Annotated in this window: 173 protein-coding genes, 1 tRNA gene and 1 pseudogene; 109 read left to right on the forward strand and 66 right to left on the reverse strand. The window is 63.1% G+C overall.

Translation table 11 applies throughout. From position 1 onward, the window contains the following. Positions 1 to 200: 200 nt before the first annotated feature. Entirely contained in the window at positions 201 to 1,091 is an 891-nt protein-coding gene (locus BMY84_RS18630; protein ID WP_093085657.1) for a LysR family transcriptional regulator, read from the reverse strand. Between the two features lie 226 nt (positions 1,092 to 1,317). Between BMY84_RS18630 and BMY84_RS18635 the strand changes: the two genes are divergently transcribed. Together BMY84_RS18635 and BMY84_RS18640 are read left to right on the forward strand one after the other, a co-directional pair. After that, a complete protein-coding gene (locus BMY84_RS18635) occupies positions 1,318 to 1,554 on the forward strand; it encodes a hypothetical protein (RefSeq protein ID WP_093011074.1) in 237 nt (78 codons plus the stop codon). Between the two features lie 20 nt (positions 1,555 to 1,574). Further along, positions 1,575 to 2,462: a bestrophin family protein gene (locus tag BMY84_RS18640; protein WP_093085658.1), complete on the forward strand. Its 888-nt coding sequence runs from the start codon at positions 1,575 to 1,577 to the stop codon at positions 2,460 to 2,462. 280 nt (positions 2,463 to 2,742) lie between these two features. On the opposite strand, the gene BMY84_RS18645 is transcribed toward BMY84_RS18640, so the two are convergent. The 13 genes from BMY84_RS18645 to flgB form a co-directional block, all read right to left on the reverse strand. After that, positions 2,743 to 3,795 carry a flagellar motor protein MotB gene (locus BMY84_RS18645; RefSeq protein ID WP_093085660.1) on the reverse strand — a complete coding sequence of 351 codons (1,053 nt, stop codon included), beginning with the start codon at positions 3,793 to 3,795 and terminating at the stop codon, positions 2,743 to 2,745. A gap of 3 nt (positions 3,796 to 3,798) precedes the next feature. Continuing rightward, positions 3,799 to 4,662 (reverse strand): flagellar motor stator protein MotA, encoded by an 864-nt coding sequence (gene motA / locus BMY84_RS18650; protein WP_093085661.1) that lies wholly within the window; start codon positions 4,660 to 4,662, stop codon positions 3,799 to 3,801. Positions 4,663 to 4,782: 120 nt separating this feature from the next. Beyond that, positions 4,783 to 5,628, reverse strand: a complete 846-nt coding sequence (locus BMY84_RS18655; RefSeq protein ID WP_093011062.1) for a flagellin — start codon at positions 5,626 to 5,628, stop codon at positions 4,783 to 4,785. Positions 5,629 to 5,645: 17 nt separating this feature from the next. Beyond that, a complete protein-coding gene (flgK, locus tag BMY84_RS18660) occupies positions 5,646 to 6,980 on the reverse strand; it encodes a flagellar hook-associated protein FlgK (RefSeq protein WP_093085663.1) in 1,335 nt (444 codons plus the stop codon). Then, positions 6,977 to 7,306: a rod-binding protein gene (locus BMY84_RS18665; protein WP_093085664.1), complete on the reverse strand. Its 330-nt coding sequence runs from the start codon at positions 7,304 to 7,306 to the stop codon at positions 6,977 to 6,979. The genes flgK and BMY84_RS18665 overlap by 4 nt, the downstream gene beginning before the upstream one ends. Beyond that, on the reverse strand, positions 7,306 to 8,424 hold the full coding sequence (locus BMY84_RS18670) for a flagellar basal body P-ring protein FlgI (RefSeq protein ID WP_093085665.1): 1,119 nt from the start codon (positions 8,422 to 8,424) through the stop codon (positions 7,306 to 7,308). The genes BMY84_RS18665 and BMY84_RS18670 overlap by 1 nt, the downstream gene beginning before the upstream one ends. Beyond that, entirely contained in the window at positions 8,424 to 9,107 is a 684-nt protein-coding gene (locus BMY84_RS18675; protein ID WP_093085859.1) for a flagellar basal body L-ring protein FlgH, read from the reverse strand. Before BMY84_RS18675 ends, BMY84_RS18670 begins: the two co-directional genes overlap by 1 nt. Positions 9,108 to 9,115: 8 nt before the next feature. Then, positions 9,116 to 9,904: a flagellar basal-body rod protein FlgG gene (gene flgG, locus BMY84_RS18680; RefSeq protein ID WP_093011343.1), complete on the reverse strand. Its 789-nt coding sequence runs from the start codon at positions 9,902 to 9,904 to the stop codon at positions 9,116 to 9,118. Between the two features lie 80 nt (positions 9,905 to 9,984). Next, entirely contained in the window at positions 9,985 to 10,728 is a 744-nt protein-coding gene (locus tag BMY84_RS18685; RefSeq protein WP_093085667.1) for a flagellar basal body rod protein FlgF, read from the reverse strand. 29 nt (positions 10,729 to 10,757) lie between these two features. Then, complete coding sequence (locus tag BMY84_RS18690; RefSeq protein WP_093085668.1) at positions 10,758 to 11,594, reverse strand: flagellar hook-basal body complex protein; 837 nt, start codon at positions 11,592 to 11,594, stop codon at positions 10,758 to 10,760. A gap of 43 nt (positions 11,595 to 11,637) precedes the next feature. Continuing rightward, the gene (locus tag BMY84_RS18695; RefSeq protein WP_093085670.1) at positions 11,638 to 12,297 is read right to left on the reverse strand and encodes a flagellar hook assembly protein FlgD; all 660 of its coding nucleotides are present in this window, start codon (positions 12,295 to 12,297) and stop codon (positions 11,638 to 11,640) included. After that, positions 12,294 to 12,704 carry a flagellar basal body rod protein FlgC gene (gene flgC / locus BMY84_RS18700; protein WP_093011040.1) on the reverse strand — a complete coding sequence of 137 codons (411 nt, stop codon included), beginning with the start codon at positions 12,702 to 12,704 and terminating at the stop codon, positions 12,294 to 12,296. Before flgC ends, BMY84_RS18695 begins: the two co-directional genes overlap by 4 nt. A 2-nt stretch (positions 12,705 to 12,706) precedes the next feature. Further along, positions 12,707 to 13,075, reverse strand: coding sequence for a flagellar basal body rod protein FlgB (gene flgB / locus BMY84_RS18705; RefSeq protein ID WP_093085672.1), 369 nt, complete (start codon positions 13,073 to 13,075; stop codon positions 12,707 to 12,709). A gap of 254 nt (positions 13,076 to 13,329) precedes the next feature. Here flgB and BMY84_RS18710 point away from each other — a divergent pair, with 254 nt between their 5' ends. The 8 genes from BMY84_RS18710 (at position 13,330) to BMY84_RS18745 (ending at position 19,609) form a co-directional block, all read left to right on the forward strand. Further along, positions 13,330 to 13,998 carry a MotA/TolQ/ExbB proton channel family protein gene (locus tag BMY84_RS18710; RefSeq protein ID WP_093085673.1) on the forward strand — a complete coding sequence of 223 codons (669 nt, stop codon included), beginning with the start codon at positions 13,330 to 13,332 and terminating at the stop codon, positions 13,996 to 13,998. After that, positions 13,995 to 14,492: a flagellar motor protein MotB gene (locus BMY84_RS18715; protein ID WP_093085674.1), complete on the forward strand. Its 498-nt coding sequence runs from the start codon at positions 13,995 to 13,997 to the stop codon at positions 14,490 to 14,492. The genes BMY84_RS18710 and BMY84_RS18715 overlap by 4 nt, the downstream gene beginning before the upstream one ends. Positions 14,493 to 14,557: 65 nt before the next feature. Further along, positions 14,558 to 15,124, forward strand: coding sequence for a flagella basal body P-ring formation protein FlgA (locus tag BMY84_RS18720; protein ID WP_093085676.1), 567 nt, complete (start codon positions 14,558 to 14,560; stop codon positions 15,122 to 15,124). A 46-nt stretch (positions 15,125 to 15,170) separates the two neighbouring features. After that, positions 15,171 to 15,449 (forward strand): flagellar biosynthesis anti-sigma factor FlgM, encoded by a 279-nt coding sequence (flgM, locus tag BMY84_RS18725; protein WP_093085677.1) that lies wholly within the window; start codon positions 15,171 to 15,173, stop codon positions 15,447 to 15,449. Between the two features lie 12 nt (positions 15,450 to 15,461). After that, a complete protein-coding gene (locus BMY84_RS18730) occupies positions 15,462 to 15,770 on the forward strand; it encodes a hypothetical protein (RefSeq protein WP_093085678.1) in 309 nt (102 codons plus the stop codon). A 145-nt stretch (positions 15,771 to 15,915) separates the two neighbouring features. Then, on the forward strand, positions 15,916 to 16,734 hold the full coding sequence (locus tag BMY84_RS18735) for a flagellar biosynthesis protein FlgJ (RefSeq protein ID WP_093085680.1): 819 nt from the start codon (positions 15,916 to 15,918) through the stop codon (positions 16,732 to 16,734). Positions 16,735 to 16,742: 8 nt separating this feature from the next. Further along, positions 16,743 to 18,863 (forward strand): flagellar biosynthesis protein FlhA, encoded by a 2,121-nt coding sequence (gene flhA / locus BMY84_RS18740; RefSeq protein ID WP_093085681.1) that lies wholly within the window; start codon positions 16,743 to 16,745, stop codon positions 18,861 to 18,863. A gap of 14 nt (positions 18,864 to 18,877) precedes the next feature. Then, positions 18,878 to 19,609, forward strand: coding sequence for a sigma-70 family RNA polymerase sigma factor (locus tag BMY84_RS18745; protein WP_093085683.1), 732 nt, complete (start codon positions 18,878 to 18,880; stop codon positions 19,607 to 19,609). Between the two features lie 173 nt (positions 19,610 to 19,782). On the opposite strand, the gene mdoH is transcribed toward BMY84_RS18745, so the two are convergent. From mdoH to BMY84_RS18760, 3 genes are all read right to left on the reverse strand, one after another. Further along, the gene (gene mdoH, locus BMY84_RS18750; protein WP_093085684.1) at positions 19,783 to 21,669 is read right to left on the reverse strand and encodes a glucans biosynthesis glucosyltransferase MdoH; all 1,887 of its coding nucleotides are present in this window, start codon (positions 21,667 to 21,669) and stop codon (positions 19,783 to 19,785) included. Positions 21,670 to 21,734: 65 nt separating this feature from the next. After that, on the reverse strand, positions 21,735 to 23,222 hold the full coding sequence (locus BMY84_RS18755) for a glucan biosynthesis protein (RefSeq protein WP_093085686.1): 1,488 nt from the start codon (positions 23,220 to 23,222) through the stop codon (positions 21,735 to 21,737). A gap of 214 nt (positions 23,223 to 23,436) precedes the next feature. After that, entirely contained in the window at positions 23,437 to 24,243 is an 807-nt protein-coding gene (locus BMY84_RS18760; protein ID WP_093085687.1) for a flagellin N-terminal helical domain-containing protein, read from the reverse strand. A 313-nt stretch (positions 24,244 to 24,556) separates the two neighbouring features. Here BMY84_RS18760 and BMY84_RS18765 point away from each other — a divergent pair, with 313 nt between their 5' ends. The 25 genes from BMY84_RS18765 to queE all read left to right on the forward strand — a co-directional run bounded on the left by BMY84_RS18765 (position 24,557) and on the right by queE (position 46,076). Further along, a complete protein-coding gene (locus BMY84_RS18765; protein WP_093085689.1) occupies positions 24,557 to 25,849 on the forward strand; it encodes a sigma-54 interaction domain-containing protein in 1,293 nt (430 codons plus the stop codon). A 14-nt stretch (positions 25,850 to 25,863) separates the two neighbouring features. Then, entirely contained in the window at positions 25,864 to 26,223 is a 360-nt protein-coding gene (fliE, locus tag BMY84_RS18770) for a flagellar hook-basal body complex protein FliE (RefSeq protein WP_093085690.1), read from the forward strand. A gap of 3 nt (positions 26,224 to 26,226) precedes the next feature. Next, on the forward strand, positions 26,227 to 27,996 hold the full coding sequence (gene fliF / locus BMY84_RS18775) for a flagellar basal-body MS-ring/collar protein FliF (RefSeq protein ID WP_093085692.1): 1,770 nt from the start codon (positions 26,227 to 26,229) through the stop codon (positions 27,994 to 27,996). Next, the gene (gene fliG / locus BMY84_RS18780) at positions 27,989 to 29,005 is read left to right on the forward strand and encodes a flagellar motor switch protein FliG (protein ID WP_093010998.1); all 1,017 of its coding nucleotides are present in this window, start codon (positions 27,989 to 27,991) and stop codon (positions 29,003 to 29,005) included. Before fliF ends, fliG begins: the two co-directional genes overlap by 8 nt. Then, the gene (locus BMY84_RS18785; protein WP_093085693.1) at positions 28,998 to 29,657 is read left to right on the forward strand and encodes a FliH/SctL family protein; all 660 of its coding nucleotides are present in this window, start codon (positions 28,998 to 29,000) and stop codon (positions 29,655 to 29,657) included. The genes fliG and BMY84_RS18785 overlap by 8 nt, the downstream gene beginning before the upstream one ends. After that, positions 29,654 to 30,982 carry a FliI/YscN family ATPase gene (locus tag BMY84_RS18790; RefSeq protein ID WP_093085695.1) on the forward strand — a complete coding sequence of 443 codons (1,329 nt, stop codon included), beginning with the start codon at positions 29,654 to 29,656 and terminating at the stop codon, positions 30,980 to 30,982. Before BMY84_RS18785 ends, BMY84_RS18790 begins: the two co-directional genes overlap by 4 nt. Beyond that, positions 30,979 to 31,407 carry a hypothetical protein gene (locus BMY84_RS18795; protein ID WP_093085696.1) on the forward strand — a complete coding sequence of 143 codons (429 nt, stop codon included), beginning with the start codon at positions 30,979 to 30,981 and terminating at the stop codon, positions 31,405 to 31,407. The genes BMY84_RS18790 and BMY84_RS18795 overlap by 4 nt, the downstream gene beginning before the upstream one ends. Then, positions 31,407 to 32,846: a hypothetical protein gene (locus tag BMY84_RS18800; protein ID WP_093085697.1), complete on the forward strand. Its 1,440-nt coding sequence runs from the start codon at positions 31,407 to 31,409 to the stop codon at positions 32,844 to 32,846. Before BMY84_RS18795 ends, BMY84_RS18800 begins: the two co-directional genes overlap by 1 nt. Positions 32,847 to 32,873: 27 nt before the next feature. Next, positions 32,874 to 33,539, forward strand: a complete 666-nt coding sequence (gene fliL, locus BMY84_RS18805) for a flagellar basal body-associated FliL family protein (protein ID WP_093085699.1) — start codon at positions 32,874 to 32,876, stop codon at positions 33,537 to 33,539. A 110-nt stretch (positions 33,540 to 33,649) separates the two neighbouring features. Beyond that, positions 33,650 to 34,534, forward strand: coding sequence for a flagellar motor switch protein FliM (locus BMY84_RS18810; RefSeq protein WP_093085700.1), 885 nt, complete (start codon positions 33,650 to 33,652; stop codon positions 34,532 to 34,534). Further along, positions 34,531 to 34,866 carry a flagellar motor switch protein FliN gene (gene fliN / locus BMY84_RS18815; protein ID WP_093010976.1) on the forward strand — a complete coding sequence of 112 codons (336 nt, stop codon included), beginning with the start codon at positions 34,531 to 34,533 and terminating at the stop codon, positions 34,864 to 34,866. The genes BMY84_RS18810 and fliN overlap by 4 nt, the downstream gene beginning before the upstream one ends. A gap of 73 nt (positions 34,867 to 34,939) precedes the next feature. After that, the gene (locus tag BMY84_RS18820; protein WP_093010973.1) at positions 34,940 to 35,203 is read left to right on the forward strand and encodes a FliO/MopB family protein; all 264 of its coding nucleotides are present in this window, start codon (positions 34,940 to 34,942) and stop codon (positions 35,201 to 35,203) included. Position 35,204: 1 nt separating this feature from the next. Beyond that, complete coding sequence (gene fliP / locus BMY84_RS18825) at positions 35,205 to 35,975, forward strand: flagellar type III secretion system pore protein FliP (RefSeq protein WP_093085702.1); 771 nt, start codon at positions 35,205 to 35,207, stop codon at positions 35,973 to 35,975. 88 nt (positions 35,976 to 36,063) lie between these two features. Next, complete coding sequence (gene fliQ, locus BMY84_RS18830; RefSeq protein WP_093010967.1) at positions 36,064 to 36,336, forward strand: flagellar biosynthesis protein FliQ; 273 nt, start codon at positions 36,064 to 36,066, stop codon at positions 36,334 to 36,336. Beyond that, complete coding sequence (fliR, locus tag BMY84_RS18835; protein WP_093085703.1) at positions 36,333 to 37,115, forward strand: flagellar biosynthetic protein FliR; 783 nt, start codon at positions 36,333 to 36,335, stop codon at positions 37,113 to 37,115. Before fliQ ends, fliR begins: the two co-directional genes overlap by 4 nt. 1 nt (position 37,116) lies before the next feature. Then, positions 37,117 to 38,253, forward strand: coding sequence for a flagellar type III secretion system protein FlhB (flhB, locus tag BMY84_RS18840; RefSeq protein WP_093085704.1), 1,137 nt, complete (start codon positions 37,117 to 37,119; stop codon positions 38,251 to 38,253). A gap of 97 nt (positions 38,254 to 38,350) precedes the next feature. Continuing rightward, positions 38,351 to 38,800, forward strand: a complete 450-nt coding sequence (locus BMY84_RS18845) for a hypothetical protein (protein ID WP_093085706.1) — start codon at positions 38,351 to 38,353, stop codon at positions 38,798 to 38,800. An 81-nt stretch (positions 38,801 to 38,881) separates the two neighbouring features. Next, positions 38,882 to 40,297, forward strand: coding sequence for a flagellar filament capping protein FliD (fliD, locus tag BMY84_RS18850; RefSeq protein WP_093085707.1), 1,416 nt, complete (start codon positions 38,882 to 38,884; stop codon positions 40,295 to 40,297). Between the two features lie 18 nt (positions 40,298 to 40,315). Then, a complete protein-coding gene (gene fliS / locus BMY84_RS18855) occupies positions 40,316 to 40,714 on the forward strand; it encodes a flagellar export chaperone FliS (RefSeq protein WP_093085709.1) in 399 nt (132 codons plus the stop codon). Between the two features lie 155 nt (positions 40,715 to 40,869). Further along, positions 40,870 to 42,066, forward strand: coding sequence for an aspartate aminotransferase family protein (locus BMY84_RS18860; protein WP_093085710.1), 1,197 nt, complete (start codon positions 40,870 to 40,872; stop codon positions 42,064 to 42,066). 104 nt (positions 42,067 to 42,170) lie between these two features. Then, on the forward strand, positions 42,171 to 43,100 hold the full coding sequence (gene argF / locus BMY84_RS18865; RefSeq protein ID WP_093085712.1) for an ornithine carbamoyltransferase: 930 nt from the start codon (positions 42,171 to 42,173) through the stop codon (positions 43,098 to 43,100). Positions 43,101 to 43,197: 97 nt separating this feature from the next. Then, a complete protein-coding gene (locus tag BMY84_RS18870) occupies positions 43,198 to 44,106 on the forward strand; it encodes an Hsp33 family molecular chaperone HslO (protein WP_256215313.1) in 909 nt (302 codons plus the stop codon). 139 nt (positions 44,107 to 44,245) lie between these two features. Beyond that, positions 44,246 to 44,665, forward strand: coding sequence for a DUF3617 domain-containing protein (locus BMY84_RS18875; RefSeq protein ID WP_093085715.1), 420 nt, complete (start codon positions 44,246 to 44,248; stop codon positions 44,663 to 44,665). A 57-nt stretch (positions 44,666 to 44,722) separates the two neighbouring features. Next, on the forward strand, positions 44,723 to 45,415 hold the full coding sequence (gene queC / locus BMY84_RS18880; protein ID WP_093085716.1) for a 7-cyano-7-deazaguanine synthase QueC: 693 nt from the start codon (positions 44,723 to 44,725) through the stop codon (positions 45,413 to 45,415). Between the two features lie 13 nt (positions 45,416 to 45,428). Then, positions 45,429 to 46,076, forward strand: a complete 648-nt coding sequence (queE, locus tag BMY84_RS18885) for a 7-carboxy-7-deazaguanine synthase (RefSeq protein ID WP_093085717.1) — start codon at positions 45,429 to 45,431, stop codon at positions 46,074 to 46,076. A gap of 45 nt (positions 46,077 to 46,121) precedes the next feature. On the opposite strand, the gene BMY84_RS18890 is transcribed toward queE, so the two are convergent. From BMY84_RS18890 to lipB, 3 genes are all read right to left on the reverse strand, one after another. Continuing rightward, positions 46,122 to 46,814, reverse strand: coding sequence for a hypothetical protein (locus BMY84_RS18890; RefSeq protein ID WP_093085719.1), 693 nt, complete (start codon positions 46,812 to 46,814; stop codon positions 46,122 to 46,124). A gap of 91 nt (positions 46,815 to 46,905) precedes the next feature. After that, positions 46,906 to 47,187 carry a hypothetical protein gene (locus BMY84_RS18895; protein ID WP_093085720.1) on the reverse strand — a complete coding sequence of 94 codons (282 nt, stop codon included), beginning with the start codon at positions 47,185 to 47,187 and terminating at the stop codon, positions 46,906 to 46,908. 62 nt (positions 47,188 to 47,249) lie between these two features. Continuing rightward, positions 47,250 to 47,951 carry a lipoyl(octanoyl) transferase LipB gene (gene lipB, locus BMY84_RS18900; RefSeq protein ID WP_093085721.1) on the reverse strand — a complete coding sequence of 234 codons (702 nt, stop codon included), beginning with the start codon at positions 47,949 to 47,951 and terminating at the stop codon, positions 47,250 to 47,252. A 77-nt stretch (positions 47,952 to 48,028) separates the two neighbouring features. Between lipB and BMY84_RS18905 the strand changes: the two genes are divergently transcribed. Next, on the forward strand, positions 48,029 to 48,823 hold the full coding sequence (locus BMY84_RS18905; RefSeq protein ID WP_143075090.1) for a hypothetical protein: 795 nt from the start codon (positions 48,029 to 48,031) through the stop codon (positions 48,821 to 48,823). Here the strand turns inward: BMY84_RS18905 and BMY84_RS18910 are convergent. From BMY84_RS18910 to BMY84_RS18920, 3 genes are read right to left on the reverse strand one after another with little or no spacing between them, the layout of a single operon-like run. Continuing rightward, positions 48,820 to 49,404: a GNAT family N-acetyltransferase gene (locus BMY84_RS18910; RefSeq protein WP_093085724.1), complete on the reverse strand. Its 585-nt coding sequence runs from the start codon at positions 49,402 to 49,404 to the stop codon at positions 48,820 to 48,822. The two genes, BMY84_RS18905 and BMY84_RS18910, sit on opposite strands and share 4 nt — an antisense overlap. Beyond that, the gene (hemF, locus tag BMY84_RS18915; RefSeq protein ID WP_093085726.1) at positions 49,404 to 50,288 is read right to left on the reverse strand and encodes an oxygen-dependent coproporphyrinogen oxidase; all 885 of its coding nucleotides are present in this window, start codon (positions 50,286 to 50,288) and stop codon (positions 49,404 to 49,406) included. The genes BMY84_RS18910 and hemF overlap by 1 nt, the downstream gene beginning before the upstream one ends. Next, positions 50,285 to 50,743 carry a tRNA (cytidine(34)-2'-O)-methyltransferase gene (locus BMY84_RS18920; RefSeq protein ID WP_093085727.1) on the reverse strand — a complete coding sequence of 153 codons (459 nt, stop codon included), beginning with the start codon at positions 50,741 to 50,743 and terminating at the stop codon, positions 50,285 to 50,287. The genes hemF and BMY84_RS18920 overlap by 4 nt, the downstream gene beginning before the upstream one ends. Before the next feature lie 208 nt (positions 50,744 to 50,951). Between BMY84_RS18920 and petA the strand changes: the two genes are divergently transcribed. The 5 genes from petA (at position 50,952) to BMY84_RS18945 (ending at position 55,388) form a co-directional block, all read left to right on the forward strand. Continuing rightward, on the forward strand, positions 50,952 to 51,518 hold the full coding sequence (petA, locus tag BMY84_RS18925) for a ubiquinol-cytochrome c reductase iron-sulfur subunit (protein ID WP_093085728.1): 567 nt from the start codon (positions 50,952 to 50,954) through the stop codon (positions 51,516 to 51,518). Positions 51,519 to 51,529: 11 nt separating this feature from the next. Beyond that, complete coding sequence (locus BMY84_RS18930; RefSeq protein ID WP_093085729.1) at positions 51,530 to 52,822, forward strand: cytochrome b; 1,293 nt, start codon at positions 51,530 to 51,532, stop codon at positions 52,820 to 52,822. A gap of 14 nt (positions 52,823 to 52,836) precedes the next feature. Continuing rightward, positions 52,837 to 53,685 (forward strand): cytochrome c1, encoded by an 849-nt coding sequence (locus BMY84_RS18935; protein ID WP_093085730.1) that lies wholly within the window; start codon positions 52,837 to 52,839, stop codon positions 53,683 to 53,685. Between the two features lie 72 nt (positions 53,686 to 53,757). After that, positions 53,758 to 54,291: an adenine phosphoribosyltransferase gene (locus tag BMY84_RS18940; RefSeq protein WP_093085861.1), complete on the forward strand. Its 534-nt coding sequence runs from the start codon at positions 53,758 to 53,760 to the stop codon at positions 54,289 to 54,291. Between the two features lie 23 nt (positions 54,292 to 54,314). Next, the gene (locus tag BMY84_RS18945; protein WP_093085731.1) at positions 54,315 to 55,388 is read left to right on the forward strand and encodes an endonuclease/exonuclease/phosphatase family protein; all 1,074 of its coding nucleotides are present in this window, start codon (positions 54,315 to 54,317) and stop codon (positions 55,386 to 55,388) included. A 3-nt stretch (positions 55,389 to 55,391) separates the two neighbouring features. Here BMY84_RS18945 and BMY84_RS18950 read toward each other — a convergent pair whose 3' ends face one another. Further along, positions 55,392 to 56,027: a 5'-methylthioadenosine/S-adenosylhomocysteine nucleosidase gene (locus tag BMY84_RS18950; protein WP_093085862.1), complete on the reverse strand. Its 636-nt coding sequence runs from the start codon at positions 56,025 to 56,027 to the stop codon at positions 55,392 to 55,394. A 103-nt stretch (positions 56,028 to 56,130) separates the two neighbouring features. On the opposite strand from BMY84_RS18950, the gene BMY84_RS29840 reads away from it, so the two are divergent. Both BMY84_RS29840 and BMY84_RS18955 read left to right on the forward strand, forming a co-directional pair. Continuing rightward, positions 56,131 to 56,295, forward strand: coding sequence for a hypothetical protein (locus tag BMY84_RS29840; protein WP_177204080.1), 165 nt, complete (start codon positions 56,131 to 56,133; stop codon positions 56,293 to 56,295). Between the two features lie 220 nt (positions 56,296 to 56,515). Continuing rightward, positions 56,516 to 57,424 (forward strand): glycosyltransferase 61 family protein, encoded by a 909-nt coding sequence (locus BMY84_RS18955; RefSeq protein WP_093085733.1) that lies wholly within the window; start codon positions 56,516 to 56,518, stop codon positions 57,422 to 57,424. A gap of 524 nt (positions 57,425 to 57,948) precedes the next feature. Here the strand turns inward: BMY84_RS18955 and BMY84_RS18960 are convergent. Beyond that, positions 57,949 to 58,023, reverse strand: a tRNA-Val gene (locus tag BMY84_RS18960). Positions 58,024 to 58,151: 128 nt separating this feature from the next. On the opposite strand from BMY84_RS18960, the gene BMY84_RS18965 reads away from it, so the two are divergent. Continuing rightward, a complete protein-coding gene (locus tag BMY84_RS18965) occupies positions 58,152 to 59,483 on the forward strand; it encodes a dicarboxylate/amino acid:cation symporter (protein ID WP_093085864.1) in 1,332 nt (443 codons plus the stop codon). Between the two features lie 21 nt (positions 59,484 to 59,504). Here BMY84_RS18965 and cpdR read toward each other — a convergent pair whose 3' ends face one another. Continuing rightward, entirely contained in the window at positions 59,505 to 59,882 is a 378-nt protein-coding gene (cpdR, locus tag BMY84_RS18970) for a cell cycle two-component system response regulator CpdR (protein WP_093010899.1), read from the reverse strand. A 141-nt stretch (positions 59,883 to 60,023) separates the two neighbouring features. Here cpdR and BMY84_RS18975 point away from each other — a divergent pair, with 141 nt between their 5' ends. Next, entirely contained in the window at positions 60,024 to 60,917 is an 894-nt protein-coding gene (locus BMY84_RS18975) for an N-formylglutamate amidohydrolase (protein WP_093085734.1), read from the forward strand. A gap of 3 nt (positions 60,918 to 60,920) precedes the next feature. Here the strand turns inward: BMY84_RS18975 and BMY84_RS18980 are convergent, their stop codons facing one another. Then, entirely contained in the window at positions 60,921 to 62,798 is a 1,878-nt protein-coding gene (locus BMY84_RS18980) for an acyltransferase family protein (RefSeq protein ID WP_177204081.1), read from the reverse strand. 373 nt (positions 62,799 to 63,171) lie between these two features. Then, a complete protein-coding gene (locus tag BMY84_RS18985) occupies positions 63,172 to 64,194 on the reverse strand; it encodes a class 1 fructose-bisphosphatase (RefSeq protein WP_093085736.1) in 1,023 nt (340 codons plus the stop codon). 222 nt (positions 64,195 to 64,416) lie between these two features. Here BMY84_RS18985 and BMY84_RS18990 point away from each other — a divergent pair, with 222 nt between their 5' ends. The 3 genes from BMY84_RS18990 (at position 64,417) to BMY84_RS19000 (ending at position 66,572) form a co-directional block, all read left to right on the forward strand. Next, positions 64,417 to 65,202, forward strand: coding sequence for a TerC family protein (locus BMY84_RS18990; RefSeq protein WP_093085737.1), 786 nt, complete (start codon positions 64,417 to 64,419; stop codon positions 65,200 to 65,202). A 412-nt stretch (positions 65,203 to 65,614) separates the two neighbouring features. Further along, positions 65,615 to 65,953 carry a hypothetical protein gene (locus tag BMY84_RS18995; RefSeq protein ID WP_143075091.1) on the forward strand — a complete coding sequence of 113 codons (339 nt, stop codon included), beginning with the start codon at positions 65,615 to 65,617 and terminating at the stop codon, positions 65,951 to 65,953. 280 nt (positions 65,954 to 66,233) lie between these two features. Further along, entirely contained in the window at positions 66,234 to 66,572 is a 339-nt protein-coding gene (locus tag BMY84_RS19000; RefSeq protein ID WP_093085740.1) for a DUF2322 family protein, read from the forward strand. Positions 66,573 to 66,645: 73 nt separating this feature from the next. On the opposite strand, the gene BMY84_RS19005 is transcribed toward BMY84_RS19000, so the two are convergent. From BMY84_RS19005 to BMY84_RS19015, 3 genes are all read right to left on the reverse strand, one after another. Next, positions 66,646 to 68,016, reverse strand: a complete 1,371-nt coding sequence (locus tag BMY84_RS19005) for a class II 3-deoxy-7-phosphoheptulonate synthase (RefSeq protein ID WP_093085742.1) — start codon at positions 68,014 to 68,016, stop codon at positions 66,646 to 66,648. A 142-nt stretch (positions 68,017 to 68,158) separates the two neighbouring features. Then, positions 68,159 to 68,509: a Rap1a/Tai family immunity protein gene (locus BMY84_RS19010; protein ID WP_093085743.1), complete on the reverse strand. Its 351-nt coding sequence runs from the start codon at positions 68,507 to 68,509 to the stop codon at positions 68,159 to 68,161. 175 nt (positions 68,510 to 68,684) lie between these two features. Then, positions 68,685 to 69,929, reverse strand: coding sequence for a YceI family protein (locus BMY84_RS19015; protein ID WP_093085745.1), 1,245 nt, complete (start codon positions 69,927 to 69,929; stop codon positions 68,685 to 68,687). Between the two features lie 190 nt (positions 69,930 to 70,119). Between BMY84_RS19015 and BMY84_RS19020 the strand changes: the two genes are divergently transcribed. Continuing rightward, positions 70,120 to 70,563: an acyl-CoA thioesterase gene (locus BMY84_RS19020; RefSeq protein ID WP_093085867.1), complete on the forward strand. Its 444-nt coding sequence runs from the start codon at positions 70,120 to 70,122 to the stop codon at positions 70,561 to 70,563. Here the strand turns inward: BMY84_RS19020 and BMY84_RS19025 are convergent. After that, complete coding sequence (locus tag BMY84_RS19025) at positions 70,560 to 70,937, reverse strand: DUF983 domain-containing protein (RefSeq protein ID WP_093085869.1); 378 nt, start codon at positions 70,935 to 70,937, stop codon at positions 70,560 to 70,562. The genes BMY84_RS19020 and BMY84_RS19025 overlap by 4 nt on opposite strands. Positions 70,938 to 71,029: 92 nt before the next feature. On the opposite strand from BMY84_RS19025, the gene pabB reads away from it, so the two are divergent. From pabB to BMY84_RS19050, 6 genes are all read left to right on the forward strand, one after another. After that, positions 71,030 to 72,220: an aminodeoxychorismate synthase component I gene (gene pabB, locus BMY84_RS19030; protein WP_093085746.1), complete on the forward strand. Its 1,191-nt coding sequence runs from the start codon at positions 71,030 to 71,032 to the stop codon at positions 72,218 to 72,220. Between the two features lie 8 nt (positions 72,221 to 72,228). Continuing rightward, the gene (locus BMY84_RS19035; RefSeq protein WP_093010869.1) at positions 72,229 to 72,852 is read left to right on the forward strand and encodes an aminotransferase class IV; all 624 of its coding nucleotides are present in this window, start codon (positions 72,229 to 72,231) and stop codon (positions 72,850 to 72,852) included. Between the two features lie 127 nt (positions 72,853 to 72,979). Continuing rightward, positions 72,980 to 74,182 (forward strand): pyridoxal phosphate-dependent aminotransferase, encoded by a 1,203-nt coding sequence (locus BMY84_RS19040; RefSeq protein ID WP_093085748.1) that lies wholly within the window; start codon positions 72,980 to 72,982, stop codon positions 74,180 to 74,182. A gap of 296 nt (positions 74,183 to 74,478) precedes the next feature. After that, positions 74,479 to 74,631: a hypothetical protein gene (locus BMY84_RS29845; RefSeq protein WP_177204082.1), complete on the forward strand. Its 153-nt coding sequence runs from the start codon at positions 74,479 to 74,481 to the stop codon at positions 74,629 to 74,631. Then, positions 74,615 to 75,289 (forward strand): peptide-methionine (S)-S-oxide reductase MsrA, encoded by a 675-nt coding sequence (gene msrA, locus BMY84_RS19045; RefSeq protein WP_371262431.1) that lies wholly within the window; start codon positions 74,615 to 74,617, stop codon positions 75,287 to 75,289. Before BMY84_RS29845 ends, msrA begins: the two co-directional genes overlap by 17 nt. A gap of 67 nt (positions 75,290 to 75,356) precedes the next feature. After that, positions 75,357 to 76,472, forward strand: a complete 1,116-nt coding sequence (locus tag BMY84_RS19050; protein WP_093085749.1) for a zinc-binding dehydrogenase — start codon at positions 75,357 to 75,359, stop codon at positions 76,470 to 76,472. 32 nt (positions 76,473 to 76,504) lie between these two features. On the opposite strand, the gene BMY84_RS19055 is transcribed toward BMY84_RS19050, so the two are convergent. Further along, complete coding sequence (locus BMY84_RS19055) at positions 76,505 to 77,278, reverse strand: SDR family oxidoreductase (RefSeq protein WP_093085751.1); 774 nt, start codon at positions 77,276 to 77,278, stop codon at positions 76,505 to 76,507. Between the two features lie 120 nt (positions 77,279 to 77,398). On the opposite strand from BMY84_RS19055, the gene BMY84_RS19060 reads away from it, so the two are divergent. Continuing rightward, positions 77,399 to 78,271: a helix-turn-helix domain-containing protein gene (locus tag BMY84_RS19060; protein WP_093085752.1), complete on the forward strand. Its 873-nt coding sequence runs from the start codon at positions 77,399 to 77,401 to the stop codon at positions 78,269 to 78,271. A gap of 196 nt (positions 78,272 to 78,467) precedes the next feature. Here the strand turns inward: BMY84_RS19060 and infC are convergent, their stop codons facing one another. Both infC and thrS read right to left on the reverse strand, forming a co-directional pair. Further along, positions 78,468 to 79,001: a translation initiation factor IF-3 gene (infC, locus tag BMY84_RS19065; protein ID WP_093085754.1), complete on the reverse strand. Its 534-nt coding sequence runs from the start codon at positions 78,999 to 79,001 to the stop codon at positions 78,468 to 78,470. A gap of 422 nt (positions 79,002 to 79,423) precedes the next feature. After that, entirely contained in the window at positions 79,424 to 81,412 is a 1,989-nt protein-coding gene (thrS, locus tag BMY84_RS19075) for a threonine--tRNA ligase (RefSeq protein ID WP_093085757.1), read from the reverse strand. A gap of 175 nt (positions 81,413 to 81,587) precedes the next feature. Here thrS and BMY84_RS19080 point away from each other — a divergent pair, with 175 nt between their 5' ends. The 4 genes from BMY84_RS19080 to BMY84_RS19095 all read left to right on the forward strand — a co-directional run bounded on the left by BMY84_RS19080 (position 81,588) and on the right by BMY84_RS19095 (position 83,160). After that, positions 81,588 to 82,022 carry an ExbD/TolR family protein gene (locus tag BMY84_RS19080; RefSeq protein WP_093085758.1) on the forward strand — a complete coding sequence of 145 codons (435 nt, stop codon included), beginning with the start codon at positions 81,588 to 81,590 and terminating at the stop codon, positions 82,020 to 82,022. Positions 82,023 to 82,124: 102 nt separating this feature from the next. Continuing rightward, complete coding sequence (locus tag BMY84_RS19085) at positions 82,125 to 82,718, forward strand: hypothetical protein (RefSeq protein WP_093085760.1); 594 nt, start codon at positions 82,125 to 82,127, stop codon at positions 82,716 to 82,718. Continuing rightward, positions 82,715 to 82,906, forward strand: a complete 192-nt coding sequence (locus BMY84_RS19090) for a helix-turn-helix transcriptional regulator (protein WP_093085761.1) — start codon at positions 82,715 to 82,717, stop codon at positions 82,904 to 82,906. Before BMY84_RS19085 ends, BMY84_RS19090 begins: the two co-directional genes overlap by 4 nt. 74 nt (positions 82,907 to 82,980) lie before the next feature. After that, entirely contained in the window at positions 82,981 to 83,160 is a 180-nt protein-coding gene (locus tag BMY84_RS19095) for a hypothetical protein (RefSeq protein WP_093085763.1), read from the forward strand. A gap of 3 nt (positions 83,161 to 83,163) precedes the next feature. Here the strand turns inward: BMY84_RS19095 and BMY84_RS19100 are convergent, their stop codons facing one another. From BMY84_RS19100 to coaBC, 4 genes are read right to left on the reverse strand one after another with little or no spacing between them, the layout of a single operon-like run. Further along, a complete protein-coding gene (locus tag BMY84_RS19100; protein WP_093085764.1) occupies positions 83,164 to 83,529 on the reverse strand; it encodes a DsrE family protein in 366 nt (121 codons plus the stop codon). Further along, positions 83,517 to 84,287 (reverse strand): HesA/MoeB/ThiF family protein, encoded by a 771-nt coding sequence (locus BMY84_RS19105; protein ID WP_093085766.1) that lies wholly within the window; start codon positions 84,285 to 84,287, stop codon positions 83,517 to 83,519. Before BMY84_RS19105 ends, BMY84_RS19100 begins: the two co-directional genes overlap by 13 nt. Positions 84,288 to 84,291: 4 nt before the next feature. After that, the gene (gene dut, locus BMY84_RS19110; RefSeq protein WP_093085767.1) at positions 84,292 to 84,747 is read right to left on the reverse strand and encodes a dUTP diphosphatase; all 456 of its coding nucleotides are present in this window, start codon (positions 84,745 to 84,747) and stop codon (positions 84,292 to 84,294) included. Continuing rightward, positions 84,722 to 85,966: a bifunctional phosphopantothenoylcysteine decarboxylase/phosphopantothenate--cysteine ligase CoaBC gene (gene coaBC / locus BMY84_RS19115; protein WP_093085769.1), complete on the reverse strand. Its 1,245-nt coding sequence runs from the start codon at positions 85,964 to 85,966 to the stop codon at positions 84,722 to 84,724. The genes dut and coaBC overlap by 26 nt, the downstream gene beginning before the upstream one ends. Positions 85,967 to 86,022: 56 nt before the next feature. Between coaBC and BMY84_RS29355 the strand changes: the two genes are divergently transcribed. Then, on the forward strand, positions 86,023 to 86,514 hold the full coding sequence (locus BMY84_RS29355; protein ID WP_143075092.1) for a hypothetical protein: 492 nt from the start codon (positions 86,023 to 86,025) through the stop codon (positions 86,512 to 86,514). On the opposite strand, the gene BMY84_RS19120 is transcribed toward BMY84_RS29355, so the two are convergent. From BMY84_RS19120 to BMY84_RS19130, 3 genes are read right to left on the reverse strand one after another with little or no spacing between them, the layout of a single operon-like run. Beyond that, positions 86,488 to 86,961, reverse strand: a complete 474-nt coding sequence (locus BMY84_RS19120) for a hypothetical protein (RefSeq protein WP_143075093.1) — start codon at positions 86,959 to 86,961, stop codon at positions 86,488 to 86,490. The genes BMY84_RS29355 and BMY84_RS19120 overlap by 27 nt on opposite strands. Then, entirely contained in the window at positions 86,940 to 88,478 is a 1,539-nt protein-coding gene (ubiB, locus tag BMY84_RS19125) for a 2-polyprenylphenol 6-hydroxylase (protein WP_093085772.1), read from the reverse strand. Before ubiB ends, BMY84_RS19120 begins: the two co-directional genes overlap by 22 nt. Before the next feature lie 7 nt (positions 88,479 to 88,485). Continuing rightward, entirely contained in the window at positions 88,486 to 89,217 is a 732-nt protein-coding gene (locus BMY84_RS19130; protein ID WP_093085773.1) for a class I SAM-dependent methyltransferase, read from the reverse strand. A gap of 80 nt (positions 89,218 to 89,297) precedes the next feature. Here BMY84_RS19130 and mutM point away from each other — a divergent pair, with 80 nt between their 5' ends. The 4 genes from mutM (at position 89,298) to BMY84_RS19150 (ending at position 93,135) form a co-directional block, all read left to right on the forward strand. After that, complete coding sequence (mutM, locus tag BMY84_RS19135) at positions 89,298 to 90,110, forward strand: bifunctional DNA-formamidopyrimidine glycosylase/DNA-(apurinic or apyrimidinic site) lyase (RefSeq protein ID WP_093085872.1); 813 nt, start codon at positions 89,298 to 89,300, stop codon at positions 90,108 to 90,110. A gap of 116 nt (positions 90,111 to 90,226) precedes the next feature. Beyond that, a complete protein-coding gene (gene rpsT / locus BMY84_RS19140) occupies positions 90,227 to 90,490 on the forward strand; it encodes a 30S ribosomal protein S20 (RefSeq protein ID WP_093010818.1) in 264 nt (87 codons plus the stop codon). 420 nt (positions 90,491 to 90,910) lie between these two features. Continuing rightward, the gene (dnaA, locus tag BMY84_RS19145; RefSeq protein ID WP_093085775.1) at positions 90,911 to 92,317 is read left to right on the forward strand and encodes a chromosomal replication initiator protein DnaA; all 1,407 of its coding nucleotides are present in this window, start codon (positions 90,911 to 90,913) and stop codon (positions 92,315 to 92,317) included. A 209-nt stretch (positions 92,318 to 92,526) separates the two neighbouring features. Further along, complete coding sequence (locus tag BMY84_RS19150) at positions 92,527 to 93,135, forward strand: peptidylprolyl isomerase (RefSeq protein WP_093085776.1); 609 nt, start codon at positions 92,527 to 92,529, stop codon at positions 93,133 to 93,135. Positions 93,136 to 93,277: 142 nt separating this feature from the next. Here BMY84_RS19150 and BMY84_RS30195 read toward each other — a convergent pair whose 3' ends face one another. Further along, positions 93,278 to 93,646: a transposase gene (locus tag BMY84_RS30195; protein WP_218146988.1), complete on the reverse strand. Its 369-nt coding sequence runs from the start codon at positions 93,644 to 93,646 to the stop codon at positions 93,278 to 93,280. Between the two features lie 150 nt (positions 93,647 to 93,796). Further along, entirely contained in the window at positions 93,797 to 93,976 is a 180-nt protein-coding gene (locus BMY84_RS30845) for an IS110 family transposase (protein WP_218146989.1), read from the reverse strand. Between the two features lie 502 nt (positions 93,977 to 94,478). On the opposite strand from BMY84_RS30845, the gene BMY84_RS19160 reads away from it, so the two are divergent. The 6 genes from BMY84_RS19160 (at position 94,479) to argB (ending at position 102,080) form a co-directional block, all read left to right on the forward strand. Further along, on the forward strand, positions 94,479 to 95,750 hold the full coding sequence (locus tag BMY84_RS19160; protein WP_093085778.1) for a hypothetical protein: 1,272 nt from the start codon (positions 94,479 to 94,481) through the stop codon (positions 95,748 to 95,750). Continuing rightward, on the forward strand, positions 95,747 to 96,385 hold the full coding sequence (locus BMY84_RS19165; protein WP_093085779.1) for a chromosomal replication initiator DnaA: 639 nt from the start codon (positions 95,747 to 95,749) through the stop codon (positions 96,383 to 96,385). The genes BMY84_RS19160 and BMY84_RS19165 overlap by 4 nt, the downstream gene beginning before the upstream one ends. A 3-nt stretch (positions 96,386 to 96,388) precedes the next feature. After that, positions 96,389 to 98,527, forward strand: a complete 2,139-nt coding sequence (locus BMY84_RS19170) for an RNA degradosome polyphosphate kinase (RefSeq protein ID WP_093085781.1) — start codon at positions 96,389 to 96,391, stop codon at positions 98,525 to 98,527. Positions 98,528 to 98,533: 6 nt separating this feature from the next. Next, the gene (locus BMY84_RS19175) at positions 98,534 to 100,051 is read left to right on the forward strand and encodes a Ppx/GppA family phosphatase (RefSeq protein ID WP_093085782.1); all 1,518 of its coding nucleotides are present in this window, start codon (positions 98,534 to 98,536) and stop codon (positions 100,049 to 100,051) included. Positions 100,052 to 100,305: 254 nt separating this feature from the next. Continuing rightward, positions 100,306 to 100,977 carry a queuosine precursor transporter gene (locus BMY84_RS19180; RefSeq protein ID WP_093020911.1) on the forward strand — a complete coding sequence of 224 codons (672 nt, stop codon included), beginning with the start codon at positions 100,306 to 100,308 and terminating at the stop codon, positions 100,975 to 100,977. Between the two features lie 185 nt (positions 100,978 to 101,162). Further along, a complete protein-coding gene (argB, locus tag BMY84_RS19185) occupies positions 101,163 to 102,080 on the forward strand; it encodes an acetylglutamate kinase (RefSeq protein ID WP_093085784.1) in 918 nt (305 codons plus the stop codon). 125 nt (positions 102,081 to 102,205) lie between these two features. Here argB and BMY84_RS19190 read toward each other — a convergent pair whose 3' ends face one another. Further along, complete coding sequence (locus BMY84_RS19190; RefSeq protein WP_093085785.1) at positions 102,206 to 102,757, reverse strand: GNAT family N-acetyltransferase; 552 nt, start codon at positions 102,755 to 102,757, stop codon at positions 102,206 to 102,208. A gap of 235 nt (positions 102,758 to 102,992) precedes the next feature. Between BMY84_RS19190 and BMY84_RS19195 the strand changes: the two genes are divergently transcribed. The 6 genes from BMY84_RS19195 (at position 102,993) to BMY84_RS19220 (ending at position 107,141) form a co-directional block, all read left to right on the forward strand. Further along, a complete protein-coding gene (locus BMY84_RS19195) occupies positions 102,993 to 103,280 on the forward strand; it encodes a YggT family protein (RefSeq protein WP_093020905.1) in 288 nt (95 codons plus the stop codon). Continuing rightward, complete coding sequence (locus tag BMY84_RS19200; protein ID WP_093085787.1) at positions 103,277 to 103,600, forward strand: DUF167 domain-containing protein; 324 nt, start codon at positions 103,277 to 103,279, stop codon at positions 103,598 to 103,600. The genes BMY84_RS19195 and BMY84_RS19200 overlap by 4 nt, the downstream gene beginning before the upstream one ends. Then, positions 103,597 to 104,493: a bifunctional methylenetetrahydrofolate dehydrogenase/methenyltetrahydrofolate cyclohydrolase FolD gene (folD, locus tag BMY84_RS19205; RefSeq protein ID WP_093085788.1), complete on the forward strand. Its 897-nt coding sequence runs from the start codon at positions 103,597 to 103,599 to the stop codon at positions 104,491 to 104,493. The genes BMY84_RS19200 and folD overlap by 4 nt, the downstream gene beginning before the upstream one ends. Then, the gene (locus tag BMY84_RS19210) at positions 104,490 to 105,128 is read left to right on the forward strand and encodes a YybH family protein (RefSeq protein ID WP_093085789.1); all 639 of its coding nucleotides are present in this window, start codon (positions 104,490 to 104,492) and stop codon (positions 105,126 to 105,128) included. Before folD ends, BMY84_RS19210 begins: the two co-directional genes overlap by 4 nt. Then, a complete protein-coding gene (locus BMY84_RS19215) occupies positions 105,125 to 105,745 on the forward strand; it encodes a MarC family protein (protein WP_093085791.1) in 621 nt (206 codons plus the stop codon). The genes BMY84_RS19210 and BMY84_RS19215 overlap by 4 nt, the downstream gene beginning before the upstream one ends. Positions 105,746 to 106,031: 286 nt before the next feature. Further along, a complete protein-coding gene (locus BMY84_RS19220) occupies positions 106,032 to 107,141 on the forward strand; it encodes a helix-turn-helix transcriptional regulator (RefSeq protein WP_093085792.1) in 1,110 nt (369 codons plus the stop codon). Positions 107,142 to 107,398: 257 nt separating this feature from the next. On the opposite strand, the gene BMY84_RS19225 is transcribed toward BMY84_RS19220, so the two are convergent. Continuing rightward, positions 107,399 to 108,079 carry an OmpA family protein gene (locus tag BMY84_RS19225; RefSeq protein WP_093020895.1) on the reverse strand — a complete coding sequence of 227 codons (681 nt, stop codon included), beginning with the start codon at positions 108,077 to 108,079 and terminating at the stop codon, positions 107,399 to 107,401. Positions 108,080 to 108,228: 149 nt separating this feature from the next. On the opposite strand from BMY84_RS19225, the gene BMY84_RS19230 reads away from it, so the two are divergent. Then, positions 108,229 to 109,545, forward strand: a complete 1,317-nt coding sequence (locus BMY84_RS19230; protein ID WP_093085793.1) for a hemolysin family protein — start codon at positions 108,229 to 108,231, stop codon at positions 109,543 to 109,545. A 241-nt stretch (positions 109,546 to 109,786) separates the two neighbouring features. Here BMY84_RS19230 and grxD read toward each other — a convergent pair whose 3' ends face one another. The 6 genes from grxD to BMY84_RS19260 form a co-directional block, all read right to left on the reverse strand. Further along, positions 109,787 to 110,119, reverse strand: a complete 333-nt coding sequence (gene grxD, locus BMY84_RS19235) for a Grx4 family monothiol glutaredoxin (protein ID WP_093085795.1) — start codon at positions 110,117 to 110,119, stop codon at positions 109,787 to 109,789. Between the two features lie 58 nt (positions 110,120 to 110,177). Then, positions 110,178 to 110,411: a BolA/IbaG family iron-sulfur metabolism protein gene (locus BMY84_RS19240; RefSeq protein WP_093085796.1), complete on the reverse strand. Its 234-nt coding sequence runs from the start codon at positions 110,409 to 110,411 to the stop codon at positions 110,178 to 110,180. A gap of 13 nt (positions 110,412 to 110,424) precedes the next feature. Beyond that, a complete protein-coding gene (locus tag BMY84_RS19245; RefSeq protein ID WP_093020887.1) occupies positions 110,425 to 110,748 on the reverse strand; it encodes a DUF1476 domain-containing protein in 324 nt (107 codons plus the stop codon). Positions 110,749 to 110,806: 58 nt separating this feature from the next. Then, positions 110,807 to 111,403 (reverse strand): 3-isopropylmalate dehydratase small subunit, encoded by a 597-nt coding sequence (gene leuD / locus BMY84_RS19250; RefSeq protein ID WP_093085797.1) that lies wholly within the window; start codon positions 111,401 to 111,403, stop codon positions 110,807 to 110,809. Positions 111,404 to 111,512: 109 nt separating this feature from the next. After that, a complete protein-coding gene (gene leuC / locus BMY84_RS19255) occupies positions 111,513 to 112,964 on the reverse strand; it encodes a 3-isopropylmalate dehydratase large subunit (protein ID WP_093085799.1) in 1,452 nt (483 codons plus the stop codon). Positions 112,965 to 113,053: 89 nt separating this feature from the next. Beyond that, positions 113,054 to 113,740: a glutathione S-transferase family protein gene (locus BMY84_RS19260; protein ID WP_093085800.1), complete on the reverse strand. Its 687-nt coding sequence runs from the start codon at positions 113,738 to 113,740 to the stop codon at positions 113,054 to 113,056. 191 nt (positions 113,741 to 113,931) lie between these two features. Here BMY84_RS19260 and BMY84_RS19265 point away from each other — a divergent pair, with 191 nt between their 5' ends. Both BMY84_RS19265 and BMY84_RS19270 read left to right on the forward strand, forming a co-directional pair. Continuing rightward, the gene (locus tag BMY84_RS19265; protein ID WP_093085802.1) at positions 113,932 to 114,960 is read left to right on the forward strand and encodes an IS110 family transposase; all 1,029 of its coding nucleotides are present in this window, start codon (positions 113,932 to 113,934) and stop codon (positions 114,958 to 114,960) included. A 367-nt stretch (positions 114,961 to 115,327) separates the two neighbouring features. Continuing rightward, entirely contained in the window at positions 115,328 to 117,136 is a 1,809-nt protein-coding gene (locus BMY84_RS19270; protein WP_093085803.1) for a DUF885 domain-containing protein, read from the forward strand. A gap of 358 nt (positions 117,137 to 117,494) precedes the next feature. Here BMY84_RS19270 and BMY84_RS19275 read toward each other — a convergent pair whose 3' ends face one another. After that, complete coding sequence (locus tag BMY84_RS19275) at positions 117,495 to 119,090, reverse strand: isocitrate lyase (RefSeq protein ID WP_093085805.1); 1,596 nt, start codon at positions 119,088 to 119,090, stop codon at positions 117,495 to 117,497. A gap of 141 nt (positions 119,091 to 119,231) precedes the next feature. Here BMY84_RS19275 and BMY84_RS19280 point away from each other — a divergent pair, with 141 nt between their 5' ends. Then, the gene (locus tag BMY84_RS19280) at positions 119,232 to 120,629 is read left to right on the forward strand and encodes a helix-turn-helix domain-containing protein (protein WP_093085806.1); all 1,398 of its coding nucleotides are present in this window, start codon (positions 119,232 to 119,234) and stop codon (positions 120,627 to 120,629) included. On the opposite strand, the gene BMY84_RS19285 is transcribed toward BMY84_RS19280, so the two are convergent. Next, on the reverse strand, positions 120,630 to 121,868 hold the full coding sequence (locus tag BMY84_RS19285; protein ID WP_093085807.1) for a dipeptidase: 1,239 nt from the start codon (positions 121,866 to 121,868) through the stop codon (positions 120,630 to 120,632). A 202-nt stretch (positions 121,869 to 122,070) separates the two neighbouring features. On the opposite strand from BMY84_RS19285, the gene aat reads away from it, so the two are divergent. Beyond that, positions 122,071 to 122,808, forward strand: a complete 738-nt coding sequence (aat, locus tag BMY84_RS19290) for a leucyl/phenylalanyl-tRNA--protein transferase (RefSeq protein ID WP_093085809.1) — start codon at positions 122,071 to 122,073, stop codon at positions 122,806 to 122,808. A 35-nt stretch (positions 122,809 to 122,843) separates the two neighbouring features. Here the strand turns inward: aat and BMY84_RS30850 are convergent. From BMY84_RS30850 to BMY84_RS19305, 3 genes and pseudogenes are all read right to left on the reverse strand, one after another. Continuing rightward, a pseudogene (locus tag BMY84_RS30850) lies at positions 122,844 to 123,266 on the reverse strand (DUF2155 domain-containing protein); the annotation flags it as partial. Then, a complete protein-coding gene (locus BMY84_RS19300; protein WP_093085810.1) occupies positions 123,263 to 123,661 on the reverse strand; it encodes an NADH:ubiquinone oxidoreductase subunit NDUFA12 in 399 nt (132 codons plus the stop codon). The gene BMY84_RS19300 and the pseudogene BMY84_RS30850, both read right to left, overlap by 4 nt. A gap of 49 nt (positions 123,662 to 123,710) precedes the next feature. Continuing rightward, positions 123,711 to 124,238 (reverse strand): DUF192 domain-containing protein, encoded by a 528-nt coding sequence (locus BMY84_RS19305; RefSeq protein WP_093085812.1) that lies wholly within the window; start codon positions 124,236 to 124,238, stop codon positions 123,711 to 123,713. Positions 124,239 to 124,744: 506 nt separating this feature from the next. Between BMY84_RS19305 and BMY84_RS19310 the strand changes: the two genes are divergently transcribed. Next, positions 124,745 to 125,032, forward strand: coding sequence for a hypothetical protein (locus BMY84_RS19310; protein ID WP_143075094.1), 288 nt, complete (start codon positions 124,745 to 124,747; stop codon positions 125,030 to 125,032). A 149-nt stretch (positions 125,033 to 125,181) separates the two neighbouring features. Further along, positions 125,182 to 125,472, forward strand: coding sequence for a LysR family transcriptional regulator (locus BMY84_RS19315; RefSeq protein WP_093085815.1), 291 nt, complete (start codon positions 125,182 to 125,184; stop codon positions 125,470 to 125,472). Positions 125,473 to 125,669: 197 nt separating this feature from the next. Here the strand turns inward: BMY84_RS19315 and BMY84_RS19320 are convergent, their stop codons facing one another. Then, positions 125,670 to 126,191 (reverse strand): regulatory protein RecX, encoded by a 522-nt coding sequence (locus BMY84_RS19320; RefSeq protein ID WP_093085816.1) that lies wholly within the window; start codon positions 126,189 to 126,191, stop codon positions 125,670 to 125,672. A 186-nt stretch (positions 126,192 to 126,377) separates the two neighbouring features. Between BMY84_RS19320 and BMY84_RS19325 the strand changes: the two genes are divergently transcribed. Beyond that, positions 126,378 to 128,099 (forward strand): fatty acyl-AMP ligase, encoded by a 1,722-nt coding sequence (locus BMY84_RS19325; RefSeq protein WP_093085818.1) that lies wholly within the window; start codon positions 126,378 to 126,380, stop codon positions 128,097 to 128,099. Between the two features lie 139 nt (positions 128,100 to 128,238). Next, complete coding sequence (locus BMY84_RS19330; RefSeq protein ID WP_093085819.1) at positions 128,239 to 130,539, forward strand: putative bifunctional diguanylate cyclase/phosphodiesterase; 2,301 nt, start codon at positions 128,239 to 128,241, stop codon at positions 130,537 to 130,539. 2 nt (positions 130,540 to 130,541) lie between these two features. Here the strand turns inward: BMY84_RS19330 and BMY84_RS19335 are convergent, their stop codons facing one another. The 5 genes from BMY84_RS19335 to aroQ all read right to left on the reverse strand — a co-directional run bounded on the left by BMY84_RS19335 (position 130,542) and on the right by aroQ (position 134,106). After that, positions 130,542 to 131,291 carry a ParA family protein gene (locus BMY84_RS19335; protein WP_093085873.1) on the reverse strand — a complete coding sequence of 250 codons (750 nt, stop codon included), beginning with the start codon at positions 131,289 to 131,291 and terminating at the stop codon, positions 130,542 to 130,544. 84 nt (positions 131,292 to 131,375) lie between these two features. Then, complete coding sequence (locus tag BMY84_RS19340) at positions 131,376 to 131,720, reverse strand: arsenate reductase family protein (RefSeq protein WP_093085820.1); 345 nt, start codon at positions 131,718 to 131,720, stop codon at positions 131,376 to 131,378. Beyond that, entirely contained in the window at positions 131,717 to 133,069 is a 1,353-nt protein-coding gene (gene accC, locus BMY84_RS19345) for an acetyl-CoA carboxylase biotin carboxylase subunit (RefSeq protein ID WP_093085822.1), read from the reverse strand. The genes BMY84_RS19340 and accC overlap by 4 nt, the downstream gene beginning before the upstream one ends. A gap of 14 nt (positions 133,070 to 133,083) precedes the next feature. Beyond that, a complete protein-coding gene (accB, locus tag BMY84_RS19350; protein ID WP_093085823.1) occupies positions 133,084 to 133,572 on the reverse strand; it encodes an acetyl-CoA carboxylase biotin carboxyl carrier protein in 489 nt (162 codons plus the stop codon). Positions 133,573 to 133,665: 93 nt separating this feature from the next. Next, complete coding sequence (gene aroQ / locus BMY84_RS19355) at positions 133,666 to 134,106, reverse strand: type II 3-dehydroquinate dehydratase (RefSeq protein ID WP_093019222.1); 441 nt, start codon at positions 134,104 to 134,106, stop codon at positions 133,666 to 133,668. A 111-nt stretch (positions 134,107 to 134,217) separates the two neighbouring features. On the opposite strand from aroQ, the gene thiS reads away from it, so the two are divergent. After that, the gene (gene thiS, locus BMY84_RS19360) at positions 134,218 to 135,219 is read left to right on the forward strand and encodes a sulfur carrier protein ThiS (protein WP_093085824.1); all 1,002 of its coding nucleotides are present in this window, start codon (positions 134,218 to 134,220) and stop codon (positions 135,217 to 135,219) included. Positions 135,220 to 135,718: 499 nt separating this feature from the next. On the opposite strand, the gene BMY84_RS19365 is transcribed toward thiS, so the two are convergent. After that, positions 135,719 to 136,609 carry a LysR family transcriptional regulator gene (locus BMY84_RS19365; protein WP_093085826.1) on the reverse strand — a complete coding sequence of 297 codons (891 nt, stop codon included), beginning with the start codon at positions 136,607 to 136,609 and terminating at the stop codon, positions 135,719 to 135,721. Between the two features lie 89 nt (positions 136,610 to 136,698). Between BMY84_RS19365 and BMY84_RS19370 the strand changes: the two genes are divergently transcribed. From BMY84_RS19370 to BMY84_RS19430, 13 genes are all read left to right on the forward strand, one after another. Then, the gene (locus BMY84_RS19370; protein ID WP_093019288.1) at positions 136,699 to 137,409 is read left to right on the forward strand and encodes a CoA transferase subunit A; all 711 of its coding nucleotides are present in this window, start codon (positions 136,699 to 136,701) and stop codon (positions 137,407 to 137,409) included. Next, positions 137,409 to 138,278 carry an HAD family acid phosphatase gene (locus BMY84_RS19375; RefSeq protein ID WP_093085827.1) on the forward strand — a complete coding sequence of 290 codons (870 nt, stop codon included), beginning with the start codon at positions 137,409 to 137,411 and terminating at the stop codon, positions 138,276 to 138,278. Before BMY84_RS19370 ends, BMY84_RS19375 begins: the two co-directional genes overlap by 1 nt. Positions 138,279 to 138,280: 2 nt before the next feature. Continuing rightward, positions 138,281 to 138,916: a CoA transferase subunit B gene (locus BMY84_RS19380; protein WP_093085829.1), complete on the forward strand. Its 636-nt coding sequence runs from the start codon at positions 138,281 to 138,283 to the stop codon at positions 138,914 to 138,916. A gap of 9 nt (positions 138,917 to 138,925) precedes the next feature. Further along, entirely contained in the window at positions 138,926 to 139,366 is a 441-nt protein-coding gene (locus BMY84_RS19385) for an HIT family protein (protein ID WP_093085830.1), read from the forward strand. A gap of 57 nt (positions 139,367 to 139,423) precedes the next feature. Further along, positions 139,424 to 140,719 carry a glycosyltransferase family 4 protein gene (locus BMY84_RS19390; RefSeq protein WP_093085832.1) on the forward strand — a complete coding sequence of 432 codons (1,296 nt, stop codon included), beginning with the start codon at positions 139,424 to 139,426 and terminating at the stop codon, positions 140,717 to 140,719. A gap of 135 nt (positions 140,720 to 140,854) precedes the next feature. Next, positions 140,855 to 142,483 carry a capsular polysaccharide export protein, LipB/KpsS family gene (locus BMY84_RS19395; RefSeq protein ID WP_093085875.1) on the forward strand — a complete coding sequence of 543 codons (1,629 nt, stop codon included), beginning with the start codon at positions 140,855 to 140,857 and terminating at the stop codon, positions 142,481 to 142,483. Continuing rightward, on the forward strand, positions 142,476 to 143,759 hold the full coding sequence (locus BMY84_RS19400; protein WP_093085834.1) for a capsule biosynthesis protein: 1,284 nt from the start codon (positions 142,476 to 142,478) through the stop codon (positions 143,757 to 143,759). Before BMY84_RS19395 ends, BMY84_RS19400 begins: the two co-directional genes overlap by 8 nt. A gap of 64 nt (positions 143,760 to 143,823) precedes the next feature. Further along, on the forward strand, positions 143,824 to 144,912 hold the full coding sequence (locus tag BMY84_RS19405; RefSeq protein ID WP_093085835.1) for a mannose-1-phosphate guanylyltransferase/mannose-6-phosphate isomerase: 1,089 nt from the start codon (positions 143,824 to 143,826) through the stop codon (positions 144,910 to 144,912). A 342-nt stretch (positions 144,913 to 145,254) separates the two neighbouring features. After that, positions 145,255 to 147,030, forward strand: a complete 1,776-nt coding sequence (locus tag BMY84_RS19410; protein WP_093085837.1) for a glycosyltransferase family 2 protein — start codon at positions 145,255 to 145,257, stop codon at positions 147,028 to 147,030. 5 nt (positions 147,031 to 147,035) lie between these two features. Then, the gene (locus BMY84_RS19415; RefSeq protein ID WP_093085838.1) at positions 147,036 to 148,268 is read left to right on the forward strand and encodes a glycosyltransferase family 4 protein; all 1,233 of its coding nucleotides are present in this window, start codon (positions 147,036 to 147,038) and stop codon (positions 148,266 to 148,268) included. Continuing rightward, positions 148,268 to 149,446, forward strand: a complete 1,179-nt coding sequence (locus BMY84_RS19420) for a polysaccharide pyruvyl transferase family protein (protein WP_093085840.1) — start codon at positions 148,268 to 148,270, stop codon at positions 149,444 to 149,446. The genes BMY84_RS19415 and BMY84_RS19420 overlap by 1 nt, the downstream gene beginning before the upstream one ends. Positions 149,447 to 149,558: 112 nt before the next feature. Further along, complete coding sequence (locus BMY84_RS19425) at positions 149,559 to 150,200, forward strand: class I SAM-dependent methyltransferase (protein WP_093085841.1); 642 nt, start codon at positions 149,559 to 149,561, stop codon at positions 150,198 to 150,200. A 514-nt stretch (positions 150,201 to 150,714) separates the two neighbouring features. Beyond that, complete coding sequence (locus BMY84_RS19430) at positions 150,715 to 156,162, forward strand: glycosyltransferase (RefSeq protein ID WP_256215317.1); 5,448 nt, start codon at positions 150,715 to 150,717, stop codon at positions 156,160 to 156,162. Positions 156,163 to 156,208: 46 nt separating this feature from the next. On the opposite strand, the gene BMY84_RS19435 is transcribed toward BMY84_RS19430, so the two are convergent. Then, positions 156,209 to 157,315 (reverse strand): hypothetical protein, encoded by a 1,107-nt coding sequence (locus BMY84_RS19435; RefSeq protein ID WP_093085844.1) that lies wholly within the window; start codon positions 157,313 to 157,315, stop codon positions 156,209 to 156,211. 479 nt (positions 157,316 to 157,794) lie between these two features. Here BMY84_RS19435 and BMY84_RS19440 point away from each other — a divergent pair, with 479 nt between their 5' ends. The 5 genes from BMY84_RS19440 (at position 157,795) to BMY84_RS19460 (ending at position 162,761) form a co-directional block, all read left to right on the forward strand. After that, on the forward strand, positions 157,795 to 158,766 hold the full coding sequence (locus BMY84_RS19440) for a polysaccharide pyruvyl transferase family protein (RefSeq protein WP_177204085.1): 972 nt from the start codon (positions 157,795 to 157,797) through the stop codon (positions 158,764 to 158,766). Positions 158,767 to 158,991: 225 nt separating this feature from the next. Then, a complete protein-coding gene (locus BMY84_RS19445) occupies positions 158,992 to 160,107 on the forward strand; it encodes a hypothetical protein (protein ID WP_093085847.1) in 1,116 nt (371 codons plus the stop codon). Then, complete coding sequence (locus BMY84_RS19450) at positions 160,107 to 160,913, forward strand: ABC transporter permease (RefSeq protein ID WP_093085849.1); 807 nt, start codon at positions 160,107 to 160,109, stop codon at positions 160,911 to 160,913. The genes BMY84_RS19445 and BMY84_RS19450 overlap by 1 nt, the downstream gene beginning before the upstream one ends. Then, complete coding sequence (locus BMY84_RS19455; RefSeq protein ID WP_093085850.1) at positions 160,910 to 161,569, forward strand: ABC transporter ATP-binding protein; 660 nt, start codon at positions 160,910 to 160,912, stop codon at positions 161,567 to 161,569. Before BMY84_RS19450 ends, BMY84_RS19455 begins: the two co-directional genes overlap by 4 nt. Beyond that, a complete protein-coding gene (locus BMY84_RS19460; RefSeq protein WP_177204086.1) occupies positions 161,553 to 162,761 on the forward strand; it encodes a glycosyltransferase family 4 protein in 1,209 nt (402 codons plus the stop codon). Before BMY84_RS19455 ends, BMY84_RS19460 begins: the two co-directional genes overlap by 17 nt. On the opposite strand, the gene BMY84_RS19465 is transcribed toward BMY84_RS19460, so the two are convergent. After that, on the reverse strand, positions 162,751 to 163,548 hold the full coding sequence (locus BMY84_RS19465) for a sulfotransferase family 2 domain-containing protein (RefSeq protein WP_093085853.1): 798 nt from the start codon (positions 163,546 to 163,548) through the stop codon (positions 162,751 to 162,753). The two genes, BMY84_RS19460 and BMY84_RS19465, sit on opposite strands and share 11 nt — an antisense overlap. Before the next feature lie 263 nt (positions 163,549 to 163,811). On the opposite strand from BMY84_RS19465, the gene rfbA reads away from it, so the two are divergent. The 4 genes from rfbA to BMY84_RS19485 all read left to right on the forward strand — a co-directional run. Continuing rightward, positions 163,812 to 164,696 (forward strand): glucose-1-phosphate thymidylyltransferase RfbA, encoded by an 885-nt coding sequence (rfbA, locus tag BMY84_RS19470; protein WP_093085855.1) that lies wholly within the window; start codon positions 163,812 to 163,814, stop codon positions 164,694 to 164,696. Beyond that, on the forward strand, positions 164,693 to 165,238 hold the full coding sequence (rfbC, locus tag BMY84_RS19475) for a dTDP-4-dehydrorhamnose 3,5-epimerase (protein ID WP_093085856.1): 546 nt from the start codon (positions 164,693 to 164,695) through the stop codon (positions 165,236 to 165,238). The genes rfbA and rfbC overlap by 4 nt, the downstream gene beginning before the upstream one ends. Further along, the gene (rfbD, locus tag BMY84_RS19480; RefSeq protein ID WP_093085858.1) at positions 165,235 to 166,095 is read left to right on the forward strand and encodes a dTDP-4-dehydrorhamnose reductase; all 861 of its coding nucleotides are present in this window, start codon (positions 165,235 to 165,237) and stop codon (positions 166,093 to 166,095) included. Before rfbC ends, rfbD begins: the two co-directional genes overlap by 4 nt. A gap of 64 nt (positions 166,096 to 166,159) precedes the next feature. Next, positions 166,160 to 166,253, forward strand: a 94-nt coding sequence (locus tag BMY84_RS19485; protein WP_143066723.1) for a hypothetical protein, incomplete at its 3' end; no start/stop codon positions are given.

Genomic DNA, 166,253 nt, shown 5'->3' on the forward strand with positions numbered 1-166,253 from the left:
AATAGAATTTCCCCATGATCCACCTCCAACAACGGTGAATCACATTTCCGACCTCATGGGAATCCCTCGATTCCTATTTCAAGCGCGATGCTCTAAACCACCTCCGTTCGCTTCGAGCGCAGTCGAGAAGCGGCTAGAACTGCCCTTCTCGTTTCTCGACTTCGCTCGAAACGAACGGCTCTTGGTAGATCAGGATAGACTCAGGCCGCAGCCCAGCCCTTCTTGAGATGCCGACCCAGAAAATCGAGGCAGGATCGCACCTTCGCCATCTCCCCCTGTCCCGGCATATAGAGCGCTACGATCGAAGAAGCAGGAAGCTCGACCTGCGGCAACACGGGCTGCAATCGTCCTGCTTCCAGATCGTCGGATACCTCCCATAGCGACTTGAGCACGATGCCCGCGCCATCCAGCGCCCAGGCGCGCGCCAGTTCACCGTCATTGGTGCTCAGCGTCACGCGCGGCCCGGCCGCGTCGCCCAGCAGCGCCCGCCACAAGTCCTGCTGCACCTGTCCCGCCACGATATTGTCATGGCTGGCGAGGTCATGGACGCCGGCGGGGTGGCCGCGCCGGTTGAGATAATCGGGCGCCGCGCACAACAGGCGCGGATTGTCGCTCAGTCGTTTCATCGTCAGCCCGCTATCGGGCGGAGGATCGAAGCAGAGCGCGATATCATGCCCGCTTTCAACGATGTTCATCGCCTGCTCCGCCGTCTCCAGATGCACGGTTACGTCGGGATGCAGCATGGCATATTGGCGAAAGAGCGGCGCAAGGCGCATCCGTGCAGCGCCGATCGTCGTCACCACGCGCAGCGGCCCGGCCGCTTCGGTCGCGCGCCGCATCACATCGGTTTCGACATCGTCAATCGCCGTCAGGGCCTGTCCCGCCCGCTCGTAAAGAATATTGCCTTCGTCGGTCAGCGACAGGTGTCGGCTGTTGCGGCGGATCAGCATTACGCCCAGCCGCTGCTCCAGTTGCGACAGCCGCCGGCTGGTCGCGGCCAGTGAAAGGCCCAGCCTTTTCGCCGCTTCGGACAGGGTGCCCGATTCGGCGATCTTCACGAAGGATTCGATCTCTGCAAAACGGTCAGCCATGCTTCAAAAGCTAGGGGCATGATGCTGCGGTGCAATAGGAAGGCTGTTGCACGCGCGCATGTTTTTGTTGCTGCATCTCTCAAAAACGACGCTTTTGTAAGCTTTTCTTTCGCGCTTCCGCAGAACGCAACCTTGGCTTGCATTCTGTGCATTGCGTTGACGGCCCGTTTCGCAACGCATCATTTTCACGGGAAATCCCCTGATCCCCCGTCCGGAGTTTTCCCTGATGCCGATGCTGAACCCACCCCGTGCCAAGGCTGATCCGCCCATCGCCTGGAATGATATCGAAGCGCTGCCGGTCTATGCGGCGATGCTGCTCTGCCTCATTTGCCTGGGCTTCGCCCTGGCCGACAGCACCCCGACGCTGCATGCCACCCTGCTCAAGATCGTGGGCATCGTCGGTGGCCTCGCGCTGCGCCACGCCTGGCTGAAGCTGGACGAAGAGGGCGGCGACGCCCTCTGAGCCTCCAATAGATTCCTGTCATGATCGTCGGTCGATCCCCGCGCATCCGGCAGAGTTTCCAGAAAGCGTGGAGCGCGCTGATCGCGCTCTTCTTCTGGGATCTGGCGGTCACCATCTTCTATTATATGTCGCCGTTCAAGGCGCCTGCGCTGCCGCTCACCATCTTCGGCACCGCTCTGGCGCTGGTGCTGGGCTTCCGCGTCAACAGCGCCTATTCGCGCTGGTGGGAAGGCCGCATCCTCTGGGGCGCGATGGTCAATGTCTCGCGTAGCTTCGCACGGACCGTGCTGGCCTATCTGCCCGATACCCCCGAAGCGCGCGCCATGGGCGTGACATTGGTCAAGCGCCATGTCGCCTATGTTCATGCCCTGCGCTGCCAGTTGCGGCGGCAGGACCCGGCGCCCGACGTGCGGCGCGTGCTGGAAACCGAGGAACCGCTGGAGGCGCTGGAACGGCGCAATCCCGCCAATGGACTGCTCGACGGGTCGGACCGGATGCTGATGGATGCGGTCCATCGCGGCTGGATCGACACCATCCAGCAAAGTCGGGTCGAAGGGCTGCTCGTGGACATGTCCAATGCGCAAGGCGGCATGGAGCGGATCAAGAACACGCCGCTGCCCGCCCAATATCGCGCCTTCCCCAAATATTTCACCCGGCTTTTCTGCATCCTGCTGCCGGTCGGACTGGTGGAAACGCTGGGCATGGCGACCCCGGTCGGGTCGGCTGCGGCGGGCTTCATGTTCCTGGCGGTCCTGCAAATCGGCGACGATCTGGTCGATCCGTTCGGCAATGACGTCCACGACCTGCCGCTCAACGCCATCACCACCACGATCGAGGGCGATCTCAATCAGGCGATCGGCCTGCCCGCACCGCGGCCGGTCGAACCGGTCGACGGCGTGCTCTGGTAGGATAGGCGAGGGGGGAGGGTGCCTGTCCTACATTCCGCCTCCTCCTGTAAAATCCGCTCCCAAAATCGTCATGGGATAAGCCTGAATCGTCATTGCGAGCGGAGCGAAGCAATCCACGGCGCATCCATGGATTGCTTTGCTCCGCTCGCAATGACGTAGTTGATCAAAGCAAAGCCATTTCACTTTGTAAGATAATTTCCGTCTTTTGTACGGAAATGTCAAAACTTGCGGGAAATGTGCGAAGTTAAGGCGGTGATTTCCAACACCGCCCTGTCTTCTATCAGTGCTTACCGGGCTTGCTTGACGTACCGGGCGCCGTCGGATTGACCAGTTGTGCGCCGTTGGGCAGGCCGGTGCCGCCCATGTCCAGCTTTTGCGCCTGCGTCTGGGCAACACGGGCGGGATCGTCCCGCTCCTTGATCGCGGCCTTGGTTTCTTCGTCCATGTCGTCGTCCGTATCGCCATTGCCGCCGCCACGGGTCCAGCCCAGGATGATCGACATGCGCCGGTTGCGCGGATCATAGACGTCGGTCTTGATGAACGGCTCGCGGTCGGCGACCCCTTCGATCCGGGCAAAGCGGTCATTGGGAATACCAGTCTGGCTCAGCGCCTGTCGCGTCGATTCGGCGCGGGCGGACGACAGCATCCAGTTGTTCATGGTCCGGCCCGATGCATAGGGCAGGCCATCGGTATGGCCGCGCACGATCAGCGGGTTGGGCATGGTCTGCAACGCCTGCGACACTTCGCCGATCAGCGCGCGGGCTTCAGGCACCAACTGGTCGGTGCCGGACCGGAACATGGCAAAGTCCGCCTCGTCGATCAGGTCGATGCGCAGCCCTTCACGGGTTTCGGTGAAGCGCACATTCTTGCGCAGCTTCGCCAGCCCCTTGCGGTTCATCCGCTCTTCCAGCTGCTTCTTGATACCTTCGAACTTCTGCCGGTCGGCAGCGCGCATCGCCTTGCCGCCCTGATCCTTGGTGCCAGTGGCGTCGCGGGGAATGGTGATCGACAAATTGCCGACGCCGCCCGTGGTCGGGTAGTTTTCCTTGCCCGTCATGCTGTCGCCGCCCAGCAGCCCGGTCGAACCGGCCGACGCCATCTTCAGTTCGACCAGGGTGGGCGTGAAATAGTCGGCCAGCGCCTTGCGCTGCTTTTCCGTCGTCGCGCCCAACAGCCACATCAGCAGGAAGAACGCCATCATCGCCGTCACGAAGTCGGCATAGGCGACCTTCCAGGCGCCGCCATGATGGCCGCCATGCCCTTCGACGATGATTTTCTTGACGATGATCGGCCTTGGTTCAGGCTCGTTCGCGCCGCGCTTCTTCTCCGCCATGGCTTATTTGTTCCGCATGCCGTCGAACACCTCGGCAAAGCCGGGCTGGTTGGCATGGATCAGGCTGGAGCGGGCCGCTTCGATAACGAGCGGCTGCGGATGGCCGTGCAGCGACGCGATGATGATCTGCTTGACCACATGATAGATGGCCCCGTCCTGCTCGATCACCGCGCGGCAGCGATTGGCGAAGGGATTGACCATGCCATAGGCCAGCAACACGCCCAGGAAGGTGCCGACCAGCGCCGAACCGATCATCGCACCCAGCACCGAAGGCGGCTGGTCGATCGACCCCATGGTCTTCACCACGCCCAGCACCGCCGCGACGATACCCAGCGCGGGCAGCGCGTCGGCCAGCCCCTGAAGATTGTCGGCGGGTTTCAGCGCTTCGTGGTGATGGGTCTTCAGGCTGTTGTCCATCACGTCCTCGACCGCATGCGGATCGAGCGTGCCGGACGATACGACGACAAGGCGCAGCGTGTCGCTGATCAGGTGGATCAGCGTCTTGTCCTTCATCAGCTTGGGATATTCGCCGAAGATGGGCGATGTGCCCGGATCTTCGATATGCGGTTCCAGCGCCACCGGGCCTTCGACCCGCAGCGTCTTCATCAGCTTGCTGACCAGGAAGATGCAGTCGAGGAAATCCTGCTTCTTATACTGCGGCCCCTTGAACACCTTGCCCAGACCGCCGCCCAGCGCCTTCAGGTCCGCGCCCGAATTGCCGATGATCAGCGCGCCGACAGCGGCACCGCCGATGATCAGCATTTCATGGGGCAGGGCGTGAAGGACGGGGCCGATGTCGCCGCCGGTGAAGACGAAGCCGCCGAACACCATGCCGAGCAGGACGACCAGGCCGATGATTGGAAACATGCTTATCCCCGAAATAATGACCCGCAGGTCCAGGCCGATGCCGCATCACAAAGGATGCGTGTCTGATGGTTAATACGGCCTGGTTAGCATCCGGTTTAGGATGCCCTGCCTTTTTCCCGCTTATTTGATCAGGTCGAACAGTGACTGCTGGTTGATCCGCGCATAGGTCGTCTGTGCTGCTTCCAACTGGAGCAGTTGCGACTGCACGCGCGAGATCACGTCGGCCAGATTGGTCGACTCCAGATCCGCCCGCCGCTCGGTCAGGTCGGTATCCACCACGGTCAGGCGATTGCCGATAGTTTCCAGCCGGTCGCTGCGTACACCCTGCTTGGCCTGCTCGACGGTGATATGGCTCTGCGCGGCCTGCACACCCTCCAGCGACGTGGCAATGGTGCTATCGTCCCCGCTTTCGATCGCGGCAATGCTCTGCGCCAATATGTCGTCGAGCGACATGTCGGTGCCGTTGACGTCGATGCCCTCCGACACTTCCTGCTTGGTGCCGACGACGGCCAGATTGAGGCCCCGGCTGACTGGCACCAAGACGCTCTGCTTGTCGTCGAACACCGACACGCCCTGATAATCCGTCTGGTTCAGCAATTCGCCGACCGTGGTGCGGATGGTCGACATTTCCTCGACGATCGCGGCGCGACTGGTGTCGTTCAGCGATCCGTTACGGGCCGACGTCACCAGTTCCTGCGCGCGGATCAGCAGATTGTTGATTTCCGACAGATTGGCTTCGGCATTGCCGGCGCGGGTAGTGCCATAGCTGACATTGGTCTGCCAGGCGGCCTGCTGCGCCTGCGCCCGGCCGACGTCCGACACCTGCACCCAGGCGAGCGCATTGTCCGACGCCTTGTTCAGCGTAATGCCGGTGGAGATGGCGGTCTGGCCCTCGGCGATGCTTTTCGACAGCTGCTGCTGGCGACGAATTTCGGCGAAGAGCGTCTTGGTGGTGATGGCTACCATGGATCAGTCCCTTCGCGTCACATGATGTCCAGGATGGACTGGATGGTTTCCTTGGCTACCTGCAAAATCTTGGCGCAGCCCGAATAGGCCTGCTGCACACGCAACAGGTCGGCCGCCTCGGTATCCAGATCGACGCCGCTCACCGCCTCGCGCGCGGCGACGGCCTGATCGTTGCGGCTGGTCGCCGTTTCATATTCGGCCTTGGTCGACGATATCAAAGCGGCGTTGCCGGCGATCAGCGCCGTCCAGCCATTTTCCACGCTGCCGCTTCCGCGCAGTACCGAGTTCACCGTCAGCAGATTGCCGTTCAGCGTGCCGTCCGACGATTTGGTGGCGAGCTGGGTGGGGTCGGTCATGACCGCGCTGATGGTCGCGGCGGTCGTGCCCGACAGCAGCGCGCCGCCGGCCACGTCCGAATCCGTCAGGCCCTGTGCGTGCCAGTCGTTGAGGTCGGTCACGAACTGCGCGGCCAGATCGTCCAGTTCCGAACGGCGATCGGCCACGGTGCTGGCGGCCGAAGCGAGGCCCCCCAGCGTACCGCTGGCGGGCGTGGCGATGGCCGTGCCGTCCGCCAGACTGAACGCCAGCGTCCCGTCCTCATTGGCAGCAACCGCCAGGCTAGTCGCGGTCGTGCCGCTCAGCAGCGTCTGTCCGCCCAGGCTGATTTCCGCGCTGTCATGCGCGCCGAAGCTGATCGTGACGTTAACGTTGGAGGAAATAGTGTCCAGCGCGGCGTCGCGGCTGTCGAGCAACTGCGCATAAGCCGACGTGCCCGGCTGCGCGCGCAGCAGGCTGTTGTTGATGTCCGCCAGCGATTTCAGCGCCTGATTGACCGTATCGACCGAGGATTGGGCTTCGGTCGCGATCCCGCTCGATACGTTGTTCAGGTCGGCGGCGGTCTGGTTGAACGATTGCGCGACGCGGCTGATGCTGTCCAACGTGGTGACGCGCAGCGACGTGTCGCTGGGGCTGGCGGCCAGCTTGTCGATATTCTGGTACATCGTCGTCATCAGCTGGCCGACGCCGGTGCTGGTGTCGTTCAGCGCGGTTTCGCTATCGGCCAGCCAGCGCTGGCGCGCGGCTGCGCTGCCCAATGCCGTGGCGGTCGATCGCACGCTGGCGTCCAGATAGGGATCGGTCGCGCGATTGACGCTCGATACATAGGTACCGCCGAAATTGCCGACCGCGCTATAGGTCGCCATGGTCGCAGTGGACGAACCGGATTCGGTGGTCGTCACCGTGCGGCGGGCATAGCCGGCGGTGCTGGAATTGGCGATATTTTCGGAAATCGCCGCCATCGCCGTGCGATAGGCCTTGGTGCCTGAAGCGCCGATGGTGAAGAGATCGCTCATGCGCCTGCCGCCGTGGTCGAACCGTCAGTCGTGCTGATTGCGGACGTGTCCTTCACGCGGGCGCCAAATTGCTTCATCAGCAATTCGGCGATGCCCATCGCGCCCTTGGTGGCCATGGCGTCGGCCGTGCGGGCGTCGGCCATGTCGCGAAACTGCTGGGTGGCGCTCGATTCGTCGATCCCTTCGGCCAGGCTGGCAGACCGCATTGCGCCGATCATCTGGCGCAGGAACACCGCCTCGAACTGCTGCGCCGCCTTTTGCAGCGATGCCTTCGTTTCGGCGGTGGCGGGCTGGCTGCCCGTTGCGGAAATATTCGATAGCTGCATCACAATACCACCAGTTCCGCTTTCATCGCGCCCGCCTGTTTCAGCGCTTCCAGGATCGCGACCATGTCCGCCGGGGAGGCCCCGATCGCGTTGACCGCCTTCACAATATCGGCCAGCGACGCCCCACCTTTAAAATTAACCATAGGTTTCTTTTCCTGGTCGATGCTGATGCTGCTCGATTGCTCGGTCGCGGTCTGGCCCTGACTGAAGGGGGCGGGCTGCACGACGCGGGGGCTTTCATTGACGCTGACGGTCAATTTGCCATGGGCGACGGCGGCCGGATGGATGCGCACCGCGCCGTTGATGACGACAGTGCCGGTACGGGCGTTGACGATGACGCGGGCGGGCGCATCGGCCGGCGTAACCTCGATATTCTCGATCATGCCCATCATCATGATGCGGTCTTCCGCGCCGGGGGCAGCGTCGATCGCGACCGACACGGCATCGACCGCGCGGGCGCGGCGATCACCGAAGGTCTTGTTGATGCCATCGGCAACACGCAGCGCGGTGGTCAGGTCTGCTTCGGCCAGGTTGAAGGTCAGGGTCGGAGCGGTATCGAAACCGGTGGCGACCGCGCGTTCGACTGTCGCGCCTTCGGGAATGCGACCGGCCGAGGGAATGTTGACCGACACCTGGCTGCCATCGGCGCCGGAGACGCCCAGACCGCCCACGGCCAGATTACCCTGCGACATGGCATAGATTTCATTATCCGCGCCGCGCAGCGGGGTCATGATCAGCGTACCGCCGCGCAGCGACTTGGCCTTGCCCAGCGCCGACACGGTCACGTCCAGCCGCTGGCCGGGCTTGGCGAAGGCGGGCAGGTCGGCCGTGACCAGCACGGCTGCCGCATTCTTCAGCGCGGGGTTGATGTTGTTCGGCAGCGTCAGGCCGAAGCGCGATACCACGCCCTTCATGCCCTGCGTCGCATATTCAATGCTGTCGTCGCCGGTGCCGGCCAGACCCACGACGATGCCGTAACCGGTCAGCTGGTTGGGGCGGACGCCCTGAAAGGTGCCGAGATCCTTGACCCGTTCGGCATGGGCGGCCGGTGCGGCGGCGAGCGCCAGCACGGGCAGGAGGAAGCGGAACAGGCGGATCATGGCGGTCCGGATCTCCATCAGAAGGGGCTGATCGCCGAGAAGAAGCGCTGGAGCCAGCCCTGACGGCTGGCATTGGCGATCTCGCCCTTGCCCTTGTAGATGATCTTGGCGTCGGCGACGCGGGTGGAGGCGATGCGATTGTCCGGGCTGATATCGGCCTGACGCACCAGACCGCTGATCTGGATGAATTCGTCGCCGCGATTGAGCGTCAGCGCCTTTTCGCCGCGCACCAGCATGGTGCCATTGGGATAGACCTGTGCGATCGTCACGGTGATTTCGCCGGTCAGCGCGTTGGACTGGGTCGCGGCGCCCTTGCCGGCGAAGGTGTTGGCGCCGCCCATCGACACGTCGCTCGCCGAAAACAGCTTCGACATGATGCCGGTCGTCGGCGGGGTCAGGCCCACCGATCCGCTGCGATTGGTGTCGGCGCTGTTGCTCTTGGTCGCCTGCGTCCGTTCGACCAGGATGATGGTGATGATGTCGCCAACGCTGGTCGCACGCGCGCCGCTGGTCAACGGTGTATAGCCCACCGACGTCTGGAAGATCGATCCATTGGCCGACGGCGCAGCTGGCTGCGCGACAACGGTCGGCGCGTAGAGTTCGCGCTCGATGTCGCGCTTCTTCTGCTTGGCGGCTTCGACGGGCGAAGCGGCAAGCGCGATGAACGACACGGCGGCGATGAGGGCGAGGGAGAGACGCATCAATCCGATCACATATTCTGGTTGGCGTATTGCAGCATTTCGTCGGTCGCCTTGATCATCTTGCTGTTGACCTCATAGGCGCGCTGGGTTTCGATCATGTCGACCAGCTCTTCGACGATGTTGACGTTCGACGTTTCCAGATTGCCCGACCGGATGAGGCCGCGCCCTTCAAGACCGGCGGTGCCGACCTGCGGCGTGCCGCTGGCCGCGGTTTCGACCAGCAGATTGCCACCGACCGATTGAAGCCCGGCCGGGTTCATGAAGCTCGCCAGTTCGATCTGACCCAATTGAGAGGCTTCGCTTTCGCCCTGCAAGGTTGCCGACACGGTGCCATCATTGCCCACGGTGACTGCGGTCGCACCCTGCGGCACGGTGATTTGCGGAATGAGTTGCAGGCCGTCGCTGGTGACGACGGTGCCTTCGGCCGTTACGCTGAAATTGCCGGCGCGGGTGTAGGCGATGGTGCCATCGGCCTGCTGCACCTGGAAATAGCCCGATCCCTCGATCGCCATGTCCAGCGCATTGCCGGTTTCCTGCAAGGTGCCCTGCGTGTTCATCTTGCTGGTGCCCTGCAAGGTCACGCCCGACCCCAAGTTCAGGCCGGTGGCGAACTTGTTCTGGCTGTCGGAATTGGCGCCGGCCTGCACGATCTGCTGATAGGCCAGCGTCTCGAAATCGGCCCGGTCCTTCTTGAACCCGGTCGTGTTGACGTTCGCCAGGTTGTTGGCGATCACGCGCATCTTCGTGTTCTGCGCGTCAAGGCCGGTGCGGGCGACATGAAGGGCGGCGTTGGTCATCGTTCAATCTCCGTGCGGCGTCCCGAAGGATGCTTATGCGTCAGACACAGCAAGATGCGTGCCAATATTAACCATCTGCCTCAGCTGTCGAGGCGCATCAGCGAAGCGCCGCCATCGTCCAGCTGCTTGGCGGTATCGATCATCTTGATCTGCGTTTCCCACGCCCGGCTGGCTTCGATCATCTGGACCAGCGCCTGGGTGGAATTGACGTTCGATCCTTCGATCGATTCCGCTGTCACGGTGGCCAGCGGATCGCCTGGCAGGGCGCCGCCATTCACTTCGCGGAACAGGCCGTCCGTGCCCTTGGCGATGCTGGAGCCGGCCGCATTGACCAGCTTCAGCTTGTCGACCTGTTGCGGATTGGCGGGGTCGCCGCCGAGCGGCACGCCCCAGATGCTGCCGTCCGCCGCGATCGACACGCTGTCCATCTGCGGCAGTGTGATGGGGCCGCCTTCGCCGAGTACCGGCAGGCCGTCTCCGGTGGTCAACAGTCCGCTGTCGGACACTTTCAGGTCGCCGCGGCGCGTATAGGCTTCGCTGCCGTCCGCGGCCTGAACGCCGAGCAAGGCATCGCCATTCAGGGCCACGTCCAGCGGGTTGCCGGTTTCGGTGACCGCCCCCTGCGCCATGTCGGCGGCGATCACCTGTTCCGAAGCCTGCGCCCGGGTGTCGAACGTGTCGCCCTTGATCCAGCGCGTCTCGGCATTGGCGATTTCGGCGCGAAAGCCGACGGTATTGGCGTTGGCGAGATTGTTCGAAATCGACGCCTGCCGCGCCATCGCGCCGCGCATTGCCGTAAGTGCCGTATTGACGAGCCGGTCCATGGGCTGACTATCCTATCCCGTGGCTATGCTTAGGTGCGCAGGTTGACGATGGTCGTGGTCAGCGTGTTCGCTGCCTCGATCGCCTTGCTGTTCGCCTGGAAATTGCGCTGGGCAGAGATCAGCGCCACCAGTTCCTCGGTGATGTCGACGTTGGAATGTTCCAGCGAACCCGAACTGATCGCGCCATACATGCCTTGATTGGCAGTGCCCAAAATGGGGGTGCCGCTGTCAGCGGTCGAACTCCAATGGGCGTCGCCCTCCTGCCGCAGGCCTTCCTGGTTGTTGAAGGACGCCATGGCGACCTGACCCAGATAGACGGTGCTGCCGTCGGCATAGACGGCCGAAACCAGACCATCCTTGCCCACGCCGACGCTGGTCAGCTGAGCGCCCTCGGCCTCACCCTTGTAGGTGGTGGGGATCTGAAGGTCGACCAGATCGGCGGTCGAACTGGCGGTCGTGGTCTGCGCGCCGGTGTCGGCATCGACCGCAAAGACCTGAATGCGCGATCCGGTGGTGTCGACGACATAGCGGTCGTCATCCACCGCCATCGCGCCGTTGCGGGTATAGCTGATGGTGCCATCCTCACCCTTGACGGTGAAATAGCCTTCGCCAGTGATCGCCAAATCCAGCGTCTTGTCGGTGGTTTCGATCGTACCCTGGGTGAACTGCTGGTTCACGCCCTGCACGCGCACGCCCTGACCGGCGGTCTTGTTGGTGGTCTGCATCGGCGCGGCGGCGAAGATATCGCCGAATGCGACCGTGCTCTTCTTGAAGCCGGTCGAACCGACGTTGGCGACGTTGTTGGAGATGGCGGAAAGGTCGGTCTGCGCGGCCTTGAGGCCCGATAGAGAAGTATAGAAGGACATGGCGTTGCTCCTTGGGTGAAAAGGATATTTGGGTAGGTGAAAATTATATCAGGCTGATCGCGTCGGACGGGCTGTAGCTGCCGAGCGCTGTGATGAGTTTGGAGGAGGAACCGTCGGCGGGTGACTGGACGGCGGCGATCGTGGCCCAGGTCGCGACCTGGCTGGTCGTGCCGCCATTCACCTTCACCTGCAGCGAGGATGTCGACGCGGTTTCGCCCGTGTCATCCTTGCCATCCCAGTAGAAGCTGACGTCGCCGGCACTCTGCGCGCCCAGATCGATCGTCTTGACGACATTGCCGTCGCCATCGACCAGATCAACGCTTACGGCGTCGCTGGCGGACGACAGGGTGATCTGCCCGGCATAATAGCCGCTGCTGTCGGGTACGGCGACATTGCTCTGGACCAGCATCGACTTGCCGATCCAGCTTGCCGCATCGCCCAGGCGCGTGCCGGTGAGTTCCGACGCCAGCGACTTGAGCGTGGAGTTCATCTCCGCGATGCCGCTCGAATTGGTAATGGTCGCCATCTGCGACACCATCTCGCTATTATCGACCGGCTCGAACGGGTCCTGATATTGCATCTGCGCTGTCAGCAGCGTCAGGAAATCGGACTGGCCCATTTCCGACTTGCCGGTGCCGGTCGTCGCGGTGGGATTATAGACCGAAAGGCCCGCGCTGTCGGTGACGGTGGAGGTCGTCGTCATTTGCCGATCCTTATGGTTTCCAGCATCAGGGATTTGGCGGTGTTGAGCACCTGCACGTTATTTTGATACATGCGGGCAGTCTCGATCATGTCGACCATCTCCGCATTGCTATCGACGGCGGATTCCCAGACATCGCCATTGGCATCGGCCAGCGGGTGGTTGGGGTCGTGCCGCTTGGTGGGTTCCGCGCTGCTGGTCACGACATTCTTGACCTTCACGGTGGAGACGCCGGGGCTGTCGGTCACGGATTCGAAGACCGGCTTGATCGCGCGATAGGCTTCCGCCGCGCTGCCGGTGACATTGCCGGCATTGGCCATGTTGGAAGCGGTGGTGTTCAGACGCACGAGCTGCGCGCTCATGGCGCGCCCGGCAATGTCGAAAATGTTCATGGGACTGGAGCCGCTCATGCTCATTCTCCCTTCAGCGCGCGGTTGATGGTGTTGATACGGCCCTCCAGAAAGGAGAGGGTGGTGCGATATTTGACCGCATTTTCGGCGAACAGCGTCTGTTCGGTGCTCAGCTCGACAGTGTTGCCGTCCAGACTGGGTTGCAGCGGCACGCGATAGCCCATGGCATCATCGGCCGCCTGCGATACGTCGGTCGCCGACTTGCCGGTCTGGCTGGTCGCTTCCTTCAGCGCCGCCTCGAAATCGATGTCGCGGGCCTTGTAATTGGGCGTGGAGGCGTTGGCGATGTTCGACGCGAGCAGGGACAGGCGCTGCGAACGAAGCGCCAGCGCCTTTCCATGTATCCCGAACAGATTGTCTTCGACCGACATGCTCATCTTTGCCCTAAAGGTTTCGATCCCCCCGCCGTTCTGAAGCCTGATGGCGTCTCCTGCGGGTGATCCAGCCTGATATCAGCAAGAGCCGTGCCATTTTGCGTGGGTGACGCAGGATGGTGGTGAAATCTCCCGGAAACAGGGGGCTTGCAGGGAGAGGCGGCAAGGGCGGCAATTTTTTGCCGGTCGGCGGCAGGGCGTTGCCGCCGGGCGACGAGACGACAGAAGAGACGGCAAGGGACCAGGCTTTCATGATCGCGATTTTCGGCCATTTGTTCGATCCGCTGACCTTGCTGGCCATGCTGGCAGGGATCGCGCTGGTGGCCCTTTTTCAGAATGGCGCCGGGTCGATGGGCAGGGCCATATCGGCATTGCGGCCACTATTTACTGCCGATCCCACGCGGGATCGCGATGCGGCGCGGGCTGCGATGCTCAAGATCGATCAGGTGGCGCAATTGCGGGGGCTGGCCTGCACCGACCGGGTGAAGACCGCCAGCCCGTTCCTGACCGACGCAGCGCGCAAGCTGGCCAATTGCGACCGTACCGACATGTTCGAACTTTGGGCGGTCCAGACCCTGACCGACCGGGCGCTGCGGCATGGCGCCGTGCACAAGGTATGGCTGTCGATCGCCGACGCCGCGCCCGCGCTGGGCATGGCCGGCACGATCATCGGGCTGGTCGGCATGTTCGCCGCGATGGACGATCCTGCCGCGCTTGGGCCGTCCATGGCGCTGGCGCTGCTCACCACCTTCTATGGTGTGGTCATCGCCAATATCATCGCCGCGCCGATTGCCGCGCGCCTGGCCGACCTGTCCGAACGGGAACTGGCCTGGCAACGGGAAGCGGCGGACCGGATGCTGGCAATCGCTCGGCGGGAAAATGCCCCGCTGCGCCGCGCATCCATCCGCGAGGTCGCATGACCATCGCTGTCACCTCTGCGGGGCGGCGCAATCGCTGGGCGGTGAGTTTCGCCGACCTGTTGTTGCTGTTGCTCGCTTTCTTTGTGCTGCTTCAGGCCAGCGGATCGCGCCGTGACGCCATGCTGGCGCAGGTCAGCCAGCAATTTGGCGGCCGGGCGATGGCGCAGGGTGTAGAGTTGCCCGCTGCCCAATTATTTGCGCCGGGCGAGGCCCTGCTGACGGAGGCGGGCCGGGCGCGATTATCCGCGGTCGCGCGCGGTTTTGACAAAGATGCTGGTGGCGTGGAAATTCGCAGCCATGGTACTGATCCATCGCGCCAGCGCTTTGACGAATGGGATCTGGCCGCCGCCCGTCTGGGTGCCGTCGCGCGGGCGTTGCGAGCGGATGGTATCGCGCAGGGGCGGCTTTCGATTCGGGGGCTGGATCAGGCCGATGGCAAGAGCGGGCAGGGGCAGGTGATCCGCATCGCGCCTGCACCAATGAAAGCCGCCTGACCCCGGTTGGCACGGATATTGCTGAAATCACGGGATAGACTGTCCGCCTCATCAGGAGACAAGCCGTGTTTCGAGTATCGTCCATCCTTCTCGCCGCCGCCGCGCTGACGATCGTCCAGCCCGCAGCAGCGCAGCAGAAATTCGAAAATCTCGACCGTATCGACAGCCTGGTGGCGATGACCGTGGGTGCCAATCTGGGCGAACCGGGCGGCCCCGCTGCGCCGGTCGATCGTCGTTTGCGGCTGGCGGCCTGTCCGACCACGCCGACCGTCGAAGGTCCGGTATTCGGGGCCGCGATGGTGCAATGTGCGGCGCTGGGCTGGCGTATTCGCGTGCCGCTGGTGGCGGGCGCGTCCGCTGCCGCGTCGGGTCCATTGCCGGGCCATGCTGCCGCCAATCGCTTCACCCGTGCTGCGCCCGTCGCGCCGAAGGACAATGTCGTGCGCAAGGGCGATCCGGTTCAACTCTTGGCCGGAAATTCGGCTTTCAGCGTCTCGCGAATGATGGTCGCTGACGAGGATGGCGCCATGGGAGAGACGATTCGGGTGCGCGAAGACAAGAAAAGTGCGCCTATTTTCGCGCAAGTCGTGGAAATGGGGGTTGTGCGCATTCCGGGATTTAATAGTTTTTGAACTTGTCCGTTATAGGGTTTGAGGGACGAGTGAAGGATTTTACCCAATGATCAACTCTGTGGGCCAGAGCATGAGCAGCGCCATCGGCGCGACCAGCCTGCGAGAAGGTGGCAAGACCCGCGCGTCTACGGCAACCGGTTCCGCCACGACTGCGTCCGCGTCGGCTTCGGCCAGCCCTGCTGCCCGTATGGCCGCCGAAGGTGCGCCGGTCGACATGGACCGTATCGCCGCGATCAAGTCCGCCATCGCTTCGGGCAACTACCCGGTCGATGCCAATGCCATTGCCGATCGCATGGTCGAACTCGACCTGCCATCCGCCGGATAAGGAATAGCCATAATGCCGCTCGGTCTTGCTGCGCTGGATGATCTGTTCGATGCGTTCGAGGATCTCCGCGATGTTCTGGGCAGCAGCGATGCGGTGGCCATCGAAACGGCCAGTGATCGTGTCAGCCGTGCGGCTTCCGCCGTGCGGGCTATCGGCGCCTGGCGATCCGAACCGGCGGTGGTCGAACGGCTGAGCGCGATGATGCCGCTGCTGGAAAGCGCGCGGATACGGGTCAGCCTGCTGGCCGATCATAGCAGCCAGCGCCTGTCCATCCTGGCAGCGCACGGTGCGCGAGCTGCGCCATTGACCTACGGCCGCTGAAAATTTTCTTCGGTTAATCCTAAAGCGGCGCCTTCGGGCGCCGTTTTTCGTCGTGCCGAATCCATTTTCTTGCGGCCACGTTAACCAAATATTGGCACAAGCCTTGCTCTAATGTCCTCGCTAGCAAAGTGAGGATTTGGGTTCAGTGTCGGCTTTCGCAGACATATCGGCAACGTCGGGATCGACCGGCAATCGCGTGACCAACGCGATTGCGATGGCGAGCCGTCGTACCGGCGTGGACTTCAGCTATCTGCTGGGGCAGGCGAAGATCGAATCCAGCCTCAATCCCACGGCGCGCGCGGCAACATCGTCCGCCACCGGCCTTTATCAGTTCATCGACCAGAGCTGGCTCGCCGTCGTCGACAAGCATGGCGCCGAATATGGCCTGGGTTGGGCCGCCGATGCGATCAGCCGGGGCAGCAATGGCCGCTATACCGTGTCCGACCCCGAATTGCGCCAGCAGATACTCGACCTGCGCAAGCATCCTGAAACCGCGTCGGTCATGGCGGCCGAACATGCCGCCGACAACAAGGCCTATCTGGAATCGAAGCTGGGCCGTGAAGCGGAGCCGGTCGACCTCTATCTCGCTCATTTTCTGGGCGTGGGCGGGGCATCCAAATTCCTGTCTGTGCATGATCGCGCGCCGGACGCCACGGCCGCATCGCTGTTCCCGGCGGCGGCGCGCGCCAACCGTTCGATCTTCTACGACAAGCAGGGCAATGCCCGCAGCTTCTCCGAAATTCGCGATCGCTTCGCTGCCAAGCTCCAGAAGAGCTCGGACAGCCTTGGCGGTCCCGCCCAATATGCCGATGCCTCTTTGCCCAGCGGGTCGAAGACGGTGCAGCCCGCCGATTATGTGCGGATCGAAACCCAGCGCCTGAGCGAGCAGCCTGACATCATGGTCAAGCCGCAACCGCAGACGGCGCGTCTCGCCTATCTCATGCTTGCCACCCTCGGAAGGTAACGGCCAGAATGTCCCCTGCCCAAGTCAAAGCGAAAATCTGGATGAGCGCCGTCAAGGGCGCCGTGCTGCCGTTCGCGACATTGATGGTCGTTGTGTTCATGATGGTGCCGGTGCCGGCGGTCATGCTGGATATCGGTTTCATCACCAATATCATGATCAGCCTTGCCGTGCTGATGGTGGCGCTCAATGCCGCCAAGCCGCTCGACTTTTCCAGCTTCCCGACGGTGCTGCTGTTCGCGACCCTGCTGCGGCTGGCGCTGAACGTCGCATCGACCCGCGTCGTGCTGGTACAGGGGCATGAGGGCGCGGATGCAGCAGGCCAGGTGATCGAGGCCTTCGGTCACTTCCTGATCGGTGGCGACTATGTCGTCGGTATCTTCGTCTTCGCGATCCTGATGATCATCAACCTGGTCGTCATCACCAAGGGGGCGGGTCGCGTGTCCGAAGTGTCGGCGCGCTTCACCCTGGACGCCTTGCCGGGCAAGCAGATGGCGATCGACGCCGATCTCAATGCCGGCCTGATGACGCCCGAAGAAGCCAAGATCCGCCGGCAGGAAGTCGCGACCGAGGCGGACTTCTATGGCTCGATGGACGGTGCCAGCAAGTTCGTGAAGGGTGACGCGGTTGCGGGCATCCTGATTCTGGTGATCAACATCATCGGCGGCATCATCCTGGGCGTGGTCAGCCATGGGCTGGCGATCGGTGAAGCGGCCCAGACCTATATCATCCTGGCGATCGGTGACGCGCTGGTGGCGCAAATTCCTGCGCTGCTGCTGTCGATTGCAGCGGCCTCGATCGTCACCCGCGTCAAGAGCGAAGGCGATCTGTCCGGCCAGATCGCCGGTCAGTTCGGCACGGGCAAGGCGTGGATTCCGGTCGCTGCCATTCTGGGTTTCCTGGGCATCCTGCCCGGCATGCCGCACATGATCATCCTGCCGGCCGCGGCGGTTGCGGGTGGCATCGCCTGGCAATTGCGGGCCGCCAAGCAGAAGAAGGCCGCCGAGCCGGTGCCGCCGCCGCCCGCGCCCAACCCGGCGCTGATCGAGTGGGACGATGTTTCTGATGGCGCGGTGCTGGGTCTGGAGATCGGCTATGGCCTGATCGGGCTGGTGGATGAGCGTAAGGGCGCGCCGCTGATGGCACGTATCACCGGCATCCGCCGTCAGCTTTCCAAGGAACTGGGCTTTGTCGTGCCGATGGTCCGCGTGAAGGATAATCTGGCGCTGGAGCCGAACCAGTATCGCATCACCATTGCCGGTGTCGTGGTGGGTGAAGATGAAATCTGGCCCGACGATCTGCTCGCGCTCGACAGCGGCGCGCTGGAGGGGACGGTGCAGGGGCGCGCGGCGAAAGATCCAACCTTCGGGCTGGATGCGGTGTGGATTTCGCAGGCGAAGCGCAGCGAAGCGGTGGTCGCGGGCTATACGGTGGTCGATCCGCCGACGGTGGTCGCGACTCATCTCAACCAGCTGATCGCGATGAATGCGGCCGAAATGTTCGGTCTGGACGAAGCTCGCAAGCTGCTCGACAATCTGAAGGACGCCGCGCCGCAGCTGGTGGAAGGGCTGACGCCCGGCCTGCTGAGCCTCACCCAGATCAGCGCGCTGTGCCGCGCGCTCCTGTCCGAGGGCATTGCGCTCAAGGATTTCCGTCGCATCTGCGAGGCGATGGTCGATGGCGCACGGCCCGACATGAACATCGAACAGCTGGTGGAAGCCGTGCGTCAGCGCATCGGCGCCCTGATCATTCAGGGTCTGGTGCCGGTGAAGATGCCGCTGCCGGTCATCACGCTGGACGGCGATCTGGAAGCGATGCTGGCGCAGGCCATGCGGGTCGCGGGCGACGCCAAGCATCCGATCGAACCCAGCCTTGCCAACCGCATCGTCGAATCGGTGGTCCATGCCGCACGGCCGATGCTGGGGCAGGCGCGCAATTTCGCCATCGTCACGTCGCCGGTCGCGCGTCGGGCGCTGGCCCGTCTGTTCAAGCCGCATCTGCCCGAAACGCCGGTGCTGTCCTTCCTGGAAATCCCCGACGGTAAGGGAGTGGAAGTAGTTGCGGTGGTAGGAAGCGAATCCCGACCTGCGCCGCGCCATGACCCGCTGCCGCAGCGCGAACGAGTGGCCTGAGGAAAGGCTGAGTCATGTATATGAACAAGATCACGGTTGGCGCCCATACCTATGCCAAGCCCGGCGCGAACAGCCCGGAACGGCTGGCCCGGCAATATATGCCGCTGGTCCGCAAGATCGCCTGGCACGTCCATGGTCGCGTATCGAGCGCGATCGAGGTCGAAGACCTGCTTCAGATCGGCATGGTCGCGCTGGTCGAGGCCGCCAATAGTTTCGAGGATCGCGGGCTGGGCTTTGCCGCCTACGCTCAGTTGCGGGTGCGCGGCGCGATGATCGATCATCTGCGCAGGCAGGCGACCTTGTGCCGGTCCGCCATGACCAGGCGCAAGCAATTGGGCAAGGTGCGGAACGCGCTGGAGCAGAAGCTTGGTCGCCTGCCGACCGAAGCGGAAATGTCGGTGGAGATGGGGCTGGAGCCCGCAGCCTATCGCGAGGTCGCCGACAGTGTCGAGATGGTGCAGCACACCAGCATGGACGAGGTCTATTCGGACCAGTCCATGTGGTTCGCCGATGTCGAGGATCGCGCCGACGATGTGATGGAGCGCGAATCGCTGAAGAAGGCGCTGGCCGCCTGTATCGGCGAACTGCCCCAGCGGGAGGCGATGGTGCTGCAACTCTATTTCGTCGAGGAACTCAATCTGGAAGAAATCGGCCAGACGCTGGATATCGGTGCGGCGCGGGTCTGCCAGATCAAGAAGGCCGCGCTCGACAAGCTGCGGGAAAAGCTGCGCGACTGGAACGATTGATCGCCTAACAGGCGGTCACCAATAGGATATCCGGCGCTTAACTTCGCATGTTTCCCGCAAGTTTCGACATTTTCGGACAAATGTTGGAAATTTAATGTCGTGGGATAGGTGGCGTCAGTCGGCGTTTGCAATGTAGTCGGGGTGCGGTTGGTAGGACAGGGATGGTCCGTCCCTCATTCGTCGTTGGCGGGCAGGCGTCCCTTGCGTCGGCCGGCGCCCGTGGGCCAGCGGAAACGCAGCGGGCGATAGCCCTGCGTGCGCCACCACGGATCGGCGACCTGAAACAGGCCGCTTTCCTCCGCCTTGCGGCCCAGATCCTTGCGCGCGGTGATCGCCGCAAGCACGGGCGCAGCGAACAGGCCCACAACCACCGGCAGAGTCCAGCCCAATGCGCCGGCGCGGATCGCCAGCAGCGTCAGCCCGGCACCCAGCAACAAATGCCATTTGAACAGCCAGATCGCGCTGGTGATGGCCATGCCGTCGCGGTCGCGGGTCTGGCCGTTCCAACTGCTCTTGCGGCCCATCAGGATGCCGAACAGGTTGATCGTCTGGGTCAGCATCGCGACCGGCGCCATCAGGATCGACAGCAGCACGTCGGCGATCACGCCGCGCGTCATGCGCGCTGCGCCGCCAAAGCCGATGCGCCGTGCCGGGTCTGCCATAGCCCAGAGGATCGACAGGATCTTCGGCCCGAACAGCAGCACCGCCGTTACCGCCAGCAGGGCGCCCGACGGCAGGATGGCGGCGGGCGGCCAGAAGCCGCTGGCCGCGCCACCAAGCACCACCAATATCAGTGCCAGCCACATGGGCGACGTGCAATAGGCGCTGGCACCGACCAGCAACTGAAAACGGCTGACCGGGTGCAGGCCGGCGATCTTCACAAGCAGGGGGACATGCTGGATATTGCCCTGACACCAGCGGCGATCGCGGGTGAAGACGTCGGGCATGGAGGGCGGGAATTCCTCGAAACTATCTTCGGCCGTGACCATATGCACGTCCCAGCCGCGACGGCGCAGCAGGGCGGCCTCCAGCATGTCATGGCTCATGATATGGCCGCCAAAGGGCGCGCGGCCGGGCAGTTCGGGCAGGCCGCAGCTTTGTGCGAAGGCGCGCACGCGCACGATGGCGTTATGGCCCCAGAACATGCCTTCGGACCCCGCCCACCAGATCATGCCGGCCGCCGAGATCGGGCCGAACAGGCGGCTGGCAAATTGCTGCCAGCGGGCGAAGAGGGTGGCTGCGCCCATGACGGTCGGGACGGTCTGGATCAGGCCGACATGGGGATGCCGCTCCATATCGGCGGCAAGGCGGGCCATGGTCTGGCCGCTCATCACGCTGTCTGCGTCCAGCACGACCATATAGTCGTAGCCGCCGCCAAAGCGTTGTACCCATTCGGCGATATTGCCCGGCTTGCGCCCGATATTGAGCGCGCGGCGGCGATAATGGACCGGCCGGGAGAAAGAGCCGCGCATTTCCAGATAGGCGCCGCGTTCATGCTCGCCATTTTCCGGGTTGGAATCGGACAGGATGAAAAATTCGAACCTTTCGCCGCCCATGACCTGCGCCAGAGAGCGCTCCATGATCGACAGGCGGCCCAGTACGCCCAGAAAATCCTCGTTACAGACCGGCAGCAGGATGGCGGTCTTGCCGCGCAGCGGTTCGGATGCGCGCAGCGGGCGCGGCGTGACGCTGCGGCCCTTGCCCACGGTCAGCAGCAGGAAGCCGATGGTGGCGGTCGCAAAGCCGAAGGCGATCCAGGCGAACAGTGAAATGAAGAGGGTGAGATAGACGCCCTCCAGCGGATCAATGCCATCGAGGCCGATCGACCGGCGCATTTCATGCGCGGCCATCGCGGCAGGGATCAGCGCCAGCAGCACGACCAGCAGGCGCCTTGCCCACAGGTCGATATTGAAGCGCCGCCGTGCGACCGGCGGCGGGGCGGTGGAAAAGTCCTGCTCCGGCATGGCGAGCGGGCTTTCGGGCGGAACCCGTTCAAAGGCCCGTTTCAATGGCTCATCTTCGCCACCCGGCCCGGCAGGCCGTGCGCTTCCCTGTTCCATGCTGATCAGACCCGCTTTCTACTGTCCCAAGGTGCCAGAACCCTTCTTTGCCCAGAGGGTTCCCTTCACGCACCGAGCGGGTAATGCACATATTCGCTGAATGCACGATTGCCGCTGCGCAATTGCAGGCGAATATCGGCCGTTTTCCCCTGATTTCGGGATATGTCGAGTATGACGCGGAACAGCCGGTCCTGCCCCAGCACGGGATAACCGGCCTGTTTGAGGAGCGTGCCGCCGCTGACATCGGCCCAGATATCCGGTTTGTTGTCAGCCGATACGCCCGCGAAATCGATGACCAGCCGCTCGGCATCGGGCTTGTCGCCGCGCCCGCGCCAGACATTTTCGACAATGGCGAGGCCGGAGGAGGCAGGGGCACGCGCCGCTGTCCAGTCGAGCCGATAGCCGATATCGATCCGCGCGCCGGGGCGGGGCGGGGCCTCCGGGGTCCAGTAGCCCGCGACATTATCGGTATATTCGCTGTCGGTGGGGAAGGCGTAGAGCCGCACCTGCCCGGCGCCCAGCGGGCTGGTCGGTGTCGCCCAGAGCGAGGGGCGACGGTCGTAGAAGACGCCATCATCCTGATAATGATCGAAATTGCGGTCGCGTTGCAGCAGGCCGAACCCCTTGGGACTGACTTCCTTGAAGGCGCTGAAATGCGGGGCGGACGGGTTCACGATGGGGCGGGCGTGGACATTGCCGTCGGCACTGGCGATCGACAGCAGATCGCTGTCATGGATTTCCGGCCGCCAGTCCGTGCCCTGCGTGCGATTGGCCTGATCATACCAGAACATGCTGGTCATCGGCATCAGTCCCAGTTCCTCGATCGGACGACGCGGGAAGAGGGCGGCGGTGACATCCTGCCGCACACCATCCGGCCCCAGGCTGCTGACGAAGCGATAGGCGCCGGTGATCGATGCGCCGTCCATCAGGGCATAGACGGTGACGCTGCTGGCGCCGGCGCGCTCCAGCCAGAAATGGGTGAAACGGGGAAATTCTTCCTTGCCCGGCAGGCTGGTGTTGATGGCGATGGCGCGGGCGGACAGGCCGAACTGTTTCTGCGGGCTGGGCGCGCGGAAATAGCTGGCGCCCAGGAAGGACAGCCAGTCGCCATCCCGCTTGGCGTTCATGATACGGAAGCCGGCAAAGCCTGCGTCCGGCCCCAGCGCGGCGACGGCATTGCCTGCGGGCGCATCGAACATATTGGGATCATAGCGCAGCGGGGTGGCGCGGCCTTTCTCCACGATCGCGATCGACACGGGCTGTGCGGCATTGGCCGACAAGGGGAAGAAACGGATGCCGGTGTCGCCCGGCAGATCACCCCACAAGGTGCGATCGTCGCGGAAGCGCGCGCCATGCAGCGCGTCATAATCCACCTTCGCCGCACCGGGATGGTGGGGCGTTTCCCGATAGGGTGTGCGTGCCTGCCCCTGTGCCAACGCGACCAGCCTTTCCCAGGAGAAGGCGGTGGCCTTCGTCTGGGCCAATAGCATGTCGGGGAAGAGCAGGGCTGCGCCGGTGGCGGCGATCATCGCGCGCCGGTCTATCTGGGTCATGGACGTCATCATGGACGGCGTGAACGGTCGAGCCAAGCCTTGTATCCATCAGGACGCAAAGAAGCCTCCGCCCGGGGGGACGGAGGCTTCGATATGGTTGGTCGTTCGATCGAAGGTGTGAACCCCCGGCGCGGTGGGGACTGTTGATGCGCCGGGGGTCACATTGGCGGACTGTCAGGTGACCAGGACCTCAGCCCGCCAATCTTGTTGGGGCTTAGCCGATCAGCTTCAGCACGCCCTGCTGGCTCTGGTTGGCCTGGGCCAGCATCGCGGTCGACGCCTGGCTCAGGATCTGCTGCTTGGCCAGAGCGGTCGTTTCGGCCGAGAAGTCGGCGTCTTCGATGCGGCTCTTGGCGTCCGTCAGGTTGGTGATGTTGTTGGTCAGGTTGTTGACGGTCGATTCGAGGCGGTTCTGCACCGCACCGAGATCGGCACGCGCCGTGGCGATCGACTGCAGCGCATCGTCGAAGGTGGTGAGGTCAGCGTCGGCCGGTGCGGTGGCGTCGACGGCCAGAGCGTCAGCCATGCCGGTCAGCACGTCGGTCAGTTCGATGTCGACCTTGTCGGTGGCATTGGCGCCGGCCTGGATCGAGATGGTCTGGTCCGAAGCGAACAGCTTGGTGCCGTTGAATTCGGTGTTGGTCAGCGTGTCGGTGATCTGCGTCTGGAGCTGGGCAACTTCCGCCTGGATGTTCGCCTTGGCGTCGTCATCGTTGGTGCCGTTCAGCGCCTGGACGGTCAGTTCACGCATACGCTGCAGCATGTTGCTGACTTCGCCGAGCGCACCTTCCGCCGTCTGCGCCAGCGAGATGCCGTCATTGGCGTTGCGGACGCCCTGGGTCATGCCCTTGATCTGGGCGGTCATGCTCGAAGCGATGGCGAGGCCGGCGGCGTCGTCCTTGGCGCTGTTGATGCGCTTGCCGGTCGACAGGCGCTCCATGGCGGTGCTGAGAGCCTTGGTCGCCGAAGACGAAGCATTGGCCGAGCGCAGCGCCGCAGTGTTGGTTCCGATAACAGTCATGATATTCCCTTTCCGTTCATCAGGTCGCTGTCATCAGACGCTTGCGGCCTCGAAAGGGGATAACGGCGGGGTGCCGCAGGCTTTTAGTGCCCGGCATCATTTTTTCGAAAAATAGCGTTTTGCCAGCCTCTTACGCGCGCGCGTAAGACAGGAGCCGATGATTTTGCCGGATTGTGCGGAAAAAAATTGCCGGTCTGCGGCAAGCGGCAACCGGCATTAACCATCTGATAACCACATCGGCGGTAAATATTAACCATCGAAGGGGGCTGGGGCGTACGGGGGTACAAGCCGGCCATATTGTGGGGTTTTGTTCATGTCATCACTTGACGTGAGCCGTGGCGTCTGCGCGCTCGTTCCCGGGTTGCAGCACTGGCTCGAGAATGCGCTTTATGCGGTACGGATCGTGGATGCCGCAAGCCCGCGCGAAAAGGATAGTCGCCGGGTTCTCCTGGCGACGGAGATCGGCCATGCCACCCATCGCGACATTTTGATCAACCTGATCGACGGTGCCCCGTCTCTGGTTGTGGCCGCCAATGGCCTGCCTGCTCGCGTTGCCTTCGGGATCGCAGACATGGGCTTTGCCTTTGCCCTGATTGCTGAACTCGCGCGTCCCGCTTCGGTTCCCGCCGTCGGCGACAGCAGCAGCGCCCGTCTGATGACGCTGGCCGGTCGCGTTGCCCGCAGCGATGCGACGGTCCTGATCCAGGGCGACACCGGCACCGGCAAGGAAGGCATGGCGCGCTTCCTGCACGCCCAGTCGGGCCGCAACGGGCATGACTTCATTGCCGTCAATTGCGCGGCCCTGCCCGAAACCATGATGGAAGCGATGCTGTTCGGCCACAAGAAGGGCAGCTTCACCGGCGCGTCCAATGCGTCGGAAGGCCTGTTTCAGGCGGCGCATGGTGGCACGCTGCTGCTCGACGAAATCGCCGAACTGCCGCTGGCGCTTCAGGCCAAGCTGCTGCGCGCCCTGCAGGAAGGCGAAGTGCTGCCGGTCGGCGCGACTCACCCGGTGCCGGTCAATGTGCGCGTCATCGCCGCCTGCAACCGCAACCTGGCCGAGGAAGTTGCCGCTGGCCGCTTCCGCGAAGATCTCTACTGGCGCCTGAACGTCATGCCGCTGGAACTGCGCCCGCTGGCCGAGCGCCGTGGCGACATCAGCGCCATCGCCGCCGCCATGCTGCTGCGCTTGCAGGATATGGGCAAGGGTGGGTTCGTGTGGCCGACCGCCGCTGCGCTGGACAAGATGAGTGCGCATGGCTGGCCGGGCAATGCTCGCGAACTGGGCAATGTGCTTCAGCGCGCGCTTGTGCTGCGCGACGGCGACCGGATCGAGGCGGACGACCTGCATCTGGGTTCGGCACCGCAGATCGTGGTGCTGCCGGTTCAGGCACCCGCGCAGCCGATCGTCGCGCCGGTCGAACTGATCGCGCCCGTCGAGCCGATCCGCCTGCGCGATGTCGCCCGCCACTCCAAGCTGGAAGCGATCCGCACTGCCCTGCGCGAAACGGACGGTCATCGCGCCGCCGCCGCCCGCAAGCTGGGCATTTCCGAACGTACGCTGCGCTATCGGCTCGCCGAGATGCGCGAGCTGGCTGCGGCTTGAGGGGAAGATAGGGCATGACCGGAATTTCTCCCACCGACAGCGTGATGGCGATCCGCAACGCCATCCTGCAAAAAAATGCAGCGCTGCGCGACGTTTCCTCGACCGGCAATGTCGGCGGGGCGAATGGCGCCGCCGCCACGCAGGGCACGCAGCCCGGCGGTTTTACCGAAGCGCTCAACAGCGCGCTCAATCAAGTCAACGGCCTGCAAAATCAGGCCGGCGAAGCTGCCGCCGCGTTCGAGCGCGGGGAAACCACGGATATCGCCGCCGTCATGCTGGCCAAGCAGCAGGCGTCGGTCAGTTTCGAGGCGACCCTGCAAGTCCGCAATAAACTCCTGTCCGCCTATAAGGACATTATGAGCATGCCGGTCTAAACCATGAGCGAGAACGCACTCAGCACCAATGTCGGCGCCGCAGCGCCTGCTCTGCCCGCCGGCTCGTCCTTCGGAGGCGGCGCCAAGGGATTCGACGCGCTCAAGGCGCGCTTCACCGGCTTCATCAAGCAACCGGCGGTCGCCAAGAGCCTGCCGCTGCTGGGCCTGCTCGGCACCGTCGCGGTTGCCGGCATGGCCTGGATGGCGCTGCGCGAACCGCCACAGCGCGACCTGTTCCGTGCCCTGCCGGATGCCGACAAGTCAGCCGTCGCGCAGGTGCTGGACCAGAGCGGCATCAAATATGATTTCGACAGCAGCGGTGCGATGACCGTTGGCGAAGGCGATTATTTCAAGGCGAAGATGATGCTCGCCGCCCAAGGCCTGCCCAAGAGCGCGCCCGACGGCAACAGCATGATCGATAGCCTGCCGATGGGCGCCAGCCGCGCGGTCGAGAATGAAAAGCTGCGTTCGGCCCGCGAAACCGATCTGGCCCGCACGATCGAGGCGATCGACAGCGTCGAAACCGCCAAGGTCCATCTGGCGGTGGAAGCGCCCAGCGTGTTCCTGCGCGACCGGACCAAGCCTTCGGCATCGGTGATGCTGCGCCTGTCGCAGGGTCGCAGCCTGACGGATGCGCAGGTCAGCGCGATCGTCCACCTCGTCGCCTCGTCCATTCCGGAGCTTAATCCGGAGGATATTTCGGTGGTCGACCAGAATGGCCGGCTGCTCAGCAATAATGATGGCAATGCCGCCGACGACCGCCAACTCGCCATTCAGGGCAAGATGGAGGATCGCTATCGCCAGTCGGTGATCGCGCTGCTGACGCCGATTTTGGGCGACGGCAATTTTTCCACCGAAGTCCATGCCGAACTGAACTTTGCCGAACGTCAGGCCACCCGCGAAACCTATCCGCAGGATGAAGCCCGGCTGCGCACCGAACAGGGCACCTGGGCATCGGACCCGCGTGGTCAGGGCACGGGTGAAGCCAGCGGCATTCCCGGCGCGATCAGCAATCAGGCGCCGGTCAACCCCACCGTCACCCAGACCAATCCCAATGGTCAGGCGGTGCAGCAGGGTCAGACCGCGCAGCAGCAGCCCGGCACGCCGCCCAACCCGCTGATGAAGACCGAAGAAACTTTCAACCGCAGCTTCGAACTGGGCCGGGAAGTGTCCGTTACCAAGGATGCGATCGGCACCGTCAAGCGCCTGTCGGTCGCGGTTGCGCTCGACAATGGCGCGGATGGCAAGCCGCGCTCGGCACAGGAAATCGCCGCTCTGGAAGCGCTGGTGAAGGGCGCGGTCGGTTTCGACCAGACGCGCGGCGACGTGGTGGCGCTTTCGTCGCGTAGCTTCGTCAAGCCGCAGGAAGCGGTCGCCCCCTGGTATGAAGCGGACTGGATGTCGCCGCTGGTGCGCAATGTGTCCGCGCTGCTGGTCGTCCTGCTGCTGGTCTTCGGCATTGGCCGCCCGCTGCTCAAGCGCCGCGCTGCGCCGCAGGTGCCTGCCGCGCTGACGGACGCTGCTGCCGGGGCCAATGGCGCCAATGGCGAACGCATCGGTCTGGAGATTTCGGGCGAACTGAACAAGCAGGCAGTCGTTGCAGGCCCGGCCGATCCGGACGCCCCGGTCACGCTCGACATGATTTCTTCCACCTATGACTATGTCCAGCGCGCCGACCTGATCCGCAATTTCGTAAAGCAGGACCCTGATCGTGCCGCGCTGGTCGTCCGCGACCTGCTGCGCGACGCAAAGAAGGAAAAGGAAAATGCCTGAGATCGTCCCCGGCCGTCCCGAGGCGCTCAAGGGCAGCGCCGCCGCCGCCGTCCTGCTGATGCTGTTCAACGAGGATGAGGCCGCCCAGATCCTGTCGCGACTGGAGCCGGAAGAAGTCCGCCAGCTTGGCTATGCCATGTATGACGTGCAGGATGTCGACCCGGAAGAAGTGAACGAGGCGCTCGATCATTTCGTGACCAAGGCGAAGAAGCGCACCACCATCGGCTATGGCGCGACCCGCCATATTCGTGGGGCCATGACCAAGGCGCTGGGCGAGGAACGCGCGGAAACCATCCTGGCGCGCATCACGCCGCCGACCCGCTCCACCCAGCTGGAAATGCTGAAGTGGATGGATGCCAAGGAAATCGCGGTCCTGATCGAATCGGAGCATCCGCAGATCATGGCGATCGTCCTGGCGCATCTGGAAGCGCCGGTCGCCGCCGACGTGCTGCAATTGCTGCCGTCCGAATATCAGGAAGAGATCGTCTATCGCATCGCCACGCTCGGCCCGGTGTCGAATGAGGCGCTGGAGGATCTGGAGCAGTTGCTGTTGCGCGGTCCGGTCAGCAAGCAGGGTGCGGCGTCGCAGCGCGGCGGCACGGTCGAAGCAGCTGCGATCATGAACAATGTCCGCAAGGATAATGAGCAGCGGATCATGAAGGCCGTCGCCAAGCGCGACAAGATGATCGCCCAGACCATCGAAGAGGAAATGTTCGTCTTCGATAACCTGATCGACATGGACGACAAGAATCTGGGCACGCTGATGCGCACGGTCGACAGTCAGGTGCTGGTGGTGGCGCTCAAGGGCACGACCGACATGCTGAAGGGCAAGATCTTCAGCTGCATGTCCGCCCGCGCCGCGCAGGCGATTGCCGACGAGATCGAGGAACGCGGGCCGATCCGCCTGGCCGAAGTGATCGACGCGCAGAAGCTGATCATCGCCACCGCGCGTCGCATGGCCGACGCCGGCACCATCATGCTCGGCGGGAAGGGCAACGACTTTGTCTAAGATTTGGGGTGCCGAAGCGGTTCAGGATTTTGCGCCGGTTGCGGTCGCCGGATTTCGCCCGGCCGAAAGCAGCGGTTTTCGTAGCCTCTACACCGCGCTGCCCGCGCAGCAGACCGCCACGGTCCGCGCCGCGATGGAAGCGGCGATGGAGGAAGAAGACCCCAATGCCGGCATCGACCTGATGGAGGAGGCACGCATGGAGGCCTTCACCCAGGGGTTTGACGAAGGATCGCGGGTCACGGCGCAGGCCTATGCCGCCGACGCTGAAACGCGCAATCGCCTGACCGAGGCGCTGGAACTGCTGGCACCCGCGCCCAGCGGCATGCTGTCCACCATGCTCTCCGCTACTGTGGTTCGGCTGGTCGAACAGATTGTCGGTGAAGTCGAAATCGATATGGAGCGGCTGCTACAGCGCTGCGACACCGTCGCCGCCTTCATCGAGAGCAATCAGGACAAGAGCGCCCTGCATCTGCATCCCGATGATGCGGATTTGCTGAAGAATGAAGCGATCGGTGTGCCGATGATTGCGGACAAGAGCATGCAGCGTGGCTGCGTGCGGCTGGAAACCGCCGACGGCTGGGTCGAGGATGGTCCGGATGTGCGGCTGTCGCGCCTGCGGTCGTTGATGGACGACATGGAGGGCAAGGCATGATCCGCGCTGCGCTGGCGCAGGCGGAAACGCTGTTCGATCATCTTCAGGTGCAGAACCGCCAGCCGCGCCATGTGGGTCGGCTGGTCAGCCATGATGCGGGCATGCTGGAAGTCACCGGCTTCCGCCGTCCGATCGGTTCGGGCGCGCGTGTGCTGGCAAGTGATGGATCGGTCTGCCGCGCCGAAGTTGTCGGTTTTCGCGGTGATCGCACCCTGCTGGTGCCGCTGGACGCCGACGCGCCGCTGGAAAATGGCATTCGTGTGGAGCCGGACAGTCAGGCGAACATGGTGCAAGTTGGCGACGGGCTGATCGGCCGGGTGGTCGACGCCATGGGCCAGCCGCTCGATCGCAAGGGGCCGATCATCGCTGGCGGCACCTGGCCGCTCAATGGCGTGAAGGGCAATGTGCTCGATCGTGGCCGCGTCACCGAGCCCTTCGATCTGGGGGTGCGCGCGGTCAACGCGCTGCTCACCGCCGGGCGCGGGCAGCGTATTGCCATCATCGCGGGCTCGGGCGTCGGCAAGTCCGTGCTGATGGGCCAGATGATTGCGGGCGCCGAAGCGGACATCGTCGTCGTCGGCCTGATCGGCGAACGTGGCCGCGAAGTGAGCGATTTTCTGGAAACCAAGCTGAAGCATGCGATGCACAAGAGCATCGTCGTTGCGGTGCCGGCCGATCATCCGCCGGTGCTGCGCCTGCGCGCCGCCGCGCGCGCGACCGCCATCGCCGAATATTATCGTGCCCGTGGCAAGAAGGTGCTGCTGCTGATCGACAGCCTGACCCGTTGCGCCCATGCGCAGCGCGAAATCGGGCTGGCACTGGGTGAGCCGCCGGCGATGAAGGGCTATCCGCCCTCGGCGCTGGCGCTGATCCCGCGTCTGGTGGAGCGCGCCGGTGTCGATTCGCGTAGCGGCGGATCGATCACCGCGCTCTATACCGTGCTGGCCGATGGCGACGATACCGACGATCCGATCGTCGACGCCGCCCGCGCCATTGTCGACGGGCATTTCGTGCTCTCGCGCAGCCTGTCTGAACAGGCGATCTTCCCGGCGATCGATATCGGCAAGTCGCTCTCGCGCGTCATGGCGGACGTGGTGCCGGACGACCATCGTATTGCCGCAGCGGGCTATCGCCGCCTGTGGGCCGCCTATGAGGAAAATCGCGACCTGATCCTGATGGGCGCCTATCGCCCCGGCAATGATCCGGTGATCGATGAGGCCGTCCGTCGTCGGCAGGAGATTCTGGATTTCATCCGGCAGGATCAGAAGAGCCGCATCGACCTTGACACCAGCGCCGCTGCGCTGATTGCCGGGTTCGGCGCATGAAGGGGCTGGTCGGACGCCGCCAGCGCGTATTGCGCGTGCGCCATGTCCAGCACGCCATGGCCGTGGCCGAAACGGCGCGCGCACGGGACGAGGCCAATGGCATCGCCTATAATATCGAACGCCTCGGCAAGGTTCGCAAGGAACTGTTCGAGACGGAAGGGCTGGCGAACGGCGCATCCTTCGCGGCGATGCAGGAACTGGCGACCCGGCTGGAACAGGCCGGACGGCAGCTGGATGGTGCATTGTATGACGCGAAGAAGAAGGTCGAGGCGCATGAAGGCCTGACCATCGCCGCCAATCGCGAGAAGGAAATCGCCAGCCGCCTGAAGGAACGCGCCCGCGCGGAACTGGAGGAATGGCGCGAGAACAAGCTGGCGGCGCTGCCACGCTATCGCCGGATGCAAAGGTCGCAGGACAACGGATAATGACCTTATTGACCAGCCTGCGGGCGAAACTCTTTCCTGCCGCGACGCGGACGGGGGCGGCCGGTGCCACCGGCGCACCTACGTCGGCCTCAAGCGATTTTGCCGGGATGATGCGCAAGGCAGATACGCGATCGAGTGACGCCGAAACGCAGCCGAAGTCTTCCGCCCCGACCGTCGCGAGCGAGGCTAAGCCGACGCAGGATGTGGCGGTTGCGCTGGCATCCCGGCCCGGTGCGATCGTTGCGCCTGCCGAAGAGATGCCGGTTCCTACAACGGCAAAGCCGGTCGTCGCAAAAGAGGCGGCGGCTTTGCCTGACATGGCGGCTGCTCTGCCGGTGGAAGCAGACGAGGATGTTGCGCCGACGGATGACGATGCTGAGGTCGCGACGACGGATGCGGCTGCGGATGATGATGCGCAGGCGCCGGTAGCGCCTGCCCCGACGCCGCCCACCCAACCGGCGATGGTGGCAAATATCCCGCAGGGGGTGGTGGCATCTGCATCACCCGCTGAAACTGCGCAAGGGCGAGAGGCGAACGCCGCACCCGTCGCAGCACAACCGCCGATCCCGGCCCAGACGCCGATCCCAGCCCAGACGGCTGAAGCCAAGGAACCGGCCAAGGCGGGCAAGTTCGAGCCGCTGTCGCTGTTGCAGATGGTGCGCGATCACATGACCGTTCGGTCGCCGCGCGCGAAGGAGAGCGCTGCGAACGATATAGTGGCAGCGAGCGGATCGGCCGATCCTGATGCTTCCGCCGCTGCCATACTCTCCGTCCCGACCCAGGGCGGCACGGCTGCACCGGTCGCGACTGCCGCGCCACAAGCGACGTTGGCCCAGCCCACGGCCACCATGCCGACCGTCGACCTGTCCGCCAGCCTTGGCGCGCAGGTGGTCGACATGGGCGTATCGGGCCAGTGGATCGATGGGCTGGCGCGCGACATTGCCGGGCTGTCGGCCAATGGCGCGCAGGGGCGCTTCCAGATCAACGCCCATCAGTTGGGGCCTGTTCAGGTCGATATCCGTCAGGGCAGTGACGGCGCCGCCGTCAGCCTGACAGTCGCGACCGAAGTGGCGGAACTGGCGCTGCGGCAGGATAGCGACCGGCTGAAACTGGACGCAGGCCTGTCTGCCGTGCGGATCAGCGAAGTGAAGGTGGAGCGTGCGCCGCATGTCGCGGAGACTGCGCGGGCTGACTCCACCGGCAACCAGACATCGTCCCAGCAACAGCAGGGCCAGCAACAGGGGCAGACGGCTGGTTGGCAAGGTCAGGGCCAAGGTCAGGGGATGGGGCAATCCTCCGCCCAGTCGCATATGCAGGGCAGGGGACAATCGCGCGAAAATATTGCGTCCGATCATAAAGGAAGCAGCGACGCGGTCGTTCTTAACCATGAACAGGCCGCCGACATGTCCGGCGACTTGCCGCGCGCACGCTTTGCGTGACGGACGCTTTCCTGGGGGAACCATGCAATGAGCGATGAGCCGAAGGCCAAGAAGAAAAAAGGCGGGGGCATGAAGATGATCCTGCTGCTGGTCGCCGGTGTCGTTCTGGGCGGTGCGGGCGCAGCAGGTGGCCTTTATGCTGCCGGCTTCTTCAGCCCGAAGGCCGAAGGCCCGAAGGAAGATCCCAACAAGCCCGTGCTGGTTCTGGCCGGTGAGGATGCGCAGGCGATCGCCACCGCCCATGGCTGGGCCGGTGAAGGTGGCGGCGGTGGTGGCGAAGGCGGCGGCCATGCTGCTGGCGGCGATCATGTCGTGTCTGCGGGCCATGCGCCCGGCAAGGGCATCGACCTGCCCACGCCTGCCAATCCGTCCGCCTATCAGGCGACCTATTTCCAGCTTCAGGCGCCCTTCACGTCCAACATGTCGGACACGGACGCCTTCGCCCAGATCACCGTCGCAGTATCGACCTATTATGACTATCGGGTGATTGCCGCGATCAAGCAGCATGAAATGCCGATCCGCAGCCAGGTGCTGATGATGCTGGCGCAGCAGCCGCAGGAAGTGCTCGACACGCCGCAGGGCAAGCAGATGCTCCAGAAGAAAATTCGCGATATCGTAAACGCGGTTCTGAAGGAAAAGACCGGCTATGGCGGCGTCGATAACGTCTATTTCACGAACTTCGTGATCCAGTAAGCCAGCCCGCAACCGGGGGCTATTAACCTGAATTTTACCATTTTCGTTATTTATGGTCCTGCCTGAACAGGGTCGGGATATCCCCTGACCCTGCGCGGCAGGGGACCAAGATGACGGATGTAAAGGCCTACGCCTTCGGGCGCGGGGAAACGCAGGCGCCGATCATGCTGTCGGGACTGGACCGGCTGGGCGAAAAGCTCGGCCGGCGTATCCGTGCGCTGATCGAACCGATCGCCGGCGTGCGCCCGCTCGTGACGGCGCAGGATACGCGCGTGCTCGAATTCGGGGCTTGGACGGCGGAAGTCCCCGCCTTTTGCAGCCTGTCCATCTATCGCCTGCTGCCGCTGAAGGGGCAGATGCTGCTGCGCATGGACGCGGCGATGATCTCCACGCTTGTCGACTGTTTCTATGGGGGCATCGGCAACCGTCCGCTGCCCATGCGCGGCGAATTCACGCCGACCGAAGACCGGCTGATCGCCCGGCTGGCCGACACCATCACCGCCCGGATGGTCGAAACCTGGACCGACATATTGCCGCTGGAACAGGGGCTGATCCTGCGCGAAAGCGCGGTCGGCTATGCGGCCGCTGCCCAGCCCGGCGACCAGATGGTGTTGCAGCGTTTCATCGTGTCCATCACCCGCGATCAGGAATGGCCGATCGACCTGCTATTCCCTCTGTCCGCGCTACGCGTGATCGAGGCGCTGACCGGCACCAACATGCCGACCGACGAGGAGCATCGCGATCCCGTCTGGCAGGCACGCATCGCCCGCCGGATGCGCGATATCCGCATGCCTGCCCGCACCGTGCTGGCGCGGCCCAATCTCTCCCTTGCCGACCTGATGGAATTGAAGGTCGGGGACGTCATTCCGGTGACCATCGGCCGATCGCTGCCGCTGATCGTCGGCAACCGCATCGTCGCACATGGTACGATCGGCGAACAGGATGGGCGCGCCGCCTTCCAGATTGAAAAGCTTGCACAGGAACCCGATCAATGAGCGACATGAGCGAAGCCCCCCGGATGGACCGGATCGAAGACCCGGTCAGCCGGATGAACAATAATCGCCAGTTCAAGCTGCTGGCCGACATTCCGGTGCGCATGTCGGTGGAAGTCGGGTCGACATCGCTGCGGCTGGCGGAGGTCATGGACCTGGCCGAAGGCAGCATCGTGGAACTGGACCGTCAGGCCGACGATCTGCTCGATATCATGGTCAATGGCGCGCTGATCGCTAAGGGCGAAGTGGTGACGGTCAACGGCCGCTATGGCATCCGCATCGTGGATATTGCCGCGACCGAGAATCGTCTGGCCGGCATCGAGCGGCGCGGCTGATTTTTGCGCTTGCGTTCAGGCTGGAAACGGCGGAACGCAGGCGGATATTAACCATAGTTGCGGGCAGCCATCCATGTTCTGGTATTTCGTCAAACTGCTGATCCTGCTGCCGCTGGTGGGCGGCATGGCCTTTGGCGCGCTGTGGCTGTGGCGCAAATATCAGCCCGGCATGATGGCCGGGCAGGGGGATCGCTCGCTCAAGCTGCTCGAAGCGCTACCGATGGGCGCCTTCGGCAAGCTGGCCGTGGTGGAATTTGAGGGCAAGAAGATATTGGTCGCTGTTACCCGCGGCCGGATCGAGAAGATCGCGGAAGGCGACCCCTATCGTGCGCGGTAAGATGCTGCTGATCGGCGGCGTGCTGATCGCGGCCGGATTTGCACTGGTGGAACCGGCGCTGGCGCAGGCCGTGCCCACGGCCCCCGTCGACAATGGCGGTGCGCTGAGCCGGGCGATGGGCCAGATTTCGGGCGACGGCCGTTCGATGTCGCTGTCGCTGCAAATCCTGATCCTGATGAGCCTGCTGACGGTGCTGCCGTCGCTGGTGCTCATGATGACCAGCTTTACCCGCATCATCATCGTCCTGTCGCTGTTGCGGCAGGCGCTGGGCCTGCAGCAGACGCCGCCCAATCAGGTGCTGGTGGGGCTGGCCCTGTTCCTGTCGCTGTTCGTGATGCGCCCGGCGATCGACACGATCAATGCGCAGGCCTTCGACCCCTATGGCAAGGGGCAGATCAGCATCGAGGAAGCGGTCGGCCGGTCGGGCAAGGTGCTGCATGGCTTCATGACCAAGCAGACCCGGCAGAGCGACCTGAAGCTGTTTCAGGGGCTGGCCGAGGCGCCTGCCTTCCGCTCGCCTGCTGACATTCCCTTTTCGATCCTGTTGCCGGCCTTCGTGACCAGCGAACTCAAGACGGCGTTTCAGATCGGTTTCATGATCTTCCTGCCGTTTCTGATCATCGATCTTGTCGTTGCGTCGACATTGATGGCGCTGGGCATGATGATGCTCTCTCCCACCATCATCTCCATGCCGTTCAAGCTGCTACTGTTCGTGCTGGTGGATGGATGGGCGCTGACCATGGGGTCGCTGGCGGGGTCATTCGCGACATGAGTCTTTCAATCCTTTTCTCCCGTTCGGTTCGAGCCTGTCGAGAACTGTTCTCGACAGGCTCGAACCGAACGGTTTGAGGTAAGAGCGCGTGGAAAACGCCGATTTCTTCATGGGGCTGGCCCAGCAGGCGCTGTGGATCACGGCGCTGGCGGCTGCGCCCATCCTGATCCCGGCGCTGATCGCGGGCCTGATCATCGGCATGGTGCAGGCGGCGACGTCGATCAATGAGCAGACGTTGAGCTTCATTCCCAAGATCTTGGTCGTGGGCGCGATGCTGACGCTGTTCGGCGGGTCGATCATGGTGTTGATCGCTGACTTTACCCGCGAAATCTTCGAGCGGATTCCGGACCTGTTGCAATGATCGCGCCCGGTTTCACCGGCGTCGAAACGCAATTGTGGATCTGGCTGATCGCGATGATCCGGCCGGGTGCGGCCTTCATTGCTGCGCCGGTCTTCGGTGCGCCCGGCGTGCCGCTGCAACTGCGCCTGATCCTGTCCCTGGCGCTTGGCCTTGCCGCGCTCAACAGCGTGACGATCCAGTTGCCCCATGATGGCGTCGCCAGCTTCGAAGGTGTGATGCTGGTCGCGGGCGAAGTGTTGGCGGGCATGGCGATGGGGTTCGCCGTGCAGATCGGCTATGCCGCCGCCTTTGTCGCGGGGGAGACGATCGGCACGGCCATGGGCCTCAATTTCGCGGCGATGGTCGATCCCGCTTCGGGCCAGTCGACGCAGGTGCTCGGCACCTTCCTGTCGATCCTTGCCACCTTCCTGCTGCTCGGCATGGACGGGCATCTGCTGCTGATCAGCTTTCTGGTGCAAAGCTATGTCGCCATTCCGCCGGGTGCGGGCCTGATCTCCAACGACACGATCTGGCATCTGATCGAATTTGGCGGATCGCTGCTGGGCGCGGGGGTCACTGTCGCCCTGCCGGTCGCCTTTGCGCTGGTGCTGGTGCAGATCGTGATGGGGATGCTGTCGCGCGCGGCGCCGGCGCTCAACCTGTTTGCCGTCGGCATGCCTGTGGCGATGATGGCGGGACTGATGCTGCTCGCCGTCGCCGTGCCGATCTTGGCGGAGGGTCTGACCGCGTCGCTCAAGGCCGGGCTGGAACAGGCCCGCTCCATTTCGGAGGGCCGCTGATATGGCCGGCGGCAATGAGGGCGGCGAAAAGACCGAAAAGCCGACACAGAAGAAATTGCAGGATGCCGCCAAGAAGGGCGATATCCTTCAGTCGCGCGAATTGGGCACGGCGCTGGTCGTCATGGCGGGCATCGGCTGCATCGCCGTCATCGGGCCATCGCTGATCGACGCGCTGTCGGACATGCTGATCGAAGGGCTGCGGTTCAAGCGCGACGATATCGTCGATTTTTCGCCGGTCGATCGGGGCTTCGAACTGCTCAAGGGCATTGCTCTGCCGGTCGCCGGCGTCATGCTGGCGACCTTCCTCGCCGCGATCGCGGCGCCGGCCCTGCTCGGATCGCTGGGGTTCCGCCCCGGCGCTTTCGCGCCCAAGCCGGAGAAGCTCAATCCGTTGGCAGGCCTGAAGCGTATCTTCGGCATGCAGGGGCTGATCGAATTGGTGAAGTCTATCGCCAAGGTCGGCCTGCTCGGCAGCATCGGCGCCTGGCTGATCTGGGACCGGCTGACCGAGATTGTCGGGCTGGGGAAGGCCGGGATCGCGCCGGCCATGGCCGATCTGGGCAACATCTTCATCTTCACCTGCCTGGTCATGGCGGGCGGCCTGTTCCTGATTGCTGGTATCGACGTGCCGGCGCAGATGTTCCAGCGCGCCAAGCGGCTGGGCATGAGCAAGCAGGATATCAAGGACGAGCATAAGGAAAGCGAAGGTTCACCCGAGCTGAAAGGCCATATCCGCCGGAAGCAGTTCGAGGTGTTGAGCGGATCGACGCGCAAGGCGGTGGCGGAAGCGACCGTCATCATCACCAATCCGACCCATTTCGCCGTCGCGCTGCGCTATCGGCCGGGGCAGGATGCGGCGCCGCTGGTGGTGGCGCGCGGATGCGATGCGATCGCGGCGGCAATCCGCGAACTGGCGGATACGAATGGCGTCACGGTGCTGCAATATCCCGATCTGGCCCGTGCCATCTATTTCACGTCGCGCGCCGGGCAGATCGTCAATGAAGGCCTCTATATGGCGGTGGCGACGGTGCTGGCCTTCGTCTTCCGCGTGGAAAACCGGATGGCGAGCGAACTGGACCGGCCGTTCATTACCGTGCCCGAAGACCTGCGTTTCGACGCCGATGGTAAAAAAATGTAAGGCGCGACAAGGCCTTACAAAAAAATCAAATAGTGAATTAAAGTTTAGGCCCACCCATCCGTAATTGGTTCATGGGGACGCATTTAAGGTATGCGTCATGGATGAATATATATCCCGTGCGGAGTTATCGCCGGTCGACCGGACGGTCGTTCGCGCGTCTGCACCGGCGCAGGCCGTTCAACCTGTCACGGCGAGTCGCGCAAGCAACGCGCCCAATGCGGATTCGCGCGCGGCGGCAGAGCAGAATGTCGCCGATGTGGATCAGGATCTGGCCAGCATCGCCGAATATGTGGAGGTGCATGCCCGCATCGCCGACATATTGTCCGGCCTGAATGCCGGCAGCACGGGCGTCACCGATGCGGCCAATGCTATTCAGACCATGATCCCCAAACCGATCGTGATCGTTCCGCTGCTGCCCGCCAGCAAGGAGGCGGTGGAACATGCCGAAGCGGTGGCCAAGCGGATCGTCGAGCGCGCATCCTACAGCCATGCGGCGCAGGCCCATGTGTCGCGGGCCATGGTCGATCAGATCGCCTCTCTGTCCTGATTTTCGCCTGATTTTCCAAGCTGAAAATCTTTCCTAAAGGTCTTCTCGCTACCGCCGTTCTACCTCTTGAAAGGACGGCCCATGACTTCGATAGGCAGCAGCATCTTGACCAGCCTGGGCGCAGGGTCCGGCATCGATACGTCGGCGCTCGTCTCCAGCCTGGTGAGTGCGACGCGTGAGCCGAAGCAATCGGCGATCACCAGCAACCAGACTCTGAATACGTCGCGTATTTCGGCGCTGGCTTCGGCGATCAGTTCGCTCGATACCTTTGCTGACGCCTTGAGCGAAGTCCTGTCCGGCACCGAATATACCGGTTCGCCCAGTTCGAACGACACCAGCATCGCGTCGGTCAGCCTGCTCAGCGGCGGCACGCCGTCCGGCCTGCCCGCGCAGCTGACCGTCGATCAGCTTGCCACTGCGCGCGTCCTGTCTTCCAGCAGCACGTCGGGCGCCACCAGCAGCACCGCGATCGGCACCGGCAGCTTCACGATCACCACGGCTTCGGGTGAAACGACCACGATCACCATCGATTCCACCAACAACAGCTATTCGGGGCTGGCCTCCGCCATCAACGCTTCGAATAGCGGCGTGACCGCCCGTGTCGTCACAGATGCCAACGGCACCCGTCTCGTCTTCAAGGGCGAAACCGGCGCGGCCAATGATTTCAGCATCTCCACCACGGCCACCGATAGCGGTAGCGTACTCGCCAATCTGGGCTGGGGCGGCACCGACAGCAGCACGATGAGCAGCACGTCGGCGCCGCAAAATGCGAAGATCACGCTGGACGGCGTGGCCTATGAATATGCCAGCAACACCATCGACGATGCGATCGACTATCTGCGGATCGACCTGAACAAGGTTTCGAGCGGATCGACCGTCACCCTGTCGATGACGCAGCCGACTGCCGGTCTTGCCGACCTGCTCAAGGAATATGTCAGCGCCTACAACACGCTGATGAGCGCGCTGAATACCGCCACGGCGACCGGTGCGGACTCGTCCAGCGCCGGCGTGCTGAACGGCGTGTCGAGCGTGCGTGACATGAAGCGCCAGCTTGCGGCGCTGACCTCGACGCAGCTTAGCGCGACCGGCACCTACAAGACGCTGGCCGACATCGGCGTGAGCACCAATCGTGATGGCACGCTGACGCTGGATACGGACCGTCTGGCCGCCGCTCTGGAGGCTGACCCGGAAGGCGTGACCAACATGGTCAATCCCAAGACGTCGACCACGGCAAGTCCGGGTCTGGCCAAGCTGATGGATAGCGTCCGCGACAATATCGAAAAAGATGATGGTCCAATGAAGCTGGCGCAGGAGCGCTACGACAAGCTGGCCACCCAATATACCGAACAGCTTGAAAAGCTGGACGAACAGATGACCAATTATGAGGAGCATCTGACGGCCATCTATTCGGCGATGGAAACGCGCTTGACCGCGCTCAAGGCAACCCAGAGCTATCTCGATCAGCAGATCGAAGCCTGGAACAATAGCGACAGTTAATCAGGGACTTTGCAGACAATGTTCTACAATCAGGGTTATGCAGGTGGCGCGGCGGCGCGGCGTTATGCAGCGGTCCATTCGGGCAGCCGTACCGAAAGCGCCACGCCCCACGGGCTGGTCAAGATCTTGTTCGACGAATTGCTGCTGTCGCTGGAAGCGGCGGCGCTGGCCGAGCGTCAGGGCGATCGCATGAAGGTGTCGGACAAGCAGGCACGCGCCATGTCGATCCTGTTCGCGCTGGAATCCAGCCTGGATTATGACAAGGGCGGCGATGTCGCTGTCGGTCTGTCCCAGATCTATCGCGAAGCGCGTCGTCTGTTGCTGGTGGGCGCGAAGGAACGGTCGGCCGCGCCGGTCGATCAGGCGCGCGCCATGATCGAGGAAATCGCCGACGCATGGGGTCAGATCGGACGCTGATTCCAACAGCATCCCGCCTGTCGGGCGGGGTTGCGCGACCATAAGGCCGTCTGTATAGGCGGTGCTCGCAAAAGGGCGGCCCGGCGGGGGTCGCCTTTTTGCGTTATATCCAATGCGCATCGGACGCGCATCATCAGCCCAGAAAGGGAAGGCCCATGTCGATTTCGCCGCTCATGCCCGTTTACCCCCGGTGTGATGTTCGCCCGGTACGAGGCGAGGGCTGCTATCTGATCGGAGAGCGCGGAGAACGCTATCTCGATTTCGCGGCCGGTATTGCCGTCAATCTGCTCGGCCATGGCCACCCCAAGCTGGTCAAGACGATCGCCGATCAGGCCGCAACGCTGATGCACGTGTCGAACCTGTATGGCATGCCGCTGGGTGAGCAGTTCGCGCAGAAGCTGGTCGACAATACGTTCGCCGACACCGTCTTCTTCACCAATTCAGGTGCCGAAGCGGTCGAATGCGCGATCAAGACGGCGCGTCGCTATCATTATGCCAATGGGCAGGCGCATCGGCACAAGCTGATCAGCTTCGACAACGCCTTCCACGGCCGGACGCTGGGCGCGATTTCCGCGACCAGCCAGCCCAAGATGCGTGACGGTTTCGAGCCGCTGCTGCCGGGCTTCTCGGTCGTGCCTTTCAATGATCTGGACGCCGCATTGGCGCAGATCGATGACAATACCGCCGGCTTCCTGCTGGAGCCGGTGCAGGGCGAGGGCGGCGTGACGCCTGCGACGCAGGAATTCATGGCGGGGCTGCGCAAGGCGTGCGACGAGCATGGGCTGCTGCTGGTGCTGGACGAAGTGCAGTGCGGCTATGCCCGTACCGGCACTTTCTTTGCTCATGAACAATATGGCGTGAAGCCGGACATCATCGCGGTGGCCAAAGGCATTGGCGCCGGCTTCCCGCTGGGTGCCTGCCTTGCCACCGAAGAAGCGGCAAAGGGCATGGTCTTCGGCACGCACGGCACCACCTATGGCGGCAATCCGCTGGCGATGGCGGTCGGCCTGACCGTGATCGAAGAAGTGCTGGCCGACGGCTTCCTGGACCATGTGAAGGCGATGGGCGCACGTCTGCGCGCCGCGCTGGAGCAACTCATCCCCAATCATGACGAGATGTTCGAGGATGTGCGCGGCATGGGCCTGATGCTGGGCGTCAAGATGAAGGAGGGCTTCGATGCCCGCACCTTCGTTGGGCATCTGCGCGATCATCATGGCCTGCTGACGGTGTCGGCGGGGCAGAATGTGCTGCGCGTGCTGCCGCCGCTCGTCATCGACGAAAGCCATATCGCCGAATGCATCGAGAAGATTTCCGCCGGCGCGCGGAGCTTCTCGGCAGCGCAGGCGGCCTAAGACTAACCTCCGGTCGCCCCGAGCTTGTCGAAGGGCCGCACTTTTCTTTTGGAGAAGTGTAGGGCTTCGACAGGCTCAGGCCGAACGGTTGAGGGGTGGTTATCATGACCAAGCATTTCCTGAATCTTTCCGACGCGGGTGGCGATGCGATCGCCGCCATGATTGCCGATGCCATCGACCGGAAGGCCGCACGGGCAGGCAAGCCCAAGGGTTGGGTGGACGCCGATGCGCCGCTCGCCGGCCATACATTGGCGATGATTTTCGAGAAGAATTCGACGCGCACCCGTGTCAGCTTCGACATGGCGATCCGCCAGCTTGGCGGCACGTCGCTGATCCTGGACGGGGCGACCAGCCAGTTGGGCCGGGGCGAAACGATTGCCGACACGGCGCGGGTGCTCAGCCGCATGGCGGACGTCATCATGATCCGCACCGACGATCATGCCAAGATTGAGGAAATGGCGCATTATGCCACCGTTCCGGTGATCAACGGCCTGACCGACCTGTCGCATCCCTGCCAGATTGTCGCCGACCTGCTGACCGTGGTCGAACATGGTCTGGCCTTGCCCGGCAGCCAGTGGGCCTGGCTGGGCGATGGCAATAATGTGCTGCATTCGATCGTCGAGGCGGCTGGCCTGATGAAGTTCGATGTGCGCATGGGCATTCCCGAAGGCTATGATCCCGATCCGACCTTTGCCGATGCGGCGCGTGCCGCCGGTTCGACCGTCACCCTGACCCGCGATGCCGCGCAGGCGGCCGCTGGTGCGGACGTGGTCGTGACCGACACCTGGATTTCGATGGGCCAGTCCCATGCGGAAGAAAAGCTGGCGGCGATGATGCCCTATCAGGTGACGCCCGCGCTGATGGCAGGGGCCAAGGCGGACGCCAAATTCCTGCACTGCCTGCCCGCGCATCGCGGTGAGGAAGTGGTGGAAGCGGTGATCGACGGCCCGCAATCGCTGATCTGGGACGAAGCGGAAAACCGCATCCATGCGCAGAAATCCGTGCTGCTCTGGGCGCTGGGGCGGCTTGGTTGAGTTTTCGGGCGGGCTTCCTATCTAGGCGGCCCGTCCATATTGCTGGATGCCCAATCTTGGTCTGGCGCTGTGCGTGCCGGACGACCGGAGCTGTGAATTGACGTCTGCCGCCGATCTTGACCTGGCCCTTGGCTTCACCATCCCGTCGCGCCACGCGCGCGGCCGCCTCGTGCGGCTGGGCCCGGTGCTGGATCAGGTGCTGGCCGCCCATGCTTATCCGCCGCCAGTGGAGCGATTGCTGGCGTCGGCGCTGGTACTGGCCGCCTTGCTGGGCAGCACGCTCAAGCAGGCGGACGGGCAACTGACGCTTCAGGCGCAGACCGAACATGGCGTCGTCAGCCTGCTGGTGGCTGATTACAAGGATGGCGACTTGCGCGGCTATGCCAAATTCGATGCCGATCGGCTGGCGGAGATGGGCCCCGATCCGTCGCTGTTCGGCCTGTTCGGCAAGGGCTATCTGGCGATCACCTTCGATCAGGCGGTCACCGGTGAACGCTATCAGGGCATCGTGCCGCTGGAAGGCCAGTCGCTGGCCGATGCTGCCGAACATTATTTCTTCCAGTCCGAACAGATCCCCAGCGTGATCCGCATCGCCACCCGCCATGATGCGGGGGAGGGCTGCATTGCGGCCGGTCTGCTGCTCCAGCATCTGCCGGAGGGAGAGGTCGGGCGTGAGCGGCTGCATGTGCGGCATGACCATCCCGAATGGGAGCATGTGCAGGTGCTGGCGGAAACGCTCAAGCACGACGAGTTGACCGATCCTGCGCTGCCGCTGACGGACATATTGTGGCGCCTGTTCCATGAGGAAGAGGAAGTGCGCGTGACCGAATCGGTCGCGATGGCCAAGGGATGCCGGTGCGATCTGGCCCATATCCGCGATGTGATCGGCCGTTTTTCGGTCGAGGATCGCGCCGAGATGGCCGATGATCAGGGCGTGATCGGCGTGGATTGCGCCTTTTGCTCGCGCATTTTCCCGCTCGCTCTAGACAGTTTCGCGACCCACTGATTGCCCGCCCGCCGTTAACGATATTTGTAATTGAGGCGGATCGCAGCTTTTAGGTTATGAAATCGCCGTAATTGGCTGGCAGGCGAGACTTGAACAGTCGCGGCCGCAGGGGCGGCGGCTTTTGGCGAATGAGCTGGATATGAGCAGGACCAAACTGCGGCAGCTATGTGCCGCGGCAGCATTGACGATGGCGACGACTGTTGCGGCAGCGGTTCCGGGCGCGGCGAATGCGCCGGGGCCTGCGGCCCTGCGCACGCTGGAGCCGGGCGAATGGGAATTGCGTGACCGGGGCGACGGTGCGGAGACCCGCAAGCTGTGCGTCACCGACCTGCGGCAGTTGCTACAGGTTCGCCACGGCCCCGCGCTTTGCCGCAGCTTCACGGTCGCGGACGCACCCAATGCGGTATCGGTCACCTATGATTGCGCCGCTGCGGGCAACGGCCGTACCGATCTGCGCATCGAAACGACCCATCTGGTGCAGATTCGGTCGCAGGGTATCGCCGAGGGTGCGCCCTTCGCCTTTGCCGCCGAAGGGCGTCGCGTGGGCGCCTGTGGCTGATTGCGCCGATCCGCGCAGCGACTTGCGCTAGAGCGTTGCGAGGGGTAGCGCGGTCCCATGGTTGCCAATGTTGGAAAATTCGCTGTCGTGCTGCTTTCGGGCGGCCTCGATTCACTGGTCGCAGGCGGACTCGCGCGTGAGGCCGGCTATCATGTGCTGGCCCTGTCGATCGATTATAATCAGCGGCATCGTGTCGAACTGCGCGCGGCGGCGCGCGTGGCCGAATCGCTCAATGCGATCCGGCATATCGTCCTGCCGCTCGACCTGACGGCCTTCGGTGGGTCGGCCCTGACGGCGGATATCGCCGTGCCCAAGGATGGTGTCGGTCCGGACATTCCCATCACCTATGTCCCGGCGCGCAACACCATCTTCCTGTCGCTGACGCTGGGGCTGGCCGAAGTGGCCGGGGCCAGCGACATCTTCATCGGCGTCAACGCGCTGGACTATTCGGGTTATCCCGATTGCCGGCCGGAATTTATCGATGCCTTCCAGAAGATGGCGACGCTGGCGACCAAGGCCGGGGTGGAAGGCCATCCGATCCGCATCAACACGCCGCTGCAATATATGAGCAAGGCCGATATCGTGCGCGAAGCCTATCGGCTGGGGCTGGATACGGGGCTGAGCTGGTCCTGTTATGATCCGACGCCTGACGCCAAGCATTGTGGCCTGTGCGACAGTTGCCGCCTGCGGTCGAAGGGTTATGAGGAAGCCGGGCTTCCCGATCCCACCGTCTACGCGGCACGGCCCTGAGCAGGCGATTGTCATGAGCTATGCGGTCAAGGAAATGTTCCTGACCCTTCAGGGGGAAGGGGTTCAGGCGGGGCGACGCGCCGTCTTCCTGCGCTTTGCCGGCTGCAATTTGTGGACCGGGCGGGAGCAGGATCGGGAAAAGGCGATCTGCCAGTTTTGCGACACCGATTTCGTCGGCACCGATGGGCTCGGCGGCGGCAAATTCGCGGATGCGGCGGCATTGGCGGATGCGGCGCTGGGTTTTTGGGGCGATAGGGCGGATGGCCGCTATATCGTGCTGACCGGCGGCGAGCCGATGTTGCAGATTGACGATGCGCTGGTCGATGCGCTGCATGAACGCGATTTCACCATCGCGATCGAAAGCAATGGCACCCTGCCGGCGCATCCGAAGATAGACTGGATCTGTATCAGTCCCAAGGCGGGCAGCGATGTGGTGCAGCGGTCGGGGCATGAACTCAAGCTGGTCTGGCCGCAGCCGGGCAAGGGCCATAGTCTGGCGGATGTCGACGGGATGGCCGACTGGGCCTTCGACCATCATCTGATCCAGCCGCTGGATGATGCCCATGCAAAAGACAATGCCCGCGCGTCGATCGCGCTGGTCATGGACCGGCCGCAATGGCGCCTGACCGTGCAGGCGCATAAATATCTGGGATTGCGCTGACATTTCCGGCGGTCGGGTGACGATCCGCCTGAAATACATGTCATATCAGGGCTTCACACCGACCTTGTTATTCCATGCCTGATGACAGGCGGGTTCCAGCACGCCCTTCTTCCAGCATTTCGGATCGAAGGAGGGCATGGCGAGGCTGTAATCATAGCCGGGCGTGCCGTAAAATTGTTCGCCGGCCGCGATGGTCGACTTCTTGATCGACCCCAGCCCCTTGCGCGCCACATCGGCCAGCGTGCCGCGATCGGCAAAGATCGCGTCCCGCCCGACCTGCGCGGCGGTCTGGCAAAAGCCCTTTTGTGCCTGCACCGTCGAATAGCTGGAATAGATGCGGGTATTATACATGTCCCATGCGGACTGACCGGGCTTGCCCTTGCCAACCGTGCGCTGGAAATAGCCGAGCATCGTCACCTGCGCCGCATCCAGTTCGGCGTCATGGTGGGCGATCACTTCATTATAATTGCCGGTCGTCAGCAGGGTGCGTTCGAAATCGCATTGCAGCGCGGCGACATTCAGCGCGGCGCGCAGGTTCCAGGCGAGGCCCGCCTTGACCTCTCCCGCCGTCGCACCAGGCAATCCCATGGCGGTCGCCGCAGCGGCATCTGTCAGCGGCGGCGTGCTGAAGTCGGGCGGCGACCAGAAAAATTGCGCGGCGGCAGGCTGGGCGGCCATAGGCAGGGTCGCCAATGCCAAAGCCGCCATCATGGGGCGCAGGGGGGAACGGAACATCATCACTATCGCCTCTCTGGAAATATCACGCGCGGCGCGCGATCTTCCAACGCCGTCTTTTCCTGTTTGACGGCTGTATCGCCGCTGAACATTCTTACTGGTCGGCCAGCACTTCGGCATCTTCACCGGCCGGCTTTTCGGCGGTCGGCTTCTCGCTCGCCGACTTGGCCGTGCTATTACCGGTGGCGGCATTGTCGCTGGGCAGGGCGACGGTAGTGCCTTCGCTCTGCACGCCATCCAGATCGGTCATGGCGTCGGTCGCGGTGCCATCCACCACTTCCATATCCTTCATCTGCACCTTGTTGCCGCCCTCATCCTTTTGGCTACAGGCGGCGAGGCTGGCGGCGAGCAACACGACGGCAAAGATATGACGCATCCGGGTCTCCTTGAAAGCGGTCATGCCCGGCAGCCCCCGCCCGGCGAAAAGAAGGCGCGACCCTAGCCGCCTGTTCCGCATTGCTCAACCCCCGTGCCGCAACGGGCCAAGCGACTGAGAAAGGCAGGAAAATGTGTCTTGAGCGCGGCATCCAGCGTCGCCATGGACGTGTCACCGCCCAGCGCCGCGATGCTGGTGACCGGAAACTCGCTGATCCCGCACGGCACGATGCCCCCGAAATGGGACAGGTCGGGGTCGACATTGATCGCAAAGCCATGGAGCGTGACCCAGCGCCGCACCCGGATGCCGAGCGCGCCGATCTTCGCCTCCCGCCCCTGCCGATCGTCGGTCCAGATGCCGATCCGTCCTTCGGCGCGGCGGGCGGCGATGCCCAGATCGCCCAGCGCCGCGATCATCCAGCCTTCCAGATGATGGACGAAATTGCGGACGTCCTTGCCCCGTTCGCGCAGGTCGATGTTGAGATAGCCGATCCGCTGGCCCGGCCCATGATAGGTATAACGACCGCCACGCCCGGCCGCATGGACCGGGAAGCGTGGATCGAGCAGTTCGGCCGGGTCGGCGCTGGTGCCCGCGGTGTAGAGCGGCGGATGTTCGATCAGCCATACCCGTTCCTGCGCCTGCCCGTCATGAACGGCGCTGGCGCGCGCCTCCATGTCGGCAAGGGCGATGGGATAGTCGACGGGGGCGGCGTCCACCCGCCATTCGACGGAAGCGGGGAAGGGCTGAAGGGGCGTATCGGGCATGGACGCTTCCTTGACTTGGACTGGGCGAGCGATCAAGGCTCGGCCTGCATTTTCCGGACAGAGATCAGGCGAAAGATATGACGACAATGTCGATCGGCAAGGCATGGGAAGAAAGCCTGGCCTTCATCAAGCGGGAAGGGCATCTGCTCTTTCCGGTGGCGCTGCTGTTCCTGTCGGTTCCTCTGGCCATCGTCCAGCAGATGATTCCAGCCAATTATATGCAGTTGCAGCCGGGCCAGACGCTGGAGTCGCTGCCACCGCTGCCCGCATCGGTCAGTCTGGGCGTGATCGTTGGCGCGGTCGTCATGCTGATCGGTTCCCTGTCCGTCTATGCCCTGGCGCTGCGGCCGGGGATCAGCGTGGGGGAGGCGATCCGTCTCGCCCTGTCGCGCCTCGGCATCCTTATTGGGGCATCGGCGATCGTCGGGCTTGCACTGGTGCTGGCCATTTTTCTGGCGGCGATGGTGGGTGGATTGCTGGCCGTCGCGCTGGGCAAGGGCGCGGGTGTCCAGTTGACCATCCTGCTGATGACCGGCCTGATCCTTTATGCCAGCGCGCGACTGGTGCCGCTGAGCGCAGTTGTGATCGATCGTCGTTCCGGCGTCATCGCCTCGCTGCGGGAATCGCTGGCGCTGACGCGGGGGCAGGTCGGGCGGATGATCCTGTTCCTCGTGATTTCGATGGTGCTGATTTTCATCATCCAGTTTGCCGTTCAGGCCGCCGTTGGCGTGGTGGGCACGCTGTTGCTGGGCAAGGATAGCGGCCGGGCAGTCACCGATCTGGTGGTCGCGCTGGCTTCGGGTATTCTCAACGTCTATCTGATGGTGCTGACGGCGCGCATCTATCGCCAACTGGAAGGCGTGAAACCCTAATCCAGCAATGGCACATGCGGGGCGGCGTCGCGCGGCAGGACGCCGGCCAATCGCGGGTCGGCGAACGTCTCGATCTCCCGGCCATAGGGCGTGAATCCGGATTTCTGGTAAAAGCCCAGTGCGGCCGGGCCATCCAACGTGCAGGTGTGGACCCAGAAACGCTCCACGCCCTTGCGCCAGGCGAGGGATTTCGCCTGTGACATCAGCCAGCGACCCAGCCCCTTGCCGTTGAGTTCAGGCACAAGGCCGAAGAAGCTCAGTTCGCAGTTCGGCAGCGACCGGAAATCCAGTTCCAGCAGGCCGACTTCGGTGCCACGCGGATCGGTGACGGCATAGACCTCGACCGCCGGGTCATGAAGAATGGCCTGAAGGTCCGCATCGCTCATGACGAGGCGGGAAAACCAGAGCCAGGGTTCCCCGACGCGCCGGAACAGGGTGCGATAGGCGGCAAGATCGGGCCTCTTCCACGGCACCAGCCGCAAGGGCGCGGGCGGGATGGGCGCTGGCCGTGGCTTGTCGCGCATCTCCAGATGGGTGACGACCGTCGCCACCATGCCGGGTTCTACGGGGATGAAGGGCATCAGCTCCAACTCGCCATCGGTGGCAGGCTCATCAGGATCGCGTCGATATTGCCGCCTGTCTTGAGGCCGAACAAGGTTCCGCGATCATGCACCAGATTGAATTCGGCATAGCGGCCGCGCCATTCCAGCATCGTGCGATAGTCTGCGTCCGTCCATGCCTCCTCCATGCGGCGCCGCACGATGGGCGGGAAGGCGGCGAGGAAGGCGTCGCCCACAGCGCGGGTGAAGGCGAAATTCGCGTCGAACGCGGCATCGTCCGTGCATTCGAGATGATCGTAGAAGATGCCGCCCACGCCGCGATGTACATGGCGATGGGGGATGAAGAAATAGTCGTCCGCCCATTTCTTGAAGCGCGGATAATAGTCCGCATCATGCCCGTCGCAGGCGGCCTTCAGCACATCATGGAAATGCGCCGTATCCTCGTCGCGCGGCAGTGGCGGATTGAGATCCGCGCCGCCGCCGAACCAGCTTTTGGTCGTCACCAGATAGCGGGTGTTCATGTGGACAGCCGGGACATGCGGATTGGCCATATGGGCGACCAGACTGATGCCGGTCGCGAAAAAGGCGGGATTGTCCGCCGCGCCATGAATCGTCTGGGCAAAGCCGGGGGCGAATTCGCCGCCCACGGTCGACACGTTAACACCGACCTTCTCGAAAACCTTGCCCTTCATCACACCGCGCACGCCGCCACCGCCTTCACCGGGGGCTTGGCCGTCCGCCTCCCGGTCCCAGGCGGTGAAGTCGAAACGGGCGTCGCTGCCGGCCTCCCGCTCGATCGCCTCGAATTCGGCACAGATCCGGTCCCGCAGCGATTCGAACCATGTCCGTGCCGCCTGCTGCCGGGCGTCCAGAGCGAAGGGCACGGTGGGGACGGGGTTGGTCATGCGGGAAACTTTCCGGTCTGGCGCAGGGCTTCGGCGACGGCGATGCCAGTGGACACGGCGATGTTCAAGGAGCGGAAGCCCGGCGCCATCGGAATGCGCACGCGAATGTCGGCCAGATCGCGCACGTCATCCGGCACGCCGGCGCTCTCCGACCCCATCAGCAGGATATCGTCGTCGCGAAACTGCACATCGGGCAGGCGTTGCGAGGCATGGGCGCTCATCAGCAACAGGCGGCGGCCTTCGGCGCGGCGCTGGGCGTCGAAAGCCGCGAAATTGGCATGGCGGGTCACGTCGGCCGACTCTCCATAATCCATCGCTGCGCGCTTGAGGCGGGCGTCCGAAAAGGCGAACCCGGTCGGCATGATGATGTCGACGGGCACAGACAAACAGGCCGCGAGGCGCAAGATGGCGCCGACATTGCCCGCGATTTCCGGTTGATAAAGGGCGATACGCATGGCGCAGCGCCATAGTCCATTAGGAGCATTTGCAACAGGCTAGGTAATATTGCGACTGGCAAAGGCGGCGCAGTCCGGTTATCACCCCTCCGAACACGCCGGGGGGAAGGCGGGAGCAGTCACAGGCTGAAATCCCAAATCCCTAGATAAACAGGGCCGTTAAGGGCGTCCCGGCGTGCACAGGGAAGTCTTGCAAGGGTAGAGGTGCATGGCGAGCGTAGAGCATTCTGACGGCCAAAGTCTATCCGGCGGAGAAGGGGTACGCCGCCGCGATTTCATCAACATCGCTGCGGTGAGCTTTGCAGGGGTCGGCGCTGTCGTCGTCGCCCTGCCGCTGATCGACCAGATGAACCCCAGCGCCGATGTGCTGGCACAAGCCTCGACCGAAGTGGATTTGTCCGCGATCCAGCCGGGTCAGGCGATCAAGACCACATTCCGGTCCCAGCCGCTGTTCGTGCGGCAATTGACCCCCGCCGAAATTGCCGAAGCCGACAAGGTCGATCCATCCACGCTGCGCGATCCGCAGACGCTGGAGGAACGCACGGTCGACGGCAAGAAGCAGTGGTTGATCACCATGGGCGTGTGCACCCATCTGGGCTGCGTTCCGCTCGGCGCCGGCGAAGGCGAGAATCGCGGTGAATTCGGCGGCTATTTCTGCCCTTGCCATGGATCGTCCTACGACACGGCGGCCCGCATCCGTAAGGGGCCTGCCCCCAAGAACCTGGAAGTGCCGAAGTTCAGCTTCACTTCCGACACTGCCATTCTTGTGGGTTGAGGGGGACGAACATGAGCTTTCCATGGGCCGAACATTATACCCCCAAGCATCCGCTGATGCAGTGGGTCGACGAGAAGCTGCCGCTGCCGCGCCTCGTCTATAACGCGATCGGCGCGGGCTATCCGGTGCCGCGCAACCTCAATTATTTCTGGAATTTCGGCGTGCTCGCTGGCGTGGCGCTGGTGATCCAGATTGTCACCGGCGTCATCATGGCGATGCATTATGGCGCCAATGATCTGGTCGCCTTCAGCACCGTCGAACAGACGATGCGTGACGTGAACGCGGGCTGGCTGATGCGCTATGCGCACGCTAACGGCGCGAGTTTCTTCTTCATCGTGGTCTATCTCCACATTTTCCGCGGCCTCTATTTCGGTAGCTACAAGGCGCCGCGCGAAATGGTGTGGTTGCTGGGCCTTGTCATCTTCCTCCTGATGATGGCGACCGCCTTCATGGGCTATGTGCTCCCCTGGGGGCAGATGAGCTATTGGGGTGCGAAGGTGATCACCGGCCTGTTCGGTGCGATCCCGGTGGTGGGTGAGCCGATCCAGACCTGGCTGCTGGGTGGCTTTGCTCCCGGCAACGCCTCGCTGAACCGCTTCTTCTCGCTGCACTTCCTGCTGCCCTTCGTGATTGCGGGTGTCATCATCCTGCATATCTGGGCGCTGCATATTCCCGGCTCTTCCAATCCGACGGGCGTGGAAGTGCAGGGGCCGCAGGACACTGTGCCTTTCCACCCTTATTATACGGCGAAGGACGGGTTCGGCGTTGGCGTTTTCCTGATCCTGTTCACGGCCGTTTTGTTCTTTGCGCCCAATTATCTGGGCCATCCGGACAATTATATCGAAGCGAATCCGCTTTCGACGCCTGCGCATATCGTGCCCGAATGGTATTTCTGGCCCTTCTACGCGATCCTGCGGGCCTTCACCGTCGACTTCTTCTTCGTGCCGGCCAAGCTGCTGGGCGTGCTGGCGATGTTCGCATCGATCCTGCTGCTCTTCTTCCTGCCCTGGCTCGACACGTCGCCGGTGCGGTCTGGCCATTATCGCCCGATGTTCCGGAAATTCTTCTGGATCCTGATCGTCGACGTGCTGGTTCTGGGCTATTGCGGCGGTGCTCCGGCGGAAGAACCCTATGTGATGATCTCGCAGCTTTTCGCGGGTTATTATTTCGCGCATTTCCTGATCATCCTGCCGCTGATCGCGCGTTTCGAAAAGCCGCTGCCGCTGCCCGGATCGATCACCGAATCGGTGCTGGCGAAATATGCCAAGGCTGACGGCGAAACCGCCGCGGTCCCGGCCGAATAAAGGGGTAGACAGCTATGGTTCGCATCGGCGCATTTCTCGTCGGCCTCTTCTTCGCCGGCTGGCTGTTCGTCTCCTTCCTCGTAGGTGCCTATTCCTACGTGACGGAGCCGCCGGCCAAGACGGTGGAGCATGAATTCCACCTGGCCCCCAAACATGTGTCCTTCTCGTTCGACGGACCTTTCGGCAAATATGACCAGCGGCAGCTCCAGCGCGGCTTCCAGGTGTTCAAGGAAGTCTGCTCGGCCTGCCACAGCCTGAAGTTCGTCGCTTTCCGCGATCTGGAAGCGCTCGGCTATAATGAGGCGGAAGTGAAGGCGATCGCCAAGCAATGGGCGATCAAGACGCCGTCGGTCGACCCGGCGACGGGCGAGCCGGCGACCCGCGATCCGGTTCCGGCCGATCATTTCCCCAAGCCCTTCGCGAACAATGTCGCGGCGGCGGCGGCGAACAATAATGCGATCCCGCCAGACCTGTCGCTGATGACCAAGGCGCGCCACCATGGCACCGCCTATGTCTATTCACTGCTGACGGGCTTCCAGGAACAGCCGGCCGAACTGCTCAAGAAGTTCCCGGACTCCAAGACGCCGGAGGGGCTGCATTATAACCCCTATTTCGCCAACCTGAATCTGGCGATGGCGCCGCCGCTGTCGGCGGACGGGCAGGTGACCTATACGGACGGCACCAATCCGACCGTGGACCAGATGGCGCAGGACGTGTCGGCCTTCCTGACATGGACGGCCGAACCGAAGCTGGAGAATCGCCGCGCTGCGGGCCTGGCGACGATCATCTTCCTGCTGATCGCCACGGGTCTGGCCTATATGTCCTATAAGAATATCTGGGCGGACAAGAAGAAGGCGGCCTGACCTCCTTCTTATCGACGAGATGAAGGGCGCGGTTTCTTGAGGAAGCCGCGCCCTTTCTCTATGGAGGCGCGCATGAGCAGCGATCTGACCGACCTCGTCCGCACCATCCCCGACTTTCCCAAGCCGGGTATCCAGTTTCGCGACATCACCACCCTGCTTGCCGATGGCGATGGGCTGCGCGACCTGACGGCGCAACTGGCCGATATCGCCCGGCCGCTCGATCCCGACCTGATCGTGGGGATCGAGGCGCGCGGCTTCATTCTGGGCGCGGCGCTGGCGATCGCGCTGGGTAAGGGGTTCGTGCCCGTGCGCAAGGCGGGCAAGCTGCCCGGCAAGACGGTCGGCATCGATTATTGCCTGGAATATGGCACCGACAGGCTGGAAATGCATGAAGGGCAGGTGCCGCAGGGGCGCCGGGTCATTCTGGTCGACGATCTGATCGCCACGGGCGGCACGGCGGTCGCGGCGGCGCAGTTGCTGCGTGAACAGGGGGCGAGCGTGCTGTTGGCCTTGTTCGCGATAGACCTGCCGGATTTGGGCGGTATGGCCGCGCTGAAGGCCGAAGGCATTGCGGCGCGGGCGATCATGGCGTTCGAGGGCGAATAGCGCGAAAAGAAGAGGGGAGGGCTATGCCGACGATTGTCCCTTTGCCAGCCGCCGCCGCAATGGCGCTCACGCTGCTGGCGACAGGCTGCGCCACCCCCCTGCCATTGCGATCGGCCAGTTGCGATGTGGTGCATCCGCCGTCCTTGTCCGCCAGCCCCGATACGGACCGGGTCACAACCAGACTGACGGTGCTGACCTATAATATCGAGGGTCTGGGATGGCCCGCCCGGTCAGGGCGCGAGGCATCGCTGCGCGCGATCGGCGATCGCCTGTCTGCCCTGCGTGTGGTGGGACAGGCGCCTGACATCATCCTGTTTCAGGAGATGTTCAGCGGCGCCGCCAAGAAGGCGGTGGCCGCCACCGGCTATCCGGCGATCGTGACCGGGCCACGCCGCACGACTCGCGCCAAGGGCGTGACGCGGGAGACGCTGCCGGGCAAATCGCATATCAAGCGGGGCGAGATCGGCCTGCATTTTACCGGCAGCGGCCTCGCCATCGCGTCCCGCTATCCGATCGTCGAGGTCGACATGCATGCCTATGGCCGCCGGTCCTGTGCGGGGATCGATTGCCTCGCCAATAAGGGGATAGTCCTCGCCCGGATCGCGGTGCCGGGCGTGCCGACGCCGATCGATATCTACGACACCCATATGAACAGCCGGGGCGCTTCGCGCGCGCCCGGCCCGCGCAATCTGGCCGCGCATGATCGCCAGTCGCTGGAGGCATCGGCCTTTATCGATCGCACCCATGATGATGCCTATCCCGTCATCTTCGGTGGCGATTTCAACATGCGCCATTCCGAACCGCGCTGGGAGAATTTCTCCCGCTACCAGTCGCTCAATCTGGTGCACCGGGTCTGCGCCGACCCGGCATCAGCCTGCGATGTCCGCATGTCCTGGGACGGGGATGAACCGTGGATGGATACGCAGGATCTGCAATTTTTCTGGCCCGGCGACAGGGTCGCGGTTCGGCCGATCCGGGTGGAGGCGATGTTCGACGGCGGGCCAAGTGGACCCGAACTGTCGGATCATGACGGCTTTCTGGTCACTTACCAGCTATCCTGGCCCAAAGGCACCGTGTCACAGCCGGGCGGCTGCTGAGGATCAGGCTGCGCTGGCGATGCTGCCCAGTGCGTCCGGCAACAGGTCCACGGCCGTCGCCAGTCGCTCGTCCAGCAGGCCCAGCAGGGCGGTCCAGCTATCGATATGGTCCAGTTCGCCCGGTCCGTCCGATACGCCGCGCAGGCCCATCAGGGGGACGTCGAATCGCGAACAGGCCCGCGCGACCGCGAATGTCTCCATATCGACCATGTCCGCGTCGATCGCCGTATATTCCTCCCCGCCCACGATATTCGCTCCGGTGGAAAGCCGTGCCAGTGGCAGGGCGAGCGGCGTCGCCAGCGGCAGGTCGACCGGATGGTCGATGAAGGGCGTCACTCCCTTGGTGAAACCCAGCCGGGACGCATCCATGTCGCGCCAGGATACGCTGGATATCTGGAATATGTCGCCCAGCGGGCAAAGTCGCGACCCGGCCGACCCGAGACAGGCGACAAGGTCGGGCAGTCCATCCTGTCGCGCCAGTTCCTGTAGCGCCATGCCGGTAACCAGGGCGGCTTCCACTGGCCCGACGCCGGTCAGCAGGGGCGAGAAGCGTGCGCGCAGGTGAGGCCCATATTCGGCCTCCACGGCCATGACGAAGAGGACGCGCCTGCCTCCGATCCGCTCGCACGTCGCCGTCATCGCCTGTTCCTTGGGTTCCATTGCCTGTCTGTAATGTCGAGGACATGCTCCTGACACGCCACCGCGCTATAGTCGAGGCCCCTCCAAGTCCCAAGAGTTGACCATGCGTGCTCCCACTGTCCATCCTCTCCATATCCGTTCGACCGATGAGGAATGCATCACCGCAGCCGACATAGAGGCCTGGGCCAAGGTGGAGCGGGCATTGTCGGGCAAGCGTGAAGCCTGCCGCAAGCTGCGCGTCATCACGGGCCGTATTGCTAACGGATAGCGCTTCGAGTGTGGCGGGCGAGAGAAGGGAAAAGGAAGTTGGCGTTGAAGATTGCGCCGGCTCTCATAGCCCCGTTTTGCTCCATTTTCCCGATTAAGAAACGCGCCGACTGTCCGGTCTCTAAGATAAGGCAAGTTAGCGAGACATGCCGATCCCACCGCTTGATCTGAAATATACAGCGGCTATGAATAGATAAATTGTGGGTGTGGCTGAATTCTGAATGTCTAATTTTATAACGATTCGTGACGCTTCTCTCTTTCCCGTGCGTGTGCGGAAAGAAGGGCCGCTGGGTGCCATGGTCGGCGGAGTGTACGACCATCAAGGGCAGTTCGTAGAGGAGTCTACCTTCTCGCGGGGAGGGCTGAAGCTGATCTATCCCCTTTCACAGCAGCCTGAAGCAGTGTCTAAGAGGATCGAGACACCTGCTATTTTCGGTGGCTATCTTTACAATCATTTTGGGCACTTCCTTCTGGAATCGATCGCGCGCGTTCATGTCGCCAAGAAATTTCCGGAACTGCCCATCTTATGGCTCAGAAATTCTGAAGTTAAGCCATGGCAGAAGCATGTGTTTCGCACACTCGGCTTGCAGAATAAGCATGTTTGCCTGACAAAGCCGAAGATTGTTCCTGATCTGATATTGGGCGAATGCGGTTTTTCCATCCGTACCTTTTTCAAGGATTATCACGCTGATTTTCTCGGCCAATACCCCGGTGAGATGGTGCCAGGGCGGAAAATCTGGCTATCGCGCTCGAAGTTGGCGGATAAGCATGGAGGCGTCGACAATGAGACTGTTGTCGAGGCTCTGCTGGTCGAACAGGGATGGACCATTTTTCATTCGCAGGAGCATAGTCTGGCCCGGCAGATGAATGTTCTTGCTACCGCAGAGCGCATTGCTGGCTTCGAAGGTTCGGCATTTCATCTTCTTATCTTGCTCAAGGCAGTGCGGGCGCGTGTCGACATCTTCGCGCGTGGTCACAGCATTAACAAGAATTTTGATTTGATCGCCGAGTCCAAGAATTTCGAGCAGAATGTGCACAATGTTGAAATGGAGAAGGTGGGCGGTCTTCGTTCCAGTTCCAGATATGATGTTCGCGATCCCCAAGAGCTTATCAGTTGCCTCGCATCTTAGCGGTGTGGATGGCCTCTAGGACAGCATGATGGTGGTTTGAGGCGTCCAGGGCTTTCGGGTTTGGCGCAGATCGCCATATCGGGGGTAAGGGCGGTATAGCAACTCGCGGCCACTTCGACGGCCGAACTGAGGTTGTTGGGGCAAACAGGGGCTGATTATTGCGCCAGTTCGCTAGTCCCCCGATGGTCTTCTCTGCTGCTGAGGCACGGGGTCGATGGACTGGCTTGAGATGATCTCCTTTTAAAAGGGCGCTGATCGTCTTGATCAATGCATTGTCGTGTGAGGGGCGGTGCTGCCGACCAGAATCACGATATTGTCGTCGAGCGACTGGCAATCCCGTCAAGCTGGACATGCATAAGATCGGCTGTCGCCAAGATATCAGATGGCGAGGTGCGAAACTCCCGATCGACCTTTTCGAGCGGTTACGGCGCCTTGGAATAGGGACTGGTTCCGTTGCGCCGGAACAAGTCCGCAGGCGCAAAATCAAAAACCCCGGTAGGTCGTTGACCTACCGGGGTTTTCAATGGTGGGCGTGGCAAGGATTGAACTTGCGACCCCTGCGATGTCAACACAGTGCTCTACCACTGAGCTACACGCCCGCCGTGGAGGGGGGCAATAACGGGGGTCGGTGACTCGCGCAAGCAGGAAATTGAATCTTGTCGATATTCTTCTGGACAGGGCATGGGTCGGCCATATGCTGCGGCGCAAACAGGGGACGCCGACATCCATGCTGCCATTGCCATCTTCGCCGGTTCAAACGGCGCCACGATTGCCTTTCTACCGCCAGCTCTATGTTCAGGTTCTCGTGGCGATCGCCCTGGGTGTCTTCATCGGTCATTTCTGGCCGGATGCCGGCAAGCAACTGAAACCGCTGGGTGAAGCCTTCATCAAGCTGGTGAAGATGATCATTGCGCCGGTCATCTTCCTGACGATCGTCACCGGTATTGCCGGCATGAAGGAACTGGGCGCGATCGGGCGCGTGGCGGCCAAGGCGTTCGGCTATTTCCTGACCTTCTCCACGTTGGCGCTGATCGTCGGCCTGATCGTCGCCAATGTCGTTCAGCCGGGATCGGGCCTCAATATCGACCCTTCAACGCTGGATGCCGGCAAGGTCGCGGATTACGCCCATCAGGCGCATGAGCGGACGCTGACCGGGTTCCTGATGGGAATCATTCCGTCGACCATGATTTCGGCGGTGGCGGACGGCAATATCCTGCAGGTGCTGTTCGTGGCGATCCTGTTCGGCATCGCGGTCAGCATGGTGGGGGAAAAGGCCGATCCGCTGATGGCGGTGCTCGAATCGGCGAGCCATGCGGTGTTCAAACTGGTGGCTTTCCTGATGAAGGCGGCGCCGATCGGCGCTTTTGGCGCCATGGCCTTCACCATCGGCGAATATGGCGTCGGTACGCTTGCCAATCTCGCCGGGCTGGTTGCGACCTTCTACCTCACAGCGCTTTTGTTCGTGCTGGTGGTGTTGGGGACGGTGGGCTGGTTCGCGGGTTTCAATATCCTGCACCTTATCCGCTATCTGAAAGCGGAATTGCTGCTGGTGCTGGGCACATCCTCGTCCGAGGCGGCGCTGCCCAGCCTGATCGAGAAGATGGAGCGGGCGGGTTGCCGCAAGTCTGTGGTCGGGCTGGTCGTACCGACCGGCTACAGCTTCAACCTTGATGGCACCAATATCTACATGACGCTGGCGGCGCTGTTCATCGCGCAGGCGTGCAATGTGCATCTGAGCCTGGAGCAGCAGATCTTGCTGCTGCTGGTGGCGATGATCTCGTCCAAGGGGGCGGCTGGCGTGACCGGCGCGGGCTTCATCACGCTGGCGGCGACATTGTCGATCGTGCCGTCGGTGCCGGTGGCAGGGATGACGCTGATTCTGGGCGTCGACCGCTTCATGAGCGAAGTGCGGGCGCTGACCAATTTCATCGGCAATGCGGTGGCGACGATCGTGGTGTCGGCCTGGGAAAATGGTCTGGATCGCGAACGGCTCAACGCCGCGATGGCGGGCGTCGCGCTCGATCCGACACCGGATATGGAAGAAGTGGTGCCAGACTGAGGATCCGCCCGTTCGGGCCTGTCAGCTCAGGCCCGACACGCTTTCGCTGCCGAACATGCGTTCGACCTCCAGCACCAGATCACGCAGGTGGAAGGGTTTTGACAGCACCTTCGCCTGCGGCACCGCCTTGCCGGCTTTCAGCGTCACGGCGGCAAAGCCGGTGATGAACATGATGCGCATGTCGGGCGCAACCTGCGCGGCGTGCTGCGCCAGTTCGATGCCGTCCATTTCCGGCATCACGATGTCAGTCAGCAGCAGATCGAACCGATCGCTGTTGATATGCGGCAAGGCTTCCATGCCGGTTGCGGCCGACACCACTTCATAACCCGATCGTTCGAGCGCGCGGGCAAGATAGACCCGCATGCTCTCATCATCTTCCGCCAATAATATGCGAACCATTGCCCCTACACAGTCCCATACGGCTGATTCGCCGACTTGCGCGCCGCCAACGGGGTGGCGCGTGGCCCGCTTATATGCGACAAGGTGTAAATATTATCCAGCCGAGCAAGGCTTTTTTGCGCGCCGGTGAAAGGAGCCGCATTGGACCATCCCGCGCCGCGTTCCCCGACCCTGACCGAGACTGTTTTCGATCTTTATGGCCCGGTTGTGCCCGACCGGCCGGTGATAGTGTCCGTGCCCCATGCCGGGCGGGACTATCCCGACGATCTCTTCGCGGCAGCGCGGGTGCAACCGCAGATGCTTAGGCGGCTGGAAGATCGCTGGGTCGATTTGCTGGCGCATCCCCTGATTGCGGACGGATTTCCGGTTCTGGTCGCGCGGTCGCCGCGCGCGATGATCGACCTCAACCGGCATGAGCGGGAGATCGATCCCGCCATGATCGCCGATCTGCCGCGCAATGTGCCCTTGCAGACCAGTGCCAAGCTGCGTGGCGGGCTGGGGCTGTTCCCGCGTCGCATGCCGGGAGCCCATGAATTATGGCAACGGCCCATGCTCTGGGCGGAGGCGGTGCGTAGGGTCGAGGATCTGCATCGGCCCTATCATGCCGCGGTCGCGCGCCTGATGACCGCAGCACGGCAGGCGCATGGTCATGCGATCCTGATCGACCTGCATTCCATGCCGCCCTTGCCGCCGCCTGCCGCTGGGCAATCGGCGCCGGCGCTGGTGCTGGGCGATCGGTTCGGCCGCAGCGCGTCGACCCGACTGATGATGTTGGCGACCGATATTGCCGAAAGCCATGGCTTCAGCGTGGCGCAGAACAGTCCCTATGCCGGCGATCATATGGTGGATCGCCATGGCCGGCCGGAGCAGGGCATGCATGCGATCCAGATCGAGATCGACCGCAGCCTCTATCTGGACGTGGCACTGGAGCGGCCGGGGCCGGGCGTGGCGAGGATGCAGGCGCTGGTCAGCAATATCGCGCAGGCGCTGGCGGCGGAATTGCCGCGCGCCGATTATGCGCTGGCGGCTGAATAAGGGTCAGTCGTCCCGCGCGGCCACCAGCGTCGCGCCCGCTACGCTCAGATGATGGGAATCGAAATAGAGCGGCTTGCCGTTGCGTTCGATCGCGCAGTGCTGCGTATCGCATAGCGCCGCGAGCGTGTCGATCAGGGGAACGCCCAGCCTCCGCCAACGGGCGAAGGCGGCGCGCAGATGCGTCGTGCGCTGCTCCACGAAGGCGCGTGCCACGCCCTGCGCCTGATCCATTCGTCCGGCTTGTGCCAGATGAGCGAGATGGCGCGGCACGTCGAAGGGCTGGGGCGGCACCGGGCCGATCAGCACGACCTGTCGTCCCTGTGCACGTAGCGCGGCAATGGTGCTGTCGAGTTGCGCGACGAAGTCGGGGCGATCGAAATCGCCATTGGCCCAGAAGGCGGCCAGATAGACGCGCCTGATGCCGGGATCGGCGCGGATCGCGTCGAAGGCGGCACGGTTGGCGGCGGCGCAGCGCGGGTCTTTTGCCTCATAGCCCAGCACCGGGGGGCAGCTTGATGTGGTGCGTTCGATCAGGGAGCGGCCCTGCGTTCTCGCCCGCACGGACAGGGCATAGGCCAGTTCCACGCCATGGCTGTCGCCCCACAGCATCGCGTCGGGGCGGACATCGGCGCCCAATATGCAGGGCGTCGCGCCGCGCATGAAATTGTCATGGCATTGCTTGCGGGTCGGGGCAAAATCCGTCTGCCCTGCCATCTGCGCCAGCACCTGCGGCGCGAAACGGGCAGGCCAGCCGCCCATCGCCATCAGCGCAAGCGATAGGATGCAGAGCAGCGCCATGGCTGCGCCAGTGAAACGGAAGATGGCCCGTGCCGGCAGTCGCCGGGAATCGCGGAAGGGGCGCTCCACGAACCGCCAGGAGAGGATCGCGGCGGCCAGGGCGGCGCCGATCACCAGGATTCGCGTTGCTCCGGAGAGCGGCACATCGGTCGCATATTCAGTAAAGACGATCAGCGGCCAGTGCCACAGATAGAGGGAGTAGGAAATGAGGCCGATGCCGACCAGCGGCGGCAGCGAGAGCAGGCGGGCCATGCTGGTGCCCGGCGCGGCGTGGATCAGCGCGGCCGCGCCCAATACCGGGGGCAGGGCGGTGAGGCCGGGGAAGAGGGTGTTGCGATCATAGAGGGCGACAGAACAGGCGATGGCCAGCGCGCCGCCCCAGGCGATCAGTTCGCGCAACCAGCGGGGCCGGATCTGCGGCACGGCGCCCAATGCCAGCAGCGCGCCGGCGAATAATTCCCATGCGCGGGTCGGCAGCAGGTAGAAGGTGAAGCCGCTGGTGTCGCGCTGCATCGCGATGGCAAGGACCAGCGATCCGGCGGCGATCCCTGCCACCGCCACCTTGCGCCAATGCGGGGCGAAGCGGGCCAGCAGCATCAGCAGGATCGGGAAGCCGATATAATATTGCTCCTCTACCGCCAGCGACCATGTGTGGAGCAGCGGCTTCACGTCGGCGCCGCCGGAGAAATAGCCGGTGTCGGTGAAGAACCAGAGGTTGGAGGCGAACAGCGTGGCCGCCAGTGCGGATCGTGGCACGCCCTCCAGATCGCCGGGAAGGTAGAGGAAGGCTGCGGCGGCCAGCACGATCAGGATCATCAGCGCCAGCGCCGGCATGATCCGGCGGAAGCGGCGTTCGTAGAAGCGGGCCAGAGAGAAACGGCGCTCATCCACTTCGCGGGCGATGATGCCGGTGATCAGATAGCCCGATATGACGAAGAAGATATCGACCCCGACATAGCCACCCGAAAAGCCCGGCACATGGGCATGGAAGAGCAGCACCGGCAGGATAGCGAGCGCGCGCAGCCCATCAATGTCGCGCCGATAGCGAATCTGACTGGTGCTGGGGGTGGCCGGTCCGTGCATGTCGCTGGCCTAACGCCAAAGCCCTGACATTTGCTTTATCCCCGCGACTCGAATCAGGCCGTCGTCACATTGACCCTGCGGACCGTTGGAAGGGTGGTTGCATCTTGTGCAACCATGGTTTCGCCCTTCGCATTTGCGAAAATCCAGCCGGCGAGACAAAAGGGCTGTGCCTTTCAGGCATCCTCTCCTAAAAACTTTCAGGCTGGTCTTCGGATCAGCCTTTTTTTTGTCGTTTCGATGCGCTAGAAAATACGCGCTGATATCCCGCCAATAAAAAAGTTTCTGGAGAGGAGCCGCCGGTAAGACCGGCAGGTGGGATATGGCTGGGGGATGGAGCGCTTTTATCGGCGCTCTCCCCCAACTTCTTCTCCAATCAGTTCACCAGCGCTTCCATCTCACGGCCATAGGCGACGACCGCCTCGACTTCGGCCGTGTCGCCCAGCACCACGCCGACGCGCTGGTGCAGTCCCTTGGCCTGTACATCCATGATCGGCATGAAGCCGTCGCTCGATGCACCGCCGGCCTGTTCGATCAGATAGCTCATCGGATTGGCTTCATACATCAGGCGCAGCTTGGCCTTGCCCGGCGTGCGGTGATCATAGGGATAGAGGAAGATGCCACCGCGCTTCAGGATGCGGTGGACGTCCGCCACCATGGAGGCGGTCCAGCGCATATTATAATCCTTGCCGCACGGCCCGGCGGCTCCGGTTACGCGCTCTTCGACATAGCGGGTGATCGCTGGCGACCATTGGCGGCGGTTGGACATGTTGATGGCGAATTCGCACTTGCCCTGCGGCATCTTCATGTCCGGATCGGTCATGACCCAGCTGCCGACTTCGCGGTCCAGCGTGAATTCATAGACGCCGGTGCCGACGCTGAGCACCAGGATCGTCTGCGGGCCATAGATAGCATAGCCTGCGGCCACCTGCTGGCGCCCGTCCTGAAGGAAATCCTCCTCCGTCACGTCGCGTCCGGCGCAGGCTTCGGGGGCTTTCAGCACCGAGAAAATGGTGCCGACCGAGAGGTCGACATCGATATTGCTGGACCCGTCGATCGGATCGAACAGCATCAGATACTCGCCCTTGGGATAGCGGTTGGGGATGGGATAGAGCGTCTCCATCTCTTCCGACGCCATCGCCGCCAGATGCCCGCCCCATTCATTGGCGTCGAGCAGCAATTCATTGGCGATCACGTCCAGCTTCTTCTGCACTTCGCCCTGCACATTCTCACTGGTCAGGCTGCCGAGAACCTCGCCCAGTGCACCCTTGCCGACGGCATGGCTGATCGTCTTGCAGGCGCGGGCGACGGTTTCGATCAGCAGGCGCAGTTCGCCGGGCAGGGCATTATGTTCGCGCTGCTGTTCGATCAGGAAGCGGGTGAGGGTGGTTCGAGCCATGAAACGCCTTTCGCGAAAGGATCGGGGATCGCGGCCGGGCGGCCGGATCGGAAAAAGAGGATGCCGCATCTTCGCTAAGGGACTGGAAAGCCCTAGTCCAGCCGGACGCGACGTCCCGCTGTCTCTTGTTAGCGTTGTCATGTTACAAAGCATGTATGGTGGAACCCGGCGGCCTGCTTCCCGTTGCGCAGCCGTGCCGAACGGCGGCATAAGAGGAGCATCATGGACAGTCTGATTACCGCTTTCACCGACCCTACAGCCCTTGCCGCGCTGATCGCGCTGGTGGTGATGGAGGTGGTACTGGGCATCGACAATCTCGTCTTCATCTCCATCTTGACCAACAAGCTGCCCGAGGCGCAGCGGCCCAAGGCGCGCAAGATCGGCATCGGCCTCGCGTTGGCGATGCGGCTGGTGCTGCTGTCGATGATCGCGTGGATCGTGGGGCTGACCCAACCGGTGTTCGACCTCGGCTTTTCCGGCCCGCTCGATGCGCATGGGGCGCCGACCTTCGAAACGCAATTTTCCTGGCGTGACATGATCCTGATCGGTGGCGGCCTGTTCCTGATCTGGAAGGCGACCAAGGAAATTCATCACAGCGTCGATCCGGCGCCGGGTGACGGCGTGCTGGGCAAGAAGGGCGTCGCGACGATCGGCTTCGGCGCGGCGATCGTGCAGATCATCCTGCTCGACATGATCTTTTCGCTCGATTCGATCCTGACGGCGGTGGGCATGACGGACAATCTGGCAGTCATGTATATCGCCGTGATCGTGGCCGTGACGGTGATGCTGATCGCCGCCGACCCGCTCGCCAATTTCATCGCCCGCAATCCGACCGTGGTGATGCTGGCGCTGGGCTTCCTGCTGATGATCGGCGCGGTGCTGATCGCCGATGGCTTTGGCGTGCATGTACCCAAGGGCTATATCTACGCGGCGATGGCGTTCTCGACGCTGGTGGAGTGCCTCAACATCTTCGCGCGCCGGGCGCAGGCGCGCAAGGGCGCGGAATAGGGCGGTAGGCTGGCGCGGGGCGCGCGGCAGGGTCACGGCCCGAAGTTCACAATGTCGTCGGCTGTTTTGGGCGCGAAGCGTCCCCGAAGCGCTCGCAACGCGCCTGTGAAGCGTCTCGGATGCGTCACCGGGGGCAGGATCGGGTTCACGACTGCGCGCCTGCCGCGCGTCTGTGGCGCGTTGCCTTTCGAGGTGGGTGGGCGTGCAGGGTGGCGGTTGTTCCATCCATCAGGATAGATCAGAGATTATCCAACATGGAAAGCATGTTGGATCTGGGATGAGGAGCGGGTGGCAGACGGTCTGGAGGCGACCATTTTATGCCGGTTCTGCGCTACCAACATCTTCTCGAAACCTGACATTCACCAAGCTATGGGAAATGAGGGGTAATGAACGGTAGTCGATGGAGTTGACTATGGATCGTGGTATCATTGATGCGACCAACGAACAGATCATCGGATATATCGATGATTGCTCACCCGTCGAACCTCACCCCATTGAGGTAAATCTGCACTTCGAAAATGCTGAAGAAGCTATCGCAATGGTCGAAGCCCTTGCTCAATTGCTACGCGACACAAAAAAGCAGTTCATAACGGACATTCAGCAGGCTTTATCTACCACGGCTTTGGATAGAGCATATGTTTTCAAGCATTCTTTATCTCTTCAGGACGCGTTGATGGTATCCATTGAAAAACATGATTTGGGCCGCTGGGGCAAAATGCGCCAGTTCGATCACTACACCAGTCAGGCGTGATTACCGGCGGCTACGCTGCTAACCCGCCAGTCCGCAATCCACCCATTTTCGTCATTCCCGCGACCCGAAGGGCGGCCGCAGGCCAACGCGGGAACCCATCTCCCAACCTCTCAACAAGGTGAAAGGGCGAGAGATGGATCCCCGCCTGCGCGGGGATGACGGTGTAGGGATGATGCGTTTGCTAACCACCCATCCTGGTAGTCATGGAAATGTGGTTGATTGCACCCTGTCCCGGAAGATGCGACAGGCCGGCGCGACCATCAACGCAGGACCATCATCTATGTCGGCACCGATCCAGCCCACCGCCAGTTTCAAGGAAAATCTCTCGCTCTTGCCGTCGATCGACGGGGTGCAGCGCATCGACCTGATCGACGCTGCCGGGATGATCGTCGCCACGATCGAGAACCAGCCGGGCAAGCAGGGATCGCTGGCGCTCTATCATTATCTGGCGCAGCAGTTCGGCGCGCTGGACAAGGCGGCGGCTGTGCATGGGCTGGAGGTGTTTGCCGAACATGTGCCCGATGCCCGCAACCGTCCGGGTGCGCATCCCAATGTCGACCGGCTGATCGCAATCGCGGATGGCGGCGAAGCGCTGACTATCGCAGTTATTGCCGCCTGATCTGGCGGGTCCGAAACGAAAAGGGGGCGGGATCATGCGATCCCGCCCCCTTTTCTAAGTTCTGACGCGCCGGTCAGGCCGCGGCGCGGCGTTCCTTCAATTCCTCGTTCAGCATTTCGGCCAGCAGGAAAGCCAGCTCCAGGCTCTGCGCCGCGTTGAGGCGCGGATCGCAATGGGTGTGGTAGCGATCGGCGAGGCCCTCGTCGGTGATGGCGATGGCGCCGCCGGTGCATTCCGTGACGTTCTGCCCGGTCATCTCCGCATGGATGCCGCCGCCGAAGCTGCCTTCCGCGCGATGCACGGCGAAGAAGCCGCGCACTTCAGCCAGGATGCGGTCGAACGGGCGGGTCTTGTAGCCATTGGCCGCCTTGATGACATTGCCGTGCATCGGGTCGCAGGACCAGATGACCGGATGACCTTCCCGCATCACCGCGCGCACCAGCTTGGGCAGGCCGGCCTCGATCTTGTCATGGCCGTAACGGGTGATGAGCGTGATGCGCCCGGCTTCCCGCTTCGGGTTCAGCGTGTCGAGCAGGCGCAGCAGGGCGTCCGGCTCCAGCGACGGACCGCACTTCAGGCCGATCGGGTTACCGATGCCGCGCAGATATTCGACATGGGCCGACCCTTCGAACCGGGTGCGGTCGCCGATCCACAGCATGTGGGCCGAGGTGTCGTACCAGTCGCCGGTCAGGCTGTCCTGACGGGTCAGCGCCTGTTCGAACGGCAGCAGCAGCGCTTCATGGCTGGTGTAGAAGCTTGTCCCGCCAAGCTGCGGTACGCTTTCCGCGTCCAGGCCGCAGGCGCGCATGAAGTCGAGCGCCTGACCGATCTGGTCGGCCATCGCTTCAAACTTTGCTGCCCAAGGGCTACGGCCCATGAAATCGAGCATCCAGCCATGGACGCGATCGAGCGATGCATAGCCGCCGGTCGAGAAGGCGCGCACCAGATTGAGCGTCGCCGCCGACTGGTTATAGGCCTGCACCATGCGCTGCGGGTTCGGTTCGCGGGCTTCGGGCGTGAAGGCGATGTCGTTGACATTGTCGCCGCGATAGCTGGGCAGTTCCACGCCGCCGATCGTCTCGGTATCGGCCGAGCGGGGCTTGGCGAACTGACCCGCCATGCGGCCGACCTTCACCACCGGCAGTTTCGACGCGAAGGTGAGCACCACCGCCATCTGGAGCAGCACGCGGAACGTGTCGCGGATATTGTTGGGATGGAACTCCGCGAAGCTCTCGGCGCAGTCGCCGCCTTGCAGCAGGAAAGCCTCGCCGGTCACGACCTTGGCGAGATCCGCCTTCAGATTCCGTGCCTCGCCCGCAAAGACGAGGGGCGGAAACTGGCCAAGCTGGGCCTCTACCGACGCCAGAGCGTCTGCATCCCGATAAAAGGGCATCTGGATGCCCTTATGCTCCCGCCAGCTTTCCGGCGTCCACTTCGCCGCCACGTCGAGTCTCCTTCGCATCTGATAAAATAGGGGGCGCACCTACGCTTTCGCAGTGGCCAAGGCAAGTTTATAGCGGTCTGACTGCTGCTTCGCGCAATGATTTGTCCCGATCAGCCTGATCGATCTGCTCTATTTCCGGCGCTTACTTCTGACAGGGCCAGCGTTCGTTGAGCGAGACGCTGACGAGGACGGAGGCGGGGGCGCTGCGCTGATCGGGCCAGCGTTCCAGATAGGCGATTACGGTGCGCCGGGCGTCGTCGGCGCTCATGCGGTCGGGCCAGCAGACCGGGCGGGCGCGGCCGATGAACATGTCCTTGCGGATGCCGTCCACCACGCCGACGATATAAGCGGTGCAGGCGAGCGCATATTCAGGCGCCTTGTTGCGGCATTTGGCCAGCAGGGTGGCGCCGGTTTCGAACATATAGGCCTGCGCCGCGACCGGGGCGGGGCTGGTGGCGATGACCAGAGCGGCGGAGAGGAGGATAAGGCGCATGAGATATTGCTACATCAAGCCGTTCGTCCTGAGTAGCCGCTGAGCGAAGTCGAAGCGGCGTATCGAAGGATGGGTCACGCCAGACCCTTCGATACGGGCCTTCGACAAGCTCAGTCCCTACTCAGGGCGAACGGATCAGGTTTAATGCACGATGCTCGAACAGGGGTTTTAGTTCTCAATCCTTCCGCTTCGCCGTGAAGCTGAAGGTGACGGCGACCTGCGGGGTGAGGCCGGTGCTGCTGTCGCCATTGCCCACGCCAAAGGCGCTGCGGGCGACGGTGGCGCTGCCCGTCACCGTGCGGGCGGCATCCTTGCCGGACAGGGTGAAGCGGATCGTCTGCGGCTTCGACACGCCCTTGAGCGTCAGGGTGCCACGGGCGCGATAGCTGTTCGGGCCGGTCGCTTCCGCACCGCTGGCGGTGAAGGTGGCGGTGGGGTGGGCGGCGCTGCCGAAAAATTCGTCGCCGGGCAGCATGCCATCCTTATAGGCGTCACCCACGCTGGCCGATGCCATGTCGATCGTCACCTTGATCATAGCGCTGGCGGGATGCTCCGGGTCCATGGCGATCTGTGCGGTCCATTTGGAAAAGCTGCCGCTGATCGTATCGCCATCATTGCCGACCGAAAAGCCGATGCGGCCGCCGGGCTGCACGGTCCAGGCGGGTGGTGGGCCGACGGGTTCCTCTTCGGCGACGGCCGCCTGCGTTGCGTTGGTGGCCGCGTTGTCGACCGGGGCAGCGGCGTTGACTGCTTCCGCGACATTCGCGGCTTCGGTTTCGTTGTCTACCTCTGTGGCTACTGGCGCCGGAGCGGCGGGTGCCTGTGGCGCGGGCAGGATCGCGCGGCCGGCGACGAAGCCCAGCAGGATGAGCGCGGGCAGGGCGACCAGCAATATAGGCGAGCGACCCGGCACCATTCGCCAGATCAGCCCATCACCCATCATGACATGGTGGCGCAGCGCCCCCGCGACATGGAGCAGGAACAAGGCGATGCCCAGCCAGGCGATCAGGCCATGGCCATTTTCCGCCAGCGCGTGGACGGCGGCGGGCAGCGGCAGATGGGGCAAAGGCAGCAGGCCGAAGAGCAGGGTCGGCACCTTGACCTTAGCGGTCGATACCAGCGCCCATCCGGTCAGCGGCGCGCCCAGCATGAAGGCATAGAGGCCGACATGCACGGCGGAGGCCAGCGCACCCTGCCAGCCGCCTTCCAGCTTGGCCGGGCGGGGCTTCCAGTAGCGGATGGCGATGCGGGCGATGGTCAGCGCCAGGATCAGCATGCCGACCGACTTGTGCCATTGATAGAGGTGGAAGCCATGCGCGCCCAGCCCCTCCAGCGCCCAACCGACGGCGATCTGGAAGGCGAGCAGGGCGGCGATCGCCCAGTGCAAGGTGATGGCGGCAAGGCTGTAACGCTGCGGCATGGGATATCCTTGGGTCATGTCGCGGGCGAAATTAAGTCTGGCGCGCGATGCTGTCCATGATCACAAGTCGAAACGCATTGTTGCCCATGTGTCCAAAAGGCCGCAGTTTCGTCATTTTTCTGCGACCAATTGCATCGCTGGCCATGATGGCTATGGCAATATGACAGAAAATTCCAAAGGAAAACAGGACATGGCCAAACCCGAATCCTGGCGTCTGAACCCCGAAGCCTATCGCTTCGTGACCAGCATCGACACGCGGTTCCAGGATCTGGATACCATGGGCCACATTAATAATGTGGCGATTTCCGGCATTTTCGAAACCGCGCGCATCCGCTTCCACCATCATATGGGCCGCCATCCGCAGGAACAGGGCGTGCGCTGGCTGGTGGCCAATGTGAACCTGAACTTCGTGGAGGAATCGCATTTCCCCTATCCGTTCGAGGTCCATTGCGCGATCGGCCATATCGGTCGCACCAGCTGGACGATCAGCTCGGCCGGTTTCCAGAAGGGCGTGTGCGTCGCCACCTGCGACACCACTGTCGTCACGCACGGGGCCGAAGGGCGCCGCGTTATTGACGAGACGCTGCGCGAGGCGATGGAACTGAATTTCCTGCGGATGCCTGAGACAGCCTAACGGAAACCAGCCATCCTTCGGCTCCACTGAAAGGCGATGACCCCGCCCTTGACCGGCTGGATCAGCGTGGCGGCCAGCAGGATCGCCAGGGATGGCCAGATCACCGCCTGCCATCCCATCGGAATGGACAGTGCGGCATTCACCTCTATCATCAAGGGCAAGAGAATATGCCCCAGGAGCAGGATCACGATATAAGCGGGGAAGTCGTCCGCCTGATGCCCGTCCAGTGGCTGGCCGCAATGCGGGCAGGCGGATGCGGTTTTCAGGAAGCGCGCGAACATCCGCCCTTCGCCACAGGCCGGGCAGCGGCCGCGCAGCCCATGGGCGATGGCCGGGCCGATCGGGCGGTCTGGATGCGGGGCGGGATCGGTCATGGGATCGGGGCTAAGGGGTCGGCTGCCCGCGCGCAACAGAGCATCGCGCGCCTATTTCCTTTCGCTGATCGTAAAGATTGTTAAGAAGCGCCATGCGCCTGCCCGGTCCCGACGAAATCTTCTGCCTGTTCGACGATGCGCGTGCGCAGGGCGCGGCGCTGGCGCGGCTCTATCGCGATCCGGTGGGGATCGTCGCGGCGCAGACCATGGCGGAGGTACAGCCTGCGCTCGACCGGCTGGCCGAAGCGCGCGAGGATGGCCTGCATGTGGCGGGCTATATGGCCTATGAGGCGGGGCTGGCGCTGGAAGAGCGGCTGGCGCCGATCGCGCAGCGGCGCGGCGGCAATGGGCAGCCGCTGCTGTGGTTCGGCCTTTATGAAGGGGTCCGGCTGATCGCACCGGACGATTTGCCCGCGATGCTGCCCGATCCCTCCGGCGCCTCTGTCGGTCCGTTGCGGCCGCTGGTGGATGAGGCGGCCTATCATGCGGCCTTTGACCAGGTGCAGGATTATATCCGGGCGGGCGACATTTATCAGGTCAACCTGACCTTCCCCTGCGATGTCGATATCGCAGGCGATCCGATGGCGCTCTATGCCGCGATCCGTCCGCGTGCGGCGGCGGGCTATGGCGGGATCATGCGCACCGGCGCGCAGACCATCCTGTCCTTTTCGCCCGAGCTGTTCTTTACGCAGGTGCGTGGCCAGCTGACCGCGCGGCCGATGAAGGGCACGGCGACCCGCGCGGCCGACGCTGCGCAGGATGAGGCGCAGGCGCGCTGGCTGGAAAGCGACGCCAAGCAGCGGGCGGAAAATCTGATGATCGTCGATCTGTTGCGCAACGACCTGTCGCGCGTGTCCTGCGCGGGGAGCGTCATCGTGCCGGATTTGTTCAAGGTCGAAACCTATCCGACCGTGCATCAACTGGTGTCGACGGTGCGCGCGCGCATCCTGCCCGGCCTGTCGCCGGTGGATGTGCTGCGCATACTCTTCCCCTGCGGATCGATCACCGGCGCGCCCAAGGTGCGGGCGATGGAGATTATCGACGCGGTCGAGCCGCATGCGCGCGGCGTCTACACCGGGGCGATGGGCTGGATCGATCCGGAAGGCGACGCCGCCTTCAATGTTGCCATTCGTACCATTTGCGTCGAAGAGGGGGCAGGGACCGGGCGGCTTGGCCTGGGTTCGGGCGTGGTCGCGGATTCGGAAGGTGATTCCGAATGGGCCGAATGTCTGGCGAAAGGCCGCTTCCTGTCCGTTGTTGACGCATCGCACGCTGGAGCTTGAAGTTTTCCATGGCATTGGCTGACGGACGGTTCGACCTGCTGGAAACCATGGCTTTCGATCCGCTCGAAGGCGTTCGCTTGCTGGACCTGCATCTGACCCGGATGAAGGCGAGTGCGCAGGCGCTGGGCTTCAGCTTCGATCGGCATGATGTCCGTAACGAATTGCAGGCCGCGACCTTCCGTCTGCGCGAACGCAGCCGGGTGCGGCTGATGGTGTCGCGCCGGGGATCGGTAGCGATCGAGGTGCGCGATCATCTGGCCTGGCCCGACGCGATCATGAAGGTCGCTGCGGTGCCGCGCCATGCGCCCGCACAGGACCCGCGCCTGCTGCACAAGACCACCGACCGCAGCCTGTACAAGGATGCGCTGCGGCGTGGCGGCACCTATGAGGTGTTGCTGATCGACGCGCAGGGCTATCTGACCGAGGGATGTTTTTCGTCCCTGTTCGTCGAGCGGGGGGACAAGCTGGTGACGCCGCCGCTTTCGCGCGGGATTTTGCCCGGCATATTGCGCCAGAGCCTGATCGACATGGGCGAGGCGGTGGAGGGCGACCTGCGCCCCTATGATCTGGAGAACGGCTTCTTCATCGGCAATGCCGCGCGGGGCATGGTCGCCGCCACGCTGGCGCGATAGCCACGCTATTCTGTCGTAAAGCCAATAAGCGCCATCTGGCCGGTTGCCCCTTTCTCCGTTGCGCACTAAGGGACGCCGCGTCCGCTTCTATTGCGGGCCTCGGGGATTCTTTCGAAAGATTATTACCATGAGCCAGACTTCCGCTGCCCTCGGTCGCATCCAGCCGTCCGCCACGCTCGCCATGAGCGCCCGCGTGAACGCGCTCAAAGCCGAAGGTGTGGACGTTATTGGCCTGTCGGCCGGCGAACCCGATTTCGACACACCCGACTTTGTCAAAGAGGCGGGTATTGAGGCCATTCGCAAGAATCTGACCCGTTATACCGACGTGGACGGCACCGCCGACGTCAAGGAAGCGGTCGCCTTCAAGTTCAAGCGCGACAATGGCCTGATCTACAAGCGCAGCCAGATCAGCGTCAATTCGGGCGGCAAGCACACTTTGTTCAACGCGCTGGTCGCGACCGTCGATGCGGGCGATGAAGTCATCATCCCGGCGCCTTACTGGGTCAGCTATCCCGACATCGTGAACTTCGCGGGCGGCAAGCCGGTCTTCATCGAAGGCCCGGCGTCGCAGGGCTACAAGATCACTGCTGCTCAGTTGGAAGCTGCGATCACGCCGCGCACCAAGTGGGTGATGCTCAATTCGCCGTCCAACCCCTCGGGCGCGGCCTATTCGGCGGACGAGCTGAAGGCGCTGGCCGATGTGCTGCTGCGTCACCCGCATGTGCTGGTGATGACCGACGACATGTATGAGCATGTCTGGTACGCATCGACCCCGTTCGCGACCATCGCGCAGGTCTGCCCGGAGCTGTATGACCGCACGCTGACGGTCAATGGCTGCTCCAAGGCTTTCTCGATGACCGGCTGGCGCATCGGCTTTGCCGGTGGCCCGGAATGGATCATCAAGGCGATGAGCAAGCTGCAATCGCAGTCGACCAGCAATCCCTGCTCGATCAGCCAGGCCGCTGCTGTCGCCGCGCTGACCGGCCCGCAGGATTTTCTGGAGGAGCGCAACAGCGTGTTCAAGAAGCGTCGCGACATGGTGGTTGCCATGCTGAACGACGCGCCGGGCCTCGACTGCCCGACGCCCGAAGGCGCCTTCTACGTCTATCCCGACGCCAGCGGCGTGATCGGCAAGACCACGCCCAAGGGCGTGCTGATCGACAGCGACGAAACGCTGATCGGTTACTTCCTGGACGAAGCCAAGGTTGCCGCTGTGCATGGCGCTGCCTTCGGTCTGTCGCCAGCCTTCCGCATCAGCTACGCCACCTCGGATGAGGTGCTGAAGAAGGCGTGCACGCGCATTCAGGAAGCCTGCGCCGCGCTGAAATAAGCCGTCGCGACTTCGCAGTTGCGACATAGGGAAGACCGGTGTGAAAGCGCCGGTTTTTCTGTCAGATCAAAAAATGGAAACGGTCTTTTTCGCGCCGCACCGTCTTGCGATTGTCGCCGGGCGCTCTATATGCCCGTTGCACAAAGAAACTGAATAAGAGGCTGCGTTCGTCGTTCTCTTGCCCACATTGGTCGAAACCCGCTCATGCAGGGCCGGCCGTTCAGTCAGGGGCAAGGCGCATGGATATAGCCGGACAGCCGGTAGAACCGGCAATAGAAGGTAGAAAGGCGTTTGCCATGATGGCGTTTCTGAAATCCGACCTGTTCCTGCGCTTTCTGGGCGGGTTTGCGATCGGCGCTGTCGGCATGGTCATGCTCCAGCCCGAAGAGCCGCCGATGTTCGGCTCCACCGCTGTTGCGGCGACCCAGAGCCATGGTGCGGCGCTCTAAGGCCCTTTCTCTATTCTTTCTCGCGGCGTTTGCCGCCGCTTTGCCTGCACATGCCCAATCGCCCCAACTGGCGCCGGTCCCCGCGATAGACGCCGCGCTGACCCGCAAGCTGGAAACCGCCATTTTCGCGGGCGGCTGCTATTGGGGCGTGGAGGGCGTCTTCTCCCATGTCAAAGGTGTCCATCTCGCCGTCTCCGGCTTTGCCGGTGGTCCGCGCGATCGCCGGGTCGATTATGAGGCGGTGAGCGAGGGCGATACCGGCTTTGCCGAGTCGGTCCGGGTGACTTATGATCCCGCGCAGGTCAGCTATGGCACATTGCTGCGCATCTTCTTCTCGGTCGTCGCCGATCCGACCACGCTCAACTATCAGCGGCCCGATAGCGGCACCCAATATCGCAGCGCGCTGTTCCCACTGAATGCGGAGCAGGACCGGGCGGCCCGTGCCTATCTGGTGCAACTGGGCAAGTCCGGCCTGTGGCGCGACCCGATCGTGACGCGGGTGGAGGTTTTCACCGGCTTTCAGGATGCGGCGGCCGACCATCAGGATTTCGCGCGCAAAAATCCCTGGCACCCCTATATCCTGCGCTGGGACAAGCCGAAGATCGCGGCGCTCAAGACGATGTTCCCGGCGCTTTACCGGGAAAAGCCGTCGGCCTGATCCGCCGCGCTTGCCATTGGCGCCAGCGTGCCTACCTCCTGTCCGCGACAGGATAAGGAGCATTGCCATGGGCGAAACGCGCGGCCTCAAGATCATGACCACATTGGCGCAGGACGGCCGGTTAACCGTGGAACTGGTCGAGGAAAGCCTGCCGCCGCCCACCGGCCATGAGATGCTGATCCGGGTCGAGGCGGCGCCGATCAATCCGTCCGATCTGGGACTGTTGTTCGGCCCGGCCGATGTCGCCAATGCCGACTATAGCGATGGCCGGATCGTGGCGCAGATGCCCGACGCGGCGGTGCGGGCCATGGCGGCGCGAATCGGCGAGGCGATGCCGGTCGGCAATGAAGGCGCGGGGACGGTGATCGCTGCGGGTGACGCGGCCGAGGCGCAGGCGCTGCTGGGCCAGCGGGTCGCCTGCGTACCGGGCGGAATGTTCGCGCAATATCGGTTGGTGGATGCCCGGTCCGTGCTGCCCTTGCCGGACGGGGCGAGCGCCGAAGAAGGGGCGTCCGCCTTCGTCAATCCGCTGACGGCACTGGGCTTTGTCGAAACCGCGCGGGCGCAGGGGCATAAGGCGATCGTCCACACCGCCGCCGCCTCCAATCTGGGGCAGATGCTGGTGCGTATTTGCCAGGAGGATGGCGTGCCGCTGGTCAACATCGTCCGCAGTCCGGCGCAGGCGGAAACGCTTCGGGCGCTGGAGGCGGAATATGTGCTGGACAGTTCGCAGGCGGATTTTGCCGACGCGTTGCGCGATGCGATCGAGGCGACGGGGGCGACCATTGCTTTCGACGCGATTGGCGGCGGCACGCTGGTCGGGCAGATATTGGACGCCATGGAACGCGCTGCCAGCAAGGGCGCGGCCTATAGCCGCTATGGCTCCGACGTACTGAAGCAGGCCTATATCTATGGCGCGCTCGACACGGCGCCCACGGTCATCACCCGCAGTTTCGGTTTCGGCTGGAGCGTGGGCGGTTGGCTGCTCTTCCCCTTCCTCCAGCGTGCCGGGGCGGAGACGGTGGCACGGATGCGCCAGCGGGTGCGCGACAATCTGACCACCACCTTCGCCAGTTCCTACAAGGCGCGCATTTCGCTCAAGGAGGCGCTGAGCCGCGATGCGGTGATGGCCTATAATGCCCGGCGCACGGGGGAGAAATATCTGATCCTGCCCAACGGGTGAGGGGAGAGAGCGTAATGCCCCCTCCCGCTAACTTATTTGGTGGTGTAGCCGCCATTGACCAGGATGGTCTGGCCGGTCATCCACCAGCCGTCCGATACCAGCATCCTGATCCAGGGTACGATATCCTTGATGTCGGTGAGGCCGGTCTTGGAGAAGGGCGAGAGCGCGGCGGCCGAGCGATGATAGGCGACGGCCTCCTCACCCTCCGTCGGATAGAAAAAGGACGTGTCCATCGGGCCGGGGCCGATCGCGGTGACGGAAATGCCGCGTGCGCCAAATTCCTTGGAGGCGGCGCGGGTGAAATGTTCGACCGGCGCCTTGGTGCCGGCATAGGCGGCGTAGAAGGGCGTGTAGGCCCCCAGCAGTGACGTCACCAGCGTACAGATTTTGCCATTATCCTGCACATGCTTGCCCGCTTCGCGCAGGAAGAAGAAGGCGCTCTTGGCGTTCACCGCGCTCATTTCGTCATATTCGCCTTCGCTGATCTCGGTGAAGGGCTTTTTCAGCACCTTGCCCACGGTGTTGATGGCGATATGCGGATTACCGAAGGCGGCGGCGGTATCGGCGAACAATTTCTCTACAGCTGCGGCGGAGGTCAGATCTGCTTGAAAGGCTTCCGCCTGCGCGCCGGTGGCCCGGACGGCCGCGACCGTTTCTTCGGTTTCGGCAGCGGAGGCGGGGCTGTTATAGTGGATGGCGACGGCAGCGGCGCCCTGGGCCGCGAGATCGCGAGCGATCAGGCCGCCCAGATTCTTGCCGCCGCCCGCGATCAGCACCGTTTTTCCCGCGATTTGATGGTCCGTCATGGCAGCTCCGTCCTTCTGTCTGGATGATGTGCTGTCAGTTTATCGGTCGTAAAACATGCCCGCTTCCGCATTTCGGCAAATTTGCTTAATCTGGCGCAAACTCTTTGCGCAGGAGAGTCGATGAACGATAACGAGCTTCGCGTCTGGGATGGGAAACGACCCTTGCTGCGCCGCGCGATCGTGGAAAGGCGACAGATGGAAGTCGGAGCGCTGGGCATCGTGTCCGCGACCGAGACGCTGGCGCAGGCGACCGACTGGTGTTTCGAGGAAGCGCATCACAGCATCGTCGTGCATCTGGGCGGCCGACTCGATCGGATGGAGTGCGAATTTTCGCAAGGGCCTTCTGGCCGGACACTGCCGGCGGCTGGCGACATATGGATGATCCCGGCGCAATGCCGCTATGCCGCGCTGGCGCAGGGCGATCATGCCCGCTTCGTGGAATTTCGCCTGCCGACCTCATGGCTGAAGGATGCGCCATTGACGGCGCGGGTCGGGCATCGCGATCCCTTCATCCATGCCGCCGCGACGCGCATGGCCGACCTGATGGCGCGACCGGACGATGATCTGGCGGTCATGGCGCTGCATGCCATGGCCGAAGCGCTGAAGCTGCACATGATGGACCTTTATGGTCGTCAGGGGCGACGGGGTGGCGATAGGACATTGTCGCAGGCGGATCGCGCACGGCTGACGGCGGCGATCCGGGATCGGCTGGATGGGCGGCATAGTCTGGCGTCGCTGGCGGCCCTGGTCGACATGGACGTGCGCCGCTTCACCGATGCCTTCCGGCAGGTCTTTGGCACCACACCCTGGCATTATGTGCTGACCATGCGGCTGGAGGAAGCCGCGCGGCAGATGCTGGCGACCACGCGCCCGGTGACGGATATCGCGCTGCAACTGGGCTTTTCTACGCCCAGCCATTTCTCCACGGCCTTCACGCGCCATTTCGGCGTGCCGCCCTCCCGCTATCGCGCGATTGGTGGAAGGACCGTCTGAAGCAGGAGGGTTTCATATGGAATTGTCATTGCGAGCGCAGCGAGGCAATCCAATGGCGCGACATGGATTGCTTCGCTGCGCTCGCAATGACGGTAGCTAAAGGAGGGGCAGGTTCGCCCATGTTTCGGCGAGGAAAACAAAAAGGGCGGCGCCTGATGGCACCGCCCCTTTAGAAAATTCATCCGGTGTTGCAGCCCTATTTCGGCGCGAGCACCATCAGCATCTGGCGGCCTTCCATGCGGGGATAGGCTTCGACCTTGGCGATTTCCTGGACATTCTCGGCCACGCGCTGGAGCAGGTTCATGCCCAGCTGTTGGTGGCTGAGCTCGCGGCCACGGAAGCGCAGGGTGATCTTCACCTTGTCGCCATCGCCAATGAAATCATGGACCTTCTTCATCTTCGTATCATAGTCATGATCGTCGATGTTCGGACGCATCTTGATCTCTTTGAGTTCTTGCGTCCGCTGGGTCTTGCGAGCGATATTCGCCTTTTTCTGGGCTTCGTACTTGAACTTGCCGATGTCCAGAAACTTGCAGACTGGCGGATCAGCGTTCGGAGAGACTTCGACCAGGTCGAGGCCGACGTCGGCTGCCTGCTCGATCGCCTCCTGCGTAAACATCACACCGAGATTTTCGCCCTCATCATCGATCACGCGCACCTTGGGCACGTTGATGAATTCATTATAGCGGGGGCCGGACTTCGGCGGCGGCGCCAGCGGGCGGCGCATCATCGGGGGACGTATAGCGATATCTCCTATGGTCGCTTCAAAAACGAACGGCTCTTAGCGGCTTTTGTGGAAAGCCGAAAGGGGTGCGTGGTTCCGCAGCAACGGAATCACGCACCCTTGCGGCATTTCTGCCTCAACGCATGTCGGCATTGCTGGCTTAGATGTCAAGGAAGAGGGACATCAGAAGCAATAGAAAAGGGGCGGCGGCGATCGCAGTTGCGAGGATGAGCGCCGTTTTGGGCCATCGCTTGCGTAACAGAGTGAGCGCGACCATCAGGGCGATGCCGCCGAAGAAAAAATAGAATGTAGGTGGTGCGCCGGAGCGATGATGATGGCCAACGGTGACACCGACCGACCATATTATAGTTTCAAAAGCGATCAGGCATAGTGCAGCGATGAACGCTGCACTGCCCGACCGATCTTGATTATATACCACGTAAATCCGGTGCTTGCGCCTCTTCCTTGAGACGCAGAATCACATCATCCAGCACAAGGAAGCTCTGCCCTTCCTTGCCGAGTTCGCGCAGGGCGACTGTGCCTTCTTCCGCTTCGCGGCGGCCGACGACCAGCAAATTCGGCACTTTCCCGAGGCTATGCTCGCGTACCTTATAGTTGATCTTCTCGTTACGGACGTCGATTTCGGCGCGAATACCGGCAGCCCGCAGCTTCTCTACGGCGGCCTTGGCATAATCGTCGGCGTCGGAAACGATGGTCGCGACGACGGCCTGCACCGGGGCGAGCCACAGCGGGAATTTGCCCGCATAATGTTCGATCAGGATGCCGATGAAGCGTTCATAGCTGCCGAAAATGGCGCGATGGAGCATGACCGGCCGGTGCCGCTCGCCATCTTCGCCGACATAGCTGGCGTCGAGTCGTTCGGGCAGCACGCGGTCCGACTGGATGGTGCCGACCTGCCAGGTGCGGCCGATCGCGTCGGTCAGATGCCATTCCAGCTTGGGCGCATAGAAGGCGCCTTCGCCCGGCAATTCTTCCCAGCCATATTCCGGCGTGTTGAGACCGGCGGCGGCGACCGCGTTGCGCAGCTCATTTTCCGCCATGTCCCACATCTCCTCGGTGCCGAAGCGCTTTTCCGGGCGCAGCGCCAGCTTGATCGAGTAGGTGAAGCCGAAATCCTTGTAGATGCGGTCGGCCAGCGCACAGAATGCGCGGACTTCCTCGACGATCTGGTCTTCGCGGCAGAAGATATGGGCGTCATCCTGCGTGAACTGGCGCACGCGCATCAGGCCATGCAGCGCGCCATGCGGCTCGTTGCGGTGGCAGCAGCCATTTTCATAGAAGCGTAAGGGGAGGTCGCGATAGCTTTTGATGCCCTGACGGAAGATCAGGACATGCGCGGGGCAGTTCATGGGCTTCAAGGCCATCCAGTCGGCATCGTCCGACACCAGCGGGCCTTCATCGTCCACATTGGGCACTTCGTCGGGGATGACGAACATATTTTCGCGATACTTCCCCCAGTGACCGGACGTTTCCCACTGGCGGGCATCCATCACCTGCGGCGTCTTCACTTCGCGATAGCCCGCCGCGTCGATGGCGCGGCGCATATAGGCCTCCAACTCGCGCCAGATGAGATAGCCCTTGGGATGCCAGAAGACGCTGCCATGTGCTTCCTGCTGAAGATGGAACAGGTCCATCTCCGCGCCCAGCTTGCGATGGTCGCGCTTGCCCGCTTCTTCGAGGCGCGTCAGATGCTCGGCCAGTTGCTTCTTGTTGAGCCAGCCGGTGCCGTAGATGCGGGACAGCATCGCGTTCTTCTGATCGCCGCGCCAGTAAGCGCCCGACACGCGGGTCAGCTTGAAGGCGGCGGGGTCCAGCTTGCCGGTGGAGGCCAGATGCGGGCCACGGCACATGTCGTACCAGCCGTCACCGCTATGATAGACGGTCAGTTCCTCGCCCTGCGGCAGTTCGGCGGCCCATTGCGCCTTGAACGTCTCGCCGGCCGCTTCCCACTGCGCGATCAGCGTGTCGCGGGCGATGACTTCGCGCACCAGCGGCTTGTTGGCGGCGATGATCTTGCGCATCTCCGCCTCGATCGCGGGCAGGTCTTCCTCGGTAAAGGGGCGCTCTGCCGGGGCGAAATCATAATAGAAGCCGTCGTCCGTCGCCGGGCCGAAGGTGATCTGCGTGCCGGGGAACAGCGACTGCACCGCTTCGGCGAGGACGTGGGCGAAGTCGTGGCGCGCCAGTTCCAGCGCGTCGGCCTCATCCTTGGCCGTCACCAGCGCAAGCTGCGAATCCTGTTCCAGCGGGCGACCGATATCGCGCAGTTCCCCGTCGACGCGCGCAGCAATGGCGGCTTTCGCCAGACCCGGCCCGATCGCCGCTGCAATATCCGCCGGAGTAGTGCCGGGCGCGACTTCACGCACGGAACCATCGGGCAGGGTGATCTTGAGCATGGCGGACACGGGGGGAGTCTTTCTGTGAAATTGTCAGGTAGTGCGGCCCTGAAAAGCCGCGCCTTCCCCATAAATGGGCCGCCCGCACTGTCAATAGAAGGTCCCTTGCCAAGTTTGCGCATATGATGCAGCATTCATGTGCTGATATATCATATTTCAGCATCAGGAGGGACGTATGGCTTTGAGCTTTGCAACACCCCAATCGGGCGATCAGGGGACGCCCATTTCCGATCTGAACACGACACCGCTGATCGACGTGATGCTGGTGCTGCTGATCATGTTCATCATCACCATTCCGATCCAGACGCACAGCGTGGCGGTCGACCTGCCGGGGCAGGCGCAGGAACTGCCGATCCGGATGGACCCGGTGAAGAATAAGGTGACGATTGGCGCGGATGGCGTGATCCGCTGGAACGGGGCGGCCGTCGACCGGCTGACCCTTCGCCAATATCTGGCCGCCTCGATGCAGACTCCGGTCGAGCCGGCACTCCAGTTCGAGCCGGATGCGGCGGCCCGCTATGTCACGGTCGATGAAGTGCTGGCCGACATCAAGCGGTCGGGGGTCACCAATATGGGTTTCGTCGGGAATGAGCGATACGGCGCATTCTGATCGGGAAGGTTAAGCTCGCTTGCCCATATGTAAAGTTGGCTTGACTCTCCACTTATGGCGAAGGTAAAGCGTCCTTGACATCATCAGGGAAGGACGCCGCCCATGGCCACCGACGACATGACATATCCCGCTCCCTGGCGGCTTGGCTTGGCGGTAGCGCTTTTCTGTCTGCTGATGTTTGGGGCGGGGCCGGTGGCGACGGCCCTGCAACTGACCGGCAATGCCAAGCTGCCCTTGCTCATTCCCGGTTTCGCCGCATTGCTGTGGATGGGGTGGGAATCGCGCCGCTACATCAGGCTGACGGGTAACGCCACGCCGGCCATGATGCGCTATATGCGGCGGCTGATTCCGCTCTGGATCATCTATGCGCTGTTGCTGATCGCCGCGATCAACCTGCAACGCGCACTGGCCCCACAAGGCGCGCTGGCCGTGGCGATCGCGATCCTGCCCGCGCTGCCGCTGATCGGCTTCATCTGGGCGATGGGGCGGCTGTTCGTGGAGGAAAGCGACGAATATCAGCGGATGCTGCATGTCCGGCGGGCGCTGATCGCGACCGGATTTCTGCTGGTGGTGTCGACGGTCTGGGGCTTTCTGGAAAGTTCCGGCCTTGCGCCGCATGCACCGGCCTGGTGGGCCTTCATCCTGTGGAATATCGGCTTGATCGTGGCCGGTATCCTGCCATGGGGGCGGCGATGAAGAACCGGTTGAAGGTGCTGCGCGCGGAACGCGACTGGAGCCAGGGCGATCTGGCGGCGCAACTGGGCATCTCGCGCCAGAGCGTCAATGCGATCGAGACGGGCAAATATGATCCCTCCTTGCCGCTGGCCTTCCGCATCGCCGACCTGTTCGGCCTGACGATCGAGGCCATTTTCCTGCGCGATTGATCCTGTTCGGGCGTGGCCCTTGCCCGGCGGGGGCATTACGGATAATTTCCCCGGCGGAAAGGGAGGCAGGCAGGATGAAGGCGATGCGTTATGCGCTGAGCGCGCTGCTATGCTATGCCGCCTTCTGGGGCGCGGCCCATATCGGCCTGTTGCCCATATTGCGCACCGACAGCTTGCCCGATGCCGTGGCGCGGGCGACGCCCGGTACCGATGCGCCGCGCCAGATATGGCATTATCTGCCGATCATTCGCTAAGCTTCAGGCGAATAGCAGCCGGGCATCGTCGCCGGTCTGCTGAAGGAAAGCGACCGGGCCGCCCGTCTCGATCCCCGCAGGCAGCATGTCGGCCGACAGATCGGCCAGCGCCATCCCGCTCTGGCAGGCGATAATCGCGACCCCCAGCGCCAGTGCGTCCTCGATCAGGGCCGCCATGGAGGGCAATCCGGCCGCCTGATGCGCTTCATCGCGGGGGGCGATAATGGGCGCGCGCAGCAGGGCGACGGCATCGAGTTGCAGGAACAGCGTCGCGTCTCCGCCCAGCGCCGCCTGCGCCGCCGCCAGCACCAGTGCGCCGCGCAGTCGTTCCGCATCCGCCGTGGCGATCATGATCCTTAAGGGGCGCATAGTTCCGCAGCACAACCAATGCAGCCGGGATCCTTCGCCACGTCGATCGTGCGGAAGCGCATGGAGAGCAGGTCGGCGATCAGCAGCCGCCCGGCCATGTCGGCGCCGAACGGCACCAGCGCGCGGATCACCTCCAGCGCGGCGAGGCTGCCGATCGTGCCGGTCAGCGCGCCGATCACGCCGGTTTCGGCGCAATTGCGCTCCGGCGCATCCTGCGGCGCGCCGACCAGGCAGCGATAACAGGGCTTGTCCTGTTCCCAACCGCGATAGGTGGATAGCTGTCCTTCGAACGGTCCGACCGCCGCCGACACCAGCGGAATGCGCAGCCGTTGCGCGGCATCCGCCACGACCAGACGGGTGTCGAAATTGTCGCAGCCATCCAGCACGATATCGGCTTCGCGCAGGATCAGGTCGGCATTGTCGGCATCGATCCGGGCGTTGATCGGGATCAGCTTGATATCGGGGTTCAGCCGCGCCACCGCCGCCATCGCGGCTTCTGCTTTGGGTGCACCGATATCCGTCGTGCCGAACAGAACCTGTCGCTGAAGGTTGGACAGGGCAACCGCGTCATCGTCGATCACGCGGATCGTGCCGACGCCGGCAGCGGCGAGATAGAGGATCGCCGGGCTGCCGATGCCGCCCGCGCCGATCACCGCGACATCGGCCGACAGCAACCGCGCCTGACCCGCGCCGCCAATCTCCTTGAGGACGATATGCCGGGCGTAGCGCTCAAGCTGATCGTCGCTCAGCATCGTCATCGCGTCACACTCCTGTCGAACCGAAACCGCCCTGTCCCCGGGCGGTATCGTCGAGACTATCGACTTCCACGAAGCTGGCAAGCTGCACCGGGGCCACGACCAGCTGGGCGATGCGATCGCCACGCTTGATCGGGAAAGGCTGATCGCCATGGTTGATCAGCAGCACCTTGAGTTCGCCGCGATAGTCGGCATCGATGGTACCGGGCGTGTTGGGCAGGGTGATGCCATGTTTGAGCGCCAGACCGGACCGGGGGCGGACCTGAATTTCATAGCCTTCGGGGATTGCCAGTGCAAAGCCGGTCGCGACCGGATGGCGCCCGCCCGGATGCAGCACCATGTCCTCCGCCGACACCACATCCATGCCCGCCGCATGGGCGGTGGCATAAGCGGGGACCGGCAGTCCCTCGCCATGGGGCAGGCGCTTGAGCTGGATATCAATCGGGGCGAGCGGAGAGGGCATTGGCAACCTTTTCGATGAGTTTGTCGGCGACTTCCCCCTTGGGCAGGGTCGGCCATGTTTCGATTCCGGCGGTGGTGACGATCTGTACGGTGTTGGCGTCGCCTCCCATCACGTCTCCGGATACGTCATTGGCGACGATCCAGTCCGCGCCTTTCCTTGCCAGCTTGGCGCGGGCATGGTCGGCGATCTGCTGCGTTTCGGCGGCGAAGCCGACCAGCAGGGCCGGGCGCTGCGCGTGATGGCCGAGCGTCGCGAGGATATCGGGATTTTCGACCAGCGTCAGCGGGGCGGGCTGGCCCGATCCGTCCTTCTTCAGCTTCTGGTCGGCGGCGTCGGCGGTGCGCCAGTCGGCCACGGCGGCGACCATGATCGCCGCGTCGGCGGGCAGGGCGTTTTCGACGGCGGCCAGCATCTGGCGCGCGGTTTCCACGTCGACGCGATCGACCCCGGCAGGCGTGGGCAGATGGACCGGCCCGGCGACCAAAGTCACCCGCGCGCCGGCCCGCGCGGCGGCGGCGGCAATGGCAAAGCCCTGTTTGCCCGACGATCGGTTGGCGATGTAGCGCACCGGGTCGATCGGCTCATGCGTCGGCCCGGCGGTGATCAGGATATGCCTGCCCGCCAGCGGCCGGGCATCTCCGGCGAAATCGGGCTGGCCCGCCAGCATATCGGCCAGGAGAGGGAAGGCGAGCAGGCGCGCGATTTCCGCGGCAATGGCTTCGGGTTCGGGCAGGCGGCCCTTGCCGAATTCCCCGCAGGCCATGGCACCGTCATCCGGCTCCATCACATGCACGCCATCGGCCCGCAGTTGGTGCAGGTTCCGCTGGGTCGCCTTGTGATGCCACATGCGCACATTCATGGCGGGGACGGCCAGCACCGGCTTGTCGGTGGCGAGCAGCAATGTGGTGGCGAGATCATCGGCAATACCGTTCGCCATCTTGGCAAGGATATTGGCGGTCGCGGGTGCGACGACCACCAGATCGGCCTGACGGCTAAGCTGGATATGCCCGATCTCGCGCTCGGCCTTCAGGTCGAACAGATCCTCATAGACCTGATCCTCGGTCAGCACGCCCAGCGACAGCGGCGTCACGAACTGCGCTGCGCTTTCCGTCAGCACCGCTCGCACGGCAATACCGCGCTTGCGTAGCAGCCGCACCAGTTCGAGCGATTTATAGGCAGCAATGCCGCCGGAAATGATGAGGAGGACGCGCTGGGTCATGGTCGACTGCACATTTGGTCGTGCGGTGGTGGCTTGTCCAGACTATTGATCGTCACATGAAGCGGAACTGCGGGATGTGGAAATGGTTTACGCCTTTGGCGGCGTTGTTTTTGACGGGATGCTCGCTGCCACCGCCTGTCGTGGTTGCCATGATGGAAGCGGACGGATTGACCTTCCATGTGCGCCATCGCGGTTTCGTAGAGCGGATATTTGGCTGGGATGACGAAGGTGAAACCGTTGACCGGGTTTCCATTGTGGACGGTAATTCGGCGATCCTGCGTTTCGAACGAGATCGGGGGACTGATTCATCATCCTGCCGGTCTTCAACGACATTTCCGGTAAGATTAGGCGAAATACGCTGCGGCTATCGATGGATTGGCAAAGCCAGCCTGCTGCGCGCCCATATCGTTTACCACATCTATCTCGATTCCTGTTCTGGATTGGGACAGAGCTGTGACAGCGGCGCGGCACAATATTGGTCGGATACGCCGGTCGGGCGCTTCCAACTCTCGCAGGATGGATCAGTCCGCAACCTCCGGCCCGATTAGGGCGCGACACAAGGTTGCGCATAATGCGCCGCAGATCATGCCGGTGAGGATCAGGTTGCCCAAGAGTGTCTGCCCCAGTCCCAGCGGATAGGAATAGGCAAACAGGGCGGGCGGCCCGAGAATCACCCCAGCGATGATCCAGAATGGCCAGTTGAGGCGGGCCGCGATGACAGGTTCGATACGGAACATGGCCTGCACGACCAGCAGTACGAGCGGCCACACGGCAAATAGGGCAAACAGCCCGGCGGGCAGGACAAAGAAAAATCCGCTCACCAGCAATTGCGCAGGGTTACGGATCATTTCCCAATCCGGGCCGAAAGGTGCTCCGGGATAAATGTCCAGCACGAAGCAGAACAGGCTTAGCCAGCAAGTGAGCGTCGATGCAAGCAGCAGGCGGTAATAGGGATGATCCCGCCTGCTAACCATCACAGGAACTGCATGCCCCACATCGCGCCAGCCCCTGCCACCGCTGCGATCACCGCGACCGCGCCATAGCGCCAGCCGCCGCCGATCCGCATCAGCTTTACCTCGCTCAGCGGGGGCGGGGGCGGGGCGCCGCCCTTTTCGGGGAAGGCATCCTCGATCCGCTTGACCAGGCCGGGCAGCCGCTGGAGCGTGCGCCAATTTTCGATCAGCGCGTCGGCGACCTTTGCCTCCGGCCCCAATTCGTCGCGCAGCCAGTTCTTCACATAGGGGCCGCTCGTTTCCCACAGGTTGATGTCGGGGTCGAGCGCGGTGGCCACGCCCTCCACCATCACCATCGTCTTCTGGAGCAGCAGCAGATGCGGCTGGGTCTGCATGTCGAAATCGCGGGTGATGGCGAACAGCCCATCCAGCATTCCGCCGACCGAGAGTTCGCGCACCGGCTTGCCGCGCATCGGTTCGCCCACGGCGCGAAGGGCGGTCGCGAATTCGTCGACATTATGGTGGCCGGGCACATATTGCGCCTCGAAGTGGATTTCCGCGACGCGCTTATAATTGCCGGTGATGAGGCCGTAGAGAATTTCCGCCAGCCACATGCGCGCGCGCCGGTCGATCCGGCCCATGATGCCGAAATCGATCGCGACGATATCGCCATTGGCCTTCACGAACAGGTTCCCCTGATGCATGTCGGCGTGGAAGAAGCCTTCCGCAATCGCCTGCCGCAGGAAGGCGTTGACGAGCCGGGCGGCCAGATCCTTCACATCATGGCCCGCCGCGATGAGAGCGTCGCGATCGGAAATCTTGATCCCGTCGATCCACTCCATCGTCATAACCTTGCCGGTCGTACGGTCCCAGTCGATGGCGGGGATGCAATAGCCGGGCATCGCCTCCATGGCTTCGCTGAGTTCGGAGGCGGATGCGGCTTCGCGGCGCAGGTCCAGTTCGCGCACGGTCCAGCGCTTGAAGTTCGCGATGACCAAGCGCGGGCGCAGCCGGGCAATCTCCCCGCCCAGCATCTCGACATGGGCGGCGGCCCATTCATAGGTCTGGATGTCGCGATTGAACTTGTCGATCACGCCGGGGCGGATCACCTTGACCGCGACGTCGCGCCCGTCGGTCGTGACCGCGCGATGTACCTGCGCGATGGAGGCGGCGCCGACGGGCACTTCATCAAAGCGGCTATAGACCTGCTCCAGCGGACGGCCGAAGCTGGTTTCGATCTGCGCCCGGATCGTGTCGAACGGCACGGGGGGCAGGGCGTCCTGCAAGCGGAGCAGATCATTCGCGGCATGATCGCCGACCAGATCGGGCCGGGTCGCCAGCGTCTGGCCCAGCTTGATCGCGGCCGGGCCGATCGACTGGAAAGCGTCGGCATAGCGGGGCTGCTTGGGCACGCGCGCGCCGAAGCGGGCGATGCGGATGAGGCGACGGACCGGGCCGGGGGTGAGCGGATCGCGCTCGATCCCCGTCAGCGCGCCATGCCGCGCCAGGGTGCGGCCCCATTTCAGGAGGCGCCAGATATGCGTGATGTGGGCGGTCATGCGAGCTTCAGATCTTCCAGCCCGAATGGATCGCAACCAGTCCGCCCAGGATCGGTTCCACCTTCGTATTCACGAATCCCGCCTCGCGGATCATGCTTTCGAACTTGGGCATGGGCGGGAAGCGGCGGATCGATTCGATCAGATAACGATAGCTGTCCGCGTCATTGGCGAAGAGCTTGCCCAGATGTGGGACCAGCTTGTGCGAATAGACGTCATAGACGTCGGAAAAGCCCGGCCAGGTCGTGGTCGAAAATTCCAGGCAGAAGAAACGCCCGCCGAACTTCAGCACGCGATTGGCCTCGCGCAGCGCCTGGTCGATATGCGTGACGTTACGAATGCCGAAGGCGATCGTATAGGCGTCGAATTCCCGATCGCCGAAGGTCAGCGTCTCGGCATTCTGTTCCGACCAGATGAGGCCATCCAGCCCCTTCTTCTGCGCCCGCTCGACACCCACGCCCAGCATTTCGGGATTGATGTCCGACACGGTGACATGTGCGCCATGCTTGTGCATGCGAAAGGCGATGTCGCCGGTACCGCCCGCCATGTCGAGAATCTGCTCGCCGGCGCGCGGCTTTACCCGGCGCACGAACTGGTCCTTCCACAACCGATGCGCGCCGCCCGACATGGCGTCGTTCATCAGGTCATATTTGGCCGCCACGTTGGAGAAGACTTCGCGGACCATGCCCGCCTTTTCAGCGGCATCGACGTCGCGATACCCGAAGGATGCTGTTTCGCTCATGATAGCCCTCTAGACACAGATGCAGCGCTGTTCCAGCCATGAAGCTGGTTATTATGTCCCCTCATAACTAGATGCGGATCATGCCTGAGCTTCCCGAAGTTGAAACCACCGTCGCGGGCCTGCGGTCCGTGTTGCAGGATAGCGTGCTGACGCGGGTCGAACCGCGCCGTGCGGACCTGCGCTGGCCGATTCCGGTGGACCTGCGCCAGCGGATGACCGGCGCGCGGGTGACGGGCCTGTCCCGCCGCGCCAAATATGGCCTCATCGAAACCGATCGCGGCGATATGATGATCTTTCACCTCGGCATGTCGGGGCGCTGGCGAATCGATCCGCCGGAAATCGGGGCGCATGACCATCTGCTGATCGAGACGGGCAGCGGCCATCTTCTTTCGCTCAACGATCCGCGCCGGTTCGGATCGATCGATCTGGTGCGGTCGGATGCTTGGGCGGCCTATTCGCCCTTCACCCGCATGGGGCCGGAACCGCTGGGGCCGGATTTCGGTGTCGCGATGCTGGCCGCCGCGCTCAAGGGCAAGGGGACGTCGATCAAGGCGGCGCTGCTGGACCAGCGGATCGTCGCGGGGCTGGGCAACATCTATGTCTGCGAAGCGCTCAACATGGCGGGCATCGCGCCGACTCGGGCGGCGGGCAAGATCAGCCGACCGCGACTCACCCTGCTGGTGGAGGCGATTCGGGAGGTGCTGACCGCCGCGATCGTCGCGGGCGGCTCCACCCTGCGCGATTATGCGCGGCCGGATGGCGAACTGGGCTATTTTTCCAAACAATGGCGCGTCTATGGCCGCGAAGGCCAGCCTTGCCTGTGCGGCGGCACGGTCCAGCGCCGAGTCGATGGGGGCAGGTCCACCTTCTTCTGTCCGAAATGCCAGAAATAGCGCGGGTCCGGGCGGTTGACGCCCGCCCGGATACTCTGTAAGGGGCGCTCCTTCACGAGGCAGATCGAACAGTCGATTGGCCTCTTCCCGAGATTTGACGAGAACCGAGGAATAGAATGGCCAATACGCCGCAAGCCAAGAAGCGCATCCGCCGCAACGAGCGTCGCGCCGCAATCAATGGCGCCCGCATCAGCCGGATCCGCACCCTGGTGAAGAAGGTGGAAGCCGCCATCACCGCTGGTGACAAGGATGTCGCCGCAACCGCCCTTCAGGCCGTTCAGCCCGAACTGGCCCGTGGCGTCGCTCGCGGCGTGCTGCACAAGAACACTGCCGCTCGCAAGTTCGGCCGTCTGACGAAGGCTGTCGGCGCTATCGCCTGATCCTTTGACGCCTGACAGCGTACAAGGCCCGCTCCGGATTACCGGAGCGGGCCTTTTGTCGTTTGTTCACGAATCGGTAATTATTACGTAACGACGGATTTCCCGCGATTCGACGCACTGCGGCATAAACGCATGCAAATAATCCGTTGTTTTTACACGATAATTTGCTTTTCCCTCGATTCCCGTGGGTTTGCCGAGTCAACGGCTTTATTTCACTTTTTTGAACCGGGCTGCCCTTGATCCCGTCGCGCAGCCCCGTCTATTTTTGAAATCCGGTCGCCGTCGAATCACCTCAGCGGCCGTCATGTGAGATCATTTGTCGCAAGGAACTCGGGAAACGGGGGCGTTTCCGGGGAAGGTTCCTTGCGTCGAGTTTTCCTGCCCGAAAACGGGGGGCATAGCTTTAGTGGGTCGGCAAGAATGAAGGATAATGTGCGCGTGGTTGGTTGGCAGGATGGACAGGTGAGCCAGGCTGATATGGGCCTGGAATCCGCCTGGACGGCCATCCGTGCGGGCCTGCGCCGCGACATCGGTGCCCGCATGTTCGACCAGTGGCTCAAGCCCGTGCGGCTGGGCGACTATTGCGCCGATTCGCAGACGCTGGACCTGCTGGTCGCCAGTGACTTCAGCGCCAATTTCGTGTCCGGCCAGTTTGGCGACCGCCTGCGCATGGCATGGCGCAGTGCGTCGGTCGGCGTGCGCGAAGTGCGCCTGCGCCGGGCGCCCGACGCCACTGGCCCGCGCCTGCTGGAAGTCGTGCATGTCGAGGCGGCATCGCCCGCCGAAGCGGCCCCCACGGTCATCGCGTCCAACTTCCTGCCGCGCCATGGCTTTGCCGACTTCATCGTCGGCGACACCAACCGTCTGGCCTTCTCCGCTGCGCAGGCGATGGCGGGCGAGGCGCAGCCGCGCTTCACCCCGCTGTTCATCCATGGCGGCACGGGGCAGGGCAAGACGCATCTGCTGCATTCGATCGCGGCGGCCTTCTCCGGCCATTCGCCCTCGGAGCCTGTGCTCTACATGTCGGCCGAACGCTTCATGATGGAGTTCGTGAATGCGATGCGCGCCAATGAGACGATGGCGTTCAAGGCGCGCCTGCGCGCGGCTCGCCTGCTGCTGATCGACGATATTCAGTTCATCGCGGGCAAGGGATCGACGCAGGAAGAGTTTCTCCACACGATCAACGACCTGATCGATGCCGGTGCGCGCATCGTCGTCACCGCCGACCGGGCGCCGCAACTGCTCGAATCGATCGACGCGCGTATCCTGTCGCGTCTGGCCGGTGGTCTGGTGGCCGATATCCAGCCGGCTGGTCTGGACCTGCGCCTCGCCATTCTCGAATCGAAGCGGCTGGTTGCGGGCGATCCGCCCGTGCCCGATGCGGTCATCGATTTCCTGGCCCGGTCGATCCGTTCGAACGTGCGCGAACTGGAAGGCGCCTTCAACAAGCTGGTCGCTTACGGCCAGTTGACCGGCCGCTCGATCGATCTCGACTTCGCGCAGCAGATGCTGGCCGATACGGTCCGCGCCAATGCTCGTCGCCTGACTGTCGATGAAATCCAGAAGGCCTGCGCTGCCCATTTCAAGATCGATCCGTCCGAAATGCGGTCCAAGCGTCGTGCGCGCGCCGTGGCCCGGCCGCGTCAGGTCGCCATGTATCTCGCCAAGAAAATGACGCCGCGCTCGCTGCCGGAAATCGGCCGCATCTTCGGTGGGCGCGATCACAGCACGGTGATCCATGCCGTGAAAACGATCGAGGCGCTGCGCGAGAGCAATCCCGACATGGACGCCGACGTCCGCGCCCTCCAGCGTCTGCTGGAAGGCTGAACGCCGCCTCTGGCGTTGACGGCAGGAGCGGCTAATGGTCCGATTCTGACATTCGATACCGCTTGAAGCCATGTGGCACACGAATGTCAGAATCTATTCGGACCATTAGCAATATTTACTCCTAGTGGATTTTGCGATTTTGACATTTGCAGACCCATCCCAGCCGACAGGGGATGCAAATGTCAAAATCAATCCACTAGGCTGGCGGCATGATTCGCCAGATTGCCTTCGCGCTCCTCGCCATGCTCGCCCTTTCGCCCGCTGCGGCTCAGTCCCCGGCGGCGCCTCCACCGCCCGGCGATGTGCGGGTGACGCTGGAAACGGACAGGGGACGGATCGTGATCGCGGTCCATGCCGACAAGGCGCCGATCACGGGCGGCAATTTCCTCAAATATGTCGATCAGAAGCGGCTGGACGGCACCCAATTCTATCGTGGCGTCGGCGCGCCGGACTATGGCTTCGTCCAGGGCGGGGCACAGAATGACCCCAAGCGCATCCTGCCGCCGATCAAGCATGAACCCACGAATCAGACGGGCCTTGCCCATGATGATGGCGCGCTGTCGATGGCCCGTTATGCGCCGGGTAGTGCGACCGGCGACTTCTTCATCGTGCTGGGCAAGATGCCCGCGATGGATGCGCATCCTGATGCACCGGGCGACAATGTCGGCTTTGCCGTCTTCGCTCATGTGGTGGAGGGGCTGGACGTGGTGAAGGCGATCCTCGTCGCGCCCAAATCGGCAACGGCGGGGGAGGGCGTGATGAAGGGGCAGATGCTGGAGACGCCGGTGAAGATTATCACCGCGCGGCGGGTGCCTTGAACTTCTGATGACGGCCCCTGCCCTGAGCCTGTCGAAGCCCGGTCTTGTTCTTAAAGAAGTGCAACCGCCTGCGGCTGCCGCTCAGCAACCCTATTGAGTGTTGAGCGGGCTAGCCCATGGTTTATCCCGCTAAACGATAGTGTCAGCGATTATGAGGAGTTTTCTGGCGCATGCAGTGAGGGCCTGTTTGTGGTTTTTGCCGGCGTCTGTAGGTGTCGACCAGAGTCATGTTCCATCGGAAGCTGGCCGGGAGGGCGGCAGCGTAGAGGTCGCGGCTGACGCGATGGCGGCCACCGGCGATATGTCTTTGACCGCGATAATGGCCGCTGTCCCGGTCGAAAGTCGCCAGACCGGAGAGGCTTGCGGCCTGGGTGCGGGAGAGACGGCTCAGTTCGGGCACTAGGACGAGCAGGGTCAGGGCGGTACGCCGCCCGATGCCCGGACCGCTCTGGATGAGAGCAAGCCGACGAGCCAGATCATGCAAGCCGGCGATGGCCTTGCCCAGCAGCAACAGCTCCGCCTTGATCCGCCGGGCCAGCCGTTCGGCCTCACGGGCAACCGTCCGTTGCAGGCGCGGCGTGCGATAGGCCTTGCGGCGCGTCTTCGTGCGGGCATGGTGGCCTCGAGTTGCTCGATCAGACGCAGATGCTCGGCCAGCTTTTCAAGGCGCGGATCGGGGGGGCATCGCGCGCCGTATCGACCTCGGCCGTGCAACGGGCAATCGGCGCGCATCAAGTCGGTCATTCTTGGCCAGTTTCAAACGGAACAGGGCAAAGGCACGCACCTGCCGGGGCTGGAACAACACAACTTCCATGCCGGCCTCCCGCAGAGCACCCGCCACGCCCTGCTCATACCCGCCTGACGCCTCCAGCCCGACCGTTCGGCAGGCCAGGCCAGCAGCCGTTCATACCTTCCAGGATCATTGGCTATCCGCAATGCCCCGACAGAGGGTGGCAGGCAATGTCCAGCCAGTTCTTGCCGATATCGATCCCGGCCACATGCATGCCATCAGGCACCATCTTCATTGATCCCCCGCCTTCGCGGGGGCAGGCTCTTCCTCGTCCAGGAGCCCATAACTCCAGCAACCATGCGGATCCGATGAAGTGGCCGACTGCGATCCTGCTGAGCCGCGTTCCTTCAAGAACCGGACGAACCCGATCCGACAGCCTATCGCAGGGTTGGGAGGAGGAGCGCCAACCCTGCTCCACCATCAACGTGGAAATCGAAGGATATCCCAACCGCCTAAGACGAACGGAGCTGGTATAAGAGTGCGCGGCGAAAGGTGGGGATAAGTCGCGCCTTGGCGCTTGGCATCACGGGCAAATCCCGCCAAAAGGGCGCCCGTGAGCCTGAGCCAGTCCCTTTCCCGCCCCGCAGCCGTCCTGCGCCTGCTCTCGCGGCCCGTCCAGATCCTTATCGCCATCGCGATCGGCCTCGCCGCTGCGGCGCTGTTCGCGCAGATGGAGGGGGAGCGCGGCGTGCCGCCGATCGCCAGTGGCGGCGATTTCGAGGTGCGCGGGGTGAAGGTCGACGTCTATGCCAAGGATGCCGACAGCGCCCGCTATGCCGGCTGGCGCATGGCGCAGCGACAGGCCTGGCGAATGCTGTGGACCCGCACCCATGGCGGCGGCGGTGCCCCGGCCCTGTCCGATTCGCAGCTGGAAGCGATGATCTCCGGCATTGAGGTCGAATATGAGCAGAATGGCCCCAATCGCTATGTCGCGACGCTGGGCATATTGTTCGATCGCGCGCGGACCGGCCAGTTGCTGGGCGTGTCCGGCAATGTGATGCGGTCGCCGCCCTTGCTGGTGATCCCGGTGCTATGGGATGGCGGATCGGCCGTATCCTATGAGCGGGTCAATGAGTGGCAGAAGGCCTGGGCGCGATATCGCACCGGCGACAGCGCGATCGATTATGTGCGCGTGGCCGGATCGATCGCCGATCCGATCCTGCTGAATGCGGGCCAGACCGGGCGGCGCGGGCGGCTGTGGTGGCGCGTGCTGCTCGACCAATATGGCGCGGCTGACGTGGTGATCCCGATCGCGCGGCTGGACCGGGCCTATCCGGGCGGTCCCGTCACCGGCACCTTCACCGCGCGCTATGGCCCGGACAATAGCCTGATCGGCAGCGTGACGCTGCGTGCGTCCAATGACAGCGGCATCGCCCAGATGATGGACGAGGGCGCGCGCCGCATCGACGAGCTTTATATCCGTGCGCTCAATGATGGCCGCCTGCGCCCCGACCCGTCGCTGATAATCGAGGAGCCGGTCGATCCCGACGCGCTGGCGATCGAGAATGCGGCTGACGCGCCGATCGAGGCGCTGGATGCGCCCATCGCGACTCCGGCGGCCGGGGCGACCAGCTTCACCATCCAGTTCGACACGCCCGATGTCGGATCGGTGGGGGCTGGCGAATCGACGCTGCGCTCCATCCCCGGCGTCCGGTCGGCCGCCACCAGCAGCCTGGCGCTGGGCGGTACGTCGGTCATGCAGGTCAGCTTCGATGGCACGGTGGAGATGCTGCGCGCCGGGTTGCAGGCACGCGGCTATACGGTGGCCGCATCCGGCACGACGCTGCGCATCACGCGGCGGCAGGCATCCCCGCCGCCGCAATGAGCCAGATCAGCCTGCCTTTCGACTGGCATGGTGGGGCCGGGGCAGGGGATTTCCTGGTCAGCGACGCCAACCGCCTTGCCGTCGCGCATCTGGAGCGCTGGCGCGACTGGCCGCTGTCGGTCAGCGTGCTGACCGGGCCGCCGCTATCGGGCCGGTCGACGCTGGCCGGACATTTCGCGCAGATGAGTGGCGGCGAGATTATCGACGATGCGCAGGGGCAGGACGAACATCGCCTGTTCCACGCCTGGAACGAGGCGCAGACCGAACGGCGCCCGCTGCTGATGATCGGCCGCACCGCGCCGGTGAACTGGACCGTGGCGCTGCCCGACCTGCGATCGCGTCTGGCCGCCGCGCCGCATGTCGCGATCGAGGAGCCGGACGAGTTGCTGGCCCGCGCGCTGATTTGCCGCGCTTTCGACCTGGCCGGGGCCAATTATGCGCCCGATGTGCCCGACTGGCTGCTGCGCCGGGTCGAGCATCGTTATGGTGCCATCGCAGAGGTGACGCAGTTGCTGGACCGGGCGGCGCTGTCATCTGGTCGTAAGATTTCGGTCGCAATGGCGAAAGAGTCCCTGCAATCCGCAGGCTTTTTGCCTATAGTCCCGCCCGATCCTTCCACCGACCAGCGCGAGTAATCCGTGGCCGAAGCCGATCCCATCGCCAGCCTGGCCACCGCCAGCGACCGCTATTTCAACCGCGAACTGTCCTGGCTGGCGTTCAACCAGCGGGTGCTGGAAGAGGCGATGAACCGCGCCCATCCGCTGCTGGAGCGGTTGCGATTCCTGTCGATTTCGGGCGCGAACCTCGACGAATTCTTCTCCGTGCGCGTGGCGGGGCTGAAGGGGCAGCAGTTGCAGGATGTCGACCTGCGCTCCGCCGACGGCCTGACCCCGGCGCAGCAATTGGGCGCGATCACCGACACCACGGCCGCGTTGATGCGCGCGCAGCAGAAGGTGTGGGGCGCGCTGCACGGCGAACTGACGCAGGTGGGGATAGAGGTGATCGGCCCGGCGGCGGAGATGGACTATCCCTGCGCCAACTGGCTGCGCGACCATTTCCTGACGCAGATTTTCCCGATTCTGACGCCGCAGGCGCTGGACCCGGCGCATCCCTTCCCCTTCATCCCCAATCAGGGGCTGTCGATCGTCTTCGATCTGGAGCGGCTGTCGGATAAGCAGCCGATCCGCGAGTTGGTGATGATCCCGTCCTCGCTCGCCCGCTTCGTGCGCATTCCCGGAGAGCCGGCGCGCTATATGGCGCTGGAGGCGGTGATCCGGCGCTTTTCGGCCGATCTCTTCCCCGGTTATCGGGTGCGCAACAGCGGCGTCTTCCGCATCATCCGCGACAGCGATATCGAAATCGAGGAAGAGGCGGAGGATCTGGTCCGCTATTTCCGCAGCGCCATCAAGCGCCGCCGCCGTGGCCGCGTGATCCGCATGGAGATAGAGGAGCGCATCCCCGAGCCGGTCGAAGAAATGTTGCAGGACATGCTCCAGGGCCATGAGGCGATCGTGGTCGAGGTGGAGGGCTTCATCGGCATCGGCGACCTGTCCGGCATCGTCGACGCCGATCGGCCCGATCTGAAGTTCGAACCCTATGTTCCCCGCTTCCCCGAGCGCATCCGCGAATATGGCGAAGACTGTTTCGCCGCGATCCGGGCCAAGGACATCGTCGTCCATCACCCTTATGAGGCGTTCGACGTCGTCGTTTCCTTCCTGAAGCAGGCGGCGTCCGACCCGGACGTGGTGGCGATCAAGCAGACGCTCTATCGCGCGGGCAAGCAGTCGGCGATCATTCGCGCCCTCATCGACGCGGCCGAGGCGGGCAAGTCGGTCACGGCGGTGGTCGAGTTGAAGGCGCGCTTCGACGAGGAGCAGAACATGCTCTGGGCCGACGCGCTGGAGCGGGCTGGCGTGCAGGTCGTCTATGGCTTCATCGACTGGAAGACCCATGCCAAGGTGTCGATGGTGGTGCGGCGCGAGGGCGAGCAGTTCCGCACTTACTGCCATTTCGGCACCGGCAATTATCATCCGATCACCGCCCGCATCTATACCGACCTCAGCTTCTTCACCGCCGATCCGGCCTATGGGCGGGACGCCGCGGCGCTGTTCAACTATATCACCGGCTATGTTGAACCGCAGAAGCTGGACCGGCTGGTGATCAGTCCGCGCAACCTGCGCGATACGTTGTGCGCGTGCATCGACGCGGAAATCGACCATGTCCGTGCGGGACGTCCCGGAACCATCTGGGCCAAGATGAATAGTCTGGTCGACCCGGCGATCATCGAGAAACTCTATGCGGCCAGCAATGCAGGCGTTCAGATCGACCTTATCATCCGTGGCATTTGCTGCCTGCGGCCCGGCGTGCCTGGCATGTCGGAAAATATCCGGGTGAAGTCGGTCGTCGGCCGCTTTCTGGAACATAGCCGTATCGCCGTGTTCGGAAATGGCAAGGCGCTGCCGAACAATGGCGCGAAAGTCTATATCAGTTCGGCCGACTGGATGCCGCGCAACTTCGACCGGCGCGTCGAATTCCTCGCCCCGGTGGAAAATGAGACGGTGCATGACCAGATCCTGGATCAGGTGATGGTCGCCAATCTGATCGACACCGAGCAAAGCTGGTCGCTGGACAGCGACGGCCTGTACACAAGGCTGGAGCCGGGCGACAAACCGTTCAACCTGCATCGTTATTTCATGACCAACCCGTCGCTGTCCGGGCGCGGCGCGGCCTTCGACAATGAGGCGGTGCCCACGCTCCGCCTGCGCGGAAAGGTCTGACCGGCGATGAATTCGATGCTGAGCCGTGTCCGCGCCGTCGCTGAAACCATGGTGACGTCGCCTGAACCGGCGCATGCGCGGACGGCCATCATCGACATTGGTTCCAACAGCGTGCGTCTGGTCGTCTATGACGGGCCGCGCCGCATCCCTTTCATCCTCTTCAATGAAAAGGTGATGGCCGGGCTGGGCGCGTCGCTGGCGAAGACGGGCGCGATCGAGCCGGAAGCCATGGAGCGCGGCCTGCGCGCCGTTGGCCGCTTCGTGCATCTGTGCCGCGCGATGAAGGTGACGGACATTCGCTGCGTTGCCACGGCGGCGGTGCGGGACGCGACCAACGGGCCGGACTTCATCGCCCGCGCCAAGGCGCTGGGCCTGACCGTCGAACTGCTGACCGGCGCGCAGGAAGCGATCGGTGCGTCGATGGGCGTGCTGTCCGGCATTCCCGATGCGGATGGCATTGTCGGCGATCTGGGCGGTGGCAGTCTGGAACTGGCGCGCATCCGCAATGGCCGGGTGGAACAGACGATCTCGCTGCCGCTGGGCGTGCTGCGCCTGCCGCAGATCCGCGCGAAAGGGCCGCGCATATTGGAGCGCACCGTTGCCCGGATGCTGGAAAAGGCTGGCTGGAAGTCCGAGCCGGACCTGCCCTTCTATCTGGTCGGCGGATCGTGGCGTGCGCTCGCCCGCTTCGACATGCAGTTGACCAGCTTTCCGCTGCCGGTCGTCCATCAATATGAAATGACCGCCGCGCGCGCGGAACAACTCACCCGCATCGTTTCCCATGTCGACCGCACCCGGTTGAAGCAGATCCCGGCGATGACAGGATCGCGTGTCCCGACGCTGCCCGATGCGACGGCTTTGCTGTCGGTCGTGGTGCGGCAGTTGAAATCCAGCCGCATGGTCGTGTCGGCCTATGGTCTGCGCGAAGGACTGCTGTACGAAGCCTTGCCGCCCGATATCCGCGCGCATGATCCGCTGCTGGTCGCGGCCGAGGCGGAAGGGGAGGCGCAGGCGCGCTTCCGGGGTCATGGCGACCGCATCGACCGCTGGATCGCGCCGCTCTTCCCGGATGATGACGCCGCCGCACGCCGCATCCGCCGCGCTGCCTGTCTGCTGGCAGATGTCAGTTGGCGCGCCAACCCGGATTTCCGCGCCGAACGCGGTGTGGAGATCGCGCTGCACAGCAATTGGGTCGGCATCACGGCGGCCGAACGGGCCATGCTGGCGCAGGCGCTGCATACGCATTTCGGCGGCGGACTCGCGGCACCGCTTGACCTTGATCGCATCGCTTCCCCCGAAACGCTGCGCCGCGCCGCGCTCTGGGGCCTCGCCATCCGTCTGGCCCAGCGCCTGTCGGGCGGGGTCGAAGGGCCGCTGTCCGTATCGCACCTGAAACGGGAGGAGGAACGCATCATCCTCAACCTGCGTGGTGAGGATGCCGACCTCTATGGCGAAGCGGTGGAGCGCCGGTTGCGCAATCTGGCACAGGCGATGGGCGTGAAATATCAATTGCTGGGCAGATAGGGCGGGAACGTCCTGCGAACGGCTATATCTACGAGTTCGTCATGCTGAACTTGGTTCAGCATCCATTTCTCCATTCGCGCTGGAACTGGCGGAGGCGCGGTAGGCGGAATAGTCGCCATGATCGCACCTCCGCAAAGGCGGAGGATGCTGCACGATGGATGCTGAAACAAGTTCAGCATGACGGTGGAGGATGTTGGCGCCGCGACGCCAGTCCCTATCTTCCCCCGCCGCGTAAATGCCGGTAAAGGCGGCCGATGACTTCCACGCCCGCGCCCATCAGCCGTTCGCTTTTCTTCTTTTCCATCTTCTATGGCGGCATGGTCTGCATTGCCGGCGTGCTGGGGAACAAGCAGGTGGCATTGGGGCCGCTTTCCGCGATCGGACCGATGGTGGGGCTGGGGCCGCTAGCGGTGGAGGCGGGCATCTTCGCCTTCCTGCTGCTCGTCACCATTTCCAGCGCGGTCGCTGAACTGCATGGCCGCGCTGTCGCCAACCGGCTGGTGCAGATCGGTTTCCTGCCGTTGATTGCGTCGATCCTGCTGTCGATCGTGGTGCTGGCTGCACCACCAGCCGGGGATATGGACCCGGAAAGGGCCAAGGCTTTCGCGATGATGATGGGCGGCACGCCGCGCATCTGGCTGGGCGGGATCATCGCCTATGGCATTTCGCAGACGCTGAACGTCACCCTGTTCGCCGCGCTCAAGGGGCGGGAGGGCAGCCGCCTGCTGTGGATGCGCGCGGCGCTGGCCAGCATCCTTTCGCAGATTGTCGACACGTTGCTGTTCGTGACCATCGCCTTCTATGGCGTCTTCCCGATCGGCGAACTGCTGATGGGCCAGATGATGGCCAAGGTGTTGCTGTCGGCCATTCTCGTGCCGCCGGTCATCTATCTGCTGGTTGGCCTGGGGCGACGACTGGATCGGTAATATTGGTTCGCGCAGAGGCGCAGAGTGCGCAGAGAAGACCGCGCCGAAGGCCTGTTTACAGCCTGCTGGTTACATCAGGCGCATGTTGAAAAGAGCGGCTTTGCCGCTCGTGCATATCCTTCGCGCGCTCTGCGCCTCTGCGCGAACAATTTCTTCCAAACTTGCCCCCACGGCCCTTTGGTCTTATGCGCGCGCGCATGAACAATAAGCACGCCCCTGATCCCGCGCTCCTCGCGAAGGCCGAAACCCTTGTCGAGGCGCTGCCCTATATGCAGCGATATGCCGGCAAGACCTTCGTCGTGAAATATGGCGGCCATGCCATGGGCGATCCGGAAGCGGCGCGCGATTTCGCCGAAGACGTCGTCCTGATGAAGGCGGTGGGCATTAATGTGGTCGTCGTTCATGGCGGCGGGCCGCAGATCGGCGCGATGCTCAAGAAGCTGGGCGTCGAATCGCAATTCATCGGCGGCCTGCGCGTGACCGACGCGGAAACCGCCAAGATCGCCGAAATGGTGCTGGCCGGATCGATCAACAAGGAAATCGTCGGCTGGATCGCCGGTGCGGGCGGCCGGGCGGTCGGCATTTCCGGCAAGGATGGCGGTCTGGTCCTGTGCGAAAAGGTGCTGGGCAAGCGCGAGGCGGACCCCAATTCCGGGATCGAACGCAATGTCGACCTGGGCTTCGTGGGCGAACCCGTCTCGGTCGACCGCCGCATTCTCGACACGCTGGCGCAGGACGGCATCATTCCGGTCGTCGCGCCGGTCGGCATCGGCACCGATGGCCATACCTATAATGTCAATGCCGACACCATGGCCGGGGCGATCGCCGCGGAACTGAAAGCCTCGCGCTTCTTCCTGCTGACCGATGTCGCGGGCGTGCTGGACAAGGACAAGAATCTGCTGACCGATCTCGATCCGGCGGCGATCGAATTGTTGCAGGCGGACGGCACGATCAGCGGCGGTATGATCCCGAAGCTGGAAACCTGCGTCCGCGCGGTCGAGAGCGGAGTGGACGCCGCCGTCATCCTCGACGGCCGGGTGCCGCATGCGATGCTGCTGGAAATCTTCACCGATCGGGGTGCGGGTACGTTGGTGCGGAAGTAAGGCCTGCTTGTTCCCCCTACCGCTTGCGGGAGGGATTGATGGGAGGGACGTGACTCCCATCAAGGGGGTGGGCATGCGCAAGGTTGCGTTGGCCCACCCCGCTGCGACTAAACTCGCTTCGCTCGTTAAGTCTCGCTACCCCTCCCGTTTACGGGAGGGGATGTAAGCACGCCCGGATCGGCCCACGCAATCCGCTTTTCCGGCAGCGTTCGGCCGTCGGGGCCGGGCTTGTTCCAGTCCTCGACCTCCACGCCGCCGCGCGCCGCATAAAAGCCCCGCGCCGCGACATTGTCGCTGTAGCACCACAGGAACAGGCCCGCGTCCGGCCAGCCCGCCAGCGCCCAGCGCGCCGCCTGATCCAGCAGGGCCGTGCCGATGCCGCCGCCCTTCGCGCTCGGCAGGGCATGGAGATTGTCGACCAGCGTGCCCCAGACCGGATCGGACCCGCCTATCACGCAGGTAAAGCCGACCGCTTCGCCATCCCGCTCTGCAATAATGACCCGCTGGCCCGGCGCCGGCGACTCCAGCCGCTGCGTCCATGTCGCCAGCCGTTCCGCCTCTATCCCGTCGGCCAGCCAGGCCGGGTCCATGATATGGGCATAGGCGACGCGCCAGCTTGCCACATGGATGGCGGCGATCAGCGGGGCGTCGGCGGGGCATGCATCTCGAAAGTCCATGCCGCCCTATAGCCGCCTTCCCAGGGCTTTGGCAGAATTTGCGCGGCCGTTGGTGGATTTTGCGTCGCACCATAGTTGTCGCGATGGGTGCGCTTCGGCTAGAGCAGATCCCGACCCGATTACATCGGCTGGGCTGCTCTAGTTTTTTGGTTTGTCGCGTTTTCCGAGTCAGCAGACGATTCCGTCTGCTTCGAAAACGCTCTAGAGCGGCCTTCAAGCATATTTGGAGACATCCGTGGCCTACGCGCTCTATCAGATCATCGACATCCTGCTGACCGTGCTGCTGTGGATCGTTATCGCCCATGGTGTCATGAGCTGGCTGGTCGGTTTCAACATCGTCAACCTGTCCAATGATTTCGTGCGCGCCATCTGGGTCGCGCTCGACCGGATCACCGCGCCCATCTATGCGCCGATCCGCCGGATCATGCCGGATCTGGGCGCGCTGGACCTGTCGCCCATGGTCGTGCTGATCGGCATCGTCATCATCCGCCGCGCGATCCTGCCGCCGCTCTTCCTGATGTGAGCGTCTGGACGCAGGCGTGTGACGACCTGTTGCTGAGCGTCCGGCTGACGCCCGGATCGGCGAAGGAAGACATAGGCGGCGGCTGGACCGATGCGCATGGCGCGCACTGGCTGTCCGCCCGCGTCCGCGCCGTGCCGGAAAAGGGGCGGGCCAATGATGCGCTGATCGCGCTACTGTCGAAACGGCTGGATTGGCCCAAAGGCGCGATTTTGCTGGAATCGGGTGACACCAACCGGCTAAAGCGGCTGCGGATCATCGGCGGTGGCGGCGCTCTGGCGCGCCTGACCGCCCTCCTCGAAAATTGGGTAGAAGTGACATGACCATCGGCAAGCTCATCGACGGCAAGGCGTTCGCGGCAGGGCTGCGCGACAAGATTGCGATGGGAGTCACCGGCTTCGTGGAACGGGCGGGGCGCAAGCCGGGTCTGGCCGTGGTGCTGGTGGGCGAAGACCCGGCCAGCAGCGTCTATGTCCGCTCCAAGGGCAAGATGACCGTCGCGGTCGGCATGGAGAGCTTCGAATTCAAGCGGCCCGACAGCATCGGCGAGGATGATCTGCTCGACCTGATCGATGAGCTGAACCATGACGAGCGGGTTGACGGCATCCTGGTGCAGTTGCCGCTGCCCAAACATATTGACGAAGCCGCCGTGATCGCCGCGATCGATCCGTCCAAGGATGTGGACGGCTTCCATGTCGTCAATGCCGGCCGCCTTGCCACGGGGCAGGAGGCGCTGGTGCCCTGCACGCCGATGGGCTGCATCATGCTGCTGAAGGATGAACTGGGCGACCTGTCGGGCATGGAGGCGGTCGTCGTCGGCCGCTCCAACATCGTCGGCAAGCCGATGGCGCAACTGCTGCTGGCCGAAAACGCGACCGTCACGATCGCGCACAGCCGCACCCATGATCTGGCGAGCGTCGTCCACCGTGCCGACATTGTCGTCGCCGCCGTGGGCCGCGCCGAAATGGTCAAGGGCGAATGGATCAAGCCGGGCGCGACCGTGATCGACGTCGGCATCAACCGCGTCGCCGATGTGGAGGATGAGGGCAAGAGCCGTATCGTCGGCGACGTGGCCACGGCCGAGGCGCTAGCCCATGTCCGCGCCATCACCCCGGTCCCCGGCGGCGTCGGGCCGATGACGATCGCGGTGCTGCTGCGCAATACGCTGGTTGCTGCCCATGCCCGCGCGGGCTTTGCAAAGCCCGAAGGACTGTGAAGGCGCGGCTGGCCCTGCTGACATTGGCGGCGGTGGCGCTTGTCGCCGCGAAGCCGCCGCTGCGGTTCCAGCCCGATCCCAGCAGCGTGATCGCGGCAGAAATCGCCTTCAACCGGCTGGCGCAGCAAAAGGGGCAATGGACCGCCTTCCGCGAAACCGCCGCCGATGATGCGGTGATGTTCGTGCCGCAGAAGGTGCTGGCACAGGACTGGTTGCGCAAACAGGCCGATCCGCCTGCGTCGGTGACATGGTCGCCCTCGATCGTCTATGTGTCCTGCGACGGCAATCTGGCCGCCAGCACCGGCAACTGGAAGCGGCCGGACGGATCGGTCGGCTATTTCACCACCCTGTGGCGCCGCGACAAGAAGGGGCGCTGGCACTGGATTCTCGACCATGGCGACACGCTCGCCACCGCGCGGGAAGCCCCTGAATTCCTGACCGGCAAGGTCGCCACCTGCAAGGGCGGCCCACGTCCCGAAGGTCCGCCGGTAAAGGGCGCTCTGCCGCCGCCCGACGAAAGTCTGGTCTGGAGCGCCAATGTCGCCCCCGACAATAGCCGCCGCGTCACCGTGAACATGTGGACCGGCACCACCTATGAAACCGTGATCGATGATGAGGTGAAGGCCGGATCATGACAGCCCTGTTCCTTTCCGCCTTCATCACCCTGTTCGTGGTGATCGACCCGCCGGGCTGCGCGCCCATCTATGCCAGTCTGACGTCCGGGGCGAGCCAGGCGCAGCGCCGGGCGATGGCGATCCGCGCGGTCGGCATCGCGGCGGCGATCCTGCTGGTCTTCGCCCTGTGGGGCAAGCAGTTGCTGGGCGTGCTGGGCATCGCGCTCGACAGTTTCCGTATCGCGGGCGGCATCATGCTGTTCATGATCGCGATGGACATGGTGTTCGAAAAGCGCACCCAGCGCCGTGAGGACCGGGCCAACAAGATCAGCACCGAAGAACCGCATGTCGAGGATGTGTCGGTCTTCCCCATGGCGATGCCGATGATCGCCGGGCCGGGATCGATCGCCACGGTCATGCTGCTGATGTCGCGCGCCAATGGCATGGCGGAGCGCGCCGTGGTGCTGGGCGCGGTGGTGCTGACGCTGGCGCTGATGCTGGGATCGTTGCTGGCGGCCGGGCCGCTGATGGCGCTGCTGGGCCGAAAGATAGAGGCGGTCATCACCCGCCTGCTGGGCGTGCTGCTCGCCGCGCTGGCCGCGCAGTTCGTGATCGACGGGATCAAGGCGAGTTTCTAGGGGCGTCGCCCTCGATCTGGATCACCCCGTTCGTCCTGAGTAGCCCCTTCGACTGCCTGCCAAGGCAGGCGCTCAGGACAGGCATTGAGCGAAGTCGAAATGGCGTATCGAAGGATCAGCGCTGCGCTGGATGCTTCGATACGGGTCTTCGACTTCGCTCAGCCCCTACTCAGCACGAACGGTTTACATCTACGCTGGCGCCGTCGTCCCCGTTCCACGCACCCCCACCGAATCGGATTGAAAGCCCCTGTCTTTCGGATAGCATCCGGGGAAGGGGGCGCATTATTTGGACGACGAACTGGGCATTGCCGAGATGTTCTGGCGCGCGGCCTATGGGCAGGAGTCCTGGGAATGCGCGGTCGACAGTCTGGCCCTGCCGCTTCAGGCCCGGACCGGCCAGATCGCGATGGTCGCGCCGGACGCCAGCATCAGTTTCTCGCTCATGTCGCGCGTTTCCGCTGCCGATATCGCCGGTTTCATCGGCCACAACGCCCATCTGGCGTCGGTCAATCCCCGGCTCGGCACATTGCTTCACGGGCGGACGGGGCAATGCGTGGATGACCATGATTTTCTGGACGTGGCGACGAAATCCCGGATGAGCGTCTATCGGGACTTCTTCCATCCCACCGGCACGTCCAACGCCCTGACCGTCCGGTTGCAGGCTACGACCCCGATGGCGGGGGCTTTGGGCTTTACCGCGTTGCGACCGGATTCGGTCGGGACGGCCAGTCATCAGGAAAGGCGATTGATGGAAGCGGTGGTTCCTGCGATTTCCGGCGCCGTCGAACTGGCGCTGCGCTTTGGCCGGATGGAAACCGAAGCCATGACGGCGGCGCTGCAAGGGGTGGGGAAGGCCTGTATCGCCCTGGGGCTGAGCCGGAATATCGTCGCTTTGTCCGAAGATGCCGATCGGCTGTTGCGGGAGGGGCGCTATCTGTCCGTCCGCAACGGGCGGCTGCATGCGCTGGATGGCAAGAGCGCCGATCGTCTGGAGGCTGCCTTTGTGGATGTCACGGCGCGCGGGGCGCTCCATCGCAGCCGGCGCTTCGCGGCCCTGCGCGCCGATCAGGACCGGGGCGCGCCGATCATCGCGGAGTTGAGCCCGGTACCCGCCCGCGATACCGGGCCTTTCGCTTCTGCCGCCGTCCTGCTGACGATGGTGGTGCAGCCGGTGCCGGACAGTTTCGGCGCGGCCTTTGGCGACGCCTATGGGCTGACCCCGGCGGAGGCGGGCATCGCCTTGTCGATCGCCCAGGGGCTGGACGTGGACATGATAGCGCGGGCGCGCGGTGTGTCGCCCGATACGGTGCGAACGCAACTGAAATCGATTCTGTCGAAGACCGGCACGCATCGCCAGTCGGAACTGGCGTCTTTGCTGCTGTCGCTGTCGCGTTAGGGCTGCCTGAAATTAGCTCTAGTCCGTTCGTGCTGAGTAGGGTCTGAGCCCTTCGACTGCCTGCTTGCAGCAGACGCTCAGGATAAACTTCACCAAAGGTGAAGTCGAAGACCCGTATCGAAGCATCCAGCGCAGCGCTGATCCTTCGATACGCCATTTCGACTTCGCTCAATGGCTACTCAGGACGAACGGATGATATAGGTGTAAAAGGCAGAGCCCGTCCGGAATATCGCTCCGGACAGGCCCAACCCTTTCACTTACCCGCGCACATCGCCTTCCGTCACCGGCGCGATCTTGATTTCGACGCGGCGGTTGGCGGCCTTGCCTTCTTCGGTCGCGTTCGATGCGATCGGCTGGCTTTCGCCATAGCCGCGCGTGGCGAGTCGGGCCGACTGCACGCCCTTGCTCACCAGATAATCGGCGACCGACTGGGCGCGGCGCTCGGACAAAGTCTGGTTATAGGCGTCGGACCCGTCACTGTCGGTGTGGCCCAGAACGTCGATATAGGTTTTGGGATATTGCGCCAGAACCGATGCGACTTCGTTCAGGGTCGGCTGGAACTGGGGCTGCACGTCCGCCTTGTTATAGGCGAAGGTGATGCCCGACGGCATGCGCAGCAGCAGATTGTCGCCATCGCGAATCACGTCCACGCCGGTGCCGGCGGTCTGTTCGCGCAGCTTGCGTTCCTGTGCGTCCATATAGGCGCCGATGCCCGCGCCCGCGACTGCGCCGATGCCCGCGCCCAATATCTTTTCGGTGCGGTCACGCCGCCCGCCGACCAGATCGCCCAGCAGATAGCCGCCCAGCGCGCCGCCGATGCCGCCGATCGCGGCCTTGGAAATGCTGCGCTGACCCGTCTGCGGGTCGGTGGTGCAGGCGGTCGTCGCAAGCATCGCGGCCAGACCGGCTGCGCCCATGATGCGGGTAGAAATCCTCATTGTCCTGTTCCCTTGTCTTCTCGTCCGCCGGGGCGGATGCCCCCTCAATGGCCGAGTTGAAGCGTTTGTTCCACAACCGAACTGAACTCATGATGATGGCGATGTTGTGAAATTGAAAGATTCGGGGTTATAGGTGGGAACTGACCACCATGGCCACGAACCTCCCCCATAATCCGACGCCCTTTCCCTGGGTCGACCTCATCATCATTCTGGCGCTCGTCGCCGTGAATGGCGTATTCGCGATGTCCGAACTGGCGATCGTGTCCGCGCGCCGGCCCCGGCTTCAGGCGCTGGAAAAAGCGGGGCGCAGCGGCGCCCGCACCGCGCTGGAACTGGCGGCCGATCCGGGCAAGTTCCTGTCGACCGTCCAGATCGGCATCACGCTGATCGGCATCATATCGGGCGCCTATTCGGGCGCCAGCCTGGGCGGACCGACCGGCGAGCGGCTGGAAATGCTGGGACTGTCGCCCAATATGGCGGAAAATGCCGGTTTTGCGCTGGTCATTGGCCTGACCACCTATGCCTCGCTGATCGTGGGCGAACTGGTGCCCAAGCAGTTCGCGCTGCGCAAGCCGGAGCCGATCGCGCTGCTGGTGGCGACGCCGATGCTGTGGCTGTCGAAAATCACCGCCCCGGTCGTCTGGGTGCTGGACGCATCGAGCAGCCTGATCTTCAAGCTGCTGGGGCTGGCCCGCGAATCGGAAAGCCATGTCACGGCCGAGGAACTGCACCTGATCGTCGCGGAGGCGAGCAAGTCCGGCGTGATCGAGGAAAGCGAACGCGCGATCATTTCAGGCGTGGTGCGGCTGGCCGACCGGCCGGTGCGCGAGGTGATGACCCAGCGCATGGATGTCGACTGGATCGATATCGGCGCGGACGAGGCGACGATTCGCGCCCGCCTGCTCGATACGCCGCACACCCGCCTGCCGGTGGGGCGCGGATCGGTCGAGGACATCATCGGCATCGTGCAGGCGCGCGACATCATGACCGCGCTGTTCCGGGGCGAGGCGCTCAACCTGGAGGCGCTGATGCGCCGGGCGGAAGTGGTCCCCGATCAGGTCGATGCGATGGACGCGCTGGAAGTGCTGCGCCGGTCCGACGTGCCGATGGTGATGGTCCATGACGAATATGGTCATTTCGAAGGGATCGTGACCCCGGCCGACCTGCTGTCCGCCATCGCCGGCCATTTCGCGTCGGACCGCGACGCCTATGACGAACCGGACATGGTGGAGCGCGAGGATGGCAGCCTGCTGGTGTCGGGCCAGATGCCGATCGACCAGCTGGCCGAGCGGATCGACATCAACCTGTCCGAAGACCGCGACTATGCCACCGTCGCTGGCCATGCCTTGTGGCTGCTCAAGCGCCTGCCGGAAGTGGGCGACTATGCCGAGGATCAGGGCTGGCGTTTCGAGATCGTCGACATGGACGGCCGCAAGATCGACAAGCTGCTGGTGGCGGCGCGCTGAGGGGCGGATATTATTCCCCCTCCCGCACGCGGGAGGGGTTGATGGGAGGCACGTGACTCCCATCAAGGGGTGGGCTAACGCAATGTTGCAAATGCCCACCCCGCTGCGACTAGGTCCGGCTGCGCCGAACCAAGTCTCGCTGCCCCTCCCGCCTGCGGGAGGGGCATGTTGGTTTTTCTACCCACAAAAAAAGGCGGCCCGGAATCCCGGACCGCCCTCTATATTCTCAACCCGAAGCGGATCAGTTCGCGGCGGCGATGCCCTGATCGGCCATCAGCTGGCTCAATTCGCCCGCTTCATACATTTCCATCATGATGTCGCTGCCGCCGACAAACTCACCCTTCACATAGAGCTGGGGGATGGTCGGCCAGTCGGAAAAGGCCTTGATACCCTGACGGATCGCCTGATCCTGCAGCACGTCGACCGTTTCATAGGTCACGCCCAGATGCTCCAGGATCGCGATGGCGCGGCTGGAAAAGCCGCACTGGGGGAAAAGCGGGGTGCCCTTCATGAAAAGCAGCACGTCGCTGCCCTTGACGATCTCGGCGATCCGCTGCTGCACGGCGTCGGTCATGTGAAAATTTCCATTCCTGTCTGGCGCCCCGCATGGCCGGACGCGAATCTCTGGGCCGTTAGTTGGGAACGGCGGTGGTCAGTTGCAAGGCGTGAAGCACGCCGCCCATGCGGCCGCCCAGCGCGGCATAGACCGCCCGCTGCTGCGCGACGCGGCTGAGGCCGCGAAAGCTCTCCGCCACGACCTTCGCCGCATAATGATCGCCATCGCCGGCCAGGTCGGTAATCTCGACCTGCGCATCGGGGATAGCGGCCTTGATCATGTCCGCAATATCGTCAGCAGCCATTGGCATCGTTCGGGCTGCCTTACTGCGCTTCGATGAACATGCGGCGGGCGATCACCGCCTGCTCTTCGAGCGCGGCGCGCACGCCGGGCTCATCGATGTCGATGCCGGCCGAGGTCATGTCGCCCACCAGCTTGCGGATGACGTCTTCGTCGCCCGCTTCCTCGAAATCGGCCTGCACCACCGCCTTGGCATAGGCGTCGGTCTCTTCCGGGGTCAGGCCCATCTTCGCAGCGGCCCATTCGCCCAGCAGCCGGTTGCGGCGCGCCTGGATGCGGAATTCCATTTCCTGATCATGGGCGAACATGTTTTCGAACGCCTTTTCGCGATCGTCGAAGGTGGTCATGCGTCAAAAGCCCTGTTGCAAATCGGTTCTGGACCAAGAGATAGGCAGAAGCGGGGAATTACGCAACGGCGGCGGGGACGATCCACGGGCGATCCTGCGCGACTTTCGCCTCATAGCTGTCGATCACATCGACGTCGTCCAGCGTCAGGCCGATTTCATCCAGCCCGCCCAGCAGGCAATGTTTGCGGAACGGATCGATTTCGAAGCCGAAGCGATCCTGAAATTGCGTGGTGACGGTCTGCGCTTCCAGATCGACATGGATCGGATCGGTCTTCGCCACTTCCAGCAGCCGGTCGACCGCGTCCTGCGGCAGCACCACGGTCAAAATGCCGTTCTTGAAGGCGTTGCCGGAAAAGATGTCGGAAAAGCTGGGTGCGATCACCACCTTGATGCCCAGGTCGCCCAGCGCCCATGCGGCATGCTCGCGGCTCGACCCGCAGCCGAAATTGTCGCCTGCGATCAGGATCGGGCTGCCGGCATAGGCGGGGTCGTCAAAGACATTGCCCGGTTCCTTGCGCAGCACCTCAAATGCGCCGCGGCCAAGGCCGTTACGCGAAATGGTCTTGAGCCAATGCGCCGGGATGACGATGTCGGTATCGACATTCTTCATCCCGAACGGATAGGCGCCGCCTTCAACGGTGGTCAGCTTTTCCATCAATTCGCCTTCTTCACCTGCGGCGCAGGCGTGTCTTCGGCGCGACCCAGCGTTGCCGCCATCGCCGCGCTGGCCAGTGCGCCCAGCGTCAGCAGCCAGAAAATCTTCTTCATGCGACCAGACCCTCTTTGTTATTCAGCAGTTCCCGAACGTCGGTGAGCCGACCAGTGATGGCCGCCGCCGCCGCCATTTCGGGCGACACCAGATGGGTGCGCGATCCCGGCCCCTGACGGCCCATGAAATTGCGGTTGCTGGTCGATGCGCAGCGCTCGCCCGCAGGCACCTTGTCCGGGTTCATGCCCAGGCATGCCGAACAGCCCGGCTCGCGCCATTCGAAACCGGCGTCCAGGAAGATGCGATCCAGCCCTTCGGATTCGGCCATTTCCTTGACGAGGCCGGAGCCCGGCACGACCATGGCATGCTTGATGCCCGACGCGATATGGCGCCCCTTCAGCAGGGCGGCGGCGGCGCGCAGATCCTCGATCCGGCTGTTGGTGCAGCTGCCGATGAAGATATGTTCGATCGCCACGTCGGCCATCTTCTGTCCGGCGGTCAGGCCCATATAGTCGAGCGACTTTTGCGCGGCCGCCTGCTTGGACGGATCGGCGAAGCTCTGCGGATCGGGGACCACGCCGGTCACGGCCACCACGTCTTCCGGGCTGGTGCCCCAGGTGACGGTGGGAACGATATCGGCCGCATCGATCACCACGGTCTTGTCGAAGACGGCGCCTTCATCGGTGGCGAGCGTCTTCCACCAGCCGACGGCGGCGTCGAAATCCGCGCCCTTGGGCGCCATCGGGCGACCCTTTATGTAGGCGAAGGTCTTTTCATCGGGGGCGAACAGGCCCGAGCGCGCGCCCGCCTCGATCGACATATTGGCGACGGTCAGGCGACCCTCGATCGACATGTCGCGGAACACGGAACCGCGATATTCCATGACATAGCCGGTGCCGCCCGCCGTGCCGATATGGCCGCAGATCGCCAGCGCCACATCCTTGGGCGTGACGCCGGGCGCCAGTTCGCCATCGACCACGACAGCCATGGTCTTGGACTGCTTGAGCAGCAAAGTCTGGGTGGCCAGCACATGCTCGACTTCGGACGTGCCGATGCCGAAGGCCAGCGCGCCCAGCGCCCCGTGCGAACTGGTGTGGCTGTCGCCGCAGACCAGAGTCGTGCCGGGCAGGGTGAAGCCCTGTTCTGGCCCCACGACATGGACGATGCCCTGTTCCCGGTCCGCGTCGCCGATCAGGCGCACACCGAATTCGGGCGCATTGCGTTCCAGCGCGGCAAGCTGCTGCGCGCTTTCCGGGTCGGCGATGGGAATGCGATGGCCATCCGCGTCGCGGCGCGGTGTGGTTGGCAGGTTGTGATCGGGCACCGCAAGGGTCAGATCGGGCCGGCGCACCTTGCGGCCGGCAATGCGTAGCCCCTCGAACGCCTGCGGGCTCGTCACTTCATGGACAAGATGGCGGTCGATATAGATGAGGCAGGTGCCGTCAGGACGCCGTTCGACAACGTGTGCGTCCCAGATCTTTTCATACAGGGTGCGTGGCTTGACCATAATGTCCTCCCCCTAGACCCGTCGGGCAGATCGGGAAAGGGGGTGAACGACCGATTTAACCTGTTTTTCCTATCAGGCAGGCAAGAATGTTACACTGCCCGATAGTCCTCGATGATGCGCCCAGCCGCGCCGATCTCCGCCTCATGGCTCTCTTCTCGCCATGTTTCGGCCAGTGCTTCGGCTTCCCACTGCTGCATGGCGGGGTGGGCCAGCATATGATCGACCCAGACCTGTGCCTGCGGACCGACATCGAGGCCATAGGTGCGCACGCGAAAGGCGACGGGCGCATAGAAGGCGTCGATCGCGGTAAAGACCCGGCCCGCCAGAAACGGCCCGCCAAAGCGGTCCAGCCCCTGTTCCCACAGTTCGCGCAGGCGGGCGATGTCCCGGTTGAGCGCGGGGGAGTGGATATGCGGCTCCACCCGCACGCCGACATTCATGGTGCAATCATTGCGCAGCGTGCTGAAACCGCTGTGCATTTCCGCCACCGCGCACTGGGCAAAGGCGCGCGCAGCCTCATCCGCCGGCCAGACGCCGGGATGGCGATCGGCCAGATAGAGGGTGATGCCCAGCGAATCCCAGACGGTGCGATCCCCGTCGACCAAAGCAGGCACCTGTCCGGTCGGGGAAAAGCTGCGAAAGGCGGCATAGTTGGTGGCCGACGCGAACGGTTCGATCCGGTCCTCGAAGGGAATGGCCAGCGCCTTCATCAGCACCCATGGGCGCAGCGACCAGCTGCTGTAATTGCGGTTGGCGGTGATGAGCGTGTAGGACATCGGCTTTCCCCTTTCTGTAAGGCGCGCGCGTCGTATCGCAGGAGGAAACGGCGGGACAGTCGCAACGATCCACATAACTGACAAGCTGGGCTTATCAAAGCAGATGGAGTGGATGGCTCCCGCTCACGGCATCTGAGTGCCAAGATGGTGGAAGTTGTCGAGACGACCACGCTTGAGAGGAGCCACCCACCATGGAGATTACCACTGTAGGCATTGATCTGGCCAAGAGCATTTTTCAGATTCACGCGGTTGATGAAGCCGGCAAGACCCTCATAGGCAAAGCGTTGCGACGCGCGCAGGTGCTGCCGTTTTTTGCCAAGCTGCCGCCGTGTCTCATCGGGATGGAGGCGTGTGGCACCTCACATCATTGGGCACGTGAACTGACAAAACTCGGCCACGAGGTGCGGTTGATGCCGCCGGCCTACGTCAAACCGTACGTAAAGCGCGGTAAGACCGACGCGAACGATGCCGCAGCGATCTGCGAGGCGGTGACGCGTCCAAACATGCGCTTTGTGCCGGTGAAATCGACCGATCAGCAGGCAGCGTTGGCGTTGCATCGAACGCGCGATCTGCTGGTCAAGCAGCGCACTCAGCTAGTGAACATGATCCGGGGGTTGCTGGCGGAGTTCGGTATCGAGATGGCGCGTGGCCTACGGCATGCGCTGGAGCTAGCGACCCGGTTATCAGCCGGTGAAGCAGCGGAAGTGCCATCGGTCGCGCAGCGCGTCGTGACATCGCTTGCCGATCAGATAGGTGCTTTGCAGGTGCAACTCGTCAAGCTGGAGAAAGAGCTTCTCGCGTGGCATCGATCGAGCGAGCTGTCGCAGCGCTTGGCGACCATTCCCGGCGTTGGCGTGATTTCGGCGACCGCACTGGCCGCCTCGGTGACAGAACCGGAGCGTTTCCGTTCCGGGCGCCAGTTCGCTGCCTCACTAGGTTTGACACCGCTTCAGAATTGTAGCGGTGGCAAGGAGCGGATGGGGCGGATCTCGCGCATGGGCGATCGCTACCTGCGTCGATTGCTGGTGGTTGGTATGACCTCGCTGATCCGGCGCGCACGATCAGCGCCGGCCTCTGTCGATCCACGTCTGCCCGCGATGCTTCACCGAAAGCCAGCACGGGTGGTTACCGTGGCGGCCGCAAACCGGACGGCGCGGGTCGCCTGGGCGATCATGACGCATGGCGGCACCTACCGCGCACCACTGGTCGCTGCCGCATAACGACAACCAAGGAGACAAGCTTCACCAGGTTGTGAGGACGATGAGAAGTGATGGCGAACCGGTCAGACCGGGAGCCGGGACACCCCGTCGAACGTCGTGGGCATCACAGCCCGCAAAGCAGAGTGGGACCTGGTTCGCGGATACCATCAGGGCCAGCGGTTAACTGAACGACCGCATCAAAGGCCGGACACAAGACTGCACCCGACCAATGCGCCAAATCATCAAATCGCCCCTTGCAACGCGGGAGCCATCCACACAGGACGGTCGGTGCGGCTGGGCTAGCCAAGCTGTTGAACAGCCGTCAAAAGAGCGCGTCGCGGGCGGCACCCCCTTGCCGCCTCTCAATCCCATAATGGAGCCCCCAGTCGTGAACCGACGCCAATTTCTTGCCACCAGCGGCGCCACCGCGCTTGTCGCCGCTACCCCCAACGCCTTTGCGCAAACAGGCGCCGCCGATGCGCGCTTCCGCGCGATGCTGGACGATTTCTTCTATGGCCGCCTCGCTGAATCCCCGGAAAGCGCGACCCGCCTTGGCCTCGACACCGGCGCGCGGGCGGCGTTGCGCGGCAAGCTGTCCGACACCAGCGCGGCCGGGGCTGCGCGCGATCTGGCCCGGACCAAGGTGCAGGTGAAGCAACTCGCCAGCGTCGACCGCGCCAAACTCAGCCCTGCCAGCCAGCTCGACTATGATGTCGTCGCCTATCAGTTGGACCGCGCCGTGGGTGGCGAGCGCTTCGGCTATGGCGAGACGGCGGGCCGCTATGCGCCCTATATCCTCAGCCAGCTGACCGGCAGCTATCGCGAAGTGCCAGACTTCCTCGATTCGCAGCATCGCGTGAAGGATGCGGCGGACGCCGACGCCTATCTCTCCCGCCTTGAAGCCTTCCCCGCCGCCATGGACGGCGAACTGGCCCGGCAGAAGGCGGATGCGGCCAAGGGCGTGTTCGCGCCCGACTATATTCTCGACACCACCATGAAGATGCAGGCGGCGCTGCGCGACCAGCCCGCCGCGCAGACCGTGCTGGTTGCGTCCTTCGTGAAGAAGCTGGCCGCCGCCGGCCTGCCGCCCGAACGCGCCGCGCAGGCCGAGAAGATCGTCGCCGAGAAGATCTTCCCCGCCGTCGATCGCCAGCGTGAACTGGTGGCGCAGTTGCGCGCGAAGGCCAGCCATGATGCCGGCTGCTGGCGCCTGCCCGATGGCGAGGCCTTCTATGCCGCCGCCGCCGAAGCTGCGACCACGACCCGGCTGACCGGCGATGAAATCCACCAGATGGGTCTGGATCAGGTCGCCAGCATCTCGTCGCGGATCGACGCGATCCTGAAGGGCGAGGGCATGAGTCAGGGCAGCGTGGGCGACCGTCTGGTCGAACTCAACAAGCGCCCCGACCAGCTTTACCCCAATACCGATCCGGGTCGCGAGGCGCTGCTGGCGCAGCTCAACAGCCAAATCATCGCCATGCAGAAGCGACTGGGCGAGAGCTTCAACACCGTGCCCAAGGCCCCGGTGGAGGTCCGCCGCGTGCCGGTGACGATCCAGGCGGGCGCGCCGGGCGGCTATTATCAGAATGCCTCGCTCGACGGATCGCGCCCGGCCATCTACTTCATCAATCTGCGCGACACGTTCGACCGGCCGAAATTCGGGCTGGCGACGCTCAGCTATCATGAGGCGGTGCCGGGGCATCATCTTCAGGTGTCGGTCGCGCTGGAATCGGATTCGATCCCGATGATCCGCCGCCGCGGCTTCTACAGCGGCTATTCGGAGGGCTGGGCGCTCTATTCGGAGCAGCTGGCCGACGAAATGGGCATGTATGAAGGCGATCCGCTGGGGCAGGTCGGCTATCTGCAATCCTTGCTGTTCCGCGCCACCCGTCTGGTGGTGGACAGCGGCATGCACGCCAAACGGTGGAGCCGGGAGAAGGCGACCGATTATCTGATCGGCACCACCGGTATCGCGCGCGGTCGCAGCCAGGGTGAGATCGACCGCTACACCGTCTGGCCGGGTCAGGCATGCAGCTACAAGATCGGTCACACCGTCTGGACCCAGCTGCGCGACGAGGTGAAGGCGAAGCAGGGCGATAAGTTCGACCTCAAGCAGTTCCATGATGTGCTGACGCTGGGTGCAATGCCGCTCGACATATTGAAGCAGACGGTGCGCCAGCGCGCGGGGATTGCCTGAAGCCTCCGTCGTCATTGCGAGCGGAGCGAAGCAATCCACTTCAGCGCTACATGGATTGCTTCGCTACGCTCGCAATGATGGCTCAGCGTTCAATGAAAAAACGACCCGGCGGTGCGCCCGCCGGGTCGTCCAGTTCCTTCCACCCAAATCCGCGAAGGGCCAAATCCTCTAAAGATGTCGAGGTCCCCGCGGGTTGGTTCTGTTTCGCGACGCGGTCCGCGAAATTCCTGATGCATCCACCTACCCGGCGGTATCGGGGGATCGCCGGGGAGATGGAGCGCTTGCGGCCTGCACGCCGCAAAGTTGGTTCCTTCATCCCCGCAAAGGCGAGGAGGAGGCTATTGGTCTTTGGGCCGGGTTAAGCCGCAAACTGGTTCATCGTATTGTGCGCGCCGCCGGCCTTGAGCGCGGCTTCACCGGCGAAATAATCCTTGTGATCGTCGCCAATGTCGCTTCCGCTCATATTCTGGTGCTTCACGCATGCGATGCCCTGACGGATTTCCTTGCGCTGCACGCCCTCGACATAGCCCAGCATGCCCGCCGCGCCGAAATAGTCCTTGGCGAGGTTATCGGTGCTGAGCGCCGCCGTATGATAGGTCGGCAGGGTGATCAGGTGATGGAAGATGCCGGCCCGCGCCGCCGCATCCTTCTGGAAGGTGCGGATCTTCTCGTCAGCCTCCAGGCCAAGATCGGTCGCGTCATAATCCGCGCTCATCAGCTTCGCCCGGTCATAGGCGCTGACATCCTTGCCGGCTTCGACCCAGGCGTCATACACCTGCTGGCGGAAGTTCAGCGTCCAGTTGAAGCTGGGCGAATTATTATAGACCAGCTTGGCGTTGGGGATGACTTCGCGAATGCGGTCGACCATCGACGCGATCTGCTCGATATGTGGCTTTTCCGTCTCGATCCACAGCAGGTCCGCGCCATTCTGGAGCGAGGTGATGCAATCGAGGACGCAGCGGTCCGCGCCCGTGCCTTCGCGGAACTGGAACAGGTTGCTGGGCAACCGCTTGGGCTTCAGCAGCTTGCCGCCGCGATTGATGATGACGTCGCCATTGGCCTGCGTAATGTCGCTAATCTCTTCGCAGTCGAGGAAGCTGTTATACTGGTCGCCAATGTCGCCCGGTTCCTTGCTATAGGCGATCTGCTTGGTCAGGCCCGCGCCCAGCGAATCCGTCCGCGTGACGATGATGCCATCATCGACGCCCAGTTCCAGAAAGGCGTAGCGGCAGGCGCGGACCTTCGCGAGAAAGTCCTCATGCGGCACCGTGACCTTGCCGTCCTGATGGCCGCACTGCTTTTCGTCCGAAACCTGATTTTCGATCTGGAGCGCGCAGGCGCCCGCCTCGATCATCTTCTTGGCCAGCAGATAGGTCGCTTCCGCATTGCCGAAGCCCGCGTCGATATCCGCGATGATCGGGACGACATGGGTTTCATAATTGTCGATCGCGTGAGTCAGGCGCTGGGCCTCGACTTCGTTGCCGGTTTCGCGCGCCTTGTCGAGATCGCGGAACATCATCCCCAGTTCGCGGGCGTCGGCCTGCTTCAGGAAGGTGTAGAGTTCCTCGATCAGCGCGGCGACGCTGGTCTTTTCGTGCATCGACTGGTCGGGCAGCGGGCCGAAATCGCTGCGCAGCGCGGCGACCATCCAGCCGGACAGGTACAGATATTTCTGCTTCGTGGTGCCGAAATGCTTCTTGATCGCGATCAGCTTCTGCTGGCCGATGAAGCCGTGCCAGCAGCCCAGCGACTGGGTGTAATTGGCTGGGTCCAGATCATAAGCGGCCATGTCGCGGCGCATGATGCCGGCCGTGTATTTGGCGATGTCGAGGCCGGTGTTGAAGCGGTTCTGGAGCTTCATGCGGGCGACGGATTCGGCGTTGATGCCATCCCAGGTGCCGGGGTGGCTGCCGATGAGGCTCTGGGCCTTTGCGATACTGTCCTGATAGGTCATGGCCGTTTTCCTTGCGTCCGGTGAGCTGTTGCCCCCGACCTAATCGCCTCTTTTGCAGTGCGGCAGTCCTCCTGAAGTTCAGTTGTCGATCTTTACAAAATTCTGCTGTAAAGTTGTAAAGCCTGCACAGGAGCATGAGTCATGGCCAAGGATCGTCCCGTCTATATGGGGCCGCGCTTGCGGCGGCTGCGGCGTGAACTGGGCCTGACCCAGGCCGACATGGCCGCCGATCTGGAAATCAGCGCCTCCTATGTCGCCCTGCTGGAGCGCAACCAGCGGCCCTTGACCGCCGACATGCTGCTGCGGCTGGCGCGCACCTATAAACTCGATATGGCCGAAGTGGCGGGGGATGGCGGCGCGGAACAGACGGCGCGGTTGCAGGCGGTGCTGAAAGACCCGATGTTTGCCGATATCGATCTGCCGCAACTCGCGACCGGCGATGTCGCGGTCAATTATCCCGGCATCACCGAAGCGCTGCTGCGCCTCTACACCAGCTATCGCGAGGAACATCTGGCGCTGGCGGACCGGGGTGCGGGGCCGGAGCGGCAAGAGGATGTCGCCGATCCCGTCGCCGAATCCCGCCGTTTCCTGGCCGCGCGGCGCAACAGTTTCCCGTTGCTCGACGATGCGGCGGAGAAGCTGGCCATCGAAGCGGAGGCGGAGGGCAGCCTGTCCGGCTGGCTGAAGGCCCGGCATAATCTGCGCGTGCGGCGGCTGCCGACCGATGTGATGGCGGGATCGATGCGGCGGCTGGACCGGCATCGCGATGCGGTGCTGCTGGATGATACGCTGGACAGCGCCAGTTCGCAATTTCAGCTGGCGCTCCAGATTGCCTATCTGGAAATGCGCAAACCCTTCGACGCATTGCTGAAGGACGGGCAGTTCAGCGGGGAAAGCGGCCGACGTCTCGCCCGGCGGGCGCTGGCCAGCTATGGTGCGGCGGCGATCCTGATGCCTTATACCGCCTTTGCCAAGGCGGTGGAGGCGAAACGCTATGATGTCGAGGCGCTGGCCCGCCAGTTCGGTGCCAGTTTCGAACAGACTGCGCATCGGCTGACCACGCTGCAAAAGCCGGGGCAGGAGCGGGTGCCTTTCTTCTTCCTGCGGGTCGATCCGGCGGGCAATGTCAGCAAGCGGCTGGACGGTGCGGGCTTCCCCTTTGCGCGCCATGGCGGGTCGTGTCCGCTCTGGTCGGTGCATCGGGTGTTCGAAACGCCGCGTGAAGTGGTGACGCAATGGCTGGAGCTGCCCGATGGTCAGCGCTATTTTTCGATCGCGCGCACGGTGACGGCGGGCGGCGGGGGATGGGGCGCGCCACGGGTGGAGCGCGCCATTGCGCTATGCTGTGCCGCCGAACATGCCCATCGGCTGATCTACACGCAGGATGCGCCGCCCGTGGAGCCGACGCCGATCGGCGTCACCTGCCGCCTGTGCCACCGCGCCCAGTGCATGGCCCGGTCCGCCCCGCCGATCGGGCGCGACATGTTACCCGACGATTATCGCCGGACCCGCGCGCCCTTCGGCTTTGCCGATGGATGATCAGCCGGCGGGCGTGGCCTGCATCTGGGCGGCGACTTTTTCGGCCGTCGCCATCACGCGCAGCACATTTTCGCCCGCCAGCTTGGCGATATCCTTGTCGCTCCAGCCGCGGCGCATCAATTCGGCCAGCAGCGCCGGATAGGTCTGCACGCCCGACAGGCCCTGCGGCAGAGAGCCGACACCGTCGAAATCGCTGCCCAGCCCGACATGGTCGACGCCCGCCACCTTGGCGATATGGTCGATATGGTCGGCTACCTCACTCAGGGTCACGACAGGTTCGGGATTGGCTTTCTCCCACTCGGCGAGTGCCTTCTTCGCGCCTTCCGGATCGCCGATATAGAGGCCGCCAAAGGGCGGAGCGTTGTAGCGGGCCATTTCCGCGCTGCGGTTGGCGCTCCAGATACGGCGTGCTTCGGACACATATTGCGGCGCGTAGTTGACCATCACCACGCCGCCATTGGCCGCGACCTGCTTGAGCACCGCGTCCGACACGTTGCGCGGCGTGTTGCAGATCGCCCGCGCGCTGGAGTGGGAGAAAATGACCGGCGCCTTGCTCACCCGCAGCGCGTCCAGCATCGTGCCTTCGCTGACATGGCTGAGGTCGACCAGCATGCCCAGCCGGTTCAGCTCCGTCACGACGCTTCCGCCGAACGGGGTCAGCCCGTCATGCTGGGGATTGTCGGTCGCACTGTCCGCCCAGGCGATGGTGCGGCTGTGCGTCAGCGTCAGATAGGAGGCGCCAAGGTCTTTATAGGCGCGCAGCACGGCCAGGCTGCCGTCGATCTGGCCGCCGCCCTCGACCCCGATCATCGACGCGATCCGCCCGGCCTTGTGCGCCGCGCGGGCCTGCGCGGCGGTGGTGACGAAAGCGAAGTCATTGGGATAGCGGCGCGCGAAACTGTGGGCGAGGTCGATCTGTTCCAGCGTATCCTGCACCTGTTGCAGTTCGGGCAGGTCGGCCGACACCCAGACCGACCAGAATTGCCCGCCGACCTGCCCGGCGCGCAGCCGTTCGATATCGGTGTGGAACTGGGCGGGGTTCAGATGGCGCAGGTCCATGGTCCAGCGCGCGTCCTTCATCTTGTCGGTCAGCGCTTCGGGCCAGTCATTATGCCCGTCGATCAGCGGCGTGGCCTTGAGGACCTTCGCGATCCGGGCGGTATAAGGATCAGCGTCGGCGGCATGAGCGGACGGGACGGCGAGGAGGAGCGGCAGCAGCGCCAGAGGGAGAGTCTTCATGGGCCGGGAGGCTAGGGCGGCGCCCGGTCAAGTCAATCTGTCGACAGGCTTTTCTCCCGCCGATAACCTGCTGTGCGATACCCCAGGTTATGGCCGGCGCAAGAAAGGGCGGCGGCCTGACCTTGCCCCGACCCGCGCCGTGCGATTTTTTGCAAAAACCGGTTCCCGTTTTCCCCTGCCATGCTCTACTCCTGAGCATCGAATGATGATCGATCCGCTCGTCCTGCTTCAGGCCTATTCCATCGGGGTCTTCCCCATGGCCGACGATCGCGATGCGGAAGAGGTCTATTGGGTCGAGCCGAAACGCCGGGCGATCCTGCCGCTCGATGGTTTTCACCTGTCGCATTCGCTGTCCAAGGTGATCCGCCGCGATCGCTTCCGCGTCACCGCCAACCGCGCCTTCGCCAGCATCCTGGCCATGTGCGCCGAATCGGCGGACGATCGCCCGTCGACCTGGATCAACCATGCGATCGAGCAGGCCTATCGCCATCTCCACGAAACCGGCTTCGCCCATTCGGTCGAGGTGTGGGACGGGGAGGAACTGGTCGGCGGCCTCTATGGCGTGGCGCTGGGCCGGGCCTTTTTCGGCGAATCGATGGTGTCGCGCCGGACCGATGCGTCAAAGGTGGCGCTGGCCTGGCTGGTGGCGCGGATGCGCTTTGGCGGCTTCACCCTGCTCGATTGCCAGTTCATGACGGATCATCTGCGCAGCATGGGCGCGGTGGAGATCAGCCAGCGCGACTATCTTCAGTTGCTGGGCGGGGCCGTGGGCGGCGTGGCGCTGGGCGCGGGGGCCGTGCTGTCCGGCTCCGGCGCGGCGGCGGAGCTGGCATTCGCGCCGCTGGCCGGGGCCGCCGCATCGCCCTTGCCGCCGATCTTGACCGTGTCCGGGCCGGTTTCGGGCCATTCCATCGCACAGCTTCTGACCCACACGTCATAGACCGGGTGCTGCACGACATTGCGGTCGGGCCGTTCGCGGAAGATCCAGCCGGAGAAAGCGCGCCGCCACTTGCCGTCCGCGCTGGAGCGCACGTCCAGCTGCACGAAGGCGCCGGTATCCTGCACATTTTCCCAGGGGGCGGTGGTTTCGCAGGCCTGAAGACGGACGATCGCATCGCCCACGCGCAGCGCTTCGCCCGGCTTCATCGTCAGGTCGCGGGTCAGGCCGTTGCGCTTGTTGAGCAGGCCGATCACGGCGGTCCGCTGCGCCATCGGCGTGCCGGGCAGGGCGTCCTTGCCTGCGGTCTGGATCGGGCTGCCCTCGACCTTCACCGGGCCGGACTGATTCGCGGCCGGTGCCTCGCTCTTTCCGCACCCCGCCAGCGCCAGCGCGCAGGACAGGGCGGGAATCGCCTTATGCAGGATCGGCGGGAAAACCCCCGCCGGACGCCGGGTCATGCCGCGTCGGGGCTCCAGGCTTCATAGTCGCCGGTCGCCTTCTGGCGCTGGCCGCCCTTTTCGAGCGCACCCGACGGACGATAGGCGTTGGTCGTGCCGGTCAGGTTGACGCTCGATTCCTTTTCCCAGATGCGCGGCGGCGGCAGGAAGCTTTCGGGCGCACCCTCGATCGAGTGATGCAGCCAGCCATGCCATTCGGCCGGCACGCGGCTGGCATCGTTAGAGCCATTATACATCACCCAGCGGCGCGTCAGTCCATTGGGGTCGGTGCCGCCCTCATAATAGACATTGCCTTGATGGTCCTCGCCCACTTTCTTGCCCTTGCGGGCCGTGAAGAGCCAGGTGCCGAAGGTGGCGCCATTCCACCAGGTGAAGACGTTAGCCAGGATTCCCATGCGCCAGCGCTTAGCCGCTGTGACGGGCGCGGGCAAGGAGGATATGGCGTCAGTTCGCCTTGTCGGGACAGAAATTGAGGTCGGTCGCTTCCTTGCCACCCGGCACGGCGCAACCACCCCACTGGACGCGGTCGCCTTCCGCGATGCCCAGTTCCGCAGCGCGCCCGCCGCGCAGTTCCAGCACGGCGGTCACCGGCACCCCGGCCGACACGGGGACACGCGAATAGGGTTCGGCGCTGGCCTTCAGAAAGGCGATCGTCCCGTCGGTGTGGATGAAGAGCATGTCGAGCGGGATCAGCGTGTCCTTCATCCAGAAACTGGCGGTACGCGGCGGCTCCATCGGAAACAGCATCCCGCCATCCGCGCCCAGTTCCTTGCGGAACATCAGGCCCTTTTCCTGTTCCAGCGGGGTCCGGGCAACCTCCACGTCGAAGCGGTGGGTGCCGTTGGCGGCGCGGATGACGGCCGGTAGAGTCAAGGCCTCGGCCTGCGCCGGTGCGCCATTCTCGGCGGCGGAAGGCGGGCTTGAGCAGGCGGCGAGGAGGCCGAGCGCGAGGAGGGCGGGGAAGCGGATCATGAAGCGATGCCTAATGCGATTCGCGGGCGATGGCGAGGCAGGGTTGGGGAAGGGCCGTGATCGTTCCCCGTGCGTTGCCTTTCCTCCTTCCGTCACCCCAGCGGAAGCTGGGGTCTCCGGCGATAGCGCGAAAGGCTTGAACAAGCGCCACGCTCAACTGTTTTGCGCTATCGCCTGAGATGCCAGCATTCGCTGGCATGACGGGTTGCGACCGAGGCTGTGTAAAAACATCTCGTCGCAAACGAAATGAGCACTATCTGAATCCGGGCGGTTGCCTTGCCGCACGAAAAGAATCCGGCGCGGGCAATCCCTGAATCAATCATGCGCCGTTGGGCCGCGCGTTCGCGTTTTTACACAGCCTCGACCAGTTTTTGCCGTTCCCGGCCTCTATCCCACTTCTGAGTTGCGGACGTTCAGGCAGCATGAGACCATACCCTATGCAGATTAGGATATATGAAGGTGAGATGCTCATTGGAACCGCCGTTCTAGAGCATTTGGACCCGCCTATGGGCGTGGCTTCCGGACCATTCTCGCCTTCTGAGCACTACAACCGCGATGCTCACGCGAATATGATTGAGGAAGAATATGTAGGAGACCGGGGCCAATCACTGGCTGCCATTCTCGTTCAGCATAACATGCCAGCAGTGGCTTCAATTGCTATCGAAGACTGGTCTGCCTCGAACCTCGGTGTGCAGTTGACCCTATTCTTCAAAGACGGTGAGACCTTCGCGGCCCTTTTTGCCAAGCATCCGGATTACAGAGCGTATTACCCGCACCTAGATAGCGGCAGCTAATCGCCATTCCGGCACCAGAAGCTGCCATTCCGTAAATCACCCTTTGTCGTCATTCCCGCGTAGGCGGGATGACGTTGCGGGAATGATGCGGCTATCGTCTCCCCACAACGCCCTTTCCTAATAGGATTTCCTTTGATCTATCCTGATGGATGGAACAGTCCTTCTCCCCCAATCCGCCCGCGCCCGGCGCGACCCTCCCGGCTGACCGAAACCGCTGGACGCCGGAGCGGCAACGGCTTTTTCTCGCCAGCCTGCTTGCCACCGGCAATGTCACCCATGCGGCGCGCGCTGTCGGCATGTCGGCGGCCAGTGCGCATCGCCTGCGCCGTCGGCTGGACGGCACGCCATTTGACCGGGCATGGGGGCGGGCGCTGGCGCTCTATGCGCAAAGTCTGGCCGATCCCTTCGCCAACTCTCCGAAACCAGCGCCCCGAAAATAGGGACCCAACAGGCGCGTCGCTGATGCGAAGGCGGCGCGTCATTCTGATCCGACAGGATGCTTTTGTGACCCGACTGTCGCTTCGATGGCGCCTGGCCGACGCATGGAGGCCGCATCTGGCCCGAAAAATTCGGCCAGCGACGGTGTGAACTTCGCAACTATGACCCTGATGTGACCCTTTGCCGCATGGTGCCGCCCCTATTCTTCCGTCAATTCCTCTCCCGGCGCGGCATCCACCCATCGCCGCGCGATCGCATAGCCATGGCCCGCCCGCAGGAAGGCGGCGATCGCTTTTTCGCGCTGCTTGGGGTCGAGCGGGGCGGTCGCATAGGGGCCGATCCGTTTGCGCCGGGCGAAGCGCTCGGCCGCCGTCCAGGCTTCGGACGCGGTTTGCGCATCGGCCTGTTCCCGGTCGCTTTCCGCTATGCCTGCCGCCCGCAGCGTCTCGTCGATCCGCCGTGCGCCATAGCCGCGCCGGGCCAGCGCCGCGCTCTTCATCACGGCATAGCCGGCATCGTCGATATAGCCGAGGTCCACGAAGCGTTCGGCCAGTCCTTCCGGATCAGCGGGCTGTTCGCCGCCCCAGCCGCGTTCGCGGATCTTGCGCGTCAGATAGGCCAGCAGCTTGCCCCGGCTGGTGGCGAAGCGGGCGACGTGACGCAGCGCCATGTCGCGCAATATGGCTTCATCCAGCGGCGGGGGGAGGCGTTTGCCGGTCATATTGCCTCTTAATGGCGGACGCGCCATCTTTATGCCACAGTCGGGCCGGAATTTTACCGCGCCTTGTCGGCTAATAAGCGAAACTGGAATGGAATAGGCGGTGCAACTGGCGCTTAAAGCTGCTAGCGGCCGCGGTTTCACGATTTTGAAGACATTGGGTCAACCAATATGACGGGTTCGCAAGAGATGATGGCACCAACGCCGACGACCGATAATCTGCCACGCCGCTTCTCGGATTTCGAGACGCTGGGCGAAGCGCTGGACTATGCGGCGCAGGGCAGAAGGGGCCTTAATTTCCATGACGCGCGCGGCAATCTGGCGCGGCCCTATCCGTTCAGCGAGTTGCGCGACGATGCCGTCGCCTGCGCCCACCGCCTGATCGCCCATGGCGTCAAGCCGCAGGATCGCGTGGCGCTGGTCGCCGAAACCGGCCCGGACTTTGCGACCTTGTTCTTCGGCATCGTCTATGCCGGCGCCTGGCCGGTGCCGCTGCCGCTGCCGACCAGCTTTGGCGGCAAGGAAAGCTATATCGATCAGCTCAATGTCCAGCTTTCCAGCTGCGACCCGATGCTGTTCCTCTTCCCCAAGGAACTGGAAGAGATGGCGGGCGAATCGGGCCGGCAGAAGGCGGTCGAAAGCATCGCGTTCGAGGATTTTCTGGCGCGTGAGGCAGTCCCCGTGGACCTGCCGCAGGCCCAGCCGCACGAAATCGCCTATCTGCAATATAGCAGCGGTTCGACCCGCTTCCCTCATGGCGTCGCGGTGACGCATCATGCGCTGCTCAGCAACCTGTCGGCGCACAGCCATGGCATGGAAGTGGTGGAAAGCGATCGCTGCATCAGCTGGCTGCCCTGGTATCATGATATGGGTCTGGTCGGCTGCTTCCTGTCGCCCGTCGCCAATCAGGTGTCGGCCGACTATATGAAGACCGAGGATTTCGCCCGCCGTCCGCTGGCCTGGCTGGACCTGATCAGCCGGAATGAGGGCACCTCGATCAGCTATTCGCCGACCTTCGGTTACGACATTTGCGCGCGCCGCATGTCGAGCCAGACCAAGGCGGCGGACCGGTTCGACCTGTCGCGCTGGCGCCTCGCGGGCAATGGCGCGGACATGATCCGCCCCGACGTGATGCAGAGCTTCGTCGACGCCTTTGCCGACGCGGGTTTCAGCCCCAAGGCGTTCCTGCCCTCTTATGGTCTGGCCGAAGCGACTCTGGCCGTTACCATCATGCCGCCGGGCGAGGGCATCATCGTCGAACTGGTCGAGGAAACCGACCTGTCCGGCGGCGCAGCGCCCGAAGGCCGTCCGCAGCGTTTCCGCTCGATCGTCAATTGCGGCAAGCCCGCCAAGGACATGATCGTTGAAATCCGCGACGAGGATGGCGGCCTGATGAACGAGCGTCAGATCGGCAAGGTGTGGACCACCGGCCCGTCGCTGATGGTCGGCTATTTCCGCGATCAGGAAGCGACCGACGCCTGCATGGCTGACGGTTGGCTGGACACCGGCGACATGGGCTATCTGTCCGACGGCTATCTCTACATTGTCGGCCGCGCCAAGGACATGATCATCATCAACGGCAAGAATCACTGGCCGCAGGATATCGAATGGGCGGTGGAGCAGCTTCCCGGCTTCAAGCAGGGCGACATCGCCGCCTTCGCGATCACGACGCCCGGTGGCGAGGAGGCCCCCGCCGTGCTGGTGCATTGCCGCACCTCCGACAATGAAGAGCGCTCGCGCCTGCGCGACCAGATTCGCGAGCGGGTTCGCGCCATCACCGGCATGAACTGCGTCGTGGAACTGGTGCCGCCGCGCACCCTGCCGCGCACCTCTTCGGGCAAATTGAGCCGGTCGAAGGCGCGCAATCTCTATCTGACCGGCGAAATTCGTCCCTACGACATCGCCGCCTGACGGGCTGGCGAAACGAAAAAGCGTTTCGCCGCCTTCAAGTTACTGATTGATAACCCGTGGCTGTTACCGCAGTCGCGTGATTAGCAAAGGGAAACAGGTCGCCGATCAGGATCGTCAGGCGCGCACGTCGTTGCGGGCCATGATGGGCCTGTCGCCCGTTTCCGGCCCGGTCGGCAGCCGCGTGCTGAAGGCGCAACTCCACTCCGCCGACAGCGTGGCGGTGCTGCGCTATGGCATGAGCCTGTGCGGCCTGCTGTTCCTGTGGCAGTTTTTCTCCCGCTGCTGCCCGCCGATGGTGCTGCTTGGTTGGACTGCCGCTCTGGTTGGCGCCATCGTCATCGGCGCGCTGCTGGATCGTCAGCGCCGCCGGGCGGACAATATCGGCCTGACCGCCGTCGACTTGCGCCGTCATGCTCTGGGCGCGCTGTTGCAAGGGCTGGTCTGGGCTGCCTGCATAGCATTGTTGTCGCAATCCGGGCATACCGAGCAACTGGTGGCGCTGTGGACGCTGGTCAGTTGCGTCATGGTGTGCGGCGCGATCAGCTATGCGGCGACCCCGCTGGCGGCCGCGGCTTTCCTACTGCCCTGCATTGTCGGATTGTTCGGCATGTTCCATGATGGCGGTCAGCTCCCGCTGCGGGCGCTGGCGACCAGCTATGCCCTGTCGCTGCTGGTCGGCTGTTTCATCTACGCCCGCACCTTCGCGCGCCAGCATGGCACCACCGCCCAGCTTGCGGAAAAGAGCGAAGTGGTCAGCCTGCTGCTGCGCGAATATGAGGCAGGTGGCTCCGACTGGCTTTGGCAGATCGATGCCATGCGCCGGATCAATGGCGTGTCGACGCGCTTTGCCGAAATGCTGGGCATGGCGCCGGACAAACTGGAAGGCGCGCCGCTGGTGCAGATATTGGCCGGCAGCGGCTGGGACAGCGGGCGCTTCGCCGCCGGGCTGCACAGTCTGGCCGATCATTTCAAACATCGTGAGAGTTTCAGCAATCTGGTCCTGCCCGTCGAGGTGCAGGGGCGCTGGCGCTGGTGGGAATTGTCCGCGTCGCCCCGTTATGATGAAAATGGCGTCTTCATGGGTTTCCGCGGCGTGGGGTCCGATGTCACGGCGCAGCGCGAATCGGCCGACAAGATCGCCCAGCTGGCGCGATTCGATCCGCTGACGGGGCTGCCCAATCGCAGCCATCTGCGCGAAGCACTCGACAAGGCGCTGGAGGCGGCGCGGGGACGATCGCCCGGTTGTGGGTTCCTGATGGTCGATCTCGACCGGTTCAAGGCGATCAACGATACGCTGGGGCATCAGACGGGCGACAAGCTGTTAAGCCAGGTGGCCCGGCGCCTGTTGCAGGTGTGCGGCGAGAATGAGGTTTGCGGGCGGATCGGCGGGGACGAATTTGCCGTCGTGCTCCCGCATATTCGCGACAGCGCCACGATCCCGCGGCTGGCCTCGGCGATCATCGGGGCGCTGTCGGCCCCTTATCAGGTCGACGAACATATGCTCTATGTCGGGGCGTCGGTAGGCTCTGCTATGTCGCCGTTGGACGGGGGGGAGGCCGAAGCGCTGACGCGCAGTGCCGATCTGGCGCTCTATCGTGCGAAGGGTGAGGGCGGCGGGTTGCATTGCGCCTATGAGCCGCAGCTTCATGCGCAGGCCGAGGAGCGTCGGCAACTGGAGCAGGCGTTGCGCGTGGCACTGGAGAAAGACCAGCTTCATGTCCTGTATCAGCCCGTGGTCGACGCCACGCAGGGGGCGGTCGTCGGCTTCGAAGCGCTGGCACGCTGGACCCATCCTGAACTGGGCCCGATCTCTCCGGCCAAGTTCGTGCCGGTGGCGGAGGAAGCGCGGCTGATTGCGCCGATCGGCGAATGGGTGTTGCGGACGGCCTGTCTGGAGGCCGCGAATTGGCCGGAAGATGTGCGCATCGCCGTCAATGTCTCGCCGGAACAGCTGACCCATTCCAGCTTCGTCACGGCGGTTATTTCGGCGCTGGCGCAAAGCGGGCTGGATGCCCGCCGGCTGGAGCTGGAAGTGACCGAGAGCGTCTTCATGAACGAGGATGCCGGTGCGTTGAAGGTGCTGGATCAATTGCTGGGGCTGGGTATCCAGTTGTCGCTGGACGATTTCGGCACCGGCTATAGTTCGCTTGGCTATCTCAGCCGCACGCGCTTCAACACGATCAAGATCGACCGCAGCTTCGTGGTCGGCGCGTCGAAGAATACCGCCGAGAGTCTGGCGATCATACGCGCGGTGGTTACGCTGGCAGATAGCCTGGGCATGGCGACCACAGCCGAGGGTGTGGAGACGGAGGCCGAGTTGCAGATGGTGCGGCGGCTCGGCTGCAAGAAGGTGCAGGGCTATTATTTCGGCCGGCCTATGCAGGCGCGGGATGCGGCGCGGCTGTTTCCGGCGACGCCGCAGCGGGCCATCGGGCGGTAGTCTTATCCGGACTGAAGCTGGCGCTCGACCAGGGTCCAGAGTGTGGCGAAGGCCTGGGCTGGAGGCGATGCCGGAGCGAAGGCGCCCAGCGGTTTGCGGCGCACGGTCATCTGTTCGATCGTGCTGGCCATGGGAATGGCATGCCAGCCGGACTGGCTCTCCAATGCCGTGCGGTGCAGGCTGCGGCGGCGATCGACCATCGAATAGACCGGCATGATCGGCGCATGGCTGCCGCCGCGCTGGACGAGATAGCGGGCGACCTCCCCCATGGCGCGTTGCGACAGGGGGGAGGGGATGACCGGGATGACGATCAGGTCGGCGGCGCGCAGCACTTGCTCGCTGGTTTCGGTGAGGCCGGGCGGGCAATCGAGGATGATCCGGTCATAATCCTTGCCCAGGCTGTCGATCAGCTTGGCGAGCCGCTTCTTCTTGTCCATTTCGCGGAACAGATGGTCGAGCCCGCGCAGCGAAGTGTCGGCGGCGATCAGGTCCAGCCTCGGCACGGTCGATGGCTGGATCAGCTTGCGGATGTCGACATCCTTGCTGAAGATCGCCTGCGCGGCGTCGCGGCTGGTCTGGTCGGTCTGGATCAGCCAGCTCGACGCGCCCTGCGGATCGAGATCCCAGAGCAGGGTGCGGCGTTTCGATATGGAGGCCGACGCCCAGGCCAGATTGATCGCGAAGGTGGTTTTGCCCACGCCGCCCTTGAGGCTGTAGACGGCGATGGTCGCCAATGCCGGTTCCTTTGCCATGAAGAGGAAGCTACGGCTTCCCGCCGTCAAAGCAAGGGCTCAAATCAGCCTCTTGTTACGTTGCCGTGACAAGAGGCTGGATAATCACAGGATTTCAAGAACCTTGTCCTGCGGGCGGCAGAAGCGGACGCCCTTTTCGGTCTCGACGAAGGGGCGGTTTACATAGGCCGGGTTGGCCGCCATTTCGTCCAGGATCGCGTCCGCCGGCATGTCCGGCAGGCCGCGTTCCTCGGCATCGGTGCCCATCTTGCGGATCGCTTGCGCCGGGGTCATTCCGGCGTCGGCCAACAACTGGACCAGCTTGTCGCGGGTGAAGGGGGTCTTCAGATATTCGACCACCTCCACATCGACGCCGGGCGTCTCCTCAAGGATCGCCAGCGTCTTGCGCGAAGTCCCGCATTTGGGATTATGCCAGATGGTGGCTTTCACTGGCCGTCCTGCTTCGCAAGCCATTCCTCAAGCCACTTGATGGTGTAGTCGCCATTGAGGAATTCGGGATCGCGCAACAACGCCTGATGCAGCGGGATGGTGGTCTTCATCCCTTCGATCACATATTCCTCCAGCGCGCGCTTCAGGCGCATGATCGCACCTTCGCGGGTGCGGCCATAGACGATCAGCTTGCCGATCATGGAGTCATAATAAGGCGGCACCTTATAGCCCTGATACAGGCCGCTATCGACGCGGACGTGCATGCCGCCGGGGACGTGATAGCTGGTGACAGTGCCGGGCGAGGGCGCAAAGGTCTTGGGATCTTCGGCGTTGATACGGCATTCGATCGCGTGGCCGGTGAAGCGGATATCTTCCTGAGACACCGACAGCGGCTTGCCTTCGGCAACGCGAATCTGTTCGCGGACGAGATCGAGGCCGGTGATCATCTCCGTCACGGGATGTTCCACCTGAAGCCGGGTGTTCATCTCGATGAAGTAGAATTCGCCATTTTCCCACAGGAACTCGATCGTGCCAGCACCGCGATAGCCCATGTCGGCCATCGCCTTGGCGCAGACACCACCGATCCGTTCCCGCTCGGCCTGCGACAGGACGGGCGAGGGGGCTTCTTCCAGCACCTTCTGGTGGCGGCGCTGGAGCGAGCAGTCGCGTTCGCCAAGGTGGATGGCGTTGCCATTACCGTCGCCGAACACCTGGATTTCGATATGGCGCGGATTGCCGAGATACTTCTCGATATAGACGGTCGCGTCGCCGAACGCGGCCTTCGCTTCCGAACCCGCCTGCTGCATCAGCGTTTCGAGCTGGTCGGGCGAGGTGCAGACCTTCATACCACGACCGCCGCCGCCCGAAGCGGCCTTGATGATCACCGGATAGCCGGCGGCTTGCGCGATGATCTTGGCTTCCTCGACATCGCTGACCGCGCCGTCCGAACCGGGGACGAGCGGCAGGCCGAGCGCGCCAGCGGTGCGCTTGGCTTCGATCTTGTCGCCCATGGTGCGGATATGTTCGGGCTTGGGGCCGACGAAGGCCAGCCCGTGCGCTTCCACGATTTCGGCGAACTTGGCATTTTCCGACAGGAAGCCGTAACCGGGATGGATCGCATCCGCGCCGCTGATTTCCGCCGCCGAGATGATCGCGGCGATGTTCAGATAGCTGTCCTTGGCTGCGGGCGGCCCGATGCAGATCGCTTCGTCAGCGAGGCGCACATGCATGGCGTCGGCATCGGCGGTGGAGTGCACCGCGACGGTCTTGATGCCCATTTCATGGCAGGCACGATGGATGCGAAGTGCGATCTCGCCGCGATTGGCGATCAGCAGTTTCTCGATGGCCATAAGCGGTCCGGGCCTTATTCGATGACGATCAGCGGCTGGTCATACTCGACCGGCTGACCGTTATCGACCAGCACGGCCTTGACCGTGCCGGCGACGGGGGCGGTGATCGCGTTCATGACCTTCATGGCTTCGACGATCAGGATGGTTTCGCCGGCGGCAACCTGCGACCCGACGCGGGCGAAGGGGGCGGAGCCGGGTTCGGCCGACAGATAGGCGGTGCCCACGATCGGCGATTTGACCACCGTGCCCGAAGGCAGGGCGGAATCGGCGGTCGGCGCAACAGGCGCTGCGGCGGCCACGGGGGCAGCAGCGACGGGTGCGGCAGCAGGCGCGGCGGCGTAGACGGGCGCGGCGGCGGACGCAGCCTTGCGCGCGACGCGGATCTTCCGGTCGCCGTCCTCAACCTCGATTTCGGTGAGGTTGGTGTCGTCCAGCAGCGCAGCGAGATCGCGCACCAGCTGTACGTCCACCTGCATTGCGCCCTTTTCTTGTTTGTCGGTCATGTGAAGTCCCTGGCCGGTGAATATCGTTTCTGGTGCCCGCGCCTATGCGCATTTACGGCAAAGCGCAACTTTCGTGCGCCCAAATGCGATGCGCTACAGTTCCAGCGCGGCCTCCAGCGCCAGCATGTAGGACATGGGGCCAAAGCCCGCGATCGTGCCCTTGGCCGCCATGCCGACATAGCTTTTATGGCGGAAAGCCTCGCGCTTGTGCGGGTTGGACAGGTGGATTTCGATCACCGGCACGGTGATGCTCTTGATCGCGTCATGCAGGGCGATCGACGTGTGGGTGTAGGCGCCGGGATTGATGATGACGGCATGGGCACCCTCCACATGCGCTTCCTGCAACCAGTCGACCAGATAGCCTTCATGGTTGGACTGGCGGAAGACGATCTCCACATGGGCGCGGCCGGCGACATCCTCCATGCGTTCGGCAATGTCGTCCAGCGTGTCATAGCCATAGATTTCCGGCTCGCGGGTGCCCAGCATGTTGAGGTTCGGGCCGTTGAGAACATAGATTTTGCGTGTGTCGGCCATGGCGAACCCTTCTGATGTTGCTTGGCGGGCAAGGCCGCCTCTATATGCGCCAAGATCCTTAGCCCTTCCCGTCTCGCCTAGTCGAGACTCCTTCTTGTCCGGGACAGCGCAGTGAGCATAGACGGCACCATCTCCATCCACATCAATGGCGAGCATCGCCGCATCCGCGACGGCCTGACGCTGGCCGAACTGGCGAGCGAACTGGGTTTCGTGCCGGAGAAGGTGGCGGTGGAGCGCAATCTGGAGGTCGTGCCGCGATCGACACTTGCTCATGTGAAGGTCGAGGATGGCGACGATCTGGAGATCGTGCATTTTGTGGGCGGTGGCGACGTGTCGTCTGTGGATGACGATAGCTGGAGCGTGGCGGGCAAGATTTTCCGGTCGCGCCTGATCGTGGGCACCGGCAAATATAAGAGTTTCGAGCAGAATGCGGCGGCGGTTGCCGCTTCGGGCGCGGAAATCGTGACCGTGGCGGTGCGCCGGGTCAATGTGAGCGACCCCAAGGCGCCGATGCTGACTGACTTTATCGATCCCAAGAAGATCACCTATCTGCCCAATACGGCCGGTTGCTTCACAGGCGAGGATGCGATCCGCACCCTGCGACTGGCGCGGGAAGCGGGCGGATGGGATCTGGTGAAGCTGGAAGTGCTGGGCGAGGCGCGGACGCTGTATCCGGATATGGTCGAGACGTTGCGGGCTACAGAAGTCCTCGCCAAGGAAGGCTTCAAGCCGATGGTCTATTGCGTCGATGATCCGATCGCGGCCAAGCGGCTGGAGGATGCGGGCGCGGTGGCGATCATGCCGCTGGGCGCGCCGATCGGGTCGGGCCTGGGCATCCAGAACAAGGTGACGATCCGCCTGATCGTGGAGGGCACGAAGCTGCCGGTGCTGGTCGATGCGGGTGTGGGTACCGCGTCCGAAGCGACTGTGGCGATGGAACTGGGCTGTACCGGCGTATTGATGAACACCGCGATTGCCGAGGCGAAAGACCCGGTGCTGATGGCCGCCGCGATGAAGGCGGGTGTCGAGGCGGGGCGCATGGCCTATCGCGCGGGGCGCATGGGCAAGCGCATGTATGCTGATCCCTCGAGTCCGCTGGCCGGACTGATCTGAAGCCGGGGTGCCGTTGCCGTTAGGGTGAAGGGGCGGCGGCGGGATTCTCCTACGAAGTTCACAGTGTCGTCGGGCTTTTTTGGCCAAACGCGCCTGCGAAGCGCTCGCGACGCGCCTGCTTCGCCTCACTGACGCGCCGGTGGGGTGGGAGGTCGCGCGTCTGTGACGCGGTTGTTGCGCGCCTGTTGGGGCATGGCCACGCGCCGGGTGGGCGGGCGTTACGCGCCTGTCGCGCGTTCGTTTCGCACCGGGGTCGGATGAGGGTGAGAGGTGCTGATCGGGGGCCATCGCCCGAGTAGATCAGAGCCGGGGCGAGTAGGACAGGTGGGGTGCTCATCACCGGTCGGGAGCGGCCTTTTTCTCCCCTCCCATTTAGGGAGGGGGCGGGGGTGGGTACGCCGCGCAGCGGCGCTCTTCCGTCGAAAGGTCGGAAGCTCGCTTCGCTCGCACCCACCCCAACCCCTCCCTTGAAAGGGAGGGGCTTATATTTTGTAGTGCCTCACTCTCCCCTCTCACCCCGCAACTCCAGACGGCTCGCCCGGTCGAAAATCGCCAGGACCAGCGGGTCGGCTTCGGCGGCGCGGATGGCGGCGTGGAAATCGATGGAGGGCATGGCGGGGGCGCCGGGGACCGGGAGGAGTGTGCCGTCCGCCAGTTGCTGGCGCGCCATGGGACGGGGGAAGATGCCGATGCCGCCGCCTTCCTGCACGATGTCGATCATGGTGCGGACATTGTTGCACAGGTTGAGCGGACAATCGGCCAGGTCCGATGCGGCGATCGCGTCCTTCATGATGCGGTAGAGCGGGGACAGGTTGGTGAGCGACCAGATTGGCGGGCGAGTGGCGCCCATCGTCGCGACGGTGGTGGGGCTGGCGAGCCAGAGCAGGTCGACGCTGCCGATCGGGGCGGTGCGCAGCATCGGATGGGCGATGCGGCCGGCGGCGAAGGCGATGTCGGCGTGGCCGGAGGCGAGTTGCTGGATCAGGTCTGCGGTCAGGGCGATGTCCACTTCCAGACTGACCTGCGGCAGGTCGCGGCCCAATTGCGCGACGAAGCCGGGCAGGCAACTGGCCGCCGCAATCTCCCCTGCGCCGATGCGGATGATGCCGGTGGCGCCTGCAATGTCGCTGCACCCCAGCAACACGCCCTGAAAACGTGCCCAGAGCGGCTCGCTTTCGCGCACCAGTTCGCGCCCGGCGGGGGTGAGTGCCATCGTCCGTCCATCACGCCGGAAGAGGGCTGTGCCGAGATGATTTTCCAGTTCGCGCACACGGGCGGAAATGGCGGGCTGGGTCGTGTTGAGGCGCGCCGCCGCCGCCGCGAACGTGCCCAGCCGGGCGATCCAGAGCAGCGTTTCCAAGTGATAGAAGGCGATGCGATTGATAGACATTGTTTGTGCTTAACCGAAAAAACAAATCATTGGTATTGATTGGTCGGCCTGCATAGGGTGGCGCGAAATTTCAGGAAGGATGGATGCCGATGGCCAGGAAGCTCTACCCCGATGCCGCGTCTGCGCTGGACGGATTACTGTTCGACGGGATGCATCTGTGCGCGGGGGGCTTTGGCCTGTGCGGCATTCCCGAACGGCTGATCGACGCAATCCGCGATTCGGGCGTCAAGGATCTGACCATCGCCAGCAACAATGCCGGGATCGATGGCGAGGGGCTGGGCAAGCTGCTGCGCACGCGGCAGGTGAAGAAGATGATCTCCTCCTATGTCGGCGAGAATAAGGAGTTTGAGCGGCAGTTTCTGGCCGGCGAACTGGAGGTGGAATTTTGTCCGCAGGGGACTCTGGCCGAACGATGCCGCGCGGGCGGGGCGGGGATTCCCGGCTTCTACACCAAGACCGGCGTTGGCACGCAGGTGGCCGAGGGCAAGGAAGTGAAGAGCTTCGACGGGCAGGATTATATATTGGAGCGGGGCATCTTTGCCGATGTGGCGATCATCAAGGGGTGGAAGGCCGATGAGAGCGGCAACCTGATCTTCCGCAAGACCGCGCGCAATTTCAACGCGCCGATGGCGACGGCGGCGAAGATCTGCATCGCCGAGGTCGAGGAAGTGGTGCCGACGGGTACGCTCGATCCCGATGCGATCCACCTGCCGGGCATTTATGTGAAGCGCATGATCATCGGCGCGCCCTATGACAAGAAGATCGAGTTTCGCACGACGCGGGCGCGGGAAGCGGCCTGATGGTCATGACGAAGCGCGCTTTTTCGGCGTTGCTGCTCGCCCCGCTGGCGGCTTGCGCCACGGTGCCGGCTGCGCCGGTCGCGCCTGCCAATCCGCCGGCGGGGATGCAATATCTCTACGGGTCGGGTGAGGGCGCGGCGATTTCGGTGCAGGCGTGGAATGCGTTGCTGACCTATGCGGCGGTGACGGTGAAGGCGCGCCCGGTGAATAGCGTGGTGTTGGCGGAGGGGGCCAGTCTGGCCGCGCCTTCATACGTGCCTTGTGGCGACAAGCCGTTCGCGGCGGTGTTCGACGTTGATGAGACGGTGATGCTGAACACCGGCTTCGAATATCATGATGCCAGGACCGGCAAGGGCTATAATCCGGCCGATTGGGATGCGTGGGAAAAGACCGGCGAAGGCGCGGTCGGGCCGGTGCCGGGTGCGGACCATGGGGTCGCGGCGCTGCGGGCGCTGGGCGTGACGGTGATCTTCAACACCAACCGGTCCGCCGCCAATGCCGATGCGACCGCGCGCGCGATCAGGGCGGCGGGGCTGGGTGAGGCGGTGCATGGCCAGACGCTGTATCTGAGTGGTGACGACGCCATGGGATCGCGCAAGGATGGTCGCCGCGCGACGATCGCCACCAAATATTGCGTCATCGCCATGGGCGGCGATCAGCTGGGCGATTTTTCCGACCTGTTCAACCTGAACAAACCGGCCCCCGGCCCGCGCCGCGCCATGACCATGCAGGCGCCGGTTGCGGGGCTGTGGGGCAATGGCTGGTTCGTGCTGCCCAACCCCGTTTATGGCAGCGGGCTGGTCGGCGGCTATGACGATCTGTTTCCGATGGACAAAAGGTGGGAATTGCCCGCCAAAGCGGAGAAATAAGGATGCCCTGGACTCGTGACGAGATGGCCGCGCGGGCGGCGAAGGAATTGCAGGACGGTTTCTATGTGAATCTGGGCATCGGCATCCCGACGCTGGTGGCGAACCATATTCCCGATGGCGTGGAAGTAACGCTCCAGTCCGAAAATGGCATGCTGGGCATCGGCCCTTTTCCCTATGAGGGTGAGGAGGATGCGGACCTGATCAATGCAGGCAAGCAGACGATCAGCGAATTGCCGCAGACCGCCTATTTCTCCAGCGCGGACAGTTTCGCGATGATCCGTGGCGGGCATATCGACCTGACCGTGCTGGGCGCGATGGAAGTCGCGGAAAATGGCGACATCGCCAACTGGATGATCCCCGGCAAGATGATCAAGGGCATGGGCGGCGCGATGGATCTGGTCGCGGGCGTCAAGAAGATCATCGTGGTGATGGAGCATACGTCGAAAAATGGCGAGGCGAAGTTCATTCCCGAATGCACCCTGCCGCTGACGGGCAAGAATGTGGTCGACATGATCGTCACCGACCTGTGCGTATTCCAGCGTCCGGATCATGACAGCCCATTCAAGCTGGTGGAACTGGCACCGGGCGTGACGGCGGAGGAAGTCGCTGCTAAGACGACCGCCCATTATAGCAGCTAAGGGCAATCCATGAGCCTCGACGGCACGTATGACGACGCCAATATCTTTGCCCTGATCCTTCAGGGCAAAATCCCGTCGACGAAGCTCTATGAGGATGACACGACCTTCGCCTTCCTCGACATCATGCCGCAGACGCGGGGGCATGCGCTGGTCATTTCCAAATGGTCCAAGGCGCGCAACCTGCTGGAGATGGAAGACGAAGCGCTGGGCCAGGTGATGGCGACCACCAAGAAGGTCGCCACCGCCATTCGCAAGGCGCTGAACCCCGACGGCATCCAGATCGCCCAGTTCAACGGGGCGCCGGCCGGGCAGACGATTTTCCACCTGCATGTCCATATCCTGCCGCGCTGGGAGGGGGACCCCAAGGGATTCGCCGCCCATGGCGCGGGGGCACAAGCGGACAAGGATGATTTACAGGCGCTGGCCGACGAGATTCGCGCGCAATTCTGATGGCGCTTTCCTTCGAAAACAGCCTGTCGGCCAACAGTCTATTGGACAGGCGCTGACATGGCTTTGCGTCCCTTCCAGGCGCCCGGCGCCCGGCTGGCCCTGCTGTCCAAGCGCGCCAGCACGCACTTCGTTGGCGCGCGCGGCGAGAGCGAGGTCATATTGGATGTGTCGCGCCTGTTGTCGCGCGCCTTCCATCCCGCGCCGACCGGGATCGACCGGGTCGAATATGTTTATGCCCGCGAGTTGCTGGAGCGGATTCCCGACCGGCTGGCCTTTGCGGCGGTGCATCCGGCCGGGGGCTATTATGGGCGGTTGAGCAGCGCGGCGATGCGGCAATTTCTGGCCTTCACGGCGGCGAAATGGCGCAATGCGCGGTCGACCGATGCGGGGGAGGGCAAGGCGGCGGTGATCCGCCATATGTTCGCCACGCGGCCGCGCCCGGTGCCGCGCGCGACGGGGCCGCGCATCTATCTGCAGGTGTCGCCGCATCATCTGGATGATGAGGCGCAGGTTGGTGCGATCCTGCGGGCCGAGGGCGCGAAGCTGGTGACGCTGGTACATGACGTCATTCCGCTGAGCCACCCCGAATTCGCCCGGCCGCAAGGGGCGGACGAGCATCTGAAGCGGGTGCGCACGATCGACCGCTATGCCAGCGGGATCATCGGCAACAGTCAGGCGACGATCGACGCGCTGGCGCCGCATATGCGGCGCGGGCTGGACGGGCGGGCGATTCGTGTCGCCCATTTCGGCGCGGACCCGGCCGATATCTTTTCCAACCGGCATGATGATGTGCCGGAGCGGCCCTACTTCATCTATATTTCCACGATCGAGCCGCGGAAGAATCATCTGTTGCTGCTCAACATCTGGCGGCGGCTGGTCGACCGGCTGGGCGATGCGGCGCCGGTGCTTGTGCTGGTGGGGCGGCGCGGCTGGGAAAATGAGAATGTCATCGACATGCTGGAGCGCGGCGAGGCGCTGCGTGGCCATGTGATAGAGGCGGGCGAAGTGTCCGATAATCGGATGCAGGCGCTGGTGGCGCAGGCGCGGGCGATGCTGATGCCGTCCTTCATCGAAGGATTCGGCATGCCGGTGGTCGAGGCCCTGACGGCGGGCGTGCCGGTGATATGCAGCGATATCATCGCCCATCGCGAGGTGGGAGGCGATGCGCCCGATTATCTCGATCCGCTCGACGGCATCGGCTGGATGCGCGCAATCGAGGCCTATAGTTGCGCGGATTCACCGGAGCGGGTGGCGCAACTGGGCCGGATCGCGGCCTGGCGCGCGCCGACATGGCGGGACTATTTCGATATTATCGGTGAACTGATCGAAGAAGTAACAGCCTCTGTTTCTTGATTTTCCTGTGAGACACTCACATGGATAGGCGACGATGGAGGACAAGGCCATGGCCCGTGCAGGGGCTGCATCCGGCACCATGATCGACGCCGCGCGATGCGGACGGACAGCGCTGTCGGCATGCGTCGGTCAGCCATGACGGCTGCGCCCTTCCTGCGATCGCCGCCTTTTGCCGGTATCGCGCCGTCGGTGGCGGCGATCAGCGTTTCGGATAGTGATGTCGCGGCAGAGCCGGTCGACGATGCGCTGATCGCGCGAATCGCGCAGGCGCGGGTTGGTGGCGACTTTTGGGGCGATCGGCCGACGGGTGTGCGATTGCTGTTGCGCGCGGGCGTGCCGGTTTCGGGCCATGCGCTGGAAGGGTTGCTGCCGCAGGAAATCGGTATCCTACCCGGTGGTGGCGCTAGCGCGGTGCAGGGGCGGATGCTGCCGGCTGGTTGCGATCCCTGGGCGCTGGTGGCGCAGGCGCGTGCGGTTCATGCAGCGCCTGACGACGAACTGGCGCTGATCGCCGGGCTGCTGGACGTGCCGGTATTCGGCGCGGATGGCGAGCCGGTCGATCCCGCGAGGCTGCGTGCGGAGCTGCGGACGCGGATCGGCGCTGTCCGCTATCGCGATTGCTTTACCGGTGCGCCGGTCGATGCGGCGCAGGCGGTCGAGCAGCTGGCCGACTGGCGACGGCATATGGAAGGCAATCGCGGCATCGTGGCGGCCAGCGGCATGGCCTTCTGGAAGCGCGAAGCGATTCGCCATTTTCTGTGGGATGGGCGAAGTGCGCCACCCTTCCTGTCGGCCGTTCGGGGCATGCGGCGGGCGCGACAGCAGGGCGGGGCGCTGGCGATCTGGCCATCGCGCGTGCCGCCGACCTTGCCGCAGGATGCCGCCGCGCAGGGGGTGACGGTCGCGCGGGTCGAGGATGGTTTCCTGCGGTCGCGAGGTCTGGGCGCGGCGCTGCATCCGCCCGGTTCGGTCGTCGTCGATCGCAGTGGCATCTATTATAATGCGCGGCGGCCGAGCGATCTGGAAAGTCTGCTGGCCAATCATGAGTTTCCGCCGGCGCTGGTCGACCGGGCGCGGCGGTTGCGCACCCGCATCTGCGCGGCGGGCATGACCAAATATGGGCCGGAGGCGGGCGAGATGATCGGCCTGCCCAAGGGGCGGCGCACGGTGCTGGCCGTGGGGCAGGTGGATGATGACCTGTCGGTGCGGCTGGGCGGTGGCGGCGTCGATGGCAATCTGGATTTTCTGGCGCGGGTGCGCCGGGCCGAGCCGGACGCCTGGATCGTCTATCGCCCGCATCCCGACGTGCAGGCCGGGCATCGCAAGGGACATCTGCCAGACGCGGCGGTGCTGGCCCATGCCGATGCGATCGACACCGGCGCGCCGCTGATGGAGCTGGTGCAAACGGTGGACGAAGTGCATGTCCTGTCGTCCCTGACCGGGTTCGAGGCGCTGATGCGGGGCCGTTCCGTAACGGTGCATGGCATGCCATTTTATGCAGGATGGGGGCTGACCCGCGACCTGGCGAAATCGACTGGTCGCCGTGGCCGTCAACTCACCGTGGATCAGCTTGTGGCGGCGGCACTCATTCTCTATCCTCGCTATATCGATCCCGTTACGCGATTGCCCTGTGGTCCTGAAATCATGGTGGACCGGTTGGCGAACGGATCGATGCCGCCGGTGACGTTTCTGATCCGGCTACGGATGCTACAGGGGAAGTTGCGCCGATTTATGACTTTGTCCGCCGAGTTCCTTCATGGCTGAAATGCCATCCAAGACATTCCTGTTTCTGCAAGGGCCGCACGGCCCCTATTTCGCGATGCTGGCACAGGCGCTGCGCGACCGGGGCCATCAGGCGCTGCGCATCAACATCAATGGCGGCGACAAGATCGACTGGCCGGGCGAGGCGACCGACTATCGCGGCACCTTTCGCAACTGGCCGCTCTTCTTCGACGATTTCGTCGTCAATCAGGGTGTGACCGATCTGGTCCTCTATGGTGACTGTCGACCCTATCATGCATCGGCGCATGGCATGGCGCGGTTGCGCGATGTGCGCGTGCATGTGGTGGAGGAAGGCTATATCCGGCCGGACTTCCTGACATTGCAGGATGACGGGGTGAACGGCAATTCGACCCTGCCGCTGGATGCCCAATGGTATCGGGATCAGGCGCAGGATCTGTCGGACGGCGGCGAAGAGGCGCTGCCGCGCGTGCCCTCCACCTTCCGCAATCGTGCGCGCAACACCATGCGCAACGGATTGGCATCGGCGCTGATGCGGCCTTATTTCCCTTTCTACACCACGCATCGGCCGCACAGTTTCCTGATGGAATCGGTGGCCTGGTGCTGGAAGCTGGTGCGGCGCAAAAGCTATGACCGGCGGTCGCGCGAGGAATGGGAGAAGGTCAAGGACCAGCCCTATTTCACGCTGCCGTTGCAGCTCAATTCCGATTATCAGATCCGCATCCATTCGCCCTTCGGCAATATGCGGGCGGCATTGCGCTTCGTGATCAAGAGCTTCGCCCGGCACGCGCCCGAGGGCGTGTCGCTGGTGGTGAAGCGCCATCCGCTCGATCCGGGGCTGGTCGGCTGGAACGGGCTGACGCGGCGACTGGCCCGCCATTATGGCGTGGCGGACCGGGTCATCTATCTGGCGGACTGGGACATTGCCGAAGTGGTGGACAAGTCGCTGGGCGTCGTGACGGTCAACAGCACGGTCGGGACGCTGGCGCTGAACAGCGGCAAGTCCGTGATGGTGCTGGGCCATGCGGTCTACAAGATTCCCGGCGTGGTCCATGGCACGGGGCTGGACGATTTCTGGAGTGCGCCGCATCAACCGGACATGGGGCTTTATGCCGCGTTCAAGCGGGTGCTGATCGACCGTTGCCTGATCCGTGGTGGTCTGTTGAGCGATGAAGGATTGGAATTGCTGGTGGCCAATGCGGTCGAGCGGCTGACCCGCCCTGATCGCATCGGGCAGGGGGTAATGGAATTTCCGCTCCGTTCCGCCAGCAATGGTCGGCTGAGCCTGCTGGCCAGCTGATCCCCGCGCCGCATCCGGCAATATTCACCGCGAAATATTTACGTCTTCGCTTTAAGGGCTGTTCATGCTCATCTATCCCGTAATTCTTGTCGGCGGCTCCGGAACCCGGCTGTGGCCTTTGTCCACCGCCGATCGGCCCAAGCAATTTCTGCCGCTGACGTCTGACCGAACGATGATGGAAGAAACGCTGAGGCGGGTGTCCGATCGTCCCGGTTTTGCAGCTCCTATTTTGGTGACGGGCGAGCGTCATGTAGGGATATTGGGCGATCTGCTGGGCGCGACGGGGCTGGCGGCGTCCGCGATATTGGTGGAGCCGGAAGGGCGCAACACCGCGCCGGCCTGCGCCATGGCGGCGCAATGGATTGCGGCGCGCGATCCCGATGCGATGATGCTGGTCATGCCGTCCGACCATGTGATCGGCGATCTGGCTGCCTTCCATCAGCGTATCGCCGATGCCCTGCCGGTGGCGCAGGCGGGGCGGCTGGTGACGTTCGGCGTACAGCCCGATCATCCCGCGACCGGCTATGGCTATATCGCCAAGGGCGAGAAGCTGGCGGGCGACGCGGACATCTACGAGATAAGCGAGTTCGTCGAAAAGCCATCGCTGCCGGTGGCGCAGGCCTATCTGGACGGCGGGCGGCATAGCTGGAATGCGGGCATCTTCCTGTTCACTGCCTCGGCCTTTCTGGCGGAACTGGAGGCGCTGGCTCCCGATGTGGCGGAACCGATTGCGCAGGCGATGGCAGAGGCGGCCTGCGATGGCGGGCTGACCCGGCCCGATGCCGCCAGCTTTGGCCGGGCAACCAATTTGTCGATCGACTATGCGGTGATGGAAAAGACCCGGCGCGCGGTGGTGGTGCCGGTGGATATCGGCTGGTCCGACGTCGGCTCCTGGGATGCTTTATGGGCCATCCGGGGGCAGGACGAGCATGGCAACAGCGTCACCGGGCCGGCGGCGATCGAGGATGGATCGGGCAATCTGATCTTCGTTGACGGCGGGCCGCCGGTCGGCGCGCTGGGCATTTCCAATTCGGTGATCATCTCCACGGCGGAAGCGGTTCTGATCCTGCCGCGCAGCCGGTCGCAGGAGGTCAAGGCGATCATGGAGGCGCACCGGGCGCTGCATGTGGAGCGTGGAGACGCAAAGGTCTGAAGCCGTAGCGCTCCACTGGTCGACGCCGCCCGTCAACCTGCGGCGAGCGTCGGGATTTTGAATTGACACGCCCGGCGTTATCGGCTGAACGTCCGGTAATCTAAAGACCATTTGCGGGGTTTGGGACTTGCTGCTGTGGAAAGGCTTGATTGTCCGCGACCCTGAGGGCAGCGCGACGCCATTTCTGCCCATTGCCGCTTCCAGCGCATCGACAGAGCGACCATCCGGCTTGGCCGGGCCTGTGTCGGCTTGGGCATGCGCACGCATGTCCGGCAATCTGTGAACCGACGATATCGGACCCGAGCCGCCATCAAGGCAGTCGGGTAGGGGGAAGACATATCAATGGTGGGTTTCCTGAACTTGAAGAAGCAGGGCGGGCAGCGTGCCGCGCACGGAGACGTGCAGGATGCACTGTTGCCTGGCGCACCGCCGATCATGGTGGAGGAGGGCGGCCTGATGGCGTCGGGCATCACGCTCGACACGATCTTGCTGCTCAATCGCGGCCTGACGCTGAAGGGCTGGCTGGTCGGCAGCGACCAGATCGAGATACTGCGCGATGGCGAGCGGGTGCGCGCCCGGGTGTCGCGCCAGCCGCGGCCCGACGTGCAGGCCGCGCATAGCCATCTGACCGATGAAAATTGCGGTTTCGACATATTGGTGCAGGATGCGCGGCCCGGCCAATATCATGTGCGCTGCCATAATTTTGGAGGAACCGGCCTGGTACGCGATTTCCTGTTGGCGATCGAATTCGGATCGTCGGATGCCACGCCCACGCTGGCAGCTCTGCCCCGCTATTTCGAGGATTCGCAGTCGATCGTCTGTGCGATCGACAAGGCGTTCCATATGGGCGAAGGTGGCCTGATCGTCTTTGGCTGGATGGCGGACCTGCATGCGTCGGTCCAGTCGATCAGCTTCCATAGCGAACGCGGCGGGGCGGTCGACGTGACCGACAAGTTCTTCCGTCTCGCGCGTATGGACGTTGCCGCCAACCTTAAGACCCGTTTCCCGCAGGTCACGGAAATGACGGGCTTCGTCCTGCGCGTCGATGGCGAGGTGAACCCCAATGAAGTTCACGCCCTGTGCTTCGACTGCGGCGATCGCGGCAAGGCCTGGCTGCTGGTCGATGTGGATGCGGAGGCGGGATCGCCGCTGCAACTGGTGAAGGACGTGCTGACCTTCGTCCCGGCGCCCGATCGTATTCGCTATTCGCTGTTCGACCTGTTCGACAAGATATTGGGCGAACCGATCAGCGCGATCTCCCCAGAGATCAGCCGGTTTCGGCCGCAGGCGCAGGTCAAGCAGTTCGGCTCCTTGCCACCGGTGGCCGACGTGACCGTCATCGTGCCGCTCTATGGCCGGTACGACTTCCTGAAATATCAGATGGCGAAGTTCAAGGACGACCCGGATTTCGCCCGCACCGACCTGATCTACGTCGTCGACGATCCGGATATATTGAGCCCGACGCTGGAAATGGCAGCGGCGCAATATGACCTGTATGGCCTGCCGTTCCGCGTGGTCTGGTATAATCGCAATATGGGTTTTGCCGGCGCCAATAATATGGGCGCGCTGTTTGCCGTAGCGCCCAAGCTGTTGCTGCTCAATTCGGACGTCATCCCGCAGAAGCCGGGCTGGCTGACCGACATGATGCAGACGCTGGACGAACCGGGCGTCGGCGCGGTCGGCCCGTTGCTCCAGTTTTTCGACGGATCCGTGCAGCATGCCGGCATGCGGCCGAAGGAAGATCTCTATTTCCCTGGTTTCGTGCTGAACGTGCATCCCGGCAAGGGTGCGCCCTGGTGGGGATCGGAAGACAGCTATGACGTGCCGCTGCTGACGGCGGCCTGCCTGATGCTGCGCACCGCGACCTATCGCGAACTGGGCGGCCTGGACGAAGGCTATATCATCGGCGATTTCGAGGACAGCGACCTGTGCCTGAAGCTGCGTAAGCGCAAGCTGAAGCTGGTGCTGAACGCCAAGCCCAAGCTGTGGCATCTGGAACGCCAGTCCCAGAATTTGCAGAGCATCACGTCCTATCGACACTTGCTGACGCTCTATAATGGCTGGCGGTACAAGAAGAAGATCGACAGCACCGAACTCGCGGACCCGTGGGAGAATTAATCCAGATGCGTATCGCGATATTCAGTCACGCTCACCCCAATTTCAGCAAGGGCGGCGGCGAAATTGCCGCTTACTCCCTGTTCGAGGGTATCAATGCCTTACCGGGTCATGAGGCCTGGTTCATCGGCCGTGCGGAGCAGCAGATGCTGCATCTGGGCAGTCCGGTCGCGTCGCTCAACGCGCGGGAATATCTGATCGGCGGCAATGCCGATATTCCCCGCCTGACGGCAACTATCGCGCTGGGCGAAGACAGCGACTTTGCCGATATGCTGCGCACGATCGACCCGGACGTGATCCATTTTCATCACTATGTCTTCCTGGGGCTGGAGATGATCCATGCTGCCAAGCGTATTTGTCCGCGCGCGAAGATCGTTCTGACGCTGCACGAGTTTATCGGCATCTGCCTGAACAGTGGCCAGATGATCAAGACCGATGGGCGGCTATGCTATCGGTCCAGCCCGCGTGACTGCCATGGCTGTTTCCCGCAGACGTCGATGGAGGATATCTTCCTGCGCGAAGTCTATGTGAAATCCTTCTTCGACTTGGTCGATACCTTCGTGTCGCCCAGCGACTTTCTGAAGGATCGCTATGTCACCTGGGGTCTGCCGGCGGACAAGATCATCGTCATCGAAAATGGTCTGGAGGACGGGCATCGCCTGCCGCCGCGCCGCCTGCCCGAGGGCAAGCAGCGGGGACGCTTTGCCTATTTCGGGCAGATCAACCATTTCAAGGGCATCGACCTGATCCTGGAAGCGTTTCTGGGCCTGCCCAAGGCGGTGCGCAAGCAGGTGTCGCTTGATATCTATGGTTCCGGTCTGGAATATCAGCAGGAAGATTTCCGCAACAAGGTGCAAGATCTGCTGAAACAGGCGGACAAGCAGGCCGAGCGCATGGTGCGTTTCCATGGCGCCTATGAACGCGAGGAACTGGGCGGCCTGATGGAAGGGGTCGACTGGGTGGTCATGGGATCGAAATGGTGGGAAAATTCCCCCGTCGTGATCCAGGAGGCCTTCAAATTCGGCCGTCCGGTCATCTGCCCCGACATTGGCGGCATGGCCGAGAAGGTGCAGCCGGGCCGTGGCGGCCTGAATTTCCGTGCGCGCGACAGCCTGAGCCTTCAAAATCTGATCGTGGATATCACCGAAGGGCAGGTTGACTATGACGCGCTCGTCAGGGACATGCCTTCCTTCCTCCGTCAATCCGACTGTGCAGAAGCCCATTTGAAATTGTATAATTGATGAGCAAAATCGTAATACGTGGCGAGCCTTCACGGCTCGGAATTACCAGTCACAAGTCGACGCAAAAGCTGGCGCAGGAAGTCGGGATCAATCCCGGCAACCTGGCCTTCTCCTACGCCTCTGCATTGATCTGTGGCTTTCCGCGGAACGTGACGCTGATCGAGGCGCCGTCCAAGGATGAGAAGATCGGCGTGTTCACGCTCGCCAATTATCTGGGCGAACATTATAATCCGTCGCATTTCCAGGCCTTTCTGGAACGCGCGCCGGACGATTGGCGCGCCGTGGTGCTGGGGCTGGGCGCGCAGGGTTTGCTCGATCGGTTGACGCTTGATCCCGGTGACGTGACTCTGTCCGAAGGACACCTGAGTTGGATGCGCGCGTTGCGCGATCGGTCCGGCGGGCGCGTTAACGTGTCGGTTCGCGGTGACCTGACCTACAAACTGCTCGATCGCTACGGTCTGGCGGACAATGTCGTGGTGACGGGCTGTCCATCGCTGATGCTGTCGCCCGCGCGCGATCTGGGGCATGTGGTGGCTCGGAAATTCGCGGCGCTGGGATCTGACGTGCCGTTGCTGAACGGCACATTGGGCAATCCGTGGGACCCGCGATCGCAGCCGTTCGAGCAGGCGCTGATCCGGCAGGTGGCTGCATCGGGCGGCCTGATGCATGTGCAGATGCAACTGGATCATCTGCGGCTGGCGCGGGGTGACGCGCTGGACGAGCAGACGATGCGCATGTTGAACCGGCAATTGATGCCGCATCTGTCGCTGGAGGAATTCCAGCGCACGGGGCGTCGCCATTTCCATGTCTGGTGGGATGTGCCTGCATGGATGGAGCATCTGACCCGCGCGGATTTCGTGATCGGCACGCGTATTCATGGCACCGCACTGGCGCTTCAGGCCGGCACGCCGGCGCTGTGTGTCGCCTGGGATTCGCGGACCTATGAACTGTGCCGCAGCATGAACATTCCCTATGTTTCGATCTATGACGAGCCATGGCGATCGGGGCAGTTCGACTGGGCGCTGATGCGGGAAAGCTTTGCGGCGCAGTTCGATGCCGACACCTTCGATCGGAACCGTCTGCATCGGGCGCAACAGTTCGTGGAGCTGCTGAAGTCCAACGAGGTGCCGCCGTCGCCGCATCTGGTGAATCTGGCGACGCCGGTAACGGTTGCCTGAGTCATGGGAGATGCTGCCGGCAAGATCGTCTTGACATAAGTTGTAATGCGGGGGCCTTTTAAGGCCTCCGCATTTTTCATGTGGGTTAATTGTTTAATGAGGAGGTAATGCCGTGGAGAAGTCGAGAGCGACACAAGGCATTCTGGATGTCCATGAAAATACCCGCTATTATGACGATGCGGCACAGGCGGAGGCTGTGGCTCTGTTCTGGAACGGGGATTCCGCGTTCCTGAAGATGTTCCGCAAGCTGAAATGTGATGCCATCGTCGAACTGGCGGTAGGCAAGGGGCGGCACGTACCGATGTATATGGATCGGGCGTCCAAGGTGGTGATGGTCGATGCGCTGGCCCAGAATGTGGCGGCGTGCCACGAATTTCTGGGAGATTCGCCGAAGCTCCAATATTATGTGAATAATGGCGTCGATCTGTCGGAACTGCCCGATGCCAGTTTCGATTCCCTCTTTTCCTACGACGCGGTCGTGCATTTCGAGATGCTCGACGTCTGGAGTTATCTCAAGGAAACGGCCCGTATCCTGAAGCCGGGTGGTCGTGCGCTATATCACCACAGCAATTATAGCGAGCATCCGACCCATGTGTGGACGCAAAATCCGCATAATCGCAATTTCATGTCGAATGCGATTTTCCAGCATCTGGCGGATCGTGCCGGTCTGATCGTGCTGGAGCAGGAGCCGATCCATTGGGGGCATGTCGAAAATCTCGACAGCCTGACCTTGCTGGAAAAGCCGGCCGGCTGATCCCGTCGTATTGTTCGATCTGGATCTTTGCAGGGCGCGCTTCCGCAGGGAAGTGCGCCCTGTTGCAATACAGCCTTTGTGGTCATGCGAGGCTGGATTTTGCGGCGGCGGAAATCACCGCTGCGGATTGTCGCTTTGGGCGGGCGGTTGATCGACAGACAATTGTTACCGCATCGCAATAGGTTTCAGTTGCTTTTTGTTGTGCGGTGCACTCAGATGAGTCGTCGGAAATGAGTTTTCGGCGTTTTTCGATGGCGCCCTGCGCAACGTTTCCGTTTCCCTTTGCAAGAAGGGGCAGACGTTTCTGGTTTCGATTATGGCAGGGATGGCCCACGGGCATTCTGGCTAAAACGGATAATGGATTATTGACGGGCTATTCCGAAGACTTGGCGGGTGGAAGCTGATTGCCTTTTAGACAGGCTCCTTCAATATGGACTTGTGGGGTTTTGACGTCATTTAGTTTGATTCGTGGCTATATTTCATTTGGATGTCAGCGGGGGTTAATAGTTTGAACATGGCGCTGCGGGATTGGGACCGTCACTGGCGGCGAGTCGGTCACGGGGACGGGGAATATTCGACGGTCGAAGGCTTTGTCGAATTGGTGGACGTTCAACTCGTGGCTGGCTGGGTCTGGCGTGCCAATATTCCCGATGTCCCCCTGCGCGTCGAAGCCGTTCTGAATGACGAGATTGTGGGTGTGGCACTGGCAGATGTGGCGCGGACCGACCTTGCTGCCGCTGGCAAGGGCATGGGCCGCCATGGCTTCGTCTTGGAATTGCTGCGACCGCTAACGGAAGGAGAGGAGCCGCTGATCCGCCTGGCCGACCAGCGGTCGATAGCGATTGGTGCAACCGGTGTGTTCGTGCTGGCACCTGAGTCTGAAACGGCTGTGGTGGAAGCGGTACCCGCAACGGCTTTCGTGCCGGATCATGTCGAAGGGTTCATTGAATATACGAGCCATGAAGGCGCGACCGGATGGGTATGGAGCGCCGATGCGCCCGACCAGCCGCTGGCTGTCGAAGCGGTGCTCGATGGTGAAGTGATCGGCATGACGCTTGCCGATATCCCTCGCGAAGACCTTGCCGTGGCGGGCAAGGGGGCGGGGCGCCATGGCTTCATCCTGCCTTATGACGATTTCATCGGTGAGGATTCTGACCCCATCGTCCGGTTGATGGTTCGTCCTTCGCTTACCCTGACCGCGCAGGGCGTGGTTGATATGGCGGCTGACGAAGCCCCCGCGCCGCTGCCGGTCGAGGGCTATGTCGAACTTCTGACCCGAGACGGCGTGAGCGGCTGGGTCTGGCAGTCGGATGCACCCGATCTCGCCCTGCGAGTGGAAGCGGTGCTGGACGGTGCCGTGATCGGTTCGGCTTCTGCCGACATGCTGCGCGAAGATGTCGCGGCGGCCGGTATGGGAAGTGGCCGTTATGGTTTTTCCCTGTTGTTCGATGCGCCGATTTCCGGCGATGTGATCCCGACCATTCGTGTTGTCGAATATCCGGACATCATTCTGGGCGGTGCGGCAGGCGAGGTGCATCTGGTCGAAGGCAGCCTGCCTGTTCCGTCGGTGGGTGAGAAGCCGATCGATCCGGCGCTGGTCGAGGGCTATATCGAATTGCTGACGCGCCATGGTGCGACGGGTTGGGTATGGCGGTCGGATGCGCCGGAAGCCGCATTGACGATCGAAGCGGTGCTGAATGGGGAAGTGATCAGCACGGCGACGGCCGACCTGCGGCGTGACGATCTGCTGGCGTCTGGCCTTGGCACGGGCAGCTATGGTTTCGTGCTGAAATTCCCGGCGCCGCTGGGTGGCGATATCATGCCGCAAATTCGCCTGTCGGCAGAGCCCGGCGTGGTGCTGGGCGGTGCGAGCGGTACGTTGGAGATGCGCGACCTGGAGCGCGAGCGGGCCGGAGGACCGGCACCGTCTGCGCAGCCCGACCCATCAGTGGTCGAAGGCTATATCGAAGAAGTGACCCGGCGCGGCGTGACCGGCTGGGCATGGCGTTCCGACGCGCCCGATGTGCCGGTGAAAGTCGAAGCGGAACTGGATGGAGAAATCATCGGTTCGGTTGTTGCGGATGTCGCCCGCGAGGATCTGGCTGCGGCAGGCAAGGGTCGCGGCAACCATGGTTTCATTCTGCGTTTCGATCGGCCGCTTGTTGGCCGCGGCATTCCGCAGGTGCGCATCGCGGATCAGCCCGCGATTGTTCTGGGCGGTGCGGCAGGGACCATCCTGCTGACGGAAACGCCAGGTTCGCCCGCGGCCGATCTGGCATGGAAGAAGCCGGTGCAGGCCGAGCCTGTCCAGTCCAAGCCGGCGGCCGCAGCGAACGAGATTCCCCGTTCGCCGATGCTGACGGTCGATCCGGAACGCGGGCCGAAGCTGAACTTCAAGCAGTTTCATGGCCATGCAGCGTTCGATCCGGCCAAGCCCAATGTGATGGTGGTGGCCCATGCCGCCGCGCCTCATCTGTTCGGTAGCGAGCGTAGCTTCATCGACATGGTGCGGGGCATCGCGTCGTTGGGCTATAATGTCTATGTCGTCCTGCCGCGCAATGCCCCGGACTATACCAACATGTTGCGGCGCTATGCCGTTCATGTGTCGACCTTCACCTATGGCTGGTGGAAGAAGGACGAGGTGATCAGTCCTGATGCGGTCGAGCAATTCTGCCAGATGATCCGCGCGATGAACATCAAGGTGGTGCACAGCAACACGATCATGCTGCGCGAATGTCTGCGTGCCGCGCGGCAGTGCGATGTGCAGAGCATGGTCCATGTCCGCGAACTGATCGATCATGATGCGGCGCTGGTCGATGTCATCGGATCGTCCTGCGACAAGATCATCGACGAAGTCCGGTCCGGCGCCAACTGGGTGATCGGCAATTCGGAAATCACGTCCGAGGTCTTCCGGAAGAAAGGGCGGACCTTCACCGTCTACAATACGGTCGACCTGAAAGAACTGGAGATGGAAAATCCGGTTAGGGACGGCAAGATTTCCTTCGGACTGGTCAGCAGCAACATCCCCAAAAAGGGGCTGGCCGATATCGTCGAAGTCGCCCGCCTGTGCGAGAAGCGTTGCCCCAAGGCCGAATTCGTCATCATAGGTCCCGAGAGCGAAGCGGTAAAGGCGCTGAAGGCGGGGCAGGTTGAGGGCACTGTGCCCAAGAATGTGGTCTTCCCCGGCTATGCCGCCAGCCCCGCTGAGGCGATGGCGCAGGTCAATGTGATCATGAGCCTGTCGCACTTTGCTGAATCCTTCGGCCGGACCGTGCTGGAAGCGATGGCGGCGCGCCGTCCGGTGATCGCCTATGAATGGGGCGCCATCCCCGAACTGGTCGAAGATGGCGTGACCGGGCATCTGATCCCCTATCTGACGCCTGCTGCGGCCGTCGAGCATGTCGAGCGTTTCTGCAACGATCCTTCGCTCGTTCAGTCGATGGGCGAGGCGGGGCGGACCCGGGCGCATGCCAAGTTCGGCCTGGGCAAATATGCCGAGCAGATGCGGGTCGCCTATGACACCGTGTTCGAACAGATCAACCGCCATGCGACGATGACCGGGCCGGTGGTGAAGCCGGCCAAGCTGCCGACGCTCAAGACGGTCAATGACGCTCCGAAGATCGCCTATTTCTGCTGGCACTTCCCGGTACCGTCGGAAACCTTCGTCCTGTCGGAAGTGAAGGAACTGATCGATCGCGGCTATGACGTGATGGTCTTCTGTCGCCAGAGCCCGCACAAGGATTTCGATCCGGGCTTCAAGGTGCGGTACGAGCGTGTCGCCTCCATGGAGGATCTGGCGCAGAAGCTGATCGATACCGGGCGGACGATCGTGCATGCGCATTTCGTCTATCCGACCGTGACCGACATGGTGTGGCCGGCTTGCGAGAAGGCGAACATTCCCTTCACCTTCATGGCGCATGCGCAGGACATCTTCAAATATTCGAACGATGAGAAAAACCGTCTGGCAGAGATTGGCCAGTCGCCGCTCTGTGTGCGGATGTTCACCCTGTCGCAATTCCATCTGGACTTCGTGATCAGCCGTGGCTTCCCGCGCGAGAAGGTGGTGATCAACCCCAATGCGGTCGACACCAGCCGTTTCACCAAGGCATTCCAGCCCGGCAAGGAAGCGCGCACGCAGCGCCGCATAATCGCGGTGCATCGGTTCGTGCCCAAGAAGGGGCTGGACCTGCTGATCAAGGCGGCGCCGGCGATTCGTGACCTGGGCCTGCGGATCGAGCTATATGGCTATGGCGACAGCGAGGCGGAATATCGCGCGCTGATCGACGAACTCAAGCTCGACAATGTCTTTATCTGCGGCAAGCTCAGCCATGATGAAATCCCGGCCGTGATGCAGCGTGCAGACCTGTTCGCCTGTCCCTCCGTGCGGACGGCCGAGGGCGATATGGACGGGATTCCGACCTCCATCGTCGAAAGCATGGCGGCTGGCGTGCCGATCCTGACGACCAATATTGCGGGTATCCCCGATCTGGTGGTGGACGGGATCACCGGCATCATGGCCGATCCCGACCCGCATTCGGTGGCTGACGCGATCCGTCGCTATTATGCGATGCCCGACAATCAGGTCGCGGCGATGATCAAGGCGGCGCAGAAGAAGGCGTTGCAGAAGCATGATGTCGGTCGCGCGGTCGATGTGCTGACGCGCGTCTGGGAAAACCGGACGGTCGATATCGTCATCGTCAGTTGGAACGGGCTGACCGAACTGGAAGGCGTGATCGCGCGCATCCAGCAGAATACGTCGCTGCCCTATCACCTGATCATCTGCGACAATAAGTCGAGCCGCGAGGCGGTGGCCGATCATCTGGACGCGGTATGGGATCGCAGCGAGAATGTGACGATCATCCATAATGACTCCAACGCGATGGTCGGTCCCGGCACCAACGCCGCGGTCGACCAGGGCGTGAGCGATGTCGTGATCTATGTCTGCGGCAAGGAAGGCTTCAGCTTCTCGCAGGGCTGGGAAATTCCATTCGTCCATGCTTTCAAGCATGACGACAAGGTCGGGCTGGCGGGGACGGTCGAGAAATCGCCTACCTATCTGACCGGCGCCGACTATCCCAAGGGCATCCGGCTGTTCGACAAGTTCCGTAACAAAAACTTCGCAACCGACAATCCCGACCGGCCGTTCGGTCATGTACAGGGCGGCCTGTTCGGCATGCGGCGCAGCATGTATGATGAGATTGGCGGTTTTTCCTACACCGTGCCGCACGATTATACCGACGTCGAATATAGCTATTATGTCGAAAGCCGCGGCTGGAAGATGGGGCCGGTCGAGAATATCGTCGCCCTGTTCAACAAGACGCGGCCCAGCCTGTCGCAGCGGTTCGACGAAACGGTCGTGGTTGCGCATCCATGCATGCTGGACGAACTGGAGACGTTCGACGCTGTTCGTGCCGGCAAGCTGTTCCATTGCAATATCTGCGACTGGTTCGGCGAGGCGTTCAAGAATGAGGCGGCCGAATGTCCCAGTTGCGGCAGCGGGCGTAATGACCGGACGCTGTATCGCTGGCTGGGTGAATCGGCCTATATGTTCCGCCGCTTGCCCTGTCTGTCGGTTGGCATCGAAGGGCAGATGGACGCCGTATGGGCCAAGCAGTTCCAGGGGCCGCGCCTGACGATGGATGGCTTGCTGTCCGAACTCTACGCGAAAGGGCGGATGCCGAACAAGGATGGTGGTCTGAACCTGGCGCTGGTGCGGATGGAAGCCGGGGATGCCGGCGACGTCGGCCTGATGGCGCGGGAGTTCAAGCGCCTGCTGAAGCCTCAGACCGGCGCGGCTATCTTTCAGTTGAAGGATGAGCGGGCGAGTTGGGGAGAGTTGGGCGATATCGTCCAGCGGGCGATGGTGCGCAGCGGCTTTAATGGCGGGGTCGAATATCTGTCGACCAGTCGCGCCGTGCAGCATGCCTATTCGCCCATGCTGGTCTTCACGCCGGCAAGTTGACTGTGGCAGTCGTGGACCCGGCCGTAACGGGCCGGGCCCATGCTGGTCAGTCGATATGGACCTTCACCGCGACAAGGTCTTTGCGATCAGGCCCTCTGCCTTGTGAAGGGGAATGATCGGTGTAGATCAGCAGGGCATCCGCATGATCGATCGTATCGAAATTGCGTGACTTGCTGTCCGGATCGAGGATCACGGGATAAATCCAGCGCCTCTGGCGGTTGCCGGGGCCGCCGGAGATGGATGCCCTGGCAATCAGCCGGAGGCCGCTCCAGCGCCGGAGATCGGGGCTTTCGGAGAAATAGAAGCCTGCGCCATTGCCGGGCTGGCTGGCGGCCAACACGGCAATCCAGCGCTTTTTGGCCGGTATCCATGCAATCGAACGGACCGGCTGGTCCAGATTGTTGAGCGTTGCGCAGCGTTGCGCGCTTTGTGCTGTACCCATGGCCAGCGTGAAAGCCTGACCATCCCATCCCCGCCAACTTGCAGGATCGAGCGGATCGTCGCTACGAAGCAGGCAGTTGCCCCGCACCACCCCTTTCGATTCGAGGAAGGCGAGCGTGTAGAAGCCGTCCGCACCGCGCGCGATGTTGCTGGTGGTGAAAGCGCCGTACCGACTGCCATTGGGTGTCCGTTTGTCGCCAAGACTCGCCACAACTGGCCCCTTGCTATAGCTTTGTCCCATGTCGCCGGAGCGTGCGGCGATGATGTCGCCCAGCCAGCAGCTATTGCCGGCAGCGGGGATGCAGTTGCCGGGGCGTTTGTCGTCGGCGATCTCTCGGCTGAGCAGGGCGCCTACCGTGCGGCCATCGGGCGTATAAGTGGCTTCGATCCATGCCTGATCGCCGGCGCCGGCATCGTCGGGCCCAAAGACGGATCGGCAATCTGTCTTGAGCGTGTCGAAGCTGGGGCCAGTCATGGTCCAGTTGACATAGGAGGCCGCGATCAGGCTGATCTGGCCATCGGCACGGCGAAAGGCGCGGACCGGGGCGTCGGGCAGCATGCGCTTGTCCGGGCAGCGCTGGCTGGGCCAGGAGAAGAGAATGCGCTGGTCAGCAGGGGCCATCGTGATGGCGAGCGGCGCGGTTGGCTGGGGAAGGGGGCGGGATGGTGGGGCGCCCATGGGCAGGAGCATGTTCATCAGAATGGCGATCATGGTTAAACTCCGTTGATCATCATATTTTTTGTTATCGTAGATGAATTCCAGCCGAACAAATTTGCCCGTATGAAATTACTCCGGAGATTGAAAGGCTTGGTCTTTGTTGGAGACTTCATGCCAATTTTCCGGCAGGTAGGCGAAAAACCGCGCTGTTCTCGCTATGCGCGCGCGCCGGTGGCGGACATGTGGCATCTTTCCGCTGCACTGCAAAATGAACGCAACTCAGCATCGCGGTTGCAAGCGGTAAAACGCTCGGTTAGAGGACATGCTATCAGGGTACTGATACCGCTCCTCCCACTCAACGATTGTGGATAGTAATGAAAAATCCCTATTTTTCCTCGCGTCCTGGTTCAGTTGAAAATGCAGCGGATAAAACGGTCGATGAAATTCTGACCGAAACGGGGCTGAATACCGGTAACCTCATGTTCTTTTCCGCGGCGCGTCGCGTTGTGAAGCATGAGAAGCCTTCGGGCAGCATGGGTTTTGATCCGAACTACGTTCGGGAGAATCATGACGGGATCATCATTCCGGCCGCCAATTGGCTGACCGGTCGCCGCGATCTGGGTGGACTGGCTGCCCTGATCGAGCGCGCCAACTTGCCGACGGTCATATTGGGTCTGGGCGCGCAGTCTTTTGACAGCGCTATCCCCGAATTGCTGCCCGGTACCCAGCGTTTCCTGAAAGTGGTTTCTGAGCGCTGCAAGAATTTGTCGGTTCGCGGTGCGTTTACCGCAGACGTGGTTGCCAGCGCGGGCGTGACCAATGTCACGGTTACGGGTTGTCCGTCGCTGCTGTGGCGCATTGATGGTCCGCCCAAGATCGAGAAGAAGGCCGGTCCCATCTCCAAGGTCAGCATCAGCGGTACTCGCTATGATGACGAAACCAATATGTTCAATCCCAAGTCGAAGTCGCTTATCGGCCTTGTGATGATGCGTCTGGCGATGGCCAAGGGCTATGATTATGTCGCCCAGACGGAGCGACTGGACATGCAGTTTGCTCGTGGCGAATTGACGGCTGAAACGGCGTCGGATGAACTGGACTATCTGGCACAGGTCTATGGCAGTGAGGACAAGGGGGCGGTCGTCGACTATCTCAAGTCCAACCTGAAGATTTTTACCGATGTCGGCACTTGGACCGACTATGCTTCCACGATGGATTTCGCGATTGGGACTCGTCTGCACGGCGTGATCGCCACTTTGCTTGGCGGTACCCCTGCCATGCTGGTGACGCATGATACGCGCACGGTCGAAATGGCCAATCAGGCTGGCATCCCCAATGTTTCGGCGCGCAAGTTGCTGAAGGAAGGCGTGGATGTTCAGCAGCTCTACGATGAAGCGTCGTTCGACAACTTTAATCGCAAGCAGGTTCATTATTATAACCGCTTCGTGCGCTTCTTTAAGGGCAACAATGTTGAAACCAATCTGGGGGAGGAAATCCCTGTGGATTGATGAATCGTGCGTGCGGTTTTTGCGCGTCTCGTTTTGATCTTGTGAAAAAAAGGGCGATTGTTGCATCTGCAACAGTCGCCCTTTTCTATAGGTCGGTTGCTAGGCGGGTAAGGTTTGTGCCGTTGAAAGCCCACTTTGCTGCGGTGAGTCGCAGCGATTGGATGCTGGACTTTGTTGCAGCGCACGCTTACCACCCTGCGAAACAACTCGGCTTGCTGGGGCTTGATGAGCAATATAACCGAAAAATTAGCGGGCCTGAAAAGTCCTCTGTTTCTGGCCACGGTGGCTGTGCCCACCTTTATTTCCATCCTTTATTTCGGCTTGTTCGCTTCGAACGTCTATATGTCCGAATCGCGCTTCATGGTGCAGAGTTCGGACAAGGGCAGCAGCGGTCCGGGCCTGGGCATGTTGTTGAAAGCCAGTGGCTTTTCTACCAACAGCGGCGAAGCCTATGTGACGCGCGACTATATTTTGTCGCGTGATGCGCTGAAGGCGGTGAACAGCGACGGTCTGGTGGCGCGTGCCTATACCACGGGTGGCGATGCATCGATCTTCAATCGCTTCAATCCGTTAGGACAACAGGGTGTCAACGAGCGCCTGTATCGCTTCTATGTCAACAAGCTGGAAATCGTCAATGACAGCGCGTCGGCGATTACCACGTTGCGTGTGCGGGCCTTCACGCCCCAGGATGCGAAGGCGATCAACGAGCGTTTGTTGCAGCGTGCCGAAGAGGTGGTGAATCGCCTGAATCAACGCGGGCGTGGCGATCTGATCGATTATGCGAACAAGGAATTGGGCGAGGCGAAGGTGGTCGCGCGCGATGCGGCCGTTGCGCTGTCCAACTATCGCAATCGCAGCGGCGTCGTCGATCCGCAGAGTCAGGCCACCGTTCAATTGCAAATGATCTCGAAGTTGCAGGACGAACTGATCGCGACGAAGACCGAACTGGTCCAGTTGCGCGCTTTCACCCCGCAGAACCCGCAGATCCCGGTGCTTACGTCGCGCATTGCCCAACTGGGGCGCGAGATTGACTCGCAGATGGGGCAGATTGCCGGTGACCGTACGTCACTGGCGGCCACCGCCGCCGAATATCAGCGGTTGCAACTGGAAAGCGAAGTCGCCGACAAGCAACTGGGTGCTGCCATTGCCTCCTATCAGGAGGCGCGTAATGAGGCGCGCCGCAAGCGTGCCTATATCGAGCGTATCGCCGAGCCGAGCCTGCCGGACTCTTCCGACGAACCCAAGCGGTTGCGTGGCATATTGAGCACTTTGGTGATCGGTCTGGTCGCTTGGGGTATTCTGACCATGTTGACCGCGGGCATTCGCGAGCATCGCGACTGATGTCGATGCAGGACGAAACGGACAATCACGGTGTGCGTGAGGGCTGGGCCGTCCAGCGACGGGTGATCGGGGCGCTGCTGCGTCGTGAAATGATCACCCGTTATGGACGCCACAATATCGGCTTCCTGTGGCTGTTTGTGGAGCCGATGGTATTCACTATCGGCATTGTTACGCTCTGGAATTTGACCAAGAGCGTACATGGTTCTGATCTTCCGATCACAGCCTTTGCCGTTACCGGCTATTCCAGCGTGCTTGTCTGGCGCAACATGCCTTCGCGGCTTATTGGCTCGATCGAGCCGAACCTGTCTTTGATGTATCACCGCAACGTGAAGATTATCGATATCTTCCTGTCACGGCTGGTGCTGGAGATGTCCGGCGTTGCGACGTCGTTCGTGGTGCTGACCCTTTTCTTTGCGACCATGGGTTGGCTGTCGATGCCAGAGGACGTGATCAAAGTGGTCGAGGGCTGGGGCATGCTGGCATGGTTCGGTTCGTCCATGGCGATGTTCCTGGGCGCTGTGTCGCATCGGCACGAACTGATCGACAAGTTCTGGCATCCCTGCTCCTATCTTCTTTTCCCCTTGTCCGGGGCGGCCTATCTTGTGGATTCCCTTCCGCAAAGCATGCAGTCCATCGTGCTGTGGTTGCCGATGGTCCATGGCGTGGAATGCGTGCGCGATGGCTTTTTCGGATCGCATTTCACGCCCCATTATGACCTGGGCTATATGGCGCTGGTTTGCATCACTTTGATGGGGTTGGCCCTGATCCAGATCCGCGCTGTGGAAAGAGAATTGGTGCCGCAATGATCATTCTGGACGATGTTTGGAAGAGCTATCCGACGCGCCACGGCCGGCATCAGGTTTTCAGTGAGGTAAATCTGCAGATCGCCAAAGGCGAGAAAGTGGGTATCCTTGGTCGCAACGGTGCGGGCAAGTCCACTCTCGTTCGGATTATCGGAGGAGCGGAGCAGCCGACGCGCGGCAAGGTGATCCGGAATATGACTGTGTCATGGCCGCTCGCCTTTTCCGGTGCATTCCAATATTCGCTTACCGGCTACGATAATCTGCGTTTCATCTGCCGCGTCTATGGTGTCGATCCGGAAGAGAAGGTCGATGCTGTGCAGTCCTTTTCGGAACTGGGCAAGTTCCTGTGGGAGCCGTTGCGGACCTATTCTTCCGGGATGCGGGCGCGACTGGGGTTTGCCGTGTCCATGGCGATCGAGTTCGACTGCTTTCTGATCGATGAGGTCACGGCGGTTGGTGACGCTCGCTTCCGCGACCGCTGTTATGAAGAATTGAACGTCAAGCGTGCGGACCGCGCAATGATCATGGTTTCGCACAATGCCGGTTATGTGCGCGAAAATTGTACCAAGGCCGGCGTTCTTACCGGCGGGCGCCTGACCATGTTCGATGATGTGGACGAGGCTTACGAATTCTACATGGCGCATGCCGGGGACGATTAATCCCTTGCGGTGGGTGTGTGGCCTTCTCGGCAAGCGCACCCACCGCCAAGCGGATGACCTGCAATGCCGGCAACTGCTGGTCGATGTGTCCACGATCATCCAGCATGATGCCAGAACGGGCATCCAGCGAGTGGTGCGGGCGATCTGGCTGCAATTGCTGGCGACCGATCTGTCCGGTGTGCGGCTGGTGCCGGTATTCGCTACTGTCAAGCGCGGCTATTGCGAGGCGTCGCCGGATTTTCTGACAACAGGCATGCCCGATCGTCCGGTGTCGGTGCGCGTTGCGGCGGGCGATATCTTTTTGGGCCTCGACCTTGCTGCGCATCGCCTCTGGCGACACCGGCGGCAGATTGCCGGATGGAAGCGCCGGGGAGTGGGTGTTCACATCATCGTTTATGACATGTTGCCGCTGACCCATCCGCACTGGTTTCCCGACAGTACCGGCCGGCATTTCCGGCGCTGGATGAAGATATTGCTGCGCCACGCCGATCAGTTGATCGGCATATCGGCCCATGTCGCCGATGAGATGCGCGACTGGCTGGGCGCGCATGGCGGGCGCAGGGCCAGCGAGATCGGCATCGCGCGGATCATGCTGAGCGGCGATCTGTCCGCCAGTGCGCCAAGCAAGGGCATTGCGGAGCGGGACCGTGCCCTGCTGGATCATATGGCTACGGTTCCGACTGTGCTGATGGTCGGTACGATCGAGCCGCGCAAGGCGCATGACAAGGCGCTGGACGCGATGGAGTGGCTTTGGGCGCAGGATGGCGATGCGCCGATGCTGGTGATCGCCGGTCGTCCCGGCTGGCGGACCGAGGCCTTGCAGCAGAGGTTGCTCGATCACCCCTTGAGGGGAGAACAGTTATATTGGCTGAGCGACGTGTCCGACGAATTGTTGACGGAGTTGTACCGCCGGGCCGCGCTGGTCCTGGTGCCGTCCCATGGCGAGGGTTTTGGTCTGCCGATCATCGAGGCGCTGGATCAGGGGTGCAAGGTGCTGGCGCGGGACCTGCCGGTTTTCCGCGAACTGGAGCGGCCCGGCCTGCATTTCTTCCCGTCGGATGCGCCGGCGGATCTGGCCGCGACATTGATGGCGGCCTTGCCCTGTCCGCAACCACAGACTCCGACGGAGCGGCGGGGATGGGACGAGGCGACGGCGGATTTGTTGGACGCGCTGAAGCTCGTCAGTCGATGAACAGGCAGGGCTGGCCGGTGCGTTTCCGGTAGAGGCGGATGTCGTCCCTATAGCATTTGCTGACCAGCCGGATGGTTTCATCCGTGTAGAGCGACTGGGTCGACGGGCATTGCCCATCCCGTTTGAGCAGGGCGATGTCGAGCGCGGGCATATCCGCATAATCGCCGTCCAATTTGGTCAGGCTGCCGCGGCCATGGCCGGTCATCGATCGGGCGTCGAGAATGTCGAGGTCCAGCACGGCCTTGAGGTCGCGGGCCATCGCGGGAATGTCAGCGAAAGCATAATAGCGATCATAATCGGCGTAGAGAATGAAGTCACTTTGCGGGCGCCAGTGGATATTCTGCCGCTTGCTCTTGTGACTGGTGATGGTGCGGACGAAATCGGTGAAGGAAGCGTCCATGGCGGTGCCGCTGGCATGACCTTCCTCCCGAAAGTCCCAGGCGTCGCGATGCATGCCGACGATCTTGTCGAGATAGGCGCTGGCAAGGCGATCGAACGGGCAGCGCAATATGGTGAAGGTAAAATCGGCCGTGACCAGATCCGGCTGGGTCGCGATGAAGGCGCCATTATTGGCGTGAATCCACTGGATCGAATCCGTCGCGCGCAGGAAGCCATTATCTACCGCCAGGGTGAAGCGCATCGTCGAGCAGGCGTTTTTGGGAATGAAGGAATAGATGGCGCGGCGCCGGTAGAGAGCAAGTGCGAACTTTGCCGCAAAGCCATGGCCTTCATTGACCATGACCGATCCGTTGCTGAGCCTGCTGTGCAGCAGTTCACGTCTTTTCATCAATCATGGTCTCCGATCGGGAACGGGATGGGACATCCTAGGGGCAAAGCCGTTCATAGGGGAAGGGGCGGGTGGGTTTTACGCCTATGGCACCGGCATGCGACCAAGCGTCGTGTTGCGTCGCCGAAATGAATGTGGACCCCTCCGGATTGTTTTTGCATGTGCGAAATCCATCCGCTATGCCCTAGCTCGATGAATTCGGGGGCTTAGTTTCCACACATTCGGATTGGCTCTAGAGATCGCTTGATTCGGGAGGGCATAGATTGCGCAAAGGTATAATATTGGCGGGTGGGTCTGGTACCCGGCTCTATCCGCTGACGAAGGGTGTGTCGAAGCAGCTTATGCCTGTTTATGACAAGCCCATGATCTATTATCCTTTGTCGACGCTGATGCTGTCGGGCATTCGTGAAATATTGATCATCACGACGCCGCATGACGCCGCCGCCTTCAAGGCGTTGCTAGGTACGGGTGAGGAATGGGGCCTGTCCCTGTCCTATGCGGTGCAGCCTGATCCGGGCGGTCTGGCGCAGGCCTATCTGATCGGCGCGGATTTCGTGGGCGACAGCCCGTCGACCCTCGTTCTGGGCGACAATATCTTCTACGGTCATGGTCTGGGCGATCTTTTGAGCAAGGCTGACCAGCGAACGAACGGTGCGTCGGTGTTCGGCTATTATGTCAACGATCCCAAGGCCTATGGCGTGGTATCGTTCGATGCGGATGGCCGGGCCGAGACGATCGAGGAAAAGCCCGAAGAGCCCAAGTCCAACTATGCGGTGACGGGCCTGTATTTCTATGACGGTCGCGCGGTCGAACTGGCACGCTCGCTCAAGCCCTCGCCGCGTGGCGAACTGGAAATTACCGACCTCAACCGCCTCTATCTGGAAGAAGGCAGTCTGAACGTCGAGATCATGGGCCGTGGCTATGCCTGGCTCGATACCGGCACGCATGGCTCGCTGCTGGATGCGTCGCTCTATGTCCGCGTGACCGAAGAACGGCAGGGCCTGAAGATTTGCTGCCCCGAGGAAATCGCCTGGCGTCAGGGCTTCATCGATGACGCCCAGCTCGAAGCGCTGGCCGCGCCGCTGCGCAAGAGCGGTTATGGCAATTATCTGGTCAAGCTGCTGGAAGGCAAGGGCGCGTTCGCATGAACATCATCGAGACGGGCATTGAAGGCCTGCTGATCATCGAGCCGCGTGTGTTCGGTGACGATCGGGGCTTCTTCATGGAAAGCTGGAATGCGGCGGGCTTTGCCGAGGCGGGGCTGGATCTGAATTTCGTGCAGGACAATCACAGCCGTTCGGCCAAGGGCGTGCTGCGTGGACTGCATTTCCAGAACCCCAATCCGCAGGGCAAGCTGGTACGGGTCGTGTCCGGCCGGGTGTGGGACGTGGCGGTCGATCTGCGTCGCTCCAGCCCGACTTTCGGCAAGTGGGCGGGCGTGGAATTGTCGGCTGCCAACAAGCGCATGTTCTGGGTGCCGCCGGGCTTCGCCCATGGCTTTGTCAGCCTGGAGGACGGCACCGACTTCCTCTACAAGTGCACGGCGCCCTATGATCCGTCGGCTGAACATTCGCTGATGTGGAATGATCCGGCGGTCGGCATCGAATGGCCGCTGGAGGGCCTGGAGCCGCAACTGTCGGGCAAGGACCAGCAGGGCAAGGCGCTGGCCGAGATCGAGGCCTTCGCATGAAGGCGCTGATTACCGGTTGTAACGGGCAGTTGGGGCGGGGATTGCAGGCCACGGCGCCGGAAGGCGTGACCCTCGTCTGTGTCGGATCGGCCGAACTGGACCTGTCGCAGCCTGACCTGATCGCGCCCTTCGTTGAATCCGTCCGGCCGAATGTCATCATCAACGCTGCTGCCTATACGGCGGTGGACAAGGCGGAGAGCGATGCGGACCGGGCGATGGCGGTCAATGGCACGGCCGTTGGCGCGCTGGCGGATGCGGCGCGCAGCGTGGGCGCGCGGTTCGTCCATGTCTCGACCGATTTCGTGTTCGATGGCACGGCCGGTACGCCTTACGCGCCGGATGCGCCGACCAGCCCGCTCGGCGTCTATGGCGAAACCAAGCTCGCAGGCGAGAGCCTGGCCGGTGAGGATGCGCTGATCGTGCGCACCGCCTGGGTCTATGCGCCGGTTGGCGGCAATTTTGTGCATACCATGTTGCGCCTGATGAAGGAGCGGCCGGAAATCCGCGTTGTTGCGGACCAGATCGGCACGCCCAGCTATGCGCCGGCGCTGGCCGCGGCGATCTGGAAGCTGATCGATGTGGGTGCCACGGGCATCCACCATTATACCGATAGCGGGGCGGCGAGCTGGTACGACTTCGCCGTCGCCATCTATGAGGAAGGGCGCGCGGCAGGCCTGCTGGACAAGGATGTGGCCATCCTGCCGATCGCCACCGCCGACTATCCGACGCCCGCCCGGCGACCCAGCTATTCTGTGCTGGACAAGGGCAAGACCTTCGCGGCGCTGGGCGGCCCCGCGCCGCACTGGCGCACCCATTTGCGGGCCATGATCGCCGGGGTGCAAGCCGCTTCACAATGATGCGGCGCTCTGTTAGCCGTCGCAACCACCGTCATTCACCTCCTGCAAGGACGCGGACCTACACATGAAAATCACGATGATCGGCACGGGTTATGTTGGACTTGTGTCCGGGGCCTGTTTTGCGGACTTTGGCCATGACGTGGTGTGCGTAGACAAGG

It is taken from the genome of Sphingobium sp. AP50, from assembly GCF_900109095.1.
GTDB lineage: Bacteria > Pseudomonadota > Alphaproteobacteria > Sphingomonadales > Sphingomonadaceae > Sphingobium.

Coding starts and splice junctions, on each gene's coding strand:
- BMY84_RS19310 (WP_143075094.1), top strand. CDS start 124,745: ATGGGCGTGGCTTCCGGACCATTCTCGCCTTCTGAGCACTACAACCGC.
- fliF (WP_093085692.1), top strand. CDS start 26,227: ATGAGCGAGAACGCACTCAGCACCAATGTCGGCGCCGCAGCGCCTGCT.
- BMY84_RS18950 (WP_093085862.1), bottom strand. CDS start 56,027: ATGACGGCGACGTGCGAGCGGATCGGAGGCAGGCGCGTCCTCTTCGTC.
- BMY84_RS18760 (WP_093085687.1), bottom strand. CDS start 24,243: ATGACTGTTATCGGAACCAACACTGCGGCGCTGCGCTCGGCCAATGCT.
- BMY84_RS19105 (WP_093085766.1), bottom strand. CDS start 84,287: ATGACGATGCTGAGCGACGATCAGCTTGAGCGCTACGCCCGGCATATC.
- BMY84_RS19285 (WP_093085807.1), bottom strand. CDS start 121,868: ATGAAGACTCTCCCTCTGGCGCTGCTGCCGCTCCTCCTCGCCGTCCCG.
- hemF (WP_093085726.1), bottom strand. CDS start 50,288: ATGACCAACCCCGTCCCCACCGTGCCCTTCGCTCTGGACGCCCGGCAG.
- dnaA (WP_093085775.1), top strand. CDS start 90,911: ATGAAGGATAATGTGCGCGTGGTTGGTTGGCAGGATGGACAGGTGAGC.
- mdoH (WP_093085684.1), bottom strand. CDS start 21,669: ATGGAACAGGGAAGCGCACGGCCTGCCGGGCCGGGTGGCGAAGATGAG.
- cpdR (WP_093010899.1), bottom strand. CDS start 59,882: ATGGTTCGCATATTATTGGCGGAAGATGATGAGAGCATGCGGGTCTAT.
- BMY84_RS19325 (WP_093085818.1), top strand. CDS start 126,378: ATGATGGCACCAACGCCGACGACCGATAATCTGCCACGCCGCTTCTCG.
- flgM (WP_093085677.1), top strand. CDS start 15,171: ATGATCAACTCTGTGGGCCAGAGCATGAGCAGCGCCATCGGCGCGACC.
- BMY84_RS19410 (WP_093085837.1), top strand. CDS start 145,255: ATGGTGGGTTTCCTGAACTTGAAGAAGCAGGGCGGGCAGCGTGCCGCG.
- BMY84_RS19015 (WP_093085745.1), bottom strand. CDS start 69,929: ATGCCGCAGCGTTACAGCCTTGCCGCCATCACCTTGCACTGGGCGATC.
- BMY84_RS18845 (WP_093085706.1), top strand. CDS start 38,351: ATGGATGAATATATATCCCGTGCGGAGTTATCGCCGGTCGACCGGACG.
- fliN (WP_093010976.1), top strand. CDS start 34,531: ATGAGCGACATGAGCGAAGCCCCCCGGATGGACCGGATCGAAGACCCG.
- BMY84_RS18675 (WP_093085859.1), bottom strand. CDS start 9,107: ATGCGTCTCTCCCTCGCCCTCATCGCCGCCGTGTCGTTCATCGCGCTT.
- aroQ (WP_093019222.1), bottom strand. CDS start 134,106: ATGGCCGACACACGCAAAATCTATGTTCTCAACGGCCCGAACCTCAAC.
- BMY84_RS19300 (WP_093085810.1), bottom strand. CDS start 123,661: ATGGGAATCCTGGCTAACGTCTTCACCTGGTGGAATGGCGCCACCTTC.
- BMY84_RS19190 (WP_093085785.1), bottom strand. CDS start 102,757: ATGGACTTTCGAGATGCATGCCCCGCCGACGCCCCGCTGATCGCCGCC.
- pabB (WP_093085746.1), top strand. CDS start 71,030: ATGCGCCTGCCCGGTCCCGACGAAATCTTCTGCCTGTTCGACGATGCG.
- infC (WP_093085754.1), bottom strand. CDS start 79,001: ATGATGCGCCGCCCGCTGGCGCCGCCGCCGAAGTCCGGCCCCCGCTAT.
- BMY84_RS19020 (WP_093085867.1), top strand. CDS start 70,120: ATGGCCAAACCCGAATCCTGGCGTCTGAACCCCGAAGCCTATCGCTTC.
- BMY84_RS19375 (WP_093085827.1), top strand. CDS start 137,409: ATGGTCATGACGAAGCGCGCTTTTTCGGCGTTGCTGCTCGCCCCGCTG.
- flgB (WP_093085672.1), bottom strand. CDS start 13,075: ATGTCGGTCGAAGACAATCTGTTCGGGATACATGGAAAGGCGCTGGCG.
- BMY84_RS18790 (WP_093085695.1), top strand. CDS start 29,654: ATGATCCGCGCTGCGCTGGCGCAGGCGGAAACGCTGTTCGATCATCTT.
- BMY84_RS18980 (WP_177204081.1), bottom strand. CDS start 62,798: ATGCACGGACCGGCCACCCCCAGCACCAGTCAGATTCGCTATCGGCGC.
- BMY84_RS18955 (WP_093085733.1), top strand. CDS start 56,516: ATGTCTAATTTTATAACGATTCGTGACGCTTCTCTCTTTCCCGTGCGT.
- BMY84_RS18985 (WP_093085736.1), bottom strand. CDS start 64,194: ATGGCTCGAACCACCCTCACCCGCTTCCTGATCGAACAGCAGCGCGAA.
- BMY84_RS19040 (WP_093085748.1), top strand. CDS start 72,980: ATGAGCCAGACTTCCGCTGCCCTCGGTCGCATCCAGCCGTCCGCCACG.
- BMY84_RS19440 (WP_177204085.1), top strand. CDS start 157,795: ATGGGTTTTGATCCGAACTACGTTCGGGAGAATCATGACGGGATCATC.
- BMY84_RS19090 (WP_093085761.1), top strand. CDS start 82,715: ATGAAGAACCGGTTGAAGGTGCTGCGCGCGGAACGCGACTGGAGCCAG.
- dut (WP_093085767.1), bottom strand. CDS start 84,747: ATGCCCTCTCCGCTCGCCCCGATTGATATCCAGCTCAAGCGCCTGCCC.
- BMY84_RS18665 (WP_093085664.1), bottom strand. CDS start 7,306: ATGCAGCTATCGAATATTTCCGCAACGGGCAGCCAGCCCGCCACCGCC.
- fliE (WP_093085690.1), top strand. CDS start 25,864: ATGACCGGAATTTCTCCCACCGACAGCGTGATGGCGATCCGCAACGCC.
- BMY84_RS19435 (WP_093085844.1), bottom strand. CDS start 157,315: ATGATCGCCATTCTGATGAACATGCTCCTGCCCATGGGCGCCCCACCA.
- BMY84_RS18695 (WP_093085670.1), bottom strand. CDS start 12,297: ATGACGACGACCTCCACCGTCACCGACAGCGCGGGCCTTTCGGTCTAT.
- BMY84_RS19095 (WP_093085763.1), top strand. CDS start 82,981: ATGAAGGCGATGCGTTATGCGCTGAGCGCGCTGCTATGCTATGCCGCC.
- argF (WP_093085712.1), top strand. CDS start 42,171: ATGACCAAGCATTTCCTGAATCTTTCCGACGCGGGTGGCGATGCGATC.
- BMY84_RS18940 (WP_093085861.1), top strand. CDS start 53,758: ATGAGCAGCGATCTGACCGACCTCGTCCGCACCATCCCCGACTTTCCC.
- petA (WP_093085728.1), top strand. CDS start 50,952: ATGGCGAGCGTAGAGCATTCTGACGGCCAAAGTCTATCCGGCGGAGAA.
- BMY84_RS18690 (WP_093085668.1), bottom strand. CDS start 11,594: ATGTCCTTCTATACTTCTCTATCGGGCCTCAAGGCCGCGCAGACCGAC.
- BMY84_RS18920 (WP_093085727.1), bottom strand. CDS start 50,743: ATGCGTATCGCCCTTTATCAACCGGAAATCGCGGGCAATGTCGGCGCC.
- lipB (WP_093085721.1), bottom strand. CDS start 47,951: ATGCCCGATACGCCCCTTCAGCCCTTCCCCGCTTCCGTCGAATGGCGG.
- BMY84_RS19465 (WP_093085853.1), bottom strand. CDS start 163,548: ATGAAAAGACGTGAACTGCTGCACAGCAGGCTCAGCAACGGATCGGTC.
- flgC (WP_093011040.1), bottom strand. CDS start 12,704: ATGAGCGGCTCCAGTCCCATGAACATTTTCGACATTGCCGGGCGCGCC.
- BMY84_RS19225 (WP_093020895.1), bottom strand. CDS start 108,079: ATGAGGATTTCTACCCGCATCATGGGCGCAGCCGGTCTGGCCGCGATG.
- ubiB (WP_093085772.1), bottom strand. CDS start 88,478: ATGACCGCCCACATCACGCATATCTGGCGCCTCCTGAAATGGGGCCGC.
- BMY84_RS19390 (WP_093085832.1), top strand. CDS start 139,424: ATGGCTTTGCGTCCCTTCCAGGCGCCCGGCGCCCGGCTGGCCCTGCTG.
- aat (WP_093085809.1), top strand. CDS start 122,071: ATGATGATCGATCCGCTCGTCCTGCTTCAGGCCTATTCCATCGGGGTC.
- BMY84_RS29845 (WP_177204082.1), top strand. CDS start 74,479: ATGATGGCGTTTCTGAAATCCGACCTGTTCCTGCGCTTTCTGGGCGGG.
- BMY84_RS19455 (WP_093085850.1), top strand. CDS start 160,910: ATGATCATTCTGGACGATGTTTGGAAGAGCTATCCGACGCGCCACGGC.
- coaBC (WP_093085769.1), bottom strand. CDS start 85,966: ATGACCCAGCGCGTCCTCCTCATCATTTCCGGCGGCATTGCTGCCTAT.
- grxD (WP_093085795.1), bottom strand. CDS start 110,119: ATGACCGACGCCGTGCAGCAGCGGATCGCCGAGATCGTCAAGGGCAGC.
- BMY84_RS19240 (WP_093085796.1), bottom strand. CDS start 110,411: ATGCCAATGGCTGCTGACGATATTGCGGACATGATCAAGGCCGCTATC.
- flhB (WP_093085704.1), top strand. CDS start 37,117: ATGGCCGGCGGCAATGAGGGCGGCGAAAAGACCGAAAAGCCGACACAG.
- BMY84_RS19215 (WP_093085791.1), top strand. CDS start 105,125: ATGACAGCCCTGTTCCTTTCCGCCTTCATCACCCTGTTCGTGGTGATC.
- rpsT (WP_093010818.1), top strand. CDS start 90,227: ATGGCCAATACGCCGCAAGCCAAGAAGCGCATCCGCCGCAACGAGCGT.
- BMY84_RS19385 (WP_093085830.1), top strand. CDS start 138,926: ATGAGCCTCGACGGCACGTATGACGACGCCAATATCTTTGCCCTGATC.
- BMY84_RS19180 (WP_093020911.1), top strand. CDS start 100,306: ATGACTTCCACGCCCGCGCCCATCAGCCGTTCGCTTTTCTTCTTTTCC.
- BMY84_RS19395 (WP_093085875.1), top strand. CDS start 140,855: ATGACGGCTGCGCCCTTCCTGCGATCGCCGCCTTTTGCCGGTATCGCG.
- flgK (WP_093085663.1), bottom strand. CDS start 6,980: ATGAGCGATCTCTTCACCATCGGCGCTTCAGGCACCAAGGCCTATCGC.
- BMY84_RS18910 (WP_093085724.1), bottom strand. CDS start 49,404: ATGCCCTTCATCCCCGTAGAACCCGGCATGGTGGCGACGGTCGTCACC.
- BMY84_RS18935 (WP_093085730.1), top strand. CDS start 52,837: ATGGTTCGCATCGGCGCATTTCTCGTCGGCCTCTTCTTCGCCGGCTGG.
- BMY84_RS18990 (WP_093085737.1), top strand. CDS start 64,417: ATGGACAGTCTGATTACCGCTTTCACCGACCCTACAGCCCTTGCCGCG.
- fliR (WP_093085703.1), top strand. CDS start 36,333: ATGATCGCGCCCGGTTTCACCGGCGTCGAAACGCAATTGTGGATCTGG.
- BMY84_RS18765 (WP_093085689.1), top strand. CDS start 24,557: ATGTCATCACTTGACGTGAGCCGTGGCGTCTGCGCGCTCGTTCCCGGG.
- thrS (WP_093085757.1), bottom strand. CDS start 81,412: ATGCTCAAGATCACCCTGCCCGATGGTTCCGTGCGTGAAGTCGCGCCC.
- accC (WP_093085822.1), bottom strand. CDS start 133,069: ATGGCCATCGAGAAACTGCTGATCGCCAATCGCGGCGAGATCGCACTT.
- BMY84_RS19230 (WP_093085793.1), top strand. CDS start 108,229: ATGGCCACGAACCTCCCCCATAATCCGACGCCCTTTCCCTGGGTCGAC.
- BMY84_RS18730 (WP_093085678.1), top strand. CDS start 15,462: ATGCCGCTCGGTCTTGCTGCGCTGGATGATCTGTTCGATGCGTTCGAG.
- BMY84_RS18710 (WP_093085673.1), top strand. CDS start 13,330: ATGATCGCGATTTTCGGCCATTTGTTCGATCCGCTGACCTTGCTGGCC.
- BMY84_RS19010 (WP_093085743.1), bottom strand. CDS start 68,509: ATGCGCCTTATCCTCCTCTCCGCCGCTCTGGTCATCGCCACCAGCCCC.
- BMY84_RS19265 (WP_093085802.1), top strand. CDS start 113,932: ATGGAGATTACCACTGTAGGCATTGATCTGGCCAAGAGCATTTTTCAG.
- BMY84_RS19445 (WP_093085847.1), top strand. CDS start 158,992: ATGAGCAATATAACCGAAAAATTAGCGGGCCTGAAAAGTCCTCTGTTT.
- fliS (WP_093085709.1), top strand. CDS start 40,316: ATGTTCTACAATCAGGGTTATGCAGGTGGCGCGGCGGCGCGGCGTTAT.
- msrA (WP_371262431.1), top strand. CDS start 74,615: ATGGTGCGGCGCTCTAAGGCCCTTTCTCTATTCTTTCTCGCGGCGTTT.
- flgG (WP_093011343.1), bottom strand. CDS start 9,904: ATGACCAACGCCGCCCTTCATGTCGCCCGCACCGGCCTTGACGCGCAG.
- BMY84_RS18905 (WP_143075090.1), top strand. CDS start 48,029: ATGACGACAATGTCGATCGGCAAGGCATGGGAAGAAAGCCTGGCCTTC.
- BMY84_RS18895 (WP_093085720.1), bottom strand. CDS start 47,187: ATGCGTCATATCTTTGCCGTCGTGTTGCTCGCCGCCAGCCTCGCCGCC.
- argB (WP_093085784.1), top strand. CDS start 101,163: ATGCGCGCGCGCATGAACAATAAGCACGCCCCTGATCCCGCGCTCCTC.
- rfbC (WP_093085856.1), top strand. CDS start 164,693: ATGAACATCATCGAGACGGGCATTGAAGGCCTGCTGATCATCGAGCCG.
- BMY84_RS19100 (WP_093085764.1), bottom strand. CDS start 83,529: ATGCGCCCCTTAAGGATCATGATCGCCACGGCGGATGCGGAACGACTG.
- BMY84_RS19275 (WP_093085805.1), bottom strand. CDS start 119,090: ATGACCTATCAGGACAGTATCGCAAAGGCCCAGAGCCTCATCGGCAGC.
- fliP (WP_093085702.1), top strand. CDS start 35,205: ATGCTGCTGATCGGCGGCGTGCTGATCGCGGCCGGATTTGCACTGGTG.
- BMY84_RS19000 (WP_093085740.1), top strand. CDS start 66,234: ATGTCGGCACCGATCCAGCCCACCGCCAGTTTCAAGGAAAATCTCTCG.
- BMY84_RS18800 (WP_093085697.1), top strand. CDS start 31,407: ATGACCTTATTGACCAGCCTGCGGGCGAAACTCTTTCCTGCCGCGACG.
- BMY84_RS19370 (WP_093019288.1), top strand. CDS start 136,699: ATGGCCAGGAAGCTCTACCCCGATGCCGCGTCTGCGCTGGACGGATTA.
- BMY84_RS29355 (WP_143075092.1), top strand. CDS start 86,023: ATGAAGCGGAACTGCGGGATGTGGAAATGGTTTACGCCTTTGGCGGCG.
- BMY84_RS19380 (WP_093085829.1), top strand. CDS start 138,281: ATGCCCTGGACTCGTGACGAGATGGCCGCGCGGGCGGCGAAGGAATTG.
- BMY84_RS19280 (WP_093085806.1), top strand. CDS start 119,232: ATGGCCAAGGATCGTCCCGTCTATATGGGGCCGCGCTTGCGGCGGCTG.
- BMY84_RS19080 (WP_093085758.1), top strand. CDS start 81,588: ATGGCTTTGAGCTTTGCAACACCCCAATCGGGCGATCAGGGGACGCCC.
- BMY84_RS19315 (WP_093085815.1), top strand. CDS start 125,182: ATGGAACAGTCCTTCTCCCCCAATCCGCCCGCGCCCGGCGCGACCCTC.
- BMY84_RS19405 (WP_093085835.1), top strand. CDS start 143,824: ATGCTCATCTATCCCGTAATTCTTGTCGGCGGCTCCGGAACCCGGCTG.
- BMY84_RS18755 (WP_093085686.1), bottom strand. CDS start 23,222: ATGACCCAGATAGACCGGCGCGCGATGATCGCCGCCACCGGCGCAGCC.
- motA (WP_093085661.1), bottom strand. CDS start 4,662: ATGTTTCCAATCATCGGCCTGGTCGTCCTGCTCGGCATGGTGTTCGGC.
- BMY84_RS19400 (WP_093085834.1), top strand. CDS start 142,476: ATGGCTGAAATGCCATCCAAGACATTCCTGTTTCTGCAAGGGCCGCAC.
- BMY84_RS18640 (WP_093085658.1), top strand. CDS start 1,575: ATGATCGTCGGTCGATCCCCGCGCATCCGGCAGAGTTTCCAGAAAGCG.
- BMY84_RS18890 (WP_093085719.1), bottom strand. CDS start 46,814: ATGATGTTCCGTTCCCCCCTGCGCCCCATGATGGCGGCTTTGGCATTG.
- BMY84_RS18745 (WP_093085683.1), top strand. CDS start 18,878: ATGTATATGAACAAGATCACGGTTGGCGCCCATACCTATGCCAAGCCC.
- BMY84_RS19085 (WP_093085760.1), top strand. CDS start 82,125: ATGGCCACCGACGACATGACATATCCCGCTCCCTGGCGGCTTGGCTTG.
- BMY84_RS19245 (WP_093020887.1), bottom strand. CDS start 110,748: ATGACCACCTTCGACGATCGCGAAAAGGCGTTCGAAAACATGTTCGCC.
- BMY84_RS19025 (WP_093085869.1), bottom strand. CDS start 70,937: ATGACCGATCCCGCCCCGCATCCAGACCGCCCGATCGGCCCGGCCATC.
- BMY84_RS18795 (WP_093085696.1), top strand. CDS start 30,979: ATGAAGGGGCTGGTCGGACGCCGCCAGCGCGTATTGCGCGTGCGCCAT.
- accB (WP_093085823.1), bottom strand. CDS start 133,572: ATGACCGACAAACAAGAAAAGGGCGCAATGCAGGTGGACGTACAGCTG.
- BMY84_RS18995 (WP_143075091.1), top strand. CDS start 65,615: ATGGATCGTGGTATCATTGATGCGACCAACGAACAGATCATCGGATAT.
- BMY84_RS19165 (WP_093085779.1), top strand. CDS start 95,747: ATGAGCCAGATCAGCCTGCCTTTCGACTGGCATGGTGGGGCCGGGGCA.
- fliD (WP_093085707.1), top strand. CDS start 38,882: ATGACTTCGATAGGCAGCAGCATCTTGACCAGCCTGGGCGCAGGGTCC.
- BMY84_RS19460 (WP_177204086.1), top strand. CDS start 161,553: ATGCCGGGGACGATTAATCCCTTGCGGTGGGTGTGTGGCCTTCTCGGC.
- BMY84_RS19365 (WP_093085826.1), bottom strand. CDS start 136,609: ATGTCTATCAATCGCATCGCCTTCTATCACTTGGAAACGCTGCTCTGG.
- BMY84_RS19430 (WP_256215317.1), top strand. CDS start 150,715: ATGGCGCTGCGGGATTGGGACCGTCACTGGCGGCGAGTCGGTCACGGG.
- BMY84_RS18945 (WP_093085731.1), top strand. CDS start 54,315: ATGCCGACGATTGTCCCTTTGCCAGCCGCCGCCGCAATGGCGCTCACG.
- BMY84_RS19320 (WP_093085816.1), bottom strand. CDS start 126,191: ATGACCGGCAAACGCCTCCCCCCGCCGCTGGATGAAGCCATATTGCGC.
- folD (WP_093085788.1), top strand. CDS start 103,597: ATGACCATCGGCAAGCTCATCGACGGCAAGGCGTTCGCGGCAGGGCTG.
- BMY84_RS18645 (WP_093085660.1), bottom strand. CDS start 3,795: ATGGCGGAGAAGAAGCGCGGCGCGAACGAGCCTGAACCAAGGCCGATC.
- BMY84_RS19130 (WP_093085773.1), bottom strand. CDS start 89,217: ATGAGCGAAACAGCATCCTTCGGGTATCGCGACGTCGATGCCGCTGAA.
- BMY84_RS19175 (WP_093085782.1), top strand. CDS start 98,534: ATGAATTCGATGCTGAGCCGTGTCCGCGCCGTCGCTGAAACCATGGTG.
- BMY84_RS19035 (WP_093010869.1), top strand. CDS start 72,229: ATGGCATTGGCTGACGGACGGTTCGACCTGCTGGAAACCATGGCTTTC.
- BMY84_RS18860 (WP_093085710.1), top strand. CDS start 40,870: ATGTCGATTTCGCCGCTCATGCCCGTTTACCCCCGGTGTGATGTTCGC.
- BMY84_RS18630 (WP_093085657.1), bottom strand. CDS start 1,091: ATGGCTGACCGTTTTGCAGAGATCGAATCCTTCGTGAAGATCGCCGAA.
- BMY84_RS18655 (WP_093011062.1), bottom strand. CDS start 5,628: ATGGTAGCCATCACCACCAAGACGCTCTTCGCCGAAATTCGTCGCCAG.
- flhA (WP_093085681.1), top strand. CDS start 16,743: ATGTCCCCTGCCCAAGTCAAAGCGAAAATCTGGATGAGCGCCGTCAAG.
- leuC (WP_093085799.1), bottom strand. CDS start 112,964: ATGGTCAAGCCACGCACCCTGTATGAAAAGATCTGGGACGCACACGTT.
- queE (WP_093085717.1), top strand. CDS start 45,429: ATGAGCTATGCGGTCAAGGAAATGTTCCTGACCCTTCAGGGGGAAGGG.
- fliG (WP_093010998.1), top strand. CDS start 27,989: ATGCCTGAGATCGTCCCCGGCCGTCCCGAGGCGCTCAAGGGCAGCGCC.
- BMY84_RS19055 (WP_093085751.1), bottom strand. CDS start 77,278: ATGACGGACCATCAAATCGCGGGAAAAACGGTGCTGATCGCGGGCGGC.
- BMY84_RS18965 (WP_093085864.1), top strand. CDS start 58,152: ATGCTGCCATTGCCATCTTCGCCGGTTCAAACGGCGCCACGATTGCCT.
- BMY84_RS18810 (WP_093085700.1), top strand. CDS start 33,650: ATGACGGATGTAAAGGCCTACGCCTTCGGGCGCGGGGAAACGCAGGCG.
- BMY84_RS19335 (WP_093085873.1), bottom strand. CDS start 131,291: ATGGCAAAGGAACCGGCATTGGCGACCATCGCCGTCTACAGCCTCAAG.
- BMY84_RS19415 (WP_093085838.1), top strand. CDS start 147,036: ATGCGTATCGCGATATTCAGTCACGCTCACCCCAATTTCAGCAAGGGC.
- BMY84_RS29840 (WP_177204080.1), top strand. CDS start 56,131: ATGCGTGCTCCCACTGTCCATCCTCTCCATATCCGTTCGACCGATGAG.
- BMY84_RS18875 (WP_093085715.1), top strand. CDS start 44,246: ATGAGCAGGACCAAACTGCGGCAGCTATGTGCCGCGGCAGCATTGACG.
- BMY84_RS18685 (WP_093085667.1), bottom strand. CDS start 10,728: ATGGACCGGCTCGTCAATACGGCACTTACGGCAATGCGCGGCGCGATG.
- queC (WP_093085716.1), top strand. CDS start 44,723: ATGGTTGCCAATGTTGGAAAATTCGCTGTCGTGCTGCTTTCGGGCGGC.
- rfbD (WP_093085858.1), top strand. CDS start 165,235: ATGAAGGCGCTGATTACCGGTTGTAACGGGCAGTTGGGGCGGGGATTG.
- BMY84_RS19420 (WP_093085840.1), top strand. CDS start 148,268: ATGAGCAAAATCGTAATACGTGGCGAGCCTTCACGGCTCGGAATTACC.
- BMY84_RS19305 (WP_093085812.1), bottom strand. CDS start 124,238: ATGATCCGCTTCCCCGCCCTCCTCGCGCTCGGCCTCCTCGCCGCCTGC.
- BMY84_RS19260 (WP_093085800.1), bottom strand. CDS start 113,740: ATGTCCTACACGCTCATCACCGCCAACCGCAATTACAGCAGCTGGTCG.
- BMY84_RS19150 (WP_093085776.1), top strand. CDS start 92,527: ATGATTCGCCAGATTGCCTTCGCGCTCCTCGCCATGCTCGCCCTTTCG.
- BMY84_RS18670 (WP_093085665.1), bottom strand. CDS start 8,424: ATGGAGATCCGGACCGCCATGATCCGCCTGTTCCGCTTCCTCCTGCCC.
- BMY84_RS18930 (WP_093085729.1), top strand. CDS start 51,530: ATGAGCTTTCCATGGGCCGAACATTATACCCCCAAGCATCCGCTGATG.
- BMY84_RS19330 (WP_093085819.1), top strand. CDS start 128,239: ATGATGGGCCTGTCGCCCGTTTCCGGCCCGGTCGGCAGCCGCGTGCTG.
- BMY84_RS19050 (WP_093085749.1), top strand. CDS start 75,357: ATGGGCGAAACGCGCGGCCTCAAGATCATGACCACATTGGCGCAGGAC.
- BMY84_RS18635 (WP_093011074.1), top strand. CDS start 1,318: ATGCCGATGCTGAACCCACCCCGTGCCAAGGCTGATCCGCCCATCGCC.
- fliL (WP_093085699.1), top strand. CDS start 32,874: ATGAGCGATGAGCCGAAGGCCAAGAAGAAAAAAGGCGGGGGCATGAAG.
- BMY84_RS18715 (WP_093085674.1), top strand. CDS start 13,995: ATGACCATCGCTGTCACCTCTGCGGGGCGGCGCAATCGCTGGGCGGTG.
- BMY84_RS19450 (WP_093085849.1), top strand. CDS start 160,107: ATGTCGATGCAGGACGAAACGGACAATCACGGTGTGCGTGAGGGCTGG.
- BMY84_RS19060 (WP_093085752.1), top strand. CDS start 77,399: ATGAACGATAACGAGCTTCGCGTCTGGGATGGGAAACGACCCTTGCTG.
- BMY84_RS18820 (WP_093010973.1), top strand. CDS start 34,940: ATGTTCTGGTATTTCGTCAAACTGCTGATCCTGCTGCCGCTGGTGGGC.
- mutM (WP_093085872.1), top strand. CDS start 89,298: ATGCCTGAGCTTCCCGAAGTTGAAACCACCGTCGCGGGCCTGCGGTCC.
- leuD (WP_093085797.1), bottom strand. CDS start 111,403: ATGGAAAAGCTGACCACCGTTGAAGGCGGCGCCTATCCGTTCGGGATG.